The organism is Pseudomonas taiwanensis (genome assembly GCF_013393345.1).
Classification (GTDB): domain Bacteria; phylum Pseudomonadota; class Gammaproteobacteria; order Pseudomonadales; family Pseudomonadaceae; genus Metapseudomonas; species Metapseudomonas resinovorans_C.
In genome coordinates, this window is record NZ_QJRF01000033.1 from 1 (window position 1) to 162,207 (window position 162,207).

Sequence of the window (162,207 nt, forward strand, 5' to 3'; positions counted from 1 at the left end):
AACCTTGTGGGGGCGAATTTATTCGCTAAAGCAGGCCGAAGGCCTGCCCTTAGAAGGTTCGTGGGGCCGCTACGCGGTCCTTAGCGAATGAATTCGCCCCCACAGAAAAGCGGCGCTACACCTGGCTCTGTTCCCCGCTGAACACCAGCGTCACCCGGCAGCGCCGGCAGTAATAGCGGCGCCCGCGTGCCACCAGGGCGTGACGCTGGGCGGAGAAGGGATGGCCGTCGGGGCAGGCGCAGCGGTACAGGTAGCGCGTCACCTTGCGCCGGTTCACTTCATAGGTGTGGCAGCGATTGGGTGGCAGTTCGTAGACGCCGCGCATGATCAGCTGCCATTCCTCGCCGTGGGGCTGGATGCGCGGGCCGAACAGTTGATGGGCGACCAGGTGCGCCACCTCGTGGGCGACGGTCTGGCGCAGGAAGTCTTCCTGGTTCTCGCGGTACAGCTGCGGGTTGAAGCGCAGCTTGTTCTCATCCAGATGGGCGACGCCGGCTTTCTGCCCGCGCAGCTTGAAGCTCACTTCGGGACGGGGAAAGCGGCATTTGAAAAAGTCTTCGGCCTGCAGGTAGCAAGCTTCGACGCGGGCAAGTAGCTGCTCGGGCATAGGGCACTCCGTTGGCGCGGAATTATGCCGCAAAGCAGCCGCTGCCCGAATCGCCGTTCGGCTGGGCGGTTATCTCACTACGTGGGTGATCTCCTGGTACTCGGGCGTCATGTAGAACTGCCAATGGAGAATCACCGACACCAGCAACGTCACCAGCACCAGCAAGCCCACAGCCCAGATGGAGGTGGCATAGAGCATGCTCTGCTCGCGCTTCATGCGCATGAAGATCGGCACGCCCACATAGAGCAGCACCGTGGAGTAGGCACAGGCCAGCCCCAGCACCAGGAGCGCCAGCCAGCGGCTCGGATAGAGGCTGGCGAGGCCGGCGATGAACAGCGGCGTGGCCACGTAGGCGACGAAGCCGACGCACTGGTTGAAGTTCGGTCGAACCTCGAACGTGCGCGACATCCAGCGTACGAACGAGCCCATCAGCACCACGCCAATCACCGAAGTGAGGTAGAGGCCGATGGCGAGTTGCAAGGCACTGTCCGGCTGCAGTCGCACCACTTCGTCACGGGCCAGGCTCCAGCCGACTTCGGTGGTGCCGACGTAGAGGCTGAACGCTGGAATCAGGGCGAGCAGCAGCAGGTGGCCGAGGTAGTGGAGGCTGTTCTGGCGTTCCTCGTCGCGGATTTCATCCCAGGCGCGCAGGGGCTGGGTGAAGAGGTTCACGAAGTGGGGAGTCATGGCGGTCTCCTTGCACAGGACGCTTTGGATTACCTGCGCCTGGCCGCGCAGGCCCTGTGCATATAGAGAGGAGTCACAAGCGGGGTTTCAGGTTTCTGGCCGAACGGTCATCTGCCCATGAAAAAGGCCGCCCATGGGCGGCCTTGTCTGCATCAGGAAAGCATCAGCTGGTGTACACCGGTCCCAGGCCGAAGCCCCAGAGGATCACGGCAGAGGCGATCATCGCCACCAGCACCACCAGGCCAACCGCCAGCACCGAGCTGGAGAACAGGAAGCCTTCGTCCTTGGGAATGTTCATGAACGTCGGTATGCCCACATACAGTAGGTAGACCGTGTAGCAGATGGCCAAGGTGCCCACCGTCGCGCCGAACCAGAGGTGCGGGTAGAGTGCCGCGAGGCCGCCAATGAACAGCGGGGTCGCGCAGTAGGCGGCGAAGACGATGCACTCGGTGATGCTCGGATTGGCGTCGTAGGTGCGCGCCATCCAGTGGATGAAACCACCCATCACCGCCACGCCGGCCAGCATCGCCAGGTAGGACATGATGGACATCTGCATCGCGCTGGCCTGGGTGAGCATCACAGGATCGCCCTTGCCCAGTACCCAGCCGACCTGGGTTGTGCCGATATAGGCAGAAATTACGGGAATTGCAGCAAGGATCAGGACGTGGGTGAGATACATGTGGCCGACGCTTTCGTCTTCGCCACGGATCTCTTGCCACTCTTGATCGGGATGGGTGAAGAGCCCCCAAACGTGGTGGATCATGCTGAACACCTCCTCATTATTATGAGGTCGCCCCCCAGCGAAGCGCCGGCAGCGCATGGACAACGCTGACCGGTGCCCGGCCGACCTATGCGACCTTATGTCGCAGTATAGGCAGGCGATTCGCCGACGCCTTAGAGCGAATCGAAGATTCAGTGTCAGCTGTAATAGCGTTGAAGTATTTCCATGGCCTTGTTGATCGATTGCAAGCGCGAGGTGCTGCCGCCCCGATCCGGGTGATGCTGGCTCACCAGTTGGCGGTAGCGCTGCTTGATCACCGCGAGGCTGAGCGGCTGGCTGCCGCTGTGCAGGCCGAACAGTTCCAGCGCCGCGAGCTTTTCTTCGCTGCCCTGCATACGCGTCCAGAAGCTGGCCAGCAGCTTTTCCACGTCTTCTTCCGTGGTATCGCGCAGATTGCTCAGGTCCAGGTAATAGTCGCGCAGCGGGTCCAGCTCGCTGAGGGCGGCGGCGGTGCCCGCTGCATAGGGCAGCAGCTGCACGCAGAGTGGGCTGATGGCCAACTGCGCCTCGCCAGTACCATTCAAAGCGTCACGCAGGCGGTAGAGCGCGTTGAAGACCAGGAAGTGCGTGCGGAACAGCACCAGCTTGTCGGTGAGTTCCAGGTGCGGGATGTGGGTGGAGTGGCGGGCCTTGAGGGCCTGGATCAGTTGGTACTCGCTCAGCCCTTCGGGAGCCCCGCGCAAGAGTTCGAGGAGCTGGTCGCTGAGGTCCAGGGCGGGGTCGAGGTCACTGTTCATCCGGCGGAGCCTAGCACAGGCCGATGATGGGGCTGGGGCCGCGCTCGCTTTGTGCGTAAAATAGCCAGCTTTTCGCATTCCTCCCGGATTTCAGAGCACCATGGGCACCCTTTCGGTCAACCAGAACAAACTGCAGAAACGCATCCGCCGCCTGGCCGGCGAAGCCATCACCGACTTCAACATGATCGAGGATGGCGACAAGGTCATGGTCTGCCTGTCCGGCGGCAAGGACAGCTACACCATGCTGGACGTGCTGCTTTACCTGCAGAAGGTCGCGCCGATCAAGTTCGAGATCGTGGCGGTGAACATGGACCAGAAGCAGCCTGGTTTCCCCGAGCACGTCCTGCCGGCCTATCTGGAATCCATCGGCGTGCAGTACCACATCATCGAAAAGGACACCTATTCGGTGGTGAAGGAGAAGATCCCGGAAGGCAAGACCACCTGCTCGCTCTGCTCGCGCCTGCGTCGTGGCACCCTCTATACCTTCGCCGACGAGATCGGCGCGACCAAGATGGCCCTGGGGCACCACCGCGACGACATCCTGGAAACCTTCTTCCTCAATATGTTCTACGGCGGCACCCTCAAGGCCATGCCGCCGAAGCTGCGCGCCGACGACGGCCGCAACGTGGTGATCCGCCCGCTGGCCTACTGCAACGAAGCCGATATCGAGGCGTACTCCATTCTCAAGGAATTCCCGATCATCCCGTGCAACCTCTGCGGTTCCCAGGAGAATCTGCAGCGCCAGGTGGTCAAGGAGATGCTCAACGAGTGGGAGCGCAAGTCGCCGGGCCGCACCGAGATCATGTTCCGGGCCCTGCAGAACGTGGTGCCGTCGCAACTGGCGGACCGTAACCTGTTCGACTTCGTCAATCTGCGCATCGACGAAACCGCAGCACCGCGCACCCTGGACGTGGTCAACATCTGACCGTGCCCCTGTAGGAGCGAGCTTGCTCGCGAAGGTTCGCCAGCAAGCTGGCTCCTGCAGGGAACCGTTCCGCATCGAAAGGACTCCCTATGCGCGATTACCGCTGGCTCCACGAATACTGCCTGAACCGCTTCGGCTCGGCCGAAGCCCTGGAAGAGCGCCTACCGCAGCCGCGCGGCGAAGCCGAGCTGCGTGCACTCAGTGACGACCGCTACTTGTCGCTGATGGCGTTGCGCGTCTTTCGTGCCGGCCTCAAACACAGTCTGGTGGATGCCAAGTGGCCGGCGTTCGAAGAGGCCTTCTTCGGCTTCGATCCGCATAAAGTGGTGCTGATGGGGGCTGAGCATCTGGAGCGGCTAATGCAGGACACCCGCCTCATTCGCCATCTCGGCAAGCTCAAGAGTGTGCCGCGCAATGCCCAGTTCGTGCTGGACGTGGCGCGGGAAAAGGGCAGCTTCGGTGCCCTGATCGCCGACTGGCCGGTGACTGATATCGTTGGCCTGTGGAAATACCTGGCCAAGCACGGCAACCAGTTGGGCGGACTGTCGGCGCCGCGCTTCCTGCGGATGGTCGGCAAGGACACCTTCATCCCCACGGATGATATGGTCGCGGCCCTCAAGGCCCAGGACATCATCGACAAGGCCCCCTCCAGCCAGAAAGACCTGGCGCAGGTGCAGGCCGCGTTCAACCAGTGGCATGCCGAGAGTGGCCGGCCGCTGTGCCAGCTTTCCATGATGCTGGCCCACACCGTCAATCACTGAGCCGCGGGAGACACCCGGCGTCGGTGGGCAGAGGAGGGGAGCATGTCGGATATCCAGCGTGTAGCCGCAGCCATCAAGGCGGCCGAGCGAATCCTGGTGATTACCGGGGCGGGATTGTCGGCGGACTCCAGCTTGCCTACCTATCGGGGGCTGGGCGGTCTCTACAACGGTGTGACGGAGGAAGGGCTGCCTATAGAGGAAGCACTCTCCGGGCCGATGCTGCGACGTAACCCCGCGCTGTGCTGGAAGTACCTCGCCCAGCTCGGTCGCGCTTGCCTGGGCGCCCGACCCAATGCCGGTCACGAAGCCATCGCTCAGCTGCAGAAGATCAAGCCCGAGTGCTGGGTGCTGACCCAGAACATCGATGGCTACCATCGCCAGGCCGGCTCACCGCGAGAACGACTGATCGAGATCCACGGCGAGCTGTCGCCGCTTTTCTGCCAGTCCTGTGGCGCGGAAAGTCCCGACCTCGCCCGACATCTGGCAGGGGAAATGCCTCCCAAATGCCATGAATGTGGTGGTATTCTCCGCCCACCCGTGGTGCTGTTCGAAGAAATGCTCCCAGAGCAAGCCATCGACAGCCTCTACGCCGAGCTGCGCAACGGATTCGATGCGGTGATCTCGGTGGGAACCACGGCGAGCTTTCCTTACATCATCGAGCCCGTCCTCCGCACCCGCCAAGCAGGCGGTTTCACCGTGGAGATCAATCCGGCGCTCACCGACCTCAGCCCCGTCGTCGATGTCCACCTCAGAGGAAAGGCCTTAGATGTTTTGCAGGGACTGCTGAGTCACATTTCAGGCGATTAAATTTGCAAATGGGTTTGATAGAGGGCATAGTCGCGCCTTCATCAAAAACTGTCCGACACGGTCGTGCCCATGCTGAAGCGCTTCGCACCCCTCGTGCCTCTCACCTTCGCCCTGTTTCTCGCCGCTTGCGCAGGCAATGTGCAGCAGCAATCCCAGACCCAAACGCAAGCTCCCGTAGCCGACGGCATGCCCGATTCGCTGCTGGCTGACCGCGAGCCTACCGCCCTGGATCTGGCGAACCTCACCGACGATGAGCCCTACCAGATGCCGTCCCTCTCCGACGGTCTGCTGGAGCGTGGTTTCGAGCTGGTGGGTACCCCGTACCGCTTCGGTGGCCGTTCCCTGAAGACCGGCTTCGATTGCAGTGGCTTCGTCGGCTACCTGTTCAAGGAAGAGGCCGGCATCCAGCTGCCGCGTTCTACTCGCGAGATGATCAACCTGGATGCCCCGGTGATCGCCCGCAGCGAACTGCAGCCCGGCGACATCGTGTTCTTCAACAACCGTGGCCGCGGCCGCGTCAGTCACGCCGGCATCTATATTGGCGACGACCAGTTCATTCACTCCAGCAGCAGCCGCAGCGGCGGTGTGCGCGTCGACAGCCTCGACGACCGCTACTGGAAGGCCAGCTACATGGAAGCCAAGCGCGTCCTGGCCATGAACACCCCGACTCGCCACCCGCTGCATCGCTGATTCAGCTGGATTCGAGTCGAAAAGCCGAGGCGGCCCTGAGTGGCCGCCTCGGTTTTTTTATGCCCGAGGCTTTCTTGAACGCAAAAAACACCGGATTCTGCAGATGGTCAGGGAACTTTTTCTGTCCGGGCGTGTAGCTTTCGCTTGCAATATCATTGTGAGATCAGCAAATTAGCGTGCACTCCTCAAGTCAGGACTGACTTGCCATGCTCGCACCGAACCGCCTCGCCATCCTTGCCCTGGCCTCGCTGCTCACCGCTTGCGCGAGCAAGGCGCCTCCGCCTTATTCCCCACCTGTTGTCACTGCGCCTTCCCAGCAGTTCTCCCCAGCGGCTGAAGATGTGCTGTTCCGCGCCCTCGGCCTGGTGGGTACGCCTTATCGCTGGGGCGGCAATACCCCGGACAGCGGTTTCGACTGCAGTGGCCTTATCGGCTATGTCTATCGCGATGCTGCGGGCATCAGCCTGCCACGCTCCACGCGCGAACTGATCGCCATGCGCGCGCCCAGCATCGGCCTCAATGCCCTGCAAAGCGGCGACCTGGTGTTCTTCGCCACCAATGGCGGCGCGCAGGTCAGCCATGCCGGCATTTATGTGGGCGAAGGCCGCTTCGTCCATGCGCCACGCACTGGCGGAACGGTGCGCCTCGACAGCCTGTCGAACAGCTACTGGCAACGCAGCTATCTCAGCGCCAAGCGCGTAATCTTCGACCCACGCCTGGCGCAATCCCACTGAGGCACTCATGACCAACCGCACGCTGAACCTCGATGACGCCCTCTACGGCTATCTCCTCGAGGTTTCGCTGCGGGAGTCACCGCTGCTGGAACGCCTGCGGGCGGAAACCGCTTTCTTGCCCATGGCGCGCTGGCAGATCGCGCCGGAGCAGGGCCAGTTCATGGCATTGCTGGTGAAGCTCACCGGCGCCCGTCGCATCCTCGAAGTCGGTACCTTCACCGGCTACAGCGCCCTGTGCATGGCGGCCGAGATCCCGGCTGACGGCCGGATGATCTGCTGTGACCTGCCGGGCGACTACAACGCCGTCGCCCTTCGCTACTGGCAGGAAGCCGGCCTTGCTGGGCGCATCGAGCTGCGCCTCGCGCCAGCGCTGGATACGCTGGCTTGCCTGGAAGACGGTAGCTTCGACCTGATCTTCATTGATGCCGACAAGAGCAACTATCCCGCCTATCTGGAGGAAGCCCTGCGCCTGGCGCGACAGGGTGGGCTGGTGCTCTTCGACAATGTGCTCTGGAGTGGCCGCGTGCTGGAAACCGAGTCGGACGACGCCGACACCCGTGCCATCCAGGCGCTTAATCTCGCCCTGAAAGCCGATCCGCGCGTCGACCTGTCGCTGCTGCCCGTGGGAGATGGCCTGACCCTCTGCCGCAAGCGTTGAAAGCATGCCTGAACCGATCCGCCTGCCGCCCCAGCCCGATGCCTGCGAACTCTGCGGTCGGCACTCGCCGCTGACCCGCCACCATCTGATCCCCAAAGCCCTGCACGACAAGCCTTACGTGCAGAAGCGCTTCGTGAAAAGCGAGCGCATCACCGCCACCCTCTGGGTCTGCCGTCCTTGCCATAACCAGATCCATAGACTGTTCAGCGAGAAGGAGCTGGCGTTGACCTTCAATAGCCGCGAAGCGCTGTTGGGCGACGAGCGCATGCGTACCTTCGTCGACTGGCTGGCCGGCAAGCCGGCGGGCTTCAACCCGAGGCATTGAGCGGCGGCGGTGATTCTGCGGGATGTGGCGGCGGAACTCTCCAGCGCAGCGCCATCCGCATCATTTCCTCGCGATGGCGTCAGCGCATCAGGCAATAGTTGATGAGCTGTTCCTCGATGCTTTGCCGCTGGCGCAGGAAAAGTGCCACCACCACTCGCGCCTCGGGCTCAAAATAGTGATAGAGGATTCGGTACTCGCCGATATGCAGCTCCCGGTAGTGGCGAATGCCGAGAAGCGCGGCCTGCTCGCACACTGGAGCGGCCAGTGGATGTGACTTCAAACGCTTTTCTGCGCTCCTGACCAACTCGATCAGTTGCGCTTGCGCTTGTTCGGGACCGTGGTAGGGCGTGAGGTGGTGGATCTGGGCAATCAAGCTTTCTTCGGCTGTCGAGGCGTAAGCGATCTCAATCGTTCTGCTCATCCTGGGCGTCTCCCGATCTTCCTTGGGCAGTGGGGCTGCGCTGCTTGAGTCGTTCCAGCAGGGTGTCACCCGAGATGAGTCGGCCTTCGGCTGCATCGCGGTCAGCGAAGGACAGCAATTTGATCAGCGCAAGCGCTTCGTCGCGGCGCTGGCGCTCGGCGTAGGACTCGACCACGTAGGCCGGCACACCATTTTGGGTGATCACCATGGGCTCGCTGAGGTCCAGCGAGGCAGCATGCTGCTTCAGGTAGCTGATGGTCTGGATTTTCATGGCATCTCCCGGGTGGTGAGGACGCCGCATTCCGGCCGAATGAAGCGCCCCCGAAGAGAACAAGTGGGGTGGTCTATTTATAGTCTGAATAAGAACTGGCGACAATCGGCGAGCTCGAGCCAATCTTGCCGACTGCGTTGAGAGCCATGCCGATACCCTGGTGGAAGTAAAAAGCGACTTCCACCCTACCGGTCCGATTCGCAGCGAATTTGCCTGACCCACGGTTGGCGTCCGATTTGACGCTACCCCGCGCACCCTCTAACCTTCGCCGCTGCCTCAGGTGCCCCGTGGTTCTGGACTACGGGGTGAAACAGGGAAGCCGGTCCATTCCTATGAAGAATCCGGCGCTGCCCCCGCAACGGTAGGCGAGTAGAACGCCGCAATCGGCCACTGTGCCCCAGGCATGGGAAGGCGCGGCACGGGAGCTTCGGCTCCACTCGCAAGCCCGGAGACCGGCCTGTAGCAAACAGGGCATCGCGGAGCCTTCCGCATGCAGTTCCCCCTAGAGATGTCGCGCGGGTGGCACGACGGAGATCCAAACCTTGATTCGCAAGCCTTTCATCAGGCCGGCGGCGCTTGCGCTGCTCGGCAGTTCTTCCATTTCTCCTTTCCTGGTCGCAGCGCCCCTGACGCTGGACGAGCAGGTGGTCACCGCAACCCGCAGTGAGCGGCCGGTGCGCGCGAGCCTGGCCGCCAGCACGGTCATTGACCGTGAAGAGATCGAGCGCAGCCAGGCGCGTTCGGTGCCTGAGCTTCTGCAAAAAGTGCCGGGGGTGACCCTCAGCAACAACGGTGGTCCGGGCAAGAACACCACCGTTTTCCTGCGCGGCAGCGAGTCCGACCACGTTCTGGTGTTGATCGATGGCATCAAGGTGGGTTCGGTGAGCGCCGGCATCACGGCCTTCCAGGATCTGCCGGTTGAGCTGATCGAACGCATTGAAGTGGTTCGCGGCCCGCGCTCCAGCCTGTACGGCTCGGAAGCCATCGGCGGCGTCATTCAGATATTCACCCGCAAGGGCGGAAAGGATGGAGCCAAACCCTGGTTCTCCGCTGGTTACGGCACCCATGACAGCTATGAAGGCAGCGCCGGCGTTTCCGGTGGTGACGACAAGGGCTGGTACAACCTCGGCGTCAGCAGCCAGGACACCGACGGCATCAATTCTCGCCGGCAGGGAAGCGACTACTACGAGCCCGATGCGGACGGCTACCGCAATCTTTCCGGCAGCCTGCGCGCGGGCTATCGCTTCGAGAACGGCCTGGAACTCGATGGCACGCTGATGCGCGCAAAGGCCCACAACGACTACGACGACATCGACCAGTTCGGCTATTTCCACCCCCTGGGCGGGCACAGCGCCAATGCCGACAACCGCCAGGAGTTGCTGGGTGGCCGCGCGCGTTTCAGCCCTGCGGAAATCTGGGACGTGACCCTGCAGGCGGGCCGTAGTGAAGACAAGACCACCAGCGAAACCGACGGTGTCTTCGATGCGCGTTTCAATTCCAAGCGCGACAGTGCTTCCTGGCTCAACGACCTGACCCTGGCCGAGGGGCACGTGCTGACCCTGGGCTACGACTGGCAGCGCGACCAGATCAGCAGTTCCACCGACTTCGACAAGGACTCGCGCCTGAACAAGGGCTGGTTCGCCCAGTACCTGGGCGAGTACGGTCGTCAGGACTGGCAGCTCAGCCTGCGTCGCGACGACAACGAACAATTCGGCACCCACGACACCGGCAATGCCGCCTGGGGCTACGCGTTGACCGACGCGGTGCGCTTCAGCGTGAGCTACGGCACCGCCTTCAAGGCGCCCAGCTTCAACGAGCTTTACTACCCGGGCTACGGTAATCCCGACCTGGATGCGGAAACTTCGGAAAGCTTCGAGACCGGCCTTGCCGGTCAGCATGGCTGGGGTCGTTGGTCCATCAATGCCTATCGCACCCATGTGGACGACCTGATCGCCTACGACTCCAGCCTTGGCCCTTACGGCGGCCCCAACAACATCGGCAAGGCACGCATCGACGGCCTTGAGCTGGTAGTGGGCAGCCAGTGGCTGGGTTGGGACTGGAACGCCAACGCGACCTTCCTCGATCCGGAGAACCGTGAGTCGAGCGCCAATTCGGGCAACGATCTGCCGCGTCGCGCGCGGGAAGTCTTCAACCTCGATCTGGACCGTCGCCTGGGTCGCTTCGGCATTGGCGCCACCCTGCATGCCGAAGGGCGCAGCTACAACGACCTGGCCAACCGCGAGCGTGTCGCCGGCTATGCCTCGGTGGACCTGCGCGGTGAATACTGGCTGACCGAGGAGTGGCGCCTGCAGGCCAAGGTGACCAACCTGCTGGATGCCGACTACGAAACCGCACTGGACTACAACCAGCCGGGGCAGGCAGTGTTTTTCACCGTCCGTTACCAGGCACTGTGACGAGGAACATCTGATGACCGAATCCGCAGATCGCGACGCCCGCCACAAGGCCCGCATGCAACGCAAGAAAGCCGTGGTCGACGAGAAGATCGCCCAGGCCCAGGACGAGTACGGCCTGCTGCTGGTGCATACCGGCAATGGCAAGGGCAAGAGCAGTTCGGCGTTCGGCATGGTCGCCCGAGCCCTCGGCCACGGCTTCAAGGTGGGCGTGGTGCAGTTCATCAAGGGCGGCATGTCCACCGGCGAAGAGAACTTCTTCCGCCGTTTCCCGGAAGAGGTCAGCTACCACGTGATGGGCGAGGGCTACACCTGGGACACCCAGGACCGCCAACGTGACATCGAGAAAGCGCGCGCTGCCTGGGCCATCGCCCGTGGCCTGCTGGACGATCCGCAGATTGGGCTGGTGGTACTCGACGAACTGAACATCGCCCTCAAGCACGGCTACCTGGAACTGGGCGACGTGCTGCGTGACATCGAATCCCGCCCCGAGCACCAGCACGTGGTCGCCACCGGCCGTGGTGCGCCCCAGGGCCTGATCGACGCCGCCGACACCGTCACCGAGATGGCCATGGTCAAGCACGCCTTCAAGTCCGGTGTGAAAGCCCAGAAGGGCGTGGAGTTCTGATGTCGCGCTCCTGCCCCGCACTGCTGATCGCCGCCCCCGCCTCCGGTCAGGGCAAGACCACCGTCACCGCGGCGCTCGCTCGTCTGCACGCCCGCCAGGGCAAGCGTGTGCGGGTGTTCAAGTGCGGACCTGACTTTCTCGACCCCATGATCCTCGCCCGGGCGTCCGGCGCACCGGTCTACCAGTTGGACCTGTGGATGGTGGGCGAGGCGGAAAGTCGCCGCCTGCTCTGGGAAGCGGCGGGGGAGGCTGACCTGATCCTCATCGAGGGGGTGATGGGCCTGTTTGACGGCTCGCCCTCGGCCGCCGACCTGGCGCGCCACTTTGGCGTGCCGGTGCTCGGCGTGATCAATGGCGCCGCCATGGCGCAGACCTTCGGCGCCCTGGCGGTGGGCCTGGCCACTTACCAGCCGGACCTGCCCTTTGCCGGCGTGCTCGGTAATCGTATTGGCAGCCAGCGTCACAGCGACCTGATCCGCGACAGCCTGCCGGACTGGATTCGCTGGTACGGCGCCCTGCCGCGCAGCGCCGAGGTGGAGCTGCCGAGCCGCCACCTGGGACTGGTTCAGGCCGATGAGCTGGCCGATCTGGATGCACGCCTCAATGCCGCCGCCGATGCCCTTGCCGCCAGTGCAGAAGTGGCGCTGCCGCCAGCCGTGAGCTTCGCCGCGCCCGAGCAGCAGTCGCTGGGCAACGAATTGGCGGATGTGCGCATCGGCGTCGCACGGGATACCTCGTTCGCTTTTATCTACCAGGCCAACCTCGACCTGCTGCAGCGGCTGGGGGCCGAACTGGTGTTCTTCTCGCCGCTGGCCGATGAATGCCTGCCCGAGGTGGACAGCCTCTACCTGCCGGGCGGCTATCCCGAGCTGCATCTGCGCCAGCTGGAGAGGAACCGTGCCATGGCCGAGGCGATCCGTGCGCACCATGAAGCCGGTAAGCCGATCCTCGCCGAGTGCGGCGGCATGCTCTACCTGCTCGACGCCCTGACCGACGCGAGCGGAGAAAGCGCTGAACTGGTTGGCCTGCTCTCCGGCCGCGCCACCATGCAGAAGCGCCTGGCGGCGCTGGCCCTGCAGGAAGCACCGCTGCCGGAAGGCAATCTGCGGGGTCATACCTTCCACCATTCGTTGCTGGATTCCGCCGTGGAACCGCTGGTTCGCGGCCTCTGCCCGAATGACAAACCGGTGGCTGAAGCCGTATTCCGTAGCGCAAGGCTGACGGCCTCCTACATTCACTTCTACCTGCCGTCCAACCCTCGGGTGGCAGCGGAGCTGTTCCGACCATGAGCGAACATGCCTTCAGCCCGGAGGAGCGCGCGGCGGTCTATCGCGCCATCGCTGAGCGCCGCGACATGCGCCACTTCAACGGCGGTGAAGTGGCGCCCGAACTGCTGTCGCGTTTGCTGGAGGCGGCCCATCAGGCCCCCAGCGTCGGCCTGATGCAGCCCTGGCGATTCATCCGCATCAGCTCGGGCGAGCTGCGCGAGCGCGTACATGCCCTGGTGGAAGCGGAGCGTGTGCGTACCGCCGAAGCCCTGGGCGAACGCTCCGATGAGTTCATGCGACTCAAGGTGGAAGGCATCCGCGACTGCGCCGAGCTGCTGGTGGCGGCTCTGATGGAGGGGCGCGACGCCCATGTCTTCGGCCGCCGCACCCTGCCGGAAATGGACCTCGCCTCGCTTTCCTGCGCCATCCAGAACCTCTGGCTGGCGGCCCGTGCCGAAGGCCTGGGAATGGGCTGGGTGTCGCTGTTCGATCCGACAGCCCTGGCGGAACTGCTGGGCATGCCGGAGGGGAGCAAGCCTGTTGCTGTGCTCTGCCTGGGTCCGGTGAACGCGTTCTATCCGGCCCCCATGCTCGCGCTGGAGGGCTGGGCCGAGCCGCGGCCACTGGCCGAGCTGGTATTCGAAAACCAATGGGGGCAGCAACCTTGAGTCTTGGATTCCTGACCCTCGGCGCCGTTGCGCTGGATGCCCTGTTCGGTGAGCCGAAGGGCTGGCACCCGCTGGTGGCCTTCGGCAAATTCGCCAATCGCCTGGAGCGCCGTTTCAATCCCGGCGGACGGGGTTGGCGCAGCCACGGCGTCACGGCCTGGGTGCTGGCGGTGATGCCGCTTACCTTCGGTGCCTGGCTGCTCGCGGAACTGCCCTATGTGGGGTGGCTGGTGGGTGTGATCGCGCTGTATGCCGCCATTGGCCTGCGCAGCCTCAACGAGCATGCCGAGCCGGTGGCCAGTGCACTGCAGGCCAGCGACCTGCCGGAAGCGCGCAAGCGCGTGGGCTATATGGTCAGCCGCGAAACCGGTGAGCTGGACGATTCCGCCGTGGCCCGTGCCGCCACCGAATCGGTGCTGGAGAACGGCAGTGATGCGGTGTTCGCCGCGCTGTTCTGGTTCGCGGTCGCCGGTGCGCCGGGCGTGGTGCTCTATCGCCTGTCCAACACCCTGGACGCCATGTGGGGCTACCGCAACGAACGCTTCGAACGCTTCGGCTGGGCCGCGGCTCGCATCGACGACGTACTCAATTACATCCCGGCGCGGCTGGTGGCCCTGACCTATGCACTGCTCGGCAAGACCGCGCTGGCCTTGCGCTGCTGGCGCCGACAGGCACCCCGTTGGGACAGCCCCAACGCCGGTCCGGTGATGGCTGCCGGCGCCGGTGCCCTGGGCGTGGCCCTGGGTGGACCGGCGGTGTATCACGGCGAACGACATGAGCGCCCGGTGCTGGGCGAAGGTCCGCAAGCCTGTGCCGAGGACATTCACCGCGCCATGGACCTGGTGCGCCAGGGCGTGATGCTCTGGCTGGTGGTGCTGATCATTGGAGGCTGGCTCCTTGCTTGAACATGGCGGACGGCTGCGCGCAGCGGCGCGGCGTTATGGCATTGCCGAGGCCGACTGGCTCGACCTTTCTACCGGCATCGCACCTTACGGCTGGGAGCTGCCGGCCATTCCCGCTGCGGCCTGGGCGCGCCTGCCCGAACTGGATGACGGTCTGGAAGACGCAGCGCGGCGCTACTACGGCTGCCAGTCACTGCTGCCGGTGGCCGGTTCCCAGGCGGCGATCCAGGCCTTGCCGCGCCTCCGCGAGCGCAGCCGGGTTGGGGTGATCTCGCCCTGCTATGCCGAGCACGCCCATGCCTGGCGCCGCGAAGGTCATGAACTGGAGGAGCTGGATGCGCAGACCGCGGAGCGCGAGCTGGAGCGTTTCGATGTGCTGCTGGTGGTCAACCCGAACAATCCCACCGGCCAGGAACTGACGCCGCAAACCCTACTGGCCTGGCGCGCGCGCCTTGCCGAGCGGGGCGGCTGGTTGTTGGTGGACGAAGCCTTCATGGACTGCACGCCGCAACAAAGCCTGGCGAGCCATTGCCCGTTGCCGGGGCTGGTGGTGCTGCGTTCCTTCGGCAAGTTCTTCGGCCTGGCGGGAATCCGCCTGGGTTTCGTCCTGGCCGAAGCTTCGCTGCTGGATCGGCTCAGCGAATGGCTCGGCCCCTGGACCGTCAGCGGCCCGGCACGGGCCCTGGCCAAGGCGCTCTTGCAGGATGAAGCGGGGCAACTGTCCCAACGGCAATCCCTGCTGCGCGATGGTCAGCGCCTGGAAGCGCTGCTGCGTGATTGTGGCCTGCCTCCCGCTGGCGGCACTGCCCTGTTCCAGCGCCTGGTCCGCGATGACGCCCAGGCTCTGCACGAATTCCTCGCCGCTCGCGGCATCCTTACCCGGTTATTCACCTCGCCACCCAGCCTGCGTTTCGGCCTTCCGCCGGACGAAGCCGGCTGGGCGCGCCTGGGCCGGGCCCTGATCGACTTTTCCAAGGAGCGCCCATGACCACCCTGATGGTGCAGGGCACCACGTCCGATGCCGGCAAGAGCACGCTGGTAACGGCCCTGTGCCGCTGGCTCAAGCGCCAGGGCGTCGCAGTCGTGCCCTTCAAACCGCAGAACATGGCGCTGAACAGCGCGGTGACCGCCGACGGTGGCGAAATCGGCCGTGCACAGGCCGTGCAGGCCCAGGCTTGCGGATTGGCGCCGCATACCGACATGAACCCGGTGCTGCTCAAGCCCAATACGGATATCGGTGCCCAGGTGATCATCCACGGTCGCGCCGTCACCAGCATGAATGCCGTCGCCTATCACGACTACAAGAAGGTCGCGATGGCGGCAGTGCTGGAGTCCCATCAGCGCCTGCTTGGCCAGTATTCTGTGGTGATGGTCGAGGGGGCCGGCTCCCCGGCTGAGATCAATCTGCGTGCTAACGACATCGCCAACATGGGCTTCGCCGAAGCGGTGGACTGCCCGGTGATCCTGGTGGCCGACATCGATCGCGGTGGTGTGTTCGCCCATCTGGTGGGCACCCTGGCGCTGCTGTCGGAAAGCGAACAGGCACGGGTGAAGGGCTTCGTCATCAACCGTTTCCGGGGCGATATCGCCCTGCTCGAGCCGGGTCTCGACTGGCTGGAACAGCGCACCGGCAAGCCAGTGCTCGGCGTGCTGCCTTATCTCACCGACTTCCACCTGGAAGCCGAAGACGCCATCGACCAGCGCCAGTCCGCCAAGACGGGCGATGTGCTGCGGGTGGCGGTGCCGGTGCTGCCGCGCATCAGCAACCACACGGACTTCGATCCGCTGCGCTTGCACCCACAGGTACAGCTCACCTTCGTCGGCCCTGGCCAGCCCATTCCACCAGCGGACCTGATCATCCTGCCCGGCTCGAAGAGCGTGCGTGCCGACCTCGCACGGCTGCGCGAGCACGGCTGGGACCAGGCGCTGCAACGTCATCTGCGCTATGGCGGCAAGGTGTTGGGTATTTGCGGCGGCTTCCAGATGCTCGGTCGCACCATCGCCGACCCCCACGCCCTGGAAGGGCCGGCAGGGGAGAGCGCCGGTCTTGGCCTGCTGGACATCGACACGGTGCTGGAGCCGGAGAAGCAGCTGCGCAATGTCGCCGGGCATCTGCTGTTGGAAGACGCGGCGGTGAGCGGCTACGAAATTCACGCCGGCGTCACCACCGGGATTGGCCTCGAAGCGCCCATGGTCGCGCTGGACGGCGGTCGCACCGATGGCGCCTGCAGTGCCGACGGCCAGGTCATGGGCACCTACCTGCACGGTCTGTTCGAATCCTCCGCCGCCAGCACCGTCATACTCCGTTGGGCCGGTCTATCCGCTGTCCAAACGGTGGACTACAACGCGCTGCGCGAACGCGATATCGACCGTCTGGCCGACCAGGTGGAACAGCACCTGGATACCGGGAGGCTGCGATCACTGTGCGGACTCTCTCTGTAGGAGCCAGCTTGCTGGCGAACCTTCGGACCACCATTCGCCAGCAAGCTGGCTCCTACGGACGTGCCCTACAACCCACGAGGTTTACCGATGCCTGAACTCATCCTCGGCGGTGCCCGCTCCGGCAAGAGCCGGTTGGCGGAGAAGCTCGCCGCTGAAAGTGGCCTCAAGGTCATCTACATCGCCACCAGCCAGCCGCTGGACGGCGAGATGAGCGCCCGGGTAGCCCATCACCGTGCCCGCCGCCCGGAACATTGGGGCCTGGTGGAAGAACCGCTGGCACTCGCCCGCGTACTGCGCGAGAACGCTGCCGCCGATACCTGCCTGCTGGTGGACTGCCTGACCCTCTGGCTGACCAATCTGCTGATGCTGGACGACCCGGCGCGGCTGGACGAAGAACGCGAGGCTCTGCTCGCTTGTATCGCCGCGCTGCCTGGCCGCGTCCTGCTGGTGAGCAATGAAACCGGCCTGGGCGTCGTGCCCCTGGGCGAGCTGACCCGCCGCTATGTCGACGAGGCCGGCTGGCTCCACCAGGCCCTGGCCGAACGCAGCGAACGGGTGATCTTCACCGTCGCCGGGCTGCCCATGATCCTCAAGGGAGACTCCCTATGATTCCGTTGCACTGGTGGCAGGCCCCTTGCCAGCCCCTCGATCCCATCGCCCGCGCCAAGGCTCAGGCCCGCCAGGACCAACTGACCAAGCCCCGTGGCGCCCTCGGCCAGTTGGAAGACCTGGCCATTACCCTCGCCGCCCAGCAGGGGCGCGAGCGGCCGTGCATCGATCGCCCCTGGTTCGCGGTGTTCGCCGGTGACCATGGCGTGGTGGAGGAGGGCGTGTCCGCCTATCCACAGGCAGTGACTGGCGAGATGCTGCGGAACTTCGTCCGTGGCGGGGCGGCCATCAGCGTGCTGGCGAAGAGTCTCGGCGCAACCCTGGAAGTCGTAGACCTGGGTACTGCGCTCCCGCTCGAACCGCTGCCGGGCGTACTGCACCTGCATGTCGGGGCCGGCACGGCGAACTTCGCCCGCGAACCGGCGATGACCTCCGCCCAGTGCCTGATCGCCCTGCAAGCCGGCCGTTCGAGTGTCGAGCGTGCCCTGGGCGCTGGCGCCGATCTCTACGTCGGCGGGGAAATGGGCATCGGCAACACCACCACTGCCAGCGCCCTGGCCTGTGCCCTGTTGGGGCTGCCGGCCACTGCGCTGGCTGGCCCCGGTACCGGCCTCGACGGCAAGGGCGTAGCCCACAAGATTCAGGTCATCGAACACGCCCTGGCGTTGCATTGCGATGGCTGCGACAGCCCGCAGGAAACCCTGCGCCGCCTGGGTGGTTTCGAGGTGGCGGCGCTGACAGGCGCCTACCTGGCCTGTGCTCAACTGGGCCTGCCGGCGCTGGTGGATGGCTTCATCTGCAGCGTGGCGGCGCTTTGTGCTGTGCGCCTGAATCCGGCCTGCCGCGAGTGGCTGTTGTTCTCCCATCGCTCCGCCGAGCCGGGCCACGTTGCGGTGCTCGAGGCGCTGGAGGCGCAACCGCTGCTGGACCTCGGCCTGCGCCTCGGGGAGGGCAGCGGTGCCGCCATCGCACTGCCGCTGTTGCGCCTGGCCTGTGAACTCCATGGCGGCATGGCGACCTTCGCTGAAGCGTCGGTTTCGGACCGGCCGGAATGAAGCTCGACCTCCTTCGTCACGGTGAAACTGAACGCGGCGGCGGCTTTCGCGGCAGCCTAGACGACGCCCTGACCGATACCGGTTGGGCGCAGATGCGCGCGGGTGTCGTCGCAGCAGGGCCCTGGGACGTGCTGGTGAGTTCGCCCCTGCAGCGCTGCGCTGCGTTCGCCCGCGAACTGGAGCAGCAACTAGACCTGCCCCTGCATTTCGACGCCGATCTCCGCGAACTGCACTTCGGCCAGTGGGAAGGCCGCAGCGCGGCCGAGTTGATGGAGGATCACGCCGAAGGCCTCGGTCTGTTCTGGAACGATCCCTACAGCTTCACCCCGCCGGAAGGCGAAACCCTGCTGGACTTCGAGGCGCGGGTGCTGGCTGCGGGCGAGCGCCTGCTGGAGCGCTTCGCCGGAAAGCGCGTGCTGCTGGTCACCCACGGTGGAGTGATCCGCATCCTGGTGGCCCGCGCCCGGCAATTGCCGCGTACCGGTTTGATGCAAGTGGAAGTGGCTCATGGCGAACTGTTCCGCCTGACCTTCGACGAACATGGCCTGCGGGAGCGTCCATGACGCCCCTGCTGATCGCCCTGCAATTTCTCACCCGCCTGCCGGTGCGCCTGCCGGGCATGCCCGAGCCGGAGCAGATCGGCCGCTCGTTGCTCTGGTATCCGCTGGTCGGCCTGTTGATCGGCGCACTGCTACTGGGTGGCGCTTGGCTGCTGGACGGGCGTCCGCCGCTATTGTCAGCCGCCCTGTTGCTGGCGCTCTGGGTCGGCTTGTCGGGGGGGCTGCATCTGGACGGACTGGCGGACACGGCTGATGCCTGGGTCGGTGGCTACGGCGACCGCGAACGTACCCTGACGATCATGAAGGACCCGCGCAGCGGTCCCATCGCCGTCGTGGTGCTGGTGGTGGTGCTGCTACTGAAGTTCGCCGCGCTGGTAACGCTGTTGGACGCCGGACATTTGCTGCCCCTGCTGCTGGCGCCCTGGCTGGCGCGCGGGATGTTGCCGCTGCTATTCCTCACCACCCCCTACGTGCGTCCTGGCGGCCTGGGGCAGGCGATTGCCGAACACCTGCCGCGGCGGGAGTTACCCGTGTGGTTGGGTGGGCAGGCGGTGGTGATGCTGTTGCTGGGCTGGGCTGCGTGGATTGCCCTGGTGGTGACGCTGGTGCTGTTCGGTTGGTTGCGTGGGCGGTTCATGCAGCGGCTGGGTGGGACGACCGGGGATACGGCAGGGGCGCTGGTGGAGTTGGTGGAGGCGGGGGTGTTGGTGGGGGTGGCGATTGCGCTGACCTGAAGGTTCCCTCACCCCTAGCCCCTCTCCCGGAGGGAGAGGGGAACCCGATCGTGCTTGGCCATAGCTTCTGACCTCCCTGGTGCTCTGCACTTTCAGCCGCGTCACCCCTCGCCCCCTGGGAGAGGGGCCGGGGGTGAGGGTGCAGAGCGTGTGGCCTGGTAGATCGCTTCAAACACCGCGTCCGTCTGTTGCAAAACGTCGTGGTTCCAGAAACGCAACACGCGGTAACCGCTAGCCTTGAGCCAGGCATCCCGTATGGCATCTACGGCACTCTCCAGATGTTGGCCACCGTCGACTTCAATGACCAGTTTGCAGTCATGGCAATAGAAGTCGGCAAAGTAGGGGCCCAGCGGTTGCTGCCGGCGGAATTTCAAGCCGGATAGCTGGCGATTGCGCAGATGCCGCCATAGCCGTTGCTCCGCATCCGTCTGCCCCACCCGAAGCTGTCGCGCAAACTTGAGCCTTTCCATGATCATCCCTGTCGTGCTGGAAAGGCTCGATTGTCTGAGGAGCGTCGCCAGGAGTTTTCCCAAAAGCTCCGCTGACGCGCCTTATTTCACTCAAACACAAAATGCTCCCCCGCCAGCCCCATCACCGACGCCGTCGGCTTCAGCATTGCCGCCGCGTGCCCCTTGGCGCGGGGTAGCAGGCGGGCGAAGTAGAAGTCGCTGGTGGCCAGTTTGGCGCGGTAGAACTCGGCGGATTCCGAACCGCCTTCGCGCAGCCGCACGCGGGCCGCGCGCTCCTGTAGGGCCCAGGAATACGCGAGGGCCGCATAGCCGGAGTACATCAGGAAGTCGTGGCTGGCGGTGCTGACCAGGTCGCGATCCTTGCGGGCGCGCAGGGCGATGCGCAGGGTCAGCCAGTTCCATTGTGCGGCGAGTTTCAGCAGCACCAGGGCGCGGCCGCGCATGGCGGGTTCGGTCTTCAGCAGTTCGATGGCGAAGCGGGCTAGCTGGCCGGTGAAGTCACGCACGGCTTTGCCCTGGGTCATCAGCAGTACCTTGCGTCCCAGCAGGTCCAGGGCCTGGATGCCGGTGGTGCCTTCGTAGAGGGTGGCGATGCGGGCGTCGCGGACGATCTGCTCCATGCCGTGCTCGCGGATGTAGCCGTGGCCGCCGAATACCTGCATGCCGAGGTTGGCGCTTTCCAGGCCCAGTTCGGTCAGGCAGCCCTTGAGGATCGGGGTCAGGAAACCGAGTTTGTCGTCCCAATGGGCGTACTGGCGTTCGTCCTCGTGGAGAATGCCTTCGATCATGCGGTCGGCGTACTGGGTGGCGAGGTAGACCAGCGCGCGACCGCCTTCGGCTATGGCTTTCTGGGTCAGCAACATGCGCCGCACGTCACCATGGACCATCAGCGGATCGGCGACGGCATCGGGTTCCTTGGTGCCGGACAGGGCGCGCATTGAGCGGCGTTCGCGGGCGTAGGCGAGCGCACCCTGGTAGGCCAGTTCGGCGGTGGCCACGCCCTGGATGGCGGTGCCGATGCGGGCGCTGTTCATGAAGGTGAACATGCATTCCAGGCCCTTGTTCGGCGGGCCGATGAGAAAACCGGTGGCGCCGTCGAAGTTCATCACGCAGGTGCTGGAGGCCTTGATGCCCATTTTCTTTTCGAGCGCCCCGCAGCTCACCCCGTTGCGTTCGCCGAGGCCGCCATCCGTGCCGGGGAGGAACTTGGGCACGATGAACAGGGAGATACCGCGCGTGCCCTTGGGTGCGTCCGGCAGGCGGGCGAGGACGATGTGGACGATGTTCTCGGTGAGGTCGTGCTCGCCCGAGGAGATGAAGATCTTGGTGCCGGTCAGGGCATAGCTGCCATCGGGATTGGCCTCGGCGCGGGTCTTCACCTGGCCCAGGTCGGTGCCGCACTGGGGCTCGGTGAGGCACATGGTGCCGCCCCAGCGGCCTTCGGTGAGAGGGACCAGGTAGGTCCTTTTCTGTTCGTCGGTGCCGTGCTGCATCAAGGTGTTCATGGCGCCGAGGGAGAGGCCCGGATACATGGAGAAGGGCCAGTTGGCGGTGCCGAGCATTTCCTGCTTAAGCGCACCGAGGCTCATGGGCAATCCCTGGCCGCCATACTCCACCGGGTGCGACAGGCCTTGCCAGCCGCCAGCCACATAGGCGTCGTAGGCTTCCTTGAAGCCCTTGGGCGTGCGCACCTCGCCGTTTTCCAGGTGGCAGCCTTCCTCGTCGCCGCTGTGGTAGAGCGGGGCGATCACTTCTTCGCAGAGCCGCGCGCATTCGCCGAGGATGGCGTCGACCATGTCCGGCGTCGCTTCGCCGCCATTGGCCAGGGCGCGATAGTGGGCGGGAAAGTCGAAGACTTCGTTGAGCAGGAAGCGCGTGTCGCGCAACGGGGCTTTGTAGCTGGGCATGGTGACCTCGGCGTGCGTTGATGGCCCGGTTTATACGGGGCAGGCAGCACGGGGGCCTTGGCAGCGGCAACGATAGCTTCTGGCAGTTGGGACAATTACCGGCTGCCAGGGATCATCGAAGAGCAGCTTGCGATTGACGCTCAGGTAGTTGCGGGTATATACACGTAACCCATGTTGCCGACCCAATGCCTCTGTACCAAGCTGCGCCGCGCCACGCGAAGCGTGACCCGGCTCTACGACGATGCCCTTGAGGGCGTCGGGGTGAACGTCGCCCAGTACTCGCTGTTGAAAAACCTGGCGCGGTTGGATCAGCCCAGCATCACCAGCCTGGCGGAAGCCCTGGGGCTGGATCGCAGTACGTTGGGGCGCAATCTCAAGGTGCTCGAAGGCAAGGGCCTGGTGCAGATGGAGGGTGGCGAGGACCAGCGCAATCGACTGGTTTCGCTGACCGCCGCCGGCCAGGCCAGCCTCGATGAGGCGCTGCGGGCCTGGGAACAGGTGCAGGTGCAACTGGGGCAACGCATGGGACTGGAGAAGCGGGCGGCATTGATGGCGCTGCTGGACGATCTGGAACATATCGCCTGATTATTTCGCTGAAAAGCGGGTATGTACCCGTAAAGGACTTTCTATGACATCGGTATGGCGTACGAGTGGCTGGGTACTTCTGGGGGCGTCGCTGATCCTGGCGCTATCCCTGGGCATTCGACATGGCTTCGGCCTGTTCCTGGCGCCGATGAGCAGCGAGTTCGGCTGGGGGCGGGAGGTGTTCGCCTTCGCCATCGCCCTGCAGAACCTGATCTGGGGTCTGGCGCAGCCCTTCACCGGCGCGCTGGCCGACCGTTTCGGCGCAGCCAAGACGGTAATCGTCGGTGGCGTGCTTTACGCCGTGGGCCTGGTGTTGATGGGGTTCTCCGATTCGGCCCTGTCGCTGTCGTTCAGTGCTGGCCTGCTCATTGGTATTGGCCTGTCGGGCACCTCGTTCTCGGTGATCCTCGGTGTAGTGGGGCGTGCCGTGCCAATGGAGAAGCGCAGCATGGCCATGGGTATCGCCGCTGCCGCGGGTTCCTTCGGCCAGTTCGCCATGCTGCCCGGCACGCTCGGTTTGATCGGCTGGCTCGGCTGGTCGTCCGCGCTGCTGGCGCTGGGTCTGCTGGTTGCGCTGATCGTACCGCTGGTTGGGCTGCTCAAGGACAATCCGCCGCCGCCCCAGGCCCATGAGCAGAGCCTGGGCGAAGCCCTGCGCGAGGCGACGTCGCATAGCGGTTTCTGGCTGTTGGCCCTGGGCTTCTTCGTCTGCGGCTTCCAGGTGGTATTCATCGGCGTGCACCTGCCGGCCTATCTGGTGGACCAGCATCTTCCGGCTTCGGTGGGCACCACGGTGCTGGCGCTGGTGGGGCTGTTCAACGTGTTCGGTACCTACATCGCCGGTTGGCTCGGCGGCCGTCATGCCAAACCGAAGTTGCTCACCGGGCTCTACCTGCTGCGCGGGGTGGTGATCGTGGCCTTCCTCTATTCGCCGCTGAGCATCTGGAGCGCCTATGCCTTCGGCATGGCCATGGGGCTGTTGTGGCTGTCCACCGTTCCTCTGACCAACGGCACCGTCGCGACCCTGTTTGGCGTGCGCAACCTGTCGATGCTCGGTGGTATCGTTTTCCTGTTCCACCAACTCGGCGCCTTCCTCGGCGGTTGGCTGGGGGGCTACCTCTATGACCACACGGGCAGTTACGAACTGGTATGGCAGATTTCCATCTTCCTCAGCCTGCTGGCCGCCGTCCTGAACTGGCCGGTTCGCGAGCAGCCGGTGGCGCGGCTCCAGCCCGCCGGAGCCGCATGAGCCTGCGCCTGGTCTGGGTGCTTGGCGCCCTGCTGTTCAGCCTGCTGCTGGCCTTGGGCTGGTGGGGCTGGCAACAGGGCGGGCTGGCGCTGATGCAGCTGGGGATGAGCCTTTGCTGATTGATCGGCGAGGAGGCTCGCAGTAGCGTAAGCGGATCACTCGACCTGTGCCGGAGTCCGCCATGAAAGCCTCGCCCTTCCTCTTCCTGTCGCTTGCCTTGTTTGGCAGCCAGGTCATGGCTGCCGAGTGCCCTACACTGCTGCAGCACGAGCTGCCGCAACTTCGTTCGAAGAACACCATCGACCTGTGCCAGCGCTTCGCCGGCAAACCGCTGGTGATCGTCAACACGGCCAGCCACTGCGGCTTCACTCCGCAGTTCAAGGGACTGGAAGCCCTCTATAAGCGCTACAAGGACCAGGGCCTGGAAGTGCTTGGCGTCCCCTCGGACGATTTCAAGCAGGAAGCCGCCAGCACCGAGGAAACCGCCAAGGTCTGCTACGTCAACTACGGCGTGACCTTCGCCATGACCCAGCCGCAGCACGTCACTGGAGACGAGGCGACGCCGCTCTACAAGGAGCTGATCGCCCAATCCGGACAGAAGCCGCGCTGGAATTTCTACAAGTACGTGGTGGACCGGCAGGGCAAGGTGATCGCGCACTTCTCCAGCCTGACCAAGCCCGACGACCCGGACCTGCTGAAGGCAGTGGAGCAGGCGCTGGCTAGCCAGCCTTGATCGACAAACATGAAAAAGCCCGGACGAGTCCGGGCTTTTTTGTGGCGCTGATTCCCGCTTAGAAGCGGTAGGTCAGCTGCGCACCCAGGCCGTGGGCGCTGTTCTGGAAGGTGGCGCGGTAGGCCCCCTTGGAAGCGCTGACCTGGTTGATGTCGGCGTCATCTTCCTTCAGGTAGGAGTAGGCCACGTCGACGGTCACGTCGTCGTTCGGGCTCCAGGCGGCGCCCAGGCTGAAGATCTTGCGGTCGTTGGTGGGAATGCGCGGCGAGCGGTGCTCGTTGCGGGCCGGGGACTGGTCGTAGGCCAGGCCGGCGCGCAGGGTCCACTGCTGGTTCAGCTTGTAGGCGGCACCGACGGCGTAGGACCAGGTGTCGCGCCAGTCCTGCTCTTCGACAATGCTGCCGAGGGCAGGGGCCAGGAGGCCGCGAACGCCTTCGTTGTCCACCCTGATTTCTTCCAGGCGGCTCCAGCGGGTCCAGGTGCTGCCGGCATAGAGGGTCCAGGCGTCGTTCAGGTCGTGGGTGACGGAGAAGTCGACGGATTCCGGGGTTTCCAGGTCCAGCGAGGCGTCGTACTTGCCGGCGGAGCTGGCCAGTACCGGGCCGCTGCCGGAAACGGTGGTGTCGCCCTTCAGCTTGTAGTCCACCTTGGAGTGGTAGGTCAGGCCGAAGCGGGTGCGCGGGTCCAGTTCGAAGAGGATGCCGGCGTTGAAGCCCAGCGCTGTGTCGTCGCCCTTCACCTTCACGCGGCCATCGTTGCGACCCGGGGACAGCGGGTTGAGCACGGAGGAGGTCAGCTCGCCGTCGATGCGGTTGATGGTGGGGCCGAAGCCGACGGACAGCTGGTCGTTGATGCGATAGCTGACGGTGGGCTGCAGGGTGATCACGCGTACTTCGCTCTTGTCGCCGTAGTAGCGGCCAGCGAAGCCGGTTTCGTAGTCGGTGATCAGGCCGAAGGGCACGTACATGCCGAGGCCGAAGGTCCAGTTGTCATCGATCGGCTTGACGTAATAGCCCATGGGCACGCCGACGGTAGGAACCATGTCGCCATCGTTGCTGCCACCGAAAGTGCCGCGAGCGTCGTCGATATCGGTCTTCGCGAAGATGGCTGCGGCGCCGACGCTGACCTGCTCGCGCTTCAGGCGCGACATGCCGGCGGGGTTGCCGTACACGGTGGTGGCGTCGTCGGCCGAGGACGAACGGCCGGCGAAGGCGGTACCCATGCTGCTGACGCTTTGTTCGTTGAGGGCGAAGCCCGCAGCCAGGCTGTAGCTGGAAGCGGCGCTGACGGCCAGGGCGAGGGCGGTCCTGAAGACTCTGCTTATCACGGTGAACTCCTGATCGGTGGTGCAAAGGCCGGCACGCTAACAGGATTCCCCCGACCTGGCCAGCGTGGAAAAGTGCGGCAATATGTCTTGTAAGATTGTCGAACAAAAGCCAAAACGATGGCATTTTCGCCGATCGTGCAGATGGCCTGGTACGTTTGTTCCTGACTGGTTGGTCAGTGATCAGGCGACTTGGCAGAGTCCGCCGACATGGCGCTGCCAGGCGTCGATGAACTCGCGGGGACTGCCGTCAGGCTGGAAGACCTGGCGCCAGATCATAGCCATGCCGATCAGGTCATCCGCGGGGGGCAGGACCAGAACGGTCGATTCCACCAGCATCCAGGCGATGGCGGTGGCGTAGCGTAGGTTGACGATCAGTTCCAGGTGGGGCGCAGTGAGAAAGGCATGTTGGCTGGCCAACCCGCGTACCTGGCTGGCGAGTTCCGGGTCATGGGCGAGATGCTGGTCCCAGAGCTGCTGATGGCGTTCATCGCTGATGCGATAGAGGCCGCGGCCCGTGCCGCAGTCCAGGGCGGCGCCGAGGGCGGATTGGCAGGCGGCGGCGCCCAGCAGCAGGCTTTCGGCGGTGGAGGAGGGGCGCTGCAGGTAGAGCAGCGTCGGTCGTATTACGTGCTGGCGGAGATCGGCGGCGGCAATTCCCATATGGCCCTCGCGAAAGGTGCCGGCGGGGCCGGGGCGTTTTGGCAGCTTCTCATCGTTCTAGGAAAGAGCCCCACCGGGAGCGGAGTTAGCCGCTCGATTTGAAGTCTAGTGCGATATTCCCGCTGTAAAGGACTGTTTTTAAACTGTTTCAGGCTTCTGGTTATTGTCTATATAGCTGCCTGTGATTAAAAAACAGCCAGTCGGGAAGGGCCGCGACGTCCCTCGCCGACTGGTATTCGGGGCTTATTCGCCGGTGGCCAGGGGGCGCGAAGGCTGGGTGATCCACTCGCTCCAGGAGCCGGCGTAGAGCCGTGCCAGCGGGTAACCGGCGAGACTCAGGGCGAAGAGATTGTGGCAGGCAGTGACGCCGGAGCCGCAGTAGGCCACCAGGTCGTCCAGCGGACGGTCGCCGATCAGGGCGGCGAAACGCTGCTTGAGGGCCTCGGCCGGGAGGAAGCGACCGTCGCTGCCGAGGTTGTCCGTGAAGGCGGCGCACTGGGCGCCCGGAATATGGCCGGCCACCGGATCGATGGGCTCCACTTCACCCTTGAAGCGAGGCAGCGCGCGGGCGTCCAGCAGGGTCAGGTTCGCGTTGCCCAGGCGTTGCTGGAGGTCGTCGGCGTCCACCAGCAGGCTGGCGTCGGGCTGGCCGGAGAAGGTGCCGGGCTGCGCCGTCGGCGCTACGGCCGTCAGCGGCAGTTCGACATCGCGCCAGGCCTTGAGGCCGCCATCCAGGAGGAGTACGCCATCACGCTTGCCCAGCCAGGCTAGCAGCCACCAGGCGCGCGCGGCGAAGGCGCCGGGGCCGTCGTCGTAGAGCACGATGGTACTGTCGGCGGAGATGCCCCAGTCACGCAGCTTTCCGGCAAGCGCCGTAGGGTCCGGCAGCGGATGGCGGCCGGTCACGCCTCGGGTCACGGGGCCGGAAAGGTCGCGCTCCAGGTCGGCAAAGCGGGCCTTGGGAATGTGGCTCTCGTTGTAGCTGCGCTGGCCGTAGGCCGGATCATCGAGGGAGAAGCGGCAGTCGAGGATGATCAGGCCCGGTTCATCCTGGCGGGCGCTGAGTTGGGCAGGGCTGATGAGCTGTGCGAGCGACATGGCGGGGTCCTTGTCGTGACCATTGTTGTGGCAAGCATCATAAGGACGCCCGCACGGGCTGTCGCGCGCAATCGGCGGCGGCGCGGAGCCCGCGCCGCCCGTGGGGTCAACGGCAGATGGCGCGCAGGCGCTGGAAGCCCGCGTCGAGGTCGGCGATGAGGTCGTCCGGGTGCTCCAGGCCGATGTGCAGGCGTATCAGCGGGCCGTCGGCCTTCCAGGTGGTGGCGCTGCGATGGGCGCTGGGATTGGTCAGCAGGATCAGGCTTTCGAAGCCACCCCAGCTGAAGCCCATGCCAAACAGGTTCATGCCGTCGAGCATGGCGCGCACGGCCTGCTCCGGCATGGCCTTGAGCATCACCCCGAACAGGCCACAGGCGCCGCTGAAGTCGCGCTTCCACAGCTCATGGCCGGGGGCGCCGGGCAGGGCCGGGTAGAGGATGCGTTCCACTTCCGGCTGTTCTGCCAGCCACTGCGCGACCTTCTCCGCATTGCGCTGGTGGCGTTCCAGACGCGTGGACAGGGTGCGCAGGCCGCGGAGGGCGAGGTAAGCGTCGTCTGCACTGACTGACAGGCCGAGCTGCTTGTAGAAGCCGCGCACCTGCGCGAACAACGCCTCGGTGGTCATGATCACGCCCATCAGCACGTCCGAGTGGCCGACGATGTACTTGGTGGCGGCGTGGATGGAGATGTCTACGCCGTGCTTGAAGGAAGCGAAGTGCACCGGGGTGCCCCAGGTGTTATCGAGCATCACGAGGGCGCCATGGGCGTGGGCGACTTCGGCGATGGCCGGCACGTCCTGCACTTCGAAGGTCAGCGAGCCGGGCGACTCGAGGAACACCACGCGGGTGTTGGGGCGGATCAGCTCGGCGATACCGCCGCCGATCAGCGGGTCGTAGTAGGTGGTCTCGATGCCGAAGCGCTTCAGGGTTTCGTCGCAGAAGGCGCGAGTCGGGTCGTACACCGAATCGGTCATCAGCAGGTGATCGCCGGGCTTGAGGGTTGCCAGTAAGGCAGTGGTGAGCGCGCTCAGGCCGCTGGGGGTGAGCATCGCGCCGAAGGCGCCTTCCAGCTCGGCCAGGGCATGTTCCAGGGAGCGCGTGGTGGGGTTGCCATGGCGGCCGTAGGTGTTGAGGGTGCCATTCTGCGCATGCAGGGCTTCCACGGTGGGGAAGAGCAGCGTGGAGGCGCGGTAGACCGGGGTATTGACGGTGCCGCCGACCCGGCCCCGTTCGCGACCTTCATGGGCCAGGAGTGTTTCGAGGTGCAGCTTGCGGTCGTCCACCTGGTGTTTCCTCTGATTCCGGATAGCGAAAAGTATGCGACGCCTGGCTGGGGATGGCGGCGTCTGGAGTGGAAAAAAGATTACGGGTGGAGGCGGGGAATTTCTTTGCTTTGATTGGCGAGCTTTAGTTGTTTTGTAGAAATAAAATCTACTTAAAAGACGCTGAGTGAAAAATATTTCCAAACGATTCGCTCGATTGGAAAATCATCCTTCGCCTTACAGCGTCAGGTGCCCGAGTGGCAGTGCCGTGGTGTGCTTGATCACTTCCATGGCGAAGCCGGAGCTCACGTCGGACAGGTCGGCGACGCGGATCAGGCGTTTGTACACGGCGTCGTAGCCCTTGATGTCCGGTACCACGATCTTCAGCAGGTAGTCGACGTCGCCGGTCATGCGGTAGATCTCGACGATCTCGGGAATGTCGCGGGTGCCCTCGATGAACTGCCGGGTCCAGTCGTCGCTGTGACGGCTGGTGCGAATGGTGACGAAGACCGTGACGCCGAGGTCGAGCCGTTCAGCATCACAGAGCGCCACCTGCTTGCGAATCACCCCGTCCTCACGCAGCTTCTGCAGGCGTCGCCAGCAGGGCGTAGGGGAGAGATTCACCGCCTCGGCGAGTTCCGCGAGGGAAATGGAGGCGTCCTGCTGAAGGAGGTCGACGATCTGCAGGTCTTTCTTGTCCATGGGCGGGTCCGTGGCGGAGTCGTTTGGTCAGAAGGCTGGCGGGCCGAGTGTGTCGAAACGATGACAATCGGCATCATAAGGTCACCCGCGCATGAAGTCGCGCGGGGAGAAGATGGGAGAGCTCGATGCCAAGCCTGCAAATTCTGAGTGAACGTGCCTCGCTGATCCGCCGCCTGGGCGTGATCCTGGGGACCTTGTCGGTGGTCCTCTACTACTGCTGCAAGGTTCTGGTACGCGCGCCGATGAAGCGCCTCGACCGCGCCTGCGTGGACCGCTACACCCGCGCCATGTCGCGCCTGCTGCTGCGCCTGGTACGCATGGACCTGTCGGTGCACGGTGCGATACCGGACTTCAACGACGGTCGCCGCTATCTGATCCTCTGCAGCCATTCCAGCCACTACGACATCCCGGCCAGCTTCGTCGCGTTGCCGGGGTCGATCCGCATGCTGGCCAAGAAGGAGCTGTTCCGCATTCCCTTCCTTGGCCCGGCCATGCGTGCGGCGGAATTCCCTTCCATCGACCGGCACAACCGTCGCCAGGCCCTCGCCGACCTGGAGACCGCCCGGCGCATGATGGAAAGCGGCATTGTCCTCTGGGCGGCGCCCGAGGGTACCCGCTCGGCCGATGGCCGTCTGTTGAAGTTCAAAAAGGGCTGCTTCCACCTGGCGCTGGACACCGATGCGGTGATCATTCCCGTGTCCATTCGCGGCATCCACCGCGTGCTGCCGGCTCGCACCTTCCGCCTGAACCTCGGGCAGAAGGTGGAAGTGCATGTGGGCGAACCGATCGACGCCAGCCAGTACAGCCCGGAGCGTCTCGGCGAGCTGATGGCGGATACCCGTGGGCGGATGCAGGGGCTGCTGGGGCAGGAGGTGGGTGACGCTACGAGTTCTGTAGAGACGACTTCCGACCTGCCGCCAGCGCGAGCCTTGTAAGCAGGCAGGTTGAAGTTGGATTTAATGTAGGAGCGAGCTTGCTCGCGAAGCTCTTGAGCACACCCGTTCGCGAGCAAGAACTCGGCGTCCCCCTCGCTCCTACATGTTCTGCGCTGCCTCAGCGGATTTTCAGCTTGCCGATCCGGTCGTTGTCCAGACTGCCCAGGTAGAGGTAGTCCCCTACCGGCTTGACCGACGTCACCATGCGCAGGTGAGTGCCGCTGGTGTCGTGCAGGCTGTGGACGATCTCGCCCTTCTCGTTCAGCTGGATCGCAAAGCCGTAGGGCACCGCCTTGGGCCAGAACATGCGCGGCAGCTTGGCGATCAGCGCTTTCAGCCAGGGCTGGGTGTGAAGGAAGTCGGCATCGGCCTTGCGCGGGGTGGGCAGGGCGACCCAGAAGTTGCCCTGGTGATCGCCTTGCAGGTTGTCCGGCAGGCCCGGCAGGTTGTCGATGAACACATCGTGGGTGCCGGCCTTCTCACCGCTCAGCCAGTAGCGAGTGATGCGGTAGCGGTAGGTCTCGTTGACCAGCACGAAGTCCTCGTTGGCGGACAGCGCCACGCCATTGGCGAAGTACAGGTCCTTGAGCAGCACCTCGGTCTTGCAGGAAACCGGGTCGAAGCGCATCAGCCGGCCATGGGGGCGGGCTTCGAGCAGGTCGAGCAGGTAGTCCGGCTGCTGGAACTTGCTGGAGGCGTCGGTGAAGTAGATGCGGCCGTCCTGGGCGATGTCCAGGTCGTCAGTGAAGCGGAACGGCACACCCTCGGCCTCGGTGGCCAGGACGCTGATCTGGCCTTGCGGGTCGATGCGCAGCAGGCCCTTGTAGGCGTCGCCGACGATCAGGTTGCCGGTGGCGTCGAAGTCCATGCCCAGCGGGCGGCCGCCGGTTTCGGCGAAGGTCGCGATCTCGCCCTTGTCGCTGATACGCACGATGCGCCCGTCATGCAGGCCGGCATAGAGGCGCCCCTGGGCGTCGACGGCAGTGTCTTCCGGACCATGGATCTGGCCCTGGGCGATGAGCTCGGCCTTCATCAGGGTGTCGTTGGGTTCCAGTACGCCGGTCATGCTCGGAGCCTTGGGCGCGTCCCAGGCCTGCGGGTCGATGGGGGAGGGCGTCAGGGCGAGATAGACCGTCAGGGCGACGATCAGCAGGGCGAACACGCCCAGCAGCTTCTTCATCTTCTTGTATCCATTGAGGTGGGGTAGTGGCCGGAGCCTTGTTCTTCTGCGCGGACTTTTTTAGCAGCCGCCTGCCACAGGCGCCAGGGCTGAATGTTGCCGCATTCGACAGACCACAGTTGACAGTGCTGGGGCGGCCTGCGCAGTATCTGGCCCTCGCTGCATTCAACCGAGCTGCAAATGCCTGCCATCGCCTTCTTCGCCGTTTCTGCCCTGGTCCTCCCGGTCCAGACGTCGGCCATTGGCGTTGCCGCAGGTAAATCGAAGAAACAGTCGCTCATTTGACCGGGGCGCGCTGTCCCGTCAGGTGGGCTGACAGGACAGAAGGCGCGAAGTAGGTCGATCCTCCCTCGAATTCCCTCCCTGCATCCTTCCGACGGTGACTCTGACGGTCAGCCATTGGAGATCTGCAATGCCTGTGTTTTCCGGAATCTGGGTTGCCCTGGTAACCCCCTTCAACGACGGCGCCATCGACTTCCCGGCCTTGCGCCGCCTGGCCCGGCACCTTCTGGACGAAGGCGTCGCCGGCCTGGTGGCCTGCGGCACCACGGGAGAGGCCGCGGGGCTGTCCAAGGACGAGCAGTTGGCCGTGCTGGACGCGCTGCTGGACGAGGTGCCCGGCGACCGCCTGGTGATGGGGCTGGCGGGCAACAACCTGACCGACTTGCTGGCTTTCCAGCGTGAGGTGCAGTGCCGGCCCATCGCCGGCGTGCTGGTGCCTGCGCCTTATTACATTCGCCCATCGCAGGACGGCCTGCTGGCCTGGTTCGGGGCCATCGCCGATGCCTCGACGGTACCGGTGATCCTCTACGACATTCCCTATCGCACCGGAGTGCGTCTGGAACTGGCCACCTTGCGCCAGCTCGCCCGCCATCCTCGCGTGGCGGCCATCAAGGACTGCGGCGGCAACCCCGAAACCACCCAGGCGCTGATCGCCGATGGCGAGCTGGATGTCCTGACGGGGGAAGACGGACAGATCTTCACCACCCTGTGCATGGGCGGTCGTGGTGCGATCTGCGCGTCGGCGCATATCCGCCCGCAACAGTTCGTGCGCATGGCCGAATGCATCGGCAACGGTGAACTTGAAGCCGCGCGCGTGATCTTCCAGAAACTGCAGCCGCTGATTCGCCTGGCCTTCGCCGAGCCCAATCCGGCTCCGGTGAAAAGCCTGCTGGCGCTTCAAGGGTTGATCAAGGACGAGCTGCGACTGCCCATGCAGCGCAGTTCCGAGGCCCTGCGCCAACGCCTTGCCACCGAGCTGGTTTAGGCGCTGGCCCGCCCCACGCAGATTGGCTGTGGCGGGGCGGGGGCGATGCAAGGCGCGAAGCGAGGACCCGGCGCGATATATACTGCGCGCCACTGATTCAAGGAGAGCCCTGTGGCCATCGACATTATCTGGATTCGCGACGACGCTTCGCTGGCCAAACACTGCGCCGAGTGGCGGCGCCTGCCCTTCGTGGCCCTGGACACCGAGTTCATGCGGGTCGACACCTTCTATCCCAAGGCCGGCCTGGTGCAGGTCGGTGACAGCGAGCGGGCGTACCTCATCGATCCGCTGCTGATCGGGGACTGGTCGCCCTTCGCCGAACTGCTGGAAGACCAGGCGGTGCTCAAGGTGCTGCACGCCTGCAGCGAGGACCTGGAGGTCTTCCTGCGCCTGACCGGCGCCATGCCGCAGCCCCTGCTGGATACCCAGTTGGCCGCCGGTTACCTCGGCATCGGCTATTCCATGGGCTACTCGCGCCTGGTGCAGGCGGTGCTCGGCATCGACCTGCCCAAGGACGAAACCCGCTCCGACTGGCTGCAGCGCCCGCTCACCGATATGCAGGTGCGTTATGCCGCCGAGGACGTGCAGCACCTGGCCGAACTCTATGCCGCCCTGGAGCCCCGCCTGACCGAGCCGAAGCGCTCCTGGGTGCTGGAAGATGGCGCCGAGTTGGTGGCCAACCTGCGCCGTGAAATCCTTCCTGAAGAGCTCTATCGCGAGGCCAAGCTGGCCTGGAAGCTCTCCCGTGCCCAGCTTGCTGTGATGCGCGAGCTCTGCGCCTGGCGCGAAATCGAAGCTCGACTGCGTGACCAGCCGCGCAACCGCATCCTGCGCGAGCACAGCCTCTGGCCGCTGGCGCGTTACCAGCCGGACAACCTCGTGGCCCTGGCGCGTATCGACGACATGCATCCGCGCACTGTGCGCCAGGACGGCAATACCCTGCTCAAGCTGATCCGCGAGGCCGCCGAGACGCCGCCTGCCCATTGGCCCGAGGCGCTGCCCGAGCCCTTGCCGCCAGAGGCTTCGGCGACGCTGAAAATGCTGCGCGGCATCGGCCAGGCCGAAGCCGAGCGCCTGGGCATGGCGCCGGAACTCATGCTGCGCAAGAAGCATCTGGAAGCCCTGCTGAAGAGCGGCTTCCCGAACGGCCCCTACACCCTGCCCGAAGGTCTGCGCGGCTGGCGCCGTGAGCTGATGGGCCAGGCCCTGCTGGATGCCCTGGCCCCGGCCGGCCAATGAACCTTTCCGCCGTGCCGCTGCGCACGGCTTGCCCCACGAGCCCGACCATGAAACGTATCTGCTCCATCTACAAAAGCCCGCGCAAGAACGAGATGTACCTTTATGTCGACAAGCGCGAAGCCCTGAGCCGCGTGCCTGAAGGTCTGCTCGCCGCCTTTGGTGCCCCTCAGCATGCCTTCGACCTGGTGCTCACTCCCGAGCGCCAGCTGGCCCGCGAAGACATTGGCAAGGTGCTGGAAAATATCGAGAAGCAGGGCTATCACCTGCAGATGCCCCCGGCCCAGGATGAGTACATCGAGCATCTGCCGGAAGAACTGCTGCGGATGAACGACCCCATCTGATGAAAATCCTCATCGCCGAATCCGAGTTCGCCCTCTATGCCGACCTGCTGCGCACCGAGTCCGGTTTGCAGCTTCACGGCGGCAGCGAAGTGGAGCGCCTGCTGGACGCCGCGCACGAGTGCACGGTGTGGCTCGGCGAACCCGATGTGATGGCGCAATTGCTGCGCAAAGGCTGCAAGCCGGAGTGGATGCAATCCACCTGGGCGGGCATCACGCCATTGCTGGCCGACGACCTGCCCAAGGACTACCGGCTCACCCGCGCCGTCGGCATCTTCGGCCAGGTCATGGCGGAGTACGTGCTCACCTACCTCCTGGCGCATCAGCGGCAGATCTTTTCGCGGGTTACGGCGCAGACCGAGAAGCGCTGGGACAACCGCCTGCCGCGTAGTCTGGACGGCAAGCGGGTGCTGATCGTCGGTGCGGGTGACATCGGCCAGAGCGTCGCCGGTTTCCTCGAACCCTTTGGCGTGGAGTTGCATGGCATTGCCCGCGAGCCTCGCCCGATGGAGCCTTTCGAACGGGTCTCCGGCATGGAGGCGCTGGCCGAGCAGGTGGCCTGGGCCGATTGCGTGGTGAACCTGCTGCCCGACACGCCGGCCACTCGCGACATCTACGACGCCGGAATCTTCGCCTGCATGCAGCCGACCGCGCTGTTCATCAACGCCGGGCGTGGCGTGGCGGTCGTCGACCATGACCTGGTGGCGGCGCTGCAGGCCGGCCAACTGGCCGGGGCGGTGATCGACGTTTGCCGTGAAGAACCCCTGCCGGCCTGGCACCCGTTCTGGAGCGCGCCCAACCTGCTGGTTACCGGCCACAGCTCGGCGCCGACGCTGCCCAGCGCCATGGCCCGCCTGTTCGTCGACAACCTCGCCCGCTATCGCTCCGGCGCGCCCTTGCGCGGGAACGTCAACTTCGAGCGCGGCTATTGAGTTCGCCGTGCCGTAACCAGCGGTCAGCTATGCTTGGCCGACACCCTGGACGCGACTAGAATACCCGCCCCCCGAACCAGCCCCCGCACACCATGGCCGCCAAAGTCGAACCCTTCTGGAAGCGCAAGACCCTCGAACAGCTCGATCAGGAAGAGTGGGAATCCCTCTGCGATGGCTGTGGCCTGTGCTGCCTGCAGAAGCTCGAAGACGAGGACGACGGCAGCGTCTATTACACGCGCATTGCCTGCAAGCTGCTGGACCTCAATACCTGCCGCTGCACCGACTACGCTAATCGTCGGAAGTTCGTGGCCGACTGCATCCAGCTCACCCCGGCCCAGGCCGACGAGTTCCGCTGGCTGCCGCCTACCTGTGGATATCGGCTGGTGGCCGAAGGCAAGGACCTGCCGCCCTGGCACCACCTGATCTGCAATGACCCCGAAGCGGTGCACAAGGCGGGCATCTCCCAATCCGGTCGCATGCTGAGCGAAAGCAGCGTGGCGGAGGATGATTGGGAGGACTACCTGATTTTCCGCGCCGGCTAGCAGGCGGATGGAAACTGGCCGCCGCGCTCGCTTTTTTTCAATGCGCTGCAGGGCCGGTCATGGATCAAACCGCCACCTTTCGAGTCTCAGGGACTGACCGTCACACCTACCAAGGAAGCCATCCTCGATGTCCGCCCGTTCCCAGCTGCTGCTGTCCACCGTCCTGCTGACCCTGAGCGCCCCGCTGTGGGCCGCCAAGAAGGTCGATCTCGACTACCAGGTGCGCTTCCTGCCCGAGAGCGACCAGGCCGAAGTCAGCCTGGTGCTGGAGAAGGGCGACGGCGTGCGCGGCCTGCGATTCGACCTGGGGGACAAGGGCTACTACAGCGACTTCAAGGCCAGCGGTGACTGGACTCAGGAAGACCCGGGCCATGGCACCTGGATACCCGGCAAGGGCAAGGCCAGCCTGAGCTACAAGGTCCGCGTCAGCCATCCCCGTGGTGACGGCCGTTTCGACGCCCGCATGACCCCCGACTGGGCGCTGCTCCGCGGCGACGACCTGGTGCCGGCTGCACGCCTGGACCTGGCGGACGGCATCGACCTGGTGGCGCGCCTGCAATTCGAGCTGCCCAAGGGCTGGGAAGCCGTGGAGACCGGCTGGCCGCGCATCGGCAAGAACCGTTTCCGCATCGACAACCCCGAACGCATGCTCGACCGTCCCACCGGCTGGATCCTCGCCGGCAAGCTGGGCAGTCGCCGCGCCACGCTGGGCAATACCGACGTCACCGTGAGTGCTCCGGTGGGCGAGGAGATGCGGCGGATGGACATCCTGACGATGCTCACCTTCGTCTGGCCCCACGCCCAGGAAGTCTTCCCCCGCGAGCCGGGCAAGCTACTGATCGTCGGCGCCAACGACCCCATGTGGCGCGGCGGTCTGTCGGCGCCCAACTCGTTCTTCATGCACTCCGCGCGTCCGCTGGTGAGCGAGAACGGCACCAGTTCGCTGGTGCATGAGCTGGTGCATGTACTCAGCCGCATCAGCGACACCGACCGCAGCGACTGGATCAGCGAAGGCGTGGCCGAGTATTACGCCATCGAACTGATGCGCCGCGCCGGCGGCCTGGGCGACGACCGCTACGAAGCCATCCGCAAGCAACTGCGTCAGTGGAGCAAGAAAGTGGACAGCCTGCGCGGCGAGCACGCCAGCGGCCCGGTCACCGCGCGCGCCGTGCTGCTGCTTCAGGACCTGGACAAGGAAATCCGCCTGCGCACCGACGGCCAGCGCTCCATGGACGACGTCGCCCGTGGCCTGATGCGCCTGGACAAGGCCAGCACCAAGGATTTCATCGAGATCAGCGAAAACATCATGGGCGGCGCGTCGGGCGTGCTGGATACCAAGTTGTTGCGTTGATTGCCGCTTTGCAGCTGCACTGCCCCGTAGGAGCTGGCTTGCCAGCGAATGGCCCTTTTTCGCTAGCAAGCTAGCTCCTACAACTCATGCAGCTCCGTAGGTTGCGGTAGCCCTCAAAGGTGGGCTGAAGCCCACCCTACGAATTCCGGGACAATCGCTTTTCCTGCACCCGCGTCACATCTCCCCCCGCCGCCCGCTCAGCAGCTCCAGCATGGCCGCCGCGGTCGGCTCGGACGATGCCGGGTTCTGCCCGGTGATCAGGTTGCCATCGGTGACCACATGGGGCTGCCAGTCGGCCACCTTGGAGTACTGGGCGCCTTTTTCCTTCAGCACGTCTTCCAGCAGGAAGGGCACCACCTCGGCCAGACCCACGGCGGTTTCCTCAGAGTTGGCGAAGCCGGTCACCGCATTGCCCTGCACCAGCGGCGCGCCGTCCGGCGCCTTGGCATTGAGCAGCACGGCGGGGGCGTGGCACACGGCGCCTACCGGTTTGCCGGCGGCGTAGAAACTTTCGACCAGCACGATGGAATGCAGGTCATCCACCAGGTCCCACATCGGGCCATGGCCGCCGGGATAGAAGAGGGCGTCGTAGTCGGTCGGCACCAGCCCGGCGAGCATGTGGGTATTGGCCAGGGCGCGGCGTGCTTCGTCATCCTCGCGGAAACGGTGGGTCGCTTCGGTCTGGGATTCCGGTTCGTCGCTCTTCGGGTCCAGTGGCGGCTGCCCGCCTCTGGGGGAGGCGAGTATCACTTCGGCGCCCGCGTCGCGAAATGCGAAGTAGGGCGCGGCGAACTCCTCCAACCAGAAGCCGGTCTTCTTGCCGGTGTTACCCAACTGGTCGTGGGAGGTCAGTACCATCAGGATCTTCATCGTGATCTCCTTGTGGACTCGGTTACGAACGGCCCGACGGGCTATTCCTCGCGCTTCAACAGGTCGCCAATGTCGGCGAATGCCTTATAGGTGGTACGCGGCCCCTGCCGCGCGCCGGGTTGTTCGTCGCTGTGCCACTGCTGGTCGGTATAGCGGGCATGTTCGTTGTCATGGCAGTAGAGGCAGAGCAATTCCCAGTTCGAACCATCCGGCGGGTTGTTGTCATGGTTGTGATCGCGGTGATGCACCGTAAGTTCGGACAGGCGCTTGCCACTGAATTCGCGGCCGCAGCGGCCGCATACCCAGGGAAACAGTTTCAGTGCCTGCTCCCGGTAGCTGTGTTCGCGCCGCTTGCGTTCGTCGGCGAGCAGCTTGTCCAGTTTGCTCGTTGAAGGAGGCGTAGTCATCGTCAACTCCCGTGCCTGCGTCTCTGAAAGTCTAGTTCCGGGCAGGGTCGATCGCTGGCAGCCCGTCGCATGGGGGATCGCCCCGGCGTGCGGGGATTAGACTGTTCAGTGTGATGAGCAGGAGGCTGGCACCATGATTCATTCCCGCGTTGCAGTGCTGCTGACATTGGCCCTGACCGCCAGCACGGCGGCGGCACAGAACCCACCGCTGCTGCGTGCGCCCCTGCAGCCACCAGCAGGCGCGCCCGGGACCGTCAGTCCGCAGCCTTATCCCCAGGTGGTGCCGCGCGCGATCACCAGTCCCTCGCCACAGAGCGGCAGCCCGCAGATGATGCGGCGGCCGGACCAGGAACAGCGTCTGCGCGAGTCCCTGGAACAGCGCGACCAGTCGATTCCCGCGCTGGAGCAGCAATTGGAACGCAACTCCAGGGGGCTCGGCACCGGGACCGGTAATCCCTGATTACTGCGGGAGCAGTCCCAGCACCTTGAGCAGGAAGGCATATTCCAGTGCCACATCGCGCAGCGCCTGGTAGCGACCACTCATGCCGCCATGGCCGGCGCTGAGGTCGGTCTTCAGCAGCAGCGGGTTGCCATCGGTCTTCATCGCCCGCAGGCGGGCGACCCATTTGGCTGCTTCCCAGTACTGCACGCGGCTGTCGTTGTATCCCGCCACCACCAGCATCGCCGGGTAGGCCTGGGCGCGGACGTTTTCATAGGGCGCATAACCCTTGATGCGCGCGTAGACCTCGGGCTCGTGCGGGTCGCCCCATTCGTCGTATTCGGTCACCGTCAGCGGCAGGTCGGGGTTCTGCATGGTGTTGAGGACGTCGACGAAGGGCACTTCGGCGATGGCCGCGCCGAACAGGTCGGCGCGCAGGTTGAGCACGGCGCCGATCAGCAGGCCGCCGGCGCTGCCACCGCTGACGGCCAGTTGCGCGGGGCTGGTATAGCCCTCGGCGATCAGGTGCTCGGCGCAGGCGATGAAGTCGTGGAAGGTATTGGCCTTGTGCTCCAGCTTGCCGGCGCGATACCAGGCCTCGCCCAGCTCGCCGCCGCCGCGCACATGGGCGATGGCGAAGACGAAGCCGCGTTCCAGCAGGCTGAGGCGCGCGTGGGAGAACCAGGGGTCGAGGCTTTCGCCGTAGGCGCCGTAACCATAGAGGTAGAGCGGGGCGGGTTTGCCCAGGGTGTCGCGGCGGGCCACCAGGCTGATGGGGATGCGCGTGCCGTCCGCTGCCGTGGCCCAGAGACGCTGGCTGAGATAGGCGTCTGGATCGAAGGGGCCTTCTACCGGGGTTTCCTTGAGCACGACCTGCGCGCCAGTGGCCAGGTCCAGCTGACGGACCTGGGCCGGACGGTTCAGGGCCTCATAGCGCAGGCGAATCACCGGGCTGTCGAATTCCAGGGTGTCCTGCACATACAAACTGTAGGCGGCGTCCGGCAATTGCAGCGGGTAAGGGGCGGCGCCCTCGGGGTGCACCTGGATCAAGGGCAGGCCACCTTCGCGCAGGCTGAGGGTGAAGCCGCCGGCATTCAGGCTGACGCCTTCCAGCATGCGCGCCTCGTCATGGGCGATCAGTTCCTGCCAGTGGGAACGGGCCGGCGCGGCTTCCGTCGCCTTGTACAGGGCGAAGTTGATGCCGGTCTGGTTGCTGCGGATCAGCCAGGTCCACTGGCCGTCGAGCTTGCCGTGGTCCGCGTAGTACTCGTGATCCTCTTCGCGGGGGGCGAGGCAGGTCCAGGCACCGTTCGGGGTATTGGCATCCAGCACCCAGGTTTCGCTGGTGGTCTTGCTGTTCAGCAGCAGGATCAACTGGCGTTCGGAGCTGGCGCGATAGCAGTGCAGGAAGAAGCGGCCATCGGCCTCTTCGAAGACCAGTTCGGCGCCGGCTTCACCCAGGCGGTGGCGGTGCAGGCGATGCGGCCGGTGCGTTTCATCCAGTTCGCCGAAGAACAGCGTGGCGCTGTCGTTGGCCCAGGTCATGCTGCCGTCGCATTGCTCGAAGGGCAGGGCGATGATTTCTCCCGTGCCCAGGTCCTTGACGAACAACTGGTAGGTCTCGTCGCCGCTGGTGTCCAGGCTGTAGGCCAGGCGCGAATGGTCCGGGCTGACGCTGAAGGCACCAATGGAGAGGAACCCGCCGTCCGCGAGCAGGTTCGGGTCCAGCAGCAGCTCCTCGGCGTCGTCGTCCAGGGCCAGCGAACCGTCCGCCGGGCGCGGGCAGCGATAGTGGCGCGGGTATTCGTCGCCCGCCGTGGTGCGCTGGTAGTAGAGCCAGGGCCCCCAGGGTACCGGCAAGGACAGGTCGGTCTCGCGGATACGGGCCTTGATCTCCTGGAACAGTGTCTCGCGCAGCGCCTTCTGCTCGGCCAGCCCGGTTTCGAGCCAGGCGTTCTCTGCTTCGAGGTGGGCGAGCACGTCAGGCGTATCGCGCTCCTCCAGCCAGCGGTAGGGGTCGTCACCAGGTTCGATACGGGCGATGGGGGCTTGGGACATGGGCACTCTCGAGGGCAGACGGTGCGGCGACGGCAGGAGCGCCGGAACCACGAAAAGCGTTTATCATAAGCGCCCTTTTGCCAGCCTTGCCACGGACGCCAATGACTGAAAACGACTACCTGCTCGCCTGGGCCGCCTACGGAGTTGCCGCGCTCGGCTGTCTGCTGGTCTGGTGGCACCTTACCGACTGGATGTGGCGCTGGCTGCGCGAGCCGCTGCGGGTGCTGGTCGCAGTGCTGCTGCTGACGCCGACCATCGTCGACCCGGCGAAGGACCTGTTCGCTCCGGCCGTGGCCATCACCGCACTGGACGTGGTCTTCAAGGTCGGCAACAACGCCTGGAAGGCGACCCTCGACCTGACCATGTACAGCATCATCGCCCTGGCGCTGTACCTGGTGTACGCCGGTATCCGCTGGCCCATCGAGAAGAAGCTCAAGGCCCGCCGCGCCGAGCGTGAAGGCGCCCAGCAGGCCGCCGACGAGCCGACCCTGCGTGAGGTGATGCGCGATAGCCGACCTGAAGCAGACACACGCTTCGACCAGAACGGCGACCGCCGCCTGCGCATCGAACCCCGCCTCTGACCTGCCGGGCCTTGCAGCCCGGCCATGGGGCGTTCAGCATGGGCCACCCCGGCCCGGAACGCCCTGATCGACTTCCCGGCCCGGAAAGTCTTCCCACCCCCAGAACGCCTGACGCCAGAGTCCTGAACCATGTGCGAATTGCTCGGCATGAGCGCCAACGTACCCACCGATATCGTTTTCAGCTTCACCGGCCTGATGCAGCGTGGCGGCGGCACAGGCCCGCACCGCGACGGCTGGGGCATAGGATTCTATGAGGGACGTGGTCTGCGCCTGTTCCAGGAGCCGTCGGCGAGCGTCGAGTCCGAAGTGGCGCGCCTGGTGCAGCGCTACCCGATCAAGAGCGAAACCGTGATCGGCCATATCCGCCAGGCCAACGTCGGCAAGGTCTGCCTGTCCAATACCCACCCCTTCGTGCGTGAGCTCTGGGGGCGCAACTGGTGCTTTGCGCATAACGGCCAACTGGCGGGCTTCGAGCCGCCGAAGGGCTTCTACTGCGCGGTAGGGGATACCGACAGCGAAGCCGCCTTCTGCGATCTGCTGAACCGCGTGCGCGGAGCCTTCCCTGAACCGGTGATGGCGGAAATCCTCCTGCCGGTGCTGATCCAGGCCTGCTTCGAGTATCGCCAGAAGGGCGTGTTCAACTGCCTGCTCAGCGACGGCGACTGGCTGTTCAGCTTCTGTTCCACCAAGCTCGCCCACATCACCCGCCGCGCGCCTTTCGGCCCGGCACGCCTGAAGGACGCCGACCTCACCGTGGACTTCCAGGCCGAAACCACGCCCAACGACGTGGTCACGGTGATCGCCACCGAGCCCCTGACCGACAACGAAACCTGGAACATCTACCAGCCAGGCGAGTGGATACTCTGGCGCCGTGGCGAGATCATCACCCAGGGCCGGACCTGATACGGAGAAACAGGGAATGTTGCGAAGCTACCTGCGCCTGGTCCTCTTCACCCTCGGGCTGCTGATCGGTGTTCAGGTGCCGGGCTTCATCGAGGACTACTCCCAGCGTGTCGACGCCCATCGGCTGGAAGCGGAGCAGGGGCTGAAGGGCTTCCGCGAAACCGCCCAGCGCTTCTTCCAGGGCGACCTGGCGGCGCTGGTGGCCCACTACCGCGCCAGCGACGACCCGGTAATGCGCAGCGACGCCGACAGCATCGCCCACCTTGTGGTCCGCAATGAGTTGATGCAACGGGAATGGCAGGCTTTGCAGGGGCCCTGGTACCAGCGCGCCTGGCACGTCCTGGCCACCGCCAACCGCGAGCTGCGCCAGGAAACTCTCGCAGCCTATAGCTATCAGCTCCTGCTCAAGCCAGATGCCATTGCCTGGGGCCTTGGCGCTGGATTGCTGCTGGCCTGGGTGGTGGAAAGCATCCTCCTGCTCATCGGCGCCGCAGCCGGCATCGGCCGCAGTCGCAAGGTACAGCAGCGACACAGGCTCTGAGTCCCGCACGCGTTCGGCCTTGGCTGCATTGCCCGTAGGAGCTGGCTTGCCAGCGAATGGCCCCGTTTCGCTAGCAAGCTAGCTCCTACAAGGCCCCTGGACCGATGGCCGATCTCTGGCAACAGCTAACGCAGACATAGCCAATGAATTCGCTCGGGCGCTGCATCGGCTGACGCGTGCCGGTGGTCGCTTGGACACAATGCGAACAAGGCGGATTCGTAGATGATTCCTATCTTGATTTAATATGCCCGTCCCTTAGATTGAGGCCAGCCATTCATGGATGTTCTCTTGCACCTCCATGAGCGCCTGTCCGAGTGGGTGATCGGGCCCGTCAGCGACCAGTTCGCCGGCATCTTCGACCTGAATGGTCGCTTCGGCGTGCTGTTTCTCGGTATTTCCTACGGCATCGCCTACACGCTGTTCCGCGTCAGGAAGCATCGTGGCCTTACCGAGGCGAGTTCCTTCTGGCAGTTCATCGGCGGTCGCCGGGTGTACTTCCACCGCTCGGCGCTGCTCGACTACCGCTACTACTTCGTCCGCGCCATCCTCAAGGTCGTCCTGGTATTGCCCATCGTCGGTCTGGTCGACCCGCTCATACTCCGTTCCGGGGACTACATCGCCTTCTTTACCAACCTCTGGGGCGCTCGCCCGCAACTGGGCGAGAACCTCGGGCTTTCCCTGCTCTTCGGGCTGGGCGTATTCCTGGTGAAGGACTTCGTCCACTACTGGGCTCACCGGGCCTTCCATTCCCGTTGGCTGTGGGCCTTCCACAAGGTCCACCACTCGGCGCCCGTACTGGTGCCGGCGACCGCGAGCCGGGTCCACTTCGTTGAGAAGATCGTCGAGAAGCTGGCCTCCGGCGTGGTTCTCGGCCTCTACGTTGGCGCGTTCTGGTACGCCTGCGGCGGCGAGATCAGCCGCTATACCCTGTTCGGCGTTACCTACCTGGTGTTCATCTGCAATGCCCTGGCGGCGAATCTGCGTCACAGCCATGTCTGGCTGTCGTTCGGTTCTGTGGTCGAGCATGTGCTGAACAGCCCGGCTCAACACCAGATCCACCACAGCGACGCCCCCAGGCACTTCAACAAGAACTTCGGCACCAACCTGTCACTCTGGGACTGGATGTTCGGCACCCTCTACGTCACCAGCTCCAGGCCCGAGGACCTTCGCTTCGGTACTCTGGAAAAGGACCATGACCGCTACCTGACGATCTACAGCCTGATCGTCACTCCATTCGTGGATACCGCGCGCAAGATCGCCAGGGTGAAGCACCCGCAGCGATTTCCGCTGCGCAACGGCTGAGCCGAACCCGCGCTTTGACGTTGGCTCCTTTTAGCCAACTTCGCCGGCTCGGCCAGCGTGGGATGCTTCGCTAGCGCCGTTCGATACGGCGGGAAGAAGAACGGAACGCTCGGCCAGTTCCTCATACAAACGGATCGCCTTGGGTGTGCAGCCGGTCAACTTGGCGAGCGTTCCGATTTACAGGGCAGGTTTCTTATCCGTGAGAGGGGCTATTGCAAGCGCTACGTATGGCTGATGCTCGGTTGGGCTCCCGCGCTGCTCAAGACTCGCGGCCGTGGGCCAAAGCGGCCAGTTGCCCGGGGTCTACCCGCACGAAGACGGAATCGCCAACGGCGGTCAGCAGTTCCCCCGCATAGACCTCGCAGATCACCCGGGTCTTGCGACCTGCATCCCCCTCAAGCCGGGCGCGCAGCAGCAGCGGCACGCCCATGGGGGTCGGTTTGATGAACTTGATACCGAGGTTGCCGGTGACGCACTCGATACGCGGCAGGCTGCCCGGCTCGCGGCCTTCTGCACGGTAGTGGTAGGCCATGGCGGTCCAGTTGGAGTGGCAGTCCACCAGCATGGCGATCAGTCCGCCATACACCAGGTCCGGCCAGCCGCAGTACTTGGCATCCGGCACGTGTTCGGCCACGACGTGTACGCCGTCCTCGTGCCAGCGGCTCTTGATTTGCAGCCCGTGATGGTTGCGGCCGCCACAGCCATAACAGACGCCGTCCGGCGCGGCGATGTCCTGCAGGGAGTTGTCTTGCATGATCGGCTCGTCTCGAAGAAATACGCGCCAAGCCTAGCGGCTTTGGCAACAAAGCAGAACGGGCCCCGCAGGGCCCGTTCTCATTTCGACAGAAACTTCATCCCATCCTCCAACCCCTGCAGGGTCAGCGGGAACATCTGCTCGTTGATCAGCTCGCGGACGATGTTGGTGGACGAGGTGTAGTTCCAGGTGTCCTTGGGGTAGGGGTTGATCCAGATGAGCTTCTTGTATTTCTCCATGAAGCGTTTCATCCAGACGTAGCCCGGCTCTTCGTTCCAGTGTTCGACGCTGCCGCCGGCCTGGGTGATTTCGTAGGGGGCCATGGCGGCATCGCCGACGAAGACCACTTTGTAGTCCGGACCGTACTTGTGCAGCAGGTCGAGGGTGGAGGTGCGCTCGGAGGTGCGGCGCAGGTTGTTCTTCCACACCGACTCGTAGACGAAGTTGTGGAAGTAGAAGTACTCCAGGTGCTTGAACTCGGTCTTGCACGCGGAGAAGAGTTCTTCGCAGACCTTCACGTGGGCGTCCATGGAGCCGCCGATATCCAGCAGGAGCAGCAGCTTCACGGTGTTGCGGCGTTCTGGGCGCATCTGGATGTTGAGCAGGCCGGCATCCTTCGCGGTGTGGTCGATGGTGCCTTCCAGATCCAGTTCTTCCGCCGCGCCTTCGCGGGCGAACTTGCGCAGGCGGCGCAGGGCGACCTTGATGTTGCGGGTGCCGAGCTCCACCTGGTCGTCGAGGTTCTTGTACTCGCGCTGGTCCCAGACCTTGACGGCCCGGCCCTGGCGCTTGCCGGCATCGCCCACGCGGATGCCTTCGGGGTTGAAGCCGCCGGAGCCGAAGGGGCTGGTGCCGCCGGTGCCGATCCACTTGTTGCCGCCGGCGTGGCGTTCCTTCTGCTCTTCCAGGCGCTTCTTGAACTCTTCGATCAGCTTGTCGAGGCCGCCCAGGGTCTGGATCTGCGCCTTTTCCTCGTCGGTCAGCATGCGCTCGAACTCCTTGCGCAGCCATTCCTCGGGAATCAGCGCCTGGAGGTAGTCGTCGAGCTTTTCCAGGCCCTTGAAGTAGGCGCTGAAGGCACGGTCGAACTTGTCGAAATGGCGCTCGTCCTTGACCAGCACCGTGCGGGCGAGGAAGTAGAACTCGTCCATGTCGGCGAACACCACGTTGTGCTTCAACGCGTTGATCAGGTCCAGCAGCTCACGGACCGAGACTGGCACCTTGGCTGCGCGCATTTCGTTGAACAGGTTGAGCAGCATGGCTGCACCCTCGTTGTTTATCGGTAAGGCCTCAGGAGCGGGACTCCTGGGGCAGGCCGTCGGCGATCACGTACCAGTCGGCCTTGGAATCTGTGTAGATGTGCGACTGCGGGATTTCACCTAGCGCGGAATCCAGCGTGCCGAGCGCGACGCCAACGCAATCGGGGCCGGCATTCTGGCTGTACCACTGCAGGGTGGAACCGCACTGCTGGCAGAAGGTCCGGGTCACGCCGGGGGAGGAGTGGAACTTGGCCACGACATCCTCACCCTGCACCCAGCGGAAATTGCTCCAGCGCACGGTGAAGTAGGTGCCGAACGCCGCACCATGGGCCTTGCGGCACTGGCTGCAATGGCAGTGGGTGGCGGATTCGATGGGCGCGTCGATCTCGTATTTCACCGCGCCGCACAGGCAACTGCCGTGGTGCATGGCTACATCCTCTCCCTAAGCGCTATCCCGTAGGAGCGAGCTTGCTCGCGAACGGGGCAGCAAGCTCGATCCTACGGTGATGATCAGCGGCTGGCGCGGCGGCTCATGAAAGCCAGGCGTTCCAGCAGTTGCACGTCCTGCTCGTTCTTCACCAGGGCGCCTGCCAGCGGCGGGATGGCCTTGGTGGGGTCGCGCTCGCGCAGCACGGCTTCGCCGATGTTGTCGGCCATCAGCAGCTTCAGCCAATCCACCAGTTCGGAGGTGGAGGGCTTCTTCTTCAGGCCCGGGACCTTGCGCACATCGAAGAACACGTCCAGCGCCTCGGCCACCAGCGAGTTGCTGATGTTCGGGTAATGCACGTCGACGATCTTCTGCAGGGTGTCGCGATCCGGGAAGGCGATGTAGTGGAAGAAGCAGCGGCGCAGGAACGCGTCCGGCAGTTCCTTCTCGTTGTTCGAGGTGATGATGATGATCGGGCGCTGCTTGGCCTTGATCGTCTCGTTGGTCTCGTAAACGTAGAACTCCATCTTGTCGAGTTCTTGCAGCAGGTCGTTGGGGAACTCGATGTCGGCCTTGTCGATTTCGTCGATCAGCAGGATGACGCGCTCGTCGGACTCGAATGCCTCCCACAGCTTGCCTTTCTTGATGTAGTTGCGAACGTCGTGGACCTTGTCGGAATCCAGCTGGGAATCGCGCAGGCGGCTCACCGCGTCGTATTCGTACAGGCCCTGGTGCGCCTTGGTGGTGGACTTGATGTGCCAGGTGATCAGCTTGGCGCCGAAAGCGGCGGCCAGTTGTTCGGCCAGCATGGTCTTGCCGGTACCCGGTTCGCCCTTGACCAGCAGCGGGCGCTGCAGGGTGATGGCGGCGTTCACCGCGAGCTTGAGGTCGTCGGTGGCGACGTAGGACTGGGTGCCTTCGAACTTCATCAGTAAATCCTCGGACGTGAGACTCCGGTTGGAATACCGGACGGTTCAGTATTTGGGAAAGGGCTGACTATAACGCGCGCATGAGTCGACTGTGAACGCAGACGATTCATTCAGTCACTGAATGGGCGGTCACTCGTCTGTATTGGCGCAATCGTCATGGCGGGCTAGTCGTTGCGCTTGGGCGGTGCCAGTTCGAAGCGGGCGGTGAAGGCCTCGATGAAGGCGTTGCGCAGTATGCCCAGGAAGGCCTGGATGGCGCTGACGTCCTTGCGATGGATATTGCCGCGCAGTTCCACGCGGGTGGCGAACTGGTCGCGCTGCTGGTTCTTCAGCACGGTTTCGCCGCCGCCTACCAGGGCTTCCCAGAGGGAACGGAAGAAGCCCTTCTCGGTGTTTTCCACGTCCTGTTCCCAGTCGAACACATCGACGTTGTGCAGCAGCGGCTTCACATAGCCGCTGAGCTGGCCGTTGTCGGCTCGCGCTTCGATAACGAGGTCGCCCGTGCCGGACTTGAAGTCGAACTTGCCGTAGGCACGGGAGAAGTCGTTGAGCTTCGGCAGGTCGATCTTGCGGGCGCGCAGGCGCAACTCGAAGTCATCGAAGTCCTTGAACGGATCGAAGGTCGCCTCGACCTCCAGCGGTGCATTCCCCAGGACCTTCGCCTTGCCTTCCAGTCGCGCCACACGCTCGCCCTTGCTGTCGGTGACGTTGGTCAGGTTGTAGATGCTGGCGTTCACCTCGGTGGCTTCGATGTCCACCTTGGGCCTGGATTTGAAGTTGTGAAAGGAGATGCGGCCGTTCACTACCCGCACTTCGTTGAGGGTGATGGGCAGTAGTTTATTCAACTGGTCGCGCCAGTCGGTGCCGGCGCCGGTCTGGGATTCTTCCTTGTTGGCGCCGCCATCGACGAAGTTCAATTCAGGCGCCTCGAAGACCACCTGGGCGACCACGGCGTGGTCATACCAGAGCGAGTGCCAGCTCACCGCCAGGTCGATGCCCGGTGCGTCCAGGAAAGGCACCGGCACCTTGCCGCCAACCTTGACGATGGACAGTCCATTGATGCGATAGGCACCGCGCCACCAGGCGAGGTCGACGTCGGCTATCTGGCCGTGGTACTCGCCCATGGCGGCGAGCCGGTCATTCAGATAGTTGCGGATCAGCACGGGCAGGGCGAGATGGGCCACCACCAGTAGCAGGAGGAGGGCCAGGGTCGCGCCAAGGGTCAAGCTGAAGCGTCGTTTCATGGGGCTAGCGCCGGGGGGGCCTCTTTTGCAGTGGACTGCGCCCGCGCGGCATGAGTTCGGCTGGACTGACATGGCTGGCGGGCATACGCTCCCCAGCTTTCAATCGACCCCAAGCACTAGGGACAGGATCAATGAGCCGTATCTACGCAGATAACTCGCAAGCCATCGGCAACACCCCGCTGGTTCGCATCAACCACCTGGGGCCGCGAGGCGTGACCATTCTCGCGAAGATCGAGGGACGCAACCCCGCGTACTCGGTGAAGTGCCGCATTGGCGCCAGCATGATCTGGGATGCGGAAGCGTCGGGTCGGCTGAAGCCCGGCATGACCCTGGTGGAGCCCACCTCCGGCAACACCGGCATCGGCCTGGCCTTCGTCGCCGCCGCGCGTGGCTACAAGCTGATCCTCACCATGCCGTCGTCCATGAGCCTGGAGCGCCGCAAGGTACTCAAGGCCCTGGGCGCCGAACTGGTGTTGACCGAACCGGCCAAGGGCATGAAGGGCGCGATCGAAAAGGCCAGCGAACTGGCGAACGCCAACCCTGAGCAGTACCTGCTGCTGCAACAGTTCGAGAACCCGGCCAACCCAGCCATCCACGAGAAGACCACCGGCCCGGAAATCTGGAATGACACCGAGGGTGCGGTGGATGTGCTGGTGGCGGGCGTGGGTACTGGTGGCACCATCACCGGCGTGTCGCGCTACATCAAGCAGACCTGCGGCAAGCCAATCCTGTCCGTGGCCGTGGAGCCGGTGAATTCCCCGGTCATCAGCCAGACCCTGGCCGGCGAGGAGGTGAAGCCGAGCCCGCACAAGATCCAGGGCATTGGTGCCGGATTCGTGCCGAAGAACCTTGATCTGACCATGGTCGATCGCGTCGAGCAGTGCACCGACGACGATGCCAAGGCCGTGGCCCTGCGTCTGATGCGCGAGGAAGGCATCCTCTGCGGTATTTCTTCCGGCGCCGCCATGGCGGTGGCCGCACGCCTGGCGGAGCGTCCGGAAATGCAGGGCAAGACCATCGTGGTGATCCTGCCTGACTCGGGCGAGCGCTATCTTTCCAGCATGCTGTTCGACGGCCTGTTCACCGAACAGGAACTGCAACAGTAGGTTGGTCCGAGCCCCGCGAGGCCCAACGTTCAGAGGGTGGGCCTCGCACTGTTGGGCTTCGCTGCGCTCTGACGGAACGCCGCCCGCCACAACCTACGTGAGCTCCTGAGCAGGAACTGCAACAGTAGGTTGGTCCGAGCTAAGCGAGGCCCAACGTTCAGAGGGTGGGCCTCGCACTGTTGGGCTTCGCTGCGCTCTGACGGAACGCCGCCCGCCACAACCTACACAAGGTCCTGTTCGCGGGAGTTGCGACAGTAGGTTGGTCCGAGCTCAGCGAGGCCCAACGTTCAGGTGGTAGGCCTCGCACCGTTGGGCTTCGCTGCGCTCTGCCACAACCTACGACTGCGCTGTTTCGTAGCTCCCCGATTCATAGCTAACCCCGTGGCGCACGCGGGGTGGGCCATCGCCTTCGTGCAGCATGGTCAGGTTGTCGATGATCGCCTTGTCGGCGATGGTCAGGCGATCGAGCATCCGCAGGTGCTGCAGCCAGTTCTCCACCACCATGGTTTCCTGCCACAGCTCCGGCTCGCTGGCATCGCGATAGAGCGCCCAGCGTTCGGCGCCGTTGCGTAGGCGCAGGCGGCGAAGCGGGCGACTGGCGCGGACGAAGTCGCGGGTGCGCTCCTGGGGAATGCGGTATTCGATGGTCACCAGCACGGAGCCTCGGTCCGGGTCGAAGGCGAAGCTCGGCTGGCCGGGCTGCGGACTGTCGGCATGGGCGATGCTCGAGGCGTCCAGCTCCGGCAGGCGACGCGGGTAGAGCAGGAAGGCGCAGGCGATCATCAGGCAGCCGGCGCTGAACAGCGCGCCCTTTACGCCCATGCTTTCCGCCAGGTGGCCCCAGAGGTACGAGCCGAGCGCCAGGCCGCCGTAGATCGCGGTCTGGTACAGCGCCAGGGCACGGGCCTTGACCCAATCCGGCACCAGAATCTGCACCGCCGAGTTGTAACTGGCCACCGCCGCGATCCAGCAGATGCCGCCCACCAGCAGGGCAGGGAAGATCACCCAGAGGCTGTCCAGAGAGCCCAGCGCCAGCATCACTACACCGAATACCAGGCCGGCGAGGCTGATCAGCTTGCTGGTGCCGATCAGCAGGCGTCCTCGATTGACCAGCAGGCTGCCGCTGATGGCGCCCAGTCCCAGTGCGCCGAGCATGTAGCCATACACTGCGGCGTCGCCATCCGGATTGCGGTGCGCCAGCAGCGGCAGCAGTGCCCAGACGGCGCTGGCGGAAATGCCGAACGAGAACGAGCGCAGCATCACCAGGCGGGTGACGCTGGAGTACTGGGTGAAGCGCAATGCCGCCACCACCCCCTGCATCAGGCCTTCGGGCGGCAGGGCGCGGGCGGGGATGTCGCGGCGCCATTGCCAGATCGCACCGATCAGCGCCAGGTAGCACAGGCAGTTGAACAGGAATACCCAGGCCGGACCCACTGCGCTGAGCATCAGCCCGCCCAGGGCCGGACCGGCGGCGCGGGCGACGTTGTAGTTGACGCTGTTGAGCAGCACCGCATTGCCCAGCATCTCGCCCGGCACCTGTTCGCTCACGGCCGCCTGCCAGGCAGGGATGGTGATGGCGCCGCCGATGCTGATCCAGAGGATGGAGACGATCAGCAGGATCGGGTCCAGGTAACCGAGGAAGGCGATGGCGCTGAGGAAGATCGCGCCGCTCATCTCGAAACAGAGTCCGGCGAGCATGATCTTGCGCCGGTCATGGTTGTCCGCCAGCACGCCCGAGAGGATCGACATCAGCACCAGGGGCAGCGCCGAGGCGACCTGGATCATCGCCACCAGCAAGGGGCTGGCCTGGGCCTCGGTGACGACCCAGGCGGCGGCCACCGATTGCGCCCAGGTGCCCAGGTTGGCGAACAGGTTGGCGATCCAGATGATGCGGAAGGCGGCAATCGTGAAGGGGCTGAACAGGCCCTTGCGTGAAGGGGCTTCAGGTTCGGTGTCGAGGGGGAGATCGTTCTTTGGCGAGACGGATTGGAGCATGGCGACCATCCTTGCAATGCGCGGCCCCGGGCAGGCGGGCCGGTCAAGGCAGAAGTGTAGACGCCGTCCATGGCCCGGTTTTGCGCTGGATCAGGCTTCCTCGCGGGCACGCTGGGACTTGCCGCGCATTGTCACTGGCGGCGCTGATGGAGAAGCTGGAAGCCCCGCATGACGGGGTCTCGATCCACAAGCAGCCAGGACACAACGACAATGACACGTTCCTTCGCGCCCCTCCTTCTGACGCTGGCCATGTCCGCCGCCGCCCAGGCGGCCGATACGGTGAAGATCTACAACTGGAGCGAGTACATCGCCCCGGACACCGTCGCCAACTTCAGCAAGGAAAGCGGTATCCAGGCCAGCTACGACGTTTACGACAGCAACGAGACCCTCGACGGCAAACTGATGACCGGTCAATCCGGCTACGACGTGGTGGTACCCTCCAACCACTTCATGGCCAAGCAGATCCAGGCCGGCGCGCTGAAGAAGCTGGACAAGAGCCAGTTGCCCAACTGGAAGAACCTCAACCCGGTGCTGCTCAAGGCGCTGGAAGTGAACGACCCGGGCAACCAGTACGGCTTCCCCTACCTCTGGGGCAGCACCGGCATCGGCTACAACGTCGACAAGGTGAAGGCCGTGCTGGGCGAAAACGCCCCGGTGGGCTCCTGGGACCTGTTCTTCAAGCCGGAGAACATGGAGAAGCTCGCCAAGTGCGGCGTCGCCGTGCTCGACAACGGCCCGGAGCTGCTGCCCATCACCCTCAACTACCTGGGCCTGCCGCACCACAGCCAGAAGCCCGAGGATTACAAGACGGCGCAAGCCGAGCTGATGAAGGTGCGTCCGTACATCACCTACTTCCATTCCTCGAAGTACGTCAGCGACCTGGCCAACGGCGATATCTGCGTGGCGGTCGGCTTCTCCGGCGACATCCTGCAGGCCGCCACGCGTGCCAAGGAAGCCAAGAACGGTGTGAACATCCAGTACTCGACGCCGAAGGAAGGCTCGCCCATGTGGTTCGACATGGTCGCCATGCCCGCCGATGCACCCGATGAGGCGGCTGGCTATGCGTTCCTCAACTACCTGTTGCGCCCGGACGTGATGGCCGGCATCAGCAACTCGGTGCATTACGCCAACGGCAACGCCGCGGCCGATTCGTTGGTGGAGGCCGAAATCAAGTCCGACCCGGCCATCTACCCGCCGGCCGACGTGATGGAGAACCTATTCGCCCTGGAGTCCATGCCGCCAAAGATCGACCGCGTACGGACCCGTGTGTGGAGTGCGATCAAGACGGGGCGTTGATCACGTGCGCGCCTGAAATCACCTTGTGGGGGCGAATTCATTCGCAAAGCAGGCCGTAGGCCTGCCAAGGGGGCTGCTGCGCAGCCCATAGCGAATGAATTCGCCCCCACAGGTTAAAAAAGGATTCCGGCTGGGCCTTACCCCGCCGATTTCGCCGCAGCCGGTTCCGCCGCCGGCTTGAGCACCAGCCACAGCGCCAGGGCGATCAGCACGCCGCCTTGCAGGTGCGCCATCGACACCGACTCATCGAGCAGCAGCACGCCCCAGAACACGCCGAACGGCGGGATCAGGAAGGTCACGGTCATGGTCTTCACCGGACCGACATTGGCGATCAGGCGGAAGTAGAGGATGTAGGCGAACGAGGTGCAGATGAACCCCAGGGCGGCCAGGGCCAGCCAGGTGCCCGGTTGCATGAGCGGTGCCAGTGGCATGCTCGGCGCATCCCAGGCGAATACCGGCACCAGGCAGAGGGTGGCGCCGATCTGGCAGCCGAGGGCCACCATCCCGCTGTCCATGCCGCCGGCCTCGGTAATCCAGCGCTTGGTCATGAAGCCGGCAAAGCCATAGCAGGTGGTCGCCACCAGGCAGGCAGCCGCCCCCCAGAGCAGTTGGGCATCGAAGGCGACGGGACCGGTGCGGGTCAGCACCCCCACGCCGGCCAGGCCCATCAGTACGCCAAGGGCCTTGCTGCCGGTGAGTTTTTCGCTGAAGAACAACGCCCCGATCAATACGCCCATCAGTGGCGTCGTCGCATTGAAGATCGCCGAGTAGCCGGCCGGCAGCACCTTGGCCGCCAGGGCATACATGGCTGCCGGAACCCCGGAACTGACGATGCCGATCACCAGGGTCTTGCCCAGCTTGCCGCGAAAGTCCCAGTTGGAGCGCAGCACGGCGAGCAGCACGGCCAGGCCGATCGCCGACAGCAGCACCCGCAGGAAGGCCGTCGGCAGTGCGCCGATTTCCGGCACCAGCATGCGGATGAACAGGAAGCTGGCGCCCCAGATGGCGGCGAGGCTCAGCAGGCGGACGATATCGGCGGGTTTCATGACAGGCTCCAGGCAGTGGAGCCGGCACGATGCGCCGCCCGGGAAGGCGGCGCAATCCACAACTTGCTTTCAAATTGGCGGAACAGTTTGAAGCGGGAACGGCTTGTCTTTTCTGTGGGGGCGAATTCATTCGCTGAGGGACGCGCAGCGGCCCCAAGCGAGCTAAGGCAGGTCTTCGACCTGCATCGCGAATGAATTCGCCCCCACAAAAGCTGGGTCACTGCTCAGTTCGTAGGGTGGATCACGCTTCACCGATCCACCATCGCAGCCTGGTGCGGCACCGATGGTGGACATACTGTGGGAGCGAATTCATTCGCGAATGGGCGGCATAGCCGCCCCTTGAGGTTTCGATGGGCGAACCTGCGGTCCGCTTCGCGATTGAAATCGCTCCCACAAGAGATGTCAGAAGCTTTTGCTCACGCTCGCCACCCAGGTCGCCGTGCAGACATCGGTGAAGCCGTAGTTACTGGCGCATTCGGCCTCAGAGAGGTCTGTGTCGACGTAGGAGAGGCCCCAGGTGACGCCGAGGAAGTCCCGGGTCAGCTTCGCCTCCCACTCGTGGTAGCTGTCGGTGCTGTCGCCATTGGTGGACCAAAACATCGGGTCCTTGAAGTCCATTCGCCCATAGCGCAGCTCCAGACCGACCTCCAGGGGCAGGCGGGTCTCGTAGCCGACATAGCTGTAGAGGGCATCCTGGTCCTCGCCGAACACGGTCGATGCGTCGTTGGAGTAGTAGGCCGCGAGCTTGAAGCCGTGGGCACCGAGGATGGCGTAGACCTCGCTCTGGTTGAACTGGCTCTCCTTCGGATAGCTGTACTTGATGTAGCCGAGATCCAGGTTCACCTCATCCGTGGCCTGCCAGTACCAGCCGGCGTAGTAGTCGACTTCCTGGCGGGTCTTCAGGCCGAAGCCGTAGTCCACGTTGGAGGTCCAGGCTCCGGCGTAGAGGCCGCTGGAGTGAATCAGTGTGGCGCCTGCCTGGGCGGCCGGGTCGTTCTGGGTCTGGGAAATGCCACGGGTGCGATAGTCGCTGAGGACGGCCAGGTCGACTTGCACGGAAAAGTCATCGTTGAGTTGCAGGGCCTGGCAGGCGAGCGGAGCCAGGGTGAGGGCGAGGAGCGTGATGCGGCGCATGGGGATACCCGTTGTTGTGATTGTTCTGGCAGATGCGGGCAAGGCTCCGCCCGGCCCCCGCCGTGGGGCGGGAGCAGAGCGGGAGCGGGTGGTGCTTGTTGTCAGAGAGCGGCGTTGAAGACTTCGCGGCCGCCGAAGTAGGTCTTGAGGACGCGGGTTTCGGCGAGGTCCTTGTCGGCGACGCTGAGCACGTCGCGGTCGAGGATGATGAAGTCGGCCTGCTTGCCGGGAGCGAGGGAGCCGATCTGCTGTTCCAGGCCGATGGTGCGGGCGGCGTTGAGGGTGTAGGCCTGGAGCATCGTTTCGCGGTCGATGCGCTCGTCGGCATTGAGCACGCCTTTGGGCCCGTCGCGGGTCACCGCCTGGTAGATGGCCTGCCAGGGATTGGGCGAGGACACCGGCCAGTCGCTGGCACCGGCAATGGTCGCGCCTTGTTGCAGCAGTGAATGGGCCGGGTACTGGTAGCGGAAGGCGAAGGCACTGACGTAGGGCTTCACCAGGTCCAGTGTGTAGTCGTCGCCCGAGGCCCACAGTAGTTGCATCGAGGCGATCACGTTCAGCGGTTTGAAGCGTGCGAACTCCTTGGGGTTCACCAGTTGCAGGTGGGTGATGGAATGGCTGACGCCGCTCTGGCGATCCTTGCGCGCCTGCTCGATGCCGTTGAGGGATTCACGCACCGCGCGGTCGCCGATGGCGTGGACATGCACCAGCCAGCCACGGGCGTCGGCCGCGCTGACCAGTTCACCGAAGTGGGCCGGGTCGATCAGCAACTCACCTTTCTTCTGCGAGTTGTTGTACGGGTCGATCAATGCAGCGCTCTGGGCCGGGTACTCCAGCACGCCATCGGCGAAGACCTTGATGCCCGGCAGGCTCAGGTTGGGAATGCCCTGGAACTGTTGGCGCACCTTGTCGAGGGTATCCAGGTCGGCGGGGCGACTCTTCGGGTTGGCCACCAGCAAGGCGGCGACATGCGCATTCAGCTCACCCTTGTCGGCCAGAGCCTTGTACACCGGCAGCACGCCCACGGTCTTTTCCGTGGGCTTGAGGGCGAACACCGCTTCACCCGGCGCGGCGTTGGCTGCCGGGTCCATCCAGGCGGTGATGCCCTGGCTGTTGTTGTACTTAACCGCAGCCTCACCAGCTCGCAGCATTTCCTCGGCACTGGCCGACGGCATGGCGGCGGCGATGCGATCCCAACCGGCATCCACGGCAAAGCCGTTGGGTGTGCCGTCCTTGTCGGCGCCCAGGGTGCCTCGCTCGGCTTCGGGCAGGGAGGCGACCAGCTTCGCGTCGATGCCAGCGCGATCCAGCATGGCCTGGTTGGCCCAGCCGGTGTGATGGTCGCTGCCGCTGAACACCACGGGCACCTTGGCCCATTCGCCGTTATTGAAGATCCGGCGCAGTTCCTCCGCGCGGCTCCAATAGGCCGAGCTCATGCCTGCGATATTCAGCACGTCGCCATGGCGGGCGCTGCCATCGTCACGCCAGGTGCGCAGGCGTTTCTCCAACTCGACCGATTCCACCACCTCGTCTTCCATGTTGGCGGAGGTCATCTCCAGTCCACCGAAAATGGCGTGGGAATGGGTGTCCACCAGCCCCGGCAGCAGGCGCTTGCCCGCCAGGTCGATGACCTGGGTGGAGGCGTCGGCCAGGGCCTTGATCTCGGCATCGTTGCCCACCTTCAGCACCTTGCCATTCGCCACCGCCATGGCCTGCGCGGAAGGCCGGGAGGGATCGGCGGTGTAGAGCTTGCCATTGAGCAGCACCAGGTCGGCGGCTGCCATGGACTCCATCGAGGAAAAAGCCAGCGCCAGTGCCAGCACCGTGGGCTTGAAGCCTTTCATGGGTGAACCTCTTGTTTTTATTGATCTGGCAGCGAGACTAACGACTAGACCGGGGCGGCAGAACGCCCGAAACGTGCAAAAGCTTTTTTCCTGAATGGAAAAACCATGGACAAGTTCGGTGCCATCAACATGTTCGTTGCCACGGCGGAGTTCGGCAGTTTCAGCCGTGCCGCCGAGCAGCTCGGCAAGACCCCTTCGGCCCTGACCAAGGCCGTCAGCCATCTGGAAGAAGAACTCGGTGTGCGACTGTTCGAGCGCAGCACCCGGCGCACGGTGTTGACGGAAGCCGGGCGGATCTACCTGGAAACCGCGCGCCAGGTGCTGCAGCGCCTGCATGAAGTGGGCGAGGAAGTGGGCCAGTTGCAGCACGGTCTTTACGGCAATCTGCGGCTGACCGCGCCGTTGGCGTTCGGCCGGGCCTTTCTCGATGACGTGTGTGTGGGATTCCTCGCCGAGTACCCGCAGATTCGCCTGCGGGTGGACCTGTCCGACGCCTTCGTCGACCTGGTGGAAAGCGGCTACGACCTGGCGCTGCGTGAAGGCCGTGGCGACCTGCCAGGGTTGATCGCCAAGGTGGTCGGCAGCAATCGCCTGGCCCTCTGCGCCAGCCCTGCCTATCTGGCACGCAATACCTTGCCGGTCACTCCGGAGACCCTCGACCAGCACGACTGGCTGCTCTACCGCCATGCAGCACTGAGCCGGACCTACTGGTGGGTGGAAAAGAGCGGCCAGCGCCTCAGCCTCCAGCAGCCTGCCGCCCCGCGCCTTGAAAGCGACAACTACGACTTGCTGCTGGCCAACGCGCTGGCCGGTGCGGGCCTGTTCCATGTCCCGCTGTGGAGTGGTGCTCCGTACTTCGCCGACGGCCGCCTGGTGCGGTTGATGGGCGACTACGAAATCGATCCGGACGCCTTTGGCCCGCAGATCCTTGCGGTCTACCCCAGCCACCGCCGGGCCACCGGCAAGGTGCTGGCGTTTATCGATTACCTGGCCGGTTTTCTTGCGGAGCGCGGGTTGGCGTGAAGGGGTGGATGCAGATTACCTGTGGGGGCGAATCTATTCGCTAAGCAGTCCGCAGGACTGCCCTTTGACGCCTGAGGGAGCACTGCGTGCTCCTTGGCGAATGAATTCGCCCCCACACGATCCACCGTCGGAGTCAGGTGCCACACCGATGGTGGAAATGAAGAGCGATTTCCACCCTACGCACAGGGAATACCTCTCCCGGGTTAGAAACGCTTGCTCACGCTCGCCACCCGGTCCTTATCGGCGAAGTCAATCCCTAGACACGCGTGTGTGATCGAAATCCTTGGGAAGATTCTGTAACCAAATCCCAGGAGATAAAGCTTATCCACGGCTTGTGATGCAGCATGCTTGATGCACGATAAACCGACCACCGCAGGGTAGGGATAACCTGATCAGCCTCAGCTAGCGACGTCCCGAGAGAGAGGTGTCAACATTAGCGTATGCGGCAAGGACGGGATCAACCGTTGGATATACCTGCGTTCAACAGTTACTTACTCATATCATTAGGCAGCCACTGCTTAGGATTGAAATCGGCGAGTACCTGCAGTCAGCGAGCGATGCCGATGAGGCAGACCAGCGTTTATGGACCTCCGCTTTTGCCCGTGCGTCCCCAAAGGAGGCTGCAAACTTTGCACTGCGGCTCACGAATGGGAGCCGCTTTGACTCCAGCCTGTTGGTGCATCTAGCTCAAATGCTTCCTGCTGACTCGCCGGAAGTTCAAATGACGCTTTCTCCGTATGAGAAGGATCGCTGGTCACCTTGGGTAGAAAGTGTGGTGAGCCTCAGTTAGGATGACCTCCGACCATAACCCCCACGCCTCGGGCGAGTTTCATCCCGTACTGCGCACCAGGGGGTTTCTTTTTGCCCAGAGCAAGCAAATCCTCGAGGGGAGATCGTTGCATGACTATGCCTCATGAACGAACCCGCGCTGTTATCCAGACACACGAGTTCCTGAAGCGGTTAGAGTGTGATTCGACGATCAGCGAAGAGGTACGCAGGACGGCCGTCCAATTGCTGCGGCACTACCCAACTCGAGGTGAGGTGCTTTTACAGGGCATGTTCGAAGAAGCACTGCCGGTGAGGTTCCGCATTTCCCCCTTCTTTAGTTCGACGCTGGCTTACCAGCCCTCTAGGTCTCTACCTGATCATCGAATGTGGCGCAGGTGGTGCCGTAATTTGGCAATTCTCCTGCTAGGTCGCCCTAGATAAATGCGCACGCTTCAACGCCGTCTGCAAGAAACAAGCACCAGTTTCCGCCGCGAACTGAACCTCGTACGCCACGAACTCTTCCTGTTGATGGCTTCTTCTGGCGAAGCAACCGAGAGTAGTGGAGTTTAGGACATGCCTATATGCCGACGAGCCGGTGCTCTCGGAAGCTGACCCTTCCATCCTAGGCTCACGAGTTAAGCTTCTTCACATTCTTCACATTCTTCACATCCTTCGCGCTAAGCACGTTGATGCGCGCTCGATGATGACGCGCGGCACCGGCCTGGTTGTCTACAACGTCCAGGCCGCCGTCGACACCAAACATCACCTGATTGTGACGCACGAGGTCATCAACGACTGCGTCGACCGCGACCAACTGAGTGCCATGGCCAAGCAGGCGCGGGACGCGATCCTTGGTCGACGTACAGAACCAACACGAGGAAGCTGAGCTACACAAATCGCAGGTGAGTCAGCACCAGGTGCTTCATGACAGCCTGAGAAGGTTGGGGGAGATCGTGAGTTCCATCCAGGGGATCGCCACGCAGACTAACCTGCTGGCATTGAATGCCGACATTGAGGCTGCACGAGCCGGAGAGAGTGGCCGGGGCTTTGCCGTTGGCTGATGAAGTCCGTCCCTTGGCCATTCGCACCACCGACGCCACTCGCCAAGCGAAGTCGATGATGGGGCTCTGCGGCTAAGAAGTGTGTTCGTCCTGCATACCGACCCGGAAATTACCAGCCTGAGGGCAAGGCCTTGGGGCTGATTCTTACTTGGCCGGTTTCTGCCGGTGCTCACGGGCAGCTACGGGCTGAAAGGAGCCACTAGTGAACGCAAGCTTCGCCGATATCGAGCGGGTCGGTGTTCCGCGGGATTAATCACTGGGGCCACCTGAATGAGGAGTCCGCACATAATTTAAGCCAGCGTGTCGGCGAGCTAACTTACGCTGCCGGGGGCGTTCGCGGCACCAGAATTTCCTGGATAGCCGGCCCGATGATCGACACCAACTCCTCGGTCTGCGCCGCAACCAGCAGCGGCACACCAATTATTCTGCGGCTGACGATAAGCCCCACCAACAACGACGAAGCCAGGCCCGCTCGCAACGTCGCATCAGGGCCAAGGAGCTTACCGGCACCGGCCAGCAGCCTGAACTGAATGAAATCACGCAGTTGCTCGCGTGCCTGTTCATTCACCATCGCCCCACGCAGCGTGGCCATCAGGGGTTCCGCCTGTTCACCGTTGCCTTCCCAGGCGCTGAGATAAGCTCGCACCACGCGCTCGCCAAGGTGTTCATCTCGCCCTTCGAAAACCGTATTGAATTGATCGAGAGCGGCTACCGGTATAGCCATTGACGCTGCGAATAGTTCGTCTTTCGAACGGAAGAACTGCATCACTTGTGCCACGTCGACTTTCGCATCAGCGGCCACCACACGAATTGTGGTGGCTGCGAACCCGTCACTGGCAAACCGAGCGCGCGCCGCGTCCAGTACGGTCTGGCGAGTGCTATTCGGGCCGGGGCGCCGACCACGGCGCGGCGGGGGAGTGGTTGATTCAGTCACACGTAGTCCTTATGCGTCAGTCGTCAGTATATCAACAGACATTGAGTTTGATGGCAAAGCACTATAGGCTCAAGCCGCCCGTTCGTGTGCCATTACAACAACAAGGTCACAAGACATGAAGCGCTGGTCGGTACTGTTTGGATGTTTTTTGGGGATGAGCATAGCGCCGCCGGCTATCTTGCTGATCCCGCTCGGGCTGTTCATGAAGTCCGTTTCAGGCGAGTTCGCTTGGTCACGTACTGAATTTTCCATCATCCTCTCTGCCGCTGCCGTGTGTAACGCGTTGGTGATGCCGCTGGCAGGCTATCTGGTTGATCGCTTTGGCGCTTCTCGGGTTGCGCTGTTGGGCACGCTGCTGGGATGTGGGAGTTACATGTGCTTGTCCCTCGCTCACTCGTTTGGCGCCTTCGTTGCCATCACCGCGATGAGTGTCGCATTGGGCAACCTCGCCAGCTACCCGGCCTTCCTGTTCCTGACTCAACGCTGGTTCGATAAACATCTCGGGCTGGCGTTTGCCATCACCTCCTCTGGCCTCGCAGTCGGCACTGGAGGCTTCTCCTACCTGATTTCGCAACATATCGAAATGCACGGCTGGCGTGAGGCGCTCGTGGTGGCCGGGGGCATTGCGCTGGTCATTGGACTGGTCAATCTCGCGGTTTTTGTTCGTGACAATAAAGGCCCGATTCCAGAGGCTGAACGTAGTGGGGGAAAAAACCAGCAGAGCCAGGACGGTTTGACCCTGCGCAGTGCCATGGCTACCGGCGATTTCTGGCTGTATTCATGTGCATTTGTCCTGGTTCTGTTCGGCGCCGTCGGTTGCAGCTTTCACTTGCCGGCGATGCTGTCGGATTGGGGGGCTACTGGTGCCCAGATTGCGGGCATCGTCGCCGCAGGCTCTGCGGGTTCGTTGTTTGGGCGTCTGTTAGGTGGGGTGTTGCTGGATCATCTGCACACGCGCACCGTCGCCGGGCTTTTCCTCGCCGGCCAGTTGGTTGGTTTCCTGCTCTTACTGGATCAGCTGACATGGGCGCTGCCCGCCAGCTTTCTGATTGGCGCGATGCAGGGGGCAGAGATCGATATTCTGGGTTACCTGATTGCCCGTCGCTTTGGTCGCCTGGCCTATGCGCGGATTTTCGGTAGCGCCTTTTCCGTCACCCTGCTTGGCGCCATCGTCGGCCCCATCGCGCTGGGGATGGTGTTCGATAAGGGCGGCTCTTACCACCTCGGTTTGATGTTGTTCCCCATTCTTCCGGTTCTCGCGTTTGGCTTGTTGTGTATGGCCGCCAAGTCACCGCAACAGCCCCAGCCTTCTGACTCGGTCAACGCCGCCTAGCGCGGCTCACTCAGTCCGCCTATTGAGCAAGTAACCGTGAAAGCATTACGGCCATGGCGTACGCCTGTGTTTGGTCGTTTTCACGGATAACAACAACGAAGGAAATACCATGCAGTCCCACTCAATCGGGTTGAACCGAGTCCGCATACGTGCTCCGGAGTATGTACGCGTCACGCTCGCGGCATTCCTGACTATTTGGGCGACCCACTCCTTCCATGCTCGCGCTGAAACCACGCCAGCCCGGCAGGCTTTAGCAGGGCAGATTGCCGCAGAGCTCAAGCAACCAGCTCCGCTGATAGCCAACAAAGCACTACCCGATAGCCAATTGCTTGGCCATATCATCGAGCGAAAAAAGCAGTTCGCAAAAATCGACGCATTGGCCGAGCGTGGCCAGCTCACCGAGTTGCCGCCGCCATCGGAAAGCATCATCGGTGATGCGGGCGGCCTGCGTTCCGATCTCGCCGAGCACGGAATCGGTTTCAACATCCTGAGCATGAGTACGTTCACCAATAATCTTAAGAGGCACGACAGGCATCAGCCACAGGCCTACCTCGGCGAACGTCCCACATACTCGTCCAATCTGGTAGCCGGCTTCACCTACGACCTGGGGCAGGTCGGTCTCGACAACGGTCAGTTCATCTTCGGCGTGGGCAGTTATTACTCCAGCTGGGACGAGGTGAATCCGTCGTCGCCCTTCAACTTCACCCGTATCGCGTACTACCAGAGCCTGTGGGACAAGACGGTCGAATTCAAAATCGGTGTGCTGCCCAACGATCTGGAATACATCGGACCATTCACCGGAGGCACTCTGGTCGGTGGCACCCAGGGTCTACAGGCCGTTATCCCGTATCAGGTCGGCCTGAGCCACGCGCCGGTTTCCAGCCCGGCCGCCAACGTCACACTGAACCTGGGCAATTTCTACAACAAGTTCGGGGTGCAGCGCAGTATCAGTCCCGATGGCATGGGCGCGGAGATAGACCGTCACCTGGGTGAACTGGACCTGCACGCTGACCATACCGGTGCGCTGTACATTGACGAGCTCGGCTACAAACGCGCCGCCACTCCGGGAACTCCTTATTCTTGGTTGCGCGCGGGCTACATCTACAACTCGTCCGACTACACGCAGTTTTTGAGTAACGAACGCAGCGACGACAATTACGCCGGGTATGTGTTGGGCGACTACCAGTTCTACCAGTTCAACAGCGCTATCGCCTCGCGCGGTCTGTATGCCGGTTTCACCTGGATGTCTGCCCCGGAGGATCGCAACCTGTTCGATCTGTATTACGGGCTGCGTCTGTTCGCCAAAGGTCCCTTGGACTCGCGTCCATTCGATATGTTGACGCTGGAGTACGGCTACACCAGCTACAGCGACGACGCCAATACCAAGCTCGACCGCTTTCACGTATCCAACGCTGACGACTCCAGGTCGACCACGCTCGCTTACAACATGCGCCTGGCTGCCGGTACTTACTTTCGCACTGGCCTGAGTTATGTGGAAAAGCCGGCCTTCAGTCCCGACGTGAAAGATGCAGTGAACCTGCAAGCCAGCCTGACGCTGTTCTTCTAATCGAGCTTACTTATGACCGATGCTCCAGCGCCCATTCTCGTGACCTCCGCCAACGGCAATCAGGGCAAGTGCCTCGTTCCCCGCTTGCTCGCCGCCGGCCACCGTGTACGCGCGTGTGTACAAAGCAGCGCCTCTGCCGAAGCCCTGCGCAAGCAGGGCGTGCAAGAGTTGCTGGTGGGCGATCTCGCTGAACCGGCGTTCATTCACAAGGCCATGCGCGGCGTTTCGAGCGTCTACCACATCGGCCCGACCTTGCATCCGGCTGAGCGGGCGATGGGCTTCAATATTATCGATGCGGCGCGAGAGGAGGGGGTGGGGCACTTTGTGTTCAGCTCAGTGCTGCATGCCATTACGACCGACCTCGTTCAGCATGAAATCAAGCGTGATATCGAAGAGCATCTGCTCTCCTCAGGCCTTGAGTTCACCATCCTGCAGCCCGCCAACTACATGCTGGCGGCTCGTTTAAAACCGGTCTTCGAGGAAGGCGTGTTTCGGTTGTCGTGGGCGTTGGAACGCTACCAATCGATGGTCGATCTGGATGATGTCGCCGAGGTGGCTTCCATGGTGCTCTCGCAGCCAGAGCGTCATCTTGCAGCCACCTATGAACTGGTGGGCCCCGGCCGCTTCACGGCACATGAGATCGGCCAGGTCCTTTCAGGGGTGATCAATACCGAAATTCGAGTTGAACGCATCGATATGGCTGCCTTTGTCCGGGCACGATTCGGTGAAGGTGATCCCGTTACATTCGCCCATCAGGCACAGGTGAGTCAGTCAATCGAAACGCGCTACAGCAACCACGACTTCCTTGGTAACTCGAACGTACTCAGCTGGCTGTTGGGCCGAGAGGCGACACATTTCGAAGACTTCGTGCGCAAGGAGTATGCGGCGTATCAAGCGCAGAAATAGGTCAGTCGCAAGGGCCCCGATGGCGTGGGCTCGGCACCTGCCACTAGATAAGTCAACCAAAAAGGAAATGCTGCCATGCCCATTCGCCTGCTTGTCTGTGTATTGCTGCTGGTGCCCACTTTGGCCCTGGCCAACCTCGACGCCGAACGCCTGCAAGCCATTCGCGGCAAGGCCTTCAGTGCCTGCAGCAACCTGTTGGTGCACTACAACCCCAATCAGGATGGCAGCGACTCCCGTTTTACCGAGCGCTATCGCCAGGACCTGTTGACGTTGCAGCAACTGGTGGCGCAGGAGGGGGACCCGCAGTTGATCCAGGCGGCCGCAGCCATGCGCCACAGCATCGACGAACTGGAGCGTCAGCCAGCCAGCAATGCCCAGCTCTATCCCGCCTGGATAAACCCGTTGCTCAAGGCCCAGGCCAGCCTCGACCAGCAGGCCGCCAAACGCTATTCCGCCGCAGTACTCGACGAGCCGCGTTTGGCGCTGCATGAGCTGAGCCTGAATGTCGCGCGCCTGCAGTTGCTCTATCAGGCGCGAACCTTCGGTGGGTTGGTCGTCTACGTGGTTGATGGCGATGACAACGCGTTCATACAACTGGACCGGCAAATCCTTCAGGGCTTCACGGCGCTCGAACATAGCTGGCCACAGCATGCTGCTGAGCTGAACAAGCTAAAGGGCAAATACGATTACGTACGCCCGCGGCTGCTCAAGAACGAGCAACGTTGGGTGCCGGGCAGTGCTGCTTATTACCTTGGCCAGGTTACCGATGGGCTGGCGAGCATTGGTGCCAAGTAAGTCACTACCCTGAGGCGACATTGCCTCGCCCCGATGCTATTAGCGTTTCAGCTAGCCCGCATCAGTATTGGCCATTGGCCGAACGTCGCGCCCACGGGATAGGCTGCTAACGTTATCGACGCATAGCGTCGGAAATCGTAAAAAAATAAGAAGATTCCCTATGCGTAGCTCGCCATGGTGCCTAACGCCGTTCCTCATCTACTGCAGATTCGTCGTCTCCGCGAAGGCGATCTGTAAAGCCACTGTTCATCCATATCCTTCTACGGCGTGCGCTCGCCTTTCGTTGGACGAAGGGTGGTATCTGTGATCGGTCGCGTACTGGGCAATCTATCGGTGGGCACCAAGCTGTCGCTTGGATTCGGTTTGGTGCTGTTATCGACGCTAGGCGTCGCAGCGACTGCGTTCTATGCCTTCACCGTGCTCGATACACGTGCTGAGAAGATGAACGATGTCGCCACCATCGAGTCGCTGATGCTGCAGGCGCAGGTATCGGTTAAGGCCTTTGGCTTGGACTTGGCGGAGGAGGAGGCCAACAAGGTGGCGGGCCTTACAGATGAACTTATTTCGTTATTGGAAAAGTCCCAAGCGCAAACCGGGCAGGGCGATTCCGTAGAAGCGGCAAGAGTTTTTCTCGCTCAGTTCCAGCGCTACGCCCAAGCCCAGCGTGATGCCCGCGAGGCGCGCCTGCGCATGCAGCAGTTGGCCCAGGTGCTTGGCGAACGCTTCACCGTGGTGATGCTCGATCAGCTCGATGTCGTCAACCTCCTGGCTGCCCGGGCGCAGCCGGCGGATTCGGTGCGCATGCTGCAGCTTGAGCAGGCTTCCACGCTGCGCGACAAGCTGGCAAACCTGCGCGACAGCGAACTCTATTTCACCTTGCAGGGCAGCGCGGAAGTACACAACGCCTGGGAGGCGCGGATTATCGAACTGCGCTCGTACATGGAAAACCTGGCGCTGCGGCTTGAGGGTCCGGAGCGGGAATCGCTGACCCAGGCGAGTGCGGCGCTGGCTGCCTACAGTGCCGCGTTCAATGGCTATGCCGCGAGTCGTGATCAAGCCAGTGATAGCCAGGCGGCGATGAATTCTGCCGCCGACAAGGTCAGTGCTCTGCTGGGTGAGGCCCGTGCCGCTCAGGTGCAGGCCTCGCAGTTGATGAGCCAGCGGATTTCGCGGCTGCTGGAAGTGATTGTGCTGTTGGCGGTCAGTCTCGGCATCGGCGCCAGCGTGTTGATTCGCCATTTGATCCTGCAGCCATTGCGTCAGGCTGTTGACCTTACCCGGCGCGTGGCATCGGGCGATCTCAGCGCACAGATCGATGCCGCTGGCCGACGTGATGAGCTGGGGCAATTGCTCGGCAGTGTCGGGGTCATGCTCGACAGCCTGCGTGGGCTGATCGGCCGGATTGGCCAGGGTGTCGGGCAACTGAACCAGGCTGCCACCAGCCTGGTGCAGGTGACTGAGCGTACGCGTCAGGGAGTCGACTCGCAGCGCGAGGAAACGGAACTGGCGGCCACTGCCATGCAACAGATGGCCGCCACCGCACAAGACGTTGCGCGCAATACCAGCCAGACCCGTGATGCCGTGGAGCATGCCGATACCCAGGCGCGCAAAGGCGAGGAACTGGTCCGGGAGGCGACGGCCAGGATCGGTCATTTGGCCCAGGAAATGAGCGGGTGTTCCGAGGCGATGAGCTCGCTGCTCAACGAGTGCACGGCGATAGGCAAGGTACTCGACGTGATCAATGCCCTGGCCGGGCAGACCAATCTGCTGGCCTTGAATGCGGCGATTGAAGCGGCGCGTGCTGGCGATAACGGTCGCGGCTTTGCCGTGGTGGCGGATGAGGTACGCAACCTGGCGCGGCGCACACAAGCTTCCACCGACGATATCGCCGCCATCATCCAGCAACTGCGCACCGTCGCCGAGCAGGCGGCCAGTCGCTTGCAGGATAGCCAGGCGCTGAGTGGCGAAAGCGTGGTGATTGCCGCACAGGCGTCACAAGCGCTGCAGGAAATTGCTGCGTCAGTGTCGACGGTGGAGCAGATGAGCCAGCAGATCGCCGCAGCGGCCGAACAACAGAGTGCTGTGGCCGATCAGGTTGGCGAGAGCATGGAACGGGTGCAGGCGATCGCGGAGCAGAGCACGGCAGCGAGCAGCTTGCTGGAGGCGTCGGTGCGCGGGCTAGAGCAAGTGGGCTGCACACTCAACGCAGCGGTTGGCGGTTTTCGCACGTCCACTTGAGGTGGGTTCATTTATGCCGAAGTTTGCCGGAGCCGATTTTAGTTGTATCCCCGCGAGGAAGCGGTAGTGCGGTTTTATATTTGACCTGCTTGAGCGCAAAACTCGAACGAATATTTGCAACCCCTGGAATTTTTGAAAGTTGATTGACGATAAAGCGTTCGAGCGCCTGTACATCCGGAACCACAACCCGGATCAGGTAATCAGCGTCTCCCGTCATGAGATAGCACTCCATTACTTCCGGATAGTTCTGCACTGCTTCTTCAAAGGTTTCCAGTGCACGCTCTACCTGACGCTCGAGCGTTATTTGAATAAACACACTAACGCTCAGGCCTAATTCATAAGGATCGAGCAAAGTTACATATCGGCTTATCAATCCAGACTCTTCCAGTGCTCGCACTCTGGTCAGGCAGGGAGAGGGCGAAAGATGCACGCGGGATGCAAGCTCGATGTTGGTTATACGGGCGTTTGCCTGCAGCTCTTCGAGGATGCGCAGGTCTGTTGAGTCAATAGGTGTTTGCGGCATTTTACACCTCAAATGATTGTGATGGCGGCAGTATATGCCGAAAAACAGCGTCAATGAAGCTTAGTGCAGCGGCACCTTCTGTCGATTTATCTCTAAGCTAAAAGCAACAAAAGTGGAGGCAGACATGAGTTCGCTAAACGAAAATTCCATAACGGGTTCAGTAACTTCTATAGATATTGACCGAGACGAAACACAGGAATGGCTGGAGTCGCTGGAAGCCGTTGTGCGCGATGGAGGTTCCGAGCGCGGTCAGTTCCTGCTTAAGCAATTAGAGCAACACGCAAGAGCACTTGGCATCACCTCGCACGTGCATCCGTACTCGGCCTACCGGAACACAATTCCGATTGAAAGGCAGGGTCCCTATCCAGGTGACCTTGCTGTCGAGGAACGGATTACTTCGATAATTCGTTGGAATGCATTGGCCATGGTGGTGCGCGCCAACCAAGCCTACGGAGACCTTGGCGGGCATATCGCCAGCTACGCGTCGGCCGCGGAAATCTTTGAGGTGGGTTTTAACCATTTCTTCCGTGCCCGTGATGAAAACCATGGGGGCGATCTGGTGTTTTACCAGCCGCACTCGGCACCTGGCGTCTACGCCCGTGCCTTCCTGGAGGGGCGGCTGTCGGAGGAGCAACTGGCCAACTACCGCCAGGAAGTCACAGGTAATGGGCTGAGCTCATACCCTCACCCTTGGTTGATGCCTGAGTTCTGGCAATTCCCGACCGGCTCGATGGGCATCGGACCTATCAGTGCGATCTACCAGGCGCGCTATATGCGTTATCTCGAGCACCGCAATCTGGCCGAAACCGCCGAACGCCACGTCTGGGGTGTATTCGGTGATGGGGAGATGGATGAGCCTGAATCCATTGCAGGCCTTACTCTTGCGGCACGGGAAAAGCTCGATAACCTCACCTTTATCGTCAACTGCAACCTGCAGCGTCTGGATGGCCCGGTGCGCGGCAACGGTCAGGTCATCCAGGAGCTCGAGGCCCTGTTTACCGGTGCCGGCTGGAATGTGGTGAAGGTCATCTGGGGATCGGACTGGGACCCGTTGTTTGCCCGCGACACCAGCAATGCGTTGCTGCAACGTTTTGCTCAGACTGTCGATGGCCAGTACCAGACGCTGGGCTCCAAGGACGGTGCCTACAACTTGCTGCACTTCTTCCAGCAAGAGCCCGAGATCCAGGAACTGGTCTCGCATATGTCCGATGCCGAGATCGATGCCCTCAAGCGCGGTGGTCACGACTTCCGCAAGCTGCATGCGGCGTTTGCGGCTGCCAAGGCGCACAAAGGGCGTCCGACCGTCATCCTGGCCAAAACCAAGAAAGGTTATGGCATGGGCGGTGCCGGCGAGTCGCGCATGACTTCGCACCAGGCCAAGAAGCTGGATATCGATGCCCTCAAGGCATTCCGTGATCGTTTTGCGCTGCCCCTCTCCGACGACGACGTGGCCCAACTGCGCTTCTATCGCCCGGCCGACGATAGCCAGGAAATGCGTTATCTGCGTGATCGCCGAGCAGGGCTGGGCGGCTATATGCCTGCGCGGCAGAAGGGCAACGAGCATGTCACCGTGCCAGCCCTGGCCGATTACGCACGGTTTGCGTTCGAGGCAGACGGCAAGGAAATGTCCACCACCATGGCCGTGGTGCGGATGCTCGGCGGCTTGCTCAAGGATAAAGAACTGGGCCCGCGCGTTGTCCCAATTGTCGCGGACGAAGCACGTACCTTTGGTATGGCCAACCTGTTCCGCCAGATCGGGATCTACTCGCCGCTGGGTCAGTTGTACGAGCCAGAAGATGCCGGCTCCATGCTCTATTACCGCGAGGCCCGGGATGGTCAGCTGCTGGAGGAGGGCATTACAGAAGCGGGTGCGCTGTCCTCCTGGGTGGCGGCTGCGACCTCCTACAGCGCCCACGGCAAACCAATGCTGCCGTTCTACATCTACTACTCGATGTTTGGTTTCCAGCGTGTTGGCGATCTGATCTGGGCAGCGGCCGATCAACGTGCACGGGGCTTCCTGCTGGGGGCCACCGCCGGGAGAACCACCCTGGGCGGCGAAGGGCTGCAGCACCAGGACGGCAGCAGCCATGTGATGGCTGCCACTGTTCCCAACTGCCGCGCCTACGATCCGGCGTTCGCTGGCGAGCTGGCGGTAATCCTGGACCATGGCATGCGGCAGATGATGGAGCGCGATGTCGACGAGTTCTACTACATCACCGTGATGAACGAGAACTACGCACAGCCCTCGCTGCCGTCGGGTGTTGAGGAGCAAATCATTCGCGGCATGTATCGCTATGCCGTAACCGATGCATCAGTGCCTCGCGGTTCGGTGCGGCTGTTGGGTTCCGGGACCATCCTGCGCGAAGTGATCGCGGCCGCCGAACTGCTGGCAACCGACTGGCAGGTATCGAGCGAGGTGTGGAGCGTCACCAGCTTCAGCGAACTTGCGCGCGAAGCTCGAGACGTCGAGCGCCACAACCGTCTCAATCCCGCTGCACCTGAGCAGGTCAGCCACCTGTGCGCCTCCCTGGCCGGCGATGCGCCGGTCATTGCCGCCTCCGACTATGTTCGTGCTTGGCCGCAGCTGATCGCCAGCTATATCGACGCTCGCTTTATTGCCCTGGGTACCGACGGCTTTGGTCGTAGTGATACCCGCACTGCGTTACGTCGGTTCTTCGAGGTGGATCGTCACCAGGTGGTCTTGGCTGCGCTGGATGGTCTGGTGCGCGACGGCAGCCTGCCGCGTCAGGTACTGGCTGAGGCCATCGAACGATACGGCCTGGATGGTGACCGCCCGGCGCCCTGGGCGCGGTAACAGGTTTTCTCTCCGCATGCGCTCGATGAGCGTTCCATCCGTTGCGTGAGCGCGCAACGGATCTCTTTCTTGGCGACGGTAAGTCATGAGTGAAATCAGAGAAATTCAGGTCCCTGACTTCGGGGACTTCAAAGACCTCCCGGTGATCGAAGTGTTGGTCAAAGCGGGCGATACGGTGGCATTCGATGAGCCGTTGCTGACCCTCGAATCGGACAAGGCGGCGATGGATGTGCCGAGCCCTTTCGCCGGCACCGTGGTGGCGGTAGGCATCAAGGTGGGGGACCGGGTTTCCAAGGGCAGCCCCATCCTTACGTTGCAACTGGCCAGCGATGGCGCGCATGCCCCTGTGGTGGCTGAGGCTGCGGAAAGTGCCAAGGATTCGCCTGCACCTGCACCTGCACCTGCACCTGCAGCGCATGTTGCCGCCGTTGTGCCAATTGCGTCTGCTTCTTCGCGGGTGGCGTCAGCGGTGAATGCCTCCAGCATCAAACCCCACGCATCTCCGTCGGTCCGCAGTTATGCCCGCAAGCTGGGTGTGGACGTCTCGAAAGTAGTGGCGACCGGCAAGGGTGGGCGAATGCTGCGTGAGGACGTCGAGCGCTTCGTCAAGGACGCGCTGGTTCGTCTGGACAGCGCTCCGTCACGTGGCGAGCACGCTAGTGGGCTGAATCTGCTGCCTTGGCCAGACGTGGATTTTTCCAAGTTCGGCAGTATCGAGAAAGTCGCGCTGTCGCGGATAAAGAAAATCTCCGGCGCCAACCTCTCGCGCAACTGGGTGATGATTCCTCATGTCACCAACAACGAAGAAGTGGACATTACTGAGCTTGAAGCCTTTCGGGTCCAGCTCAACAAGGAAGGTGGCAAGGATGCGATCAAGTACACCATGCTGGCATTCCTGATCAAGGCAGCGGTCGCCACACTGAAAGCCTTCCCGCAGTTCAACAGCTCGCTGGGCAGCGAAGATGGCGAGTCGGTGCTGATCTTGAAGCAGTACTACCACATCGGTTTTGCCGCCGACACGCCGAACGGGTTGGTGGTGCCGGTCATTCGCGACGCCGATCAGAAAGGCATTGGCCAGATCGCCAGCGAATGTGGTGAGTTGGCCAAAAAGGCACGAGACGGCAAGTTGGGCCCTGCCGACATGACGGGCGGGACCTTTACCGTTTCCAGCCTGGGCGGCATTGGCGGCACCGGTTTTACCCCCATTATCAATGCCCCCGAAGTGGCGATCCTCGGCGTTACCCGTGCGCAAATCAGACCGGTCTGGGATGGGCATGCCTTTGCCCCCCGCCTGATTCTGCCCATGGCACTGTCGTGGGATCACCGCGTCGTGGATGGCGCTGCTGCGGCGCGCTTCCTCCAGCATCTGGCGGCTCTGTTGGCTGATTTCCGTCGCATTACGCTTTGAGGGGTAGCCCATGAGTCAGGTTATTGAAGTAAAGATGCCGGGCCTCGGAGATACGGTCGCCATGTCGGTGATTGAGGTGCTGGTCCAGGTTGGCGATGCGGTAAAAATCGACGATCCCATCTGCGTGCTGGAATCCGATAAGGCCACCATGGATGTTCCGACTTCTGCCGCCGGTGTGGTCACGGAAGTGCTGATCAAGGTCGGCGACAAGGTGACAGAAGGCATTGTGCTGCTGAAGCTGCAGGCCCATGACGTGGCAACCCAGCCAGGGTCGGCTGCTGCCGCCACGCCATCCGCACCTGCGGCGCCTGCACCCGCCATGGCGCCTGTCCACGCCGCCGGAGCTGACCAGGAGTGCGACGTACTGGTGCTGGGCGGCGGTCCCGGTGGTTACTCCGCCGCCTTTCGCTCCGCGGACCTGGGGCGCAAAACCATCGTGGTCGAGCGTTACGCCTCGCTGGGTGGTGTGTGTTTGAACGTGGGCTGCATCCCCTCGAAAGCCTTGCTGCATATCGCTTCGGTGATGGAGGAGGTACCGCATCTGGCAGCACTGGGTATCGACTTCGGTGCTGGCAAAGTCGATCTCGACAAGTTGCGCGCGCACAAGGAATCGGTGGTCAGCAAGCTCACTGGCGGGCTCGCCGGCATGGCCAAGGGCCGGAAGGTTGAGGTGGTGCGTGGCTTCGGTCGCTTTCTCGACCCCCATCATATCGAGGTCGCCGTCACTTCAGGTTCCGGTCAAGAACAGACAGGAGAGACGAAGGTCATTCGTTTCAAGCAGTGCGTGATCGCGGCGGGCAGCCAGGCCATAAAACTGCCCTTTATGCCGAAGGACCCGCGAATCGTGGATTCTACCGGGGCACTGGAACTCCGGACGGTGCCCAAGCGCATGCTGGTGGTGGGCGGCGGCATTATCGGGCTGGAAATGGCCACGGTCTATTCAGCCCTTGGTGCGCGCGTCGATGTGGTGGAGATGCTGGACGGCCTGATGCAGGGGCCTGATCGCGATCTGGTGAAGGTCTGGGAAAAGCACAACAGCCACCGCTTCGACAACCTGATGCTGAGAACCCGGACGGTAAAAGCCGACGCGAGCGAGCAGGGCATCTGGGTGACCTTCGACGGGGAAAAGGCTCCCTCTGAGCCGCAATGCTACGACCTGGTATTGGTTGCCGTGGGCCGGAAGCCCAATGGAGACCAGATCGATGCGCACAGCGCCGGTGTCACCGTAGGTGAGAGAGGTTTCATAGAGGTGGACAAGCAGATGCGTACCAATGTGCCGCATATCTTCGCAATTGGTGACATCGTCGGGCAGCCCATGCTGGCCCACAAGGCGGTCCACGAGGGGCATGTCGCCGCAGAAGTGGCGGCTGGAGAGGCGGCGAACAATCCTGAGCTGGCGCTTAGCCGAATCGATGCGTTGCAGATTCCAGGGGTTGCCTACACCAACCCGGAGGTGGCCTGGGCCGGTCTTACCCAGCAGGAAGCAAGGGAAAAGGGCATCAAGGTCGAGGCGGCGGTTTTCCCATGGGCTGCGTCGGGGCGTGCGATCGCCAACGGCCGCGATGAAGGCTTTACCAAACTTCTGTTTGACGCCGACACCCAGCGGGTAGTGGGCGGCGGGATTGTCGGCACCGGTGCAGGCGATCTGATCAGTGAGGTTTGCCTGGCCATCGAAATGGGTGCCGATGCCGTGGATATCGGCAAAACCATCCACCCCCATCCGACCCTGGGTGAAACCGTGGGGATGGCGGCTGAAGTCGCCCATGGCAGTTGTACAGACCTGCCGGCGGCTCGTCGCTGAGTCGCTCAATGGCCAACCGATAGCCGAACAACAGCACGTGACGGAGGAGATAAGCATGAACGGCTGCAACGACACACTCGCGGATGATTTATCCCAATGGGTAGGCCGTGAGGACCAGCGTGTCGACCGCATCGACCCACGCATTGCCCAGGCGTTGGCCGCCACCCTCGATCTTGATCCTGACAGTATGAAAGCGGGTGCCGAGTTACCGCCCTTGTGGCACTGGGTGTACTTCACGCCCAACGCTCGATGCAGCGAGATCGGTGCGGACGGACATCCTCAACGCGGCGGCTTTCTGCCGCCGGTGGACCTGCCCAACCGCATGTGGGCGGGCGGACACCTGAACTTCAAGCAGCCGCTGCGGGTGGGCGAGGAGGTCAACCGCATTTCGCGCATCGTGCGCTGTCAGCGCAAGGTCGGCCGCCATGGCGAATTGGTGTTCGTCACCGTGGAACACAGCGTTTCGGGTGAACGCGGTGTGTGCCTGGTGGAGGAGCAGGACATCGTCTATCGACAGCCCGCACCGAAAGAGGCGCCGCTCGCCGGGGAAGTGGTCGACGGCTGCGCCGAATTCGGCCGACGAATTCGCCCGGATCCGGTCTTGCTGTTCCGTTACTCGGCGCTGACGTTCAACAGCCATCGCATTCACTACGACCAGCCCTACGCGACCCAGGAAGAAGGCTATCCCAGTCTCGTCGTGCATGGCCCGCTGGCCGCCACGCTGCTGCTTGAAACCTTCCGCGCCACCTATCCGGATAAACGTATCAGGCGCTTCGCATTCCGTGCCGTGGGCCCGCTCTTTTCTAGCGCGGATTTCGATGTGTGCGGCGAACTCACCGGCCCGGACTCCGCCGCGTTGTGGACCGAGTGCGACGGGCGCCTGGCGATGAAGGCCAACGTCACGTTCGACTGATCCGCGGCCTCCAAAGAACCAAATCTCAAGCAGGTGCTTCTGTGTAGAAGCACCAGGGCACCGCTTTGCCACGATGCTCCCCACAGGACAGGAAAACCAATATGACCATGCTGTATGCCCCTGATGAACACCAGGAAATCCGTGACGCCGTACGCGCCTTGTGCAGCGAGTTTCCGGACGAATACTTCCGCAAGATTGACGAGCAACGTGCCTACCCGGAAGCCTTTGTCGACGCCCTGATCGGCGCTGGCTGGCTCTCAGCGATGATCCCCGAGGAATACGGCGGCTCCGGCCTGGGGCTTACCGAGGCGTCGGTGATCATGGAGGAAATCAACCGCTCTGGCGGCAACTCCGGCGCGGTACATGGCCAGATGTACAACATGAGCACGTTGCTGCGTAACGGCAGCAAAGCGCAGAAGGAAAAGTACCTGCCCAAGATCGCTTCCGGCGAGTTGCGCATCCAATCGATGGCGGTCACTGAACCCACTACCGGCACCGACACCACCAAGATCAAGACCAACGCGGTGAAGAAGGACGGTCGCTACGTGGTGAGCGGCCAGAAAGTGTGGATCTCGCGGGTACAACACTCCGACCTGATGATCCTGCTGGCGCGAACCACGCCACTTGCCGAAGTGAAGAAAAAGTCCGAGGGCATGTCGATTTTCATCGTTGACCTCAAGGACTCGATCGGCAAGGGCCTTACCGTGCAGCCGATCCCCAATATGGTTAACCACGAGACCAACGAGCTATTCTTCGACAGCCTTGAGATTCCCGAGGAGAACCTGATCGGCGAGGAGGGCAAGGGCTTCAAATATATCCTCGACGGGCTTAACGCCGAGCGCACATTGATTGCCGCCGAATGCATCGGCGACGGTTACTGGTTCATGGAGCGCGCCGTCAAATATGCCAACGAGCGCGTGGTGTTCGACCGACCGATCGGACAGAACCAGGGAGTGCAATTCCCGATTGCCGATGCCTTTATCGAGATCGAGGCAGCCAACCTGATGCGCTTCAAGGCATGCCAGCTGTTCGATGCCCACCAGGGCTGTGGTGCCCAGGCCAACATGGCCAAGTACCTAGCGGCCAAGGCCTCCTGGGAAGCCGCCAACGTGTGCTTGCAGACCCACGGTGGTTTCGGCTTCGCCAACGAATACGACATCGAACGCAAGTTCCGCGAGACCCGCCTGTACCAGGTCGCGCCGATTTCCACCAACTTGATCTACGCCTATGTCGCCGAGCACCTGCTCGGGCTGCCGCGCTCTTTCTGAGGAACCCGCCATGGCTACTAGCAATCCGGTTCTTCCACTCGAAGGCGTGACAGTCGTATCGCTCGAGCACGCAATAGCAGCGCCGTTGGCCACGCGCCACCTGGCCGACCTGGGCGCCCGAGTGATCAAGGTCGAACGCCCTGGCAGCGGAGATTTTGCGCGTGCCTATGACGACCGCGTCGATGGCCTTGCTTCACATTTCGTCTGGGTAAACCGCTCGAAAGAAAGCCTCACTCTGGACCTCAAGCAACCCGAGGCCCTGGAGATCCTCATGCAGCTTCTGGCCGAGGCCGACGTGCTGGTGCAGAACCTGGCTCCCGGCGCTGCCGCCCGCATGGGGTTGTCATTCGAGGCACTTGCACCCACCCATCCGAAATTGATCGTGTGCGACATCTCCGGCTATGGAGAAGGCGGGCCGTACACCCACAAGAAGGCCTACGACTTGCTGATCCAGAGCGAAGCGGGTTTTCTGTCGGTCACTGGTACGCCGGAGGATCGGGTGAAGGCTGGTATCTCGATTGCTGATATCGCCGCGGGAATGTACGCCTACACCAATATCCTTGGCGCACTGATCGAGCGCGGCAAAACAGGGCGTGGCCGGCGCATCGAGATCGCCATGATCGATGCGATGGTCGAGTGGATGAACTTCCCTCTGTACTACGCCTACAAGGGCCAGGAGCCACCGCGGCGTACCGGTGCGTCGCACGCGACGATCTACCCCTACGGGCCGTTCCGTGCCGGTGATGGTCGTACGGTGATGCTCGGTCTGCAGAATGAACGTGAGTGGGCGGTGTTCTGTGAAAAGGTCCTGGGCGACGCCTCCATCGCCATGGAAGAGCGATTCGCCAGTAACGCATTGCGTACTGCCAACCGGGATGTCTTGAGCAAGCTGATCGAGGACAACTTCGCCAGCCTTACGGCCGAAGCTGTCATGGCTCGCCTCGATGCCGCCGACATCGCCAATGCCAACGTCAGCACCATGAGCGACATCTGGAGCCACCCACAGCTGGAAGCGCGCCAACGCTGGACCCACGTGGATACGCCGGCCGGACCGGTCCCCGCGCTACAGCCGCCCGGCATGGGCGGTGAGTATCCCGCCCGCATGGGACCGGTGCCGGCACTCGGTGAGCATACGAACGCGATCCTGCACGAGCTTGGCTACACAGACCACGTTGTCGGTCTGCGCGACAGGAGGGTGGTGTGATGGCTATTCGTCAATTGAATCTGGGCCGCGCCCGCACCTTCCTGTTCGTACCCGCCAACCGTCCCGAACGCATTGGCAAAGCCTTGGCCACCGGCACCGATGTCGTGGTCGTGGATCTTGAAGACGCCGTGGCACCAGGCGACAAGACGGCCGCGCGGCTGGCTTTGTTGGCCTGGTTGAATGCCAACCCCGATGAACGTGTCACGGTACGGATCAATGCCGCTGACACCCAGTGGCACGAGGATGATCTGGAGGTCTGCCGTCATAGCGGTATCGCTGGGGTGATGCTGCCCAAGGCCGACAGTGCGGCGCAGGTCGAGCATGCCCATGACGCCAGCGGCAAGCCTGTGTTGTGCATTGTGGAAACCGGTCGCGGCATCGAGGCGCTGCCGCAAGTTGCCAGTGCACGGGGCTGCGCCCGATTGTTATTCGGCAAGCTGGATCTGGCCGTTGAACTCGATCTGATACCCGACGAATCAGACCCCGAAGAGCTGGTGTTCCTGCCGTGGCGCGCGCTGCTGGTGCTTGCCAGCCAGCGCGCGGGATTGCCCGCCCCGGTCGATGGAGTGTTCACGGTGATTGGCGACGACGCAGGCCTGGCCCGATATGCCGCACGAGCGCGCCGGCATGGCTTCAGTGGCCAATTGTTGATCCATCCTGGCCAGGTGACCACCACCGCAGCGGCCTTCACGCCTTCGGCTCAGGACATTACCTGGGCGCAGTCTGTCCGAGGTTTGGCCGAGGCCGCCAGGGGCGGGGTGGTGGTGCTCGACGGTCGCATGATCGATGCGCCGGTGATGGCCCGCGCCGAACGCATTCTCGCGTTGGCAGTGGAGTTTGGACTCTGAGTCGGACCGGTCGTCGTGGAGAAGTGATCGAGCACGCAGTCGAAGCCTCTGGCTGCGTGCTCTTTTCGATTTTGGAACAGCTCCTCGTCCAATTCACAAATTCTTTAATCGGTCCCACCTCAATACTATCCAAGCCTGCAAGCCACTGAATTCCGCGTGCGGTGGTGATACCGCCGCAGGCCAAACGTTTCAATGCAGGAGCAGTGCCCATGGAATACAACACCAACAAAAAATCGTCTGCCATGAGTGGAGCCCGACAAGGCGTGCGCAACGGAGCGGATTACATCGCCTCGCTCCGTGATGGTCGCTCCGTCTGGATCGATGGCGAGCGCATCAAGGATGTGACGGTGGATCACCGTTTCCGTGGTGCGATTCAATCCATCGCCGATCTGTACGACATTCAGTGCGACCCGGCGTTGCAAGACAAGATGACGTTCCAGTCGCCAACCTCCGGCGCACGTGTTGGGCGCTCATTCATGCTGCCTCGCTCTGCCGAGGATCTGCGTCTGCGTCGGGAGATGATGAAGACCTGGATGGATGCAGTGGGCGGCATGATGGGCCGCACTCCCGACTTCCTCAACGTCATGGTCAGCGCCCACGCGTCGGCCTATGAGCTGTTTGCCGCGGGCGGAGAACAGTTCGGCCAGAACATCCTCAACTACCACGAACACATTCGCGAGAACGACCTGGCGCTCACCCACTCGCTGGTGTCTCCGGATATCGACAAACGCCTGCAGATGTTCGAACAGCCTGGCGACATGGTGATGCGCGTGGTGCGCGAATCCGATGCCGGTATCTACGTTTCCGGCGCCCGTTCAGTTGCCACCCTCGGCCCACTGGCCAATGAGGTGCTGATCATGCCAGCGGCCGCCAAGTTCCCGCTGGTGGAAGATGCCGAAGCCTACGCCGTAGGTTTTGCGTGCCCCATCGATACCCCCGGGATGAAGATGATCTGCCGTCCCTCGCTTCCCACCAAGGGCCGCTTTGCCAACGATCCGCTCTCGGCGCGGATGGACGAGATGGACGCCGTTCTGTGGTTTGACGAGGCCTTCATTCCTTGGGAGCGGGTGTTCATGTACCGCAGCATCAAGGCCGTGGAATCTGCAATGAAGTCGCCCTCCGGCCCCCATGGTTCGCATCAGTCGGCCACGCGCTCGTTGGCCAAGATGGAGTTCCTGCTGGGCATTGCCTACAACCTGACGGAAGTGAACCACAGCCGCTTCCCGAACGTGATGGTGCAACTGTCGGAGCTGGTGGCCTACGTTGAGACCCTGCGCGCCCTGATTCGCGTGTCCGAAATTGATTGCATCAAGGGACCAGGCGACACCGTGGTGCCGTATGAGCAGCCGCTCAATGTGGTGCGCGCACAGTACCCGGCGATGCACGCCCGGGCACTGGAGATCCTGCAGCTGCTCGGTGCTGGCAACGTGGTGGTGGCGCCAACGGTCGAGGATCTCTACAGCGAAAACGGTCCGGCCATCGAGCGTTACTGTGCCGGCGCCGACATTCCCGCCGAACGCAAGATGCAGCTGTTGCGCCTGGCCTGGGATGCCTCCTGCTCGTCCTTTGCCGGGCGGCAGAACCTGTACGAGAAGTTCTTCTCCGGCGACCCGTGGCGCAACGCTCAGATGCGCGGCGAACGCTATCCAGGTGCCCGCGAGGCACAGGACCGGGTGTGGGCGTTCCTGGATCGCAATGGCGAATGGGAACAGCGCATCAACGGCAACTAGTCGCAGGCTGCCGTAGTACCGCTACGGCAGCTGACCTCTAACAAGAATGTGCGGAGTTCTGTATGCCTCGTATCCACCTGCCAACCCCGGACGAAGAGCCAGAAGCATTTGCCCTGCTTCAGGCTAAGCGTGGCCATGCGCCGAATGCGCAAATCTTTCGCACCCTGGCCATCTGCCCGGAAATTCTCGACGTATTCATTCCCATGGCCGACGCCGTTCGCAACGGCTATGGCATCGATCCCAAGTTGCGGGAAATGGCCATCGTGATGGCGTGCCAGACCATGGGCACCAGTTACGAACACGACCCCCATTGGAATCGGGCCATCAAGGAAGGCGTCTCCAAGGAAAAAATGTTGGCGCTCTGGGATTTCGAAAAGAGCCCGCTGTTCTCCGACCTCGAGAAGGCCGTTCTGCGCCTGTCACGGGATGCGACCCGTGCGCCCGCGCAGGTCAGTACGGGTGTTTGGGAGGCCGTTTACCACGCCCTTGGCCCTAAGCAAAGCGTGGCGCTGCTCTTCAATATCGGTTGGTACAACATGACCGGCCGGTTGACTGGCCCGCTCGAACTGAGCAACGAAGCCGATTTCACTCGACTCTAGAAGACACCCGGAGACTCACCATGCCATTGCCAAAACCGGTCTATTACCCACCATTCAATGTCACCCGCTCCAGCCACGCCATCATCACCTCCCGTGACCTGGAAGCCAGCCGCGATTTCTATGAGCAGGTCATCGGCCTGGTCCTGACTGAACGCGACGCTGACACCTTGTATTTCCGTGGCTTGGAAGAGGTGTGCCACCACAGTCTGGTGATCAAGCGCCACGACGGCGCGCATGAAGCCGAAGCGATCGGCTTTCGGGTTTACACCGAAGAAGAGTTGGACAAGGCAGAGCACTTCTACAAATCCAAAGGCCTGCCGGCCCGCTGGATTGAAGTGCCGCATCAGGGCCGCACGCTGTTGGTCAACGACCCGGCCGGAACCCCGGTCCAGCTTTGCGCCACCATGACCACCACCCCCCGTCTGTATACGCAATTTCAAGACTTCAAGGGCGGCGCGGCCATGCGCTTCGACCATTACCAGATCCAGGTTCCCAATGTTCAGGAGCAGACGGATTTCTACGCGGAAATGGGTTTTCGCATTTCCGAGTACATGGTGCTTGATGAGAAGTTGATTGCGACGTTCATGTTCCGCAAACCCGGCACCCAGGACATCGTTTTCCTGGAAAACCCGGGCCCGCGCTTGCATCACTTTGCCTACACCGTTTCCGACTCCCACAGCATCCTGCGCGCCTGCGACATTGCGGGAAATATGGGCATGGGCGATGTCGTGGAGCGAGGTCCGGGACGTCATGGTCCAGCGGGGGTGTTGTTCGTTTATCTCCGCGACCCCGATGGCCATCGCGTGGAGCTGTTCTGTGATCACTACCTGTTGATCGATATCGAGGTTGAGCCTGTCGGCTGGGATGTGCGCAAGCCCGGCTTGTCCCTGCGCTGGGGGCTGCCGCCTCAGGAGTGCTGGTTCAACGAGACCACCCCGTTTGGTGGAGTTGCGACCAAGCAGCTGGACCACGAGCGCGGCCCGCTGTCGACGCTTGAGACCTACCTGGCCGAAAAAGCACGCGCCAGGGCCGCCAAGTAGTGGAGCAGGGGGCCACTTCGGTGGCCCCTGTGTAACTCGGCGCAATCGAATTGCAAGAGAAGAGGCATTCGCGATGACTACGCAGGCATCAACCCAAATAGACTCCGTCCAGGCAGGCCCACGCTTCGACGGCCGCGCCTTGCGCGACGCATTCGGCTCGTTTGCCACTGGCGTGACAATTGTCACCACGGCCGGCCCGGGCGGTGTGGACATCGGTTTGACCGCCAACAGCTTTTCCTCGGTGTCCCTGGATCCGCCGATGGTGTTGTGGAGCCTGGCGAGAACATCCCTGAACATGGATGCATTTCGCAACAGTGGGCATTTCGCCGTGCATATCCTGTCGGCAGACCAGGAGGCGCTTTCGTCGCGCTTTGCCAGCAAAGGCATCGACCGCTTCGAGGGCCTTGCGCTGGATCGCGGCCCGGACGGCATTCCGCTGTTGCCGGACTGCATGGCCCGTTTTTCCTGCAAGCTGGCTTACCAATACGAAGGCGGGGATCACGTCATCTTCGTCGGCGAGATCGTCGACTTCGGCCACTCCGCGCGTAAGCCGCTGGTATTCCACGGGGGACGCTACGGCATGTTGCTGCCCAAGCAGGCCGTTGCCGCGGTTGAGTCGGCGGATGAGTTCAGCAACCTGTCATCCGATGACCTGCTGTTCCAGGTTTCCAACGCCTATTTCCAGACCCGGCAGAGCGTGATCGATCGGCTTGAGTCCCACGGCTGGTCTGCAGAGGAATACGCCGTGCTGAGCATCATCGGTCGTGAGGATGGGCTGTGCGTACCCGAGATCGTGGCACGTAGCGAGAAAGTGCGCGGGCAGGGGATCTCCACGGCGATCGTGCTGAACCTCATCGAGCGCGGGCTGCTGCATGAAGTCGACTGCACTGATGGTCCGGTGGCTGTTCGGTTGACCGCTAAAGGCCGTCTGGCGGTGCTGGAACTAATCGCCATACGCAAGTCCAGCGAAGCGGATGTCCAAGGCAGTCTGGATCCGAGCGAAGTGCAGCTGCTCAAGCACCTACTGGCCCGGCTCGACTCATGAAGATTGCACGCTACAAATCTGCGGCCGGCCCTGAACGGCTCGGCGTCGTAACCGTCACCTCGGGTCTTGAGCGGCTGGTGGATGTCGCAAAGGCTGCCGCTGCCCGTGATGGCCTAGACACGCCCACTACGGTGATGGACCTGATCGAGGGTGGCGCACGGGCGATGGATGCCACCTACGACTTGCTTGACTGGGCCGCGCAACGCCAGGACCCCATCTGGATGGATGACCCGAGCACCGTGCAGTGGCTGACACCGGTGCCGGAGAAGTCCATGTTCTGTGCCGGCCGCAACTTTGGGCGGCACCTGATGGAGTCGAAACAGGGTGATACCGCCAACGCCAGCAAGCTGCATAGCGACTTTCCGACAGGATTTATAAAGCTTGGGCGAACGCTGGTTCCTCACAAGAGCCAGGTGAAGCGACCTGCGGACGTTCGCAGTCTCGACTACGAAGCCGAGATCGCATTGGTGCTGGGCCGGGCCATCGATGCGCATAGTGATATCGATCCGGCCAGCGCGATCTTCGGTTACACCATTTTCAACGACCTGTCCGCGCGTGAATGGCAGCTGCGTGAAATGCAGAACGGCATGCTGATGCTGGGGAAGAACTTCCCGGGTTTTGGTCCGATCGGCCCCTACATTCTTACTGCCGACGAGGTGCCGGATCCCACTGCGCTGGTGCTGTGGCTGAAGGTTAACGGCCAATTGCGTCAGCACTCCGACTGCCGCGACCTGATCTTTGGCTTTGGCGAAATGGTCGCATTCTGGTCGCGCTTCGGTCTGATGCCGGGAGACTTGATCAGCACAGGGACACCCGAAGGCGTGGCCTTGCACCATAAGCCCGATCCGCAGGAGTGGTACCTCAAGCCTGGCGACCGGGTAGAGGCGGGCGTGCATGGCATTGGTGTCCTGGAAACGCTCATCGTCTAGCCCCTCACCACTCCAATTCCCACCATTACCTATGGAGCGTCTTATGAAGCTGTATTTTTTGCCGGGTGCCTGCCAGATCGGCATCCATGCCTTGCTCGCCGAAATCGGCAAGCCGTTCGAGACCGAGAAGGCAGCTCGTCCCGGCACACCAGAGTTCGAGGCGTATACGAAGGTCAATCCGAAGGGGAAAGTCCCCGCGCTGATTCGCGATGACGGATCGCTGCTCACCGAGTTCCCGGTGATCGCGCTCTATCTGGCGCGCATCAATCCGGAGAGAGAACTGATCCCGACGGACATCGAAGGCGAGATACGTGTATTGGAAATGACCGAATACCTGGTATCTACCGTTCACATGCAAGGCTACACTCGCGCTCGTCGACCCGAGAAGTTCACGCCGAGCGAAGCTGACCACGCGGCTGTGAAGGCCCAGGGCCTGAAAATTTTCCAGGCCGGGCTCGACCGGGCGGAACGACAGATCAACGGCAAAGACTGGCTGTTCGAGAAATTGACCATCGCGGACTTTGCGCTCTTCTACCTTGAGCACTGGTGTGTGCTCAACGGCATCGGGTCGCTAGGTCCAGGCTGTCAGGCACACCATGATCGCCTGTGGTCGAAGGTGGACATCCGTCGCGCCGTCGAGTCTGAACTCATCACCTAATGCTGAGCGCTGCACCATGGACATGCTGTTGAAGTTGAAGGCTTTCGTCGTGACCGCCGACACCGGTAACTTCTCAGCTGCCGCGCGCACGTTGTACACCTCCCCGTCGGTGATCATGAAGCGGGTTGATGAGCTCGAATGGGATTTCAAAACCACGTTGTTCGACCGTTCGACCAGGCGACTGACGCTGACGGACACCGGACAAAGCTACCTGACTCATTCACGCCAGCTGCTGCGCTCATACAACGACATGGTCAGCGGCGCGATTTTGAGCCCTGGCAGTATCGAAGGCCCGATCCGGGTCAAGGCGCCTGCGGTGCTGATCCGCCAGGGCCTCGGTGAGCTGTTCACCCGCTACCTTGCAGAGAATCCACTGGTTCAACTGGAAATCGTCGCTTCTGACAGGGGCGGCAATCCAGCGGAAGAGGGCTTTGATATCTCGGTCGGGATGGATCAGATGGCCTATTCGGATGTGGTCGAGCAGGTCATCCGGCCCTTTCCCCGGCTGTTGTGCGCGGCCCCTGCTTATCTTTCACGCTGCGATGCGCCGCTGCATCCCCGCGACCTGATCCACCACCCCTGTCTGACGTTTTCCATCGCCGGTTCCATCTGGGCGTTCAACTCGCCAGAGGGGAGGGTGGAAGTGGATGTGCACCCCGTGCTTATCACCAATGATGAAGGCTATCTGTGCGCCGCCGCCCGCGATGGCCATGGGATTGTCCAGCTGGCACTGCCGGTGGTGGCCGATGCCCTGCAGGCCGGGGAGCTCGTGCCTGTGCTGGAGAGGTTTTCGCTGGTCGAGCGCTGGGTAAAAATCATGGTACCGGCTGCCCGACTGGAACTGACGCGGGTAAAGCTGCTGTTCGACAGGATGGCCAGGCATCTGGCTGCCAACGGTGCCGAAGAAGCAGACCCCGTAGGTCCTTGATGCGGAGTCACGCGACAGGTCTTCACCATCTGCATGTGTGAATTACGCCGGGTCTAGGCGCTGCAACAGCGCACTGAACATGCAGTTCCGGCGTCCATTCCAGTAACAATTTCTCCAATCGAACGGCCACCTTTGTCGGGCTGGTCCGGCGTGCGCGCGCGTTTGCCAGACCCGTCTAAAAGCCGCAGACCAGGTGGTTTCTCCATCGGCCGAGCAGTCAGTCGGCTCCCCGGCATTGCCATCAAAATTCCGGCTGCGGTGCAGCGGGATTAATCATTATCCCTACTGAAACACCGCTGCAATACTCCGGACAACACAGATGCGATCCAGCCGGAACAAGGGCTCGCCATGCATCTTTTCAAGCCTGGGCTCTGTGTTGCTTGCACTACGAATTGCTCGTGCTACGTATTCAGGACAGCACCACAAAATCATGGGAGACGTCTCTTGTAAGTGGCCGTGACTGGCCGGTGATCCTGTTTACCGGGCAGATCAGCAATCGGAGTTCATGCGTCAAACAATCTCTCCAGGAGACAACGATGCAAATAATAAAAATAAAATTTGCAATGCCGTACGACGTTTTGTACCGCCAGAGCCTGAATTCGGTGATTGCCGTCGCCGCTTTGATGGCTACGGGCTACTCATTGGCCGCGCCGATCGATGTGGGTAACCCCGATATCAAGCTGCGCTGGGACAATACGGTCAAGTACTCTGCCAGCATGCGTGTCAAGGACCAATCTGACACCCTAACCAAGAATGTCCCCCCAACTCCGGGTGGCGGAAAAGGCCCCGCTGCGCTGAACGGCGACGACGGCGATCGTAACTTCAAGCGCGGCAGGCTCATCTCCAACCGATTCGATCTGCTGTCCGAAATGGACTTGGTCTATCGCGAAGATTTCGGCATGCGCGTGAGTGGGGCAGCCTGGTACGACGACGTCTACAACCGCGAGAACGACAACGACTCTCCCGCCACTAATAACTCGCTGTCAGTGCGCAACAATAAGTTCACCGATGACACGCGTGAACTGCACGGAAGAAAGGCTGAGATCCTGGATGCCTTCGTCTTTGGTGGCACTGACATAGGCACAGCCCGCGTGAGTGGCCGCCTGGGCCAGCACACAGTGCTCTGGGGCGAGAGCCTGTTCTACGGCGCCAACGCCATTGCCGGAACCCAGTCGCCGGTGGATGCGATCAAAGCATCATCGGTACCCGGATCGACCACCAAGGAAATCATCATGCCGGTGGGGCAGTTCTCGGGCCAAATCCAGTTTTCTCCGGCGCTGACCCTAATTGGGTTCTACCAATACGAGTGGGATGCTACCCGCCTGCCCGCAGCCGGCAGCTACTTCTCGGTTGCGGACTTCCTGGGTGATGGCGGCGAGCGGATTCGAGTCGCGCCCGGCGTGCCAGGCAATGGTTTAGCGCGCGCAGGTGATATCAGTGCACGCGATAACGGCCAGTTCGGCCTGGGCTTGCGCACACAGTTGGGCGATTGGGAGTTTGGCGTCTATGGGATTCGTTACCACGCCAAGACGCCGGTGGTTTATTCCCGAGTGCCTGCTCCGACTGGCATCAGCGGTGCTGGGCTGGGGACGTACCAGTTGGTGTATCCGGAGGACATCAAGGCGTTCGGTATCAGTGCCACCACAACGGTGGGTTCGCTCAACTACGCCGGTGAAATCTCGGTGCGTCGTGATACGCCGCTGACCAGCCTACCGCAGAACGTGGGGCGTGCTGAGGCGGACAACAACAACCATGCGTTTTATGCCATCGGCAATTCGTTCCATGCCAACTTGTCGATGATCTGGAGCATGCCGCGCAACTTCCTGTCCGACGAGCCTACCCTCACCATGGAAGTGGCCTACAACCAGATGACCAGTTGCACCAGCAACTGCAACGCCATGGACCCAGGTCTGGATCGACGCGCGGAAGCGGTGCGTGCGGTATTCGCTGCACCGCAGCGCAACGTGATGGACGGCCTGGACCTTACGCCATCGTTCACCGTGGGCTACAACCACGGCAAGTCTCCAGTGGTGCAGCTCGGCCCCAACAATGGCGGGGACATGACCTTCACGCTGGCGGGCAACTATCTGACCGTGTGGGACTTCTCTCTGGCCTACACCCACTACTACGGCGGAGAAAACACCGCCACGTATGCCTCCACTGACCCCACCGTTAACGGCACCTTCACCTTCGCCCAGACATTGAAAGATCGGGATTTCGTCTCAGTGTCGCTGCGTCGCACCTTCTAACGGAGAACCACATGAGCATTTTCTCTCGCTTTACCCTCCTGGCATTGGCGTGCGCCACGCTCGCGGCACCGACGGTCCAGGCCGCCGTAACGGCTGACGAAGCGGCCAAACTCAAGACCGCACTGACTCCGGTGGGCGCAGAGCGTGCCGGTAACAAGGAGGGAACGATCCCTCCGTGGGAGGGCGGCTATCCGGTCGATGCTTCGTACACCTCGCCGGCGGTTCCTGACCTGTTTGCCAATGACAAGCCCCTGCTCACCATCACGCCGCAGAACGCAGCGCAGTATGCGGACAAGCTGACCGAAGGGACTATGGGGCTGCTGCAACGCTTCCCGAACTTCAAGGTTCAGGTGTTCCAAACCCGACGCACCGCAGCGGCTCCGCAATGGGTGTATGACAACACTTTCGCGAACGCCACCCGGGCGACGATGGATCCAAGTGGCGAACTTGGTCCTTTCCCGAAGGGCACCTTTGGTGGCACCCCGTTCCCAATCCCAAAGAACGGCGAAGAGGCGATCTGGAACCATCTGCTGAGATGGACCAGCCCTGGCTACCAAACGGCGCCTAGCCTGGCGCGAGTTACCCCTGAGGGCAAAGTGATTCCGGTCTCGCAGAACGTGGCGAAAAGCTCGTTCCCGTACTACGACCCGAGCAGCAACCTGGAAAAATGGGAAGCCGCAGGTTCCAACATCGTGGTGCGCCGCGTCGATACCTCGGGTCCACCCATCCGCGCCGGCGAGATTCTGCTACAGCGCGTAAACATCAATGACATCGAATCCAAGACCTGGGTGTACCTGACCGGCCAGCGCCGTGTTCGCCGCCTGCCGCTGACCTGCTGCGATGTGCCGAGCCCGGTGGCGGGCGGCATCCTGAACTTCGACGAAGTTGAGGTGTACTCCTCGTCCATCGGCCGTTACGACTGGAAGCTGGTGGGCAAGAAGGAAATGTACGTGCCCTACAACACCAACAGCTACCACCAGGCGCCGTCCCTCGACAAGTTGATGACCGCGCAGACCGTGAACCCTGATTTCGTGCGCTTCGAGCAACACCGAGTGTGGGTGGTGGAAGGCACGCTCAAGCAAGGCCAGCGTCATGTGATTCCTCGCCTGCGTGTGTACCTGGATGAAGACACCTGGATCGCTGTGGCAGGCGAGCGTTGGGATGCTCAGGGGCAGCTGTGGAAGGTGACCTATAACCTGCCGACCGTGTTCCCGGCGGCACCAGGGACCATCGTGGCCGGCTATATGTCCTACGACCTGATCGGTGGTGGCTACTTCGCGTCTGCCTACTTCCCCCGCGAACAACAGGTAAACCTCAAGGCCTCAATGCCAGAGCGGATCTTCACTCCTGAGTCGCTTGCTGGAGAGGGCGTGCGTTAAGGCTGTAACCCGCCAGAACTACAAACCCTGATGAGATGGGCAGTATGAACAACAATAACAATGAAGGCTTCGACGGCTCGCGCCGGACGCTGTTGCTGTTGGGAATGGGCGTGGGGCTGCAGGTGCTGCTGGCCCCCACCATGGCCTCCACCACAGTAGCGGTCGTCTCGGCAATCATGGCCGACCCGTTGCGCCAGCCAGCCACTATGACTCACCGAGCAGCACACGCAGTGCTGACCCGCGTGGTTCTGGCCGGTGACCGGCTGGTGGCAATGGGCGAGCGCGGCCTGGTCGTGTTGTCCGACGACGGTGGCCGACAGTGGCGCCAGGCGCGCGTGCCGGTCAGCGTAACTCTGACCTCGGCGAGCTTCGTCGATGCTCATCAGGGCTGGATCGCTGGCCACAGTGGTGTTGTGCTGCATACCACTGACGGCGGCGAAAGCTGGGCCCTACAGACCGATGGCAAGGCGCTCGCTCAGGCAACTCTGGCTCAGGCCCAGGGCTTGCCTGAAATCGACGCCGACCGTGAACGCCTGATCGCAGATGCTCAGCGTCTGGTGGATGACGGCGCAGACAAACCGTTGCTATCGATCTGCTTTGCCGACGCGCTGCGCGGAATGGTGGTGGGCGCGTTCGGCTTGGCAGCTACCACTGACGATGGCGGCAAGACATGGACTCCTTGCCGGGATCGTTTGGCCAACCCAATGCGTATGCATCTCTATGCGGTTGCCCGCCATGACAAGACCTGGGTGATCGCCGGAGAGCAGGGCGTGCTCATGCGTAGCAACGATGATGGCGCCAGCTTTGAATCGCTGGCTGCACCTACGGAGCGCACCTTGTTCGCCGTCACGCCCACGCGCAATGGTGGTTTTGTGTGCGCCGGGTTGCTGGGGGCTGCTTGCCGCATTGATCGGGGCAGCACAACCGCTGCCCCGATCGAGTTGCCGGCACCCTTAACTGTCTTGTCTGGCGTTGAACTGCGTGATGGCCGGGTGGCGCTGCTGGCACAGGGCGGGCGGCTGCTGGTAAGCCGCGACGGAGGTGTCCACTTCACCGAGCAGCCCCTTGCGCGGCGAGAGCCTCTGACCTCGCTCGCCGAAGCCCCTGATGGTGGTCTAGTTGCCACCAGCATGGGCGGGGTTGCCCGGCTTGGCTGACGCCACCCGTTCTCACGATCACGCGACGCGCCACACAACGAGTCCAACGATATGACCACTGTGACCCCAACCTCGACCGCAGCATGCCGGCTCGAAGACTTTGATCCGCGCTCGGGCTCCCGGCTCGAACGTGCCGTTTTCAACCACCGGATCCTGGTGCTGCTGCTGTCCGTGCTGGTCACGATCATGCTCGGCTTCAGCGCGTTGAGCCTGAATCTCAATGCCAGCTTCGAAAAGACCATTCCCACCAATCACCCGTACATCACCAACTACCTGGACAACAAGAAAGAACTTACCGGTCTGGGGAATTCGGTGCGCATCGCTGTAGAAGCACGCAAGGGCAACATCTACAACGCGAGCTATATCGACACGCTGCGCCAACTCAACGACGCCGTGTTCATGCTGCCTGGTGTGGACCGCGCGTTCATGAAGTCGCTGTGGACGCCCAACGTCCGCTGGACGGCGGTGACCGAGGAAGGCCTGGACGGCGGTCAGGTTATCCCTGATCACTATGATGGCTCGCCGGCCAAGCTCGAGGAGCTGCGTATGAACGTGCAGCGCTCGGGCGAAATCGGCCAGTTGGTAGCGGCCAATGGCGGCTCCACCGTGCTCCAGGTTCCGTTGCTGGAGCGTGATGCTTCCGGCAAACCGCTGGACTATGCAGCCCTGTCCGAGCAGTTGGAGCAGCTGCGCGCAAAATACAGCAGTGACGAGGTAGCCATTCACATCACCGGCTTTGCCAAGCTGTCCGGCGATCTTATGGATGGCATGCAGGAGGTGATCGGGTTCTTCTTCATCGCTCTGGTCATCTGTGCAGCGATGGTGTTCTTTTACAACCGCGACCTGGTCAGCACGGCGCTGGTGGTGATTACCTCGGTGACCGGCGTGTTGTGGCAGCTGGGTCTGCTGCCGCTGCTGGGGTATTCGCTGAACCCATATTCCATGCTGGTGCCCTTTCTCATCTTCGCCATCGGCATTAGCCATGGCGCCCAGAAAATGAACGGCATCCTGCAGGACATCGGGCGTGGGACGCACCGCTATGTGGCCGCCCGTTACACCTTCAGGCGCCTGTTTCTGGCCGGCCTCACCGCGCTGTTGGCTGACGCCGTGGGCTTCGCGGTGCTGCTGATGATCGATATCCCTGTTATCCGCGAACTGGCCATCGCCGCCAGCTTGGGCGTGCTGGTACTGGTGATTTCGAACCTGATCCTGCTGCCGGTGCTGTTGAGTTATGTAGGAGTGAGCCGTAAAGCAGCCGAGAGGGCAGTACGCCGAGAATCAGCTTCCGCGGCCGGGCAGAGCAGTGCCTTCTTTAGCTGGCTGGTCAGCTTCACCGAGGGGCGACGCGCCATGCTGGCTGTAGCCACGGCGGTGGCTCTGGCGGTAATTGGCATTGCCATTGGCACCCAGCTGAAGGTCGGAGACCTCGACGCCGGTGCACCGGAACTGCAGGCCGACTCACGTTACAACCGTGATGTGGCCTACCTGACGAAAAACTACGGTGCCAGCAATGACCTGTTTGCCATCATGGTCAAAACCTCCGATGGCAACTGCAGCCAGTACGACGTGCTGCGCCGCGTCGATCAACTCGAATGGGAGCTGATGGATCTGCCCGGTGTGGAGTCCACTCAGTCGATTGCGCGGCTGCAACGGCGTCTGATGGTTGGCATGAACGAAGGCAGTCCGCTGTGGTACGACTTGCTGAGCAATCAGAGCATGCTCAACACCATCACTGCCCGGGCACCGCGGGAACTGTACAACGAAGAATGCAACCTGCTGACGGTGTACGCCTACCTGCGTGATCACCGCGCCGAAACCCTGCAGCAGGTGGTCGACCTGGTCGAACGCTTCGCTCAGAAGAACAATGACAAGGACGCTACCTTCCTTCTGGCGGCCGGCTCGGCGGGGATCGACGCCACCACCAACATCGTGGTTCACAAGGCCTGGTACCAGATGTTGTTCATGGTCTACGGGGCGGTGGCGCTGCTGTGTTTCATCACCTTCCGTTCCTGGAGGGCGGTGCTGGTGGCCATGCTGCCGCTGATGCTCACTTCCGTTTTGGCCGAAGCGCTAATGGTTGTCTTGGGGATGGGCGTGAAGGTGGCGACCCTGCCAGTGATTGCGCTTGGCGTAGGCATCGGGGTGGACTACGCGCTGTATGTGCTGAGTGTGACCCTGACCCGCATGCGCGCCGGCACCACGTTGAAAGAGGCCTATGCCACTGCGTTGCAGTTCACCGGCCGGGTGGTGCTACTGACGGGGGTGACCTTGGCGGCAGCGGTCGCGACCTGGCATTTCTCCAGCATCAAGTTCCAGGCCGACATGGGCCTGCTGCTGGCCTTCATGTTCCTGTGGAACATGCTCGGGGCGTTGGTTCTGATCCCGGCCCTGGCGCGCTTTCTGCTGCCTCGCGCCCGTGAAGGCTCCAGCTGCGATACGGCCGACGTTGCGGCCCAAACTGTGGGTTCGACGTCCAGGGCACCGGGTCAAACCAACAAATTGGCGTACGAGAGATGCCTGCCATGAGCAATTTTATGAGTGCGCCGCTATCGGGCAGACCGCAAGTTGACGTTACGCAGGTTATCGACGGCGGCAAGTTCAATTCATTCAGCGTGCAGGTGGCGGTGATCTGCTTTCTCGCGATCGTGTTCGACGGCATCGACAGTGCGCTGTTCGGCACGTTGCTTCCCGCCATCATGACCGACATGAGAATGGGCCCCGCCGAGGCCGGGATTCTGGCAAGCGTTGGGCATATCGGGGCCGTGGGTGGTGCGATCATCTTTGGCGTGGCGGCCGATGCAATTGGTCGCAAGCGGATGATGCTGATCGGCATGACGGTGTTCATTATCTTCACTGCCGCGTGCGGCCTGGCTCAGGGGCTTGTTGACTTCGCCATCTACCGCTTTGTCGCGGGTTTTGGCCTGGCCGGCATCGTTCCGATTGCCGTGGCGCTGGTCTTTGAATACACGCCGGGCAAATGGAAAGCGATGGTTTCCAGTGTGTCCTATACCGGAATCTCGGTGGGCGTGTTGATCTCGGCATTGCTATCCATCGCGTTTCTATCCACCTTCGGATGGCGGGCGATATTGCTTGGAACCTTCGTCTGCATCGTCCTCGTTCCCATTGCGCTGGTGTGCTTGCCGGAGTCGATGTCGATCTTGGTGAAGAAGGGCAAAAGCGCGGAGGTTGGTAGGGTCTTGAAAAAGGCCGATCCGCAGTTTGTACCCAGCGCCAACGACGAATACCTACTGAAAGAGCCTCCGGCTGCCAAGGTGCCATTGAAGCGTCTTTTCCAAGGTGGCTACGCACGCAACACGCTGTTTCTGGGTATCGGGATGCTCTGCATCATGATGATTGCAGTCACCCTTACGACCTGGATCGCACAGTTGATGGTTCAGCGCGGGTATTCGCTCACAACAGGCGTGAGCTTCATCCTTGTGTTTACCTGCAGCAACTTCATCTCCACGCCATTGGCCGGATGGATGTCGGGGAAGATCGGTTACAAGAAAGTGTTCGCAATTTACATGCCTGTTCTATTTGTTTCGATATCGCTGATTGGCGTTATTCAAACTCCATTCATCGCATTGATTTGCATGTTTTTTGCGGGCTTTGCGGCGATGGGGGCAACTTGCATTCTCTTACCCTACGTCGGATCGCTATATCCTATGAGCTTTCGCTCATCCGCGATGGGCGTGATTTACGCTATTGGCCGGACTGGCCCCATTATGGGTCCCGCAATTGCCGGCTTTATGCTGGCTGGCGGAATCAGTGTGCCGATCATCCTGGTTTGCATGGCTGCACCTAGTTTGGTGGCCCTCATTGCGTTTCTCCTCGTGAAAGAGAGCCCCTTGCAGAGTATGTAGTAGCAACTGCTTATACAGATTTAGTATTGGTTTGTGCGCCATTTTGTCGTTGCTTGCATAGCGCAGGCTCGAACCCGGCTGCTTCACAATCGATGTATTAGGTGTTTTTCAACAGAAAAGCGAGAGGTCGCTTTCGGAGTAGATGAGGAGGGTGGGCGCAGCTAACCTGGTTTCAAATGAATAACAATTGAATTTAAGACAAGCCTGAAATTAAGGAAAAACCATGGATCGTTATATCAATCGTCTGTTTCACGTATGCATCACCGTCGCCGATATCGAAGCGGCACTGGAGTTCTATTGCGGCGTGCTCGGGCTTGAGTCTATCGGCAAACTGCGGGGCGAAAGAGCGCCCGGTGAAATCCTCGGTTTTCCGGGCCAGATCATTGAAATCCATGCCGATCACCTGGTAGGCAAGGACAAGGAAAACGCGACCGTCATCGATCTTATCGAGTTCGTTTCGCCGAAGACTGTTGTCAATAAGAACCCAGCTGCACCGCTGAACCACGCAGGCATCAATCGTATGGCGTTTGGCGTAGACGATACCGATGCCATCTATGAGAAGCTGAAGGCGCGTGGTGACATCGTTTTCCTGTGCGAACCACAAGTCGTTATTGCTCCAACCGGCGGTAAATTCAAGATCTTGACCTTCAAGGACCCCTTCGACAACATCCTGGAAGTCATTGAATACTGCAAGTAATTGATCGTTGGTTAGAAATGCCACCTGGAAGCGGTTTTTCTTACACTGACAAACCGGAGAGTTTTGAAATGAGCGTCACACAAGATAAATCTGAGATTATCGAAGTGATCAACCTCTATGGCGTTGCTTTGGATAGCCATGCCTGGGACCTGCTGGACGACGTCTTCACCGAGGATGCCCATGCTGACTTCGGTCCGGCTGGCGCTGTCTGGAAGTCTGTTGGCGCACTGAAGTTCGCCTTTAAGGACTTTCACGAGACGCTGACCAACCACATGCATACCATGACCGGTTCTTGCGTTCACGTTGATGGCGATACCGCCTATGCATTGACCTATGGCGATTGGCTGCTGTCGCGCGACACGGCAGTGGGCGGTCCTGACTGGGTTGGCCGCGGCTGGTATGACGATGTTCTGGTCCGTACTGATAAGGGCTGGCGTATCAGCAACCGCGTTTGCCGACTGATTTCATGGACAGGAAACCCGAACGTTCCTGAGCCGGCTTACGAACAGCATCCGGTGATGACTACCCATACGCTGCGTAGTCATCGTGAACAAGGGAAAGTCAAATTCTTCGAGGCTATCGCCAAAAAGAAATAAGCAAAGAATAAGTCCACGCTCACTTTCGTTGTTTGCTGGAAGTGGGTGCGGGCTCCCTTTGTCCGAATTTCCCTTGTATTTGTTATTGAGAATTCCAGAAATTTATTGTGGAAGAAAAGCAATGAGCAACCAAACAGTGATTTGGACGGTTGGCATCAACTGCCAGGCAGAAGATGAAGAAAAATTCAACGCCTGGTATGACGAGATTCATGTTCCTATGTTGTTGAAGGGCGACTTTGTCAAGAAAGTCACCCGCTTCAAACTGGCAGAGGAAACCTATCATGTGGGCGCCACCACGCAGCCGTGCCCAACCTATCTGACGATCTATGAATTCGACAGTCAGGCTAAGTTCGAGGCGTGGATGAATAGCGAGGCGCGCACTGAAGCCGGCGTAGATAAAGAGCAGACATGGGGCGACAAGGTCTACGACGTCCAGTGGGCAACACGCTACAACCTGACCAACGCCTGGAATGTATAAAGGACGGTAACCGCGATGAGCGCATTAGTTAAGAAACTCCTGCATGTATGCATCACCGTGCCTGACGTCGATCAGGCCCTGAAATTTTACCGCGATGTGCTGGGTTTTGTTTCGACATTCGAAACTCGCACCGACGAAGCGGACGGCCCGCTTCTGGGTTTCGCCGAAGATGAAATCAGCATTTATGCGCACCATATTCTGACCGCAGGCGCAGATCCCAGACACGCCACTGAAATCAATCTGATCGAATACACCAAACCCTCCACCATCATTGGTGACGGTCCTTATGATTTGATGAATCAGGTTGGCATCACTCGTTTGGCGCTATTGGTCGAAGATGCCAAAGAGGCGTTTGAAAAGATTCGCACTTATGATGGCGTTGAAATCGTTTGTGCGCCGAAAGACATTATTATCCGCAAACCCGGCGGCAACCTCACGATGACCTGGTTCAGCTTTAAAGATCCGTACGGCGTATTCATTACAATTGCAGAGCCGCCTAAGGCATAAGTTCAGCGCAGTCCAATAATGCGGTTCTGCGTTGGTCGGATCGCCTACTGCGAGTTCAATAGAGTCCCGGAGTTAAGATGCAAATCGATGTTCTGGTCGATGTAAAGACGACCATCGGTGAGGGCCCTTTATGGGACGTGCAAGAACAGCGCTTATACTGGATCGACGTGGTCGACGGTCGCGTCTTTCGCTGCACCGCTGACGGCCGTGAGGTGCGGTCGTGGGATATGCCCGACACGATTGGCTCCATGGCACTGCGTCGCGATGGCGGTGCAATCGTGGCACTGGGTTCGGGGTTTCATTTCCTCGACTTCAACACCGGCGATACCCAGCTGATAGCCCACCCCGAGGCTGACAAACCCCACAATCGCTTGAACGACGGCAAGGTGGATGCGCGGGGACGCTTTATCGTAGGCAGCATGGACACCCGAGAGGGTTTTGCGGACGGCACGCTGTTTCGCGTCGACCCCGACTTGTCGGTGCACACCCTCGATGCTGGATTCGCGATTTCCAACGGACCTTGCTGGAGCCCTGACGGGTCGACGTTCTATTTCTCGGACACCTTCTCCGGGGAAATCTGGATGTACGACTACGACCTCGACACCGGCGCCATCGCCAACCGCCGTACCTTCACCAAAGAAGGCTTCACCGCCACGACCGCCACCGACGGTTCAACCGTCGATGCCGAAGGTTTCCTTTGGAATGCCCACGTCTACGCGGGAAAACTGTGCCGCTACGCGCCCGACGGCAGCCTGGACCGTGTCATCGAGATGCCGGTGAAGAAGGTCACCAGCGTCAACTTTGGCGGTCCCAACATGGACACCCTGTTTGTCACGTCCATGACCAAGCCACCGTTGCCTCGCTATCCGGGCGACAACGCGATGCGCGGGAGCCTGTTCGCCATTCATGGCCTGGGGGTGAAAGGGCTGCCCGAGCCACGCTTCGGGGGCTGACTGATTGCTTACCTTGCCGATGCTGCCGGGCGAAATCATCCGGCAGCACCATCAACGTTCCGCCACTGGCCACTAACAGGACCGCTGCAATGGCAGAGTTCAAAAACAAGGTTGTGCTGATATCAGGAACCGGCGGGCGGATGGGGCAGGCAGCTGCTCAGATGTTTGCCCGGGAAGGTGCGAAAGTCCTCGGATGCGATGTCGCAACCCGACGGGCTCAGGAGACGTGCAGACTGGTGACGGAGTCGGGTGGCGAGATGTTTTCGCTGGAGCCACTCGATCTGGCCAACCCTGTTGACGCGCAACGTTGGGCCGACGAAGCCATATCGCGGTGGGGGCGAATCGACGTTCTCTGTAACAACGCTGCGGGTGTAGCCATAGCACCGTTCGACGAAGCCTCGATTGAGCATTGGGACTTCACGATCCGCAACGAATTGACGATTGCCTATGTGGCCGCTCGCGCGGTTTGGCCGCACATGCTCAAGCAGAAAAAAGGCGTGATTGTCAGCGTGTCATCAATTGCCGGCCATCTCGAACTCTCAGGCTTTCCCGCCGTTGCCCATGGTGCGGCGAATGCGGGCGTTCAGGCGCTTACGCGTATGCTCGCTGCCCAAGGCGCACCGCATGGCATTCGCGCGGTCAGCATCAGTCCAGGGCTGATTGCCAATCCAGACGCACTGCCCTCCCCAACACTGGATGAGCACGGCTTACCGGTAGCGCGCCCGCTGTGGCGTCATGCGGCGCTAGGTCGACCCGCCCGTGCGCAAGAGATCGTCGAAACGCTGTTGTTTGTTGCATCGGATAGAGCGTCGTACATCACCGGCACGGACATCGCGGTAGACGGTGGAATGTCTAGCATCATCTGGAATTCAAGGTCCTGAGCCTTCATGGACAGCACATGCCTTTGAACAGTAACTCGAGCGCTACAGGTGGTAGTCGTGCACACACATAAAGATCGTGTCGCCATTGTTTCGGGTGCCGCAAAAGGTATTGGGCAGGAACTGGCGATTGGGCTCGCACAGCGCGGCGCCTTGCTCGCGCTGCTGGATATCGCGGATCTTTCTGAGACCAGCCGCCTCGTTGAGGAGGCGGGTGGTCAGGCAATTGCCGTGACGTGTGATGTCAGCCGGGAAGAGGACTGGGACGCTGCCGGCGAGCTCGTCAGAAAGGAATATGGACGCTGCGACATTCTGGTCAATAACGCCGGCATCTACCCCAACGTGCATATCGACAATATGGATTTCAACACCTGGAAGCGAACATTTGAAATCAATCTGGACAGCATGTTTTTCAGCGCGAAGGTATTCGTGCCAATGATGCGTGAGAACAAGTGGGGGCGCATTGTGAACATCTCTTCGACATCAATCGTCACCAACGCTACCGGCGTTAGCCATTACATGGCAACCAAGATGGGCATCATTGGATTTACGCGCGGGCTTGCGAACGATTTGGGCAACGACTTCATCACGGTAAATGCCGTTGCTCCCGCACTTACTGCTACACCGGGTACTGGTCATCTGCCTGATGCAGTACGCGATGGCATCGTCAATCTACAAGCGTTTAAACGTATGGCTGTACCCCGCGATATCGTCGGGCCGATTTTGTTTCTGACCGGAGAAGACGCGCAGTTTATGACGGGCCAGTTGCTCGCCGTCGACGGCGGCATGATGAAGGTCGGCTAGACAAAGGACTACCCGGGTCGCAGACCGCACCATTTCACTGTCGTGGTCCAAGGGCACATGCACCTCGCCAGCGCAACGCAGGCGAACGCTGAGCGGATTTTCCCAGCGCGGATACCGTCGGCGAGACTGCACGCTGCGGGTAGTCTGGCCGTCACCCCGAGGAGGTCTGGCAAGCCATTACCTATGTGGATAAAGTACGAGCTTCCCGCAGTTCGTTAATGCCATGTAGCAAAGAATAATAAGAGACGGTCCAGCGCATGATGCTCCCGAAGTTGATGCACATCCGCATGTTCGTTGCCGTGTACGAGGAAGGCTCCTTCACCGTAGCCGCTAGTCGCGAAGGGCTCGGCCAGTCCGGCGTGTCCGCGCACGTCAGGCAGCTGGAAACCCAGCTGGGCGTACGGCTTTTTTCCCGCGACCACGCGATTGTTCCAACGCCAGCCGGCCATGCCTATTACCAACAGTGTGTGCAACTGCTGCGCTTGCACGAGAGCGCCTGCAACGCAGTCGGTCGCCGTGCGGAACCATCCGAAGGCACGCTGCGTATCGGCATGATCCCCACCATGACTCGCTCGGTATTCAGCCGGGCGCTGCGGGTTTTCGAAACGGCCTATCCCAATGTTTCCGTGCAACTGACCGAAGGCACCGGCAGCGTGCTGGCGACCGCAGTCCGGCGCGGCATGCTGGATTTCGCCATCACGCAGCGCATGTCCTACGAAGCCGGCGGCGCCAGTGGCCTGGGCATTTCGTTATTCACCAGGACACCCGCGTTTCTGGTTTCCTCACCGAACTCAGACCTGCCTCATTGCGAACCGATTCGTCTGAGCAAGATCGAGGATCTGTACCTGGTGTTGCCCGTTGGCAGAAGACCGCTGCTGGAGCAGTACCTGATCGACCACAAGGTTAGGGTGGCTCAGCGGCTCAACTGGTTCGAGTCCATGCTCGGTGCCATGGATCTGGTGCGCTCTAGTCACTGGACTGCGATTATTTCCGGACTGTTTATCGCCGACGATTTGCGACGCCGGCGCTTCACCCTCAATCCGCTGGCCGATCCCATTCTCTGGGACGAGATGCTGTTGGTGGAGCCGGCGCGAAAACCCTTGGCCCCGATTGCCCAGAACTTTATCGATTTGTTGAGGCAGGCCACCGAGGAGATCAATGCCATCCCGATCCGCATTGCCTATGGCGATAAGGTGTCAAGCCTCGGCCAACCTTCAATGAGCGAATTTCGTCATGACTGATTCGCTGCCCGGTCTGCGGGAGATGCAACTGTTCGTGGCGGTGTATGAGACACGTTCTTTCACTGCCGCGGCGACACGTGAGTTCGCCACTCAGTCGGGTATCTCTCAGCACGTCAAGCAGCTCGAAGAGTTGCTGGGCGTGCAGTTGTTCGACCGTCAGAAAACGGTGGAGCCCACCGCAGCGGGCACGGTGTTTTACCAGCATTGTCTGCAGGTGCTGGCTGCCAACACCAAGGCACTGCAGGCGCTGGGCACCTTTGAGCGCGGACTTTCAGGCGAAGTGCGATTCGGGGTGACGCCCACCCTGGCGACCTATCAGCTCGCGCCGGCCTACCTACGCCTGATGGATCACAACCCCAACGCGTCCATCGCCGTGATCGACGCCCCCAGCAATATGCTGATCGACAGGGTGCGCGCCAATGAACTCGACTTCGCCATCATCCCGTCGATCTCGCAGCCGCCTGCGGATCTGAGCACGACGGTCTTTGCTGCCACACCGGCGTTTCTGGTTTCGTCCATCACCCATGTCAGTGGTTTCGAGCATGGGGAAGTTATCGGGCTCGATAAGTTGGCGGGGCTAAAACTCCTGGCGCCTGATAGCCGTGAGCATGCGCAGTGGATCGGTTCGCAGCTCGACGCGCCGTCGGGGCAGGGGCCGAACTATCAACTCGATGCCGTGCTGGCGACCCTCGATCTGATTCGGCAAAGCGAGTGGATGGCCATTCTTCCTGGCTTGCTGTTCGTTCACGACGTCAACGCGGATCCCGCCGAGCGAGACTTCAGGCTCAACCCGTTTTCCGGCGCCGGCCTGACCCTGGAACTCCTGCTGGTGCAGCCGTCCCGGGCAACGCCTTCACCGCTGATGCTGGAAACCATTCACGCGATCCAAGAGGTCACCCAGGAGCATATTCAGCTACTGAGTACCTTCCAGCTGGGCACTTCAACCGCGAACTCCTGATCGGACTTTTGCAAACTACAAAAGAATCGCGGCTAAAGACGCTCCTACGAGTTGCGCAGTCTCGTCGGAGCGGCTTTAGCCGCGAGCTGTTAGCGCGGATCAAGCGTCTTTAAGCGATTTTTCCGCAATCGGCGTACCCGAAAAGCCGGCAACTTTGCGCAGTACGCGATCCGTGCCGTCGCGCGGGCTACCGGACGCATCCGGATGATCATCGAACCAGTTTTCCTTGGGATAGCGGTACATCAAATCGACCATAAGGCGGCGCTCTGCAATCAGCCACACGCCGTCGCGGCGTTCAAAGCGGTCAAAGTAGCGCGCCCACAGTTTGACCGTGTCGCCGTTCCAGTGATGGCGCTCCGACGAGGCGTGGTCAGCCTGCAGATAGGTTTCGACATAGGCAATCTCCGGGCCGTCGAATTCGATCAGGCTGTTCCCGAGGAAATGCTGGGTGCGATTGAACCGGGGCATTTCGGCAGTCAGGAATTGAAAAAATCCCTCGGCGCCGCCGATATGCAGGCTCTCGGGAAAGTGGATGTAGGCATCTTGGTGGAAGGCGCCACGGACCAGAGACATATCGATCCGGTCGAGACCACGGCAATAGCGCAGCAGTACATCGTGAATTTCGGTACGTGCAGCAAGTTCTTCGAGAGTCATAGCGAGCTCCTGTATTCATTGTTTTTGGACATGCGGTTTTCGAATCCCGGGCTCGTGTTCAAACGAGCCCACCACGTGCTATCGAATCAGGATTCGGCGGTTATGCGTCTCTCGCCGGCACGATTGGCAGCTGGATAAACCCCGGACGATGCGGCCCGGTGTAGATCGTGTTCCGCGCACCGTCGTGGTAGGTAGCGTCATAGCCGTGGCGGGGGCCATGATCGACGCCGTCGAATGGCTGAATGTCCACGCGCAGGCGATAGCCCTTACGGATCAACGCGGTGTTGGGGATGATCTCGATCTCGACCGGCACCACCTCGTTACCTACAAGCGGGGCGTAGTCGGCTTTGCGGTGCGTGTGCTTGACCGTGTAGTTGGTTGAGCGCGATGCATCGATTCGGCGATGCGACACCTTCAGCCAACCCTTGGCGAGCGGGTAGTTGGGCACGTTCATACCCATGGTGGTCGGGCCGGCGTAGTCGACTTCCTGGCCGCTCTCATCGAGCACCCGCAGGCTCACGTAGATGTCCATGTCCATGCTGGTGGACGACACCCACAGCTTCGCTTTGCCATAACCGGCGAACACCATGTCTTCGTTCACCGGATCACTGATGAACGAGATGCCCGTCCTCCAGATTTCCAGCACCGCTGGCGGTTTTACGGGCAGAAAGCAGGGCGGCATGCCGGTGCGCAGTTCCAGGGGAATTTCAGCGCTGTAGTCGGCTTGGCTGTCGACAGTTGGCGGTGTCAGCGACAGACGCAGAAAGTCATCGCGATAGGCATCGCCTTGCCAGTCCGATGGCGTGGCGTCGAAGAACCATTGCGGGTAGGTGGTTCGTGCGATGGGCCATTCATTTTCTTCCTGGATATAGGAGGCGCCATTGCCGCTACGAATCTCCAGGCGTACTGGCGCGGTGTCCATGACGCCGTTGTCGATACCTTTCAACCAGTAGTCGAAAAACGCCCGATGATCGGCGATGGCGGTACGCGAATAGGGCTTGGTGAACCAGTCTTCCCAGAAGTCGATTTTCTTCGACTCAGTGTTGGTGGCGAGGAAGGCCTCGCTGCTGCCGAGCTGGTGGAAGTGCGCCATGTGGGTGGTGCAGGCAACGGCCCAGAGCGGCACCTTCACCTTGCTCATGTCCGGGCTCATCAGAATCGTGGAGCGGGGGCCGAACGCTACAGCGGGGTCCGAGTCCCGGAAGGTGGCTGCTTTGAGCAGGCCGATGAAGTCGACCGCATTGGGCTCGCCGCACACGGCTGCAAGCACTCCGGCCCGGTACCAGTGGGTGAAGAACTCTTCATTGAGGATGCCGCCGGTATAGGCCACCTCGTCGTACAGATCCACGTCGGTGCCGATGGCGATCATCGCTTTCAGATGCCGGGGCTCCAGGCTGGCGGCGGCGTGCTGGCTCATGGCGTAGTACGACATGCCCCACAACCCGACATTGCCGTTGGACCAGGGCTGCACGCCGGCCCAATCAATCGCATCGCGAAATGCCTCGGCCGTTTCAATGCCGAAGGGCGCAAGCGTGCCCGGATTCTGGCCTGAGCCGGGCCCGTCCACACGCACCAGTATGTAGTCGTGCGGCACCCAGTCCACGGTATTGGCCGTTTCATGGTTCTCAAACACCTGTCCATCCGGATTGCCGTGGAAGTAGCGCTCTTCCATCTCCTCATGGGCGTCGAATTCGGCGTCGTTAGCGATGGAGTGGTGGTAGAACGCGCGACCATAGGGGCCGCAGTTCATGATCACCGGGAACTTGCCTTCCTTGGCCGGGCGGAACACATCCGCATACACGTACAGGCCGTTTTGCAGCGGAATCTTTACGTCTTTGAATCGCAGAATCCCTAGGATATGGCGGCGTACTTCATTTCGTGCAGTCGCGGCAGTGCACAGCGTGCGCGGCGTACGCTCGGAAAAGACGCCAGCGGCCGAAAGTTCGGTGAGTAGCCTGGCGATAACGGGGTCTTGCTCGAACTCGAGCACGGGGTTCAGCGCCAGGCCGGCAAAGGAAATGTCGTGGCGGAAGTTGATGCGCTGCTTGCCGAGAATTTCGTGGGCTGCCGGGTCGATGGTGATGCCACCGTTCAGGTTGCCATCGCGGTCGAGCGAGCAGAGGAGGCGGGCAATGTTAGTCAGACCGGCATCGCACAACTTGTTGATGTTGCCGTCCACGCGACTGACGATTTCCGCCAGGTTGATGTGCGGCGCACCGAGCGCCGAGCCAATCGAGGTGTTGCCGAGCAGGAAGGCGACGCGTTCGCCCTCGCGGTACTGGAACTCGCCATTTTCGTTGGTCAGCCCGCTGAGGGTAGGCGTCTGGTATCTGAGGCCGGTAACCGGGCCGGAAAAAATCCCGGTGTGCAGCGTGCTACGTGATGTCTGCGGGGTACTGCTCATGACGAGGTCCTCTTGTTGTGCAGATCTTGGTGTTGCCTGGGGGGCGGTGAGGCGAGTGTAGGTCGTGCGAAAATTAAACTCAACACGTGTTGAGTAAATTGATTTAACCTGTATCCGGCCGCGCCGATCAAGCCGATAGCCACCCCGTACCACGCGCAGACATCGGGCGCTGGGTAGAGGCTGCTTGGCCGGATGGCGGTGAAATCCATGGGGGCGGGATGGCAGCAGAGCTCAGGGGTTGTTATGTTTCGCGCCAGCCGATTTACCGATGTCCCTAACTGACCCATTCCCTTTTTCGCGGCAGCGAAGAACCTGACATAGCGGCGCCATGACAACTCAAGAAGAACCAAAAGCAGTAGCAAGGCGAGGGCGCAAACCTGGACGTCCATCGGGCTCTGGCAGCAGTCGACAGACCGTGCTTGATGCAGCACGGGCGCGTTTTGCCAGTGATGGCTTTACCGCGACTACGATGCGCCGCGTAGCCGCAGATGCCGGCGTTGACGTATCCATGGTGATGCAGTTCTTCCGCTCGAAAGACGAACTCTTTGCCGCGGTCATGAATATTCCTGAGTCGGCGCTGGAGAAGTTGAGCGAAGTATTCGAGCGCGCGGACGAGCATCTCGGCGAGCGCGTAGTCCGCGCCTTTTTCCAGGCGTGGGACGGTGCGCCCGAGGAGTCGGAGCCGCTCATGGCGATGCTCCGGAATGCGATGGTGAATGAGCAGGCGCGTCACCATCTGCGGGACTACATCGAGTCCAGGTTAACGGCGGGGGGCAGTGAGTCGCTCGGGCCGGACGCTCGCATCCGAGCTGGGTTGGCACTGTCGATGCTGGTGGGTGTGGTTACCGGGCGGCAGATCATCGGCGTGCCGGTGCTTGCCGAGGCCAGTCAGGAGGCGCTGGTGGCGATGGTTGCGCCGACTATCCAGCACATGCTGTTGCCGGCCGGTACGGGAACGACTGCTGCTGACTAAACGCCGCTGTGGGGACGATTCAAGCGGGAGTCAGGGTGTCCACCTCCATACGCCAGGTGGCACCCTGAATTATCCACCTAAGGGACGATAGGCAGTTGCAGGTAACTCGGATGATCCGGGCCCGTGTAGATGCGGTTCACTGCGTCGACGTGATAGCTCTTGTCATAGGCGCGAACCGGTACGCCCGCCGGTGCATAGGGCTGAATATCCACCAGCAGACGGCAACCTTTGCGGATCATCGCGGTGCTGGGGTTGAGGCCGACCTCGATCGGTACGATCTCGCCAATCTGCAGCGGGGCACAATCCTCCTCCAGGTGGGTATGCACGGGCCAGTACTCGGTTGAGCGCTCGACATCGAGCTTGCGGCGAGACACTTTCAGCAAGCCATGGCCAACCGGGTGAATGTGAACCGGATCCACAGGAAGCACCACCGACTCAAAACGAATCTCCCGGTCGTGCTCGTCCAGCACGCGCAGCGACACAAAGACATCCATGTCGGCACTGCTCGATTCCACCCACAGACCGACCTTCATGTACCCGGCGAGCACCAGGTCTTCGCTCATCGGCTCGCTGACAAACGAGATGCCCGTAGACCAGCGCGGCGTGCCGTCATTGGAGCCTGCAGGCGCGAGCGTGGGAGTGCCCAGATCAAGGTGCGCGTCATACTCGGCGCTTCCTGGCGCGGTGGGCACGGTTTCGTTGATGCGCAGCACATTGGGGCGCCGTCCATCGTTTTGCCAGCCTGAAGGCCGGGCATCGAGGTACCAGCGGCGGTACTGGGTTCGCGCAATCGGCCAGTCGTTTTCGTGCAGGACGAAATGGGCGCCGTTGCCAGTGCGCACCTGCACCCGCACGGGGGCCTCGTCCGGCACGCCGTTGTCGATTCCCTTGAGCCAGTAGTCGAAGTAGCGCATGTGTTCTGCAATCGACTTGTTGCTGTACGAGTCCGGGAACCAGGCATCGGCAAAATCAAATTTCCGTGCTTTGGAGGCGGTGGAGCGGATGTAAGTTTCGCTGCTGCCCAACTGGTGAATGATGGCGCCCACCTGAGGGCCAACGATCCATACCGGTGCGGTGGCCCTGCTCATATCCGGGCGCATGAAAATGCTGCCATTGGGGCCATAGGCGGCGGTGTCGTTGAACGGCGTGGCCAGGGCGCGGGCCATCCAGTCCGTTTCGGGGCGCTCACCGCAGTGGTTATTGCCGGACCAGATCTTCCACCACCAGTTCCAGAACCCGGCACCGAAGATGCCGCCGCCATACAGGGCCTCATTGTAGATATCGGAGTCGGTGCCTTGGGCGATCATTGCCTTGAGATGCGGTGGCTGCAGGCTGGCCACACTGTGCTGGGCCATGGCCAGGTAGGACATGCCCCACAAGCCGACATTGCCGTTCGACCAGGGCTGAGTGCCCGCCCATTCGATGGCGTCGTAATAGTCTTCAGCTTCCTGCACGCTGAAAGGAGCTTGCAGGCCTGGGCTCTTGCAGACGCCGCGTGCGTCCACACGAATGCAGACGTAGCCCTCTGGCACCCATACCGAGGTGTCGACGGTTTCGTGGTTCTCGTACTGGGCGCCATCCGGGTTTCCGGAGAAATAGCGGTCCTCCATTTCCTCCTTGCGCAGAACGTCGGCCTCGTTGCAGATGCAGTCGTGATAGAAGCTCTTGCCATAGAAGCCCTTGCTCATCACCACTGGGTAACGGCCCGGGGCGGCGGGGCGGAACACATCGGCGCAGACGTAGGAGCCGTCGCGTAATGGAATGCGCACATCCGTCATCTTGATGATGCCGCGAATATTGCGCCGCAACTCGTTACGACTGGTGGCTGCGGCGCACAGCGTGCGTGGCGTTCTGGCGGTGAAGACACCCGGCGTGGCGTTCAGCGTGTCGAGGATCAGGAGCAGGGTGGGATCGTCGGCAAAGTCGACGACCCCGCCCTGGCCCATGGGCATCACAGGCGGGCTGAAGTTGATCGGCGTAGCGCCAATCAACTCGTGCACAATGGGGGAGATGGTGACACCCGACTCGATATCGCCTTGCTGATCGAGGGTATGGACGAACCGCGCCAGGTTGGTCACCGACGGGTCGAGGAGCTTGTCGAGTTTGCCGTCCACACGCTTGGCGAGCTGCGCCAGGTTCAAGCGTGGGGCGGCTTCGACGGCACCCAAAACAATACCGCCGACCAGAAAGGTAATGGACTCATTGGCGCGGTACTGGAACTCGCCAGAGGCGCTGGTAACACCGGACAGCGTGGGCGTCTGGTATTTCAGGCCTGCAATGGGGCCAGCAATAATACCGGTCAGAACAGGACTCGGAGTGGGAGCAGAAGCGTTACTCATGGATCAAACCGCCATAAACGGAAGTTGCAGATAGGAGGCATGCTGCCCGCCGGTATGAATCACGTGCTGCCCGCTGTTGGCTCCGGCGTATTCAGCAATGCCAGGCATCAGTGTTCCCGAGAGATTTCGCGAGCTGATGATGAAGCGCAATTGTTCGCCCGGGTGGAACGCCAAGCCGATGGGGAGCAGATCGATTTCGATGTCGACGATCTCGCCAGGCGCCAGCTTTTCCACACGGTCGAAGCTGTGAGCCGGGACGTCGTCGGTTGACAGCGCTTCATCGAGATGGCGAGTCGATACCCGCAGGCGGCCATCCGACCCTTTGTAACGAAGCACGGTGGCGCCGTGGTCGGTCAGGTCATGCACCCTGGCGCTCTGGTTATGGGCGGTGAACTGCTGCAGTGGTGAACCGTACTTATCGAGCTTCTGGATAAGCACAAACAGGTCCATGTCGTCGGCGCCGCGTGCCTCGACCCACAGATGCGCCTTGGGATAGCCCACCATTACGGTCTCTTTTTCGAAGCGCGTGATGAATGAAACCACATCGGGGTTAGCGCCCACGTCGTAAATCGCAGGGACCTCGTCGGTGGGGGCACTGGCGTTCAGGGTGCGTGCACCGCCGTCGAGGTACAGTTTGGTCGAGACCACTTCCTTCGGCGGGAAGGCGTCTGCGGGCAGATTGAGCTGGTCACCGCCCTGGAAGTCATGCAGCGCATAGCGCACGCGGGGGGTGGTTTCCCAGCCGTTATCTAGGTCTTTGAGGTAGCGGTCGAAGAAGCGGCGCAGGTCTTCCACGTTGGCTTCGTCGTAGTAGTCCGGCCACTCCTGGCTGTTGTGGATGCGAAGCCACTTGTCTGCCGAGGCGATGCGTCGCCAGCCGCGGAAGGTGCCCGCGGTATGCAGCGTGTTGGAGTAACTGGCCACCACAAAGGCTGGCACGGTGATGCGGTCGAAGTCGGGGATCTTGTTCGCCCACAGCTCGTTCATGAGCGGATAGCGCTGCGCCTCGGCCAGCACGTCCTCTTTCTGGCTCTTGCCAAAAAAGCTGCCGTTCTGAAGCAGGCCCGCGAAGCCCGTATCCGGCATGCCGCCGCGCATCACCAGATCGCGGTAGACATCACTGACACCTTCCCACGGGTTGATCGCCGCCAAGTGCTTGGGCTGCTCGGCGGCGGTGAACCATTGCGACACCGCAAGGTACGAGGTACCGCTCATGCCGACCTTGCCGGTGCACCAGCTCTGCTCGGCCAGCCATTCAATCAGGTCGTGGCAGTCACGGCCTTCCTGGCGGTCCCACAGCACACTGTCGCCTTCGGAGTCCACCACGCCACGCACGTCCGGGTTGCAGATGGCATAGCCGTGGGCACACCAGTAGGCCGGGTCCGGAGCCTCGAATTTGGCAAGGCCGGAAACGACCGAATTGCTCAGCCCCACCAAGCCGAAAACGCCCATCACACTCACGGACGTGCCCTGGCCCTTGCCATAGGGACTCCAGGCCACGATCACCGGCACCTTCTCGGTGCCAGCAGGCCGGAATACGTCGACGTAAATAGTCACACCGTCGCGCAGCGTCACCGCCACATCTTTTTCAAACACGATGTCGACCGGAATGGGCCGAAATGGCGGGGCGACCTGGAACCCTGCCTTCAGCGTTCGGGTGCCAGGCTCGAAGGCAGTGAACACACCGGTTCTGGCCGGCGGTAGCGGTTGGGACGGCACGAACAGTTTTTGGTAGTCAGTCATGCTAACTCCTTGTTGTTTTTTGATTGCGGGACCGATTTCCATAAGGTACGACCGTCGACGAATTAATTCAACATGTGTTGATATGTGTGGGGTGTCAAAATATGTAGAGAGTGACGATGGATAAAAAAACTACCTCCACAGCGCGTCGTGGACGGCGGCCCGGGCCAAGTAGCACGCGGCAGAAAGTGCTGGATGCCGCGCGTGTGCGCTTTGCCAGTGCGGGCTATACCCGCACCACAATCCGGCTTGTAGCGGCTGACGCGGGGGTCGATGTGGCGCAGGTGATGCAATTCTTCCGATCCAAGGACGAACTTTTTGCGGCAGTGATGGCGATTCCCGAGTCCGCGCTGCAACGGTTCGGTGCCCTGTATGAGGGCCCCGACGAGTACCTGGGTGAGCGGCTGGTTCGTGCCTATCTCACGGCGTGGGAGGGCATCGCCGAGGAGTCCGGCCCTCTGATGGCCACGCTCCGGGGCGCGTTCGTCAATGATCAGGCACGCAATCAGTTGCGCGGTTTTATCCAATCCAGATTGCTGGCCGGCACCAGCGAACGCCTCAGCTCCGACGCCATGCTGCGCGCGGGCCTTGCGTCATCCTTGCTCGTCGGATTAATCGTTGGTCGGCGGGTCTTCGGAGTACCCGTTCTGGTTGCCGCGGAATCGGAAGAGCTGGTCAAGGTTATGGCGCCTGCCATTCAAAAGCTTCTGGTGCCGTAGGCAAAAGCCGCGAATGCCGGAAAGGGGAATGACAACATAGCCAGCTTTTCTCCTGCCATCTTTTAATCCGTGCACGTTGGCGTGTTGCTGTGGCAGACCGCCGCGCTGAATGTACCTGGACCTCGGTGACCTAAACGCCCAGCGGGCAGCTTTCTACAGCCCCATCAGGCACCTTTTGATTGACCCGGAGTTGATGGTACGCATGCTGTCGTCGGCTACTACTGCTACGGCCTTCGCTCCGAGCGGCGGTTGTGCGAAGGTGCATCTGAACTTGGCCTACCGCCGGTTCTGCCGGGTGGAGCTGGAAGATGAAGTGCCGTACCACTCGACCTTCTCCAAGAATCGCCATTTCGGCCTCGGTCCGGTAGCTGACGACTTGTCATTGTGGTCAAGCAGGACGCCGCCGCTAGCACGCTGAAGCGCGTGACCGGCAACTACCTCATGGCTGGCGTGTCCGGTCTGCGGTAGTACGAGCTCACAGCAGTACTTTTCCTACAGACCTAGAAAAGTGCTAACAACTGATGGTGATAATGCTGCGAAAAACTGACCTGATAGGCTGATGTGATATCGGAACTGTCTAATGACAAGCTCCGTCCGACACCAGCACACACTGGAGTCTCAGCATCCTCGTTCTGCAAGCTACCCAGGTGGAGTCCGACAACCGCTTCACCAATGACCTCGCCAGAGACAGTAGCAGTCGTATGCACACGGCTCAAAAGGGCTAGATCCTCAGGTAAATCATCAGCCACTCGCTGGGAGAATCCTTCGAGTGTTGACTCCGCTAAAACAAACAACCAAGCCTGATCATCAAATGTGCCCGTACGTCGTAGCACACGCCCTAATACCTGCCGATAGTGCAACTCCGTGCGAATGCGGCTGAGGTAGCAACAAACTTGTAGTCGAGGAATGTCCGTTCCTTCACTGATCATCCCTACCGCAACGATCCAACGGGAGTTGCCGCTTCGGAATTCATTTATCAGGTACTGGGCGCGCGCATCTCTGTTGGTAACAATGCGGCAAGACTCTCCCTTGGCTTCAAGTGCCAGCGCAACCTGGTGGGCGTGATTGACGTCGGTAGCAACTACGAGTCCAGCCGCATCCGGCTTGATCGCCCGGAGTTCATCGAGTTTGGCGATCCCCAGAGCGAGCATTTGATTGATCATGTCCGGATGGCGAAGCAGCTCCTCGTACGAGACCGGCGACTCACTCAAAAGCTTGTCGATACTAGGAAAGAGTGTGACCGTGCTGTCATCTGCTAGCTCTTCAGTCAGCTTCACCGCATGGTTATCCAGCAGCACAATTCGAGGCGAGCGGCATACATTATCTGCAATGGCCTCCTCCAATCCGTATCGATAATCACAAATCAATCGGCCCTCAGGCGCTGAGTAACGGGCCAGCGCAATCCCCTTGTCGTCGGAACGCCATGGTGTGCCCGAGAGCGCCAACGTAAATGCTGCACGATCCTGTATTTTCTCGATGATCTGCTGCCCCCATGCATTGCTCAAAAGAGGATCATGGCCAGCGCAATGATGAATCTCATCGAAAACAGCTAACACTCGATAGTCGTCCAAGAGCGCCCAGAAAGCCTCTGCCTGATACTCCATCGCCTGGTAGGTGCAGGCGTCACCGATGGCGCCGATCAACCCATCAAATCGCTTACCTAACACCCCAGAGAAGGTGGAACGGAACCCATCGACAACTTGGCAGGAAGGCGCAAAACAGAGCACCAGATCGATCTCGCCTTGCTGGAGCAAGCAGTTGGCCAATTCTGCTGCCATCCGCGTTTTTCCAGCGCCTGGCGTTGCTTGGCAGAAGAAGTGCGGTGTCGTGGCGTAATGGTCCAGCGCCGTCTTAATGCATCGACGCTGCCAGTCTCTCAATGATGCTTTCATAACATTGGCGCAAATGTCTTCAGGGTATTCTCGACCGCGCGAAGATGACCTAGCAGGCGAGAGCTGCGATCCCGTGCCTCAAAATAGTCACCCTCGACCCGGTTCCTAAGGTGGGGCATTTCATCGAGGAGTTGCTTGTAGCGCTCCGTCTCTCCCATCGCAGTCAAAAACTCGAGCCGAATCTCCTTCAGCAACGATTCCAGATGCTCCAAGACATCGATCTCTGAGGTTGATGGCGCCTCATGAGCAATGTCCTGAGCCGGCTGCTGCAGCGGCTTGAACTGTGGCGGAGGATTGATCTTGAAACCATCGTCGATGAGTTCGAAATTCAGGCCTTCTGGGATTGGTCCAAGGTGATAGACCTGTCCGCGCTTGCGACGCTCGGGGTCCTGAGTGATCCAGCCAACTCGTAGCATCCGCCGGATCTGCTCATACACGTACCGACGCACCTCGCTGAGGTTGAAGCTTGCTCCAGCAAGGCACTCAGCATAGGCATCGCGCAAGTCACGGGTCGTAAATTGCACGTGCCTCTCCTGCTGCAGCAGCTCGTACAGCCGCCTGTCGAAGATGAACGAATCCGATTTCATGCGGGGATACCTGGAGCGGGTGTCGCGGCACAACGAAAAATACGGATTATAGTCCGTGGTCGATGCGTCCGCAAACGCAGGATATTGCCGCCTCAAGGGAATCGAGGCGGCAATGGGTCAGCTTGCAAACGCGTTGGGCAAGAACATCCGAGCACAAAGGAAGGCCAAGGGGCTTTCTCAGGATGCCTTGGCGTTGTCCTGCAAAATTGACCGAAGCTACATGGGACGCATAGAGCGCGGCGAGGTAAACCTCACCGTAGAGAAGTTGTACTCCATAGCCGTTGTGCTGGAGTGCGAGCCAGGATCTCTGCTGCCCCCAGCATCCATTGGCCTCGATTGATGGCCAGGCAGGGTTCGAAAGAGACTCAGTATTCTTCGAGCTGCCTGCTTAGTAAGCATTCTCCTTCCGCGTCCATTTAGCAAAAACGGGGAGCGGACCAGCTTCCGACGACATTCAGTCGAGCCTGTCTAGTAATCCGGCTTTATCGCGCCTAATTGCTGTCCACCCGCCAATTTAGCTACTGGCATCCGAGAACGGCATCATGGAACCGACGGAACTCTTCGTCTCGCTCTAGCAGCAATGCGATGTCCACTCTTGAGGCTGCTAACTGGAAATGCTCGGCTAGGTATTTTCCGCCCCTGCGTCGGACGACGTCCCGGTCAATATCAATCCAGGTTTCGATCGATGGGTTCGGAATTGAAGGGACCCAGTCTTTGAACTCCAGTCCTTGCGAGAGCATGGCCGCTGTCCCCACTGGATCGCCATCGCTGTCTGTGACGATCAGCACCTTAGATTCGGACTGGAAGGTGTTCCACAGCGCATTGGCAACGCATGGAATGGTCAGCTTGCCCATCGCCGTAATGATCTTCACTGATCGACCAGAACTAGCTGTCGCGAGTATGCGTTCGACGAACGTGGCTATAACCACACGATCTGCCTCTCCCTCGCAAACAATCAACAAATCGGCAGCTGTGGGTTGTGCAGGCTGAGTCGCTAGAACCAGTCCCATCATGGGGTCGAAACGTAGGTGGTCAATTTCGATAGTGCGAGTTTCCTCAGCCGTGACAACCTCGCCCTCTGTCGGAAGGTAGATGGTGCCTTCCTCTGACGCCCCCCGAAGCTTCGGTTTCAGGACGTTCTTGAAGCCGCTGCCGCGAATGATGGCCGCATCCATATCACGTCGGTCGAACAGAATTACGTTGAGTCCTTTGCCGAGCATGAGCGCATCGACAGCGTCCTTCGCGTATCCCGACATGGAGATGAAGATTCCGATTGTCCCCGCGAGCTTGCCATCCACCTTGCCCTTGAATTGATAGAGAGTGGACGCCGGCAGCGGTTCAGAATGCCATTTGGCCTCAAGCAAGTAGATTCGTCCGTCGAGATAGATCGAACCATCGATCTGCTCTACTGCCGGGCGATATCCAGCACGTGGTTCAAGGTTGTCTAGCGTAAAGAGCTTATGGAGCAGGCGCTCGAACGCATAGCCTCGTCGGCGCTTCTCATTTGGATCAGAATCAGCGGGCAGGTTCGAAAGCTCTTTGTATTCTGTTTGGATTTCTTCGAGACAGGTTATCTAGTCACACAATAAGGCAAGCGGCTGAGGGAGACCCAAAGCCAGTGCGTGGAGACCGACATTTGTAAAATCGCGTGGTCATCGCAACGCGCCAGCAGTAGCTACTCCAAAGCGGTAAGCTCGTTCGCGGTAAACCATTCGGACTGTTTAATTGCCTCGAGCGCCGTAGCGGGGTTCTTCGCCCAAAGAACCAGGGCGAGGGTTTCCTCGGCTCGGCTGCAGGTGACATAAAGTAGCCGGAGGGTCCGATCGATAGTGGTCTCTTTTCCCCCCTCAGCGTTCTCAAGATCAGTAGGGCTCAATTTCTCTGAGCCGAAGAGTTTGTCGTAGGAGAACATCGTGCCGCCAGCTTCCTCATCATCCATGATGACCATGACATGCTTGAACTCAGAGCCTTTCACGACTTGATGCGTCGCGAGTTCGGTTTCACCCCCAAGATAGGCGTGATAACGAGCAATTTCTTGCCAGGGCGTGCCGAAGAGTGCGTGCCAGCCACGCTTACGTCGTTCCTCTTTCGTTTCCTTGCCCCTTACTTTGGGCTCTGGAGGTGGAAGCGACGAATCACGATAGGCCTCGACTAGGCGACTATCCGCTTCGAAGAGGCTGGCTTCGATGACCGGTTCCAAGACTTCTCGCACGGTTATTCCGGGTGTGATGGCTGCGGTTGCGAACCTCATAACTGCAGCGTGAGCTTTGGCCAGCGCGGCCTGACGCTCGGCGCTAGCGTCGGGGACCTTTGCAAGTGCGCCGTGCCTACGTAACACATCCATCACGCTGAACTCGTTCACTGAACCATCCGGCTGCAGACATTCGGAAAGTTCAACCATTGGGCCGAGAAGTGGCCTCACCATAGTGGGTCCCGTCCGCTCGCCATTGCTCTTGGGCACCGCGGCATCCTTGTCCAGCAGTTCCATCGCGCGGTATGCCGCGTAAAAGTTGCCTCGCTTGGCGGCAAGTTTGTGCTCAAGGGCGAGGGTTTTGTAGCCACGCCCACGCTCTTGCCAGGCCGATAGGGCAGTCACGGCCGACATGGTCAATGAGCATTCCGTTTCCCTCCGGATCTTCTCGGCGAAATCCGTCTTAGCATCGCCAACAAAGATTCGAACGGTTCCGGCGTTCTTCTCTGTCCTAGAGTGCTGGGGGACACCAGTCTTGGGCTGAGTACGGCCCTCGATATCCGAGTCCCAAATCTTGTTGATGAGTTCAACGATGCGATGCTGGCTACGATGATTCATCTGCAATGCAGGGCGCGCCCAATCTTCCGGCACGTGGGACGGTAAGTCGTGGTGACCGTCAGGGTAGATTCGCTGCCGATGGTCACCGAGGAGCCCTAGTGTGATGCGACCCAGACGGTTTTTGGATAGCTCAAATAGCGCATCAAGTACTCCTTTCATCGTGTCCTGGGATTCATCAATAAGGATGAGGGGGTGACGGTCTTCTAGGATGCGCTGGAGTGTTGGGCGTTTAACAATTAGCCATGCGGTCACATCCAGAACGTTGGTGTGCGATAGCGCCCCCGGACCGAAGGTGTTTCGGTCCGGGCTATACCTAAATTCATCGGTCTTCCGTATTTCCTCTGCCTCTGCCTCGATCTCCGCATATTTCCGCCGGTCGGTGTCGGACTCGCCCTTTTTCTTACCCATCGCATGGGCTTTGGCAGCCGCAAGATCTTCGACATTGAACGCAAGCAACGCTTCGCGGATGTCATCATCGAAGCCCTGGATGAGTTCCCAGCAAAAGGAATGGATGGTCGAGACTTCGGTCAGGTAATTTTCGCCGAGACGACCGTTGACGACAGCGGTCGCGTTTTTGGTGTAGGTGATAACACGCACCGACTGTCCGCGAGACCTAAGTCGTTCGGCATAGTGAGCCCCCGCTTCATGCTTTATCACTCCAGTGACTCGACGCAGAACCTCAATTAGCGTGCGAGTCTTTCCGGATCCTGCGCCAGCGAAGAGAAAGAAACTCCGAGGCGGGGTCGCCGTGATGTAGCCGCAGATGTCCTCGACGACATGAGCGTCGCGATCGTTTCCGAGAGATGGCAGTTCGGTACTCAAGGGGTCTCTCCTGCAGTGACGTTGAGTTGCCCGCTCAGCCAGTTGAGCGCGTCGGTGATATATGCGGGGCATTTCAGATCGTGGCCAGCATTTAGCCGTTCGAACAGGGTTGCCGCAAAATCGCCTTTGCTGAAGCTCCCGCGGAGCATGGCATGGAGTTCCCTGAGCAGCTCGGCGTGGTCAGGGTGGTCGAGCACTAGGCCGATTACCTTTGCCAAGGTGCCGCGGTGTTTAACTTTCGCAGCGGTGATAGGGTCCACCTCCTCGTCCAACGCTTTGAACCAATCGATGTTGGAGAGAACTAGAGAGTCCTCAAACGAGCTGGGCCACTGGCCGCTGGCAGCCGCAATCGGAAGCTGCCACGCGAAGCGGACTTGAGCGCCCGTGTTGGATGTCCAGACCAGTTGGGTAGGCGTCGGCTTACCAAAAGCTTGAAATTCCTCCAGCATCGGATGCCATGAGGTCAATGTGTCATTCCCGCACTCCAAATTTTCTTGGCCGGCGATGTGCGCTGCTTCCCGGACAAGGCGTCCCTTAGCAGTTTGGGTTGGCAGAACGGGATCCAAGTCGGTGATGACGATCGTCGGAATCCCCAATCGCTCCACTAAGGGTTTTAGGCGGTGAGCGTGGCTACCTCCGATATCGAGGAAAGAAACATACTTCTTGGCAAGCTTGGGGAAATCCCGTTCGATGAAAAGTGGCACCAGCATTCGCTCTGCTGTTCCTTCCACGAAGATGGCGGCGTCAGCGAAAAGCAGGTCGGTGTGTTGCACCTGAAAGTAGCGTTCGGCGAAAGTCCTGGTTAGCGCGTCGTCACCGAACGCATCGCCCAGGTTAACGACCTGCGTGCTGGGTTTTATGCCGAGCCCCGTGCTGGCTACCCGCCTCACGTACCGCAGACGGGTGAAGTTGTCTCCATGAGCCAAGTGGCTCGAGTGCGTGCTGATCAGCAGCTGACTGCGGAGATAGCTATGCACCTGCTCCTTTGGACGAATGAGCTCGTGGGCGCTCTTCGAAAAATTGCGTTGAACCTGAACGTGCAAGTGGGCCTCAGGTTCTTCAACCATCACGAGGTGAACTGCCGCCGGACTACCCTGAGGCGGATTGAGGCGTGCAGCGCGGAACGATACGAGCATGAAGCTCAGCGACTGCAGATTCTGATAGCCGAGGCCAATAGAGTGTTCAGGCAAGGACTCATCAACAGCAGTCTTGTCCAGGCGGTACTGGACGGCAGTGCTGTGAGCAAGAAGGTCTGCGGTCTGGATTCTTGTACGAAAATGGAATTGTTGAGGGTCATGCAGGCCTGGGTATCCAAGGATCTCCACATCCTCCATCGCTGGCTTTAGCGCCTTGTAGATAGATTTGTCGAGGTCTGCTTGTGCGTTGGCGACGGCTTTGACCAAGTCTTCTCGGTGTCCGTGGCCGGATGGGGCCACGTTCAAGTGTTGCCGAGCGAACTTCATGAGTTGGCTTGAGAACAGACCCGGTCGAGAACTTGCGGACTCAGACCGCATTTCGTCTTCCTCTGCACCGAGTCCTCGTTGGGCCGGCACAAAGTCCACACGAATGAGCTTGCGCAGATGCTGCAACTCGATCGGTTCTGATTCAGGTGGCAGCACCTGCAGGTCGCGGCGCGATTTATCGGCTAAGGGACCCTTTGTGGGGTCGAGACGGTAAGCAGCTATTCGGCGCAGATCCGCAGATTGTCGGAGCCAGTAGTCAAGTAGATCCATCGGCCAGGCATGGCCATCCTTCGGGAGCTCTCGGACCGGGGCGCGCGCTTCACGGTAGCGCCAAGCCAGATTGCGAAGTTCGTTGGCGTCTGCAACAGGCTCAAGCCGCACCCGTACACCAACTGCGCCACCCGACCACTTCAGCGAAGTGATGAACGGCGCAACATGGTTGTACGCCCCCTCTTTAGCGTCGAACCAAAGATCAATGAACGGCATGCATGCCTGGAGTTCCTGATACTCCGCCTCCCATGATTCGGCATCCTTGGACTCCGTCGTGGGATCCTCATCAAGTGCCTCCCACCGTTGGCACACCTCGCGCAACTTCGCCCACTGCGAAAGGCTAATGTCGAACGCGCGGAAACCGGGTGACTCGCTCAAGAAGTTTCGGAGCACTGTGAGGAGGGAAGTTTTACCGCTGTTGTTGGCGCCTACCAAGATGGTAGTGACCTCGTCCAGCTCAAGCCGGGTCTTGGCCAAGCGTCGAAAATTACAGACCTCAAGGCAGGCGAGCCGGATCGGCGGGGTGTCGATAGCTGCAGCTGCAGCTGCTTCGGGGGAGGGCGCCGCTGGGATCACGGGCGGGATGTCGGTGCGAGAGGAAGCAGAGATCTGGTCTGTGGTCATGGCGCCTCCATGCGGCCGCCCAGTTATTGACGATAAGTGACACCAAGGCATAGCAGCCGGGTGCTTCAGAAACTGAGCATACTGTCACTTGGGCATACCGGAAGAAAGTGCCAGCTTCCGCCTGCAAGGCAAATACTTCCGATCCGTTGCAAGGAATTGCTCAGAGAAGGAGAAAAACAGATTCTGGCGCCACAAAAACTAAAATATGCGCAATTATGTGAAAATTCATAATTTCGTCTGGGCAAGCAGCCGTCGTGTTCAGCAGATCACAAAGACACCTTCCCGACGCAGAATGCGTTAGCAAAGGGAAATTGCGGCTAGCTTGGAGTGCGGCTTCAGGCCAGTGCCACCCTCAATATAATGAAGGCAGACCATACTCCCGCCGGGCGGGTCCAGAGCTAATCACCAAGAAGGAATTATTTTCTAGTGTCTGTGCTATTCCACAGTGTCAGTGTAATTATGACGGTCTAAGATCGCGGACAAGCCAGCATCAACGCGTGTGCGGTGAAGATCAGTCAGGAGATTGTCATGCACATACCGGTTCACTAAATGAACATAGTATTCAAGAGTGGTTTTAACGTCAGTGTGCCCCAGCATTTTTCTGAGATCTTCGTCAAGCGCTGCATCGTAAACAAAACTCCTGCCTAGTCTATTCTGAGCCTTCAACGCCTCATAAACAAAATATGTGGCACAGGTGTGTCTAAGCATCCGCGCATTGAATCGTAAGGCTTTAAACGAAGTGGCGCGATCGGAGTTACGTGCTGCACTAACTACCTTGCTAAAGTTATAACCCAGCATCCCATATGTGACAACATCGCCTCGCGCGGAGAGGAACAAGTCGTTGTTTCTAGGCGGAACGCCATGTTTAGCCTCATATAGTTGAGCTCGCTGCCGTCTTAAGGGTAGATAATACTCGCAAATCACTCTCCACAGCTTACCCGGAAAATCTATGGAGCGCCATTTCCCCTTTGACTTGAAATAATAATAGATAGATCGGTTATCTAACCCTTCTGGGTGCTCACTCTCATCATAAGGAATGAATCCAGAATTTTCATTTTTCCCTCGATAAGGCAATTGAAAAAGATCAATCGGTCGAAGTCCGGTGATTCGTATGATCGCTGCGATGATTTGATAGACAGGATCATCCATGGCGCCGAGAGCTATTTCATAATCAGTTTGCCTTACAAATTTCTGCATTTCTCGTTGATGCAAAGCTGGTCTACCGCTGGGTAGATTGAATCCCAGGGTGGTAACTTTAACCCCTGGATCGATATGGGACAGGAATTTCTGGTCCTTCAGCATGTATCGGATATCTGACCTACTGATATCCAAATAATGTTTATAGCCCTGCCTTTCGGCCCACTGATAGAAGCTCCAGACCCTTGCTGCAATGTGATACATGGTTTCGTGAGACGGACCATCAGGAAGCGCATCCGTTGGAGATGCTATGTGAACAAGGAAGGCATCAAAAACATCCTCATCCACCAACTGCCAATTCTGCGCGCCAAATACAACTTCAGAACCTTCGATTTGGCTATCGTCTAACCACTGCAAAAACCTTCTCAGGATATTCGCATAGTTTCTTGTCGTTTCATCACTCCTTGAGCCTATCTTCGAGACAGCCATCGCCCACATGGTCGGTGCTTCAAGGATGTTGTGATTATCATCAAAAAAAATTCCTACGCGCTCTCGCATATAGCCAGAGTGGCTGGCCAAACCGTTTCCAAAATGAAGGATACACACAATTATTTTGGCCTTGATAAGGGGTACATCAGAAGTGATTTGGAAACTTCATTTAAATACTGATTGAACTGAAAAAGCGAAGCAGACAAGTCACTTAGCCGCTGCTCTAATTCCGCGTCATGAGTTAAACCATTCCGCGGAGCACAATTGGTATCCGCACTGCGAACGTGTAGCACCCCATGTTCTCTTAATTCGGATTCCAGGTCGCGAAGCAGAGCTACTACCTGAGAGTTTTGATAAATTAAGCTTCGCTTAATCCTACATGCCGCAACCAGCTTTACCCTTGAAAGCTTAGTCATATCTGCTGAAACGAAAACCGCCCAGTCTCCCAAGCGGCGACGCTCTTCAATAAACGATTGGAAACGCTTCAGGCCATTCATTGATTTCAAGCCAAAATGATTGAGTCAAAATTTTCGATGAATTGTATTTCTTCGAAGCGTGCAGCCACACTTTTGATAAGTGAAATATTCAATTCAAGAGCCGCACCATTGAACTGCTTTTCGGCTCTAGATATACAGGCATCAAGCCCTATGCGAAATCGAACACAGTGCACAGGTACGTTAAATGCTTTCCTAACCCTAGAAGCTAACAAATTCCGAATTGAAGCTGTTTCACTTGCTCCGCTCACATATAAGGATACGCCTGGGGTAGGTGGCTTGTGATTTTCAATCCAAGATGATTTGCCGCACATTGGTAGACCGCACAATATGTAGACTGTGGTAACAAGTGAAGATCGATTAGATAGCGAATCCAGTTTCTCCAGAAAATCCAGAATTGCCTCAGGTTCTGATAGTGTATTAGGTACTTCCAATATACTTTTTGAAGTAATAATTCCTGATACAGCAGGAGTTAACGATTCAGCAAGAGCCGCCTTGAGATCTGCGCGCAGAATCGCATTCTGGTTCTTCTGATGAGTTAGCTCTTGAAGGAGCTTAGCCTTCTCCATCTGCTTAGCAGGTTTTTCACTAGTCAACGCAAAGTAATATTGTAATCGGTCAATCAACTGATTATATGTGGTGTTAGCGCGCTCCCTTAGTAGGGCCAGCTGCTCCTCGAACTCTTTCAGTCGTTGATGTATTTCTTGAGTGCTTTTGAGTGGTTGTTCGAGAACAGCACTTGAGTCCTCTGCATCACTCCCCGAATGAAATGTCCCTTTGATGGCTTCTCTGACCTTTACCCAGTCAGGATCGTGCTTTTGATTGATTGTTGCGCGAGCGACACCGGATAATTTAGCAACCTCCATCACTGACAACTTTTTTCGGCCGCCTTTGTGGAGCGCTGAAATAGTCGCATACACCCGATTTAGGAGATCTTGATTAGCCATTCGCTACCTGTTTTAGGAAATTATGTGCTTCATCCCCTACAACCTCGTGAAGTCGCTTAAAAGCTTCAGCGATACGCCTCTGAGAATACTCTTTCTGAGTCGCTCCACAGTACCTGTGCTTAATCATGTTGTCGTGGAAAATTATCTCATTCTTTAAGGATGGAACATTGGCCTCGACAAATGCAGCATGTCTACAATTATACGGGTCACAAGCAAACAAATTTGGATGAAGTCTCGACCCAGGGCTATCATTCTTGGCATCACAAGGTGACTCGCTGGTAAGGCCTGGCGTTCGCAAACAGATTGCAAGATTCGTTCTATGCAGAAGCTTCACGCCTTCATCAAGCAAAGATGCGACATACTGACTTAAGCTCTCTTTCCCCGCGTTTTGCAATTTAGCCCTGAGTATTGGAGAAGAGTTAGCAGTCTTGGCCAATCTTTTTCCGCCAATACCCCCAATTTGTCCAGAAATTACGCCTTGCAAAACCTCGACGAGAATTTCCGTATTCTCCTCAATCAACGTAGCTTTGACTTCGTCGTTCACGCCCGGTAAAGAAAGGATATACCTTAGCGTCATTTTTAAGCTTCGGTGAGAAAAAAGGCGCTTAATAATTTCTAGATTTCGCGAATCTTGATGAATTATATAAAGGGCTAGTGACTTCCGATAACGATGTGGGTGTACTTTATAATCAATCCCTAGGGTACCTGCCACTCGATTGCAAGCTCGCTCAACCCCGGAGCTATGTGGAACGTTTCCAAAACTGGACATTGGTATCTTGGCAAACAGATAGTCGTGCTTTCCGTAAGCACGAGCATCGCGCCCCAATTCGACAATAACATCAATTGCATCCGCAGCAATTTTGGGGATGGGTATTGTTTTTATATCGCCCTGTGAAGAGATAGATGTTTTGAAAACAGTATAAGTAAGCCAGTAGCCATCAGCCTTAAACGAAAGACAATCCACCTTAAGTCCAACGACCTCTGATCGGCGCATGCCAGTAAGACAAAGAAGAAGCACGATGCACGCATCTATCAGAGCTACAACGATGCTAATCACAGTTGCGTGATTTAAAAACTGCCCCTCATTATCCTCATACTTTCTTTTCATGATTTCTATTCCCCACCAGGGAGTACCGTTATCTAGCAACTTAGGCTTATAAGCCATAAATCTTTCGATACCCTCAGCGGACGCTGTCGAAACACCAAAACTTAACATGGCAAGCTTTTCGGGATTCTCAAAAGCACCAGCTATCGTTGGTGCAAAATTTTTGTACAGCCACAGGACATCGTCACTGTAGTTTTCAACAAAACCAACACAGTATTTAAATATTCCTGCATAATCATCGAGCGGAATTGGTTCGAAAGGTCGAGAGGATTCGTCGTATTCTCTTCTATATTTGGCGACAAGCTCTTTTGTTACGTATGAATCGTATAGCGAGTACTCGGGCGGAAGCATTCCCAGCGATGACAGGTCCTGCCAGAAGGACATTATGTAACAGAACTCCCACTTAATCCCGGTGGTGGGTAGCGACTCTATATAGTAATGCACGCTCGACTTCGCCAAATCGCTCACCGTCCTAAAATCTGGTGAATTTTCAGAGCCTAAATATAGGCCCTCGGCATGAAATAAACCGACAAGTCTTAATATTTTAATTTTAACTCCCTCTAGAGAGGAATAGGCATTAAGACGACCATGAATTGCGAAATGCGGTACACGGTAAAATAGCAGCGCCCTAGCAATATACGCCCAGTGTTCGTGTCCTGCCGCACAGACATTCACACCATACATGTTGACATAATCAAGATTGATGCGAACGGAGAGGCCATAGGGGGAGGGGTAATCCCTAAAATCCCAAACCGGATCGCCGAAAGAACTTCTTGGACTTACCCTTATATAGCTCCACTCGTTCTTGTCTATTTTGGAAAGATTGAGTGTATTTGAATTGTTGCAAATTATCCCAAACGAAGAGTCGTCACTCAGAGTCTCATCATCTTCTTCATCAGTAATAGGCTCTGACTCTTCCTCGTGATAACCCAGTTCGCTCCTTATTTCTTCTAAAGCGGCTTTCAATTGGTCGCGTGTTGGAGTTGTCATGAGGGTCCTATCATTGTCAATGGCAGTGCATAACCGTTATGTTTCGATTGATCTATTGCCTCAGCAAGCTCAATCGGGTTCCCCCATCCCTCTAGAACCCCATTCCACCCTAAATACTCAGCTCGATAGCTTTTCTCCCATTCTAAGGGATTTAGCCGCTCCCTCAGACCGTCAAGATCGGAAACTCGTCTTGCAATAAAAGGTAATGCTTCTTTGAAGATCACACACTGTGAGCATAACGGACAACGATTGAAGTAGTTGCAGGACGTATCTGTGCTAAGAAAATTTTCAGCGCCTGGCCAGTCTGGTTGCTTTGAATTTAGACAACTTGCAATGAATGTCTGACCTTCCGGAGAAAGCAACTGTATTACTGAATCTTCAGAGGAATTTAGCTTGGCGACTAATGGGGCAACAACTGAGCGTAGTTCTTCTTTGCTGCCGCAGCGTAGCGTGGCTTCACGCAGTTTGGCTAAAGACACATCTGTAAGAAGATTTGCTGAGTAACTTCTAAAATCCTCTTCATGCTTGCTTTGAATCTTTCTTAGGCGACCATTTAATATTTCAGTCGACCCCCAGTCACTATCATAATTGTTTACTGTGGTGTCGATATCCGAATGCCCCATCATTGTCGAAACTTCGTCAATATCTAAACCTTGTTCTCTCCGTCGAGTTTCATAGGTGGTTCGTAGACGTTTTGTTTCAATTTTGGGTGACTTGGTATCCGTATCCAGTTTTATGCCGTGGCGGCGGAGAAACTCCGTTGAAGCGGGCCAAAAATTCGTAGTGGTCACCGGCGTGCATAACCGACCAAACATATTCCACAGATTTTTCGAGATGACACACTGAAATAAGGTGCCCGGTAGATAATGAGGCGACGAAGAATGTTCTCTGACTTTCTTGGCAACAAAATGCAAGATTTGATAAGCCCCAAATTTATCGCGCTTGTTTGATCTGTGCATTTGGCTTTTGTCGGACCGACCTTTGAATCCATAAATAATCGCATAGTCATCATCCAGAAGGTCGTCCTCAATGTGATCTTCTAGGTTATCGCTTATCGACACAATAACCTCAAAATTCCAGCCCGTCTGCAACATCACAAAGAGAAAGAATGGGAATAAGGTTCCCATTGTGAAAGCCACTCGGCTGATGTATGCCATTTGACCCATTTCATAGGGTAGATGCTCTGGCCCAACCCTCATATACATCAAGGCCAACCGTAATCTTCTTTCCAGTGTCGAGTATTTTTTGTTCGTTCCGTGAGCGGCGTTTTTATTCCACTCAGAGGAAAATAAATGTCCAGCTGCCTCGAAGGTAAATTGCATAGGCCAATCAGGATAGAGCCTTCCTACATTAGCAGTGGCAATTAGACCAGACTCTTCTCGATCACAGCCATACACTAATCCACGTTCACTGACCTCGGTACCAACGACAGGGCGTCCTTTTACTGCCAGTTCATGGGCGCGTGTTCGGTAAATTGCGAGAAACTGCTCTATACTTATTCCATTTTCCCGTATGTATTCTTTAACATCGCCAGTGTGGCGTATAACCCACTCAAATCCCTTTATGTGCGTCGCCTTGATCGAACCGTTAGATCTTTTAGTCTGTTCCTTTATGGTTAGATCAAACATCAAGTTTTCCAATGAAAGATCATATTCCAGCATTGTCTTTGCGTCTTTTACTACATGGTCGTAACTCTCCATCCATTTCATAATGAACTTAATATCAATCAGGCACCCTTCTATAAGTTTATTGTGAATCTCTCTGCTATATCCCTCTGTTACTTGCTCGTTTGACGCCGGTCCAGTCGGCCATTGAAACTCTTTGCCGACCCAGTCCTGCCCTTTATATTTGTTTTTCAACGAGAGGAAGATGTTTTTTATTGCGCCGTATCTTTTTCTATTTACGGTGCGGCCCGGATACGAACGAATTAGAAATGACCTAAAATTTAGGCACACCTGCCCATCGACATCAGCAACACCATTGACTGATTTGTTGATCGGCTCAGCGCTATTTAGGAACAGCACAAACTCTTGGATTGAGTAATAGATGTCTTGATGGGATTGATAGGTGATCAATCTCTTTGCGGCATGGAGCTGCGCACCTATAAGTAATTGCTGAACAATTAATTTATGGTGCGGATATTCGGTGACAAGATCGGTGAAGTCACGGACGAAGTCCTTTGTGCCTCTGGTCTTGTTTTGGACAATCAACCCTTGAGCTGAAACATCAGCTTGTCCCCGTGCAATGCTTCTTTTTTGAATTGCTTGGGGGGTGTTTTCTGGCAGCTTGCGCTGGAGGGGCGGTCGTTCACTCGACTCAAGGGCAGACTTGGAGAAGGGCTTGCGTGGCATCTGACCTCCAATGGGATTGGGTCTTTAGCCAGCAATATCAAGCATTACTAGACAGTCTGGCCATACATTTATGTTCGACGATAACAGGTCGAGCTGCACACATCGGTGAAACCGTAGTAGCTCGCGCATTCGGACTCGGAGAGATCGGTGTCGATGTAGGCGATGCCCCAGGTAACCCCAACGAAATCGCGGGTCAGCTTGGCTTCCCACTCGTGGTAGGCGTCAGAGCTTTCGCCGCGGGCGGACCAGAACAGCGGGTCCTTGAAGTCGTTGCGCCCGTAACGCAGCTTCAGGCCCACATCCAGGGGCAGGGTGTTCTCGTAGCTGATGTAGCTGTAGAGCGTGTCCTGCTTCTCGCCGATCAGGTTCTTCGCGTCATTGGAGTACTGGGCGGCGAGCTTGAAACCATAGGCGCCGAGGATCGCGTACACCTCGCTCTGGTTGAACTGGCCTTCTTTCGGGTAGCTGTACTTGATGTAGCCGAGGTCCAGGTTCACCTCATCGGTGGCCTGCCAGTACCAGCCGGCGAAGTAATCCACTTCCTGGCGCGTCTTGAGACCGAAGCCGAAGTCGACGTTCGAGGTCCACACCCCGGCGTACAGGCCGCTGCGATGGAGCAGGGTGGCGCTGGCCTGGGCCGCCGGGTCGTTCTGGGTCTGGGAGATGCCGCGGGTGCGGTAGTCGCTGGCCAGCGCCAGGTCGACCTGCAAGGAAAAATCGTCGTTCAGTTCAATGGCCTGGCAGGCGAGTGGAGCCAGGGTGAGCGCGAGGAGGGTGAAGCGTTTCATCGAGGGTTTCCCGTTGTTGTGATTGTTCGGGCAGATGCAGGCAAGGCTTCGCCAGCCCCCGCCAAGTGGCGGGGGATGCGTGCGAAGCAGGGTCTTTCTTGTGTTTAGAGCGCAGCGTTGAAGACTTCGCGGCCGGCGAACCAGGTTTTCAGCACCTGGGTGTCGCGCAGGGCTTCGGGCTCGACCTGGAACACGTCGCGGTCGAGGAGGATCAGGTCGGCCTGCTTGCCGGGTGCGAGCGAACCGATCTGCTTGTCGAGTCCAATGGTGCGGGCGGAATTGAGGGTGTAGGCCTGGAACATGGTTTCCCGGTCGATTTCCTCGGCGGCGTTCAACACGCCTTTCGGACCCTTGCGGCTGACGGCCTGGTAGATCGCCTTCCAGGGTTCGGGCGTGGTCACCGGCCAGTCGCTGGCGCCGGAAATGGTCGCTCCATTCTTCAGTAGCGAGCGGGCCGGGTACTGGTACTGGAAGGCCATGGCGCTGATGTAGGGCTGCACCAGGTCGATGCTGACCTCATCGGCGCTGGCCCAGTAGAGCTGCATGGAAGCGATCACGCCGAGCGGCTTGAAGCGGGCGAATTCCTTCGGGTTGACCATCTGCAGATGGGTGACCGAATGAGCGATGCCGCTCTGACGGTCCTTGCGCGCCTGCTCGATACCGTTCAGGGATTCGCGCACCGCGCGGTCGCCGATGGCATGGACATGCACCAGCCAGCCACGGGCGTCGGCCGCGCTGACAAGTTCGCCGAAGTGCGCGGGGTCGATCAGCAGCTCGCCACGCTTGTTCGAATTCTTGTAGGGATCGAGCATCGCCGCAGTCTGTGCTGGAACTTCGGCTACCCCATCGGCGAAGACCTTGATGCCGGGCAGGGTGAGGTTGGGCACGTCCTGGAACTGCTGGCGCACCTTGTCCAGGGTGTCGAGGTCGGCGGGACGGCTCTTCGGGTTGGCCACCAGCAGCGCGGCGACATGGGCGGTCAGCTCGCCCTTTTCGGCCAGTGCCTTGTAAGCCGGCAACACACCCAAGGTCTGGGCGGTGGGTTTGAAGTCGAACAGCGGCTCGCCCGGTGCCGCGTTGGCGGCCGGGTCCATCCACGCGGTGATGCCCAGGCTGAGGTTGTAGCGTAGTGCCGAGCGGGCGGCCTTCAGCAGTTGTTCGGCCGAGGCTGGCGGGAGCTGCGCCATCACCGGGTCGAGCCCGGCATCGGCGAGGAAACCATTGGGCTGGCCATCTTCGTGATGACCGATGGTGGCCTGCGCCTCGCCCTTCAGACTCTTCACCATTGCGGCGTCGACGCCGGCGCGTTTCAGCATCGTGCGGTTGGCCCAGCCGGTATGGTGGTCCCAGCCGAGGAAGAAGATGGGCACGTCGACCCATTCGCCCTGGTTGAAGCGTTGCTCCATCTCGGCCACCTGGCCCCAGGCAGCTGAAGGCATGCCGCTGACGCTGAGCGCATCGCCATGCCGCGCCTTGCCGTTGTCGCGCCACTGGCGCAGGCGTTGCTCCAGTTCCGCCACGGGGATCAGTTGGCCGCCCATGGAGGCCGAGTCCAGTTCCAGGCCGCCGAAGATGGCGTGGGAGTGGGAGTCGATAAAGCCTGGCATCAGCACCTTGCCGCCGAGGTCGACCACCTGGGTGCCGGACTCCTTCAGGCGCAGGACTTCGGCATCGCTGCCCACGGCGCGAACCTTGCCGTCTTCCACGGCCACGGCCTGTTGCAGGGCCTGGCCGGGTTCGGCGGTGTAGACCTTGGCGTTGTGCAGGATGAGATCGACGGCCGCGAAGCTTTCCATCGAGGAACAAGCCAGCGCGACGGCCAGGAGGGTAGGGGCGAAGGTTTTCATCGGGTGATTTCCGGTTCTTGTTGGTCTGCCGGTGAGCCTAACCAAGCCGATGAAGCGACAGAATGCTATGTTCTCGCACAACTTTTGTGCCGATCCGGAACAGATGAATGGACAAGCTCAGCGCGCTCAACATGTTCGTCGCCACCGCCGAGTACGGCAGCTTCAGTCGTGCCGCTGAGCAGATCGGCAAGACACCTTCCGCACTGACCAAGGCGGTGGGGCATCTGGAGGCCGAGCTCGGCGTGCGCCTGTTCGAACGCACCACCCGTCGCATGGCGCTGACCGAGGCCGGCCACATCTACCTGGAAGGTGCCCGGCAGGCCCTGATGCAACTGCAACTGGCGGGTGAAGAAGTGGATCAGCTGCAGGACGAGTTGCGCGGCAGTTTGCGCCTCACCGCGCCGCCGTCCTTCGGTCCGGCCTTCCTGAGCGAGGTGTGCTGCCGCTTCATGAGCGAGCACCCGCAGGTGCGCCTGGAAGTGGACCTCAACGACGCCTTCGTCGATCTGATCGATGGCGGCTATGACCTGGCCCTGCGCGACGGGCCAACTGACCTGCCCGGGCTGATCGCCCGGCCGCTGACGGAAAACCGTATCTACCTGTGCGCCAGCCCCGACTACCTGGAACGTAAAGGCGGGACGGTGACCCTGGAAAACTACCTGCAGCACGACTGGCTGATCTTCCAGCATCCGTTGCTCAACCGGCACTTCTGGTGGCTGCGGCGCAATGGCGAGCGCATACGCTTGCCGCAGCCCGTGCCAAGAATGGCCAGCGACAACTACGACTTTCTGCTCACCTGCCTGCTGGCTGGCCACGGCTTGCAGGTGATGCCGCAATGGAGTGCGGCGCCCTACCTGGTCAGCGGACAAGTGGTTCGGGTGATGTCCGACTACGAGCTGGAGCCCGACGCCTTTGGCCCGTGGGTCCATGTGCTCTACCTGGCACATCGCCGCCGCACCCGCAAGGTGCGGGTATTCATCGAAATGCTGGAGGCCTGCCTGTGGGAGAAAGGGATTGCCTGACTGCGTGGCTCCACATTGTGGGGGCGATTTCAATCGCTAAGGGCAGCGAAGTTGCCCCTTGGAGAGTCTAAGGGCAGGCCTTCGGCCTGCTTAGCGAATGAATTCGCCCCCACAGGGCATCGCACCCCAACCGAAGTAGCCACCCAGCGCTCTTTTTTTCCCTCAATCCTCTGGATAAGCTCGCCTTTCCCGTGACCGCAGCCGAGAACAATTCCATGGCGCAGCAATGGCCGGCCGAAGGCATCGCCCGACTGATCCTCGATGGCTTCGACGATTACCGTGAGCATTTCCGCCAGATCACCGATGGCGCCCGTTCCCGCTTCGAGGAGGCCCAGTGGCAGGCCACGCAGCTTGCGGCGGCTGAGCGGATCGCCCTCTACGAAGTGAAGGTCGGTGAAACCAGCGCGCGGCTGCGTGCGGCCTATGCAATGGACGAGCTGCTGGATGTGCAGCTCTGGCCCCTGGTGAAAAGCGCCTACATCGGCCTGATCGATGTGCGCTTAGACGATGAGTTGTCCGAGACCTGGTACAACTCGATCTTCTGCAGCCTGTTCAGCCACGACCTGATCAGCGACGGCTGCATGTTCATCCACACCACCCGGCCGTCGCTGCGTGTCCACGAGCGCGCGCCGCAGACCCGCAGCTATCGCCCCGCAGGCCGCCTGCATGCGGCGCTCTCGGCGATACTCGACGACTTTCGTTTCGACGTGCATTACGACGACCGACCCGGCGACATCGAGCGCCTCGAAGCCCAGCTGCGCGAGAATCTGCCGGACTGGGTGTGCAAGGACCCGGAGCTGTGCATCGAACTCTTCGCGTCACCGCTCTTCCGCAACAAGGGCGCCTACCTGGTTGGCCGCATCTACACCCGCGATGAACAATGGCCGCTGGTGATCCCGTTGCTGCACCGCGAGGGGCGTGGTATCCAGGCCGACGCCATGATCACCGACGAAGCGGAAGTGTCGATCATCTTCTCCTTCACGCGTTCCTACTTCATGGTGGATGTCGCCGTGCCGGCCGAGTTCGTCGGCTTCCTCAAGCGCATTCTGCCGGGCAAGCACATCGCCGAGCTGTACACTTCCATCGGCTTCTACAAGCACGGCAAGTCGGAGTTCTATCGCGCGCTGATCAACCACCTGGCCAACACCGACGACCGCTTCATCATGGCGCCCGGCGTGCGCGGCATGGTGATGAGCGTGTTCACGCTGCCGGGCTTCAACACCGTGTTCAAGATCATCAAGGACCGTTTCGCCCACGCGAAGACCGTGGACCGCAACACCGTGATCGAGAAGTACCGCCTGGTGAAGAACGTCGACCGGGTAGGGCGCATGGCCGATACCCAGGAGTTCGCCGACTTCCGCTTCCCCAAATCCAAGTTCGAGCCGGAGTGCCTGGCTGAACTGCTGGAGGTGGCCCCCTCCACTGTGGCGCTGGAGGGCGATGTGGTGTTGATCCGTCACTGCTGGACCGAGCGCCGCATGACCCCGCTGAACATCTACCTGGAAAGCGCCAGCGAGGCCCAGGTGCACGAGGCGCTGTATGACTACGGCCTGGCTATCAAGCAACTGGCGGCGGCGAACATCTTCCCCGGTGACATGCTGCTGAAGAACTTTGGCGTCACCCGCCACGGCCGCGTGGTGTTCTACGACTACGACGAGATCTGCTACCTCACCGAGGTGAACTTCCGCGTCATCCCGCCGCCGCGTTATCCGGAGGACGAGATGTCCGCCGAGCCCTGGTATTCGGTGGCGCCCAACGACGTCTTCCCCGAGGAATTCCCGCGCTTCCTCTTCGCCGATATCGGTCAGCGCCGGCTGTTCGCCAAGCTCCATGGCGAGCTCTATGAAGCTGAGTACTGGAAGACCCTGCAGGCCGCCATCCGCTCCGGCAAGGTGATCGACGTCTTCCCCTACCGGCGGCAGGAACGGGAACTCACCGAGGCCATCCAGTAGGGATCATGGTCGAGCACACTTTCTCCCGCGCCACCTGGCTCAACTCCCTGCACATGTCGGCACTCACCGCCGCACTGTTACAGGAGGATGGTATCGGAACCGCGGATGTCCTGGCCGGCAGTGGCATCAGCGAGCAGGACCTGCTCGAGTTGCAGCGCCTGATCAATCCCGAGCAGGAGCAACAGGTCTACGCCAACGCCGTGCGCCTGATGCCTCGCCCCGCCCTGGGCGTGACTCTTGGCCTGCGTACGCGCATTTCCGCCTATGGCCTGCTGGGCTACGCGATGCTCTCTGCGCCGACCTTCGGCGAAGCATTGCGCGTCGGTCTCAGTTACCCGGTGCTGCTGGGTACTTATTTCCGCCTGGCCCTGGAGCAGGACGGCGATACCGCCTGGCTCAGCGCCTGCGGTTACAGCGAGGATGAGTCCTTGCGGGCGTTCAATACCGAGGTGTGCCTGGGCTCGCTCAAGGTTGCCTTCGCGGACCTGCTGGGGCAGCCACTGCCGTTGCATGCGGTGCAACTGGACTACCCCGCAAGCGCTGGCATGGCGCGCCCCTACGCGCGTGGCTTCGGTTGCCCGGTCACCTTCGGCGCCGCCCGCAGCGCCATGGGGTTCGATGCCGCCTGGCTGGCCCGCCGCCTGCCGCTCGCCGATCCGGTGACGCACAAGGAAATGCTCGAACAATGCCGCCGTCAGAACGTCGAGTTCGCTGCCCGTCGCGCCTGGCTGGAGCGGGTGCGCGGCTTCCTCGCCGCACGCCTGCAAGACCCGCCGGGACTGGAAGAGCTGGCCCGGCAGATGAACTGCTCGTCCCGCAGCCTGCGCCGCCACCTCGCTCAGCAGCAGACCAGCTACCAGCAACTGCTGGATGAACTGCGCTTCACCCGCGCCAAGGAAATGCTTCAGCAAGGCGACATGCCTATCTACCGTATCGCCGAGGCGCTCGGCTTCAGCGAATCCGCCAGCCTGCGCCACGCCTTCCAGCGCTGGAGCGGGCAGCCGCCGAGTCATTTCCGGGGTTAGTGGAAGGGCGCAGGGGGAACCTGTGGGGGCGATTTCAATGGCTATGTCTGCGTTAGCTGTTTCCAGAATTCAACAGTCGGTCCAGGCGCCTTGTAGGAGCTAGCTTGCTAGCGAAAAGGAGCCATTCGCTGGCAAGCCAGCTCCTACGGGCAATGCAGCTACTTGCAACACTTACTGCAGACACAGCCATTTCAATCGCCAAGCGGACCGCAGGTTCGCCCTACTTGGCCAAAGGGAACAGCTGCGCTGCCCTTGGCGAATGAATTCGCCCCTACAAAGGATTCGCGTCCTTGTGCCGGTTCATTCGCGAAAGAGAAGCCTATTAGCTGGTATTCAATCCGAGCAAAAATCGGCGCGCTGGCTGATGACATTGCTTGTGTTCATTGACGCTTTGACGCCGGGAATTTTCGGAATCGGTTACAGACCTGCCTCGGCCCGAGGCCCATCTGGCATGGTTCACCCTCTTTGTGCAATGACGAAAAGGAGGAGCCATGAAACAGTTGGAATGTTGGGCACCGCCCACAGGAATTTGGGGGCCTTGGGTGGTAATCGCCGAGCAAATGGGAGGGCCACTCTCTTACAAGGTTGAGTTCGATACTTCGTCAGGATCCTCGACCTTTGACGCTGAGATACGTTACTTCCAAGGCGCGACCGAATCGAGCGACATAGTGGTGGGGCCCGGTACCCACACCTTCACCAGCGGTATCTGCGCCTGCGTTTCCCGGATCAGGTTCAGAAGTCACAGCTTGGGCCAGGTCATTACGCTCACTGTTTACTGAGAGGACATGATGAAGTCGCTTTTCTTTCTACCGCTATTCGTACTTGTTGTTTCGGGCTGCGTCTCTGCGACTTCTGAAGGTGTCCTGTTCAATATCGATGACAAGGACTACTTGCTAACCCGTGAATGCGTGGAGAATTCCATGGTCATGCGGGACCAGGGGCAGCGGTCCTATGTGCACGTGGCGCTGAATGATGTCTGCGCGAAGTCGTTGGCCGACTTCCTGAACTCCCATCGTGGAGGATTGCTGTCGGTGTCCCTGAATGGCCGCGATTTGTCACGCTCACTGCCGATCATGGGCGAGTTCCAGGCCAGTAGCTTGAAAATCGCAATCCCGGATGAGGGGCTGGCTAATGAAGTTCAACGAGTCTTGTCCCCCGCGGTAGAGCCATTGAGCGGTGCTCATCGCGAATGAATTCGCCCCCACTAGGTTCTACGTTGTTGTGGGGGGCGTAGGTTGGTCAGAGCGCAGCGAAGCCCAACAGCGGAGTCACCGGCGAGCCAGGATGTTGGGCTTCGCGTAGCTCAGCCACAACCTACGGGGGTGGCGAGGTGTAGCGACATGGAAGTGGTTACTGGCCATTGATGTTGGCCATATCAATCCCCTATTGGCCGTCCTTGCCACTGCGCAAACACCCCCGATTGCCCACAGAATCCCTCCCTCAATAACAAGACCCTGAATGAGGTGCTCCCCATGTTGACCGTCTACAGCGACGATCACCGTCTCCATTTCGGCCAGTCGGAACTGGTCGACGGCAAACTCCAGCCCTGTTTCGAAATGCCCAGCCGTGCGGACACTGTGCTGGCTCGGGTTCGCCAGCAGGAAATCGGTGAGGTGATCGAGCCGAAGGACTTCGGACTGGAGCCGGTCCTGCGGGTGCACGACGCCGCCTATGTGGAGTTCCTCAAGGGTGCCTGGCATCGTTGGGCCGCTGAAGGCCATAGCTGCGACATGCTCCCCAGCACTTTCCCGGCGCGCCGCCTGCGTCGCGACGGCCCCATTCCCACCGCGCTGCATGGCCAGCTCGGTCATTACTGCTTCGACACCGAAGCGCCGATCACTGCCGGCACCTGGCAGGCCGTGTACAGCTCCGCCCAGGTGGCGCTGACCGCCCAGGACCACATCCGTCAGGGTGCCAACACCGCCTTCGCCCTCTGCCGTCCGCCGGGACATCACGCCGGTAGCGACTTCATGGGCGGCTACTGCTTCTTCAACAACGCCGCCATCGTTACCCAGGCCTTCCTCGATCAGGGCGCGAAGCGCGTGGCCATCCTCGACGTCGACTACCACCACGGCAACGGCACCCAGGAGCTGTTCTACGACCGTGCCGATGTGCTCTTCGCCTCGATCCACGGCGATCCGCTGGTGGAATACCCCTATTACCTGGGCCATGCCGACGAGCGCGGAGAAGGCGAGGGCGCCGGCTTCAACCACAACTATCCGCTGCCCCACGGCACTGGTTGGGACGGCTGGTCCGCCGCCCTCGACGATGCCTGCCGCAAGATCGCCGCCTACGCGCCGGACGCGCTGGTGATCTCCCTCGGCGTGGACACCTACAAGGACGACCCGATTTCCAAGTTCAAGCTGGATTCGCCGGACTACATCCGCATGGGCCAACGTATCGCCGCACTGGGCCTGCCCACCCTGTTCATCATGGAAGGCGGCTACGCGGTGGAAGCCATCGGCGTGAACGCGGTGAACGTGCTGCAAGGCTACGAAGGGGCCGCCCAATGAAGGCCCGCATCCTGCTGGCGGGTGCCCTGCTGGGCGCCTCGCTGAGCGCAGTCGCCGAGCCTGAAGTGCGCATCTACAACTGGTTCGACTACATCGGCCCGAACACCCTGAAGGATTTCCAGGCCGACAGCGGAATCAAGCCCCAGTACGACGTTTACGACAGCAACGAAGTGCTGGAAGCCAAGCTGCTTTCCGGCCATTCCGGCTACGACCTGGTGGTGCCCAGCGACGGCTTCCTGCCCAACTACATGAAGGCGGGTGTGTTCCAGCCGCTGGACAAGAGCAAGTTGCCGAACTGGAAGAACCTTAACCCGGCGCTGCTCAAGGTGCTGGCCGCCAAGGACCCGGGCAACCAGTACGTGATGCCCTACATGTGGGGCACCAACGGCATTGCCTACAACGTCGACAAGGTGAAGGCGGTGCTGGGTGAAAACGCGCCGGTGGATTCCTGGGAGCTGATCTTCAACCCGGACAACCTGGCCAAGCTCAAGCAATGCGGCGTGGCCTTCCTCGACTCGCCCACCGAGGTGATTCCGGAAGTCCTGCACTACCTGGGCCTGTCACCCAACAGCCGCAACCCCGAGGACTACGAGAAGGCCGAGGCGCTGTTGGCCCAACTCCGGCCGAACATCACCTACTTCAGCTCGTCGAAGTTCGTCACCGACCTCGCCAACGGTGAAGTCTGCGTGGCCCTGGCCTGGTCGGGCGGTGCCATGCAGGCCGCCGCTCGGGCGAAGGAAGCCGGCAATGGGGTGAAGGTGGAGTACCGCATTCCCAAGGAAGGCACCGCTGCCTGGTTCGATGTGCTGGCGATTCCGAAGGACGCGAAGAACGTCGAGCAGGCCCACGCCTTCCTCAACTACTTGCTGCGCCCGGAAGTGGTGGCGCCGATCTCCGACCACGTCGCCTACGCCAACCCCAACCAGGCGGCGGACTCGCTGATCTCCGCGGAGCTGCGCGACAACCCCAACGTCTACCCGCCGGCGGAAGTGCAGGCCAAGCTGTTCTCGGTGGAGATGCTGCCGCCGAAGCTGGAGCGCATCCGTACCCGCACCTGGACCAAGATCAAGACCGGGACCTAGATACTTCCCTCATTGGTGTCTGCCTTTTGTGGGGGCGAATTCATTCGCGAAGGGCTGCGTAGCAGCCCCTCAACCTCAATGGGGCAGGCCTTCGGCCTGCTTAGCGAATGAATTCGCCCCCACAGGTTTCCTACCCCAAGTCCCCAGCATCAATCCCCCCGCCAGCACCAGCCCTGCTCCTGCCAAATAGAGCGCCGGTTGCAGGTCGCCGCTGACGTGGCTGCTCACCGCCGCCAGTAGCGGCCCGACCAGTTGCCCGAGGGCGAAGGCGGCCGTTAGCAGACCGACGTTACGGCTATGGCCGTGCGGGTCCAGTTCGCGGGCGTACTGCATCACCAGTTGCATGCCGGCGAGGAAGGGGCCGCCGCTGAGGATCACCCCCAGTACCAGTCCGGCCATGCCCGGCAGCGCGCAGGCGAGGGTGCCCGCTGCCTGCAACCAGAGCGCGACCACCAGCCAGCGACGGGTGCCAACAGGTCGCTGACGACGCAGGCTCACCAGCCACACACCGAACGCAGCCGCCAGGCCGAACGCGGGCCAGAACAGGTCCGCCTGCCATTGGCCATGAAAACGCGCGGCGGCCATCTGCGACAGGAAGGTGGCGGGAATGATGTAGCCCAGACCCACCAGGCCATAGGCCGCGAGCAGCGCATACAGTGCGCGAGGTCGTTGCCCTGCGGGTTGCTCGGTCGCCGTCGCGGTTGGCTGGGGATTCGGCAGCAGCGGCTGGACGATCAGGGTGAGCACCAGGGCGAGGCCGCCGAAGGCGAGCCAGATGGCGGCGGAGCCCTGGCCCAGCAGGTTCAGTTCAAGGGCCAGGAGCCCGGTCAGCATCACCCCGAAGGCGGGGCCGGCGAACACCAGGCTGCCCAGGCGCGGCCGATTGGCTTCGGCGGCGATGCGCTGGCTGAGGCCGGTCACGACTACCAGCACCCAGGCGCTGGTCACGCCCAGGCCGAAGCGCAGCAGTGCATGGGGCCAGAAGCCTTCGACCGGCACCGAAACCAGCGTCAACAGGGCGGTGGCCCAGAGGCCAAGGATCAGGCGCAGCCGCGCTTGGCGCGGCGAGCTGGCGCGAAAAGCATCCAAAGCGCCGACCAGATAACCCAGGTAGTTGGCCGCAGCCACCAGGCCAGCACCGGTCAAGCTCACCTGGCCTTCAGCGATCAGGTGCGGAAGTTGCGGCGTAAGAGCGAAACGGCCGACCCCCATGGCCACCAACAGGGCCGTGAAGCAGGCAAGCAGTCGGATCAGCGGGGACATGGGGAGGACTCCGGAGCAGGTCATCGGGATTCCATCCTAGGCACTGGTGTTGTTCATGAAAAGCGAATAAAAAAGAACGCAGTTGTTCTCTTTTGTTGAATGGTGAATCCATGGAACTCAGCCAGCTCCGCATCTTCCAGGCCGTGGCCGAAGAGGGCTCCATTACCCGTGCAGCGTCCCGTCTGCACCGGGTGCCATCGAACCTCTCCACGCGGCTCAAGCAGTTGGAGGAAAACCTCGGCGTCGAACTCTTCCTGCGCGAACGCCAACGCCTGACGCTGTCGCCCGCGGGCAAGGTCCTGCTGGGTTATGCCGAGCGCATGTTCGGCCTGCAGGCAGAAGCCGAAGCCGCCTTGCGCGGTGGTGAGCCCGCCGGGGATTTCGTCATCGGCTCGATGTTCAGCACCGCCGCCATCCACCTGCCGCCCATGCTGGTGCGTTATCACCGCGCCTGGTCGGCGGTGAATCTGCAGGTGCGGACCGCACCCAGCGGCGAGTTGTTGGATGGTCTGCTCGGCGGCCGACTCGATGCGGCTCTGGTGGATGGGCCGGTGGAGTTCGCCGAGCTGGATGGGCTGCCGATGTTCGAGGAGGAAATGGTGCTGATCACCGAGGCCAACCATGGTCCGGTGCGCTCGGCCGAGGATGTAGCGGGTCTGGAGGTCTACGCGTTTCGCCAGAGCTGTTCCTACCGGCGACGCTTGGAGGGCTGGTTCGTGGCTTCGCGGGTGCCGATGTCGCCGCCCATGGAAATCGAGTCCTACCACAGCATGCTGGCCTGCGTGATTGCAGGTGGCGGCATCGCCCTGGTGCCGCGTTCGATGCTGAACAGCCTGCCGGGTCGGGAAGAGGTACGGGTGCATGAACTGGGCGCGCCGTTCGACCGCGCCACCACTTGGCTGATGTGGCGCAAGGGCATGCTCGGGGCCAACCTGCGCGCCTGGATCGACCTGCAGCAGGGCAGCCGTCAGGAGGCGTAGAGAAGATCGCGCTTCACCGATCCGCCGTAGGAGCAGGCCTGAATGCGGGAAGCGATTCCCATCGGCAATTGCACTGAAGTCGCGGATATCTCGGACTTTTTCTCCAGTAGGATGTTTCCTGGATACCGTTCAGCGGTTTGATTCAGATCAGTAGGAAATTTCCGGGTGGGCGTATTTTGGATCTTGCCGGGAGCAACTAAGCTCCAGACGAGGGTGGTCCAAGAAGCAAGGGCCACCCGACCAACTTCCCAGGAAAGGGGGTCGAGCATGAAGAAGCGGCTAGAGGCGTGGATGTGGCAATTGGGTGTCGCGCTGGGCCTGATCGAGGCACCGCGCCTGCAACCCATTCCGGTCCGTAGTGAAGAGCAGCGCCGTCTCGCAGAGCAGCGCCGCCAGAAAAGGTAACCGGTTTACTCGTGGGCCTTTAGCCAGCTGTCTGCAAGTTGGCGCAGCCGCTCACCGGAAAAACTGGGGAAATGACCGCCATGCACGGTGCGCACCGGAAGGTCGCGCAGCCGTGTAAGGCTTTTCGCGTAATCCTCCAGATTCGAGTGGTAGGCGTTATCGATCAGCGGGCCGTCATAGACGATGTCGCCGCTGAACAGCGTTTGCGTCTTCGCTTCCCACAGGCTGATGCCGCCCGGTGAATGACCGGGGGTATGCAGCACCTCCAGGACCCGATCACCCAGGTCCAGCACATCGCCCTCATCGATCAGCCGCGTAGCCGGTGCCGCCTTCACGCGGTATTCGGCATAGCACAGCGGGCAGTCCGGGTGCGCTTCGAACATCTCATCACCGACATAGTCCGTCGCCAGGGTATTGGCCCCGGTGGGGGTGGCCAGGATGTCCGCTTCCGCCGGGTGAACCAGCCGCTCGGTGAATTCGTGGTGGCCGGCGATGTGGTCGAAATGCGTGTGGCTGGCCACTGCCAGCAAGGGCCGCTGGGTGAGCCAGGGCAGTTGTTCGCGCAGGCTGACCACGCCGGAGCCGGAGTCCACCAGCAGGTCACGGTCGCGGCCCTGGATATGCCAGATGTTGCAGCGGTAGAAAGGCCGCACGAAGGGTTCGCTGATCAGGCTGATGCCGTCGTAGCGGTGCTCGACTTCGAACCACTGGTCGCGGCTGACGATTTTCATGGGGTGCTCCGTGCCGGTTGATGCCACGTGGCTGACTGTGGGGCGGAAATCTGTGGGGGCGAATTCATTCGCGATGGGCGGCGTAGCCGCCCCTGGATGGTCGAGGCAGACCTGCGGTCTGCATAGCGAATGAATTCGCCCCCACAGGAAAGCCATGCCTTCAGCCTAGTCGTAGCTCGATGGGGAATAAAAAAAGCCCCGGTCGGCGGGTGCCGGACCGGGGCGGGAAAAGCCGCCTCCGGGGAGAGGCGGCAGTGCATGTCAGGCCAGTTCGCCGGCAGTTTCCGAACGACGGGACAGCAGGCTGACTACCACGAAGCTCACCAGGCCCACGGCCAGGCTGTAGTAGATCGGGGTGTTGGCTTCCAGGCCGTCGGTGAACATGAACACCAGGGCGGTGACGCAGCCCAGGAACATGCTGGCGATGGCGCCGGCGGTGGTGGCGCGCTTCCAGTAGATGGCGCCCAGCAGCGGGATCAGCATGCCGCCGACCAGCAGGTTGTAGGCCAGGGTCAGGGCGCCGAGCACGTCGTTGACGATGAGCGCGATGACCAGCACGGCGATGCCGGTGAGCAGGGTGAACAGGCGGGTCATGCCGAGGCTGGATTCCTTGCCGCCACGCAGCTTGGGCAGCAGGTCTTCGGTGATGGTGGTGGAGGCGGCGAGCAGGCCGGCGCTGGCGGTGGACATCATCGCGGCCAGGGCAGCGGCGATCACCAGACCACGGATGCCGTCCGGCAGCGAGGCCTGGACGATGGCGGCGAAGGCGTTGTTGACGTTGTCCAGGTCGGGCAGCAGCACCTTGGCGCACATGCCGATCAGGGCACCTACCAGGCCGTAGATCACGCAGTAGACACCGGCGACGGTGCCGGCGTACTTGGCCACGCCTTCGCTGCGCGCGGTGAACACGCGCTGCCAGATGTCCTGGCCGATGAGGATGCCGAAGAAGTAGATCAGGAAGTAGGTGATGATCGTGTCATAACCGATGGTGGTGAAGTTGAAGGCGGTTTCCGGCAGCTTGGCCACCAGTTCGTCCCAGCCGCCCACGCGGTACAGGCAGATCGGCAGCAGCAGGAACATCAGGCCGACGGTCTTGATGATGAACTGCACGATGTCGGTCAGGGTCAGGGACCACATGCCACCGATGGTGGAGTAGACCACGACCACGCCGCCGCCGAGCAGGACCGAGATCCAGAACGGCAGGCCGAACAGCACTTCCATGACGGTGCCGATGGCCAGGGTGGAGACCACACCGATCATCAGCGCGTAGGCGAACATGATCACCGCGCTGGCCTGGCGGGCCATCGGGTTGTAGCGACGCTCCAGGATCTGCGTAACGGTGAAGATGCGCAGCTTCAGCAGGGGCTTGGCCAGGAACAGGTTCAGCACGATGATGCCCGCGCCCAGGGCGGCGCAGAGCCAGAAACCGGAAATGCCATGGACGTAGCCCAGGCGCACGGTGCCGACGGTGGACGCACCACCGAGAACGGTGGCGGCCATGGTGCCCATGTAGAAGGCCGGGCCGAGGTTACGGCCGGCGACCAGGAACTCCTCATGGGACTTGGCGCGGCGCATGCCGTACCAGCCCAGCAGCAGCATGCCAGCGGCATAGATCAGTACTACGAAAATATCCAAAGCCATTTCAGGTCTCTCTATCTATTGTTGTTGCCACGACTTTGAGGCCGCGACAGGTGTTGCAAGGCGCGCAACGCTTCACACTGCGCCTCTTGAATTCGTCCTAGTCCTTGTATTCGGGGCATTCCCTTTCGAGCTTTCTCAGCCAGGCTTCCCAGACCAGCTGGCGCTGCCATTCGCAGGCCTGGAACTGTTCGCAGGCATGCACGCTGAGCTCGTTCGGCATCTCGCGGATGCCGCGCAGCGACGAGGCGGCGACTTGTATCTCGCACGCCTTGTTCAGGTAGTACATGACGTAGAAGGCATCGGCGACGCTGGCACCGACGCTGAGCAGCCCGTGGTGGCGCAGCATCAGGGCGATGTTGTCGCCGAGGGAGTCCACCAGGCGCTCGCGCTCACCCAGGTCCAGGGCGATGCCTTCGTAGGTGTGGTAGCCGACGCGCTGGTGGAACTCGGCGCTGATCTGGTTGAGCTGGGCCAGGCCGTTGTCCGAGGCGGCCACCGCCATACCCGCGAGGGTATGGGTGTGGATCACGCAGTGGGCATCGGCGCGGGCCATGTGCACCGCGCTGTGAATGGTGAAACCGGCGATGTTGTAGTCGGCGTTGCCTTCCACCACACGGCCGTGCATGTCCACCACTATCAGGTCGCTGGCGCAGATTTCCTCGAACATCAGCCCGAACGGGTTGATCAGGAAGCGCGGTTCCACGCCTGGCAGGCGCACCGAGAAGTGGGTGTAGAGGGTGTCATCCCAGCCGAACAGGGCGGCCAGCCGGTAGGCGGCCGCCAGGTCACGACGCAGGATGGCTTCGTTCTGTGCGTTCATCAGTGACGGATCTGCGAGAGGAATGCGCGGGTTCGCGGATGCTGTGGGTTGTCGAAGAACTCGTTCGGCGTCGCGGTTTCCACGATCTGGCCCGCGTCCATGAACACCACGCGGTCGGCCACCTTGCGGGCGAAGCCCATTTCGTGGGTCACGCAGAGCATGGTCATGCCGTCCTGGGCCAGTTCGGTCATCACTTCGAGTACTTCGCCGACCATTTCCGGGTCCAGCGCCGACGTGGGCTCGTCGAAGAGCATCACCTTGGGGTTCATGCACAGGGCGCGAGCAATGGCTACACGCTGCTGCTGGCCACCGGAAAGCTGGCCGGGCTTCTTATGGGCCTGGGAGCCGATGTGCACCCGGTTCAGGTAACGCAGGGCGAGTTCCTCGGCTTGCTTGCGGCCCATGCCGCGCACCTTCATCGGTGCCAGGGTGCAGTTCTCCAGCACCGTCATGTGGGGGAACAGGTTGAAGTTCTGGAACACCATGCCGACTTCGCGGCGCACGTGGTCGCTACCGGACTTGGTGGAGATGTCCTGGTCCTCGACTGTGATGGTGCCGCTGTCATGGGGATTGAGGCGGTTGATGCAGCGAATCAGCGTCGACTTGCCAGAGCCCGACGGGCCGCAGATGACGATCTTCTCGCCCTGGCGTACCGACAGGTTGATGCCCTGCAGTACCTGGAAATCGTCATAGTGCTTGCCGACGTTCTGCAGACGGATGATTTCGTTCATGGCGGGCTCCTCAGATACGGCGCATACGAGCCAGGGTGCGTTGCACCAGGCCGACGGATTTGCTGCTGGCACCGCCCTGGGCATCCCAGGAGAGGCGTCGTTCGAGGCCGCTTTGCATCCAGGTCAGGGTGTAGACCATGACGAGGTAGTAAACGAGGGCGACGGCGTAGTACTCGGAGAACTGGAAGGTGGTGGAGACCGTCTGCGAGGTGACTGCCATCAGTTCCTGCAGGGAGATGACCGACGCCAGCGAGGTGATCTTCAGCAGGGTGATGAATTCGTTGGCCGTTGGCGGCACGGCGATGCGCGCGGCCTGGGGCATGATGACGTAACGGAAGGTGTGCCAGCGCGACAGGCCCAGGGCGTGGCCCGCGGCGTACTGACCCTTGTCGACGGCCTTCAGCGCGGCGCGGTTGATCTCCACCTGGTAGGCGGCTTCGTTGAGCGACAGGGCGATCCAGGCGGCGATGAAGGGGGTGAACCACTCTTCACGGAACACCGGGAAGAACTGCGGCAGGGCGTTCCACACGAACAGCAGTTGCAGCAGGGTCGGCGCGCCACGGAAGACGCTGAGAACCCCGCGCAGGGAGCTGCGCCAGACGCTCGGCGGACCGTCCAGGGCCAGGGCGCAAGGAATGGAAATGAGGATACCCACCGAGTGGGACACCAGCGCCAGGATCAGGGTGATGCAGGCACCGCGGAAAAAGTGCCAGGACGTCAGGGCGTCCCAGAAGACAGTCACATCGAAGTTCATGTACGTGTCCTGCGTGAATGAAAGCGTGCCGTTGCACCCTCTCCCGCAAGCGAGAGAGGGGCGGGCGGTTGGCCGTGCTTACTGCGCGGCGGTTTCCAGGTTGGCTGGATCGAGCTTCCATTTCTCGGCGATGGCCTTGAGGGTTCCATCGGCCTTCAGAGCAGACACGGCGTCCTGGACGGCCTGCTTGTCTTCCGGGTTCGGACGCATGTAGGCGCCGAAGATGTCCTTCTCGGGGAAGGCGTAGAGGGTCTTGAACTGACCGGGGGTCTGCAGTTCGCGGTAGGCCAGTTCGGTGTCCTGGGACAGGCCGGCGGCGGCGCGGCCTACCAGCACTTGCTGGGCGACGTCGCTGCCTTTCGGGTAGGTCTGCAGCACGGCCGGGGTCTTGCCAGCGGCCTTCAGGTCGGCGTTGAGCTTTTCCATGATGGTCACGTAGCGGGTGCCGGACTGCACCGCGACCACCTTGCCGGACAGGTCGTCCAGGCTGTTCAGCTTGAGATCGCCCTTGCCGCTGCCGAAGACGATGGTGGCGCTAGACAAGTAAGGCACGGCGTTCAGCTTCTGGACGCGTTCCGGGGTGATCAGGGTGCCGCTGATGACCGCATCGCAACGCTTGGCATCCAGGCCCGGCAGCAGGCCGGTGAACTCGGTGACGATGAAGCGCGGTTTGACGCCCCAGTGCTTGGCCAGCGCGCGGATCAGGTCCGCGTCGAAGCCGCTGGGCTCGCGGTCACCGGTTTTCTCGAAGAACTCCAGCGGCGGGAAGGTCGGGTCGGAACAGACCTGGAAGCTTCCCGAACTCACGAACGAAGGTTTGCCGTCGGCGGCCATCGCGCCACCGCTGAGGGTGGCGGCGAAGAGACCGGCGAGGGCAAACAGTTTCAGCGGACGATTGGTCATCGTGTAACTCCTTCAAGGCGTTTTGCAGTGGTTGTTGTTGTTAGGCAGTCGCAAAAAAGGTGGAGCTGTTTCTTCGTTGTTACGCGGCTTCAGGCAAAGCCTGAGCGGACGCTTGGGAAGTCTTGCCCGAGGGGACCCAACGCGGACCTTTGGGACCGTAGACGGCGGCCGGTTCCGGGAAGATCGCCAGCAGTACCAGGTACAGCAGGGCGGCCGTGCCCAGAGTGACCGGCAGGCTGATATCGATGCCACCGGCCAGCTCGCCAAGCGGGCCGACGAACTGGCCCGGGAGGTTCACAAAGCATAGGCCCACCACGGCGCTCGGGATCCAGGCGCCCATGCCGCGCCAGTTCCAGCCGTTGGTGAACCAGTAGCGGCCGCCGGACTGGCCACGGGTGAAGACCTGCAGGTCGTCCGGGCAGTAGAAGCCGCGGCGGATGATCAGGCCGAGGATCATGATCACCATCCAGGGGCTGGTGCAGGTGATGATCAGCACGGCGAAGGTGGACACGCTCTGCACCAGGTTGAAGGCGAAGCGGCCGATGAAGATGAAGCCGATGGACAGCACGCCGATCATCACGGTGGCCTGCACACGGTTGAGCAGGCGCGGGAAGACCGAAGACATGTCGAGGCCGGTGCCGTAGAGCGAAGTGGTGCCGGTGGACATGCCGCCGATCACCGCAATCAGGCACACCGGCAGGAAGAACCAGGCCGGGGATACGGCCAGCAGGCCGCCGACGTAGTTGTTCTGCGCGATGTAATCCGGGGCCTGCACGGCAACGATGGTCGCGGTGACCAGGCCGAACAGGAAGGGAATCAGGGTGGCGAACTGTGCGGCGATCACGGCCAGCATGATGCGCTGCTTCGAGGTTTCACGCGGGATGTAGCGCGACCAGTCGCCGAGGAAGGCGCCGAAGGAAACCGGGTTGCTCATGGCCAGCAGGGCGGCACCGATGAACGCGGCCCAGAAGCCTTCCTGACCGAGGTTCACGGAACCGGCGTAGGCTGCGTCGAACGGACCGACGAAGGCGAAGATGCCCAGCAGGAACATGACGCTGGCGGCCCACACGGCGACCTTGTTCACCAGCAGCATGAAGCGGAAACCGTAGATGCACACCGCGAGTACCAGTACGGCGAACAGGCCGTAGGCCAGGCCCAGGGTCAGGTCGGTTTCCGGCAGGTCGAACAGGCGCTTGGCACCGCCCACCAGGGCGTCACCGGAACTCCAGACCGACAGCGAGAAGAACGCGATAGCGGTGAGCAGGGAGAGGAAGGAGCCAACGATACGACCATGCACGCCGAAGTGGGCGCCCGAGGACACCGCGTTGTTGGTGCCGTTGAGTGCGCCGAACACGCCCATCGGGGCGAGGATCAGCGAACCTACCAGCACGCCCAGCAGGATGGCCCAGAAGCCGGCCTCGAAAGACAGGCCGAAGAGCACCGGGAAGCTGCCGAGTACGGCGGTGGCGAAGGTGTTTGCACCGCCGAAGATCAGGCGGAACAGGTCCAGGGGGCCGGCATCCCGTTCGTGATCGGGAATCTGCTCGACACCGTGTGTCTCTATTCGGGTGACTGCGTGATCGTTGTTGTTGTTATGCATTTCTTACTCTCCCAGGGAGCCTTGTCAGGTCGGCGGCAGATGCGCCGGCATGGCCGACAAGTGCTCGTGACAGGCCAACCAGTGGCCTTCTTCTTGTTGCCGACGGAAAACGATGGTTTCCCGCTCGCGGCTTTCTATGTCTTCACCCTGGATGCGCAGGCGCGTGGCGACGTCGTGGTAGAAAATCGCCACGTCGCCTTGCAGGCTCACCACGGGGTTGAGGGATTCGCACGCCAGCACCTCGAAACCGTCGCGCTGCCAGCTTTCCCACAGCTCGCGATAGGCCGCGCGGGTGGGCAGCGGCTTGTCACAGGTGTGGAAGACGAAGCTGGCGTCTTCGCTGAAGGCAGCGAAGTAGGCTTCGGTATCGTTCGCGGCGAAGGCGGCCACCAGCGTGCTGGCGGCCTCCAGGACGTGTTGCTGTTCGCTCATGGCTGGACTCAACGACGCTCTACGCCCGGCAGGATGCAGAGCATTTCGTAGAGCAGGTTGGCGCCCAGCAGCGAGGTGTTGCCGGTGGTGTCGTAGGGCGGGGAGACTTCGACCAGGTCGCAGCCGATGACGTCCAGGCCCTGGCAGCCACGGATGATTTCCATCGCCTGGATGGTGGTCAGGCCGCCGATTTCCGGGGTGCCGGTACCGGGCGCCCAGGCCGGGTCGATGCCGTCGATGTCGAAGGAGAGGTAAACCGGGCCGCCGCCGACTTTCTCGCGGACTTCGGCCATCAGCGGAGCCAGCGACTTGTGCCAGCACTCTTCGGCCTGCACCACGCGGAAGCCCTGCTTGCGGCTCCAGTTGAAGTCTTCGGCGGTGTAGCCCTGGGCACGCAGGCCGATCTGCACCACGCGGTCGCAATCCAGCAGGCCTTCTTCCACGGCGCGGCGGAAGGTGGTGCCGTGTGCGATCTTCTCGCCGAACATGTTGTCGTTGACGTCAGCGTGGGCGTCAATGTGCACCAGGCCCACCTTGCCGTGCACCTTGTTGATGGCACGCAGGATCGGCAGGGTGATGGTGTGGTCGCCGCCCAGGGTCAGCGGGACGATGCCGTGGCCGAGGATGCGGTCGTATTCCTGCTCGATGATGCGCACGGCTTCCAGCAGGTTGAAGGTGTTGATGGCCACGTCGCCGATGTCGGCCACGTTCAGCGAATCGAAGGGGGCAGCGCCGGTCGCCATGTTGTACGGGCGGATCATCACCGATTCGGCGCGGATCTGGCGCGGGCCGAAGCGGGTACCGGAACGCAGGGAAGTACCGATGTCCAGCGGAACGCCGACGAAGGCGGCATCCAGGGCATTGAGTTCTTCAGGGGATTGGATGTGCGGCAGACGCATCATGGTGGCGATACCGCCGAAACGGGGCATCTCATTGCCGCCCAGGGGCTGATGGAGTTTTTTGTCCACGGGGTGGCCTCACGGTTGTTGTGGTTGTAGGTAGTTGGCGGATTCTGGTGACAGTGCCATCACGAACAAATCGCTGGCGGCAAATAATTACTTCAAGGATTTCTAAACTATCGGGAGCGGGTACACTGCCGCGGCTGGTGGGGACACCGGCTCTTGTGGGGGCGAATTCATTCGCTAAGGGACGCGCAGCGGCCCCATGAGAAATTGCATTGGCAGGCCTGCGGCCTGCTCAGCGAATGAATTCGCCCCCACAGGAAGGGACCCGGCATCGTTCTCGGCCAATCTGGAGCCCCCATGTCCACCCCCATGCCCGACCTGAAACTCCTGCGCATCTTCGCCAGCGTGGTCCGCAACCAGGGTTTTGCCGCTGCGCAGCAGGAGCTGAACCTCTCTACTTCGGCCATCAGCACCTACATGAGTCAGCTGGAAGGACAGGTGGGCCTGACCCTCTGCCATCGCGGCCGTGGTGGGTTCAGCCTGACCAGCAAGGGCGAGCTGTACTACCAGGAAACCCTGCGCCTGCTGGGCGAACTGGAAAGCTTCGAGCGCTACTCCGCGTCCCTCAAGGGCGAGCTGCGCGGCACGCTGAACCTGGGCGTGCTCGACTCCACCGTGGGCGATCCGTCTCTGCCGCTGGCCGAGGTGATCGGCGCCTACAGCCAGGAGCACGCCGCAGTGCACCTGCACCTCTCGGTGATGAGCCCCTACGACCTGCAGCTGGGTGTGCTGGACAACCGCCTGGACCTTGCCATCGGCGCCTTCTCCACGCGTATGAACGGCCTGGTCTACCAGCCGCTCTACCGCGAGCAGCACTGGCTCTACTGCAGCGAGCGGCACCCGCTGTACAGCGAACGGCGCATTCCTGCCGAACTCATCACCCAGCAGCGCATGGTGGGGCGTGGTTACTGGAGCCAGGCAGAACTGGCGCGCCACGGCTTCAAGCACAGCGCGGCAACGGTGGAGTCCATGGAGGCGCAACTGATCCTGGTGCTGTCCGGCGCCTACATCGGCTACCTGCCGGAGCACTACGCTCACCCCTGGGTGGAGCAGAAGCGCCTGCGCGCCCTGCTGCCGGCCACCTTCGGCTACCAGGCGCCGTTCTCCATGATCCTGCGCCGGGGCCGCGCCAAGGAACCGTTGATCCTCACCTTCCGCGACCTGCTGCGGGCGCAGTTGAACCTGCGCTGAGGTTCCCGGATGTAACCCGGATGCCCTGTGGCAAAATGCGTCTCCCAGGAGACCCCTCATGCCCCGCCCGAGTTGCCCGCGCTGCCAGCGCCCCGAATCCCACTGCCTGTGCCCGCTGATTCCTCACCTGGCGAGCCGCACCCGCGTGCTGCTGTTGCAGCATCCGAGCGAGGTGAGCCATGCACTGAACACCGCGCGCCTGGCCGCCCTGGGGCTGGCGAATGCAGAACTGCGCGTGGGCGAGCGCTTCACCGATCTGGCCGAGACATTCGCCGATACCCGTTATCGCGCCTGCCTGCTGTTCCCTGGTGATGATGCCCGCCCCGTAGCGGAAGTGGCCGGTGACGACGACCCGCGGCCGCTCCTGCTGGTGGTGCCCGACGGCACCTGGCGCAAGGCGCGCAAGCTGCTCTATCTCAACCCCGAGCTGGAAGCCTTGCCCAGAGTGACCCTGCCCGACGGCCTGACCTCCCGCTACCGCCTGCGCAAGGCGCCGATGGCCGGGGCGCTTTCCACCCTCGAAGCCATCGTTACTGCCCTCGACATCCTCGAAACGCCCACGCGATACGACGACCTGCTACGGCCGTTCGAAGCGCTGATCCAGGGCCAGATTGAAGCGATGGGGGAGGAGACCTTCAGGAAAAATCACACCCAGTAGGTTGGTCCGAGCTACGCGAGGCCCAACGATCCAGAGTCGGACTTCGCGTGTTGGGCTTCGCTTCGCTCTGCGCCAACCTACGGGCGCTCGGAATCGCCGGTCGTGTGGCTACTCCAACCTACGGAATGTCCGAAAGAATCACGCCCAGTAGGTTGGTCCGAGCTACGCGAGGCCCAACGATCCAGATGCGGACATCGCGTGTTGGGCTTCGCTTCGCTCTGCGCCAACCTACGGGTGCTCGGAATCGCCGGTCGTGTGGCTACTCCAATCTACGGAATGTCCAGAAGAACCACTCCCAGTAGGTTGGTCCGAGCTACGCGAGGCCCAACGATCCAGAGTCGGACTTCGCGTGTTGGGCTTCGCTTCGCTCTGTACCAACCTACGGGCGCTCGGAATCGCCGGTCGTGTGTAGGGTGGATGACGCTCTTTTCATCCACCATCGGTACCATGTCGGACTCCGATCGGTGGAAATGAAAAGCGATTTCCACCCTACGGAATGTCCCAGTCCTAGCGTTCCCGCATTGCTTCCTGCCGCGCTTTCAGCACCGGCTTCAGCAGGTAATCCAGCACGCTCTTCTGGCCGGTGATGATGTCCACCGTGGCGACCATGCCGGGGATGATCAGCAGCGGGTGGTCGTCCTTGCCCAGGTGATTCTTCTCGGTGCGCACCTGGATCAGGTAGAAGCTCTTGCCTTCCTCATCCTGGATGGTGTCGGCGCTGATCAGCTCCAGGCCTGCCTTGAGCCCGCCGTAGATGGTGTAGTCGTAGGCGGTGAACTTGACCATGGCTTTCTGGCCGGGATGGAGGAAGGCCACGTCCTGGGGACGGATGCGCGCCTCGATCAGCAGACTGTCTTCCAGAGGCACCACTTCCACCAGGTCGCTGCCGGGCTGGACCACACCGCCGATGGTGTTGACCTTGAGCTGCTTGATCACGCCGTGCACCGGCGAGACCACAGTGGTGCGGCTGACGCGGTCGTCGATGGCCTTGCTGGTGGAGGTGATCTTCGACAGTTCAGTGCGTGCTTCGTTGAGTTCCTTGAAAGCGTCGGAGCGGAACGAAAGCCGGCTTTCCTCCATCTTCCGTTCGATCTCCGACACCGCTGATTCAGCGCGAGGAATGGCCAGGTTGGTGGCCTCCAGTTCACCTCGGGTTTCCACGGCACTGCGCTGCAGGCGGAGGATTTCCACCTGGGAGATGGCGCCGGCCTTCACCAGCGGCTGGGACATGTTCAGCTCCTGCTGGATCAGCCCGAGGCTGGAGCGGTATTGCTGGCTCTTGGAGCGGAATTCGGCGAGTTCCTGCTTCTTCTGGCGTAACTGCTCGCTGAGGATGCGCTGCTCGCTTTCCAGGCGAGCGGTGCGCGCCTGGAAGAGGGATTTCTCGTCTTCAGCCAGTTGCGGCGCGTCGTGGGTGATCTCCCCGGGCAGCGCCATTTCGCGGCCTTCGGCCTCCGCCGACAGGCGTTCCACCTTGGCCGTCAGCGCGAGTCGGTCCGCTTCGCTCTCGCCCTTGTTGGAGCGGAAGCGGGTGTCGTCCAGACGCAGCAGCACGGTGCCCTTGTCCACCACCTGGCCTTCGCGCACGAGAATCTCCGAGACGATGCCGCCTTCGAGGTTCTGGATGATCTGCACCTTGCTGGAGGGGATGGCCTTGCCCTCGCCGGTGGTGACTTCATCGAGCACCGCGAAATGCGCCCAGACCAGCGCCACCAGCAGCAGCGTGCAGGCCACCCAGACGGTGACGCGGGTCGCCCGCGGTGAATCCTCCGCCATGGCGCCGGCCACTTCCGGCATGAACTCGGCGTCACTGCGATCACGGCGGCCGAAGTAGGAGTTGGGCGATTCTGCGCTGGCCATGCTGTGTCTCCTCAGGCGTTGCCCTGACCGATGCGGCCCTTGCGCAGGGCGTCGATGACGGTGTCCTTGGCTCCGTCGGCAACGATCTGGCCGTTGTCCAGCACCACCAGGCGGTCCACCAGCGCCAGCATTGAACTGCGATGGGTGATGAGGACCAGGGTCTTGCTCGTCGACCAGATCGACAGGCGCTGGCGCAGCTGTTCCTCGCTCGAGTTGTCCATGGCGCTGGTGGGTTCGTCGAGCACCAGCAGTGGCGGATCGAGCAGCAGCGCGCGAGCCAGCAACACCGCCTGGCGCTGGCCGCTGGACAGCAGTTGGCCGCGCTCGCCTACCGGCCGGTCATAGCCTTGCGGGTGTTGCCGGGCGAGTTCGGCGACACCGGTCATTTCCGCTACTTCCAGCATGCGGTCGTCATGGACGTGGCGCGCACCCAGGGTGAGGTTGTCGCGCAGGCTGCCGGCCAGTAATGGCAGATCGTGGCTGACGTAGCCGATCTGCTGGCGCAGGTCGCCGATATCGGTCTGCCGCAGGTCGATACCGTCCAGCAACAGTTGGCCTTCGTCCGGCGCATAGAAACCGAGCATCAGGCGCGCCAGGGTGCTCTTGCCCGAACCGCTGCGGCCGATGATGCCGACACGTTCGCCAGCGGTAATGCGCAGGCTGACCTTGTTGAGTGCCGCCGCGGCCTGCCCCGGATAGCGGAACTCGACCTGGCGCACTTCGAGGTTGCCCTTGAACGCCTGGTGTTCCAGCGGCTGCTGGATGGCCTCGCGCTCCTGAGGCAGGGCCATCAGCGCGTCCGTGGACTTCATGGTCAGTTGCGCCTGCTGGTAGCGGGTGATCAGTCCGGCGATCTGCCCCAGGGGCGAGAGCACGCGGCTGTTGAGCATGTAGCAGGCCACCAGGGCGCCGACGCTGAGGTTGCCGGCGATGATGCTGTAGACGCCCGCGACGATCATCGCCAGGCCGGCGAACTGCTGCATGAACAGCGTGCCGTTGGTGGCCAGGGCGGACAGGAAACGTGCGTGGCTATCGAGCCGGGTGAGGGCGCCGTGGGTGTGTTCCCAGCGGTGCTGGCGTTCGCTTTCGGCGCCACAGGCCTTGAGGGTTTCCAGGCCGGACAGGGTTTCGATCAGCAGCGCCTGGCGTTCGGCACCCAGGGCCAGGCTGCGTTGCACCGTGTCGCGCAGGCGCGTCTGGATGATCCAGGCGAAGATCGCGGTGAGCGGGAAGGCGAGGAGCGGGATGACCACCAGTGGCCCGCCGAGCAGGCCGATCACCAGTAGCATCAGCACCGAGAAAGGCAGGTCGATCAGGCTGGTGAGGGTGACGGCGGTGAGGAATTCCCGCAGCCCCTGGAAGTCATGGATGCTCTGGGCGAACCCGCCGATGGTGGCGGGGCGCGCCTTCATCGACATGCCGATGATGCGCTCGAACAGCGTGGCAGAAAGCACCACGTCGGTCTTCTTGCCGGCGCTGTCCAGCAGGTTGGCGCGCAGCACCCGCAGCAGCAGGTCGAAGCCGGTGCCTATCAACAGGCCGATGGTCAGCACCCAGAGGGTCGCGGTGGCCTGGTTGGGCACCACGCGGTCGTAGGTCTGCATCACGAACAGCGGCACCAGCATGCCCAGCAGGTTGATCAGCAGGCTCGCCAGCATCGCATCGGCATAGAGCCAGCGGGACAGCCGCAGGGTGTCGCGGAACCAGGATTTCACTCGTGGCACCAGCGGCGCGTGGGCTTCCTCCAGTTCGTGGCGCGGGCGCGCGAACAGGGCCTGGCCGCCGTACTCCAGCGCCAGGATCTCGCGCGGAACCCATTGCTCGCCGCCGTCGGCTTCGCACGGCAGGATCAATGCGCGCTGGTCATCGAGCCGGGTCAACACGGCGCTGCGCCCGCCCTTGAGCAGTAACAGCAGCGGCAGGTTGAGCGGCGAGATGGCCGCCAGCTCGCGGCGCAGCAGGCGGCCTTGCAGGCCGGCGCGAGCCGCGGCGCGCGGCAGCAGTTCGGCGGAAAGACGCTGGCCCGGCAGCGGCAGGCCGCTGCTCAGGCTGGCGCGGCTGGCGGGTCGGCCATGCAGGCGACAGAGGATCAGCAAGCCATCGAGCAAGGGGTCGTCATGACCCTGGCGCGGGTCGCGGGGACTGTCAGCCCTCTCCATGGTGGTCATGATCCTGGACTCCCATGCTGGCTCATTTCATGTCGGGCAGCCGGGCTTCGCTCTTCACTTCGGAGACGGCGACGGCTTCTGCCGGGACAACGACTTTCTGGCGACGCAGGAGGTCGCCCATGGCCGAGATCACGCGGTACATGGAGAACTCTTCGGTGTAGCGCACTTCCACGTAGCGGCGGTTGGCGGTGAAGAGTTCGTTCTCGCTGTCCAGCAGGTCCAGCAGGGTGCGCTGGCCCAGGCCGAACTGCTGCTGGTAAGCCTCGCGGACGCGGGCGGTGTAGTCGGCGTAGGAGCGCGCCTCGGGGGTTTGCTTGCGGGCGTTTTCCATGGCGTTCCAGGCCAGCGAGAGGTTCTCGTTGAGCACCCGCAGGGCGTTGTTGCGGATGTCCATGGATTGGTTGACCTGGTAGGCGGCTGCTTGCAGCCGGGCCTTGTCGCGCATGCCGTTGTACAGGTTGTAATTCATCACCACGCCGGCTCGCCAGGTGTTGTAGTGACCCTCGTCGCCTTGCACGTTGTCATCGGCGGTGGTGGCCAGTTCGGCATCGAGGCGTGGGTAGAAGGGCGCCTTGGCCGATTCGTACTGGCTCTCGGCGGCCTGTACATCGGCCTGGGCCGATTTCAGCAGCGGGTTGGTATCCATCACGCCCTGGCGTGCAGCCAGGAGGTCGGACGGCATCTCGGGCTTGACGCTGGACGGCTCCACCAACTCGTCGGCGGGCAGGCCGACGGCGCTGTAGAAGTTGGCTTCCGCATCCGCCAGGTTCACTTCCTCGGTGTAGAGGTTGTTCTTGGCCAAGGCCAGGCGCGCTTCGGCCTGGTCGAAGTCGGCGGTGCTGCCCACGCCGCGTTCGCTGCGCAGGCCGATCTGGTCGTGGATGCGCTCGTGGGCCATCAGGTTGTTCCTGGCCAGGACCACCATCTCACGACGCTTGAGTACTTCCAGGTAAACCTCGACGGTGCGCAGCGCCAGGCTTTCCGCAGTGCCCAGGGTGAAGTAGGCGCGGGAATTGACCACGGACTGGGTGCGATCCACTTCGTTGGGGGTGTTGAATCCATCGAACAGCATTTGCCGCAGGCGCAACTCGGCATCGCGGAAATTCAGGGTCTCCTTGTTGTGATCGCCGAGGGCTCGGGTGGTGGGGCTGTCGCTCTGCTCCCGCCCCACACCGGTTATCAGGTCGACGGTCGGTAAATACCCACCTTTGGCGACTTTGACTTCTTCGTCGGCGACCAGCCGATTCTGGGCGCTGGCGAGGAGTTCGGGATGCTTGTCGAGGGTGCTCTGGATAGCGTCGGTGAGCGTCATGGCGTGGATTTGCGTGGTTGCCAAGGCAATCAGGATGCCGGACCACAAGGGGGTGAGAGTGTGCATTTCTTGTCGTTCTCCTTGTTAATACATTGCGTCCTGGCGCCGTAAAATTGGCGAAAATCCATCGAAAACCGTTTCAGGCTTGTAACATCAGAGCTAAGAACAACTTTTCGATTACCTAAGAAGAATTTTTCACATGAGTTAGCAGGAAAAATTCTTATGCACTCGTCGGAAATCCAAGACATCTTTTTGCCAGCAGATCGCGGTTTTTGGGGCTTTCCGGCCTCACCTGCGGTTGCTTAATGCGGTCAAGCACAAATCAAGAAACTCAGGGCGGGGTTAGTCCGGCGTAAAAGGCCGTCGGCGGGCTGCGTGACGTTTTATTGACATTGCGTGGTTTTCTGGCTGGCGACGCTTCCTCTGGTGCTTCTTCACGTTCCCGTAGTCCGGTTCGGATGTGCTGTGACCCCTCATTGACTGGGATCGGCGCTGTCCGTCTGGCAGCACGCGGTGCGGGAGGAAGGAGTCATGGCTGGATCAATCGGGGTCGTTCGGCAGGTCGTCGGGGACGTGTTCGCGGTAGCTGCGGATGGTTCGCGCCGCCTGCTCACCGAAGGCGATCGGGTCTTCGCAGGTGAGCAACTGGTCACCGGCGCCCAGGGCGCGGTAGCGGTGGCCCTGGCCAACGGCCAGGAACTGGTGCTCGGACGCGACAGCAGCATGCCGCTGAACAACACGCTGCTGGCCGGCGCGCCCGATGCGACGCAGCCCGGCACCGACAGCGCGCCGGCTGCGCCCAGCCAGCAGGACCTGACCGACGTCGAGAAACTCCAGGCTGCCATCGAAGCCGGTGTCGACCCGACCCAGGCCGCTGAAGCCACTGCTGCCGGTCCCGGTGGCGGCGCTGGCGGCGGCAACGCCGGCGGCGGCCACTCGTTCGTACTGCTGGGCGAGACGGCCGGTGCCGTGGACCCTACCATCGGCTTCCCCACCGGGCCCATCGCCTCCGCTGTGGAGTTCCCGCAACCGGAAACCGGCATTCCCGACATTCCCGACATTCCGCTGGCGGTACCGGTAGAAGTGCCGGTCAACGGCGTTCCCAGCGCAGTGGATGACACCCAGAGCGTCAGCGAAGGCGAGGAAGGCATTCAGGGCAACGTATTGGGCAACGACGACGGCGGCCCGGACCTGCCGACGACCTTCGTTTCCTGGCAGGCGGCCAATGCCATCAGCGGAGCCAATGGCAGCCTGTTGGTGAACACGCCCTACGGCGTGGTGACCCTCAACCCCGACGGCAGCTACAGCTTCCAACTGGCCAATGGCACGCCGGCCGTGGAAAGCCTCGGCGAGGGGGAAACCGTCGACCTCGGCTTCGGCTACAGCATCCAGGACAGCAACGGTGACCAGAGCTCCGCAAATCTGATCATCACCATCGTCGGCCAGAACGACGTGCCGACGATCGAGGTCAATTTCCCGGATGTCGGCGGCCGCGTGGTCCAGGTGTTCGAGCGCGGCCTGCCCGGCGGTTCCAGCGAAGGCGATGGCAGCAACGTAGTGCATGGCACCTTCACGATTCGGGACCCAGACGGTCTGGACAAGCTGAAAAGCCTGGCCGTGGGTGGCCTGGACCTGCAGATCGACGCGACCCACCCGCTTGGCAGCTTGATCGGACGGGGTTTCGAAGCGGCGCATGGCACCGTGCAGATCACCGGGTTCGACGCTTCCACGGGTACCTTCAGTTTCAGCTATACGCTCACCCGGCCCATTACCGATCTCGCCACGGGTGATGAGCTGGACGGTTTTGTCCTCCAGCTGAGCGACGGTCTGGGTCTTCCGGTCTCGGCCAACGTCAGCATCGAGATCGTCGACGACGTCCCCACCGCCAGTCCGGACAGCGGCAGCCTGACAGAGAACGGCGAGCCGTCTAGCCTGGCGGGCAATGTGCTGGACAACGACGCCAGTGGCGCCGACCAGCCGAAGGCCTTCACCAGCTGGAATGGCGTGGCCGGCGCGTCTGCTGGCGAAGGCGGCAGCCTGCTTGTGAACACCCCCTATGGCGTCGTCACACTGAATGCAGACGGTAGCTACAGCTTCGTGCTGGCCAATGGTTCGGCGGCGGTCGAGGCGTTGACCGAAGGCCAGCAGGTCACCCTGCAATACGCCTATTCGATGCAGGACGGCGACGGTGATCCGAGCAGCTCGACCCTGACCCTCACCATCACCGGCAGCAACGACATTCCCAGCATCGAAGTCAGCAGCCCGGATGCTCAGGGCGGGTTGGCTCAGGTATTCGAGAAAGGGCTTTCGGGCGGCAGCAGCGCGGGTGACGGCAGCACCGTCACCACCGGCAGCTTCACCGTGGCCGACTCCGACGGCCTGGCCAACCTGAAAACCCTCAGCGTCGGTAGCCTGACGGTGGACCTCACCACCAGCGGCTTCGCCAGCCTGGTCGGGCAGAGCTTTGCCACGGTCCACGGCACGGTGCTGATCACCGGCTACAGCGACGGCGCCTACAGCTTCAGCTACACGCTGACCGAGGTGGCTGCTGATGCCGCCGGTCTGGAGACGGACGGCTTCCTTATTAATGTGGGCGATGGCCTGGCCAATGCTTCGGCGACCGTCACCATTGAAATCGTCGACGACGTACCGCAGGCCAAGGCGGACAGTGCGTCGGTCAGCGAAGGCGGCAGCGTGATCGGCAATGTGGTCACGGGAGCGGGATTGGGTTCGGTGGCCGATGCCTTCGGCGCCGATGGTCGTCCGTCGCCGACTAGTGGTGTGGTGGGTGTGCGTGCCGGTGGCGACACGTCGACGCCGGTTGCCGGCGGCGTGGGCAACAGCATCCCCTCCGCCTTCGGCACCCTGGTGCTGCATGCCGATGGCAGTTACACCTACACCAGCAATGCCAACAGCCTGGCCCAGGTCGGCACGCTGGATACCTTCACCTACACCATCGTGGATGCCGACGGTGACCTCAGCACCACGACCCTGACCATCGATGTGTCCAACATCACCGTGGTGGGTGGCGTACAGGCTGGCTCGGACAATGATGCGCGTGAGGCCGCCCTCGGCTTTGGCAGCGAGCCGGCCAGCAACGACGAACTCGCCAGCGGCACCCTGGTTGCCAACGGTGGGAACGGGCCTTACAGCTTCAGCCTGGGTGTCGGAGCCGGCAACGGCCAGTACGGCCAGTTGGTGGTTGGCAGCAATGGCACCTACACCTACACCTTGCTCTCCGCGCCCAAGATCAATCCCGGCGATAACGGCAACAACCTGCAGTTCACGGAAACCTTCACCTTCCAGGTGGTCGACGCCAACGGCAACACCGGCATTGGCACCCTCACCATCGACATCATCGACGATGTGCCGAACATCAGCGTGAAGGGGACCGAAGGGCTCGATCTGCAGGTGGACGAAACCACGCTCGGCATCACCGACAGCGGTAATTTCGCAGACGCCTTCGCGCCGGTTTTCGGCGCCGATGGGGCCGCCGCCAGCAATGCCATTACCTACGCCCTGGAGGTGAAGGTGCCGGGGGTGGACAGCGGCCTGCGTGACACCGCGACGGGCAACAGCATCCTCCTGTTCAAGGAGGGCTCGGACATCGTCGGGCGCGTGGTCGGCGGGGGACAACTCGCCTTCCGTCTGAGCGTGGACGCTAACGGCACAGTGACCCTGGAGCAGTCGCGGGCGATCTTCCATACGCCCGACACCGGGCCGGATCAGTCGGCGGGCCTGGCCAGTGCCGACCTGATCACCCTGACCGCCACCATCACCGACGGTGACGGCGACAAGGACAGCGCATCCCTCGACCTGGGTAACGCCATCAGCTTCAGGGACGATGCACCCAGCATCGACCCGTACGTGAAAGTCAGCCTCGACGATGACGCTCTGCCTGGCGGCAACCCGGGCGGGGTGGACGACAACACCCCGGACACCCACAACACCAGCGGCGTCATCGCCCATGATTTCGGCGCTGACGGCCCCGGCGAGATCGAGTTGCAGGACAGCGGCGCGCCTTATGGCTTCACCTACGTGGAGGTCAACGGCGGCCTGTTGATCAAGCAGGGTGAAGTCACGGTCATCACTATCACGCTGGACAGGTTCACCGGTGCCTACAGCGTTACCCAGAACGCGCCGATCATGCACCCCGAGGGGTATGACGAGAACGACCTGACCTTCGAGATCGAATACAAGATCGTCGACCGCGATGGCGACCGTGCCGACGGGTCGCTGTACATCAAGGTGGATGACGACTCGCCCGTGGTCAGCAGCAATCTCGTGGTGCAACTGGATGACGATGCTCTTTCGGGCGGAAATGCCGACGGCATTGGCGACGTCATGCCGGATACCGCGAACGTCACCGGCACACTGGGGCACAGCTTCGGGGCGGATGGTCCGGGTTCGATTACGCTGCTTACCAGCGGTGCGCCCGAAGGCTTCAGCTATGAGAAGAGCGGCGACAACCTGTTGATCAAACAGGGCGGCCTGACGGTCATTACCCTGGCCCTGAACTGGGCGACCGGTGCTTACAGCGTCGTACAGAACAACCCGATCATGCATCCGGACGGGTACGACGAAAACGACGTGAGTTTCAGCATTGCCTACAAGGTGACCGATGCCGATGGCGACAGCGTCGCGGGCAACCTGATCATCAACGTGGACGACGACACGCCCACGGCTTATGCCGACAGCGCCAGCATCGTCGAAGGCAGCGTTCCCGCTACTGTGGGCGGCAATGTGCTGGACAACGATATGGGCGGCGCGGATAAACCGAAGGCCTTCACCAGTTGGAACGGCGTGGTCGGCGCCATACCCGGGGATAACGGCAGCCTGCAGGTGAACACCCCCTATGGCGTCCTCACCCTGCATGCAGACGGTAGCTACAGCTTCGCACTGGCCAATGGTTCGGCTGCCGTCGAAGCGCTCGCGCCGGGCGAACAAGTGGTCCTGCACTACGCCTACAGCATGCGCGACGCCGACGGCGATGCCAGTCACTCGACCCTGACGCTGACGATCATCGGCAGTAACGACACCCCCACGGTTGAGGTGGCTTTCCCGGATGCCCAGGGTGGAATGGCCCTGGTATACGAGAAAGGCCTGCCGGATGGTTCCAGCGCCGGGGATGGCAGCACCCAGGTTGATGGCACGTTCAGTCTTGGCGATCCAGATGGCATCGGCGATCTGAAGTCCGTCAGCGTTGGCAGCCTGACGGTGGACCTCACTACCAGCAGCTTCGCCAGCCTGGTCGGGCAGAGCTTCAACACGGCTCATGGCACCGTGCAGATCACTGGCTACAGCGATGGCACCTACAGCTTCAGCTACACCCTGACCGAGGCCACTACTGACGGCGCTGGGCCGGAGTCGGATGGCTTCCTGGTCACCGTCAGCGACGGCGTGGCCAGTGCCTCGGCCACCGCGACCATCGAGATCGTCGACGACCTGCCCGCCGCCAATCCCGACAGCCGTGGCCTGACCGAGAACGGCAGCCCCTCTAGCGTCACCGGCAATGTGCTGGACAACGACGTCGGTGGTGCCGACCAGCCGAAAGCCTTCAGCAGCTGGAACAGCGTGGCCGGTGCCACACCGGGGGATAACGACAGCCTGCTGGTGAACACCTCCTATGGCCTGGTGACCCTGCATGGCAACGGCGGCTACAGCTTCGCGCTGGCCAACGGCTCAGCCGCGGTGGAGGGACTGGATCAGGGCGAGCAGGTTAGCTTGCAGTACGCCTATTCCATGCGCGACGCCGACAACGACCCGAGCGATTCGACGCTGACCATCACCATTACCGGCAGCAATGATATCCCCACGGTGGATGTCAGCTCCCCGGATGCCCAGGGCGGAATGGCCAAGGTTTATGAGAAGGGCCTGCCGGAGGGTTCCAGCGCAGGGGACGGCAGCACTGTCACCACCGGCAGCTTCACCGTCGCCGACTCCGATGGATTGGCCAACCTGAAGACCCTGAACGTCGGCAGCCTCAGCGTCGACCTCACCGCCAGCAGCTTTGCCAGTCTGGTCGGGCTGAGCTTCACCACCGCCCACGGCACGGTGCAGATCACTGGCTACAGCAATGGCGTCTACAGCTTCAGCTACACGCTGACCGAGGCCACGACTGATGGCGCCGGCCCGGAAACGGACGGCTTCCAGGTCAACGTGGGCGATGGCCTGGCCAGTGCCTCGGCGAATGTCAGTATCGAGATCGTCGACGATTCTCCAAGCGCCAACCCGGATAGCCGTGGCCTGACCGAGAACGGCAGCCCATCCAGCGTCAACGGCAATGTGCTGGACAACGATGTGGGGGGCGCGGATCAGCCGAAGGCCTTCACCAGCTGGAATGGCGTGGTTGGCGCAACGCCGGGGGATAACGGCAGCCTGTTGGTCAATACGCCCTACGGCGTCGTCACCCTGCATGCCGATGGTAGCTACAGCTTCGCGCTGGCCAATGGTTCGGCGGCGGTGGAGGGCCTGGACCAGGGCGAGCAGGTCACCCTGCAGTACGCCTATTCCATGCGGGACGCCGACAACGACCCGAGCAGTTCGACGCTGACCATCACCATCACCGGCAGCAACGATATCCCCAAGGTCGATGTCAGTACGCCTAACGCTGGCGGCGACCTGGCCAAGGTCTACGAGAAGGGTCTGCCGGATGGCTCCAGCGCCGGGGACGGCAGCACGGTCACCACGGGCAGCTTCTCCGTCGCCGACGCCGATGGGCTGGCCAACCTGAAGACCCTGAATGTCGGCAGTCTCAGCGTCGACCTCACCACCAGCAGCTTTGCCAGTCTGGTGGGGCAAAGTTTCAACACCGCTCACGGCACGGTGCAGATCACCGGTTACAGCAATGGCACTTATAACTTCAGCTACACGCTGACCGAAGCGACCACCGATGCAGCTGGTCCGGAGACGGACGGCTTCCAGGTCAACGTGGGTGATGGGCTGGCCAGTGCCTCGGCGAATGTCAGTATCGAGATCGTCGACGACGTCCCAAGTGCTAATCCCGACAGCCGTGGCCTGACCGAGAACGGCAGCCCGTCCAGCGTCGGCGGCAATGTGCTGGACAACG

Annotated in this window: 144 protein-coding genes, 3 pseudogenes and 1 riboswitch; of the genes and pseudogenes, 90 read left to right on the forward strand and 57 right to left on the reverse strand. The window is 61.4% G+C overall.

Annotation, left to right across the window (positions count from 1 at the left end):
* Window positions 1-115: 115 nt before the first annotated feature.
* The 4 genes from DM872_RS03670 to DM872_RS03685 form a co-directional block, all read right to left on the reverse strand.
* Entirely contained in the window at window positions 116-607 is a 492-nt protein-coding gene (locus DM872_RS03670) for a SprT family zinc-dependent metalloprotease (protein WP_179058184.1), read from the reverse strand.
* A 69-nt stretch (window positions 608-676) separates the two neighbouring features.
* Entirely contained in the window at window positions 677-1,294 is a 618-nt protein-coding gene (locus DM872_RS03675) for a Yip1 family protein (protein WP_179058185.1), read from the reverse strand.
* 163 nt (window positions 1,295-1,457) lie between these two features.
* Window positions 1,458-2,057: a Yip1 family protein gene (locus DM872_RS03680; protein ID WP_077524994.1), complete on the reverse strand. Its 600-nt coding sequence runs from the start codon at window positions 2,055-2,057 to the stop codon at window positions 1,458-1,460.
* A 155-nt stretch (window positions 2,058-2,212) separates the two neighbouring features.
* Window positions 2,213-2,812, reverse strand: a complete 600-nt coding sequence (locus DM872_RS03685; protein ID WP_179058186.1) for a DNA-J related domain-containing protein — start codon at window positions 2,810-2,812, stop codon at window positions 2,213-2,215.
* Between the two features lie 100 nt (window positions 2,813-2,912).
* Here DM872_RS03685 and ttcA point away from each other — a divergent pair, with 100 nt between their 5' ends.
* The 7 genes from ttcA (at window position 2,913) to DM872_RS03720 (ending at window position 7,712) form a co-directional block, all read left to right on the forward strand.
* Window positions 2,913-3,737, forward strand: a complete 825-nt coding sequence (ttcA, locus tag DM872_RS03690) for a tRNA 2-thiocytidine(32) synthetase TtcA (RefSeq protein ID WP_077524992.1) — start codon at window positions 2,913-2,915, stop codon at window positions 3,735-3,737.
* 89 nt (window positions 3,738-3,826) lie between these two features.
* The gene (locus tag DM872_RS03695) at window positions 3,827-4,498 is read left to right on the forward strand and encodes a DNA-3-methyladenine glycosylase I (RefSeq protein ID WP_179058187.1); all 672 of its coding nucleotides are present in this window, start codon (window positions 3,827-3,829) and stop codon (window positions 4,496-4,498) included.
* 42 nt (window positions 4,499-4,540) lie between these two features.
* Window positions 4,541-5,305: an NAD-dependent deacylase gene (locus DM872_RS03700; RefSeq protein ID WP_179058188.1), complete on the forward strand. Its 765-nt coding sequence runs from the start codon at window positions 4,541-4,543 to the stop codon at window positions 5,303-5,305.
* 69 nt (window positions 5,306-5,374) lie between these two features.
* Window positions 5,375-5,995, forward strand: a complete 621-nt coding sequence (locus DM872_RS03705) for a C40 family peptidase (protein WP_179058189.1) — start codon at window positions 5,375-5,377, stop codon at window positions 5,993-5,995.
* A gap of 206 nt (window positions 5,996-6,201) precedes the next feature.
* Window positions 6,202-6,729: a C40 family peptidase gene (locus DM872_RS03710; RefSeq protein WP_179058190.1), complete on the forward strand. Its 528-nt coding sequence runs from the start codon at window positions 6,202-6,204 to the stop codon at window positions 6,727-6,729.
* Between the two features lie 7 nt (window positions 6,730-6,736).
* The gene (locus tag DM872_RS03715; RefSeq protein ID WP_179058191.1) at window positions 6,737-7,387 is read left to right on the forward strand and encodes an O-methyltransferase; all 651 of its coding nucleotides are present in this window, start codon (window positions 6,737-6,739) and stop codon (window positions 7,385-7,387) included.
* A gap of 4 nt (window positions 7,388-7,391) precedes the next feature.
* On the forward strand, window positions 7,392-7,712 hold the full coding sequence (locus DM872_RS03720; RefSeq protein WP_179058192.1) for a hypothetical protein: 321 nt from the start codon (window positions 7,392-7,394) through the stop codon (window positions 7,710-7,712).
* A 79-nt stretch (window positions 7,713-7,791) separates the two neighbouring features.
* On the opposite strand, the gene DM872_RS03725 is transcribed toward DM872_RS03720, so the two are convergent.
* Together DM872_RS03725 and DM872_RS03730 are read right to left on the reverse strand one after the other, a co-directional pair.
* Window positions 7,792-8,133 (reverse strand): type II toxin-antitoxin system RelE/ParE family toxin, encoded by a 342-nt coding sequence (locus DM872_RS03725; RefSeq protein ID WP_179058193.1) that lies wholly within the window; start codon window positions 8,131-8,133, stop codon window positions 7,792-7,794.
* Window positions 8,117-8,404, reverse strand: a complete 288-nt coding sequence (locus DM872_RS03730; protein WP_077524985.1) for a type II toxin-antitoxin system Phd/YefM family antitoxin — start codon at window positions 8,402-8,404, stop codon at window positions 8,117-8,119. The genes DM872_RS03725 and DM872_RS03730 overlap by 17 nt, the downstream gene beginning before the upstream one ends.
* Before the next feature lie 261 nt (window positions 8,405-8,665).
* A riboswitch (cobalamin riboswitch) is annotated at window positions 8,666-8,879 on the forward strand.
* 70 nt (window positions 8,880-8,949) lie between these two features.
* Here DM872_RS03730 and btuB point away from each other — a divergent pair.
* From btuB to DM872_RS03785, 11 genes are all read left to right on the forward strand, one after another.
* The gene (btuB, locus tag DM872_RS03735) at window positions 8,950-10,818 is read left to right on the forward strand and encodes a TonB-dependent vitamin B12 receptor (RefSeq protein WP_373273677.1); all 1,869 of its coding nucleotides are present in this window, start codon (window positions 8,950-8,952) and stop codon (window positions 10,816-10,818) included.
* A 13-nt stretch (window positions 10,819-10,831) separates the two neighbouring features.
* Window positions 10,832-11,443 (forward strand): cob(I)yrinic acid a,c-diamide adenosyltransferase, encoded by a 612-nt coding sequence (cobO, locus tag DM872_RS03740; protein WP_179058195.1) that lies wholly within the window; start codon window positions 10,832-10,834, stop codon window positions 11,441-11,443.
* On the forward strand, window positions 11,443-12,732 hold the full coding sequence (locus tag DM872_RS03745; protein ID WP_179058196.1) for a cobyrinate a,c-diamide synthase: 1,290 nt from the start codon (window positions 11,443-11,445) through the stop codon (window positions 12,730-12,732). The genes cobO and DM872_RS03745 overlap by 1 nt, the downstream gene beginning before the upstream one ends.
* Window positions 12,729-13,379 (forward strand): 5,6-dimethylbenzimidazole synthase, encoded by a 651-nt coding sequence (gene bluB, locus DM872_RS03750; protein ID WP_179058197.1) that lies wholly within the window; start codon window positions 12,729-12,731, stop codon window positions 13,377-13,379. The genes DM872_RS03745 and bluB overlap by 4 nt, the downstream gene beginning before the upstream one ends.
* Complete coding sequence (gene cbiB, locus DM872_RS03755; protein WP_179058198.1) at window positions 13,361-14,284, forward strand: adenosylcobinamide-phosphate synthase CbiB; 924 nt, start codon at window positions 13,361-13,363, stop codon at window positions 14,282-14,284. Before bluB ends, cbiB begins: the two co-directional genes overlap by 19 nt.
* Window positions 14,277-15,269, forward strand: coding sequence for a threonine-phosphate decarboxylase CobD (gene cobD, locus DM872_RS03760; RefSeq protein WP_179058199.1), 993 nt, complete (start codon window positions 14,277-14,279; stop codon window positions 15,267-15,269). The genes cbiB and cobD overlap by 8 nt, the downstream gene beginning before the upstream one ends.
* Window positions 15,266-16,723 carry a cobyric acid synthase gene (locus DM872_RS03765; protein ID WP_179058200.1) on the forward strand — a complete coding sequence of 486 codons (1,458 nt, stop codon included), beginning with the start codon at window positions 15,266-15,268 and terminating at the stop codon, window positions 16,721-16,723. The genes cobD and DM872_RS03765 overlap by 4 nt, the downstream gene beginning before the upstream one ends.
* Window positions 16,724-16,810: 87 nt before the next feature.
* Window positions 16,811-17,332, forward strand: a complete 522-nt coding sequence (gene cobU / locus DM872_RS03770) for a bifunctional adenosylcobinamide kinase/adenosylcobinamide-phosphate guanylyltransferase (RefSeq protein WP_179058201.1) — start codon at window positions 16,811-16,813, stop codon at window positions 17,330-17,332.
* Window positions 17,332-18,387: a nicotinate-nucleotide--dimethylbenzimidazole phosphoribosyltransferase gene (gene cobT / locus DM872_RS03775; protein WP_179058313.1), complete on the forward strand. Its 1,056-nt coding sequence runs from the start codon at window positions 17,332-17,334 to the stop codon at window positions 18,385-18,387. Before cobU ends, cobT begins: the two co-directional genes overlap by 1 nt.
* Window positions 18,384-18,950 (forward strand): alpha-ribazole phosphatase family protein, encoded by a 567-nt coding sequence (gene cobC / locus DM872_RS03780; RefSeq protein WP_179058202.1) that lies wholly within the window; start codon window positions 18,384-18,386, stop codon window positions 18,948-18,950. The genes cobT and cobC overlap by 4 nt, the downstream gene beginning before the upstream one ends.
* Complete coding sequence (locus tag DM872_RS03785) at window positions 18,947-19,681, forward strand: adenosylcobinamide-GDP ribazoletransferase (RefSeq protein WP_179058203.1); 735 nt, start codon at window positions 18,947-18,949, stop codon at window positions 19,679-19,681. Before cobC ends, DM872_RS03785 begins: the two co-directional genes overlap by 4 nt.
* A gap of 101 nt (window positions 19,682-19,782) precedes the next feature.
* On the opposite strand, the gene DM872_RS03790 is transcribed toward DM872_RS03785, so the two are convergent.
* Both DM872_RS03790 and DM872_RS03795 read right to left on the reverse strand, forming a co-directional pair.
* Window positions 19,783-20,151, reverse strand: coding sequence for an endonuclease domain-containing protein (locus tag DM872_RS03790; protein WP_179058204.1), 369 nt, complete (start codon window positions 20,149-20,151; stop codon window positions 19,783-19,785).
* Window positions 20,152-20,237: 86 nt separating this feature from the next.
* Entirely contained in the window at window positions 20,238-22,058 is a 1,821-nt protein-coding gene (locus tag DM872_RS03795; protein ID WP_179058205.1) for an acyl-CoA dehydrogenase C-terminal domain-containing protein, read from the reverse strand.
* Window positions 22,059-22,229: 171 nt separating this feature from the next.
* Between DM872_RS03795 and DM872_RS03800 the strand changes: the two genes are divergently transcribed.
* From DM872_RS03800 to DM872_RS03810, 4 genes are all read left to right on the forward strand, one after another.
* Entirely contained in the window at window positions 22,230-22,643 is a 414-nt protein-coding gene (locus DM872_RS03800; RefSeq protein WP_179058206.1) for a MarR family winged helix-turn-helix transcriptional regulator, read from the forward strand.
* 43 nt (window positions 22,644-22,686) lie between these two features.
* The gene (locus DM872_RS03805) at window positions 22,687-23,892 is read left to right on the forward strand and encodes an MFS transporter (RefSeq protein WP_179058207.1); all 1,206 of its coding nucleotides are present in this window, start codon (window positions 22,687-22,689) and stop codon (window positions 23,890-23,892) included.
* Complete coding sequence (locus DM872_RS30400; RefSeq protein WP_256873283.1) at window positions 23,889-24,011, forward strand: hypothetical protein; 123 nt, start codon at window positions 23,889-23,891, stop codon at window positions 24,009-24,011. The genes DM872_RS03805 and DM872_RS30400 overlap by 4 nt, the downstream gene beginning before the upstream one ends.
* Window positions 24,012-24,073: 62 nt before the next feature.
* The gene (locus DM872_RS03810; protein WP_179058208.1) at window positions 24,074-24,625 is read left to right on the forward strand and encodes a glutathione peroxidase; all 552 of its coding nucleotides are present in this window, start codon (window positions 24,074-24,076) and stop codon (window positions 24,623-24,625) included.
* A gap of 58 nt (window positions 24,626-24,683) precedes the next feature.
* Here DM872_RS03810 and DM872_RS03815 read toward each other — a convergent pair whose 3' ends face one another.
* The 5 genes from DM872_RS03815 to DM872_RS03835 all read right to left on the reverse strand — a co-directional run bounded on the left by DM872_RS03815 (window position 24,684) and on the right by DM872_RS03835 (window position 29,673).
* Window positions 24,684-25,952: an OmpP1/FadL family transporter gene (locus tag DM872_RS03815; protein ID WP_179058209.1), complete on the reverse strand. Its 1,269-nt coding sequence runs from the start codon at window positions 25,950-25,952 to the stop codon at window positions 24,684-24,686.
* Between the two features lie 180 nt (window positions 25,953-26,132).
* A complete protein-coding gene (locus DM872_RS03820) occupies window positions 26,133-26,612 on the reverse strand; it encodes a hypothetical protein (protein ID WP_179058210.1) in 480 nt (159 codons plus the stop codon).
* Window positions 26,613-26,855: 243 nt separating this feature from the next.
* On the reverse strand, window positions 26,856-27,710 hold the full coding sequence (locus tag DM872_RS03825; RefSeq protein WP_179058211.1) for a sulfurtransferase: 855 nt from the start codon (window positions 27,708-27,710) through the stop codon (window positions 26,856-26,858).
* 106 nt (window positions 27,711-27,816) lie between these two features.
* The gene (metC, locus tag DM872_RS03830) at window positions 27,817-28,992 is read right to left on the reverse strand and encodes a cystathionine beta-lyase (RefSeq protein WP_179058212.1); all 1,176 of its coding nucleotides are present in this window, start codon (window positions 28,990-28,992) and stop codon (window positions 27,817-27,819) included.
* 216 nt (window positions 28,993-29,208) lie between these two features.
* On the reverse strand, window positions 29,209-29,673 hold the full coding sequence (locus tag DM872_RS03835) for an Lrp/AsnC family transcriptional regulator (protein WP_179058213.1): 465 nt from the start codon (window positions 29,671-29,673) through the stop codon (window positions 29,209-29,211).
* A 125-nt stretch (window positions 29,674-29,798) separates the two neighbouring features.
* On the opposite strand from DM872_RS03835, the gene DM872_RS03840 reads away from it, so the two are divergent.
* Window positions 29,799-30,608, forward strand: coding sequence for a lysophospholipid acyltransferase family protein (locus DM872_RS03840; protein WP_179058214.1), 810 nt, complete (start codon window positions 29,799-29,801; stop codon window positions 30,606-30,608).
* Window positions 30,609-30,726: 118 nt separating this feature from the next.
* Here DM872_RS03840 and DM872_RS03845 read toward each other — a convergent pair whose 3' ends face one another.
* Complete coding sequence (locus DM872_RS03845; protein WP_179058215.1) at window positions 30,727-31,788, reverse strand: SMP-30/gluconolactonase/LRE family protein; 1,062 nt, start codon at window positions 31,786-31,788, stop codon at window positions 30,727-30,729.
* A 412-nt stretch (window positions 31,789-32,200) separates the two neighbouring features.
* Between DM872_RS03845 and dapA the strand changes: the two genes are divergently transcribed.
* The 6 genes from dapA to DM872_RS03875 all read left to right on the forward strand — a co-directional run bounded on the left by dapA (window position 32,201) and on the right by DM872_RS03875 (window position 37,457).
* Window positions 32,201-33,055, forward strand: coding sequence for a 4-hydroxy-tetrahydrodipicolinate synthase (gene dapA, locus DM872_RS03850; protein WP_179058216.1), 855 nt, complete (start codon window positions 32,201-32,203; stop codon window positions 33,053-33,055).
* Between the two features lie 111 nt (window positions 33,056-33,166).
* Window positions 33,167-34,294: a ribonuclease D gene (rnd, locus tag DM872_RS03855; RefSeq protein WP_179058217.1), complete on the forward strand. Its 1,128-nt coding sequence runs from the start codon at window positions 33,167-33,169 to the stop codon at window positions 34,292-34,294.
* Window positions 34,295-34,341: 47 nt separating this feature from the next.
* A complete protein-coding gene (locus DM872_RS03860) occupies window positions 34,342-34,635 on the forward strand; it encodes a YcgL domain-containing protein (RefSeq protein ID WP_077524962.1) in 294 nt (97 codons plus the stop codon).
* A complete protein-coding gene (locus tag DM872_RS03865; protein ID WP_179058218.1) occupies window positions 34,635-35,564 on the forward strand; it encodes a D-2-hydroxyacid dehydrogenase in 930 nt (309 codons plus the stop codon). Before DM872_RS03860 ends, DM872_RS03865 begins: the two co-directional genes overlap by 1 nt.
* Window positions 35,565-35,656: 92 nt before the next feature.
* Window positions 35,657-36,106 carry a YcgN family cysteine cluster protein gene (locus DM872_RS03870; protein WP_077524960.1) on the forward strand — a complete coding sequence of 150 codons (450 nt, stop codon included), beginning with the start codon at window positions 35,657-35,659 and terminating at the stop codon, window positions 36,104-36,106.
* Window positions 36,107-36,233: 127 nt separating this feature from the next.
* The gene (locus tag DM872_RS03875; RefSeq protein WP_179058219.1) at window positions 36,234-37,457 is read left to right on the forward strand and encodes a hypothetical protein; all 1,224 of its coding nucleotides are present in this window, start codon (window positions 36,234-36,236) and stop codon (window positions 37,455-37,457) included.
* A gap of 174 nt (window positions 37,458-37,631) precedes the next feature.
* On the opposite strand, the gene DM872_RS03880 is transcribed toward DM872_RS03875, so the two are convergent.
* Window positions 37,632-38,327, reverse strand: a complete 696-nt coding sequence (locus tag DM872_RS03880; protein WP_179058220.1) for a type 1 glutamine amidotransferase domain-containing protein — start codon at window positions 38,325-38,327, stop codon at window positions 37,632-37,634.
* Between the two features lie 41 nt (window positions 38,328-38,368).
* Window positions 38,369-38,740 (reverse strand): YajD family HNH nuclease, encoded by a 372-nt coding sequence (locus tag DM872_RS03885; protein ID WP_179058221.1) that lies wholly within the window; start codon window positions 38,738-38,740, stop codon window positions 38,369-38,371.
* Between the two features lie 127 nt (window positions 38,741-38,867).
* On the opposite strand from DM872_RS03885, the gene DM872_RS03890 reads away from it, so the two are divergent.
* Complete coding sequence (locus DM872_RS03890; RefSeq protein ID WP_179058222.1) at window positions 38,868-39,194, forward strand: hypothetical protein; 327 nt, start codon at window positions 38,868-38,870, stop codon at window positions 39,192-39,194.
* Here the strand turns inward: DM872_RS03890 and DM872_RS03895 are convergent, their stop codons facing one another.
* Entirely contained in the window at window positions 39,195-41,237 is a 2,043-nt protein-coding gene (locus tag DM872_RS03895; protein ID WP_179058223.1) for a S9 family peptidase, read from the reverse strand.
* 95 nt (window positions 41,238-41,332) lie between these two features.
* Between DM872_RS03895 and DM872_RS03900 the strand changes: the two genes are divergently transcribed.
* From DM872_RS03900 to DM872_RS03915, 4 genes are all read left to right on the forward strand, one after another.
* Window positions 41,333-41,812, forward strand: a complete 480-nt coding sequence (locus DM872_RS03900; RefSeq protein WP_179058224.1) for an MFS transporter — start codon at window positions 41,333-41,335, stop codon at window positions 41,810-41,812.
* Window positions 41,813-41,941: 129 nt separating this feature from the next.
* Complete coding sequence (locus tag DM872_RS03905; protein WP_179058225.1) at window positions 41,942-42,715, forward strand: class II glutamine amidotransferase; 774 nt, start codon at window positions 41,942-41,944, stop codon at window positions 42,713-42,715.
* Window positions 42,716-42,731: 16 nt separating this feature from the next.
* Window positions 42,732-43,256, forward strand: a complete 525-nt coding sequence (locus DM872_RS03910) for a DUF2937 family protein (protein ID WP_179058226.1) — start codon at window positions 42,732-42,734, stop codon at window positions 43,254-43,256.
* Window positions 43,257-43,532: 276 nt separating this feature from the next.
* Complete coding sequence (locus DM872_RS03915) at window positions 43,533-44,558, forward strand: sterol desaturase family protein (RefSeq protein ID WP_179058227.1); 1,026 nt, start codon at window positions 43,533-43,535, stop codon at window positions 44,556-44,558.
* A 259-nt stretch (window positions 44,559-44,817) separates the two neighbouring features.
* On the opposite strand, the gene DM872_RS03920 is transcribed toward DM872_RS03915, so the two are convergent.
* The 5 genes from DM872_RS03920 to DM872_RS03940 all read right to left on the reverse strand — a co-directional run bounded on the left by DM872_RS03920 (window position 44,818) and on the right by DM872_RS03940 (window position 49,171).
* On the reverse strand, window positions 44,818-45,312 hold the full coding sequence (locus DM872_RS03920) for a PaaI family thioesterase (protein WP_179058228.1): 495 nt from the start codon (window positions 45,310-45,312) through the stop codon (window positions 44,818-44,820).
* 80 nt (window positions 45,313-45,392) lie between these two features.
* Entirely contained in the window at window positions 45,393-46,571 is a 1,179-nt protein-coding gene (locus DM872_RS03925; protein WP_179058229.1) for a vWA domain-containing protein, read from the reverse strand.
* Between the two features lie 31 nt (window positions 46,572-46,602).
* Window positions 46,603-46,998, reverse strand: a complete 396-nt coding sequence (locus tag DM872_RS03930) for a GFA family protein (protein ID WP_179058230.1) — start codon at window positions 46,996-46,998, stop codon at window positions 46,603-46,605.
* Between the two features lie 83 nt (window positions 46,999-47,081).
* Entirely contained in the window at window positions 47,082-47,927 is an 846-nt protein-coding gene (locus DM872_RS03935) for an AAA family ATPase (RefSeq protein WP_179058231.1), read from the reverse strand.
* 164 nt (window positions 47,928-48,091) lie between these two features.
* On the reverse strand, window positions 48,092-49,171 hold the full coding sequence (locus tag DM872_RS03940) for a DUF748 domain-containing protein (protein ID WP_179058232.1): 1,080 nt from the start codon (window positions 49,169-49,171) through the stop codon (window positions 48,092-48,094).
* Window positions 49,172-49,302: 131 nt separating this feature from the next.
* Between DM872_RS03940 and cysK the strand changes: the two genes are divergently transcribed.
* Complete coding sequence (gene cysK, locus DM872_RS03945) at window positions 49,303-50,277, forward strand: cysteine synthase A (protein ID WP_179058233.1); 975 nt, start codon at window positions 49,303-49,305, stop codon at window positions 50,275-50,277.
* Window positions 50,278-50,613: 336 nt separating this feature from the next.
* Here cysK and DM872_RS03950 read toward each other — a convergent pair whose 3' ends face one another.
* Complete coding sequence (locus tag DM872_RS03950) at window positions 50,614-52,272, reverse strand: MFS transporter (protein ID WP_179058234.1); 1,659 nt, start codon at window positions 52,270-52,272, stop codon at window positions 50,614-50,616.
* Between the two features lie 210 nt (window positions 52,273-52,482).
* Here DM872_RS03950 and DM872_RS03955 point away from each other — a divergent pair, with 210 nt between their 5' ends.
* Window positions 52,483-53,568 (forward strand): polyamine ABC transporter substrate-binding protein, encoded by a 1,086-nt coding sequence (locus DM872_RS03955; RefSeq protein WP_179058235.1) that lies wholly within the window; start codon window positions 52,483-52,485, stop codon window positions 53,566-53,568.
* 137 nt (window positions 53,569-53,705) lie between these two features.
* On the opposite strand, the gene DM872_RS03960 is transcribed toward DM872_RS03955, so the two are convergent.
* From DM872_RS03960 to DM872_RS03970, 3 genes are all read right to left on the reverse strand, one after another.
* Window positions 53,706-54,614 carry a DMT family transporter gene (locus DM872_RS03960; RefSeq protein ID WP_179058236.1) on the reverse strand — a complete coding sequence of 303 codons (909 nt, stop codon included), beginning with the start codon at window positions 54,612-54,614 and terminating at the stop codon, window positions 53,706-53,708.
* Window positions 54,615-55,016: 402 nt separating this feature from the next.
* Window positions 55,017-55,748: a TorF family putative porin gene (locus tag DM872_RS03965; RefSeq protein WP_179058237.1), complete on the reverse strand. Its 732-nt coding sequence runs from the start codon at window positions 55,746-55,748 to the stop codon at window positions 55,017-55,019.
* Between the two features lie 101 nt (window positions 55,749-55,849).
* Complete coding sequence (locus tag DM872_RS03970; protein WP_179058238.1) at window positions 55,850-57,592, reverse strand: amidohydrolase; 1,743 nt, start codon at window positions 57,590-57,592, stop codon at window positions 55,850-55,852.
* A 105-nt stretch (window positions 57,593-57,697) separates the two neighbouring features.
* Here DM872_RS03970 and DM872_RS03975 point away from each other — a divergent pair, with 105 nt between their 5' ends.
* The 4 genes and pseudogenes from DM872_RS03975 to DM872_RS30690 all read left to right on the forward strand — a co-directional run.
* Complete coding sequence (locus tag DM872_RS03975; protein WP_179058239.1) at window positions 57,698-58,615, forward strand: LysR family transcriptional regulator; 918 nt, start codon at window positions 57,698-57,700, stop codon at window positions 58,613-58,615.
* Between the two features lie 906 nt (window positions 58,616-59,521).
* On the forward strand, window positions 59,522-59,824 hold the full coding sequence (locus DM872_RS30685) for a BPSL0761 family protein (protein WP_306296686.1): 303 nt from the start codon (window positions 59,522-59,524) through the stop codon (window positions 59,822-59,824).
* Window positions 59,825-60,071: 247 nt separating this feature from the next.
* Window positions 60,072-60,233 (forward strand): annotated as a pseudogene (locus DM872_RS03980) (IS5/IS1182 family transposase); the annotation flags it as partial.
* Window positions 60,232-60,520 (forward strand): annotated as a pseudogene (locus DM872_RS30690) (methyl-accepting chemotaxis protein); the annotation flags it as partial. The pseudogenes DM872_RS03980 and DM872_RS30690, both read left to right, overlap by 2 nt.
* Window positions 60,521-60,760: 240 nt before the next feature.
* On the opposite strand, the gene DM872_RS03990 reads toward DM872_RS30690, so the two are convergent.
* Window positions 60,761-61,378, reverse strand: a complete 618-nt coding sequence (locus DM872_RS03990; protein WP_179058240.1) for a TetR/AcrR family transcriptional regulator — start codon at window positions 61,376-61,378, stop codon at window positions 60,761-60,763.
* Window positions 61,379-61,493: 115 nt separating this feature from the next.
* On the opposite strand from DM872_RS03990, the gene DM872_RS03995 reads away from it, so the two are divergent.
* The 6 genes and pseudogenes from DM872_RS03995 (at window position 61,494) to DM872_RS30825 (ending at window position 68,217) form a co-directional block, all read left to right on the forward strand.
* Window positions 61,494-62,711, forward strand: coding sequence for an MFS transporter (locus DM872_RS03995; RefSeq protein WP_179058241.1), 1,218 nt, complete (start codon window positions 61,494-61,496; stop codon window positions 62,709-62,711).
* A 109-nt stretch (window positions 62,712-62,820) separates the two neighbouring features.
* Window positions 62,821-64,278 carry a carbohydrate porin gene (locus DM872_RS04000; RefSeq protein ID WP_179058242.1) on the forward strand — a complete coding sequence of 486 codons (1,458 nt, stop codon included), beginning with the start codon at window positions 62,821-62,823 and terminating at the stop codon, window positions 64,276-64,278.
* A 12-nt stretch (window positions 64,279-64,290) separates the two neighbouring features.
* Window positions 64,291-65,184 carry an SDR family oxidoreductase gene (locus DM872_RS04005; protein WP_179058243.1) on the forward strand — a complete coding sequence of 298 codons (894 nt, stop codon included), beginning with the start codon at window positions 64,291-64,293 and terminating at the stop codon, window positions 65,182-65,184.
* Window positions 65,185-65,259: 75 nt separating this feature from the next.
* A complete protein-coding gene (locus tag DM872_RS04010) occupies window positions 65,260-65,979 on the forward strand; it encodes a hypothetical protein (RefSeq protein ID WP_179058244.1) in 720 nt (239 codons plus the stop codon).
* Between the two features lie 1,152 nt (window positions 65,980-67,131).
* Window positions 67,132-67,353, forward strand: a pseudogene (locus DM872_RS30820) (HAMP domain-containing protein); the annotation flags it as partial.
* Window positions 67,348-68,217, forward strand: a complete 870-nt coding sequence (locus DM872_RS30825) for a methyl-accepting chemotaxis protein (protein WP_373273678.1) — start codon at window positions 67,348-67,350, stop codon at window positions 68,215-68,217. The pseudogene DM872_RS30820 and the gene DM872_RS30825, both read left to right, overlap by 6 nt.
* 7 nt (window positions 68,218-68,224) lie before the next feature.
* On the opposite strand, the gene DM872_RS04020 is transcribed toward DM872_RS30825, so the two are convergent.
* Window positions 68,225-68,740, reverse strand: coding sequence for an Lrp/AsnC family transcriptional regulator (locus tag DM872_RS04020; RefSeq protein ID WP_179058246.1), 516 nt, complete (start codon window positions 68,738-68,740; stop codon window positions 68,225-68,227).
* Window positions 68,741-68,864: 124 nt separating this feature from the next.
* Between DM872_RS04020 and mdeB the strand changes: the two genes are divergently transcribed.
* From mdeB to DM872_RS04160, 28 genes are all read left to right on the forward strand, one after another.
* On the forward strand, window positions 68,865-71,555 hold the full coding sequence (gene mdeB, locus DM872_RS04025) for an alpha-ketoglutarate dehydrogenase (RefSeq protein ID WP_179058247.1): 2,691 nt from the start codon (window positions 68,865-68,867) through the stop codon (window positions 71,553-71,555).
* 85 nt (window positions 71,556-71,640) lie between these two features.
* Window positions 71,641-72,963, forward strand: a complete 1,323-nt coding sequence (gene aceF / locus DM872_RS04030; RefSeq protein WP_179058248.1) for a dihydrolipoyllysine-residue acetyltransferase — start codon at window positions 71,641-71,643, stop codon at window positions 72,961-72,963.
* A gap of 10 nt (window positions 72,964-72,973) precedes the next feature.
* A complete protein-coding gene (gene lpdA, locus DM872_RS04035; protein WP_179058249.1) occupies window positions 72,974-74,764 on the forward strand; it encodes a dihydrolipoyl dehydrogenase in 1,791 nt (596 codons plus the stop codon).
* A 55-nt stretch (window positions 74,765-74,819) separates the two neighbouring features.
* Window positions 74,820-75,677: an FAS1-like dehydratase domain-containing protein gene (locus DM872_RS04040; protein ID WP_179058250.1), complete on the forward strand. Its 858-nt coding sequence runs from the start codon at window positions 74,820-74,822 to the stop codon at window positions 75,675-75,677.
* 107 nt (window positions 75,678-75,784) lie between these two features.
* The gene (locus tag DM872_RS04045; RefSeq protein ID WP_179058314.1) at window positions 75,785-76,945 is read left to right on the forward strand and encodes an acyl-CoA dehydrogenase family protein; all 1,161 of its coding nucleotides are present in this window, start codon (window positions 75,785-75,787) and stop codon (window positions 76,943-76,945) included.
* Between the two features lie 10 nt (window positions 76,946-76,955).
* Window positions 76,956-78,149 (forward strand): CaiB/BaiF CoA transferase family protein, encoded by a 1,194-nt coding sequence (locus tag DM872_RS04050; RefSeq protein ID WP_179058251.1) that lies wholly within the window; start codon window positions 76,956-76,958, stop codon window positions 78,147-78,149.
* Window positions 78,149-78,997: an HpcH/HpaI aldolase/citrate lyase family protein gene (locus tag DM872_RS04055; protein WP_179058252.1), complete on the forward strand. Its 849-nt coding sequence runs from the start codon at window positions 78,149-78,151 to the stop codon at window positions 78,995-78,997. Before DM872_RS04050 ends, DM872_RS04055 begins: the two co-directional genes overlap by 1 nt.
* Window positions 78,998-79,206: 209 nt before the next feature.
* Complete coding sequence (locus tag DM872_RS04060) at window positions 79,207-80,727, forward strand: 4-hydroxyphenylacetate 3-hydroxylase family protein (RefSeq protein WP_179058253.1); 1,521 nt, start codon at window positions 79,207-79,209, stop codon at window positions 80,725-80,727.
* 62 nt (window positions 80,728-80,789) lie between these two features.
* Window positions 80,790-81,326, forward strand: coding sequence for a carboxymuconolactone decarboxylase family protein (locus tag DM872_RS04065; RefSeq protein ID WP_179058254.1), 537 nt, complete (start codon window positions 80,790-80,792; stop codon window positions 81,324-81,326).
* 20 nt (window positions 81,327-81,346) lie between these two features.
* Window positions 81,347-82,366, forward strand: coding sequence for a VOC family protein (locus DM872_RS04070; protein ID WP_179058255.1), 1,020 nt, complete (start codon window positions 81,347-81,349; stop codon window positions 82,364-82,366).
* A 73-nt stretch (window positions 82,367-82,439) separates the two neighbouring features.
* A complete protein-coding gene (locus DM872_RS04075) occupies window positions 82,440-83,411 on the forward strand; it encodes a flavin reductase (protein ID WP_179058256.1) in 972 nt (323 codons plus the stop codon).
* Window positions 83,408-84,340: a fumarylacetoacetate hydrolase family protein gene (locus DM872_RS04080; RefSeq protein WP_179058257.1), complete on the forward strand. Its 933-nt coding sequence runs from the start codon at window positions 83,408-83,410 to the stop codon at window positions 84,338-84,340. The genes DM872_RS04075 and DM872_RS04080 overlap by 4 nt, the downstream gene beginning before the upstream one ends.
* A 43-nt stretch (window positions 84,341-84,383) precedes the next feature.
* On the forward strand, window positions 84,384-84,998 hold the full coding sequence (locus DM872_RS04085) for a glutathione S-transferase family protein (RefSeq protein WP_179058258.1): 615 nt from the start codon (window positions 84,384-84,386) through the stop codon (window positions 84,996-84,998).
* A gap of 16 nt (window positions 84,999-85,014) precedes the next feature.
* Window positions 85,015-85,926: a LysR family transcriptional regulator gene (locus DM872_RS04090; RefSeq protein ID WP_179058259.1), complete on the forward strand. Its 912-nt coding sequence runs from the start codon at window positions 85,015-85,017 to the stop codon at window positions 85,924-85,926.
* Window positions 85,927-86,462: 536 nt separating this feature from the next.
* Complete coding sequence (locus DM872_RS04095) at window positions 86,463-88,175, forward strand: DUF1302 domain-containing protein (RefSeq protein WP_179058260.1); 1,713 nt, start codon at window positions 86,463-86,465, stop codon at window positions 88,173-88,175.
* Between the two features lie 11 nt (window positions 88,176-88,186).
* A complete protein-coding gene (locus DM872_RS04100) occupies window positions 88,187-89,554 on the forward strand; it encodes a DUF1329 domain-containing protein (protein ID WP_179058261.1) in 1,368 nt (455 codons plus the stop codon).
* 44 nt (window positions 89,555-89,598) lie between these two features.
* The gene (locus tag DM872_RS04105) at window positions 89,599-90,711 is read left to right on the forward strand and encodes a WD40/YVTN/BNR-like repeat-containing protein (RefSeq protein WP_179058262.1); all 1,113 of its coding nucleotides are present in this window, start codon (window positions 89,599-89,601) and stop codon (window positions 90,709-90,711) included.
* A 51-nt stretch (window positions 90,712-90,762) separates the two neighbouring features.
* Window positions 90,763-93,237: an efflux RND transporter permease subunit gene (locus tag DM872_RS04110; protein ID WP_256873284.1), complete on the forward strand. Its 2,475-nt coding sequence runs from the start codon at window positions 90,763-90,765 to the stop codon at window positions 93,235-93,237.
* Complete coding sequence (locus tag DM872_RS04115; RefSeq protein ID WP_179058263.1) at window positions 93,234-94,574, forward strand: MFS transporter; 1,341 nt, start codon at window positions 93,234-93,236, stop codon at window positions 94,572-94,574. Before DM872_RS04110 ends, DM872_RS04115 begins: the two co-directional genes overlap by 4 nt.
* Before the next feature lie 223 nt (window positions 94,575-94,797).
* Window positions 94,798-95,271 (forward strand): VOC family protein, encoded by a 474-nt coding sequence (locus tag DM872_RS04120; RefSeq protein WP_179058264.1) that lies wholly within the window; start codon window positions 94,798-94,800, stop codon window positions 95,269-95,271.
* A 68-nt stretch (window positions 95,272-95,339) separates the two neighbouring features.
* Entirely contained in the window at window positions 95,340-95,867 is a 528-nt protein-coding gene (locus tag DM872_RS04125; protein WP_179058265.1) for a nuclear transport factor 2 family protein, read from the forward strand.
* Between the two features lie 121 nt (window positions 95,868-95,988).
* Window positions 95,989-96,345, forward strand: coding sequence for a DUF4286 family protein (locus DM872_RS04130; RefSeq protein WP_179058266.1), 357 nt, complete (start codon window positions 95,989-95,991; stop codon window positions 96,343-96,345).
* Between the two features lie 15 nt (window positions 96,346-96,360).
* A complete protein-coding gene (locus DM872_RS04135; RefSeq protein ID WP_179058267.1) occupies window positions 96,361-96,852 on the forward strand; it encodes a VOC family protein in 492 nt (163 codons plus the stop codon).
* A 77-nt stretch (window positions 96,853-96,929) separates the two neighbouring features.
* Window positions 96,930-97,805, forward strand: a complete 876-nt coding sequence (locus DM872_RS04140) for an SMP-30/gluconolactonase/LRE family protein (RefSeq protein WP_179058268.1) — start codon at window positions 96,930-96,932, stop codon at window positions 97,803-97,805.
* An 89-nt stretch (window positions 97,806-97,894) separates the two neighbouring features.
* Window positions 97,895-98,686 (forward strand): SDR family NAD(P)-dependent oxidoreductase, encoded by a 792-nt coding sequence (locus DM872_RS04145; protein WP_179058269.1) that lies wholly within the window; start codon window positions 97,895-97,897, stop codon window positions 98,684-98,686.
* A gap of 57 nt (window positions 98,687-98,743) precedes the next feature.
* Window positions 98,744-99,487, forward strand: coding sequence for an SDR family NAD(P)-dependent oxidoreductase (locus DM872_RS04150; protein WP_179058270.1), 744 nt, complete (start codon window positions 98,744-98,746; stop codon window positions 99,485-99,487).
* A gap of 257 nt (window positions 99,488-99,744) precedes the next feature.
* A complete protein-coding gene (locus DM872_RS04155; protein WP_179058271.1) occupies window positions 99,745-100,728 on the forward strand; it encodes a LysR family transcriptional regulator in 984 nt (327 codons plus the stop codon).
* On the forward strand, window positions 100,721-101,686 hold the full coding sequence (locus tag DM872_RS04160; protein ID WP_179058272.1) for a LysR family transcriptional regulator: 966 nt from the start codon (window positions 100,721-100,723) through the stop codon (window positions 101,684-101,686). Before DM872_RS04155 ends, DM872_RS04160 begins: the two co-directional genes overlap by 8 nt.
* A 99-nt stretch (window positions 101,687-101,785) precedes the next feature.
* On the opposite strand, the gene DM872_RS04165 is transcribed toward DM872_RS04160, so the two are convergent.
* A complete protein-coding gene (locus tag DM872_RS04165; RefSeq protein WP_179058273.1) occupies window positions 101,786-102,340 on the reverse strand; it encodes a nuclear transport factor 2 family protein in 555 nt (184 codons plus the stop codon).
* A 100-nt stretch (window positions 102,341-102,440) separates the two neighbouring features.
* Window positions 102,441-104,744, reverse strand: a complete 2,304-nt coding sequence (locus tag DM872_RS04170; RefSeq protein WP_179058274.1) for a CocE/NonD family hydrolase — start codon at window positions 104,742-104,744, stop codon at window positions 102,441-102,443.
* Between the two features lie 415 nt (window positions 104,745-105,159).
* Here DM872_RS04170 and DM872_RS04175 point away from each other — a divergent pair, with 415 nt between their 5' ends.
* Window positions 105,160-105,717 carry a TetR/AcrR family transcriptional regulator gene (locus DM872_RS04175; RefSeq protein WP_280347980.1) on the forward strand — a complete coding sequence of 186 codons (558 nt, stop codon included), beginning with the start codon at window positions 105,160-105,162 and terminating at the stop codon, window positions 105,715-105,717.
* A 77-nt stretch (window positions 105,718-105,794) separates the two neighbouring features.
* Here the strand turns inward: DM872_RS04175 and DM872_RS04180 are convergent, their stop codons facing one another.
* Window positions 105,795-108,056 (reverse strand): CocE/NonD family hydrolase, encoded by a 2,262-nt coding sequence (locus tag DM872_RS04180; RefSeq protein WP_179058276.1) that lies wholly within the window; start codon window positions 108,054-108,056, stop codon window positions 105,795-105,797.
* A 3-nt stretch (window positions 108,057-108,059) separates the two neighbouring features.
* Window positions 108,060-109,799 carry a CocE/NonD family hydrolase gene (locus tag DM872_RS04185; RefSeq protein ID WP_179058277.1) on the reverse strand — a complete coding sequence of 580 codons (1,740 nt, stop codon included), beginning with the start codon at window positions 109,797-109,799 and terminating at the stop codon, window positions 108,060-108,062.
* Window positions 109,800-109,915: 116 nt separating this feature from the next.
* On the opposite strand from DM872_RS04185, the gene DM872_RS04190 reads away from it, so the two are divergent.
* Window positions 109,916-110,515 (forward strand): TetR/AcrR family transcriptional regulator, encoded by a 600-nt coding sequence (locus DM872_RS04190; RefSeq protein WP_179058278.1) that lies wholly within the window; start codon window positions 109,916-109,918, stop codon window positions 110,513-110,515.
* 109 nt (window positions 110,516-110,624) lie between these two features.
* On the forward strand, window positions 110,625-110,933 hold the full coding sequence (locus tag DM872_RS30830) for a transposase (RefSeq protein ID WP_179058279.1): 309 nt from the start codon (window positions 110,625-110,627) through the stop codon (window positions 110,931-110,933).
* 82 nt (window positions 110,934-111,015) lie between these two features.
* Here the strand turns inward: DM872_RS30830 and DM872_RS04200 are convergent, their stop codons facing one another.
* Window positions 111,016-112,407, reverse strand: coding sequence for a DEAD/DEAH box helicase (locus DM872_RS04200; protein ID WP_179058280.1), 1,392 nt, complete (start codon window positions 112,405-112,407; stop codon window positions 111,016-111,018).
* Window positions 112,404-112,994 (reverse strand): hypothetical protein, encoded by a 591-nt coding sequence (locus DM872_RS04205; RefSeq protein ID WP_179058281.1) that lies wholly within the window; start codon window positions 112,992-112,994, stop codon window positions 112,404-112,406. The genes DM872_RS04200 and DM872_RS04205 overlap by 4 nt, the downstream gene beginning before the upstream one ends.
* A 112-nt stretch (window positions 112,995-113,106) precedes the next feature.
* Between DM872_RS04205 and DM872_RS04210 the strand changes: the two genes are divergently transcribed.
* Window positions 113,107-113,334, forward strand: a complete 228-nt coding sequence (locus tag DM872_RS04210; protein ID WP_179058315.1) for a helix-turn-helix domain-containing protein — start codon at window positions 113,107-113,109, stop codon at window positions 113,332-113,334.
* Between the two features lie 178 nt (window positions 113,335-113,512).
* Here the strand turns inward: DM872_RS04210 and DM872_RS04215 are convergent, their stop codons facing one another.
* The 9 genes from DM872_RS04215 to DM872_RS04255 form a co-directional block, all read right to left on the reverse strand.
* Window positions 113,513-114,358 (reverse strand): TOPRIM nucleotidyl transferase/hydrolase domain-containing protein, encoded by an 846-nt coding sequence (locus tag DM872_RS04215; RefSeq protein WP_218649059.1) that lies wholly within the window; start codon window positions 114,356-114,358, stop codon window positions 113,513-113,515.
* Between the two features lie 311 nt (window positions 114,359-114,669).
* Window positions 114,670-116,625 carry a UvrD-helicase domain-containing protein gene (locus DM872_RS04220; protein ID WP_218649061.1) on the reverse strand — a complete coding sequence of 652 codons (1,956 nt, stop codon included), beginning with the start codon at window positions 116,623-116,625 and terminating at the stop codon, window positions 114,670-114,672.
* The gene (locus tag DM872_RS04225; RefSeq protein ID WP_179058283.1) at window positions 116,622-118,982 is read right to left on the reverse strand and encodes an AAA family ATPase; all 2,361 of its coding nucleotides are present in this window, start codon (window positions 118,980-118,982) and stop codon (window positions 116,622-116,624) included. Before DM872_RS04225 ends, DM872_RS04220 begins: the two co-directional genes overlap by 4 nt.
* A gap of 435 nt (window positions 118,983-119,417) precedes the next feature.
* Window positions 119,418-120,698 (reverse strand): site-specific integrase, encoded by a 1,281-nt coding sequence (locus DM872_RS04230; protein WP_179058284.1) that lies wholly within the window; start codon window positions 120,696-120,698, stop codon window positions 119,418-119,420.
* 412 nt (window positions 120,699-121,110) lie between these two features.
* Window positions 121,111-122,049, reverse strand: a complete 939-nt coding sequence (locus DM872_RS04235; protein WP_179058285.1) for a hypothetical protein — start codon at window positions 122,047-122,049, stop codon at window positions 121,111-121,113.
* The gene (locus DM872_RS04240) at window positions 122,042-124,144 is read right to left on the reverse strand and encodes a tyrosine-type recombinase/integrase (RefSeq protein WP_179058286.1); all 2,103 of its coding nucleotides are present in this window, start codon (window positions 124,142-124,144) and stop codon (window positions 122,042-122,044) included. Before DM872_RS04240 ends, DM872_RS04235 begins: the two co-directional genes overlap by 8 nt.
* Window positions 124,141-126,495 carry a site-specific integrase gene (locus DM872_RS04245; protein WP_179058287.1) on the reverse strand — a complete coding sequence of 785 codons (2,355 nt, stop codon included), beginning with the start codon at window positions 126,493-126,495 and terminating at the stop codon, window positions 124,141-124,143. Before DM872_RS04245 ends, DM872_RS04240 begins: the two co-directional genes overlap by 4 nt.
* Window positions 126,496-126,563: 68 nt before the next feature.
* Window positions 126,564-127,283: a TorF family putative porin gene (locus tag DM872_RS04250; RefSeq protein WP_179058288.1), complete on the reverse strand. Its 720-nt coding sequence runs from the start codon at window positions 127,281-127,283 to the stop codon at window positions 126,564-126,566.
* A 104-nt stretch (window positions 127,284-127,387) separates the two neighbouring features.
* Window positions 127,388-129,130 (reverse strand): amidohydrolase, encoded by a 1,743-nt coding sequence (locus DM872_RS04255; RefSeq protein WP_179058289.1) that lies wholly within the window; start codon window positions 129,128-129,130, stop codon window positions 127,388-127,390.
* A 107-nt stretch (window positions 129,131-129,237) separates the two neighbouring features.
* Between DM872_RS04255 and DM872_RS04260 the strand changes: the two genes are divergently transcribed.
* The 7 genes from DM872_RS04260 to DM872_RS04285 all read left to right on the forward strand — a co-directional run bounded on the left by DM872_RS04260 (window position 129,238) and on the right by DM872_RS04285 (window position 136,724).
* Window positions 129,238-130,152: a LysR family transcriptional regulator gene (locus tag DM872_RS04260; protein WP_179058290.1), complete on the forward strand. Its 915-nt coding sequence runs from the start codon at window positions 129,238-129,240 to the stop codon at window positions 130,150-130,152.
* Window positions 130,153-130,367: 215 nt separating this feature from the next.
* On the forward strand, window positions 130,368-132,104 hold the full coding sequence (aceK, locus tag DM872_RS04265; RefSeq protein ID WP_179058291.1) for a bifunctional isocitrate dehydrogenase kinase/phosphatase: 1,737 nt from the start codon (window positions 130,368-130,370) through the stop codon (window positions 132,102-132,104).
* A gap of 5 nt (window positions 132,105-132,109) precedes the next feature.
* Entirely contained in the window at window positions 132,110-133,129 is a 1,020-nt protein-coding gene (locus DM872_RS04270; RefSeq protein ID WP_179058292.1) for an AraC family transcriptional regulator, read from the forward strand.
* Window positions 133,130-133,620: 491 nt separating this feature from the next.
* On the forward strand, window positions 133,621-133,908 hold the full coding sequence (locus tag DM872_RS30835) for a colicin Z C-terminal domain-related protein (protein ID WP_373273676.1): 288 nt from the start codon (window positions 133,621-133,623) through the stop codon (window positions 133,906-133,908).
* Between the two features lie 6 nt (window positions 133,909-133,914).
* Window positions 133,915-134,322 (forward strand): hypothetical protein, encoded by a 408-nt coding sequence (locus DM872_RS04275; protein ID WP_179058293.1) that lies wholly within the window; start codon window positions 133,915-133,917, stop codon window positions 134,320-134,322.
* A gap of 279 nt (window positions 134,323-134,601) precedes the next feature.
* A complete protein-coding gene (locus DM872_RS04280; RefSeq protein WP_179058294.1) occupies window positions 134,602-135,642 on the forward strand; it encodes a histone deacetylase family protein in 1,041 nt (346 codons plus the stop codon).
* Window positions 135,639-136,724, forward strand: a complete 1,086-nt coding sequence (locus DM872_RS04285; RefSeq protein WP_179058295.1) for an extracellular solute-binding protein — start codon at window positions 135,639-135,641, stop codon at window positions 136,722-136,724. Before DM872_RS04280 ends, DM872_RS04285 begins: the two co-directional genes overlap by 4 nt.
* A 75-nt stretch (window positions 136,725-136,799) precedes the next feature.
* Here the strand turns inward: DM872_RS04285 and DM872_RS04290 are convergent, their stop codons facing one another.
* Complete coding sequence (locus DM872_RS04290; RefSeq protein WP_179058296.1) at window positions 136,800-137,987, reverse strand: MFS transporter; 1,188 nt, start codon at window positions 137,985-137,987, stop codon at window positions 136,800-136,802.
* Between the two features lie 110 nt (window positions 137,988-138,097).
* Between DM872_RS04290 and ptrR the strand changes: the two genes are divergently transcribed.
* Window positions 138,098-138,967, forward strand: coding sequence for a putrescine utilization regulator PtrR (gene ptrR, locus DM872_RS04295; RefSeq protein ID WP_179058297.1), 870 nt, complete (start codon window positions 138,098-138,100; stop codon window positions 138,965-138,967).
* Here ptrR and DM872_RS04300 read toward each other — a convergent pair.
* Window positions 138,955-139,236, reverse strand: a complete 282-nt coding sequence (locus DM872_RS04300; protein WP_179058298.1) for a hypothetical protein — start codon at window positions 139,234-139,236, stop codon at window positions 138,955-138,957. The two genes, ptrR and DM872_RS04300, sit on opposite strands and share 13 nt — an antisense overlap.
* On the opposite strand from DM872_RS04300, the gene DM872_RS04305 reads away from it, so the two are divergent.
* Window positions 139,235-139,372 carry a PA1414 family protein gene (locus DM872_RS04305; RefSeq protein ID WP_179058299.1) on the forward strand — a complete coding sequence of 46 codons (138 nt, stop codon included), beginning with the start codon at window positions 139,235-139,237 and terminating at the stop codon, window positions 139,370-139,372. The genes DM872_RS04300 and DM872_RS04305 overlap by 2 nt on opposite strands.
* A gap of 5 nt (window positions 139,373-139,377) precedes the next feature.
* On the opposite strand, the gene DM872_RS04310 is transcribed toward DM872_RS04305, so the two are convergent.
* From DM872_RS04310 to speB, 9 genes are all read right to left on the reverse strand, one after another.
* The gene (locus DM872_RS04310) at window positions 139,378-140,103 is read right to left on the reverse strand and encodes an MBL fold metallo-hydrolase (RefSeq protein WP_179058300.1); all 726 of its coding nucleotides are present in this window, start codon (window positions 140,101-140,103) and stop codon (window positions 139,378-139,380) included.
* A gap of 261 nt (window positions 140,104-140,364) precedes the next feature.
* Window positions 140,365-141,744 (reverse strand): sodium:solute symporter, encoded by a 1,380-nt coding sequence (locus DM872_RS04315; RefSeq protein ID WP_077524058.1) that lies wholly within the window; start codon window positions 141,742-141,744, stop codon window positions 140,365-140,367.
* Between the two features lie 97 nt (window positions 141,745-141,841).
* Window positions 141,842-142,564 (reverse strand): class II aldolase/adducin family protein, encoded by a 723-nt coding sequence (locus DM872_RS04320; RefSeq protein WP_179058301.1) that lies wholly within the window; start codon window positions 142,562-142,564, stop codon window positions 141,842-141,844.
* Complete coding sequence (locus DM872_RS04325; RefSeq protein ID WP_077524056.1) at window positions 142,564-143,295, reverse strand: amino acid ABC transporter ATP-binding protein; 732 nt, start codon at window positions 143,293-143,295, stop codon at window positions 142,564-142,566. The genes DM872_RS04320 and DM872_RS04325 overlap by 1 nt, the downstream gene beginning before the upstream one ends.
* A 10-nt stretch (window positions 143,296-143,305) precedes the next feature.
* Window positions 143,306-144,049: an amino acid ABC transporter permease gene (locus DM872_RS04330; RefSeq protein ID WP_179058302.1), complete on the reverse strand. Its 744-nt coding sequence runs from the start codon at window positions 144,047-144,049 to the stop codon at window positions 143,306-143,308.
* A 78-nt stretch (window positions 144,050-144,127) separates the two neighbouring features.
* Window positions 144,128-144,952 (reverse strand): ABC transporter substrate-binding protein, encoded by an 825-nt coding sequence (locus tag DM872_RS04335; RefSeq protein WP_179058303.1) that lies wholly within the window; start codon window positions 144,950-144,952, stop codon window positions 144,128-144,130.
* Between the two features lie 79 nt (window positions 144,953-145,031).
* Window positions 145,032-146,552, reverse strand: coding sequence for a purine-cytosine permease family protein (locus tag DM872_RS04340; RefSeq protein WP_179058304.1), 1,521 nt, complete (start codon window positions 146,550-146,552; stop codon window positions 145,032-145,034).
* 24 nt (window positions 146,553-146,576) lie between these two features.
* Window positions 146,577-146,984: a YybH family protein gene (locus DM872_RS04345; RefSeq protein ID WP_179058305.1), complete on the reverse strand. Its 408-nt coding sequence runs from the start codon at window positions 146,982-146,984 to the stop codon at window positions 146,577-146,579.
* An 8-nt stretch (window positions 146,985-146,992) separates the two neighbouring features.
* Entirely contained in the window at window positions 146,993-147,952 is a 960-nt protein-coding gene (speB, locus tag DM872_RS04350; RefSeq protein ID WP_179058306.1) for an agmatinase, read from the reverse strand.
* Between the two features lie 294 nt (window positions 147,953-148,246).
* Between speB and DM872_RS04355 the strand changes: the two genes are divergently transcribed.
* Complete coding sequence (locus tag DM872_RS04355; RefSeq protein ID WP_179058307.1) at window positions 148,247-149,140, forward strand: LysR family transcriptional regulator; 894 nt, start codon at window positions 148,247-148,249, stop codon at window positions 149,138-149,140.
* Between the two features lie 58 nt (window positions 149,141-149,198).
* On the forward strand, window positions 149,199-149,798 hold the full coding sequence (locus DM872_RS04360; RefSeq protein ID WP_179058308.1) for a tRNA-uridine aminocarboxypropyltransferase: 600 nt from the start codon (window positions 149,199-149,201) through the stop codon (window positions 149,796-149,798).
* A gap of 507 nt (window positions 149,799-150,305) precedes the next feature.
* On the opposite strand, the gene DM872_RS04365 is transcribed toward DM872_RS04360, so the two are convergent.
* From DM872_RS04365 to DM872_RS04375, 3 genes are read right to left on the reverse strand one after another with little or no spacing between them, the layout of a single operon-like run.
* Entirely contained in the window at window positions 150,306-151,658 is a 1,353-nt protein-coding gene (locus tag DM872_RS04365; protein WP_179058309.1) for an HlyD family type I secretion periplasmic adaptor subunit, read from the reverse strand.
* 11 nt (window positions 151,659-151,669) lie between these two features.
* Window positions 151,670-153,826, reverse strand: a complete 2,157-nt coding sequence (locus tag DM872_RS04370) for a type I secretion system permease/ATPase (RefSeq protein WP_179058310.1) — start codon at window positions 153,824-153,826, stop codon at window positions 151,670-151,672.
* Between the two features lie 22 nt (window positions 153,827-153,848).
* On the reverse strand, window positions 153,849-155,204 hold the full coding sequence (locus DM872_RS04375) for a TolC family outer membrane protein (protein WP_179058311.1): 1,356 nt from the start codon (window positions 155,202-155,204) through the stop codon (window positions 153,849-153,851).
* A gap of 465 nt (window positions 155,205-155,669) precedes the next feature.
* On the opposite strand from DM872_RS04375, the gene DM872_RS04380 reads away from it, so the two are divergent.
* A partial coding sequence (locus tag DM872_RS04380) for a retention module-containing protein (protein WP_179058312.1) occupies window positions 155,670-162,207 on the forward strand: 6,538 nt, incomplete at its 3' end.

What these genes read in the sequence shown, in the direction of transcription:
- DM872_RS30400 (WP_256873283.1), top strand. Translation starts at nt 23,889, where the DNA reads ATGAGCCTGCGCCTGGTCTGGGTGCTTGGCGCCCTGCTGTTCAGCCTG.
- DM872_RS04355 (WP_179058307.1), top strand. Translation starts at nt 148,247, where the DNA reads ATGTCCACCCCCATGCCCGACCTGAAACTCCTGCGCATCTTCGCCAGC.
- DM872_RS04090 (WP_179058259.1), top strand. Translation starts at nt 85,015, where the DNA reads ATGGACATGCTGTTGAAGTTGAAGGCTTTCGTCGTGACCGCCGACACC.
- DM872_RS03680 (WP_077524994.1), bottom strand. Translation starts at nt 2,057, where the DNA reads ATGATCCACCACGTTTGGGGGCTCTTCACCCATCCCGATCAAGAGTGG.
- DM872_RS03940 (WP_179058232.1), bottom strand. Translation starts at nt 49,171, where the DNA reads ATGAAACGACGCTTCAGCTTGACCCTTGGCGCGACCCTGGCCCTCCTC.
- DM872_RS04160 (WP_179058272.1), top strand. Translation starts at nt 100,721, where the DNA reads ATGACTGATTCGCTGCCCGGTCTGCGGGAGATGCAACTGTTCGTGGCG.
- DM872_RS03720 (WP_179058192.1), top strand. Translation starts at nt 7,392, where the DNA reads ATGCCTGAACCGATCCGCCTGCCGCCCCAGCCCGATGCCTGCGAACTC.
- aceK (WP_179058291.1), top strand. Translation starts at nt 130,368, where the DNA reads ATGGCGCAGCAATGGCCGGCCGAAGGCATCGCCCGACTGATCCTCGAT.
- cysK (WP_179058233.1), top strand. Translation starts at nt 49,303, where the DNA reads ATGAGCCGTATCTACGCAGATAACTCGCAAGCCATCGGCAACACCCCG.
- DM872_RS04120 (WP_179058264.1), top strand. Translation starts at nt 94,798, where the DNA reads ATGGATCGTTATATCAATCGTCTGTTTCACGTATGCATCACCGTCGCC.
- DM872_RS04365 (WP_179058309.1), bottom strand. Translation starts at nt 151,658, where the DNA reads ATGGCCAGCGCAGAATCGCCCAACTCCTACTTCGGCCGCCGTGATCGC.
- DM872_RS04070 (WP_179058255.1), top strand. Translation starts at nt 81,347, where the DNA reads ATGCCATTGCCAAAACCGGTCTATTACCCACCATTCAATGTCACCCGC.
- aceF (WP_179058248.1), top strand. Translation starts at nt 71,641, where the DNA reads ATGAGTGAAATCAGAGAAATTCAGGTCCCTGACTTCGGGGACTTCAAA.
- DM872_RS04320 (WP_179058301.1), bottom strand. Translation starts at nt 142,564, where the DNA reads ATGAACGCACAGAACGAAGCCATCCTGCGTCGTGACCTGGCGGCCGCC.
- DM872_RS04100 (WP_179058261.1), top strand. Translation starts at nt 88,187, where the DNA reads ATGAGCATTTTCTCTCGCTTTACCCTCCTGGCATTGGCGTGCGCCACG.
- DM872_RS03800 (WP_179058206.1), top strand. Translation starts at nt 22,230, where the DNA reads ATGTTGCCGACCCAATGCCTCTGTACCAAGCTGCGCCGCGCCACGCGA.
- DM872_RS03840 (WP_179058214.1), top strand. Translation starts at nt 29,799, where the DNA reads ATGCCAAGCCTGCAAATTCTGAGTGAACGTGCCTCGCTGATCCGCCGC.
- DM872_RS03765 (WP_179058200.1), top strand. Translation starts at nt 15,266, where the DNA reads ATGACCACCCTGATGGTGCAGGGCACCACGTCCGATGCCGGCAAGAGC.
- DM872_RS04140 (WP_179058268.1), top strand. Translation starts at nt 96,930, where the DNA reads ATGCAAATCGATGTTCTGGTCGATGTAAAGACGACCATCGGTGAGGGC.
- DM872_RS03725 (WP_179058193.1), bottom strand. Translation starts at nt 8,133, where the DNA reads ATGAGCAGAACGATTGAGATCGCTTACGCCTCGACAGCCGAAGAAAGC.
- DM872_RS04235 (WP_179058285.1), bottom strand. Translation starts at nt 122,049, where the DNA reads ATGGCTAATCAAGATCTCCTAAATCGGGTGTATGCGACTATTTCAGCG.
- DM872_RS04280 (WP_179058294.1), top strand. Translation starts at nt 134,602, where the DNA reads ATGTTGACCGTCTACAGCGACGATCACCGTCTCCATTTCGGCCAGTCG.
- DM872_RS04000 (WP_179058242.1), top strand. Translation starts at nt 62,821, where the DNA reads ATGCAGTCCCACTCAATCGGGTTGAACCGAGTCCGCATACGTGCTCCG.
- mdeB (WP_179058247.1), top strand. Translation starts at nt 68,865, where the DNA reads ATGAGTTCGCTAAACGAAAATTCCATAACGGGTTCAGTAACTTCTATA.
- DM872_RS04205 (WP_179058281.1), bottom strand. Translation starts at nt 112,994, where the DNA reads ATGAAATCGGATTCGTTCATCTTCGACAGGCGGCTGTACGAGCTGCTG.
- ttcA (WP_077524992.1), top strand. Translation starts at nt 2,913, where the DNA reads ATGGGCACCCTTTCGGTCAACCAGAACAAACTGCAGAAACGCATCCGC.
- DM872_RS03730 (WP_077524985.1), bottom strand. Translation starts at nt 8,404, where the DNA reads ATGAAAATCCAGACCATCAGCTACCTGAAGCAGCATGCTGCCTCGCTG.
- DM872_RS04085 (WP_179058258.1), top strand. Translation starts at nt 84,384, where the DNA reads ATGAAGCTGTATTTTTTGCCGGGTGCCTGCCAGATCGGCATCCATGCC.
- DM872_RS04050 (WP_179058251.1), top strand. Translation starts at nt 76,956, where the DNA reads ATGGCTACTAGCAATCCGGTTCTTCCACTCGAAGGCGTGACAGTCGTA.
- DM872_RS04045 (WP_179058314.1), top strand. Translation starts at nt 75,785, where the DNA reads ATGCTGTATGCCCCTGATGAACACCAGGAAATCCGTGACGCCGTACGC.
- DM872_RS03705 (WP_179058189.1), top strand. Translation starts at nt 5,375, where the DNA reads ATGCTGAAGCGCTTCGCACCCCTCGTGCCTCTCACCTTCGCCCTGTTT.
- DM872_RS04270 (WP_179058292.1), top strand. Translation starts at nt 132,110, where the DNA reads ATGGTCGAGCACACTTTCTCCCGCGCCACCTGGCTCAACTCCCTGCAC.
- ptrR (WP_179058297.1), top strand. Translation starts at nt 138,098, where the DNA reads ATGGAACTCAGCCAGCTCCGCATCTTCCAGGCCGTGGCCGAAGAGGGC.
- DM872_RS30825 (WP_373273678.1), top strand. Translation starts at nt 67,348, where the DNA reads ATGCTCGACAGCCTGCGTGGGCTGATCGGCCGGATTGGCCAGGGTGTC.
- DM872_RS04345 (WP_179058305.1), bottom strand. Translation starts at nt 146,984, where the DNA reads ATGAGCGAACAGCAACACGTCCTGGAGGCCGCCAGCACGCTGGTGGCC.
- cbiB (WP_179058198.1), top strand. Translation starts at nt 13,361, where the DNA reads ATGGGGGCAGCAACCTTGAGTCTTGGATTCCTGACCCTCGGCGCCGTT.
- DM872_RS04115 (WP_179058263.1), top strand. Translation starts at nt 93,234, where the DNA reads ATGAGCAATTTTATGAGTGCGCCGCTATCGGGCAGACCGCAAGTTGAC.
- DM872_RS03745 (WP_179058196.1), top strand. Translation starts at nt 11,443, where the DNA reads ATGTCGCGCTCCTGCCCCGCACTGCTGATCGCCGCCCCCGCCTCCGGT.
- DM872_RS03955 (WP_179058235.1), top strand. Translation starts at nt 52,483, where the DNA reads ATGACACGTTCCTTCGCGCCCCTCCTTCTGACGCTGGCCATGTCCGCC.
- DM872_RS04145 (WP_179058269.1), top strand. Translation starts at nt 97,895, where the DNA reads ATGGCAGAGTTCAAAAACAAGGTTGTGCTGATATCAGGAACCGGCGGG.
- DM872_RS04305 (WP_179058299.1), top strand. Translation starts at nt 139,235, where the DNA reads ATGAAGAAGCGGCTAGAGGCGTGGATGTGGCAATTGGGTGTCGCGCTG.
- DM872_RS04210 (WP_179058315.1), top strand. Translation starts at nt 113,107, where the DNA reads ATGGGTCAGCTTGCAAACGCGTTGGGCAAGAACATCCGAGCACAAAGG.
- DM872_RS04335 (WP_179058303.1), bottom strand. Translation starts at nt 144,952, where the DNA reads ATGACCAATCGTCCGCTGAAACTGTTTGCCCTCGCCGGTCTCTTCGCC.
- DM872_RS03710 (WP_179058190.1), top strand. Translation starts at nt 6,202, where the DNA reads ATGCTCGCACCGAACCGCCTCGCCATCCTTGCCCTGGCCTCGCTGCTC.
- DM872_RS03670 (WP_179058184.1), bottom strand. Translation starts at nt 607, where the DNA reads ATGCCCGAGCAGCTACTTGCCCGCGTCGAAGCTTGCTACCTGCAGGCC.
- DM872_RS04155 (WP_179058271.1), top strand. Translation starts at nt 99,745, where the DNA reads ATGATGCTCCCGAAGTTGATGCACATCCGCATGTTCGTTGCCGTGTAC.
- DM872_RS04005 (WP_179058243.1), top strand. Translation starts at nt 64,291, where the DNA reads ATGACCGATGCTCCAGCGCCCATTCTCGTGACCTCCGCCAACGGCAAT.
- DM872_RS03930 (WP_179058230.1), bottom strand. Translation starts at nt 46,998, where the DNA reads ATGCACCACGGCAGTTGCCTGTGCGGCGCGGTGAAATACGAGATCGAC.
- DM872_RS04325 (WP_077524056.1), bottom strand. Translation starts at nt 143,295, where the DNA reads ATGAACGAAATCATCCGTCTGCAGAACGTCGGCAAGCACTATGACGAT.
- DM872_RS04105 (WP_179058262.1), top strand. Translation starts at nt 89,599, where the DNA reads ATGAACAACAATAACAATGAAGGCTTCGACGGCTCGCGCCGGACGCTG.
- DM872_RS04225 (WP_179058283.1), bottom strand. Translation starts at nt 118,982, where the DNA reads ATGACCACAGACCAGATCTCTGCTTCCTCTCGCACCGACATCCCGCCC.
- DM872_RS04170 (WP_179058274.1), bottom strand. Translation starts at nt 104,744, where the DNA reads ATGAGCAGTACCCCGCAGACATCACGTAGCACGCTGCACACCGGGATT.
- DM872_RS03875 (WP_179058219.1), top strand. Translation starts at nt 36,234, where the DNA reads ATGTCCGCCCGTTCCCAGCTGCTGCTGTCCACCGTCCTGCTGACCCTG.
- bluB (WP_179058197.1), top strand. Translation starts at nt 12,729, where the DNA reads ATGAGCGAACATGCCTTCAGCCCGGAGGAGCGCGCGGCGGTCTATCGC.
- DM872_RS04275 (WP_179058293.1), top strand. Translation starts at nt 133,915, where the DNA reads ATGATGAAGTCGCTTTTCTTTCTACCGCTATTCGTACTTGTTGTTTCG.
- DM872_RS04260 (WP_179058290.1), top strand. Translation starts at nt 129,238, where the DNA reads ATGGACAAGCTCAGCGCGCTCAACATGTTCGTCGCCACCGCCGAGTAC.
- DM872_RS03865 (WP_179058218.1), top strand. Translation starts at nt 34,635, where the DNA reads ATGAAAATCCTCATCGCCGAATCCGAGTTCGCCCTCTATGCCGACCTG.
- DM872_RS03890 (WP_179058222.1), top strand. Translation starts at nt 38,868, where the DNA reads ATGATTCATTCCCGCGTTGCAGTGCTGCTGACATTGGCCCTGACCGCC.
- DM872_RS03675 (WP_179058185.1), bottom strand. Translation starts at nt 1,294, where the DNA reads ATGACTCCCCACTTCGTGAACCTCTTCACCCAGCCCCTGCGCGCCTGG.
- DM872_RS04315 (WP_077524058.1), bottom strand. Translation starts at nt 141,744, where the DNA reads ATGGCTTTGGATATTTTCGTAGTACTGATCTATGCCGCTGGCATGCTG.
- cobU (WP_179058201.1), top strand. Translation starts at nt 16,811, where the DNA reads ATGCCTGAACTCATCCTCGGCGGTGCCCGCTCCGGCAAGAGCCGGTTG.
- DM872_RS03880 (WP_179058220.1), bottom strand. Translation starts at nt 38,327, where the DNA reads ATGAAGATCCTGATGGTACTGACCTCCCACGACCAGTTGGGTAACACC.
- DM872_RS03860 (WP_077524962.1), top strand. Translation starts at nt 34,342, where the DNA reads ATGAAACGTATCTGCTCCATCTACAAAAGCCCGCGCAAGAACGAGATG.
- DM872_RS04190 (WP_179058278.1), top strand. Translation starts at nt 109,916, where the DNA reads ATGGATAAAAAAACTACCTCCACAGCGCGTCGTGGACGGCGGCCCGGG.
- DM872_RS03910 (WP_179058226.1), top strand. Translation starts at nt 42,732, where the DNA reads ATGTTGCGAAGCTACCTGCGCCTGGTCCTCTTCACCCTCGGGCTGCTG.
- DM872_RS03785 (WP_179058203.1), top strand. Translation starts at nt 18,947, where the DNA reads ATGACGCCCCTGCTGATCGCCCTGCAATTTCTCACCCGCCTGCCGGTG.
- DM872_RS03965 (WP_179058237.1), bottom strand. Translation starts at nt 55,748, where the DNA reads ATGCGCCGCATCACGCTCCTCGCCCTCACCCTGGCTCCGCTCGCCTGC.
- DM872_RS04095 (WP_179058260.1), top strand. Translation starts at nt 86,463, where the DNA reads ATGCAAATAATAAAAATAAAATTTGCAATGCCGTACGACGTTTTGTAC.
- DM872_RS03915 (WP_179058227.1), top strand. Translation starts at nt 43,533, where the DNA reads ATGGATGTTCTCTTGCACCTCCATGAGCGCCTGTCCGAGTGGGTGATC.
- DM872_RS04300 (WP_179058298.1), bottom strand. Translation starts at nt 139,236, where the DNA reads ATGCTCGACCCCCTTTCCTGGGAAGTTGGTCGGGTGGCCCTTGCTTCT.
- DM872_RS04310 (WP_179058300.1), bottom strand. Translation starts at nt 140,103, where the DNA reads ATGAAAATCGTCAGCCGCGACCAGTGGTTCGAAGTCGAGCACCGCTAC.
- DM872_RS04065 (WP_179058254.1), top strand. Translation starts at nt 80,790, where the DNA reads ATGCCTCGTATCCACCTGCCAACCCCGGACGAAGAGCCAGAAGCATTT.
- DM872_RS03795 (WP_179058205.1), bottom strand. Translation starts at nt 22,058, where the DNA reads ATGCCCAGCTACAAAGCCCCGTTGCGCGACACGCGCTTCCTGCTCAAC.
- DM872_RS04135 (WP_179058267.1), top strand. Translation starts at nt 96,361, where the DNA reads ATGAGCGCATTAGTTAAGAAACTCCTGCATGTATGCATCACCGTGCCT.
- DM872_RS03820 (WP_179058210.1), bottom strand. Translation starts at nt 26,612, where the DNA reads ATGGGAATTGCCGCCGCCGATCTCCGCCAGCACGTAATACGACCGACG.
- DM872_RS03870 (WP_077524960.1), top strand. Translation starts at nt 35,657, where the DNA reads ATGGCCGCCAAAGTCGAACCCTTCTGGAAGCGCAAGACCCTCGAACAG.
- DM872_RS04330 (WP_179058302.1), bottom strand. Translation starts at nt 144,049, where the DNA reads ATGAACTTCGATGTGACTGTCTTCTGGGACGCCCTGACGTCCTGGCAC.
- DM872_RS03995 (WP_179058241.1), top strand. Translation starts at nt 61,494, where the DNA reads ATGAAGCGCTGGTCGGTACTGTTTGGATGTTTTTTGGGGATGAGCATA.
- DM872_RS03900 (WP_179058224.1), top strand. Translation starts at nt 41,333, where the DNA reads ATGACTGAAAACGACTACCTGCTCGCCTGGGCCGCCTACGGAGTTGCC.
- DM872_RS04055 (WP_179058252.1), top strand. Translation starts at nt 78,149, where the DNA reads ATGGCTATTCGTCAATTGAATCTGGGCCGCGCCCGCACCTTCCTGTTC.
- DM872_RS04040 (WP_179058250.1), top strand. Translation starts at nt 74,820, where the DNA reads ATGAACGGCTGCAACGACACACTCGCGGATGATTTATCCCAATGGGTA.
- DM872_RS04165 (WP_179058273.1), bottom strand. Translation starts at nt 102,340, where the DNA reads ATGACTCTCGAAGAACTTGCTGCACGTACCGAAATTCACGATGTACTG.
- DM872_RS03790 (WP_179058204.1), bottom strand. Translation starts at nt 20,151, where the DNA reads ATGGAAAGGCTCAAGTTTGCGCGACAGCTTCGGGTGGGGCAGACGGAT.
- DM872_RS04020 (WP_179058246.1), bottom strand. Translation starts at nt 68,740, where the DNA reads ATGCCGCAAACACCTATTGACTCAACAGACCTGCGCATCCTCGAAGAG.
- DM872_RS04285 (WP_179058295.1), top strand. Translation starts at nt 135,639, where the DNA reads ATGAAGGCCCGCATCCTGCTGGCGGGTGCCCTGCTGGGCGCCTCGCTG.
- DM872_RS03960 (WP_179058236.1), bottom strand. Translation starts at nt 54,614, where the DNA reads ATGAAACCCGCCGATATCGTCCGCCTGCTGAGCCTCGCCGCCATCTGG.
- DM872_RS03970 (WP_179058238.1), bottom strand. Translation starts at nt 57,592, where the DNA reads ATGAAAGGCTTCAAGCCCACGGTGCTGGCACTGGCGCTGGCTTTTTCC.
- DM872_RS04075 (WP_179058256.1), top strand. Translation starts at nt 82,440, where the DNA reads ATGACTACGCAGGCATCAACCCAAATAGACTCCGTCCAGGCAGGCCCA.
- DM872_RS04360 (WP_179058308.1), top strand. Translation starts at nt 149,199, where the DNA reads ATGCCCCGCCCGAGTTGCCCGCGCTGCCAGCGCCCCGAATCCCACTGC.
- DM872_RS04255 (WP_179058289.1), bottom strand. Translation starts at nt 129,130, where the DNA reads ATGAAAACCTTCGCCCCTACCCTCCTGGCCGTCGCGCTGGCTTGTTCC.
- DM872_RS03810 (WP_179058208.1), top strand. Translation starts at nt 24,074, where the DNA reads ATGAAAGCCTCGCCCTTCCTCTTCCTGTCGCTTGCCTTGTTTGGCAGC.
- DM872_RS03950 (WP_179058234.1), bottom strand. Translation starts at nt 52,272, where the DNA reads ATGCTCCAATCCGTCTCGCCAAAGAACGATCTCCCCCTCGACACCGAA.
- DM872_RS03695 (WP_179058187.1), top strand. Translation starts at nt 3,827, where the DNA reads ATGCGCGATTACCGCTGGCTCCACGAATACTGCCTGAACCGCTTCGGC.
- dapA (WP_179058216.1), top strand. Translation starts at nt 32,201, where the DNA reads ATGCCTGTGTTTTCCGGAATCTGGGTTGCCCTGGTAACCCCCTTCAAC.
- DM872_RS04185 (WP_179058277.1), bottom strand. Translation starts at nt 109,799, where the DNA reads ATGACTGACTACCAAAAACTGTTCGTGCCGTCCCAACCGCTACCGCCG.
- DM872_RS04245 (WP_179058287.1), bottom strand. Translation starts at nt 126,495, where the DNA reads ATGCCACGCAAGCCCTTCTCCAAGTCTGCCCTTGAGTCGAGTGAACGA.
- DM872_RS04110 (WP_256873284.1), top strand. Translation starts at nt 90,763, where the DNA reads ATGACCACTGTGACCCCAACCTCGACCGCAGCATGCCGGCTCGAAGAC.
- DM872_RS04250 (WP_179058288.1), bottom strand. Translation starts at nt 127,283, where the DNA reads ATGAAACGCTTCACCCTCCTCGCGCTCACCCTGGCTCCACTCGCCTGC.
- DM872_RS03685 (WP_179058186.1), bottom strand. Translation starts at nt 2,812, where the DNA reads ATGAACAGTGACCTCGACCCCGCCCTGGACCTCAGCGACCAGCTCCTC.
- DM872_RS03905 (WP_179058225.1), top strand. Translation starts at nt 41,942, where the DNA reads ATGTGCGAATTGCTCGGCATGAGCGCCAACGTACCCACCGATATCGTT.
- DM872_RS03835 (WP_179058213.1), bottom strand. Translation starts at nt 29,673, where the DNA reads ATGGACAAGAAAGACCTGCAGATCGTCGACCTCCTTCAGCAGGACGCC.
- DM872_RS04080 (WP_179058257.1), top strand. Translation starts at nt 83,408, where the DNA reads ATGAAGATTGCACGCTACAAATCTGCGGCCGGCCCTGAACGGCTCGGC.
- DM872_RS04370 (WP_179058310.1), bottom strand. Translation starts at nt 153,826, where the DNA reads ATGACCACCATGGAGAGGGCTGACAGTCCCCGCGACCCGCGCCAGGGT.
- cobC (WP_179058202.1), top strand. Translation starts at nt 18,384, where the DNA reads ATGAAGCTCGACCTCCTTCGTCACGGTGAAACTGAACGCGGCGGCGGC.
- lpdA (WP_179058249.1), top strand. Translation starts at nt 72,974, where the DNA reads ATGAGTCAGGTTATTGAAGTAAAGATGCCGGGCCTCGGAGATACGGTC.
- DM872_RS03925 (WP_179058229.1), bottom strand. Translation starts at nt 46,571, where the DNA reads ATGCTGCTCAACCTGTTCAACGAAATGCGCGCAGCCAAGGTGCCAGTC.
- DM872_RS03700 (WP_179058188.1), top strand. Translation starts at nt 4,541, where the DNA reads ATGTCGGATATCCAGCGTGTAGCCGCAGCCATCAAGGCGGCCGAGCGA.
- DM872_RS04125 (WP_179058265.1), top strand. Translation starts at nt 95,340, where the DNA reads ATGAGCGTCACACAAGATAAATCTGAGATTATCGAAGTGATCAACCTC.
- DM872_RS03920 (WP_179058228.1), bottom strand. Translation starts at nt 45,312, where the DNA reads ATGCAAGACAACTCCCTGCAGGACATCGCCGCGCCGGACGGCGTCTGT.
- DM872_RS04130 (WP_179058266.1), top strand. Translation starts at nt 95,989, where the DNA reads ATGAGCAACCAAACAGTGATTTGGACGGTTGGCATCAACTGCCAGGCA.
- DM872_RS04375 (WP_179058311.1), bottom strand. Translation starts at nt 155,204, where the DNA reads ATGCACACTCTCACCCCCTTGTGGTCCGGCATCCTGATTGCCTTGGCA.
- DM872_RS04240 (WP_179058286.1), bottom strand. Translation starts at nt 124,144, where the DNA reads ATGACAACTCCAACACGCGACCAATTGAAAGCCGCTTTAGAAGAAATA.
- DM872_RS03845 (WP_179058215.1), bottom strand. Translation starts at nt 31,788, where the DNA reads ATGAAGAAGCTGCTGGGCGTGTTCGCCCTGCTGATCGTCGCCCTGACG.
- DM872_RS30685 (WP_306296686.1), top strand. Translation starts at nt 59,522, where the DNA reads ATGCCTCATGAACGAACCCGCGCTGTTATCCAGACACACGAGTTCCTG.
- DM872_RS03825 (WP_179058211.1), bottom strand. Translation starts at nt 27,710, where the DNA reads ATGTCGCTCGCACAGCTCATCAGCCCTGCCCAACTCAGCGCCCGCCAG.
- DM872_RS04200 (WP_179058280.1), bottom strand. Translation starts at nt 112,407, where the DNA reads ATGAAAGCATCATTGAGAGACTGGCAGCGTCGATGCATTAAGACGGCG.
- DM872_RS04290 (WP_179058296.1), bottom strand. Translation starts at nt 137,987, where the DNA reads ATGTCCCCGCTGATCCGACTGCTTGCCTGCTTCACGGCCCTGTTGGTG.
- DM872_RS03935 (WP_179058231.1), bottom strand. Translation starts at nt 47,927, where the DNA reads ATGAAGTTCGAAGGCACCCAGTCCTACGTCGCCACCGACGACCTCAAG.
- DM872_RS04060 (WP_179058253.1), top strand. Translation starts at nt 79,207, where the DNA reads ATGGAATACAACACCAACAAAAAATCGTCTGCCATGAGTGGAGCCCGA.
- DM872_RS04180 (WP_179058276.1), bottom strand. Translation starts at nt 108,056, where the DNA reads ATGAGTAACGCTTCTGCTCCCACTCCGAGTCCTGTTCTGACCGGTATT.
- DM872_RS30835 (WP_373273676.1), top strand. Translation starts at nt 133,621, where the DNA reads ATGAAACAGTTGGAATGTTGGGCACCGCCCACAGGAATTTGGGGGCCT.
- DM872_RS30830 (WP_179058279.1), top strand. Translation starts at nt 110,625, where the DNA reads ATGTACCTGGACCTCGGTGACCTAAACGCCCAGCGGGCAGCTTTCTAC.
- DM872_RS03715 (WP_179058191.1), top strand. Translation starts at nt 6,737, where the DNA reads ATGACCAACCGCACGCTGAACCTCGATGACGCCCTCTACGGCTATCTC.
- cobO (WP_179058195.1), top strand. Translation starts at nt 10,832, where the DNA reads ATGACCGAATCCGCAGATCGCGACGCCCGCCACAAGGCCCGCATGCAA.
- DM872_RS03805 (WP_179058207.1), top strand. Translation starts at nt 22,687, where the DNA reads ATGACATCGGTATGGCGTACGAGTGGCTGGGTACTTCTGGGGGCGTCG.
- DM872_RS04010 (WP_179058244.1), top strand. Translation starts at nt 65,260, where the DNA reads ATGCCCATTCGCCTGCTTGTCTGTGTATTGCTGCTGGTGCCCACTTTG.
- DM872_RS04340 (WP_179058304.1), bottom strand. Translation starts at nt 146,552, where the DNA reads ATGCATAACAACAACAACGATCACGCAGTCACCCGAATAGAGACACAC.
- DM872_RS03975 (WP_179058239.1), top strand. Translation starts at nt 57,698, where the DNA reads ATGGACAAGTTCGGTGCCATCAACATGTTCGTTGCCACGGCGGAGTTC.